This is a genomic window from Phycisphaerae bacterium (assembly GCA_035275405.1).
Classification (GTDB): Bacteria; Planctomycetota; Phycisphaerae; order UBA1845; family UTPLA1; genus DATEMU01.
On record DATEMU010000012.1, the window covers coordinates 173,015 to 403,700 of the forward strand.

Below are 230,686 nucleotides of genomic sequence, written 5' to 3' on the forward strand. Positions count from 1 at the left end.
TCTCGCCGGACTCCACGTCGCCCCGAGGACATTTTGGCCCGTGCCATTCAACGCTGATTCGCGGAGCGAGCGATTCCAGGAGCAGCGGCACGAGGTGGACGCCCGCGAAACGGCCCGCCTGCCGGGCCGTCAGATGCCAATTTCCCGTCGCATCGAGGGCGAGCGGCGGAAGCAGCCGGGAGGTCACATCGCCGTGCGGCCCGAGGTCTTCGTCACGGGCCAATTCGACCAGACGGCGAAACTGGTCCCGGTCAATGTCGGGTTCGCTGAGCATACCGGCCAGGATTGTAACCGCTGTAGCGTCCCCCCTCAGTGGGGGACGAATGGGGAGGTCAAAACGCCGAAAGGTCAAAAATCTGAGCCCTTGGCTGAAAGGGTCAAAACGGACGGCTCAGAGCCGCGACCGTGAGGGAGCGCCCACTGGTTCACGAGAACTGAATAGTCTTTTTACCTTTGGAAGGGACTTCCGGACCGAGCGAGTGTCAGGGGCACGGCGCCGTCGCGGGCGCGACGGCGTCCATCGAAAACGCGGCGATGTCGTCTGTTGTATCAACGTCGGCGGTCTGACCATCGCCGTCCGGGTCGACATCCATGCAGGCCGCCCCTCCGCCGAGGATACAATTGACCAGAAGTTGCACGTCCGGTCCGTTCACCACGCAGTCGAGGTTCAGATCGCTTAGCGGCCGTCCCGTCAGATCGGAGGACAACACGCACGCCGACGCGTTCGGGCAGGCGTCCGCCTCGTTGTCTACCGCGTCGCCGTCCACGTCGCTGTCGCACGCATCGCCGATCTCGTCGGCGTCGAGATCGGCTTGGTCGTCATTGGCCACGGATGGGCAGTTGTCGCAGACATCCCCATGCGCATCGCTGTCACCGTTCTCCTGCCCGAGATTGACAACCAATGGGCAATTGTCAACGGGGTCGATCACTCCGTCGCCGTCCGCATCCGGTCCGAAGACGTAGGCCGCGCCGGAATCGACGGCGCTGTTGTCGGCCTGGTTGCCGTTCACGCCGGTGGCGCTGCTTTCTTCGGTATGCGCCCCGACCACCACCGTGTCGCCGCTGACGGCCACCGAGATTCCAAAATGGTTAACCGCTCCGGTGTTTGAGGCCTTGAGGTAGGTCTGCTGGCTCCAGACGCCGCCGCTACGGACGAAGACGTACGCCGCGCCGGACTCGACGGCGCTGTTGTCGGCCTGGTTGCCGTTCACGCCCGTGGCGCTACTGTCCTCGGCGGGCGCCCCGACTACCACCGTGTCGCCGCTTACGGCCACCGAATAACCAAAAACATCAGACGCCCCTGTGTTCGAGGCCTTGAGGTAGGCCTGTTGACTCCAGATAGTCCCATTTCGCGTAAAGACATAGGCAGCGCCGGAGCCCGAAGCGCTATTGTCGGCCTGGTTGCCGTTGACGCCCGTGGCGCTGCTGCGCTCGCCATCTGCCCCGACTACCACTGTGTCGCCGCTCGCGGCCACCGAAGTGCCGAACTGGTCGCTTGCTCCGGTGTTCGAGGCCTTGAGGTAGGCCTGCTGGCTCCAGACGCCGCCGCTACGGACGAAGACGTAGGCCGCGCCGGCGAAAGACGCGCTGTTGTCGGCTTGGTTGCCGTCCACGCCCGTGGCGCTGCTGTCCTCGTATTGAGCCCCGACCACCAGCATGTCGTTGCTTGCGGCCACCGACCAGCCAAAGAAGTCCGACGTGCCGGTGTTCGAGGCCTTGAGGTAGGCCTGCTGATTCCAGACCCCGCCGGTGCGGGCGAAGACGTAGGCCGCGCCGGAAGCACTGGCGCTGTTGTCGGCCTGATTGCCATCTACGCCTATGGCGTTGCTATCCTCGTTGTCCGCCCCGACCACCACCGTGTCGCCGCCTACGGCCACGGAGACTCCAAAGTCGTCGCTCGCCCCCGTGTTTGAGGCCTTGAGGTAGGCCTGTTGGCTCCAGACGCCGCCGCTGCGGATGAAGACATAGGCCGCACCAGAATTAGCGGCGCTGTTGTCTGCCTGATTGCCGTCCACACCCATCGCGCTGCTATCCTCGAAACGCGCCCCGACCACCACCGTGTCGCCCGAGATGGCCACCGACCAGCCAAAAAAGTCACTTGCCCCAGTGTTTGAGGCCTTGAGGTAGGCCTGGTGGCTCCAGATGCCGCCGCTGCGGACGAAGACGTAAGCCGCGCCGGAATCACCGGCGCTGTTGTCGGCCTGGTTGCCGTCCACGCCCGTGGCGCTGCTGTCCTCCAGATACGCCCCGACCACCACTGTGTCACCGCTCACGGCCACTGAGAAGCCGAACCGGTCGCCTGCATCGGTGTTCGAGGCCTTGAGATAGGCCTGCTGGGCGACGGGGTCGATCGTGAGGGGATAGACGGCCTCCGCATCGTCTACAACGATGCGGAAGGCTCGGGGCTCGCCACGTCGAGTCTTCGACTTGAGACTTGAGGCTTGAGGAAGAGGTACTTCAACAAACCAGGCGGGCAGGATCGCGCCCGTGGCGTCGAAGACCGTCAGACCGGCGTAGTTCACGACCGCCGCGCCGCGGTCGTTGACGAACGTGACGCCACGGCCTTCGGCGGTGATGCGGGGTTGCAAATCACCGCGCACGGCGAGAGTGAAGTGCAGTCGCTCGTCCGCCCTCCGGGCGGGGGAAGAGAGAGGGGCACTCGATCCAGAGGCTGAAGCCTCTTGCAACGATCGTGCGCCCTCCGGGCGAAGCCGATGATGGACGGTGTAGCCATGCTCCAGTCCGCGCGGGTCGTTGATATACCACTCGGACAGGTTGTCGTCCCATTCGTATTCGATGCGCTGGCCGCACCGGCTATTAGCCGGTGCCACACTATCAACGGTGCGCTCGATTCCGGCTCGGCCAAAGCTGACCAGCTCCAACCCCCATGACCACTCGCCCACGTCCGGCGTGGTCAAGAAGCCGCGACCGTCAAACCGGGTCCGCCATTGCTGGCCGGGGTTGCGCGCCTGAAAGCCGCCCTCGACGGCGAATGCCGCGTGACGATTCCCGTCGTAGGTCGCACGGATGGAGGACCAGTCCGAGGGCGAAATACCGTCTGGGACTGGGTCGGTTTCGAGGCGTTGGGCCGAAGCGCTCGGAATACTCGCGAAGAGCGCGGTCGCTGCGAGAATGAGCGAGACGGCCAGTTTCATGGCGAGTCCTCCTTTGGCCGCCGGTAATCAAGTGACAACTATATCATACCGGTTCGCCCCGCATCCGCGCCAAGTTTTGACAAGGGCGTCCGATCATTCCTTTTCTTGCGCTTGGCGTTGCGGGCAGCACATCGACTACTTGGCTTGCCATCCAAGTCCCGCTTTCAAAGCAAGTTACGTTTTTCTTGCCCAAAAACGCGGATTAAGGGGAGCATTGAGCAAGTATTGTGGGCAGGAGCAGAAAAGAGGCGGCGAAGTGCCGCCTTCCTGTAGCTCACGGCTAACGGTCCCGGCGCGCCGGGACTAATGGGTCGTGAGATCGGAGTTTCCGCGCCTATGGAAAAACACCAATCATGCTGCAACGCCCCGACCCGCCAAGCGCCACGGGTCGGGCGCCATTCCGCCGCGTTGTTGCGCTTAAGTGCGCTCAATTGCACCAAAAAATCTGCGTCCAGGAGTTTACCCGCCATGGCGGGTGTCCATCTGCGGTTCAGCCTCGTTCCGGTTCGTTCAGGCTGGTTCAACCAGGGGAGCTCCCTCCTGAACGCTACCCGACGCCCGTATTCGCCTCTTCCTGTAAATCTTGCAAATCCTGTCTATTCCCCGGCCCCGTGTTCACCTTTTCTCACCTTTTTTCGGCTTTTGTCGGGGCAAAAAAAGTTATTCAAGAGGCGCGGCTAATGCCCGGCAGCACCGCGCTCAGTGGGACGAGCGCTGGCGGCGCGAGGCTTCTTCCAGAATCTGCTTTTCCCGCCGCGTCAGGCTCTGCATCCCCTCGCGGTGGACCTTGTCGAGGATCTGATCGACGGAGAGTTCGAGTTGCCGCTCCTCCTGTTGGCGGGCCTCCCGTTTGCGGCGTTGGGCGTTTTCTCGCCAGCGAGCGATCATGCCCTTTCGCCTCGGCCGCCCCGCGCGGGTTGGGTTCGAATAGGCCCCGGCGTAGTCGAAGCCGCCGCCGAAATCGGAGTCGCTCGATCCCGCGCGGATCAGGATGCGCTCCTGATAGCACGTGAGATACCCCATAAACGCGATGGCCAAAAGCAGATAGTGCGAGGTCGCCAGGCCGTACAGACCCAGCCCGATGGCGGCGACCATTCCGACGGTCGTGGTGATCATGGTGCTGCGTCGACGACCGACGAAGTTCCACAGGGCGCAATGCAGCATCCTCCCGCCGTCCATGGGGTACATCGGAAAGAGGTTGAAGATGAACAGGGCCACGTTGATCGAGAAAGCGAGGTGAAAGAACAGGTCGAGCTCAGTGATTCGGTCGGTAAAAGTGATCCAATCGAGCGGATTGATCCCGCTAATGGAAAGTTCCGCGGAGCGCATCAACAGAATCGTACTTGTTGCCAGAAAGAGGATCACGTTGACCAGCGGTCCCCAGATGACCGTGACGAACTGCGGCCAGGGGCGTTGCGGCGCGTCGACGGATGCCAGACCGCCCAGCGGCCACATCAGAATGTCATCGGCGCTTCCGCCGACGCGTCGGGCGGCGAAGCAGTGGCCCAGTTCATGGAGAAAAACCGAGCCGAACAGGACCACGATCCATTGGAGCGACCAGAGAAAGTCTCTCGCGGGACCGATCAACTCGAAAATGCAGTAGATGATGAAGATGATGTGGACGCGGACGCGGATGCCGAAGAGGCGTCCGATCGTCGGCGACCAGTTCAGCGGGTTGTCGGCGAAGCGGCGGCCGCCACCGAGGCTGTACATCCCGAAGCCGCCCGTGCCGCGGCCGCTTCCGAGATTCGCGTAATCTCGTTCTTCCCAACTCATCGACCGGTCCTCGCCACGTGCGTCCACCACATCAACGTAATCATCGTCTTGCCATCGACGATCTTTCCCTCGCGGATCATGTTCACGGCATCCGCCAGTGTCGCCGGCTCGACCGCGATCTCTTCGTTCGGGCTGAGCCGCTGCTGCGTCTTCGTCAGGTCGCTGGCGACAAACGCAGTAATCACCTCCGTCAGGATTCCCGGGGAAGTGTAGAACTCGCAGAGCCGCTCGACTCGGCCGGCGCGATGGCCGACCTCCTCCTCCAATTCCCGCGCGGCCGCCTCGGCGGGACTTTCCCCCGGGACATCGAGAGTCCCCGCCGGCAGTTCCCAAAGCTCTCGGCCGATGCCGTGGCGGAATTGCCGGATCAGAAGGCAGCGCTCCGCGTCCAGGAGCGGCAGGACGACGACGGCCCCCGGGTGGACCACGAATTGCCGGGCCATCGGGCGGCCATCCCGCGCCACGAACGCCTGCTGGACCACCTCAAACTTGCGGCATTTCAGGAGCGATTCCATCTATCTATCGGACCTGTCAGGAGATACGAGCGACCGCGCCTTTCATCGGCTACCCAACGCTCTTGCTTATTATACGCTTCTACGCAATAGCCTCCCTTACGCCCTTGTCAGCCGGTGATAGTGTGCTAAACTACATGGCTCGCGAAAACACGCGAAGGCTACAGGATCGACCCATGAAGGCAGATATCCATCCCAAGTACTTCAAGTGCACGGTGACCTGCGGCTGCGGCCATACCTTTGAGACCGGCAGCACCCGGGAGAAGATCGCCGTCGAAATCTGCTCGGCCTGCCATCCGTTCTTTACCGGTACGCAGAAGTTCGTGGATACCGCCGGTCGCGTCGAGAAGTTCCAGAAGAAATTCGGCGGAGACTATTTCAAGTCCGCCAAGAAGACCAAGGCCGCCCCGACCAAGGCCTAGCTGTAGATTCGTTCAATGCCACGCCGTTCTTTAGCCCTCGCGGGCGAAAGCGCGGCGTGTTTCGTTTTCAGGACGCGCGCCATGCCCGAAGTCGCAACCAATCCTGCCCTGCTCACCAAGCTAGACGAACTCGCGGGCCGCTACGAGGCCATTACTCGTGAAATGAGCGATCCTGCCGTGGCGGGCAACTCCGCGCGGATCGTCGCCCTGGCCAAGGAGCATCACAACCTCGGTCGAATGGTGCTGCCCTATCTCGAATACAAGAAACTACAGACGCAGATCGAGGAAAACGGGGCGTTGGCCGCGGACCAGAGCGCGGACGCCGAACTGCGCGAAATGGCCCGCGCGGAACTGCCCGAATTACAGGCCAAGGCCGAGGCGCTCCTGGAGGGCCTTATCGACGGCCTGATTGCGGGCGACGACGCCAACATCGAGTCGATCATCATGGAAGTGCGCGCCGGCACCGGGGGCGAAGAAGCGGCGCTGTTTGCCCGCGATTTGTATGAGATCTACAACCGGTACGCGGGGGCGCACGGCTTCAAGGTCGAAGTGCTCGACCAATCCGTCTCCGATCAGGGCGGTTTCCGCGAAGTGATCTTCAACGTCAAAGGACCGGAGGTCTTTACCCACTTCGGATATGAGGGCGGGGGCCATCGCGTCCAGCGCGTCCCCACGACCGAGACGCAGGGACGAATCCATACCTCCGCCGCAACGGTCGCGGTCCTGCCCGAAGTCGCGGAGACGGATGTGGACATCGATTGGGACAAGGACGTGCTCGAACACGTCTCGGCGGCGGGCGGTCCCGGCGGGCAGAACGTCAACAAGGTCGCATCCGCGATCAAGCTGGAGCACATCCCCACGGGCATCACGGTCTCCATGCGCGACGAACGGAGCCAGCACAAGAACCGGGCCAAGGCGCGGCGCTTAATGGCCAGCCGTGTGAAGAGCCACTACGAGGAACAGGAGCGCGCCCAACGGGCCTCGACGCGAAAGAGCATGATCGGCTCCGGCAATCGCAACGAGCGCATCCGCACGTACAACTATCCACAGAACCGTTGCACCGATCATCGCGTGAACGAGAGCTATTCACTGGAACAGGTCTCCGCCGGTCGGCTCGACGAAATCATCCAAGCGCTGAGGCGGTTCGATCGCGAGCAGCGACTTCGCGACGTGTAAAACGTTTTTCCTGAATAATATCGAGTCAAATCGGACGCCCGACGATTGCCCTCGCTCGTGAGGGCCAATCTGTTTCTGTACAATAGTGTGGCGCGCCCCATAGCGGGCGATGAGGGAAAAGAATCTCGCCGCACACTCGCCTCAGGAGCCGGTCCCTTGGTTGAAATGATGCAAACCCCCAATCGCTTTATCACCATTCAGGAACACATCCTGAGTTCACAGCGGAGCCACCCGACCGCGACCGGCGGGTTTAGCTGGTTGCTGTCTGGCATTACTCTGGCGGCGCGGATCATCTCCGCCAACGTCCGCCGGGCCGGCATTCTCGACGTACTGGGCGAGGCCGGCGCCTCCAACGTCTCCGGCGAGCAGCAGCAGAAACTCGACATCCTGGCCAACAAGACGATTGAGCTGTGCCTCGGCTATCGCGGCAACGTTGGGCTGATCGCCTCCGAGGAGCTGGACGAACCCAAGGTCGTCACCAAGAGCGGCGCGTCGGGCAGATACGTCGTCATCTTTGATCCCCTCGACGGGTCGAGCAACATCGATGTCAACGTCTCGGTCGGGACGATTTTCTCCATCTTCGAGCGCGATCCCAACGGCTTCGACAGCAAAGACCATTCCGCCGACGTGCTCCAGCCCGGTCACAAACAACTCGCGGCGGGATACATCGTGTATGGCTCCAGCACCGTACTCGTCTATACGACCGGTGAGGGCGTACACTTCTTTACGCTCGATCCGTCCGTCGGGGCCTTCATCCTGGCCAATGAAAACGTCACGATGCCCGAGCGCGGAAAGTCCTACAGCGTCAACGAAGGCAATGCCAAGAGCTTCCCCAAGGGCGTGCAGTCCTACCTCGAATGGTGCAAGACAGAGGAGGCCGGGCCGTACAGCGCGCGGTACATCGGCTCGCTCGTCGCGGACTTCCATCGGACGTTATTGCGCGGCGGCATCTTTCTGTACCCTGCAACGGCCAAGAGCCCGCAGGGCAAGCTGCGGCTGCTCTACGAAGCCAATCCGATCGCCTTCCTCGCCGAGCAGGCCGGCGGCGCGGCGACCGACGGCCGCCAGCGCATCCTTGAAAAACAGCCCAAGTCCCTGCACGAGCGTACGCCGCTGTTTGTCGGGTCGAAGGGGGAGATGGCGCGGTTGCAGCAATACCTCGATGACGAGAAATAGACCGCAGCTGCCGTACTCCGCTTGCCGCATTATTCCTTTCGCCGATGATAGTTGTCATGCCTGACCCGCCGGCCGCCGCCCCCAACGACTGGACTATTGGAAAGCTCCTGACATGGACGCGGTCGCACTTTGAATCGAGCGGCGTGGATGAACCGCGCCTGTCCGCGGAGATTCTGCTCGCCCACGCCCTTGGCTGTCGCCGCATCGATCTTTACGCCCGGTTTGAACAGGCACCGACGGAGCCGCAGCGGGCAACGTTTCGCGAACTGGTCCGCAAGGCCGCTGAACACCAGCCCATCGCTTATCTTGTCGGTCATAAGGAGTTCTATTCGCTCGATTTTCTCGTCACGCCGGACGTGCTGATCCCCCGGCCGGAGACGGAGTTACTCGTCGAACAGGCGCTCGCGTGGTGCGCGACGCATCCGCAAGACCGGTACGACCTGCTCGACGTCGGAACCGGCTCCGGCTGCATCGCCGTCGCCATCTGCAAGCGTCAGGCCTCGGTCCATGCCGTCGCGACCGATGTCTCGGATGCCGCGCTGGCCGTCGCCGCGGAAAACGCCCGCCGTCATGAACTCGCCGAACGAATCCGCACGATGCGAGCCGACTTGTTCAACCTGCCACCGGACGTCGTCCCCCCGGGCAAGTTCAATCTGATCGTTTCCAATCCGCCGTACGTTTCCGAAACGGATCGCGATAGCCTGCCGGAAAACGTGCGCAAGTATGAGCCCGCCGCCGCGCTTTTCGCCGGCGCCGACGGCCTCGACGTCTTTCGGCGAATCGCCACCGACGTAACCCGGTATTTGCGACTGGGCGGGCTATTGCTGGTTGAAGTGGGCATGGGTCAGGCGAAGAGCGTGGACGAGATTTTTGCGGCCCACGGTCTGAAGTCCCAGGCCCGATTCAAGGATGTGAACGGGATCGAACGGGCATTAGCGTTTACACTACCCGCATGAGCGATACGCCCCTCGCCGAGCGCGAATTTCGGCGGATACTCCTGATCAAGCCCAGTTCGCCGGGCGACATCATCCATGCGCTTCCGGTACTGCACGGTCTGCGTCGACGCTACCCGGAGGCGCACATCGCCTGGCTCGTGGCGACGTCGTTTGCCAACCTGCTCGAAGCCGATCCGGCCCTGAGTGAGGTCATCCCCTTCGATCGCCGCCGATTCGGCCGGCTCGGCCGGAGCATCAGCGTCACACGCGAGTTTATGGCCTTCGTCGGGACTCTCCGCGAGAAGGCGTTCGATCTGGTGATCGACTTGCAGGGGCTGTTTCGCAGCGGGTTTCTGGCCATGGCCAGCGGCGCGCCGGTCCGCATCGGATTCGCCGGGGCGCGCGAATTGGGCTGGATGTTCTACACCGACAAGATCCCCAAGGGCCCGCGGGATGAACACGCCGCCGATCGCAACTACAAGGTCCCGCCGTTGCTGGGCTTCGCCGACCATCCGATGGACTTCTCGATGTCGCTGACGGACGCCGACCGCGCGCATGCCGCGGCGCTGCTTGAGGAATGCGGAGTTGCGGAAGGCACGGGGTACGCCGTCCTGGTCCCGGCCACGCGCTGGGAGACAAAGTGCTGGCCCCCAGATCGCTTCGGAGCGCTGGCGAGCGTCCTCGGCGAGCGCCACGGTCTGTCGAGCCTTCTTGTCGGCGGTCCGTCCGACATCACGGCCGGCCAGATCGCCGCCGGGACGTCCGAAGGCGCGGCGCACAACGTCTGCGGCCGCACCACGCTCCGCGAACTGGCCGCTTTGATCGAACGCGCCGCCATCGTCGTGACTGCCGACTCCACGCCGATGCACATGGCCGTCGCGCAGCAGCGACCGCTCGTCGCCCTCTTCGGCCCGACGAACCCCCGCCGCACCGGTCCCTACGGGCGATTGGACGACGTCCTACGGATCGACCTGGAATGTTCGCCGTGCTATTTCAAGAAGCTCAGCCAATGCCCGCATCAGCACGCGTGCATGCAGAGGCTTGACGTGGAAATCGTGGCGAGCGCGGCAGGTGAGTGTTTGCGGCGCGGAGAAAAGCAACTTACGGCCGTAGTCAGCAAATAGATACTGGCCGTAATCTAATTCGCCTTCGTTTCCGCCAAATCTCTCAGTACTCGTAACTGTAGTGGCGCAGACTCCGAAGGCACCACTTCGACTCGCCAACCCGCGGCAACAGGGAGCAACCACTCCCACCACTGATATTGCCACATGCTGAAAGAAATCGAAGCTGCGCACGGCCCCATAGTGAATCTGAGCGGCGTCATCTGATTGATTTTGATCGATCCCTTCATATTGGGGGAATTCTGTCCCCAATTACCTAAATCCTCCCAATACCACCAGTGCAGATCAGACGGGAGGCCTTTTCGCGGCGCGATCCAAAAAGCGGCGACTTCTTGATCACGTCGTAAGATGCAGAACGTTCCCGGCTTGACGGGACACTCGTACGGGGATCGAACCCATAACAGAGATTGCAAACTCAACGGCAATCTGGTGCCGATTCGAAAGGGCAAAACCGTCAGAAGAGCTAGCTCGAGCGTTGGCAAAAAAACAACAAGCGTTACTGTCAATAACCATGCGAACCTAGCGATGCGCGCGAGTTTTCTGGAATGAAAACGCAGAATTCCAAATCTAGGTGGCGATTCCGAGACAATCTTAGATCCACATTCCGGGCAAATCGAACCCGGCAGTCCGCGAAGCATGTACGAGCATCGGACACAGCGTAATTCATCCGAGAGTAACGAGGCTTGGACCGAAGTGACCAGCGTAGTCTTGGCGATACGAAGGAAAGAGAGAACCGCGAGCGCCAACAGTGCGAAGTTAAGTAACAGCGCCGTGAACGAAAGGGGCATTTGTGCATAAGCTTGCCCATAAGAGAACCAGCTCCAGACGCTGCCGATGGTGCCGAACAGCGGCAGCACCCACCAGCTGCGGCGTATGGCGGTTTTCCAAAGTTGCGCGGACGAAAGCCGTTCTCTAATGTCACCAAGGTAAGGCGGCCAGCCAAACCGTCGATAGATAGCAAACGTACTGAAGAATAAACACGCATGCAGCCCGGACAGGATCAGGCCCATTGTAAACATGGCGACTAGCGCGAGCCCAACTCCTCCGACCCACGATTCGCCCATGTTTATGCCCGTGCCCTCGAACACTGACGAATCAAATGGGATGGGGAATCGGCTCCAAGGCCCTAGACGCCAAGCAAGTAAAGTGGCATACCAATAGCCACGCGCGGACGAGAAGAAAAAATCCGGGAGTTCCGAGGCCAGAAACCCACCTCCGAAGACAATCAGCGGAACGTGGAAGTGTCGAAGAAATGGGAAGAGGTGCCGTCGGTCTTTCGAGTCCGAACCCATGCTGTCCGGCGGGCGAGTCTGTTTACCGAACAGTGCTTGTGTTGGCTGGATCGCGGAGTTGGTGCCCGGCTCCATTCGATTTGATCTCTCAAGCGGCTCCACGTCGTGAAGACGCGCGGTGGAGAATCAATTATCGCGAGAGGATCGACAAAAAACCGCAAAGAGCATGATCGGGCGAGAGAGAATCTCGCCGCGCTGCTCCTTGCTCTTTACGTCTTCCCCACCGGCGGCCGCCGGGCAGGCTGACCCCGCGCGAACGACCGCAAGTGGCTTCCGAAAGACCTCCACTAACCCCATTATATCGCCGGACTCGCGGCACCGGCCACCGTCGAATTGTTCCCCGCCCGGCACCCCGGATAACATCTGGGCATGGCCACCGCGCCCGCATCAATCCGACCGCCCGCCGCCCGCCGCACCGCCTGCATCCTCGGCACGGCCGGTCACATCGACCATGGCAAGTCGAGCCTGGTGAAGGCCCTGACCGGGACCGATCCGGACCGGCTGCCGGAGGAAAAAGCCCGCGGGATGACGATTGAGTTGGGCTTCGCGCATCTCACGCTCCGCGGGGCCGGCGGTGAACTCGACGTCGGCATCGTCGATGTTCCCGGTCACGAGCGTTTCGTGAAGACGATGGTCGCAGGGGCGACGGGCATTGATCTGGGGATGCTCGTTGTGGCGGCGGACGACGGCGTGATGCCCCAGACCCGCGAACATGTGGATATCCTTGATCTGCTGGGTGTCGGTGCCGGTCTCATCGTCATTAACAAGTCGGACGTCGCTACGGCGGATCGGATCGAGGAGGTCCGAGGACAGATCACCGAGCTCGTCGCGGAGACAGCGCTGGCCGATTGGCCGATAGTGGCCTCGTCGGCACGGACAGGGCTGGGGCTCGACGAGATTCGCAGCTCCATCGCGAGGCTGATTGCCGACCTGCCGCAGCGCACCTCATCGCCTATTTTCCGCCTCGCCATCGACCGCGTCTTTCCGATCCACGGCCGCGGGACTGTCGTGACCGGCTCGGTGCTTTCGGGGACGGTCGCGCCGGGGATCACGCTCGAGTTGCAGCCGCCGGGGCTGACCTGCAAGGTCCGCGAGGTGCAATCGCACGGCGTCGCCCTGCACGACGTGGCCGCCGGCCGGCGATGTGCATTGAATTTGACGGGGATCGATCGGGAGAAGATCGCGCGCGGGATGGAACTGTCCACGCCGGGCTATCTCACGCCAGCGCGATACGTCGATGCACAGGTACGCGTTTTGTCGCATGTCGAAAAGCCGGTTCGTTCGCACCAGCAAGTCCGCGTCAGCCTGGGGACGTGCGAGGAGATGGCGACGCTGGTGGTCTTCGGCGACAGTGAGATCACGCCGGGCGGCCGGGCGATGGCCCAGTTTCGATTCGAGCGGCCCGTCGTTGCGGCATTCGGTCAACGCTTTATCCTCCGCAATGAGAATGCGCAAACGACGCTCGGCGGCGGGATCATTGTTCGGCCCGTCTCGCGGCGAATCCGCGGCAACGACGCGGCGGAGATTGAGTTAGTGACGGCCGCGGCGTCGCCCGAGCCGCTCCGCCGCTATGAAGCGGCGCTGCGTAGGGCATGGTTTGAACTTCAATCAACGACCGGAGAATCGGGGCGGATAAACCTGCGGCTGTCCTGCGCGACCGGCCTCGACGCGGCGGACCTTGGCGCGCTGCACCAACGCCTGGAGAAACAGGGCGCCATCATCCGCATTGACGCCGGGCGGGTGGTGCATCGCGCCGTGCTGGACGCTGTCTCCGAGCGAGCCCTGGCCTATCTGCGGCGTCATCACAAGAGCAACCCCAACGAGCCGGGCGTTCAGCGCGATCGGTTTGTCGGCTGGCTGGAGCAGCGGACGGCAGCGGGTTGCGGGCGGTGGATGTTGGCCCGCTTGGAGAGCGCCGGAAAAGTTGCAACTCGCGGCCCCTACGTCGCCCATTACGAATTTCGCCCCGCGCTCTCGCCAGAAGACGCCGATCTACTGGAACGCGCGATCCGCGAAATCACGGCCGCGGGCTTTGATCCGCCGTTGCTGGCGGTTTTGAAGGCCGCCGCCGGTCTTTCGGAGGCGCGAATGAAGGTGCTGGAGGATACCGCCAAATGCGATCCTCGCGTGGTACAGATCGCGCCCCAGCACTTCATCTCGTCACAAACTCTTCAGAAAATGAAGGACACGGTGCGCGGCCTGGGGGCCGGTCGATCCTTCAAGCTCGCGGAGGTCCGCGACGCGCTGGGCTTGAGCCGTCGCGTCGTGCAGACGTTGCTGGAGCATCTGGACCGCGTTCAATTCACCAAGCGTGTCGGGGACGAGCGCGTGCTTTTGGAGGCCGGCCAGTGAATACCTCTGTCGATCTTGCGCAGATTCCGTCGATGACCGCGTTACTTGACGCGGCCGCGCGGGAAGATTTCAGCGGCGTGCCAAAATCGGTGTTGACGGACGCCCTTCGAGAGGCGGTATCGGCCATTCGCGACGAGTTGCAGCATGACGCAGCGGCCAGCGGGACTGATTTCAGTGCCATGGCAGTCTTGCGTCGCGCCCGCGCGCTATTGTCCGAACGCCACGCGCAACGCCTGACCCGCGTCATCAACGCCACGGGCATCGTCCTGCACACGGGCCTGGGCCGCAGCGTTCTCGCCGATGTGGCCATGCAGCGGATCACGAAGGTTGCCCAGGGGTATTGCTCGCTCGAAATCGACCTCGCGACCGGCAAACGCGGCAGTCGCGGCCGCTACGCCGAAGACCTTCTGTGCCGCCTGACCGGCGCGGATGCGGCGCTGGTCGTGAACAACAACGCAGCGGCGACGATGCTGGCGCTGCGGGGTTTGGCCGCGTGGCGCGAGGTGATCGTCTCGCGCGGTCAACTCATCGAAATCGGCGGCTCCTATCGCCTGCCGGAAGTGATGACGGCGGGGGGCGCGATCCTCCGCGAGGTCGGCACAACGAACAAGACACACCTCGCCGATTACGAGAAGGCGATCAGCGAGCGGACGGCGATGATCATGCACGTCCACACCAGCAACTACCGCGTCGTCGGGTTCGCCGAAGCGCCGGACACCGCCGAGCTGGCGACGCTGGCCCACGACCGGGGGCTGATTCTCTTCGATGATCTCGGCAGTGGCGCGCTGCAAGATGATCCATTCTGGAAAACTGCCGACGAGCCGACCGTCCCTGCCAGCCTAGCAGCCGGTGCCGATCTCGTCTCCTTCAGCGGCGACAAGCTCCTGGGCGGTCCGCAGGCGGGCATCCTGCTCGGGCGCCGCGAGACGATCGAGCGGCTTCGCAAAGACCCGATGACGCGGGCCTTGCGCGTGGACAAACTGACCGTCGCAGCGCTGGAGGCGACGCTGGAACTGTACCAGTCGCCGCAGGAGGCCAAGGCGCAAATCCCCATCCTGGCCGCCCTGTCGGAGACCATCGAATCACTGATGTCGCGTGGAAACGACCTCGCATCGATGTTACGGAATGCACGGCCCGGCGACTCATTCGCCGTCGAACGCGACGAGAGCTTCGCCGGCGGCGGGTCGCTGCCCGCCTGGCCGCTGCCCACGGCGATCGTGCAATGGAAGCCGACGAGCGGACTGTCGCTCGACGAAATCGCTCGACGAATGCGCAGCGGCGATCCCGCCGTCCTCCCGCGAATCCGCGACGACGCGATCTGTTTTGATTTGCGCACCATCGCCGCCCATGAATACGGCGCTCTGGTCGCGGCCGCGGTCGCCGCGTCAAATCCGTCCGTGGTGACCACGTGAAAACCGGCACCAAATACGCCATCATCCTCCCCGACGGCGCCGCCGATGAGCCGGTCGCGGCGCTCGGAGATCGCACGCCATTGGAGGCCGCGGAAATCCCGCACATGCACTCCATCGCCGAGACCGGGCGAATCGGCACCGTGCGCACGGTCCCCGAGGGGCTTACGCCGGGCAGCGATGTCGCGACGATGTCACTGTTCGGCTACGACCCACGAAAACACTACACCGGCCGGGCACCCATCGAGGCTGTCGCGCGCAACCTCCGCCTCCGTCCGGATGACGTGGTCTTTCGCTGCAACTTCGTCAACGTGACGGGCGGCGAGATGACGGACTTCACCGCCGGCCATATCCGCTCCGCCGAGGCACAGGCGATCATCGACGAGCTGAACGCAAAGTTCTCGACGGAGGATCTTCGCTTTCATGCCGGCGTGTCGTATCGCAACCTCCTTGTCCTGCGCGATCCAACAACGCTGGAGGTCGCCTGCATGCCGCCGCACGACATTCCCGGGGAGGCCGTCTCCGAGTACCTGCCCAAAGGTAAGGCGGCGGAGCGAATCCGCCGCATCATGGAAGAGGCCGAACCGATCGTCACGCGGCATGACGTCAATCAAGTCCGCAAAGACCTCGGCGAGTTACCCGCGACCGCGATCTGGCTCTGGGGACAGGGGCTCGTGCCGATCATGCGCCGCTTTCGGCAGCGCTTTGGCGTTCGCGGCGCGGCCATCGCCGCCGTCGACCTGATTCGCGGCCTCGCCAAGCTCCTCGGCTGGACGCTTATCGACGTGCCCGGCGCGACGGGGTACCTCGATACCGACTACGCCGCCAAGGGCCGCGCCGCCGTCGCCGCACTCGATGAATACGACCTCGTTGCCGTGCACATCGAGGCGCCCGACGAAGCCGGTCACATGGGAGATGCCGCCGCCAAGGTGACGGCCCTGGAGCAGATCGACCAACACATCGTTGAACCGATCCTCGAGAAACTGCGCGGTTTTCCTGATTGGCGAATTCTCATCGCCCCGGATCACCCGACGCCGGTCAACAAACGCACGCATACCGGTGATGCGCCACCCTTCTGCATGGCGGGATCGGATGTCGAGCGTGGGCCCGCCCCGGCCGAGCGTTTCTGCGAGCACTCCGCACGGCAAAGCGGCCTGCATATCGAGGAGGGCCACGAGCTGATGGAGTATTTCCTGACGCGTTAGTAGCGCTGGAATGACACGACCGATAACTTCGCGGACGCGCGTTTTTTCGGCCGACCGGTTCTCCGTGCAGCAATTCGTAATCCCCGCCGATCAAGGGTTGTGGACCCGGTCTTGCCGCCGGCGAACACCACGCACATCCATGACTACCGCGACCCTTGCCCCGAAGTTCAACACGACCCTCGGAAACGTCCGGCAGTACCTCCGCGAGCGATGCACGACAGTCCGGCCGATCAAGGTCTGTCATCCGGTATGGACGCTGGAAAGCGGCGGGCTGGAACGGCAGTTGCTTCAGATCATCCGCGGAATGTCGGACGAGCAGTTTCGACACCTGATCATTGTGCGCGGACCGGGCCCGCTACCGATCGATCTCCCGGACCACGTGGAATGCCTGCGTCATGAAGGGCCACAGCGGGATTTGATGTGGTCGCGGCGGCTGGGCTCGATTTTGTTCGACGAGCAGGTGGACATCCTGCACCTTCGCGGGCTGGCCATGTTGACCGACGGCGTCCTGGCGGCGCAGTTCGCGGGGCGGGTCCGGACGGTCATGAGCTTTCATGGATTCGAGACGAGTCCGCCACGGATCGGTCCGATCAAGCGGCGGGTGCTGCGCTGGGCGATCGGACGCTGCGACGAGCGCTGGGCCGTGAGCGGCCGCGCGGCCGAAGGGCTCGCCCGGGAGTTGAACATGGAGCCCGAGGAGTTTGACGTGCTACCGAATGGGGTCGACACCGCGCGGTTCACGCCGCCGCAGAATCGCGACGAGGTGCGGCGCCGGCTGGGATTGCCGTTGGACCGGCGGATCGTCCTGAATGTCGGCAACCTCAAGCCGATCAAGGGCCATGACATCCTGCTCGAAGCGATGGGTCGAATGAACGGCGCGACGGCCAATACCACGCTTGTCGTCGTCGGGCACGATTATCGAAACGGCGTATTGCAGGAGTGGGCGAAGGCTCGTCTGCCGCAGTGCGATATTCGCTTTGTGGGGCGGCAGGATGACGTCCTGCCCTGGTATCAGGCGGCGGATCTGTTCGTATTGCCTTCGCACGGAGAAGGACTGTCCAACGCCCTGCTCGAGGCCATGGCGTGCGGTCTGCCGGTCATTGCGACCGAGGTGGGAGGGAACAGCGATGTCGTGCAACATGGCCGGACGGGGCTGCTCATCCAGCCCGATTGCCCGCAACAACTGGCCGACGTGATAACGGCCGTTCTGGCGGATGATGCACGGCGCGCTGCGTGGGGTGATGCGGCGCGGCGGCATGTCGAACGCTGTTTCAACATCACACACACGCGCGAGGCGTATGAGCAGCGCTACACGGCGCTGACGGGCCGCCGGGAAGAGCGATGATCGGCGCGGCGACGGCGATCGATGATGCCCGGACGGCGGCGCGGCCCTTTGCTCAACTCCTGCGATACCGCGAGCTGATCTGGACCCTCGCCTGGCGCGACATCCACGTCCGCTACAAGCACTCGATGCTGGGGGCGGCGTGGGCGGTCCTGCCGCCAGTCGCGATGATGCTCGTCTTCAACTTCGTCTTCGGGGCCGTCGCCGACATTGACCGGCAGAAGTTGACGGGCCATGCCAACGTGCCCTATTGCCTGTTTGCGTTCTGCGGTCTGGTGCCGTGGATGTTCCTGGCGAACGGGCTGACGGCGGCGACGACGAGCCTCGTGGCGAATCGGCAACTCGTGACCAAGGTTTACTTCCCGCGGGCGGTCCTGCCGCTGGCGTCGATCGGCAGCGCGCTGATCGATTTTCTGATCGCCGGGGCGATTCTGGTCCTGCTCACCGGGTATTACCATTTCACTTCGGACGCATGGCGGTTTGAGTGGCACCCGTCGATCCTGCTGCTGCCCCTCGTCGTCGTTGTGCAGATCGTCTTTATGTGCGGCGTGGGCCTTTTGCTCTCGATGGCCAATCTGTTCTATCGCGACGTGGGGTTTTTGTTCCGCGCGCTCGTCCAGCTCTGGATGTTCCTCACCTGCGTCGTCTATCAACTCGATGCGGGCGGCGGGTGGAAGCGGCTGGTCATCCAGCTCAATCCCCTGACGCCGATTATCCGGGCCTACCGGGACTGCCTTCTCTTCGGCCGCCTTCCCCTCGACGCCTCCTTCACCGGTGCGGCGGCGATCTCCTTCTTGCTGTTGTTCCTGGGGTGGCGATGGTTCCGGTCGCGGGAGATGGAGTTCGCGGAGTACATTTAGTCGCACGCGGACTTTCGACAAGGCGAAACTCGCCGTTGTTGGGCGCCGCTTTTCGTTCCGGCTACCCGCGGCGCTCCCTCACGGTCGCGGCTCTGATCGGCTTGCGCCTCGCGACCCGGATGGGAGACGGCTAGGTCGACGCGCGATCGCCATCATTTGTCCGAGGGGTTGTCGATTGTGCCGCGCTGGTAGAGGTGGATGTTGGTCGGGGCGGAGGCCCCGCCCGAGAGGACCATCGAGAGACCGGCCTCCATCGTCAGGTTGGTCGGCGTGATGCGTTCGACCGGCACCAGTTCCATATACCCGCTGGTCGGGTTCGGCGTCGTGGGGACGAAGACCGTCGCGTAGCGCTGGCCGCTGTTGGCGTCGGTAATGACGTTCGTCAGGAAGGCCAGTGCCCGCATGTTTTCGTGCGGAAAGTCGATCAGCACGACTCGCTGGGCGGACGCGCCCGTCCGACCGGCGCCGGACAGCGCCTGCACGATCCGCTTGATGGCGACGTAAATTGTTTCCACGAGCGGGATTCGTTCCAGCATCCACTCGAACAGGCCGATGATCCGCACGCCGACGGCGTTGGTGCCGATCCAGCCGAGCAGGTAGAGCGTCACGATGGTGAGGACGACGGCGATGAGGCTCTGGTACCACGTCGCGCTGTCGGGGTGGAATTCCGGAATCTCGATGGCCAGGCCGAAGGCCCAGACGATGGCCCAGGCGATCCAAGCGATCAGGTTGGAGCCCACCCACAGCGCCGCGGCGTAGACAAAGCTGATCAGCCAGAACGTGACGGCGAGGGGGACAATCAAGAGCAGGCCGGCGAAGATGCGACCGCGGATCGAACGCGGCGTCACGTTGCGCTTGGCCTTGGCGACGTCCGCTTCGGGAGAGACTGGCGGACCGGGAATGGGGGAGGGCGCGGCGGACATGACGGTGGCATCCTTTCCGGGGGGAAGTATATCGACGGCGGCGGCCAATGGCGATTCACGCCATCCGATTGCGAGGGAACCGCGACCGGCCTAGAATCGTCCAACAGTCTATCTACACGCGATGGTCGGGGCGGGATGCGACCAGCGGCGGTATCCGGCGAGCGCGGGAGGCGATAGCAATGTCGGCCCTTCAAAGACAAGTGGCGGCGGCCCAGCGCCGGTTGTGGTTGATACGATCTCTGCGCCTCTGGGGTTGGACGCTTTTTGGCGCCGCGGCGGCATGGACAGCGCTGCTGATTTGCGATCGGCTGTTTGCGCTGCAGGCCCCCTTGCGACTGTCGGCGTTGATCGCACTCGGCGCGAGCATGGCAGCAGCCGTTTTGTGGATGACGCTGACCCGCGAGCGCGAATTGGCGGCCGCCGTGGCCCTCGATGCCGCCGCGGGACTCAAAGAACGAACTTCGACCGGCTTGCACGCCGAGGCGCGAGCGGACGATCCCTTTGCCCGTGCCGTCATTGCCGACGCGGAACGGTCGGTGACTGGGATCTCGGCGGCCAAGGTGCTTCCGCTGCGCTGGACCCGCTCGTTGTCGTGGAGTATCGCGATGGTCGTCGTCGCGGTCGTCTCCCTGGCCCTGCCGCAATTCGATCTTCTCAAGCGGGATGAGGCCAAGGCCGCGGCCGCCGCCCGGCAGGCGGCCGTCGATCAAATCCGCAGCGTCGTCGCCAAGCCGGTCTCGGCGATCGCACAGGTTGCCGAGAAGAACCCCGACCTGGCGGTGGCCGACCAAATCAAGGCGTTGGAAGACGCGATGCGGACCGACGCCGTGAAAGACCCCGATGTCCTGCGGCGCGAGGCGGTCAAACAACTGGACCGGCTGCAGGACGCGCTGAAGGACAAGGCCAACTCGGAGCGGTTCAAGGCCCTCGACGAGACGAAGAAGCGCTTCAAGCAGATTGGCGAATCCAGTGATCCGAAAAATGAGCTGGGCAAGCTGATGGAGCAGATGTCCGCGGGCAATTTTGAAGGCGCCCAGAAGGAACTCAAACAGTTGCAGGAGAAACTGGCTAAGCGGTCCCACGACAATCCGGCCGACGCAAAGAAGGCCGAGGAAATCCAAAAGCAGCTCAACGACCTGGCCAAGAAGATGGAAGCCGCCGCGCAGGACCAGCAGTCTGCGCGGGAAATGAAAAATGCGGGGATGTCGGAGAAGGACGTGCAGCGCGTCCTCGATGCACTGGCCAAGAAGGATACCAAACAGCTTGAGAAGCTCGCGCAAGAACTGGCCGAGCGGATGAAAGACCGCGGCGTCACGCAGGAGCAGATCAAGCAGATGATGGAAAAGGCGGCGCAGCGCCAGCAGGCCTGCAAGCAGATGCAGCAGATGGCGAACAAGATGGGCAATGCGTGCAAGCAGATGCAGCAGGGCAACCAGCAGGCCGCGCAGGACGAATTGAACGAGGCCGGTGAACAACTCAGCGAAATGGAGCAGATGGAGCAGTCGCTGAATGAGCTGGAAGGCCAGATGGCCTCGCTGGACGAAGCCCGCGACGGGTTGAACGAAGGGAATCAGAATCAGGGCGAAGGCCAATGCCAGGGCGACGGCGAGAATGGGCCGTGCAAAGGGTGCAACGGTTCAGGATTCAAGAAGGATGGATCGCCATGCCGGCATTGTGAGGGGACCGGCCGCAATAAGTCCGGCGGCGGCCGGGGCGCCGGGCCACGCGACCGCGACGACAATGTCGATGTGGACTTTGAGAATAAGAAGGCCCGCGTCAAGACCGCCAAGGGCGGCAGCATCGTCGGCCAGCAATTCGTCAAGGGCGATCAGCTCAAGGGCAAGTCCGAAGTCGAGTTCATTGACGCCGCCCACGCCGCCGAGATCGATGCGACTGACTCGCTCAACCGCGACCGCATCCCGCGGGCCTATCGCAAGGGCGTCCGCAACTACTTCGATCGCCTGGGCGAGACGGTGAAGACTGAAACTACCGATGGCGGCAAGAGTTCGACCGGCTCAGAGTCGAAGAAGCCGGCCGCGCCTACCGGTGGCCAGTGAGACTTCGCATTTCGGCCTGTTGGTGTTTCGGGGTTTCGGCATTCTGTTTGTTCGCAGCGTGTGATCAAGAAGGCGATTCGAGTTCGCCCAATTCCGTCGTCATCTATTGTTCCGCGGACAACGCCTTCGCCGAGCCGATCCTCTCCGAATTTGAAAAGCGCACGGGCATCAAGGTCCATCGCGTCTTCGATACCGAGGCGGGCAAGACGACGGGGCTGGTCAACAAGCTCCTCGCCGAGAAGGCCGCGCCGCGGGCGGACGTGTGGTGGTCCGGTGAGATCTTTGGCACGATGCAACTCGCCGAGCGTGGCGTGCTCCAGGAGTATCGACCGTCGGCGGCGCTGGATGTGCCGGAGCGCTATCGCGATGCGGCGGGTCGCTGGACGGCAATCGGCCTGCGCGGTCGCGTCATCGCGTATGATCCCAAGCGGACGAAGGAGGCGGACCTGCCCCAACGCTGGTGCGACGTCGTCGATCCCAAGTACAAGGATCGCTTTCGCATGGCCGACCCGCGCTTCGGCACGACCCGCGGACACATGGCGACGTTGCTGGCCCTCTGGGGCCGTCCGGCGATGGAAAAATTTTACCGTGACCTCAAGGCCAACGGTTGCAAACTGACGGATGGCAACGCGCAGTCGGTCCTGCTTCTGACGCGGGGGATGGCCGACATCGTGGCGACGGATACGGACGACGTAATCTCCGCCCGAGCGCGAGGCCAGAGCGTGGCGATGATCTATCCCGATCTTGACGCGCCCGGCGGCGGCAAAAAAACGCCGGGGACACTCTGGATTCCCAACAGTATTGGCCTCGTCGCCGGCGCGCCGCACGCCGAGGCGGGCAGGTTGCTCATCACGTATCTCGTCTCCCCTGAAGTTGAGGAAAAGCTGAACGCGAGCGACTCCCGCAACGTCCCGGTGCGAGCGTCCCTGCGCCAGCGGCTGAAGGCAGAGGCCCCAGCCGAGGCCGTCGTGGACTATTCAGCCGCGGCGAGCCAGCTCGACTTGTCAGACCAGCTCGTCCGCGACATCCTGCTCGAATGATCGCCAACGCCGCCGTACGTCTGCTTCGGATCGTCGGCGGGGCCGCCTTCCTTGCCTCCGTCGGCGTCATCGTCGGGACTGTCATCCTTCAGGCCGCCTTCGGTCCTGTCGCGGATCAATCCATCTGGCCGACGCCCCGGCTCTGGCGATATTTCGGCACGACGCTGGCGATGGCGTCAGGGACCACGATCATTGCACTCATTCTGGCGATCCCCGCTGTCGTGGCCTTCGCGCAGGTCAGGACATTTCGACAACGACGCATTCTCGCGAGCCTGATCCTCCTGCCGCTCGTCACCATGCCGAGCATCTTCGCTTATGCCTGGCTGCTGCTCGCCACGCGGCCCGGCAGCCCGGTGACCGTATTTCTGCACGCCCTCGGCTGGAACGCCCCCGCCGCGCCGCCGTTTCAATCCGCCTGGGTCCTCGCGACGTGGCTGTGGCCGATTCCTGCGATGGTGCTCATCGCCGCTTTCAACCACGGCGGCCGCGCCGCCTACCACCTGGCCCTGACCGACGCATCCGGCCTCCGCGCGTTCCTGTGTGGCGCACTGCCGGTCATGCGCGCGCCGCTCGTCGCCGCCCTCGCCATCACGTTCATCCTCTCGGCAACGGATGCCACGATCGCGCCGCTGATGGGGGCAACCGAAGTCTGGCCCGTGGAGATGCTGGCGACGGCGTCAATCGCCGCAAAGTACGATCGACCCGCGGGATACTTGTTCTGGGCGTCTTGGCCGATGCTGGCGATGATTGCCCTCGTCGCTTGCGCAGCGGGTCCCGGTCTGCGGCAAATGGCACGGTGGGCGGACGCGCCGGACGACGAAATCACCGCGCCGGCCGGTCGTCGCCGCGCCGGCGTCTGGGTCATCACATGCCTGATCGCCGCGGGAATCGTCGTGCTGCCGATTGTCGTATTCTGCACCGAGTTGTCCACCGGCCGCGCCAGCGCCGCACAGTCTCTCGCGACCGCGTACCAAACCTTTCGCCGCGACGGCCTGGCCACATTGAGCGCGGCGGCGCTGGCAGCAGCGGCGGCCGTGGCGATGGCCGTCACGCTAATCGACGACGCCCAATTCGGTCGCCTCCGGCGCATCGCCGGCACGATCGCGACGGCGCTCGTTGTCGGCATGGCCGTCTTGCCGCCGGAATTGATCGGCACGGCGCTGGCGAGTTTCTATTCGCGCCTCGGCGACCCCGCGCGCTGGAATGTCTACGACCAGACACCCTGCGTCTGGGCCGCCTCGTTGGTCGCCCGATTTGGCTTCCTCCCCGTCTGCATTGCACGATTGATGAACCGCCGCACCCGCGAGGATCAGATCGCGCAAGCCCGCAGTGACGGCGCCTCAACGCTCGACATCATCGCCCACATCCGTCTTCCGGCGCTCGCCGGATCGCTCGCCGTCGCCGGCCTCCTCACGGCGTGCTTATCATTTTCCGAAATCGGCGCGACCATCCTCGTCCAACCGCCGCAATACTTCGGCGGAAGCCTCGCCGTGCAAGTCGATTCGCAAATGCATTACGGCCGGCAGGATGAAACCATCGCCTCCAGCCTGATGTTGATGATCCCAGCCATCATCGTCGCGCTGCTATTTCCGCTGCGCTGGCGAGTCCGCCGGGCGGCACTCGTTTTGATCTGCGCGATCGGCCTGGTCGGCTGCGACAGCCAACCCCGATCCGAGGGCCGCGTCGATTCCGTCTTCGGCGGTCCCGGCCTCTCCCCGGGCGAATTCAGCTACCCTCGCGCCCTCGCCGTCTCGCCCGTCGATGGCTGCGTCTACGTCGTCGACAAGACGGCCCGCATCCAGCGATTCAGCGCAACCGGCGAATATCAACATCAATGGCGGATGCCGGAGTGGACCAACGGCAAACCGACCGGCCTCTTTGTCGATCGCACGGACCAACTCTGGGTGGCGGACACGCACTACGCCCGCGTCATGGCCTTTGATCGCGACGGCAAGGAGATGCTCCGCTTCGGCCGCCACGGTGAAGGTCCCGGCGAGTTCACCTTTCCCTGCTCCGTCGCAGTAGGCCCCGACGATCTCGTCTACGTCGGCGAATACGGCGGCAACGACCGCGTCAACAAGTTCACCCGCGAAGGGACATTTGTCGGGGCCTTCGCCGACAAGGCCTCTGGTCCCGCCTGGGTCGAACGCCCCGTGGGGCTGGTTTTCGACGAGTCCGGCGATTTGTGGGTCGCCGACGCCTGTCACCATCGCATCTGCCGCTTCGGCCGCGACGGAAAATTGCTCTCGACTTTCGGTCAGCCCGGCAGCGAAGCCGGCCAACTCAACTACCCCTACGGCCTCGCCCTGGAAGCGGGCGGCACGATTCTCGTCGCCGATCGCGGAAACAACCGTATTGTCCGGTTCGACCGCGCCGGCAAATACCTCGGCCACTGGGGCGGTCCCGGCCGCGCGGTCGGTCAACTGGCCCAGCCCTGGGGCGTCGCCGTTTCCGCGAAGGGACTCATCTATGCACTCGATTCGTGGAATAATCGTATACAAGTGGTAGAGTGGTAGGGGGCACCTGGGCAAGGGCACGCAACCGATGGCTTCACTTTTCGAACGCTTCGACCGCCCGATGCTCCTCCTCCTCGCCCTCGTCATCCTCCTGACGGCGTGGATGGCCCGCCGCTCCCTCGCCGGTCTCGGCCCCATCCGCGGAAAGCTCTGCCTCGCGATGCGCTCCCTCGTCATCCTCCTCCTCGTCCTGGCCATCGCCGGGATGCATCGAGTGCTCAAGAGCGACGACCTCTCCGTCCTCTTCCTGCTCGATCAATCCCGCTCCATCCCCGTCGATCATCGCAAGCAATCCGAGGAGTTCATCCGCAACGTCACCGCGAAGATGAAGCCGAACGACCGCGCCGGCATCCTCACCTTCGACGGTCTCTCCAAGATCGAGCAACTGCCCAGCAAGCCCGGCCCCGACGGCGGCGTGCATGTGTCGATGCCGCTGGCGGACGGTCAGCGCCCCGATCGGACGAACCTCGCCCAGGGACTCCGCGTCGCCGCCGCCTGTGCGATGGACTCGACGAACAACCGCGTGGTCATCCTCTCCGACGGGATCCAGAACCTCGGCGACGCGCTGGAAGAGGCGAAGACCGCCCGGGCCAATCACATGCGCGTGGATGTGATTCCCCTCGTCCACGAAGAGGCCGCCGAAGTCGTCTTCGAGCAGATCGTCGTGCCCCCCTACGCAAACCTCCACGAACAGGTCCCCCTCCGCCTCATCGTCAAGAGCGATCGCGCGACCAGCGGCACCATCCTCATCCACCAGCGCGTCGGTCAGGACGAAACGCTGCTCGATCTGAATGCCGACAAGGAAGGCTCCGGTCGCCGCGTCACGCTCGAACAAGGCCGCAATGCCTTCGTCGTCCGTGTGCCTATCGCTACCGCCCGCACTCACGAATTCCGCGCGGAGTTCGTCCCTGACGAGCCCGCCGCCGACGGCATGGCCCAGAACAACGTCGCCCGCGCCTTCACCAACGTCGAGGGGCCCAAGGACGTCCTCTTCATCGGCACGCAGCGCGACCGCGCCGATGACGATGTGCTCATGGAGGCCCTGAAGCGCGAGGGCATCCGCGTTAGCTGGGAACCCTCCGAATCCGTCAACCTCGACACCGCCGTTCTTCAGGATTACGCAGCGATCGTCCTCTCCAATGTACCCGCGGATCATTTCAGCGCGGCACAGCAGCAGGCACTGGTGAGCTACGTCCGCGACCTCGGCGGCGGTGTGGTGATGATCGGCGGCGACGACAGCTTCGCCGCGGGCGGTTGGCAGGGTTCGCCCATCGAAGAGATCATGCCCGTCAAGTTCGACGTCGATTCCGTCAAGCAGATCCCCCGCGGGGCGCTGGCCATCGTCATGCACTCCTGCGAGATGCCGCAGGGCAACAAGTGGGGCATCGAGACCGCCGTCGCCGCGCTGAATACCGTCAGCCGCCTGGATTACTACGGCGTGGTCGGCTGGGGCATGACCGGCTTCGCGTGGGAAGTTCCCATGCAGACGGCGGGCAACAAGGAGGCGATCAAGAGCCAGCTCCGCAAGATGCAGAACGCGGACATGTTCGACTTCGACCCGCCGATGAAGATGGCGTTTCAGGCCCTGATGAGCTGCAAGGACGCCGCCCAGCGCCACATGATCATCATCTCCGACGGCGACCCGCAGCCGCCCTCCAGCGGCCTGCTCAATCAGATGGTCGGCAAGAAAGTCACCTGCTCGACCGTCTCCATCTTCCCCCACGGCGGCCAGGAGATCGCCACGATGCAGAACATCGCCAACGCCACGGGCGGTCGCTACTACTCGTTGAACAAGGCGGGCGACGAAAAAAAGCTGCCGCGGATCTTCGTGAAGGAGGCGAAGATCGTGCGCCGTCCGCTGGTCCGCGACGAGATCTTCACGCCCAAGCTGCGCCCCAACCTCTCCGAGATCATGCAGGGTATCGACACGAACTTCCCGCAGCTCCTCGGCTACGTCGTCACCACGCCGCGCAAGGTCGTCGACGTGGAGATGCCGCTCGTCACCGAGCGCGGCGATCCGCTCCTCGCGCATTGGCGCTGCGGGTTCGGCCGGACACTCGCCTTCACCAGCGGCCGCTGGAAGCACTGGGGCGCGAACTGGGCCGGCTGGCCCGCGTTCAGCAAGCTGTGGGCGCAGTCCGTCCGCTGGGTCATGCAGCAGGGCAGCGCCGCCAACTATGACGTCTCCACCACCGTCGTCGGCGACGAGGGACAGGTCGTCATCGAGAGCCTGCAGGAGGAGGGCTTCGCCAACTTTCAGCAATTCGAGGGCCGGGCAATTGCACCCGACGGGACCTCGACACCGGTGACGATCGTGCAGACAGGACCCGGTCGCTATGAAGGCAAGTTCCGCCTCGGCGAGCAAGGCTCGTACCTGCTCAACGTCGTCGCCGCCGGCGGCCCCGAGGGACGGCCGACGATGATCCGCACCGGCGTGAGCGTCGCTTACTCGCCGGAGTTTCGAGAGCTGGAGACGAATGAGGCCCTTCTCCGCGCCATCGCCGACGAGACGAACGGTCGCGTCCTGACTCCCGAGGCCGACGCCAAAATGGTCTTCGCCCACGACCTCCCACCGACGATCACGCGGACGCCGATCTGGCAGACGCTCCTGCAACTGGCGGTCTTCGCCTTCCTGCTCGACGTCGGCGTGCGCCGCATCGCCATTGACCCGGTCCGCGTCGCCCGCACAGTCCGCGGCTACATCGCCAGCCTGCCCGGCCTCGTTGGCGCGGGTCGTCGCGCGACGCGCACATTGGCCGAATTGAAGGATGTCCGCGAAAAGGTTCGCGCCGAGCGAACGGCCGAAGGACAGGCCCCGCAGCCGATCCCCGGCGCACCCTTGGAAGACCTCGCCCCGCCCTCCGCCGATGCTAAGTTCACCGGCGCAACCGGCCCGGCCAAACCCTCCGGCGATCTGATCGAAGCGATGGGTGGCGCGACGGCCGCTCCAAGCAAGCCCCCGCCTGCCAAGGTGAAAAAGGACGAACCTCCGCAGGAAGCCACCACCGCCCGCCTCCTCCGCGCCAAGAAGCGTACGCGCGATCAGCAGGATGATGGGAAAAAGTGAAGCGGTGTGGCACGGTCTCGCAGCAGCGAGGCCGTGGTGTCGCAAGCATGACCAACATCGCTACAATGGCATCCAGCAACTTACGGACCGGAGTAGGGTGGGCTCTGCCCGCCGTCCGCACTGACCACTAGCCACTGATCGCTGACCACTCGCGGAGCACTACATGGCCACACAGATCGACCCTGCGGTAGCCAAGGCGGCCGAGGAATTCCGCGTCAAGTTCAAGGCCGTCCGCGACGAGATCGGCAAGGCCATCGTCGGCCACACCGAGATCGTCGAGGGCGTCCTCACCTGCCTCTTCACCGGCGGTCATGCGCTCCTGGAGGGCGTGCCCGGCCTCGGCAAGACTTATCTGATCCGCTCGATGTCCGAGGCCCTCAAGCTCGAATTCTCCCGCATCCAGTTCACCCCCGACCTCATGCCCGCCGACATCATCGGCACCAACATCATCACCGAGAACGCCGAGACCGGCCGGCGGCAGTTTGAATTTCAGCGCGGTCCCCTCTTCTCCCAGATGGTCCTGGCCGACGAAGTCAACCGCGCCACGCCCAAGACGCAGTCCGCCCTGCTCGAGGCGATGCAGGAAAAGACCATCACCGTCGCCGGTCATCGCTACCAACTCGTCGCCCCGTTCTTCGTCATGGCCACGCAGAACCCCATCGAGCAGGAGGGCACCTACCCGCTGCCCGAGGCGCAGCTCGATCGCTTTTTCTACAAGCTCATCGTCCACTATTCGAGCCGCGCGGAGCTGGGCACCATCCTCGATCGCACGACGACCGGTCACAAGCCGGAGATCAAGCCGGTCATGAGCGGCGAGCAGATCGTCGGGGCGCAGAAGCTCGTGCAGCGGGTGATCCTCGCCCCGCACGTGCAGGACTACGCGATCCGCGTCACGCTGGCGACGCACCCGCGCGGCCAATTCGCGACGGAGTTGACCAACCGCTACGTCCGCTGGGGCGCCTCCCCCCGCGGCGCACAGGCCATCGCCCTGGCCGCCAAGGTCCGCGCGCTATTGGAAGGCCGCTACAACGTTGGTTTTGAGGATATCCGCCACGTCTATCTGCCCGCGATGCGGCACCGCGTACTGCTCAACTTCGAAGCGCAGGCCGAAGGCCTCGAATCCGACGCGGTGCTCAAGGACATTCTCGACAAAACGCCGACTGCCGCCGAACAGGCGGCGTGACCGATCATGCGCTGACCGATCGTCCTATCTGAGTAACGCGGAAACTAGTATCGGTATGTCTAGTTGGTTCACGATGCCATCAAAATTCACATCGGCGCAGCGGCAGACTATCTCATCTCCGAGCAAACAGGCAACAACTGACTGTACGTCAAGCCCATCGAGCGCTCCAGATGTGTTAATGTCCCCTGGCGTTGGACAATAATCTATTCGAGTCGTTGCCAGGTCGGAGCCGCTCCCATCCCGGAACGAATTGGAGAGAAGATATACTATTCCCGGAGTTTTGAAGGAAAGGTCAAAAGCGGCATCTCTGGAGTTGGGCTGCGAAGGGAGTTCTTTTGACCAGAACTTGTTGCCATTGGTGTCGAGCATGCGGACGGCGGGTCGAGTTCGGCTGCTCCCTCCAACAGTATAAGAAACGAAAATGTTTGCCGCTTCATCGACGCCGAGTCGATTATTGATGCCGAAAGTTAGATAACAATCGTCGCGGACATTCCAAAGTCTTTGCCCGTTAGAATCGTACTTGACAGTTAAGACCTGGGTGTCTGAGTCGCTATAGTAAATCGAGACTCCCGTCAGGACGGCGTTGTCCGATGAATCGATCGCCATGTCGTGCGCATACTCGTTGGCTCCCGAACCGTCATCGAAGGTCGTAGCCCATTGCTGTGATCCATGTCGATCGAATTTAGCGAGCTCGATTTTGGCAAGAGGATAATTAACTGTCGTCCCGGAAACAAAAACATCACCAGTCGAGGATACCGCCAATGATGAGGCCAAGAAACCCGTGTGCGCCGGTCCATCGCACAGGGCCGACCATCGTTCGTTTCCGTTCTTATTGTATTGTACGATCAGGGTGTCGAGAATTTCGGGATCTCGCTGTCGATAAAAACTCACGGCCACCGTTACATTTCCCTTGAAATCGACCGCCATGGCCTTTGCGCCGCCCAATTCAATCGTATCTGCGGGTATGAACGTCGACCACAGTTTCTGGCCCTCTGCGTCAAACTTCATGACCAATGCCCCGTCTTGCCCTACGTGATTGACGTCAAAAAACGTTGCGGCGACGAGGATGTTTCCCCTCGGGTCCATAGTGATTGCTGATACGTCAAAATTCCCTGGCGTAGGCATGTCGGTCTCGGATACCCAGCGGATGCCGCCAAATTGATCCACTGCCACGACGATGACGGCGAAGTCCGAATCAGCCCGCTGTGAAGATCCACCCACGTAGACATTGCCGGCGCTGTCCACAGTCATCGCTTGTAACCTGTCATAGTGAGGTCCTTCAGAACTGTATCGCGTTGCCCATTCGCTGATACCGTTGGGTTCGTGTTTTACAACGACGAAGTCGTCAAGAGTTTCGGTTCCCTGAGAAGTTCCCCCGACATATACATTCCCGAGAGAGTCTTCTGCGATGGCCGCAGGCCAATCGTGCTGCCGACCGACAACGTTGTATCGATTCGTCCAGGCGACCGTCCCATTTTCATTGTACTTCACCGTCGCAATGTCGGACCATGTTCCGACTCCGTTGGAATTGCCGCTGGCATAGACATTCCCCGCGGCATCTGTGGCAACGAATTCGGCGTTCTCTATCCAGTCCGCAGGGCCGTTGTAGCAGGCCTGCCAGCGATCCGTTCCGTCTGCTTCATACTGTACAACGAAGAAGTCCGAGTAAGTCGAGCCGCACAACATCGCGCCGGAGACTTGGATCAATCCTGTCGGCGTCATGGCGACACTTGATCCATAAGCGTAGCCGTCATCGCCCGATGGAAATACGGCTAGCCACTGTTGGACTCCATCGAGCGAGTATTTGAGAGTCAAACACTGAGGTTGGTTGGCCGAGGTGTCGCCCGTTCCTGCGACAATGACAGCGCCAGATGGGTCCATGGCGAGTGCGGCAGAGAAGTCGTCGAGGCCGGGTCCGTTCGTGTGTCTTGCTACCCATCGTTCCGACCCATTTGCGTCGAAGCTGACCGTAATGAAATCTCGATCCGGATAAATGCCGCCGGAGCCTGTCACATAGATATTATCCTGCTTGTCAATCCCCATCGCCCGTGGGGATTCGTTGCCGTGCTCGGGGGTATCGTACCGCGCATCCCAAATCAATAGCCCGTCGGAGCCATATTTGAGAAGCAAATAATCGAAACCATCGTGACACGCGACGACGATGTTCCCCGCGTGATCAATCACCATCGCGATGGGTTCGGCGCTACTCGCCAGTGGTTCGGAGTACTGAGTGGACCAAACGAGCGATCCATTTGAATCATATCGTAGGAGTTTGATGTAGCTCTGGTTGACATATGACCTGCCGGCCACATAAGCATTGCCATCCGCGTCCGCGGCAACGCAAAACGCTACATCACGGCTATTGGATTGGTGCTTGTAGAAAGACGCCCAGGCCTGCGAACCCTCCGGGCCGTACTTGATCGTGACCATGGAATAGGCGCTTCCGACCCAACTAGCGCCGCAAACGATGACATTTCCTTCCTGGTCGACAACAATACCGTTCGGAAAATCATTCCTGTTGGCCGTGCCGTTGAAGCGATTCTCCCATTCGACGATTCCATCAGGAGATAACTTGATGGTCCAAATATTGCCATCGACAGCGCCGTAAACCCGCGTAAGTCCGGTCATGTAAACAAAGCCAGCGCCGTCGACAACCCGCGCCGCGAGTTTGTCGTCACCGCTTCCTGGGCCATCGTAATATGCAGTCCATTGGGGAACTTGTGCGGCCGCTGGTTGAGAATAGTTGACCGTAGCCAATGCTAAGATGGCCAATAGGCCACCCGAGCCAGAACGCGCGATCCGGCGCCAGCGGCTAACTTTGCTCGAGTACGACATGACCATCTATTGTAACACTTGAACCTCCCTACTTATTCCAAGAAAGCTGGTTCCCCCCGAAAATAGCTGGAGCCGTCATTCGTTTGCTATCCGTATCGCCTTCCCCGGCGTCGTCGGGCAGTACTGCTGGCAGACGCCGCAGCCGGTGCAGCCCTGGCCGATCGCGCCGGGGCCGGCGGAGTCGTTTGGATCGATCACCTGCACGCGGCCGGAGTCGTCGAGCCGGATCGCTACGGCCGCGATCGGGCACTTGTCGATGCAGATCGTGCACGGCTCGCCCTTCGAGCGGAGGCACACGTCGTGATCGACAACGGCCAACCCCATGCGGATCGCGAATCGATCGACTAGTTGCAGCGCTCCGCTCGGGCAGACCTTCATGCAGGCCAGCTCGTCGCAGATCACGCACGCCTGGCGATCGGGGTCGACATACGGGGTGCCGCTCAACCGCGGGTCGCTCGATTCCGACAGCGCGATGGCATCGGCCGGGCACGCCTCCGCGCATTTGCCGCATCGATGGCAGGTATCGAGGAACTGCGATTCGGGAAGCGCCCCCGGCGGTCGCAGCGGCCGCAAAGGGACCGTCAGCCCCGGCGGCAGCTTTTTCTCAATGATCCCCGCCAGCGGGCGCAAGAATCGCTCCGCCGTGTTCGCAAAGAACCGTCGGCGATCGTGGGGGTCGAGGTCATCGAGGGGAGGGCTGCTCATGGTCCCTACATGATAGGCCCGGGTAGCTCGACCCTCACCCCGGCCCTCTCCCTAAGAGGGAGAGGAGGTGCCGACCCAGAGTTTGGTGTCGTAATCAAACTGGACGCGGCCGCCGTCGGCGTGGCGATCAAACAGCCTCCGCAATTCGGGGATCATGGCCTCGAACGACGGGTGACCGGCCGCCGGCATGTACGACGACGACAACACGCGGCCGCGCAGGCCGTCAAAGTCGAAGACCTGGGCATTGGGAAAGCTCCGCCGCTCGAAGCCGCCCGCGCCGAAGAACCGCGCGATCCGGCCGTCCGTCTCGGCGTTCTCGTGATTGATCTGGTTGTAATCGAGGGCAAACCGATGGATGAAATCCTCGTACTCCCGCATGAACGGCGTGTCCGGTCGCCGGTTGTTCCACATCAACACGGTGCGACCGCCGGGGCGGAGGATGCGGCGGAACTCGCGCCGCGCCGCGTCCACGTCGAACCAGTGGAAGGCCTGCGCGGCGACGACCCAGTCGACGCATGCATCGAGCAGCGTCGTCGCCGCGGCTCGGGCCGTGACGCTGTGAAAGGCGGGGTAATCGGCAAGGAGTTTTTCGGCGGCGGCGCGCATGTCGGCATTCGGCTCGACGCCATAGACCGTGTTGCCGTTAAGCAGGAACATCGCCGCCGAGATGCCGGTCCCGCTGCCGATGTCGGCGACGACGTGTGTTGGCCGCAGCCCAAATTCGGAGGTCAGCGATTCAAGCACCTCCGGCGGATAGCCCGGCCGATAGCGGATGTAGTCTTCGACGCGGGTCGAGAAGCGGGTAAGGGCATCCTTGGCGGGCATAGTGGTCTAAGGGGTGGCGGGCGCCTCGGCCGGCGCGGGCGGGGTAGGAATAGGAGACACGTCCGCGGCGACGGGCTGCGATGTCGCCGGCTGCGACGAGGCCGGCTGCGACGTCGGCGGCGCGGTCCGTAACGCGGTGACGAATCCTTCGAGCACCTTGGCCAATTCTTCGCGACGCGGGTCGGGCTTGGCCGGCGGCTCCTCGGTCTTGGCCCATTCCGGCTTCGGGCTGGTCAGCGGCGCGTTCACGTCGATCGGGCTTTCCTTGAGCTTCGACTTCCTTTCCTCCGCGGCCAGTTCCGCCGCGCCCGAGGCCAGGAGCTTCAACCCCAGCGTCACGGCGTCTTCCGAATTTCCCACTCCGGATGCGATGGGGTTGATGACCGAGTCATATTTTTCCACCAGTTCAGGAGAGAGGACCCTCTTGAGTGAATCAATCGTGGCCTGGGCTTCCTGGGATTGGTTGCGCTCGCGGACCAGCTGTTCCACCTGGGCTTCTTTCTGCGAAACCCTTTCGGCGGTCTGGCGAAGCACGACGTTCTGTTGCTCCACCTTGCTCGAAAAATAGTACACGATCGCGCCCAGGGAAACCGCGAACAACAGAACCATCGCCCCGACGCCCAGGGCGAACCGATGTCGCATCGCCGCCTTGCGCAGCAGATACAGACTGCTCGCCGGTTTGGCGGAGATCGGCTCGCCCGCCAGGAACCGCGAGAGATCGCCGGCGAACGCGTCGACCGACTGATACCGGTCCTCCTTGCGCTTTTCCAGGGCCTTGAGCATGATGGCGCTCAAGTCTCCGTCGATCCGCGAGACGTGTTTGCTCGGGTGCGCCGGCTCGGCGTGGGCGATGTTGTGCAGAATCTTGCCCATGGCCACGTTCGTCTCGTACGGCATGGTCCCCGTGATCATCTCATAGAGCAGGACGCCGAGGGCATAGACATCAACGCGCGTATCGATGCCCGTGGGATCGCCTGCCGCCTGCTCGGGCGACATGTACGCGGGCGTGCCGACGATCTGCGCCGTCACCGAGGTGTTCACTTCGCCCAAGAGGCCCGCCTTGGCCAGCCCGAAGTCCAGCACGTGCGGCTCGCCGTCGCCGTCCACGAGGATGTTCGTCGGCTTGATGTCGCGGTGGATCACACCCCGCTGGTGCGCATGACTGACGGGCCCGCAGATCTTGAGGAAGAGGCGAACCCGGGCGGCGGTGTCCATGTGATGCGCGTTCAGGTAATCACCGAGGGCCAGGCCGAAGATGTGCTCCATGGCGTAGTACATGCGTCCGTCGGCCTGGCCGCTGTCGTAGATGGGAATGATGTTGGAGTGCTTGAGCTGCGCCGCGAGGGCGATCTCGCGCTCGAAGCGCTTGCGCGCGTTGTCGGAGGCGAACGGGCCCTCGAGCAGGAGCTTGAGCGCGACGAGGCGTTTGGTGGATTTCTGGATCGCCTTGTAGACGATGCCCATGCCCCCGCGGCCGATCTGCTTCAGGACGTCGTATCCGGGGATGTCCGGCAGCGCGGCTTTGGCCGCGGCGAGGTGATCCTGGGCTGAACTGCCGTCGAACGGCACTGTTTCCCGGGTCGCGTCCCTGGACGACGAGCCGAGTTTTGCTAAAAGGTCCAAACCTCCCAGGTGCTCGCGCAGCTCGGCCGCGTCGTCGGGGTGCTCGGAAAGGAAATCCTCGGCGGAGATCTTTTCGCCACGTTCGCGGCGATCGAAATACTCATTAATGAGTTCGCCGAGGCGCTCGTCCCGCGGACTTGCTTCGAGGGATTCAGCCGGGTTATCGCTGGGGGGAGTCATCGTCGCGGGCAGCCATCGGGCGATTGCCAATCGCCCGTATCTTGTTTTCACGTAACGACCTGTGGCGATTTTACCACAAGTCAGGGTTCGGCCGGTGGCGGAGGGGGCGCAACCCTATTGAATCAAGACAGTCCACAGCGCTAATGCCTGACACCGAATAACTTACCACAAAACTGGTTCTGGGACCATTAGAAAATCACAGTTCCTTTGGAAGCCCCGCTCGGCTCCCCTGTGTAGGCGACCGCTCCGTGGGTTATTGTATGAAGGGGTGAGGATTATTCTCGTACTGAGACCCCCGAAGTGGCAAGGCTTTTGGGCAAAACCAGTTGCAAATGAGGCCCGGCGTGTCGGATAACAGCGAGACACAAGTGCTGATCAAGAGCGCCCGCAAGGGCGACGAGCAGGCCGTGCGGCGTCTGCTGGTCCTGTACCACCCGCGGCTCAAGGCCCGGCTCCTGCGGCAAATGGACCCGACCATGCGCTCGAAGATCGAGCCGGAGGACATCCTTCAGCAGGTGTATCTGGAGACTTTTCGGGCCATCGGGCAGTTTGAATATCAGGGGCCCGATTCGTTCCTGCGCTGGATGTATGCCATCCTCGATCGCAAGCTGATCGACGAGCACCGGGCGATGCGGGCCGAACGGCGCGACGTCCGCCGCGAGGTCAAACCGTCTCCCATGGCGGGCAATCAAACGACCTACGTCGATCTGCTCGCGCGGATCACTTCCGGCGGCGGGACGCCGAGCCAGGTGGTGCGCAAGGAGGAGGCGCTGGGCGTACTGGCCGCGTGCGTGGCGACGCTTCCGGATCACTATCGCGATGTCATCAAAATGCGGTTTATCGAAGGCCGGCCGGTCGCGGAAGTGGCCAAGTCGCTGAAGCGCTCGATCGGTTCGATCCACATGATCTGCCATCGAGCCCTGCGCCAGCTTCGCGAGCAGGCGGAGAAGCTGGGGATCACGTATGACGAATAGGGATCAGGGAATCAGGCGGCGGAGCGATTTACTATGGGGCGTTCGGTCAAGAATAACAGGCGCGGGGCCGCGCGGTCGATAAGACGAGTTTGGGAGGTTGCCATGCGAGAATCCATGTTGAAGTACTTGATGTGCCTGCTTCTGCTGTTCGGGGCGGCGCCGATGATGACCGGTTGCGGTACAGACTTCGAGGATTTCGGCGAAGCGCTGGACGATCTCGATGAGGACTTGTCGGACGCCGACGATTTCGACGACTTCGAAGAGGCCTGGGACGATTTCTTCGACGAGTTGGACGACTAACACATCGCGCGGCGAATTCGGGAGGACGATGCAGCGGAGAGACTTGCTTGGTGGCCCGGATGCAGCAACCGCTCGTGCGACGGTGGCCGTTTTCGCGGGCGACCCCGCGGATTCCGTCCAGCGTCAGGCCGCACAACTCGCCGCGCAGCTCGGCCTGTCGCTCGTCCAGAGCGAGAATCCTGCATTTGAAATGCTTCTGACGGTAACGGCCGAGCGCCTGGAGCTGCGCTTCCCGCAGCCGGGCGGACCGGGGCCGATGGTCGTCGATTTCGTCGAAGGTCGACACGGGTACGCCCGGTGCATCCATCGCTTCCGCCTACTCTTTAAGGCCGTTGGCTTTCGCCGTGGCCCCCTGACCGTACTCGATGCCACCGCCGGACTGGGTCGCGCCGCCTTTTGCCTCGCGTACCACGGCTGCCGGGTGACCGCGATCGAGCGGTCGCCGATTCTGTACGCGCTGCTCAGGGACGGACTGGATCGCGCCGACCGCGTGCCGGAAATCAAGGAACACCTGGAAGGCCGGCTGCGCGTGCTTTGCGACGACACGCGCGAATATCTTCAAAGACTGGCGTTGGAAGACGCGCCGGATGTCGTGTATCTCGATCCGATGTTTCCGGAGAAGAAGAAGTCCGCCCTTGTGAAAGTGGAAATGCGCATCCTGCGCCGGCTCATTGGCGACGACCTCGATGCCGCGGAACTCTTCAATCTGGCCTGCGCCGTCGCGCGGCAGCGCGTGGTCGTGAAGCGCAGCCGCGAAGCGGTGCCGCTGGCCCCCCATCCGAGCCACAGTCACAGCGATGGGACTACCCGCTACGACGTTTACCTGCGCCCTCAGCATTTCTCGTCGCCGGCCTGAATCGCCGCCCTTACGGCGCCGCGGCCCGCACGGCCCAGCGGAACTTCGCGGGCGCGCTGCGCGGGTTGGAGTGCCGCTCAGAGGGACTGGGACGCAGCGGTTCGTCGGCGATTTGTGAATAAACGCCCTCGTGCAGTCCGTCACGCAGCGCGTGTTTGACCCTTCGATCCTCGCCGCTGTGAAACGTGAGAATGCCCAGGCGGCCGCCGGGCTTCAGGCAATAGGGCGCGATGCGCAGCAGTTGTTCGAGACCGTGCAGTTCTTCATTCACGAGAATTCGCAGCGCCTGAAACGTACGCGCCGCGGGATGCAGATCGGACCGTCCGGCGTCACGCCATGTCTTGCGCGTCTGGCCATGCGCACGGAGCACGATGTCGACCAGTTCCTCCGTCCGTGTGATGGGCCGTTGGGACTGATTCCGAACGATTGCTTGTGCGATCGGCAGATGCTCGGGCTCATCTGCGAAGTCGCGCAGGGCTGTCGCCAGTTCTTCACAGGTGATCGTGCGCAGGACATCGGCAGCCGTGCGCGGACGGCGGAGGTCCATGCGCATATCAAGCGGGCCATCATGCTTGTAGGAGAACCCGCGCGTCGGATCGTCGATCTGCATGCTGCTCAGGCCGAGGTCGGCGAACAGGATATCCACGCCGGCCAGACCTTCCGCCGCCAGCACCTTCGGCAGACCGGCAAAATGGCTGTGGTGTAGATGAAGGCGCGCCGGATCCACCGCCTGCGCGAGCCGCCGGCCGGTCGCTTCCAGTTGCGGACCGTCGAGGTCAAGGCCGATCAGCCGGCCATCGGGCGCGGTGCATCCGAGCAGCGCGAGGGCGTGGCCGCCGTAGCCGATCGTGAGATCGGCCGCCATCTCCCCGGGAGCGGGACGCAGCGCGGCGAGGACTTCGGCGACCATGATGGGGACATGCGTGCCGGCGGGGGTACGGCCCTGCGACCGGACGTGCGCCTCCATCTCGGGGTATCTGCCCGCGTCACGCTCCTTGTAGCGTTCGTCAAATCGGCGCGGGTGCGTGCCCGCATAGCGCGGTCGCCGGCGATGCGGTTTCGAGTGCGAACCGGAATCAGAGGGACCGTCGGTCATTCGCTTCTCTACTTCGCCCCCGACATGATAAACGGCAGCACGATCGAGACCGCGATCAGAACGATGATGATCCACTCCAGGACCTCCATCCGGCGGCCGGATTGCTCGTCGGCGAGCTTCTGGTAGAGACCGTCGGCGGTGTGCAGTTTACGGACGATGCTCTGGTCCCATTCGCCGAGGTGAAAGCGCCGGGCGGCGAGGGCGTAGAGGCGGGCCAGGTGCTGGTCGCCGATCAGCTTGAGCGCATTGTTCGTGCCCTCGAACAAGATGGCGTTTTCCATTTGCAGGGCCGCGAGGTGACGGCGGGCGGCGCGGTGGGGGTCGAGCAGCAGGGCCAGCGGCGAACGCGGGCGATGATGGCCGTCCCGGCGCAGGAACGTTGAGTACGAACGATCGAGGATCGAATCCAGGCGGTCGTCGATAAACCTCATTTCCAGCAACTCGACGTTGGCAAATTCGAGCACGGCCAGGGCGTCGTCGGCCTGCGCGTCCAGCAGGAGCGCGGCGTTCCAGTCGATTACGGCGACATCGGCCGGCCCGTAGGACAATTGCTCGCACATCGCCGCTTCAATCGCCTGCGGCGAGAGCGGACCGGATTCGGCCAGCAGGAGCCGCGCAACGGTCGAGCAGGCGGCGTTCACGGCGGCCTGCGCCGATGGCACGGGCGACCAGCGGCGGGCGTGATAGACGGTGTAATCCTCCAGGAGGTCGACGAGGTTGGGCCGCTCGATTGCGCCGGTGAGGCGAATGACGAGATCCTTGACGCGCCGGCGGACCTGTTCGCGCAGTTTCGTGTGGTCGCTGAGGGCCTCGGCGAGCGGGAGGAGGGATTCGAGCGTCAGGCCGGCGTCGCCGCCCTCCAGCGGGATGCGATAGGCGACGGACACGGCCCCAAAGTCGTAGAGCGTGCACTCGACGCGCGGGGCGAAGCGAAATCCGGCGAAGTCCAGAGAGGCAGACTCGCCCGCGGGCTGGTCGATGCGCAGGGGGGCGGGATGGAATTGCAGATAGGTCGGGGCGCGGCGGCGGTGGCTGATGCCCGTGCGGCGCGTCTCCTCGCCCGCGGCGCCGGGGGCGTCGGCAAAAGTTTTTTGTGCGGCGTCGAGATCAATGCCGTGGCCGACGTCGAAGGCGAAGAAGAGCCAGCAGTGGCCCTCGTGGATGCGGAGCCCGCCGGTTGGGGCCGTAGAGTCGGCCGCCCGGGCGTCCGGCGACGCGCCGGCCCGGCGGCGGGCCGGCCGCACACGGGAGATTCGGCGTCGAGGCATTCGTTCGTTCATGACCGCACGTTCCGGCGGAGTATAGGGGCGATCGGCGGGCGAGCGTGTTTCGATTGGAAATTGCAGCTAGCGCGGCGCGGTCGGCGGATGGTCGAACTCATCCCCGCGGAAGGTCGTGCCCAGGTAGGCCTCGCGGACCACAGGGTCGTTGATGAGCGCTCGCGGCGTGCCTTCCGCGATCACGCTGCCCTCGTGGATGATGTAGCTGCGATCGGTCACCTCCAGCGTCTGCCGGACGTTGTGGTCGGTCAGCAGGAAGGACAGGCCCATGTCGCGCTGCAGATGGCGAATCTCGCGCTGGAGGTCCTGCACCGCGATCGGGTCCACGCCGGAGAACGGCTCGTCGAGCAGGATGATCGCAGGCTTGGTGATCAGCGCCCGGGCGATCTCCAGCTTGCGCCGTTCGCCGCCGGACAGCGTCCGCGCCTCCTGCTTGGCATTGCGCTGCAGGCCGAACTGCTCCAGCAGCTCGTACGCCCGTCGGCGGCGCTCGGCGGGAGACAGACCGCGAATGAGTTCGAGGATCGCCAGCAGATTCTTCTCGACCGACAGCCGGACGAAGACGCTGTTCTCCTGCGAGAGGTAGCCGACGCCCTTTTGCGCCCGGCGATACATCGGCAGCGTGGTGATCTCCTCGTCGTTGAAGAGGACGGTGCCGCCGTCGGGCTTCACGATCCCCATGGTCATGCGAAAGCTCGTCGTCTTGCCGGCGCCGTTGCGTCCCAGAAGCCCGACGATCTCGCCGCGACCGACGTGGAAACAAACTTTATTGACGACCACGCGCCCGCTGTAGGCCTTGATGAGATTGCGGGCCTCGAGGAGATGCCGATGGTTGGTGGGGGTCATTCGATCGCGGGTCCACTCGCCTGCCGCCCGGCCGGGGCTGTACATCACAGAACGCGAGAATTCGCGGGCCGGTACGGTCTATCCAGAACCGGAGGGAGGATAACCGACGACAGGCCGGTTGGCCAGAAATGTCTGCAACGGTCGGCGATTAGCCGCCTTGAGTCCCCTTTCCGGTGGCGTTTCCGGCGGCGGCGCGCATACGCTGCAGGCACTCTGGACTGGTTTTTGGGAGTAATCCGGCGGCGGTTGGCGTTGTGTCATTAGGACCTTACTTTATGTCGCCGCCTCATCTCACGTCACCCAAAGTGCTTTTTCCCGCGAATGAAATCCGGTATGTTGTCGCTCCAGTTTCCTTTTTCGGAGGACTTTCCATGGCCCCGTTTCGTATCGTTTCCGGTTGCGGTCTGCTCTTCCTATTGCTTGCCACCATGGGCGGCCAGTGCAACGGCGTTCCCTGCGAGCCCGGCGATCCGGGGTACGACCCTATGACCGGTCTCTGCCCGTCGACACAGCCCACCGACGAACTGGGCCCGCCCGGCCCCGGCACCGGCGGCCTGCCCACGGAGCCGAACACGGAGACGCCCGACAGCGCCGACGACAATGTCGAACCGGATGAGGTCAACATCGACGTGTATGGCCTGAACGGCCGCTGGATCGACAACGGCAACGGTCAGGACACCTGCGTCTTCCATACCGGCAGCGAAGTGGGAGGCAACTACCTCGAGGAGCACATCTGCGATCACGGCGACGGGACGGGAAATACCTCGGTAACGCTGATCAACTTCCGCGGGACGCTGGTCGGCAACGTCATCACGGGCACGACATCCACTTGCAAATTCGGCTTCGATTCCGGCAACGGATTCGTCGACGCGCCGATGACGCTGACGGTCAGCGAAGACGGCAAGTCTTTGGACGGCACGTGGTACAGCGAAGTCGACGATGCGGATATCCCTTTCAGCCTCTCGCGCCAGACGGTGGGGAATTGTTTCGGGCAATAATGAGGGGGCCGCCGGATGCCACCGCGCGCGGCGACGCGGGCCTTACCGGATGATCCGCATCTTGCCGACGTTCGGAATGACCGCCGGGGTGTCGTTGGAAAAGCGGTAACCGCCGGGCCAGTAGACGAAGAATGCACGGCCGATCATCTGATCGCCGGGGACGGTGCCATACTGATAATCGCCGCGCTCCCGCAGGAGCGGGCAGACCTCCCACCAGAGGCGCGAATCCTTGCTCTGCGGGCTGTTGTCGCCAAGGCAGAAATAGTCGGGGGGCGACTCGCGCAGATAGATCGGATTGGTCATCGTGCCCCAGCCGGGGTAGTGGTTGAATTCGTTGCGAATGTTCCCCCGTCCTTCCTCGGTGAAGATCTCGGAGCGATAGTACACGTCGCGGTGAACGCTCAGGTGGCGAATCTCCAGCGGCAGCTCTTTTGCGCCGATCCGCACGGCGGCCTCGGGACCGGGGCCCGCCACCTCCGCCGCGCGGAGAAGCCCGGCCACATCGGGCCGGTAGTGGCTTTCGTCCGTCGCCACGATTTCCGTGCCGTCGATCCGCAGCGCGACGCGATAGTCGACGTTTTCAAACTCCATCGTGACGGGGTGCGGGGGACGCAGCGGGTCGGTGCGGCCGTTGCCGATCTCGCGGTCCACCCTCCCGCGTTCGTGGCGCATGAGCCGCACGGTCCCGTCGGCGCTGACATGCGCGACGAACCCGTCACTGCCTCGCAGGAGATCCAGGCTCAGCGTTCCCTGCGTTCCGCCGGGCACCAGGACAAAACGCAGCCGCACGTCGCCGACATTGCGGGCCGCAGGCTGCATCGACGGCTGGAGTGAGTTGTAGCCATAGCTGTCCTGGATCGGCTTGCCCGTGAGTTGCAGCCAGTGCTCGCGCGCATCGGACGGTTTGAACTTTACCCGCGGCGTCGATACGTCCCAGGGAGTGTTCTGGGGCTGCTCGGCGGCCCACACCGGCAGGTCGTTGTGCAGCGCGCCGAGCCGGGTCATGTCGGGCTTGAAATCGTGGTCGTAGTGGGTCATCCACAGGGATTCCTGCGCGACCGGCGACTTGCGCTGAATTCTCAAGAGCCCGGCGAGTCGCTCCTGTTGCTCGGCGTTCAGCCGGCGGGCGTCGGGGCGCCCGGGAGGCGGCGGTCGGGAGAGGGACTCGCGAATGTCGGCGGGAACGGATTCTGCCGGGGCGACGTAGATGTCGCCGTCGATGATCTCCAGGACCTCGCCCGGCAGTCCCAGCAGGCGCTTGATGTAGTTCTGCTCGCCTTCCTGCGGGTCCTTGAAAACGACGACGTCCCAGCGCTTCGGCCCCAGCCATTTCGCGCCCAAATCGTACGGCCATTTGAGCACGAGAATGCGGTCGCCGGGGCTGGGCACGACCGGGTCGTCCTTCGTATGCAACGCGGCATTTCGACCTTCGGCGTAGCCGCAGTTGGGACAGCGTACCAGAGGATTATGGGGGAGTTCGCCCAGACCGCTCCGGCCTTCCCGTATTCCGAAGACAATCGGGTACCGGCACAAATCGCAGCGATAATCCCCGTGCAGTCCGTACAGACCGGGCGCCATCGAACCGGTCGGAATGACAAAGGCCTCGACGACGAACGCCCGAAAGACAAAGGCGAGGATGAAGGCCACGACGATGGATTCGATGGTATCGCGCACGCCGTCGGGCCGCGGGACGTCGGCGGAGGGCAGGGCGGACCGGACGGTCGGAATCCCTTCCAGAGGCGGGGCGTTTACTGTGGGGGCGGATCGCGAATCCATGATCGGGCGGCCTGTATAAGCGTCGGCGATTCTGAGGTTCCGGACGATAGCGAGGCTGTTAACCTCCGTCAAATGAGACAGGTACTAACGGCCATGAGGTTCAACGAATTCGTGCGTCCTTTTCACGCACTATTCAATGAGAGGCTTCCCTCCACGCTCTCTTGAGGGGCTGGGCGGGAAGGCGTTATACTGCCGATCCATCCGTGGGCGGCCTCGGCCGCGAACTTGCACCGTTTTTGGAGGTCTCGGACATGTCCAGACGGATTCTTGCGTGGACAAAGATAACGCCGGTCATGCTGCTCGCGGTCGGTTGTCAGGCCGGGGCCGGTCGGACCGGGCGCGTTGTGCAGATCGGCACGACGAAGGCCGATCTGTTCGGCGTGCCGGCCGAGTATCGCGCTCTGCACATGGATCTGGAGAAGAAGTTCAACTGCCCGGTGAGCTTCAGCGCCCAACCCAGCGGCACGGCGATCGGCCAGCAGCTCGACATGGGTAACGTGCCCTTCGCGGTGCTGACCGCCGAGGAATACGCCGAGGTGGAGGATGCGAGCAAGCTGACGCTCCTGGCGTCGGGCGTGAACTCTCTGGGCAAGACGAGCCGCCAGGCGCACATCGTCGTGCGCGCGAATTCGCACGTGAAGACGATCTCGGATTGCGCGGGCAAGCGCTTCGCGTTCGGCGCGTACAAGGACCCGCTGACGGACATCGCCGCGCGCAAGGCGCTGGAGCAGGCGGGCGTGCCCATGAAGAAGATCCTCCCGGAGATCCTGCCGCCGCCGCTGGCGTTCGAAGGTCGGCTCTACGTTTCACCGGCCAAGAGTTGGTTCGACCTGACGGTCAACGCGGGCGTCATCGACGAGATCGATTTCAACAAGATGCCGGAGAGCGGCGGCAACCCGATCACGGGGCCGTCGAAGGATCAGTTCAAGATCGTCGGCGAGACGGCGGCGATTCCGGAGATCGTCGTGGTGGCGGGGCCGAGTGCCGATCCGCAGATGGCCGAGACGCTCAAGAATTACCTGCTCAACGACGCCAAGGCCAATGAGAAGCTGTGCCAGGATTTGAAAATCACGGGCTTCGCCCCGGCGGATCGCGCGGCGTATGACGCGGTGAAGCCGGTGTTCGCGAAGTCGTAGGAAAATCCTGGGTGGCACGGTCTCGCCGCAGCGAGGCCGTGACTTTGGAATACGGCTTGGCTTTTGTCACCATGCGACCACGGCCTGCCTGCTGGCAGACCGTGCCACCCTGATGCGGCTTGTCGCACGCCTACGCAATCGGTACGCTTTCGGGCCTCATGCTGGTTCAAGTTCATAGCGCGACGCTGGTCGGCATCGACGCCGTTCCGTGCGAGGTGGAGGTCAACGTCTCCTCTCGCGGGTTCGCCACGCCCGTCGTCGTGGGGATGCCCGCCTCGGACGTGAAGGAGAGCCTCGAACGCATCCGCACGGCGATCGTCAACTGCGGGTACGAAGCCCCGGATCATCGCACTGTCATCAACCTCGCTCCGGCGGATATCCGCAAGGAAGGCCCGGCGTTGGATCTGCCGATCGCGCTGGGGATGCTTTTCGCATCCGATGGCGCGGCCCCGCCGACGCTGCGGGAATATGTCATCGCCGGCGAATTGGCGCTGGATGGCCGCACGCGGCCGATCAAGGGCGCGCTGTCCATGGCGATGATGGCCAAACGCGAGGGCTATCGCGGCTTCATCCTCCCGCAGGCCAACGCCAACGAGGCCGCCGTCGTCGAGGGGCTCGAAGTTTTCGGCGTCTCGTCGCTGACGGATGCGGTCGGGCTGCTAAACGAGCAACTGCCCATCGAGCCGACGGCGATCGATCTGGAGGAGACATTTGCGAAGGCCGCGGCCTACGACGTCGATTTCGCGGATGTCCGCGGGCAGGAGTTCGCCAAGCGGGCGGTCACGCTCGCCGCGGCCGGGGGACACAACCTGCTGATGGTCGGCCCGCCCGGCTCCGGCAAGACCTTCATGGCCAAGTGCCTGCCGACGATCCTGCCGCCCCTTTCCATTTCAGAATCACTCGAAACGACGCGCGTCTGGTCCGCCGCGGGCAAGCTCGCCTCTGGGGCGTCGCTCATGGCGACGCGACCGGTGCGGACGCCGCACCACTCCGCCAGCGCCCCGGCCCTCGTCGGCGGCGGGACGGTCCCGCAGGCGGGCGAAGTCTCGCTCGCCCACCACGGCATCCTGTTTCTCGACGAGTTCCCCGAGTTCCAGCGCACGATCCTCGAAACGCTCCGCCAGCCGCTGGAGGACGGCTGCGTGACGATCGCCCGGTCGCACAGCGTCGTCCGCTTCCCGGCCGAGTTTATGCTCGTCGCGGCGATGAATCCGTGCCCGTGCGGGTATCTGTCCGACCCGCGCAAGCCGTGCAAGTGTTCTCAGCCGCAGGTGGAAAAGTACCTGTCGCGTGTCAGCGGTCCCTTGATCGATCGCATCGATATCCATGTCACGGTTCCTGCCGTGCCGTTCAATGAGCTGCGACATTCCAAGCCGGGCACGGCATCGGCGACAATGCGCGGTCACGTGCTCGAAGCCCGTCAACGCCAGCAGGCTCGCTTCAACGGTCAGGCAACCAAGGTCAACGCCCGCATGGGACCGCGGCTGGTGCGGAAGCATTGCCCGCTGGACGATGCGGGAGAGATGATCCTCAAACAGGCGATGACGGAGTTGGGACTGTCGGCGCGGGCACACGACAAGGTCCTCCGCGTAGCGCGGACGATCGCGGATGTGGAGGGCTCAGAGCGGATCAAGCCGGAGCATCTGAGTGAGGCGGTGAACTATCGGCAGTTGGATCGGCAGCGATGACATTGTCGAGGGTCCTAACAATCGCGATTGTAAATACCATACTATGCGCTGATGGCTGTTGCCAACCTAAAGGCGTTCGCTCGGCCGACGAGTCTAGTCCTGTATTTGACAAAGCTGTTGGTATGGATGAAAAGGAAGTGCTGCGCAAGTTCGGCGCACCCAACCTAAACGAATTAAAGCAAGCCAACGCGATAGTCGGAGAGTTGCGAAGCGCCCTTCAAGCAAAAGTCGCTAATGGTGAGACAGAAATAAAGGAGCTTTATTACAAGTTCGACGCGCAGGAAAGAATCTTTTGGCTTACCCAACGGGATGGCGAATGGAGGGTCATCTCAGACGTGAGTATTCCGAGGGGAGTGGCATACTGAGCCCTTCCTAACAGGACGAGACACATCTTTCGATTTCCTCTTCCACAATTTGCCGTCCTCCCTTATCAATTCATCCATGCTTGACCCCGGTCTGACATTCTTGAATGGTATATCCCGTCCCGCGCTGATCGCAATGATTCACGTCGGCGCGCTGCCGGGTACGCCTCGCTCGAAATCCACCGTCGCCGAGATTGCCGCGAGTGCCGTTAACGAAGCCAAGCTCCTCGCCGACGGCGGCGTGGATGCGATCCTGCTGGAAAACATGCACGACGTGCCGTACTTGAACCGGCAAGTTGGGCCGGAGATCGTCGCGGCGATGACGGCGATCTGCGCGGCGGTGCGGCAGGCCGTCGCGCTGCCCCTCGGCGTGCAGATCCTCGCCGGGGCCAACCGCGAGGCCGTCGCCGTCGCCCACGCGAGCGGCTGCCAGTTCGTCCGCTGCGAGGGCTTCGTCTTCGCCCACGTCGCCGACGAGGGGCTGATGCCCGAGGCCGACGCCGGGCCGCTCCTGCGCTATCGCAAGATGATCGGCGCGGAAGAGGTCGCGATCCTCGCCGACGTGAAGAAAAAGCACTCATCGCACGCGATCACCGCCGACGTGGACCTCGCCGAGACCGCCCAGGCCGCCGAGTTCTTCGGGGCCTCCGGCGTTGTCGTTACCGGCCCGGCGACCGGCCGCCCGACGAGCGTCGACGACCTCGCCGCCGTCCGCAAGGCCGTGAACATCCCCGTCTTCGTCGGCTCCGGCGTCACGCCGGAAAACGCGAAGGCCCTCGCCCCGCACGCGCACGCCTTTTTCGTTGGGAGCTATCTCAAGAAAGACGGCTATTGGGCCAATAAACCCGATCCAGATCGCGTTGCTTCTACGGTGCGGGTTGTTCGATCCCTCTAGCCGATTGTTCGTTTCAAAAGAAGTCCAAAATGACGGTGCAAATCGCAAGGTTGTTTGATGGTCAATATTGGTGGGTGACCCCAACAATCGGTTGTGGTTTTCCCTTAGCGGCGTTTGTGATTCGCCTCTTGTTGTCAAGTTCCTTCGGGGCTAGGCGCAAACCTACGACATGGGCATTCTTAGCGATTTACTACGCATCCGCCGTCTTAGGGTTCTTTTCTGCTTTTGTATTGCCTTTACCATTGGCTATTTGGGTTTGGTTCTTGATGGTAACTGCCGGTCCGATCTTTGGATTAATAATCCTCTTCGAGCGATTTAATACAGCTACATCAGCAACGCGGCAAATGGGTTATTGTGAGAATTGCGGTTACAATCTAACCGGAAACACGAGTGGCAGGTGCCCCGAATGTGGCACTGTCATCAACACTTCCGCGCCGCGTTAACCAGCGCCGCAAACAACCTCAACTGCTCCGGTCGGTCGATCATGTCCTCGGGGTGCCACTGGACGGCGAGGAAAAATCGCTTGTTCTGGTCTTCGACCGCCTCGACAATACCGTCCGGCGCGAAGGCAACAGGCTTCAGGCTCCCGCCGACCTGCTCGCGGTCTACGACCTGATGATGCCGGCTGTTTACCTCCATCCGCGTGCGGCCGACGATTTTGGCCAGCATCGAATCCGTCGCAATCTCGACGTCGTGGTACGCCGTCCCGTGGTTGGGCTTGTGATGTTCGATCGCCGTCTTGCGCGGCAGATCATCGACGTGCTGAATCAGACAGCCCCCGCGGGCCACGCTGGCGATCTGGCAGCCGAGGCAGATCGACAGGATCGGCTTGTCCGCCGCATCCGCCGCGCGGAAGAACTCGACCTCGAAGACGTCGCGCCGCTCGTGCATCGCGATGGTGCTGGCGTGCGGGATCTGACCGTACTGGTGAGGGTTCACGTCCGCCCCGCCGGTGAACAGGAGCGCGTCGTAGGAATCGATGAGTTCGGCAATCAACCGCGCATCCGGTCGCTCCGGGATCGGCACCGGCTGGGCCAGACCGCCCGCCGCGAAGATCGCGTCGGTATACGCCATGTTGAGAAAGGCCCGCGGCTTGGGCGACGAATCGCCTTCCGCGTCCACGCTGCACGTTACGCCGATGATGGGACGGGGCATATACCCTCCTGGCGGCGGGGAACGCCGCGCCTCCGTACAATACGCCGCCGGGTAGCATAAGTTCGGCATGACCCGGGGCAAGCTTGCCCCGGGCTTTAGTTGCGATTTCGAACGCCGACTTGTAGAGCTTGATATGAACGTCCGCGACGCCATCCTGCAACGAACCACGGATCGCATCATGCGGATGCGGGCCGCGCTGGAGCGCTTCGACGACGCCTCCGCCGAGCGCGAAAAAATCGGACCGAAATGGAACGTCCGCGACCTGATTGGACATTTCGTCTATTGGACGGACGAGGGAGCGAAGCAGATTCCGGAACTGGCGGCGGGCAGGGCGCTTCCAGCGTATGACCTCGAACGGATTAACGACGACGTGTTCAAGAAAAACCGGCGGATGTCGTTCGTCATGCTCCTGCCCCAGCTTCGTGCCGCCGAGGAGCGGCTGCTTGCCGCGATCCGCACGGCGCCGCCCGACCAGCTCATCGACACACCGCTCCGCGAATGGATCGACGGGGCGGGCAGCGAGCACTACGACCATCACTGGCCGGGGTTGAAGGCGGCGGCGGAGCGGCTCTGAAGAGGAATCTCACGCAGAGGCGCGGAGGCGCAGAGTTAAAGACAAAGGGGGAGCTTCTCTTTCTTCTCTGCGCCTCTACGTGAGCTATTCTTATTTCCGGCGGGCCTGGATGATGAGATTGTCGCCGACCGCCAGCGACGCGGGGAGAAACTCGTCGGTGCGAAGGGCGTAGTCGATGACGAGCTCGCGGGCCTGGTTGAGATTGACGGGCGGGCTCGTGCGGAGTTGTGCCCACGGGCTATTCGCATTGAACCGCGTGAGCCATCGTGCGACGCGCCACGCGATGAATCGCGGCAACTTGTTGAGCCAGCCGAGCATCTCCGGTCGCGTCGTCCAGGCTTCATAGCGATAGTGCGTGTAGGCGGCGGCGCGGATGTCCGCGAAGCCGGACGCCTCCAGCAATCGCCCGAGCGAATCCGCGTCGAACAGGTTGACGTGGTAGCGATTCAGGCCCAGCCAGCGCTGACCGCCCCAGCGCCGCCAGCGGCTCGCCCAGTTCGGCGTGTCGATGCAGACCAGACCGTCGGATGTCAATGCGCGGCGAACATCCGTCAGAAGCGCCGCCGGTTCTTCGACATGTTCGATGCAGTCGCCCAGAAAGATCGCGTCGAACGGGCCGAGCGTATCGCGATGTCGAGCGAGGCTGCCCGCGCGGACGTCGAGACCGAACCGCACCGACGCCTGGCTGACGGCCTCGGCTGAGACATCGATCCCCGTCACCCGCCAGCCGCGCAGCCGCGCCAGTGCCGCGAGATGACCGAGCGCGCAGCCGACATCCAGAAGCCGCCGCCCCGGTCGATCCTCCAACGGGAGCAAGTGCACGACGTATTGCTGGACCACCCGGGCCCAGCGATGTTCGTCCGACTCTCCGAAGACGTAATAATCGGCCGCGTAAAGCTTGCGGAATTGGGCGGGCGTATAGCGGGGGAATTGTTGGACCAGCGTGCAATCCGGGCACCTCACCAGGTCAAAGGGCCGATCGGGAGGGGCGGCCTTCAAGACCGGTCTGGGGGGGGCTTGCGACTTCCCGCAGCCGACGCAGGTGAAGGGCGGTTGGGCGGCGACTTCGCGAACGGGCACGGCGAGGGTGCTGGTCATGGTGGACATCTTCCTATGAAATATCGACAGAAAGCGTGCCATCGCCGCTATCCGAGGTGCGTTGGCGGGCACGTCCACGCGGTTGATCCTAGCCGCGGCGGGCTTACAAACCGTCGAGCCCGGATAAGAAGCGCGTCGCAACCCATGACGGCGACACAGTTTGGAGGTGTTGGGAATGTCCATGAGTGAGCAGATTTCAATCCTGAAGCAGGTGGTGAACCTGCCGACCGCCCCGTTCGTGGAGGGGCAGGTCGTCCGCTACATCCGCAAGTTTGTGTCCCGGCGGCCGCAGCTTCGCCTGAGTACCGATCGCTTCGGCAACCTGCTCGTCCGCTATGCGCCCAAGCGCCGTACCAGGAGCCGCGGCCGGCCAATCCTCTTCTCAGCCCACATGGACCATCCCGGCTTCACGGCCCTGCGGATGACCGGCGAACGACGCGTGTACGCCGAGTTTCGCGGCTGGGTACGCTCACCCTATTTCAAGAACGAACGGGTGCAGTTCTTTTCCGACAGCGCGTGGATCCGTGGGCGGATCGTCGAAGTGATCCCGCACAAGCCGGGTCGAACCATGCCGCGCCGCGCCGCCGCCAGTGCGCGATCGTTCGGGGCCGACGCTCCGCCGAAGGCGATCGTCGCGGAAGTCCGTCGACCGGTTCGCGCGGGAAGCCCGGGCATGTGGGGGATGGGCGACGCCGTGGTTCGAGGGAATCGCATCTTTGCGCGAATGTGCGACGACACGGCGGGGCTGGCGGGGATCTTGTGCGCGCTCGATGCGATCTGCAGCCAGGAAATCCCCACGACTTGCTACGCCTTTTTCAGCCGTGCGGAAGAGGTCGGCTTTGGTGGGACGCTTGCCGCCGTTGATCGCAAGACCGTGCCGCGGGATGTGCTGGTAGTCGGCGTCGAGTGCAGCAAGGCGATCGCGGGCGTCGCGCTGGGCGGCGGTCCCGTGCTCCGCGTCGGCGACAAGGCGACCGTCTTTACTCCGGCCGCTACGGCGTATTGTCAGGTCGTCGCCGAGGAACTCGCGGCGAAGGACAAGGCGTTTGCTTTTCAGCGCAAGCTCATGGACGGCGGGACGTGCGAATCGACCGCCTACTGCCACTATGGTTACGACGCCACGGGCATCTGCCTTCCGCTGGGAAATTATCACAACATGGATGAGACGCGCGGCCGGATCGGGCCGGAGTACATCGACGTGCGAGATTTCGCCAACCTTGTAAAGTGGTTCGTCGCGCTGGCGGCCAGCCCGGCGAAGATGCGCTACGACGGCCGACATCCGGGACTCGACAAGCGGCTCGATTCGCTGCTGCGTCAACATCGGGGGCGGCTGTTGCGGACCGCCGGCAGCATCAGTAGTTAATTCCGTGAAAGTTTGCTCTTTGCGCCGGCGTGATTCGGGTCGAGCCGCAGGGCCTCGCGATATTGCCGGAAGGCATCGATAGGTCGGCCCTGCGCCTCAATCGCGCATCCCAGTTGATAGCGAACCTCGGCATTCGTTGGCAAGAGCCTCATCGCTTCGAGCAGCGCGCTTACGGCCTCGGCGAATTTCCGCTGCTCAAGTAGCGCCGTGCCGAGGTTGAAATGCGCCGCGCCTTGCGACGGATCGACGGCCAGGGCCTCGCGATAGCGGGCGATCGCCGATTCAAGCCGACCTTGTTGCCGCAGGGCATTTGCATGATTGATAATCGAACTGACATAGTTCGCATCGATGTCCAGTGCCGTTTCAAATTCCTCGATCGCCTCATCGACGCGACCGAGATTCCGCAGCGCCGAGCCCAGATTGTTGTGCAGGTTCGCCGAGTCGGGTCGCGCCGCGAGCGCGAGGCGGTAGTGCTCGACGGCCTCGGCGAATTGGCCGGTGTCGGCCAGGAGATTGGCGAGATGCACCCGGGAATTGATGAAATCGGGCCGCATCGCGAGCGACGCGCGGAGCTGCGCGATCGCCTCCTGCGGTCGTCCCTGCCGGGCAAGCAGCAGGGCATAGTTGTAGTGGACGTCGTAGGGGACGTACTTCACGCGGAGCGCCGTCTTGTAGTGCTCGATCGCCTCGGCATCGCGGCCTCGCGCCGAGAGTGCCTGCGCCAGGCTGTTCTGCGCCTGCGGATTGTTGGGCGTCTGCCGGACGGCCTCTTGATACTCCGCAAAGGCCTCATCGGCCCGGCCCGCCTCCTCCAGCATCGCCCCGAGCCGGTTGTGCAGGACGCTCGAGCGCGGTTCGAGGCTGAGCGTGTAACGGACCAGCGTCTCGGAGTCCTGCCACACGTCCAATTGTCGCCGCGTCCCGACGATCTCCAGACCGATCAGCACAAGCACAACGGCGGCGAGAATGATCTGCGGCGATCGGCGGCCTCGAAGTGCATCGGCGGCGCGAGTCAGCACCCAGGCGACGATCATCAACAACCCGATCGACGGCAGATAAAGGTATCGGTCCCAGGCAATGGAATCGCTCACGCGGAAGACGCCGCTGGAAGGGAAGAGTGCGACGAAGAAGATCAGCCAGCCGGCCAGCAGCGCCCGCGTCCAGCGCAGCGAGATCAGCAGGAATGGGATAAGGATGGCCGTGCCGATGACGCCGGCCCGGATCATGGGGTGGGAGAGGTCCAACGGCTCTGGGGAAAGATAGAGCGGTCTCAAGTGGCGTGGCCAGACGATCTCGTACAGGTAGTAAACAATGTTGTGGCAGAGTACGAGCGGCACACGAAAGCGCGGCCCGTCGTCGAGCAGACCGACCTCCGCGGTGGGAATCTGGGAAATGAGCGTTATGGCGACAAACGCCGCGGCCACGATGAAATAGGGCGCCTTTTCCCAAACCACCCGGCGCGACCGCCGCCCGAGCGGCCACCAGTCGATGAGCAGCAGCACGACCGGCAGCGTCAACGACGACGGCTTGGACAGCGAAGCCATCACAAAGAACGCGATCGACGCAGAGTAGTTCGACCAGCCCGGTCGCGCGACGTGCCGTAGATACGTCCACATACTCGCCAAAGTGAACATCGCACAGAGAATCGTTTTGCGATCGCTGAGCCAGGCGACCGGCTCGACGGTGAGCGGGTGGACGCCGAACAGCACTCCGACCGCCGCGGCGATGAGCGGCCTTTTGAAGAGGCGGTGCAGGATCAGAATGACCAGCGCGGTGGAAATCAGGTGAAGCAGGAGACTCGCTCGATGAAACGGCAGAAGATTTTCCGCGCTGCCGCCCATCCCCACGTCGACCATCAGCGAGATCATCGAAAGGGGCATGGAATACCCCATGACCGTCGACGGCTGAAGCAGTTCGGCGAAAAACCGGCGAGCGGATTCCCAACTCGGGCTCAAGACGAGCGGGTTATCGAAAATGAAAATGCCGTCGTCGATAAAAAGGGCATTTGCCGACAGAACGGGCCAATGGGCGACCGTGACGAAGAGACAGGCTGCGGCAATGGCCGCCGCGACGACCCCACGATTGCCGGGTCGGTTCGCGGGGTTCAGGACGCCGTCCGGGTTGGAAGGAATTGAAGCCAATGCCCCGGCATCATCGTCGAATCAGCTCTTCTTGCGAAGCGCCGCAATCGCCCTTTCAATCTCCGCGCGATTCGACTGATTGAGTTCGTGGGTGAGGGCCTTTTCCAACCGCGGGATGTCCGCCGGGGCGCCAACGACGGCGAGGGCGCGGATCGCCTCCTTGCGGACCAGATCATTTTCGTCGTCGACCATCAGCCGGCCGAGCTTTTCCGCGACGGCGACGATCGAGTAATGCTCCGGCTCGACGCACACGGCGACGGCCTGGCAGGCGCGGCGGCGGACGATGGATTCCTTGTCGTCCAGCCGCGCGATCAGAAGTTCCACGTTGACATCCGATTTGCCGCGCGCGGCCAGTCCCGCCAGGGCCATGGCCCGGACCTTGGGGACCTTGTCTTTCACCGCACTCTGAACGGTCGCCAGGTCGTCCGGACTGTTCCCCAGCGCGATGGCAAAGATCGCCTGGCTGCGGACGGCATCGTCCTTGTCCCGGGCCAGCCGGGCGAGCTTCGTGCGATACTCGTTGGCCAGTTGGGCCAGCGTGTCCACGGCCTTGTCGCGCAGATCGTGCTCGCCCGTGGAGCGCGCGGCCTCCCAGGCGACGATCGTCTGCACGAGGACCTTCTTAAGCTGCTCAGCGCTGAGCCGATCGTCCGAGGTCGGCTTCGGGGCGGCCTGGCTCTCCAGTTCCGCCACGGCCGGTAGCCAGCGGGAATCCGGCCAGCGCGTGCGAAACTCCCGGCAGATCGCCAGGGCGGACCTGGCGTCCTTCGCTCGCAGCTTCTCCAGCGCCTGGGCAAAGGCGGTCAACTGCACCTTGACCAGTTCCTGCTCGTCCTCGCTGAGCGATTTCGTCCGCGCGAGGTCGGCATTGAACTTGAGTTCGTAGCGCTCTGGCTTGGCCCCGCGCGACCGCTCGTAGCCGGCCTGCGCTTCCATCTTGACCAGCATTCGCTCGGGCCGCGACCAGTACAAAAGCGCCTGGCCTTTGTCGAAGCTGTATTCCCGTTCCAGCCCGCTGGTGAACTTGCCCTCGACGAACAGCGTCACCCGCGCGGTCATTTGATCGCCGACCTTGACCAGATCGACGAATTCAAACGTCTGCTTTCCCTCGAATCCCTCGCAGGAAATGTCCCGCTCCCAGCGATGGCCGGCGTTGACCGAGCCCTCGGGCCAGTGCGCGAAGTCCAAGAACGCGGTCAGGATGGCGTGTTGCACCGGGTCTGCCATCGGGGCCTGAATCGGGGCATCGCGGGCGGTCACGGTCGCGCTGTGGAGACGAGTCGACCCCTTAGGAAGATTAAAGCGTGAGGCGGAGGGCGTGGGCGAGACCTTTTTTTTTCCGCGCGACAGGCTCACGACTTTCGGAGCCTGGTCGACCATCATCTGATAAAGCACCATGCTCCCCGGCTTGCCTTCGTCGATATTGCAGCGCAGCCATTCCGCCGTTTGCCGGTACACCAGCTTCTCGGGGACCTTGTCCTTTTGCGTCGTACGGAGGATCACTCGCTTGAGCCGATGCTCGCTCCACTGGCCCGGCAGCAGGTTGTTCTTGAAGGTCATCGCATCGCCGGGCGCCGCGCGCAACGGCGCGGACCAGACCGCGGGGCCCAGCGCTAGCAGAAGGAGCGCAAGTGGACGCATGGAAGTTCCCCTTTTTCGGCTCGTTGGTCTGCGCGTTACCGTCTTCGCGCCATCGGGGCCTCGGCGTTGGCGTTCGCGCGTGCACGACCCTCGGCGGGATGGTCGGGTTCCTCGGGCGGTTCAAAGGGCACGGCGAGGGGGCTGGCCAGGGGCATTTTGGTGTAGACGATCCAGAGCCACAGGAGGCCGGCGACGAAGCACCCGACGCTGATGGCCTGCGAGATCGTCAATCCCCCGACGTCGAGCGGGTTGTCCTGGCGGATTGCCTCCAAGAGCAAGCGCGAGATGGAATACAGAATGAGAAACCAGCCGAGGAGGATGCCATGCCGCTTGCGATAATAAAAGAGCACTGTGAGGAACCAGCAGATCAGCATGCCGCTGATAAACTCGTAGATCTGCGTGGGATGGACCGGTTTGGATCGATAGGCGCTCGCGAGCTGCGCCAGCTCGGCGACCGTGAGTCCGTATTTTCGCGCTTGCCTCTCCACCACGCCGATCCCGGTGCTGAGTTCGTGAGTCATCAGCGCCTTTCGCGCCGACTCTTCGCGCTCGCCCGCGAGCTTCAGCGCCGCCGGCTCGGCTTTTTCAGTTTGCAGACGGGTCAATTCCGTTAAAGCGGCCTGGTATTGCGACTGAAGCTGCGCGGCCGTACGGCCCTCGTCCTTCAGTGCGGCATCGATGTAATCGCGGGACAGCGGATAGCTCTCCCCCCCATGGCGCGAATAGATCAATTCTTTAGGAAGTGTGAGCTGCCCGAATTGGTACTGCTGCCCCATGGCCGGACTTCCGTAGGGAAAATGTACGGCCCAGGGTAGTGCCGCCTTGTTCCACGCCGGGTCATGCTCATCCACGCACGTCGACCCCCAGCAGCACCCGTTGAGGAAACAGCCGATTCGCGTAATGGCCAGTCCCCAGGCCAGCGACGGCACCGTGATGTCCAGGTACCATCGCGGCGAGGCCTTGGCGATATACCGCAAGTAGATCATGACCGCGGGGATGGTCAGGAGGGGCCCTCCCCAGAACTCGAGCCCTCCTGCTCGGATATCGAAGATCGCGGCGAAGGGATTAGGCTGGTTGGCGAAGCGCGTGTCCCAGTAGTGAATGACGAACATGGCCCGCGCCCCGGCGACGCCGAAGATCAGGCCGAGAAAGCCGATGTTGAGTTCAATGTCCGCGTTGGCCCGGCTCCGATCCGCCCTCCGGCAGCACATCCAGATGCCCGAGAGGAAGGCGATCATCATCATGACGCCGTAGCTCTTCACATCGGCAAGCCAGTCGGGCAGGTAGGGAATCTTGAAGAGCGTTGGGTACATGGAGAATGATGAATTACGTAGGACGAATGACGAAAGTTCCCGCGGCGGCCATCGGGGTGATCCTATCCGCCCTATTGCTGTAAATCCACGAGGAGATTGTCAATCAATCGCACCTCGCCGACACGGATGGCTCCGGCCAGCATCAGCGGGCTTTGGGGTGGGAACGACGGAGCCAATGTCTCCGGATCGACGACGCTGAGATAATCGACGCGAACCTCCGGATACTTGCCAATCTCCGCCCGCATGGCCGCGATGATTCGCCCCATCGATGGCTCCCCTGTCTTGAGCCAATCGCGGCCCACGCACAGCGCCCGATGGAGCGAAAGGGCCTGCTCGCGCTGTCCCGCCCTCAAGCGCGCGTTGCGGCTGGACAGCGCCAGGCCGTCGGCGTCGCGGACCAGCGGGCACACCTCAATCCGCACCGGCATCCGCAAGTCCTTGACCATTCGCCGAATGATGACCGCCTGCTGGGCGTCCTTTTGCCCAAAATACGCCGCGTCCGGCTGCACGATGTTGAACAGCTTGGCCACGACGGTGCAGACACCCTCAAAGTGCCCCGGTCGAAACGGCCCGCAGAGCGTGTCGGCCAGCGGGCCGGGACAGACTCGCGTCTGATCGCCCGCTGGGTAGATTTCATCATGCTCGGGCGCGAAGATCAGATCGACGCCTGCCTGGCGGCATCTCTCGCGATCGACGTCCATCGTCCGCGGGTAGGCCGAAAAATCTTCGTTTGGTCCGAACTGGGTCGGATTCACGTAGATGCTGACGACGACGTACGCAACGCTCTTCTTCGCCGCCTCCATCAGGCTGACATGGCCGGCGTGCAGGGCGCCCATGGTCGGCACGAAGCCGATGAGCCGGCTCCGTTCGCGGGCAGCGCCGACGGCCTGACGAACATGCTGGGCCATCGTTACGATGGGAGGTTGATCGGCCATCGGCGATTGTTATCCCTCTCCGCCCGCCTCGCGCTTTTGGTCGACCGCCCCACCCGGTTCGTAGCGCAGCGCGCCGATCAACTGCTGCACAGAAGTCAGTCCGCGTTTCGTCAAATAGGCCGCAAGCCCGTCAATGATCTTAACGGGCGTCGTCGGATCGACGTACAGCGCCGTCCCCACGCTAACCGCCGTCGCCCCGGCCAGCATGAACTCGACCGCGTCCTGCCAGCGGCTGATGCCGCCGATCCCGATAATCGGCACTCCTGCTTTGCGCGCGACTTCGCGATACACCTTGTTCACCAGATGCACCGCCATCGGCTTGATCGCCGGGCCGGATAGGCCGCCCGTTCCATTGGCCAGGACCGGTCGCTGGGTTTCGACATCGATCACCATTCCGAGAAACGTGTTGACCATGGAGAGGGCGTCGGCCCCGCCTTCGATCGCCGCGCGGGCCATCGCGCTCATATCCGTCACGTTCGGCGATAGCTTAACGATGAGCACGCCGCGGCGCACGACCGGCCGCACCGCCGCGACGAGTTCGCGCAGGAGCTTCGCATCGGTCCCAAACATGAGCCCGTCGGCCACGTTCGGGCACGACACGTTCAACTCGATCCCCGCGATCGCAGGCGATTCGTCCACGCGGCGGCAAACCGTCACATAATCGTCGAGGCTGTGTCCGGCCACGTTGACGAAGACAGCCGTGCCCAACTTGGCGATCTCCGGCGCCTTGACGGCCATAAACTCCTCAAGCCCGACATTGGCCAGCCCGATCGCGTTGAGCATTCCCCCCGCCGTCTCGACAATCCGCTGCGGCGCGTTGCCCGGCCGCGGTTTGACCGTCACGCTTTTCGTGGTGAAACCCCCGAGCCGCGAAAGATCGACAAACGGCGCATACTCCTGCCCATACCCGCACGTCCCCGACGCCGTGAGTACAGGGTTCTTGAGGGTGAGTCGTCCAAGTGCGACAGACAGGTCGGGAATTGTCTCGCGAGTTTCCATCAGTCTCCTTTCCAAGGCCTATTCTCTGCGTTCGTCCAATCGGGCGAAAGGGGGCGCCATGCGCTGGTGGAGGTCGTGTAGTTTCGGATAAGGTCAATTGCTCTGGTGATTTATGAATGTTTTCCGGCACGCCAAAATCCGGCACCGCAAAACAAACGACGGGATAGTTACTTACTTGCGGACCGCGGGGATGTTGGGTACGCTCCTCCTCGACCTCGCGAAGGTTGTTTCAAGTCGTTGTTCGCGAAACACAAGGAGCACAAATCATGCACAGGAATTCGATCGTTCGATTCACCCGAGTGGTTCTGCTCGTGGGGGCCTTTGGTTTCCTGGCCGGTGCGGCCTGTCCCATGGACAGCGACATGGACGGCGTCTCTGACGACGTGGACAACTGCGTCATGACGGCGAACGCCAATCAGGCGAATGCCGACGGGGATAACTTCGGCGATGCCTGCGACAACTGCGACGCCGTCGCCAATGACGATCAGGCGGATGGCGACGGGGACGGCGTCGGCAACGCGTGTGACAATTGCCCGGCCGTAGCCAACGCGGATCAAGCCGACGGCGACACGGACGGCATCGGCGATGCCTGCGACAACTGTCCGACCGTCGCGAACGCGGACCAAGCCGACGAAGACGGCGACGGTCTCGGTGATGTCTGCGAGATTCTGGACCTGGCGATGGGTGATCGAATTGCGGACAAGGTTTTCATCTATCGCGACGTCCGCGACGCCGCAGCGTTCGGCGAGGCCCCGGACGTCACGCTGGACAACGCCACATCGATGATCGATCAGCCGCGGACCCTCGACATCGCGGACAACCGCCTCTATGTGGGCAATCTGGACAACGACACAGTGTTAATCTTCAACAACTTCCTGGCCCTGGCGAATAATCAAGCCCCCAACGTGATCTTGAACAACGCAGGCTCGACCATCGATAAGCCCAGCGATCTCCAGGTCTTCGGCGGCGACCTGTTCGTGGCCAACCAGGACACGAACACGGTCCTTATTTTCCGAGATGTCGCCACGCTGGCCAGCGCTGATCCGCCGGACGTCATCCTGAACAATGCCGGTTCCGGCATCAGTCAACCGGTGGGATTATTCGTTGCGGCCAACATTCTGTATGTGGCCAACAAGAACAATGACACGGTGACGATCTACAACGAAGTGGCGACATTGGCCAACGCGGACCCTCCGGACGTGACGTTGAACATGGCCAACTCGCTAATCGACGAACCCCTACGCGCCTTCGTGTTCGACAATGTTCTGTACGTCACCAATGTCAACACGGGCAATGGCCGCCTCCTGGCCTTCAGTCCAGCTGACGGACTGACAAACAATCAGGCGCCCGATTTCGTTCTGGCTGGAGCCTCGGCGCTCGAAGACCCGATCGGCGTGACGGTGGTCGGCGGAAGGCTGTTCGTCACCAATACCGATGAAGACCACACGGCGTTTGTGGGATTCAACGATCCGGCGAGCATCGTGACGGGCCAGCTCCCGGATGTCATTCCCGATCCATTCGTGCGGGGGCCGGCAGACGAGATCGAAGGCATTCTGGGTTCGTTGTGGACGGCTAGCGAGGATGGCCAGGCGGTCTATGGCTATTTGAACGCGGCGGCCATCGTGGACGGACAATTCCCGGATATCGTGCTGTACGATCCCGACTTTGACGAGCCGAAGTCGCTGGTGGTCCGCGAGCGGCCGTAAATAATGGTTACTCGGATACTCTCCGCGCGTTTCATGGAGACGAATGGACCGTCCCCAACGATTCGCGCGCAGGATTCCGCTTGCAGGCGGATTCCGGAGTGATACGATCCCAATCGTGGCCGGCAAGTGTTCACGAAGAACCGGGTTTCTGATTCCTATCTGCGGAGCATCGATATGTTGAACAGTAGAGTCATTCGAATAGGTCAGTTCGTGTTTTCGCTCTCAGCTTTTGCGATATTAGCCGGTGCGGCCTGTCCCATGGACAGCGACATGGACGGCGTCTCCGACGACGTGGACAACTGCGTCATGACGGCGAACGCCAATCAGGCGAATGCCGATGGGGACAATTTCGGCGACGCCTGTGACAACTGCGTCGCGGTCGCCAACAACGATCAGGGCGACGGTGATACGGACGGCTTCGGCGACGCCTGCGACAATTGCCCGACAGTGGCCAACGCGGACCAGGCGAACGAAGACGGCGACAGCCTGGGCGATGCCTGCGAGATACTGGACTTGGCGATGGGAGACGTAAGCAGTGACAAGGTGTACATCTACTACAACGCTCGCAATGCCGCCCCCGGCCAGGCGCCGGACGTGACTCTGGACATGGCGTCATCGATGATCTTCGGGCCGCGCTCTTTGGACCTGGTGGATAACCGCTTGTACGTGGGAAATCTCGATAACGACACCGTTTTGATCTTCAACGGCTTCCAGACTCTGGCCACAAACCAGGCCCCGAATGTGGTCTTGGACAATGCCGGTTCTACGTTGGACAAACCCAGCGACATTCAAGTCTTTGATAATGATCTCTTTGTGGCCAATCAGAATAATGACACCGTGCTCATCTTTAAGGATGTGGCCACCCTGGCCAGCGCCGATCCGCCGGATGTGACCCTGAACAACGCGGGCTCGGGGATTGACCAACCTGTCGGCCTGGTCGTAGCAGCCAACATCCTATATGTGGCCAACAAGGACGATGATACCGTAACGATTTACAACGACGTGGCCACGCTGGCCAACGCTGACCCGCCGGACGTGACCTTGAACATGGCCAATTCACTGGTTCAGGCTCCTATGCGAGTCTTCGTCTTTGACAACGTTCTTTACGTCGTGACCGAAGACCCCGGCGAAGGCCGGGTATTGGCCTTCAGCCCCGCCGATGCACTGACGACCAATCAAGCGCCCGATTTTGTCCTCGCAGCAGGCTTGGACGATCCGATTGCCGTTACCGTGGTCGGCGGGCGTCTTTATGTCGCCAACACAGATGACGAGGCCCCCGCGTTTGTTGGATTCAATGATCCAGCGACCCTGATGACCAACGACTTTCCGGACGTCTCGGTGATCACGTTCACCACCGTCAAGGACTCCGAAGAAATCGAGGGCATTCTTGGCACGCTTTGGATGACCGGGGCCGACAACACCGCAATCTACGGCTATCTCAATGCCGCTAGCATTGTCGAAGACCAACCGCCCGACATTATTCTGTTCGACGCAACGATGGATGCTCCCAAATCGTTGGTCGTGCGCGAACGGCCATGAGTCAAACGTAGTCCTCGCAGAAGAGGCTTCTGGTTCTTAACCACGGAGTATCGCAATGGTCAACGATGGAATCCTGCGATTCAGTCGCATCATGTTCTCGCTCACTGCTTTCACGATCCTAGCCGGAGCGGCCTGTCCCATGGACAGCGACATGGATGGCGTCTCCGACGACGTGGATAACTGCGTGATGACGGCGAACGCCAACCAGGCCAACGCCGACGGGGATAACTTCGGCGATGCCTGCGACAATTGCGACGCGGTCGCCAACAACGACCAGGCCGACGGAGACACCGACGGCTTCGGCGATGCGTGTGACAATTGCCCGACCGTGGCCAACGCGGACCAGGCCGACGAAGATGGCGATGGCATTGGGGATGTGTGCGAGATCCTGGATCTGGTCACCGACGATCCCGTCGCCAGCAGGGTGTTTATCTATCGCGACGTCCGCAACGCGGCCCCGGCGGGTGAGGCGCCGGACGCCATCCTGGACAACGCCACGTCCCTGATCTCGAACCCCAACGCCCTCGAACTCGCCGACAACCGGCTTTTTGTCGGTAACACCGGGACCAATACGGTCACGATCTACAACAATTTCCTGACGATCGCCAGCAACCAGGCCCCCAGTATCATTCTGGACAACGCCGGTTCCGGCATCAGCAATCCCACGGACATGATCGTCTTCAACGGCGACCTGTACGTTGCCTGCGCGGGCAACCAAACGGTGCGGGTCTTCAGAGACGTGACGACGTTGGCGACCAATCAGGCGGCGGACATCGTGCTGGATAACGCGGGCTCGGGGATCACCAACCCGCAGAGCCTGACGGTCGTCGCGGACATTCTTTACGTTGCGAATGACGGCGGCAACACGGTCACCATTTATAACGATGTCGCCACGCTGGCGAACAATCAACCGCCGGACGTGACGCTGAACAATGCCATGTCGCTCATCAGCGGCGCCGAAGAAGTCGAGGTGTTTGACAACATCTTGTACGTCGGCCAGGACAATCCCGGCGAAGGCGGCGTCCTCACCTTCAGCCCCGCCGATGGATTGACCAACAACCAGGCCCCCAACGTCGTGCTGGCCGGTCCGGCACGGATTGACGAGCCGGAGGGTATCGCCTTCAGCGGCGGGCGACTCTGGGTCTCCAACAGCGACGCCGACGCGATCGACATCGTAGGTTTCGACGACCCTGCCACGCTGGTCACCGGCCAGTCGCCCGACGTACGCCTGTCGGATGTCGCGCCGGATCCCGAACAGTTGGCAGGAATTCTGAACACCCTCTGGGTGGCCAGCGAGGATGCGACGTGCATCCACGGCTGGCTCAACGCCGCCGGGATTGAGGACGAGGATCCGCCGGATATTATCCTGTTCGATCCGGCCATGAACGAGCCGAAGGATGTCGTCGTCCGCGAGCGACCGTAGTGACCAGTGAAGGTCAATCACGCAGTGGCCGCTCACCAACCGAACGGGTGGTGAGCGGTCCTTTCTTGCGCAGACATTAACTACGCCGGCGACGTGGTGGCCGTTTCCAGTTCCTTGGGCCGTGCATCGGGTCCGGCTTCCTTGCGGTTCAGGCCGCGGACGACCGCCCAGACGACGGCCAACGTGACCATCATGGCGACGAAGCTGAAGAAGATCTTCTTCAGGTGCGGCGGAAGGTTTTTTAGGATCATCGATGGATTATTTGTGGACCGGCCTGACGCGAGGATGAAAATGCGCTAACGCCGGAGTTATCGCGCGACCGCCCCCAGTGGCCATTACGCCACGCCGACCGTCAAAAAGATCGGCGCCCAGATGCCGGTCTTGCGCTGGCGGACATCGACGAACCCGGCGTCCTCGAAGTATTTTCGCATCACGCTCCACGGGGCGTGAAAGACCTTGGCCTCCGCCGTGCTCTCGGCGCGGGTGATGAAGACGTCGAACAGGACCCAGCCGATGATGTTGTCCCGGAAGCCGTCGATGAGCATCAGCCGGCCGCCGGGGCGCAAAATCCGCTTCATCTCCCGGATCGCGACGGCCTGGTGCGGGTAGTGATGGAAAGAGTGGCTGCACGTCAGCACGTCAAACGACTCATCCGCGAAGGGCAGGTGCTCGGCGTCCCCGTTGACGAATCCCGGGGCGTCTTCAACGGCCTTCGCCTTCGCCGCCGCCACGCCGCACATCGAGGCCGAATAGTCGAGCCCCACCAGCCGCCGCCCCGGCAGGCCGCTGCCCGCCACCATCGCCAGCCACGACCCCGTCCCGCTGCCGATGTCCAACAGGTCGAACTCACGCTCGTCGGCCCGCCGCCAGCGATAGAGCTCTTCCATGAACATCCGATAAGCCGGCCGAAACAGCAGGTGCTGGACAATCGAGGTGTCATAGCTTTGCGCCCACGAATCGAACTCGTGCCGCGCACGATGCTTGACGGCGTGCCGGACAACCGCCGGCTCAGGTGGGGAGGGCGGTGTTGCGGTGTGTTGCGGGTCGGCCTGGGCCATACCACGCCATTCTGGCACGGCTCGCCGGTGTGCGAAAGTCGACGCGAAAGTTTGTCGCCCCCGCGCGGCGGTGTGGTGGGATAGACGGCGTGGATCGCGATCTAAAGTCGACACTCGCCCCGGGACGATACGAGAATGCGGGTCGCCTGGGCGACCCGTGGCCCACAATCTGCGTTCGCAACTCGCCACCACATCGCGCTCGTCGGCGGAGCCGGCTTCGCGTTCACGAGCCTCGGGGATTTTCCACGGGAGCCGGACGCAAGGTCCGGGCGACGGCCATGTCGAAGCGAGAACTTATCGAACGGATCATGCAACTCAATCGGTCAGCCCGTCGCGAGTTTCTGCTCAGCTTCACGGAGAACGAGCTGGCCGATTACCTCCGGCAGCTCGAAGCCGTCGCACCGGCGCCGCTCAAGGCGAAAGCAGTTTGCGCGGTGTACTAAGTTCGGACACCCTAACGATTCTTGTGTTGGGCGAGGATCGCACGGCAGCGGCGGATGATCTGGGAGTCGATGATGTCCGTCGATTCCAGGATTTCCTCGTAGATTGCCCCGGCTTCCCGGCGCTTGCCTTCCTGTGCAAAGGAGTCTGCCGTCCACCACCGGGCCGTCCGTATGCCAATCGCGTCGTTGCCCGCGAACCGCTGCGCCTGTTCGTAATAACTGCGCGCGGTCGAGTAATCGTAGCGATACTCGGACGCGATGCGGCCGGCCAGGATTGCCGATGCCCAGCGCAGGACCGCCGGCAGGCTTTCGGACTGGGCCGCCTCGCTCAATCGGCGCTCGCCGGCCTCGATCAGCCCCGGCGAAACGACCGCGCCGGAATCCAGAATCTGATGCAGCAGTCCGATGCCCGCGCGGAAAGCCGCCTCGGGTCCGACCGTCGCCGGCGCTTCGCGAAGCGGCGGGACGTCCAGTGCGGGAGCGAGCCGCCACGCCGCGTCGAATTCGTCGCGGTTTTCAAAGAGCAGGTACGACTCGTTTTCGCCGCCCGAACGACCCACGGGAACGTAGAGCATCTCCAGCATCCGGGCGCAAGTCCGCGCGCCGACATGATTCAAATGCAATCGATGCTCGGGATCATCAACCGGCTTCGTGCCGCCGCTGACGAGATAGACGTGGTAGAACGCGCGGACCTGGCCCGCGCCGAATTGTGCCGGCGAAGCTTGACCTCCGCGGGCCCGTGACGAAGCCATCGCCTCCGGTGACTCTGCGCGTCCCAGCTTGGCGGCGTCCGGAGATTCATCCGGCGAAGTCGTTCGATCGTCTGGGGCTTCGCCTGCGGCCGGCGCAGCCGATCGACGGGCATCGGGGCGCACCAATCGGCGAGGCTGCTTCCACCATCCCCAATTCCAATCGATCTCGCTGCATCCCGCCGGGAGGATAAGAAAGGTCGCGGCGACCAGCGTTCCGCAGCAACGGAATGCCGGCCACGGGAATCTACTGGCTACGGGGCATGCGGACATAAAATGATCGAAATCAACTCCAAAGGGGTTCGGTCCCCCCGGAACGTGATCCCCGAACCGGGGGTAGTTCGATTGTAACGGGGATTGACATGGGCGACATGCGCCAACGAAATGCGGTTTCAACGACATCCGGAGGCTTAATGCATCGTTAACATGGAGAAGCCTTACCGGAAATGCGCTTTAACGGGGCTGCACGGAGGGACCACGATAGAGATCGTCCGCAAAGATGCCGGGAATCGGTCCCCCTGCACGGATTCGGGCATGGATCCACTATTTTTGAAATCTTCACTCGCCAAGCTCGTACGGAGGGTGTAAGATTTTCCAGAGTGAAGGGGAAGCGCATATCATCGAACGACTGGGACTCTAATCCTTCTCCGTGATTTTCCTGGGGCTTTCCCTTCCTCACAGGCGGTTGTCCCGCGACCGGGCCTGTGAAAATCGTCAGCGATTGTCGCTGGAGTGAGAGAAACGGAATTGGGCGAGGGGAGGCGGAGGATGAGCGTTGCAGCGCGCCGCAATTCGTTCAATCGAATACTGGTAGATCTCAACACGCAATGTGATCTGTTATTGCCTCGCGGGGCGTTACCGGTCACCAATCGCACGGAGATCCTGCCGAACATCAGACGTCTGATCAATTGGGGTCGCATCGAGGCCCTGCCGGTGATCTCGACGTTGGAAGCGCATCGCCCCGGCGAATCGATCCAGGGCCTGCCGTCCTATTGCATTGATCGCACTTCGGGGCAGCGCAAGCTGCCCTTTACGTTGCTTCCCCGCCGCATCATCTGCTCGGGCGACAACACGTTCGATTTGCCTCTCGATATCTTCCGCCGCTACCAGCAGGTCATCTTCACCAAGCGCAAGCGCGACTTTCTTTCCAATCCCAAGGCCGACCGGCTGGTGAATCTGGTGGCATCGCACCACCTCGTGGTCTTCGGCACCGTGGCCGAGCATTGCGTCAAGGCGGCGGTCCTGGGCCTTCTGGCCCGGCAACACCGCATCGCGGTTGTCACCGATGCGTGCGGATTCTGGAGCGCTGGCGATGCAGAGCTGGCCATGCGCCAGTTGGATGCCAAGGGCGCGGTACTGGTAACGACGGAAGAGCTGGTCTCCGGGGCCGCCGACGAGCGGATCAGGGCCAGCCGGCCGATGATCTTTTCCGATACCGAGGAGCCCGAAGCGGCCTACACCGCGGGTAACGGCAACGGAAATGGAAACGGCCGCAATGGTCACGCCAAGTCCAACGGAAACGGCAAGCCCGCGATTGATCTTTCGCGGATCGGCCCCGCCAAGTCCGCCCCAACGTCGGTGGAGGACGTCTCCGAGCTTCGCCTCCCTCCGGTCGCTCGCACTCGGCGCCAGGGGTTGGGCACGTCGGCGGCCAAACCGCCGACGGGACTTGCTTGAGGACCCGCCGGGAACTATCTTCCCTCGACCCACGAAGCCTCCGCCGCCCCGGCGGTCGTCGATCGGGCGTTTTCCGGAAAGCGTATTAGCATCGCATGGCGAAGAAACTCCCCAAGCAACTGGCCATCCTCGACGAGGACATCTGCACCGGCTGCGACGCCTGCGTGACGGTCTGCCCGGTCGATTGCATCGACAAGATCAAAGACCCGTTGCACCCGCGATATGCGATGGGAATTTGCACGATTGATTTGCAGGTGTGCATCGGCTGCAAGCTGTGCGCGCAAGTTTGCCCGTGGGACGTGATCACGATGGTGCCAACGGATCAAGTGCTGGTGCAGGACAAATACCGCGAGCTGCTCGCGCCGGAGCAGTTGGCGATGGCGAAGTAGCACGGTTCGCGGCGAGCACCTTCAACTAGCGTCCCAACCCTAGCTGCACCGTTCCCCCACCCTTGTGACGGCATCGCTCCGTATCGATGCACTCCGGCGGGAGGCGCAGTCGCTCGACCGGTTTGCCGCCGACGAGGTGCGATTCGAGGATCTCATCCACGTCCTCCATCTTCACAAATCCATACCACACCGCCTCGGGATAGACGACGATGGTCACACCATGTTCGCACTGATCGAGGCAGCCGGCCGTGTTTACGCGGATTTTCCGCTTGAGACCACGCTGCTCGACGAGCTCCTTGAGCCGCTCGCGGATCGCGACGGAGCCCTTCGCCGAGCAGCAGCCACGCGGATGCCCCTCGTCGCGGGCGTTCGTGCAGACGAAGACGTGCTTTTCAAACGCGGGCATGTTCCACCGTGTGAATTGTTGAGAGGATGATAGCGAACGGCGGCGCGACCGCAACGCGATTCCGTCGCGCCGCTGTATCCCGAATGTTCAGTCGTTTGCCAGTGACCAACGGCGCGGTTATACCTTTCCGCTCATAAACGACGGCGGCCTCGGCGGTCGCCCTACGGTGACCTACGATGTCGCAGCCCGCGTCGACGACTCCCCCGGCGATCGAGTACGCAGTCGCCAAACAGCCCAAACACCCGCCCGGCTATCGGCTGCGCCGGGGGCAGAACTGGTTTTTCCTCGGCTTAACGTACGCCTCTTATTACTTTTGCCGCTACAACCTGGGGATCGTGGCCCCCGAATTCAAATCCGCCCTGGGATTTAGCAACACCCAATACGGCGCCATCGACGCGGCCCGGAATTGGGCCTATGCCATCGGGCAATTCGTCAACGGCCTCTTTACCGACCGGCTCGGCGGCAAGCAGGCCATGACCATCGGGGCTCTGGGGACCGTCGTTTTGAACCTCCTCTTCGGCCTCACAGCGTGGTCCCACTTCGTTTGGCTCTTTGCCGCGCTGTTCGTGATTCGCATGTTCGACGGCTACATGCAGGCATTTGGCGCTCCGGGCATGGTCAAGATCAACACGGCATGGTTTCGCCGACAGGAACGCGGCGCGTTCGCGGGCATCTTCGGGTTTATGCTCAACCTGGGACAAACAGGCGTGGGACAACTCGCTTCCATGCTGGCCGCGGGTTTTTCGGTTCCACTTATTTTCTACACGTTGACCGTGCCGCACCTGGATTGGCGGTACATGTTCATCATTCCCCCGGCCGCGGTCCTTGTCATTGTCGTCCTCATGAACCTGATGGTGAAGAATCACCCTGAGGAGGCGGGCTTCCGCATCCTCCACGATGACGAGGATCCCAACGACGATCCTCATGCGCGCATCCACCTTGCCGAAGTCTTTCGGAAGATCACATCTAATTCCATCGTCTGGATCGTTGCCGGGGCCTATTTCTGTACCGGCTTTGTTCGCACAGCGATCTTTGCCTGGTACGCGATCTATTTGAAGGAAGCATGGGGAGTTGGAAAAACAGGATACGGCGCCAACCTGTTCTGGTGGTTCACGACGATTCTGCTGCCCTTTCTGGCGTCGTTTGGTTCGCTGGGTTCCGGCTATGTTTCCGACCGGCTTTTCAAGGGGCGGCGGGCGCCGGTCGCTGCGGGCTTGTACTTTGCGCAAGCGATCTTCACGATCCTCGCCATTCTCATGTCCGTCGGATACTTTCCTAGCTCCCTGGGTTTGGCGATTACGTTGATTCTCGGAATACACATCGCTTGCAATGCGACGCACTCCATCCTCGGCACCGCCGCCGCGATGGACTTGGGCGGGCGCAAAATGGCCGGATTTGCGGCAGGGGTCATCGATTCTTTTCAGTACATCGGGGCAGGCCTTGCGGGCCTCGGCCTCGGGTGGTTCCTGGATCAATTTGCAATCACACCCCCACCCGCGACCACGGTGCCCGCGGTTATGCCCAGTGCCGTACTTAAATTGATGAGTCCCACCGTCTGGTTCTCTTCCATGCTTCCGTTTGCCCTCTTGGGTACCATTCTCATGACCTACCTGTGGATCTGCCATCGCGGAAAAGACACCCGCGGAACCTAACGACTTGTGGCCGGGACCGGTCGTATAATCAGAACGATGAGACCGCGCGGAGCTAGTCGGGCGTGCGTCGGGGTGGTCGGGCTTTCGTTCCTGGCCCTATTCGCGCCGCCTGCGCAAGCCGACACCTTCCACCTCAAAGGCGGCGGTCAGGTCGAGGGTCAGGTGCTCGAAGACCGCGGCGAGGCGCTGCGGGTACGGACGACCATCGGCACGGTCGACCTCGACAAGGAGCAAATCGTCAAACAAATCGCAGGCCCGTCGCCGTGGGAGCGCTACGACGTCGAGAAGAAACGCTACACGAACACGGCCTCCGATCAATTCCGCCTTGCCCAGTGGTGTGCGAAGAACGGCCTGCGTTCCGAAGAAATCGATCACCTCCGCCGGGTTATCAAGCTCGACCCCGAGCACGCCGCGGCGCGCAAGGCGCTGGGTTTCGTCAAGGACAAGGGGCAGTGGGTGAAGCGACCGGTGCGCCCGCCGCCTGATCCCGCCCAGCGCCAGGCGAAAAAGCAGGCCAAGTCCGACGACGAAAAGATCCGCAGGATCGTCGCCGAGTGGTTCGTGCAGGTGCAGGCGATCCATCGCGGCCGACTCGAGGGCGAGGTCGATCCGACGACCAAGCGCTTCCGCGACGGTCGCGAGCAGATTCTTTCGATCCGCGAGCCGTTGGCCCTACCGGCTATCACGACCATCCTCAGCGCGGGTACCGACCTTGTCCGGCGGCTGATGGTCGAATCCCTGGCGCAGTTCGACGTCGACGAGGCCACGATGAACCTCGTCGTCGTCACGCTGCTGGACCCCTCCCCGGCGATCCGCAAGGCGGCGGCGATCGAACTCGTTGAGCGCAACGATCCGCGGATTGTCGGCACGCTGCTTGACGCCTTGAATAATGGCGAGGAATTTGTGTTGCGCAACGCGGCGACCGCCCTCGGCTTTTTGAAGGCCGGGGAGGCCGTCGAGGACCTCATCGCTCACCTCTCCATTGAGACGCGGCAGAGCGTGCTCGTCTCCGGCCCGGTCTACCTGGACAGCATCTGGCACGTCTTTGGCCGCTCGCGGCAATACTGGTGGGGCGACGACCCCTTCTGGTACCAGCCCGCGTGCATCGGCTGCCTCGGCCCCGGGACGCTCATCGGCACGACGACGTGGCGCGAGGTGCACTGGGTCTCCATCCACCGGACGGAGGTGCAGGAGGCGCTGATCGCGATCACCGGCCAAAACCTGGGCTTCGACGCGGAGGCATGGCGGTTGTGGTGGAAGCAGAACGGGAAGAAGTAAACGCCGCCGCGCTGAATTCGATCGTTTCATTCTGTTCGTCAAACCCCCCTTAGAGCAGCCCGGCTTTGGCAGTCGGGCGGGGGCCGTTACAATGGGTCTGCCAAGGGTGTTTGGAAACAAGGGCTAATCTTGGTAGGCTTGGGAAACAGCCGTCGGCGGCTGGTCTCCACGGTGAGGGGGCAAAGGCGAGGAAATACGCGTGCCGCGAGGAAAGATTGAGCTTTGCAACAAGGTCGAGTCGCTCTCGATCCTGGACCCGGACGGAAACGTCGATGCGGCCCTGGATCCGAAGCTGGAGCCGCACGAGCTGCGCAAGCTCCTCCGCGGTTTGCTTGTCGCCCGGCGCTACGACGAACGGATGCTCAAGCTCCAGCGCCAGGGGCGGATCGGGACGTATGGACCGGCCCTGGGTCAGGAGGCGGCCTCGCTGGGACCGGCCTATGTGTTGGCGAAGACCGATTGGTTCGTGCCGTCGTTTCGCGAGCCGGCGGCGATGATCTATCGCGGCTGGCCGATCGAAAAGCTCATCCTCTGGTGGGGCGGCAACGAGTACGGCGCGACCGTGCCGAAGGACCTGCGTGACCTGCCGATCTGTGTGCCGGTCTCGAGCCAGTGTCTCTACGCGGCGGGAGTGGCGTGGGGCTGCAAGCTGCGCAAGGACGGATCGGCGGTCATCTGCTTCCTCGGCGACGGCGGTACGAGTGAAGGAGATTTCCACGAGGCGATGAACGTGGCGGGGACGTTCAAGCTGCCGCTGGTTTTTGTCATTCAGAATAATCAATGGGCGATCTCGCTGCCGCGTGCGAAACAGTGCGCGTCGGCGACGCTGGCGCAAAAGTGTCTGGGGTACGGTTTTGACGGCATTCAGGCCGACGGCAATGACATCCTGGCCATGATCGTCGCGGCCGGTGAGGGTCTTGCCCGGGCCAAGAGCGGCGGGGGGCCGACGCTGATCGAGGCGATCACCTACCGACTGGGCGTGCATACGACGGCGGACGACCCCAAGAAGTACCGCAAGGACGAAGAGGTGGAGGAGTGGAAGGCCCGCGACCCGCTGTCGCGGTTTTACAAGTATCTGAAGAAGCGACAGATCATGGACGACAAGGCCCGCGATCTTTTGGAAGAGGAAATCTCCAGGGAGATCACCGAGGCGATCGAAAAGGCAGAGAAGTTCGAGCCCAACGTGACCGAGCCGTTCCAGCATTGTTTTGCGACGCTGCCGAACCACCTGGAAGCGCAGTTGGCGGAGTTTCAGGCCTACCTGGAGGTGGGGTCGAACGGCGACGGCAACTCCACCGGGCAGGACTCGCAGGTGTACCGAAGCGTCCACTAAGCACAGATTAGGAAAAAGTGAATCCACAGATGACGCAGATAAACACAAATGATTGTCCTGATTTATCTGTGTTCATCTGCGCTATCTGCGGATAATCCGGAGTAGTCGATGGCACAATTGACGATGGCAAAAGCCCTCAACCTCGCCATGCGCGAGGCGATGCTGGAAGACCCGACGACGATCATCCTGGGACAGGACGTCGGTCAGGACGAGGGCGTCTTTCGCATTACCGAAGGGCTCCTGAAGGAATTCGGCGCGGAGCGAGTCGTGGATTTCCCCGTGGCGGAGTCGGCGATCGCCGGGGTGGCGATCGGCCTGTGCTTCGCGGGATTCCGGCCGATCGCCGAAATGCAGTTCTCCGGCTTCGGCTACCACGCCTTTCACCAAATCGAAAACCACGCCAGCCGGTTTCGCAATCGCACACGCGGTCGTTACACGTGCCCAATGGTCGTGCGGATGCCGTACGGCGGTGGGATTCGGGCGATCGAGCACCACAGCGAAAGCCGCGAGGCAATCTGGGCACACCTGCCCGGGCTGAAAGTTGTGATTCCCTCCGGACCCCGCAATGCGCGGGCGCTCCTGCGGGCGTCAATCTTCGATCCGGACCCGGTCATCTTTTACGAACCGAAGGCGTGTTACCGCGCCTTTAAGGAAGAAGTGCCCGACGAGCCCGAGACGATGGAGATCGGCAAGGCGCAGATTGTCCGCGAAGGTCACGACGTCACGATTGTTTCGTACGGCGCGTCGATGCGGCCGGTCTTGGAGGCCGCCGAGGAATTAGAAGAGGAGCACCAGATCGACGCTGAATTGGTCGACCTGCTCTCGCTCGTGCCCATGGACACCCAGACGATCACCGAATCGGTCAAGAAAACGGGCCGCTGCGTCGTGGTCCACGAGGCCCCGCGCAACTGCGGGCCCGCCGCGGAGATCATCGCCCGGATCGTCGAGAATGCGATGATGTTTCTCGAGGCGCCGATCCAGCGCGTCACGGGCTATGACCTCGTGCTGCCGTTCTTTAATCTGGAGCGGCCGTACATGCCCGATTCGCGGAAGATCGTCACGGCGGCGCGGGAAGTGGTCGGATATTAGCATCAATGGCCGGGCGGCCCCTTGTTGGCGCAGGGCGCGCAATGTCCGGCTTAGTTCTTCAACAGGAACCGAAAGCACTACAGATGGCGAAGGAATTCAAGCTACCGGACCTCGGCGAAGGCATCCACGAGGCGGCGATCGTCAATGTGAACGTCGCCGAGGGCGATACGGTCAAGGAAGATCAGATGGTGATGGAAGTGGAGACGGACAAGGCGGCCGTCGAGCTGCCCGTGCCGTTCGCGGGGAAGATCACCAAGCTAAACGTGAAAAAGGGCGACACCGTTAAGGTGGGCTCCGTGCTGCTGACGGTGGATGGCGGCGATGGGGAGGCACGAGGCGAGGAAAATAATGCGCCTGCGTCCCACCGGCCTGCCGCTCGGCGCGACGAGGAGGAAACGGAAGAAGGCCAGGCAGAAGATACCGAAGAGACAGCGGAAGAGCCGGAAGAAGAATCTGAGCGTCCGCCATCGCGCGAAGTCCCCGAACCGCGCCGCGCGGCTGCAGGAGACGAGGGCCCCGCCTCGCGCGAAAGCGGACCGATCCCCGCCGCACCGGCGATTCGGCGCCAGGCCCGCGAGATGGGTATCGATCTGCGCGAAGTCCACGGCACCGGTCCCGGCGGTCGAATCGTCCGCGAAGACCTCGAACGATTTCAACTTGCCGGACCGACCGGCCAGGGTCGAAGGCCCACCCCCAAGACCGCACCGCCTGCAGAGAAGCCCGCAGCGGCCAAGCCCGTTGCCGAGAAGCCATCGGCCCCATCACGTGCGCCGGCAGCGCCCGCAGCGGCGCCCGCTCCCGCGGAGGCCATGCCCGACTTTTCGTTCTGGGGACCCGTGAGGCGGGAGGCCATCCCGCAAATCCGCAAGGCGATCGCCCGTGCGATGGTCCGTTCGGTCACAACCATCCCGCACGTGACGCACGCGGACGAAGTGGACATTACCGACCTGGAGTCGTTCCGCCGGGAGCAGAGCGAGATCTTCGCGGACAAGGGAGCGAAGCTGACGCTGACGGCGTTTGTGGTGAAGGCGGTCGCAGGCGCCCTGCGTCAATTTCCCCAATTCAATGCGTCGTTTGACGATGCGCAAGCGGAGATCATTTTTAAGGACTACGTGAACATCGGGATTGCGGTGGACTCCCCCAAGGGCTTGGTCGTACCCGTCCTGCGCGACGCGGATCGCAAGGGGCTGCTGACGATCTCGAAGGAGTTGAAGGAGATTGGAGACAAGGCACGCGATTTCAAGCTCGACATCGCGGAGATGCGCGGCGGGACCTTTACGGTCACGAACGTCGGGGCCATGGGGGGGACAATGGCTACACCGATCATCAACTGGCCCGAGGTCGCCATCCTGGGCATGGGCAAGCTGGACCTCAAACCGGTCGTCCGAGACGGCCAGATTGTGGCCCGCAAGATCCTGCCGTTATTCCTGTCGTTCGATCATCGTGTGATCGACGGGGCCGATGGGGCCCGGTTTATCCGGGCGATCATGGGCTATCTGGAGAACCCCCTCAACCTGCTTCTGGTGTCATGAGTCGTTCGAGAGATTACAGAAAATTGATATTTCGCATCTTGACACTCGAAGATTATACTCTTATGCAATTGGAGTAACGGCCCGCAGTTGGTTGTGGGCCGGTGGTTATGGTTTTGGAAGGAGTTTCGAAATGTCAGAGTGGCTTTTTATTCTTGGCACAATCCTCATGTTTCCGATCGCGGCGATTCTTTGGCTCGCAGAGATCTTTGTCTTCGTCCTGTAATCCGCGGTCACGTGCTGGATAGGCGGCAACTGCGCGGAATTTGCCAACTTCCGGTGCGTATTTCAAGCGTGACGCGCGCTAACGTCCAGGCCCGCTGGGGTTGGCGTCTGCGCGCGTCTTTGCATGCGCTTTCAAGAATAGTGAACCGGCACTGGGCGGGTTAGCATCGACGAATATTGAACAGGTCGTAGGTCAGCCATCCCCGGCGGAGCATTCGTTCGACGGCACACAGGTAGAAGAATCTCCGGCGGTATCCGCGAGCCGCCGACCATCCGGCCCGGCTGATTTCGGCCAGCCCGTCGCGAAGCGAATCCGCGGATTGTCGCGACACATCTTCCTGTCTTTCCAGGTGCAAACCGGCGGCGCGGAATGCATCCGCGTATTGTTCCGGCGACCAGAGTTTCGCGTGGGTGCTGAACTGCGTGGGCAGGTGATTGAGGAGGCCCAGGACGGCAAAAAGCGTCTTGCGGCGCGTGCAGATATCTCCCAGGCACAACGTCCCGCCGGGCTTGAGGATTCGACGGCACTCGCGAATGAAGGCCGGCTTGTCTTCATAATGCAGCGCGGACTCAAGATTGAAGATCACGTCGACCGACGCGTCGTGAATGGGCAGGCGAACGGCGTCGCCCTGGAGAAAGATCGGTCGCCGGGACCTTTGTGACCATCGCGCCTCCGCCTCACGAACGCTTGCCACGCAATATTCAATACCGATCAGGCGCGCCGGCCGGTAGCGTTCAAAGATCCAACCACTGGGACCGCCGATTCCGCAGCCGACATCGACGACGGTGCTTTCGGGGCCGATGGGGACCATGCCCAGGAGCCGCCAGACGAGATCCTTCTGGTGCTGGTCGAACGAGCCGCGACCGACGGCCTCGGCATAGCCAGCGTTATAACCCAGCAGGCCCGTCGCCTTGGACAGGCGCAGGTTTGGTTGGTAGAAAACCTCCAGGTTTCGCTGAGAAAGGAGCCGCGAATCACCGTGCAAGTGCGCCGTCATGTCTTACCGCTCCGTCCAACCCGGGCCGGCCCGCGCTCACCATTAGCGCCGTCCTATTGTAGCAACCCCCTACGCCGGCTCAAGGAGTTTGTCGGCGGGCCGGTTGCGTCTCCGGTAACGCGACGCAATTGCTCATTTCCCGCAACATGGCCCGAAATGGCGGTGAAAAGAGGATCGTGCCGTGGTCCTTGCCCGGTTCCATAAACACACGCGCATCGCTGCCGAGTTTGGCCAACGCTTCCTTTAGACGCTGGGTGGCTCCTTCGAGGTAGAAATTATCTTCCTCGCCCATGATCACAGTAATTTTTCCCGCCAGCCTGGGGCCGACCGTGGGCCATTCGCGCTGGAGCTTGTCCACGATGTCGAAACGTCGCCAGGCCCTGACGACATCGGCGTCGATCTTTCCCGTCTTTCGATCCCAGAGCCGAAGAGGCCTGCCGTCCTTGCCGCGCGGGCCGAAGACCGCCTCAAAGGAGTGCAGTTGACCGCCGGGTCCGATGACGTCCTCCATCCGCGCAAAGTCCTTGAGGAGCAGCCGGACCTTGCCGTCTTCGCGCATGATCGGGCGCGGCTGTCCCTTCGCGTCGTTGAAAAAATTGGAGGCCGGGTCATAGAGATCGATCCCCGAGAAATCGTGAAAGTTCACCGAATCCGGCGAGGTGGACCACACCCCGCCGAAATAGTCCGGGTAAGTAATCTGCAGCCACAGGCTGCTCCAGCCGCCCGATGAATGTCCGGTCAAGAGCCGCGCCTTCGGTTCGGGGATGAGCCGGAATTCCTTCTCCAGATGCGGGATCAGTTCCTCGACCAGCGCGGCGCCCCACGGGCCGTTGTTGTCCGAGTCGGCATAGACGTGATGGCCCAGCGGGCACACCCCGTCGAGACCGATCCGTACGAAGGGCTCCTTCGATATCCCCAGCACTTGGGCATACATCGCCGCTCCGCGATGGTCGGCGCCGAAGCCGGGAATGACGTAGATCGCATTGAACCGGCGTTGGGGCTCTTTTTCATACACCTCCGGCAAGACCACCACCGCCCGCAAAAAGATATCGCGCCCATGAAAACTCGAGAGAAGTTTGCTCTTAAGCCGGAGCTCCTTTGCCAGCGGAAGGTTCATCTCCGATTTGCGGGACGCCACAATTTGATTGATGCGGAGGGGCACGACGCCCGACGTCGCGGGATCGAGTTTGCGCTTGGCCGGCTTACTGTATAAATTGCCCTCGGCCGTGCCGGAATGGGGCACATCGGGGTTGGTGTGCAGAACCGCCTGGATCGCGTAACGCCCTTTGGGGAGCTCGCGGAGGGGGAAGGGAAAACCGTCCGGGTTGGTAATATGAAGCACCTCGCCCGGTTTCCAGTCACGTACCTCCTGGCCAAAGACGGGTTGCCGGCTGAGCCACGAGTGCGAAGCGCGCGGCTCGCCGCTGAGCTTGTCCGACAGGAAGAGGATGATCCGGCCGGTGAACGGCGTAGAGCGGACGGCGGGATCAAATTGAACGGCGAATTCCAACGGCTTCGCCGGAGTGGGCTCCGCGCTCGCCGGGGCGCTCCAACAGAGCAGTAACAGCAGCAAAGCGAGCCGTCTGGTCATTTGGACTCCTGCGGTTGGACGGCCAAAAAGCGTTGTGCGATCCGGGCGACCCGCAGAAACTCGGGCGGCCGCCGTTCCTCAGGCGTTTCCCGGTACGTTTGGATCAGCTCCACGGCGATCCGCCCCAGTACGGCGTCGACGGCTTCCTGCGTAGGTTGGGAGAGGCTCCAGCCGATTCGCACTTGGGCCGACCGGGCGTCACCCGTGGCGATCAGGTGCAATTTCGCCGAAAAAAGAAGCAACTGGGACAATTCCTCGGTTCGCGAAGCCACCACGGCCGCCCCCAGTTCAGATGGTTTGCCCTTGTCATCGATATCACCGGCGATGCCCACGCGTACCGATTCTTCCGCTTCGACGATTCTCTTGAAGGCCTCCGCATATTGCTGCGGATCGGCGTCGAAAAGGAGCCGCGCCGCGCCATACCAGGCGTCGGCCACGGCGGGCAGGGGTCGGGCAACCGGCGAATTCGAGTCATCCAATCGCTGATAGGCCTCGGCGGCCAGTCGCTGAAGCTCGGCGGCCTCGGCGAAGCGTTTCAATGAAGCGAAGCGGAGCGCCTCGACGCGCAAGACTTCCGGCGCGAGCGGATCCTTCCAGTCTTTTTCGGATGGCTTGGTAACATCTTCCTTGGCCAGTTCGACGCGTGTGGGCCACTGACCGATTCCCTCCTGCGTTCCGAGCGAGCGGGTGGCCGGGCCGACCAGCCATCGGCTCATCGCCCCGCTGCGCAGACCTCGGCAGACGGCCTCGAGGTTTTCCACCGGTCCGCGGCCGGCGATATTAGTGAGCAGAACGTTAGCCTGGGTGTCGTACGGATTGACGTCGCGGAGGTAAACATCGAGCGTTGCGACGGCGGCCTGCGTGTCGCCAGTGCTATTCTGCGCCTCGGCGAGCCGAAAGCCGCTGTCAAGGTAACCGGGGCTGGCGCGAACCAGTTCGCGCCACGTCGCCACGGCCTTCTCGCCCCAGTACCGGGTCATTTCCGTCTCACCGGTGGTATCTTCCGGACGCCGCAGTGCCGGCGGCACTCGGGAGCTGCGCAACAGATTGGCCTGCACCGTTCCGAGATCGAAGCGCGTGGACAGCCATCGACTCGTGCCAGAGCGGCGTGTCGCCCGTTCAAGCCTTTCGGCGGCCGTTGCCGCGTCCTGATTCATCAGTGCACGACCCCCTGCGTGCAGAACAGCAGTGCGGAAATCATTCGCCACGACGGCGAGAATTGCGACGGCGACGACCGCGGCCGCGATGCGGACAGCTTTTGACGCCGGAGCCGATCGCGGTGTGACGCGCGCATCCATGGCCCCGCGACTAACGGCCAGCGTCAATCCCAGCAGCGTCCAATACCAACCCTGAAGAATCGGATGCCGCAGATTGACGCTGCTCGCCTCCGAGACGCAGACCACCACCACGCCTGCGATCAAGGCGAGCACCACCGTTCGCTCCGCCCCTTTTGTCCGACTCCAGCGCCGGGCACCGGCGAAGATCACGCCAATCGGCAGGGCGAGGTAAAACAATCCCCCGGGCAGTCCCAGTTCAAACGCGGCCTGGAGCCATTCGTTGTGGCCTTCCGCATCGAGGTTGCCGTGCAGGACTTTCGGCTGTTCGGCGCGCTGTCGGGCCAGAGCCGTCATCGCCGTCGGCATGAATTGATCGGGTCCCACGCCCCAGAGTGGATTGCGCGAGAGGGAATCCAGCATCAGCTTCCAATAAGTCGCGCGGATCTTCAGAGGCACGCTCACGGCGGCCTCGGGGCTCCGCGCCTGATCGCGGACGTACCACCCGGCAGCCGTCAGTCCGACGAGCACTGCGGCGCTCAATGCAACGCGATTCATCTTGCCGGAGTACTGCATCCATAGGACCAGACCGCCCGCCGCCCCCACGCCGACGACCAGCCCCAGCCAGGCCCCCCGCCTCCCCGCGAAAAACAGCAAGGCGAGCGAACACACCAGGACCACGACGGCCAGGACGATGGCGAGTAGGGAAGGAGAATTCGATCGACCGGCATGCCCGGCTTGTTCGACGATTTTTCTGTTTGCGCGGCGCTGGAGTATCGCGCCGAACAGCCAAACGATCGCGATACTGCTCCACAAGGCGCCGAGGGACGCGGTCAGCGTGATCGGACCGACGGGCAGTTGAAAATACGCCTCGCCAAGTTCCTGGCGATGTATGATGGAAAGGACCGCCCCCGCCGCTGCTACGATCCCAGCGGCAAATATTGACCACCGAACGTGTGCCCACGTTTCGATTCGAGATAGAACAATCGCCCACCCCATCCCGCAGGTCGTCCAGAAGATCCAGCCGCGCGAGGATTCCCACGATCCGTTCTTCCATGCCGACGCACAGGCCAATACCAGCGTCGTCAGGGCGAGCGCTTCAAACCACCAGGCGGACAATCCGCTCATCGGCCCCCTGAACGTGTCGCCCCGAAGCAAGGTAATGAGCCCCAGGCACAACGCTAGCCCGACCGGCACGGCATATTCCCGAAGATCTGTCAATTGTGTCAGCGCGATGGGGGCCGTTAGCAATCGATCCACGCCCAGCGGAAACGATGGCAAGCCGGGGACTTCGCATAGGAGAAGCGTGCAGGCAAAAAGGACTATGCCGACGACGATCGCGACGAAACCGGAGAATGGCGCGCGCGGCGCGGGCACTTCGGGTAGCGGTACCGGTCTAGCTGAGCGGTGTTTGCTCATGGATGCACGCGACGGTCTAGGGAGTCCCCATCTTCCGGGCCAACCCGACCAATTCAGAATAACTCGGCGGCCGGGATGCCTCCGGCCGGGTCTCATAGGTCTTCACAATTTCCACGGCGAGGCGCCCGACCTCGGTGTAGGTCCGCTCCGGTGTTCGGGCGTCGGCCGGCAGACTCCAATTAATGCGAAGGTTAATCTGCCCCGGATCTTTTTTCATGATCAGGTGCATCATGGCCGAGAACCGCCAGAATCGCGCGAGCTTGTCGGGCATTTCCATCGGCATGATGCGGCCCCCCACGAGTTCGGCGGAAGGCGCTGCATTCGGGACGACCGACGAGGGAATGCTGTCGATGACGTAGAACTCGGCGCGTTGTACGCGCTCGAAGGCCTCCTGGTATCGCGAGGAATCGAGCAGGAACAGAAACTGGGCCGCCAGGTACCACGCATCGACCTCCGCGGGCCATTTTCGCCGGACCGCCGCGTATTTCCGCGCGATCCGATCATAAGCCTCGGCGGCGGCGACCTGGACACGCTCGGCCCCGGCGAGATCGCCTTGGCCGATGCGCCGAAAGGCCTCAACGCGCAGCGTCTCGGGCGCCAGAGGATCGACCCAATCCGTTTCAACGGGTCGCCCGACATCGCGAAGGGCCTGCTCGACCCGCGCCGGCCACGCCGAAGCGACCATCGGCGACTTCAAGCTCTCCGTCGCCGTGGCAAGCAGAATCTCCTCCCACTGGTCCGCGCGGAGCGCGCGGCGCACGCATTCGAGCTTGCCCGCCGCATCCAGCTCGCCGATTTGAATGAAGAGAATATTGCCTTGCTTGTCGTAGGGATGGATATCGCGGAGGAATATTTCGAGCGTCGCCCGCGCCGCCGCGAGATCGCCGATCATCATCTGGGCCTCGGCCAGTCGAAAGCCCGTATCGAGATATCCGGGGCAGGCCTGCCACAACTCCCTCCAGGCCTCGATCGCGCGCCGGCCGAGTACGCTGATGTCGTTTCGATCCGACGCGGGCAGGCTCGCGGCGACCGGGGTTTCGTAATGCGCGCGGAGTTGATTCGATCGGGCCGCCGCGAGATAGTTTCGTGAGGAAAGCCATCGCCCCGCCCCGAACCGGCCGACGGCCAGTTCAAGTTCTTTCTCCGCCTGTGCATCGTCCTTGAGAAGCTGCGCCCGGCCCTGCGCGTGGTGGATTGCCGCGCGGACGTCAACGGCCACGAGGGCCAGAATCGCCACGGCAGCAATAATTCCCATCGCTCGGCTGGCCGCTTGACTGCTGCCCCTCACCGTCGACGCCGCTTCGAACGGGGCGTGACGGCCGAGCGCTACGGTCAGCCCCAGGATCGTCCAATACCAGCCCGGCAAGATCGGCGAACGCAGATTGATGCTGCTGGCCTCGGCGACGCAAATCTCGATCAGGCCCGCCAAAAGCGCCAGAATCATGACACGTGCGGAGGCCTCCAATTGCCGCCAGCGCCTCGAACCGACGACGATCGCGCCGATCGGCAGGGCGACGTACATCAAGGCGCCGGGAATCCCCAACTCAAACGCCGCCTGAAGCCACTCGTTATGCCCGTCGAAGTCTACGGTCCCGTGCAGAATCTTCGGCTCCTCGGCCCGCTGCAGGGCCTGCGCGGTCGTCGCCTTGATCACGAACCGGTCGGGACCCGCCCCCCAGACCGGCGCGTCGGGGATCATTTTGAGCATGGTTTGCCAGTAGATCGAGCGAACGCGCAGCGGCAGGCTCGCGGCCACCTCGCTGCTTCGCGCCTGGCCGCGGACATACCACGCGGCGCCAACGAGTGCGACGAGGGCCGCGACAATCAGAATTGCGCGTTGTGTTCGGGTTCGACAACGTTCCCACAGTACCATCCCGCTAACGGCCGCCCATGCCGCGAGCAAGCCCATCCATGCCCCGCGCCGGTTCGCGGCGAGGAGGAGGAATAACGCCGTGATTGACACCACGGTCCCCCACAGGATTGCGGGAAATGGCGTGGACTCGGTTCCACGAATTTCGTGGGGATCCTTGCTGCTTCTCCGGTGAGTCGGTGTCGGAGTTGAAATCTCCCGATACTTTGTCGTCACGGCGCCGACCAACCACACGCTGCCCATCGCGGTCCACAGCGCCCCCAGCGACGCCGTGAGCGTGATCGGGCCGACGGGCAACTGAAAAAACCGCTCGCCGAGCGCCTGGCGATGCGCCAGCGACAGCCCGGCGGCGACGATCGCGACGATGGACGCTGCCGCGAGTGCACCCTTGACCTGGCTGACCGAGCCGACCCGACCGAGCGCAGCCGCCCAGCCCAGTCCGCAGGCCAGCCAGAACAGCCACCCGCGCGATTGCTCCCAGGAACCGTTGCTCCACGCCGAAGTGCACGCCCAGAGAAGCGTTGCGGCGGCGAGCATCTCAAACCAGTAATCCGAAACGCGGCCGTGCTGTGAAATGCGGATGGGCAACAACACCAACAAAAGCGCGAGGCCCACGGGCACGGCGTAATAACGCAGGTCAGACAGATCGGTGAGTTGCACCGGCACAGCCAGCAGGCGATCCACGAGCCACGGCCACTGGTCCCCCGGCTTGACGCCCGAGACATCGCACAGAAGCAGCGTCGATGAAAACAGAACGAACCCGACGATGGCCGAGAAGATGAGAACGGTCCGATCCGCCTTGTGCCGACGCGGTGGGTCCTTGCTCGGCGAGGATCGACTCATGGAGAGGGATATTACCGCGTCCGCTGGACCATGGTGCGGGATTGGGTCTTGATGCCGCGAAGCTGGCTGGCCAGGGCCTCGGCATTGGGGGCGAACTGCAGGGCCACGTCCATGAACACCAGGTCATCCTCGACGAGTTTTGCCAGCGATGTGGTGTAGCTGTGCATGCCTTCTTTTTCGCTGGAGTCAATGAGCGCGGGGATCCCTTTGTCTTGCTCCTTGCGGATCAGGTCCTTGCAGGTCGGGGAGTTGATCAATATCTCCGTCGCGGGGACCAGCGGGACCCCTTCCTTCGCCCCCGGCATCAGACGTTGCGAGCAAATCGCCTTCAGGCAGTTAGACAGGGCACCGCGAACGAACTCATGCTCCGACCGCGGGAAGAACTCGAGGATGCGCGCGAACGTCTGCATCGCATCGGCGCTGTGCAAACTCGCGAAAACCAGGTGACCGGTTTCGGCGGCCTGCAGCGCGGCGGTCATGGTGAACTTGTCGCGCATCTCACCGATGTAAACGGTGTCGGGGTCCTGGCGGACGACGTACTTGAGCGCCTCGCCAAAATCGGGGATGTCGATGCCGATCTCGCGCTGGGAGATGATCGACTTTTTCGGCTTAAAACAGAACTCGACGGGGTCCTCGATGGTGACGATGTTGTCGTGGCGCGTCAGGTTGATGTGCTCGATCAAGGCCGCGAGGGTGGTGCTCTTTCCCGATCCCGTCACGCCGGAAACGAGAATCATCCCTTCATTCGTCGTATCGGCGAGCTTTCGGTAGATCGGCGGCAGGTGTAGTTCTTCAAAACTCGGGATCGCTGAGTTCAGCCGCCGGATAGCGGCGTTCATCTGGCCGCCGGCCTTGAAGATATTGATGCGGAAGCGATCGCCGTCGGGCAGCTCCGCGGCGAAGTCGAGATCGCCGCGAGTTTCGTACTCCGGGCGGCGAATTTCCGGAATGATCGGCGTCATGCAGCGCTCGATCTCCTCGCCGGACATGGTGGGGAGATTGACGGTCCGGAGGATTCCGCCGACGCGATAGGTCGGCGCAACACCCGCCTTCAGGTGCAGGTCGGAGGCCCCGTGGGTCTTCATCGCCCCGAGAAGCTGTTCAATGGTCTTTCGTGAGGCCTTGGGAGCATCGCTCATAAGTCGTACCTTTTTGTGGCTCCGGGGGCTATCTTACCAGAACGTCGGCGGGAATCAGGTCGCACTCAGTACTGGAAGCGGCAATTCGCGGTTGCGCACTCGAGTCGGGGCAGTGGCAGCCGCAAACGGTTCCCCCTGGAGAGTATATGGCGTCGCCGCGACGATTCGCACTGGAATAATCCGGCCGATCCATTCCGCCGAGCCGTCGAATACCACGATCTGGTCGCCCGAAGTCCGGCCGACGAGCTGACCGGCGGCTCGGCGGCGCGGGTCGATCTCTTCGCCCCGGGATTGCTCGGATTCCTGGGCCTTGAGGGCCCGCTTGCTGAAGCCCTCGACGAGCACCTCGACGCATTGGTCCAGCATGGCGCGATGATGCGCCTGGCTGATCTCCGCCTGCACCGCGAGCAGGTCGTTGTTGCGCCGCCGCTTGATCTCGTCCGGGACGTCGTCCGCCAGCCGATCGTCCGCCGTCGTGCCCGGCCGGGGGGAGTACTTGAAGATGTAGCAGTTCTTATAGCGGGCGTAGCGCAGAAGTCCGACGCTCGCCTGAAAGTCGTCTTCCGTCTCGCCGCAAAATCCGACGATCATGTCCCCGGCGATCGAGAGGTCCGGCATCAACGCGCGGGCGCGATCCAAGAGCGCACGATACTCCTCGACGCTGTACCCGCGGTTCATTTGCTTCAACACGCCGTTGCTGCCGCTCTGCGCGGGAATATGCAGATACCGGCAGATCCGCGGTGACGCCGCCATCACTTCGAGCGCCTCATCCGTGAAGTCGCGCGGGAAACTTGTCACGAAGCGCAATCGTGGTAGTTGCGGAACCTCGTCATGAACCCGCCGCAGCAACTCCGCGAAGCTCGTCGCGCGACCGCCGCCTTCCGGCTGATAGTGGTAATGATTGACGGTCTGTCCGAGGAGTGTCACTTCCATGACCCCCGAATCGGCCAGACGACGCACCTCGTCCACGATTTGATCCGGCGGTCGGTGGACCTCCGGCCCGCGCGTGTAGGGGACGACGCAAAACGTGCAGAACTTGTTGCAGCCGCGCGTGATCCGCACGTACGCCTGATGCTGCCCAAAGACGCGCGGCACCGCCGCGTGAGGAGTCAGTCCAAACGCCCGGCCGCTGTCTAGCGCCTCCAGATCGGTGTGTTCGCCCGCATGGACCACGGGCGTCGAGCGACTGCGCAGCCGCCCCGAAAGCGCCACGGCTCGCGAGCGATTCGATCGCACATCGTCCACTAGCGCCGGAAGTCGGTGTAGTTCGCTCGGCCCGCAGAGGATGTCTACATGCGGCATTTTCGCGACCAGCCCCTCGCCGTCGCGCTCGGCCATGCAGCCGATGACCGCGACGATCTGATCCAGATTCTTGCGTCGGGTCCGCTTAAGTTGGCCCAGGCGGGAATAGACCTTGTCCTCGGCATGTTGCCGGACCGAGCAGGTATTGAGCACCACGAGCGACGCCCCGGCGGCGTCATCCGTCGGTCGAAATCCGCGCGCCAGCAACTCGCCCAGGACCAGTTCGCTGTCCAAGGCGTTCATCTGGCAGCCCATCGTTTCCAGATAGAGGGTGGCGGTCGGCGTCATCGAGAATCAACCTTTTTTTCCAGCGCGGCGAGGCTCGCCTGGGCCCTCTTGCGAACCGACGCGGCAAGGCGCTTCTGCTCCAGACATTCACGATACAGTTCCGCCGCCTTTGGAGATCGTTGCAATTTCTCGTAGGCCCGGGCTGCCCAATAGAGACCCTCACCCGCCTGTTCTGTTCTCGGCCGCTGCACCACGACCCGCATCGCCGCCAGTCCGGCCTTCGCCGAGCGGCCCCTGGCCAGTTCCAATTCGGCCTCGCACAGATTCCATCGCCCTGCTTCTTCGTCGGACGCTTTCGCCCGAGTTTCCGCGAGTGACGTCCGCGCGGCGCTGAGCACTCCGGCCGCCTTAGCCAGATCGCCATCGGTCATCGCTGCCCGAAACTTTTTCAATAGCGCCGCCGTTCCTTTCGCGGCGGTCGGCGCGCTGGTCGCCGTTTTGGTCGGACGTTTTGAGGCCGGCGGGCGCTTCGCGGGAGTCGGCCCGGCCGCGTGGGCAAACGTCGTCGCCGCCATTACCAGCGTCGCTATCCCCATCCACAAAAAGCGGTTATTCACGTTGAAATCGTACCTCGCCAGGCCCCTCGGGGTCAAACGAAGCGCCGGCGTCGACCGTCAATCCTCCCTGCTTTCACCGTGTGCGTCCTGGGACCATAATAGTCGCCATGCCCCGCAAATGCCCCGGACTGGCAAAGCGTTCGATCGTCTTGTTGGCATTGGCGTGCGCGATGTTCTTGGTCGTTGGCTGCCACGAATCCCTGCGCGATGCCCGCCCTATGCCCACCGACGGCGAGGACTTGCCGATCCTGCGCCGCGTCGCCGCCACGCACTCGCACGAAACCCGCGCAATGCAGGTCGTTGTCCGCGATCCGGCCATGCTCGCCCGCATCCCTCTGGCGGATGTCGATGTGAACTTCGCCGAGGAGATGCTCCTCATCGTCACGCTGGGGCGAGTAACCTCCGACCGATTCGCCGTGGATATCACCCGCGTCTGGCGGGAAGGCGGCCGACTCCGCGTCGAGGTGACGGTCACGGCCCCGCCCGCTGGCGCCCCGGTCGCCATGGCCAGCCCGTTCTGCATCGCCGTGGTCCCGCGCTGCGACCTGAACGTCGCCGATTTCGCCCCGGAGCCGCCCCAGCGAACCCGCTCCTGGGAACAAAGCACGCCGCCCGAGAACTTCTAACCCCCGCGATTCCGAGAATTCGACTCCGAAGCGACTTCGTTAATTTACGACCCGCGAAGACATTACCCGTCGCGTCTCCAACAACTCACAGCAGGCTCTCTCTCCCTCTTTGGGCGAGGGTCGGGGTGAGGGTTCGAATAGCGAGGGCACCAATGCGTCTTTTTCCTTCACGTCAGATCCAATGTCTCCTGGGCCTGTTGGACAACAATTACTTTTGCTATACTGATCGCTCCACGGAGGGTTTCTCTGGGCGATTGATCAATCACTTATCGAAGCGGCGCAATGAACGGCGCTGGGAGGTTTTTTCATGGCTGACAACGGCGATTTTCCCACCATTATCGGCGCCGACGCGCGCTTCAAGGGTGAACTTTCTTTCGAACGCGGCGTGCGCATCGACGGCGCCTTCGACGGTCACATCAAATCCAAGGGCTCGCTGCACGTGGCCGAGGGCGCGAAGGTCTCCGCCAACGTCGAGGCCTCCAACGTGAAGGTCGAGGGCGACTGCCGCGGCAATTTCATCGTCTCGGAGAAGCTGCACCTGATGGCCACGGCCAAGGTCGAAGGCGACCTCCGCACGACCCGCCTGGAAATCGCCGACGGCGCGATCTTCAGCGGCAACGTCGTCGTCGGTCAGACGGCTATGGAGGCCCCCGTCCGCCGAATGGCCCCGAGCGAAGTCAGCGCCAACTCATCCCCCGACGTCGCCCGAATGCCTTCGCACCCGCCGGCATCCGCCCCGGCCCCGCGCCCCACTCCGCGCCCGCAGGAAATCCGCATCCCGGCAGCTTCGTAAGCGCGTCCCCTATTTCCTGCGCGCCAACACGACCGAAAGGTCGTCAGGCACCGTTCCCCCGTGCAAGAACTCCGTCAGTTCCGCCTCTAGCTCCGTCAATGCCTGCCCGGGCGTCCGGCTCAGGCCTTCGCACAAGCTGTCCTCCAGCCCCGAAAGCTTGAACGTCTCCGCTTGGGCATTGGCCGCCTTGTTTACCCCATCCGTCGCCATCACCAGCGTCTCGCCGTGTCCGAGTTCAAACGCGCCAAGTTCCGCGGGCACGCCCTTGGCCTTGCCGATGGACTCACAGCAGGCCGTCTCGATCCATTCGAACTCCCCATCCGCGCCGACCCGCGCCAGATGCACGCCGCTGCCCGCAATGGTGTATTGCACTTTGCCCGTCGCCGGAGCGATCCATAAATGGGCGAGATCGACCGTCACCCGCCCCTCGCTCGCCGAAAGCAGCCAGTTCAGCGCCCGCGCAAAAAGGTGCGGCGCATCGACGTGCAGGGCGGAGCTGCGAAACGCCGTGCGCACCTCCGCCAGCGTCCGCGGGACAGCCGCGCCCTCCGCCTCGATCCGCGCCATGATCAGCGACGCCGTCTTGTCGGGAAGCTGCACGATGTCGTAATAATCGCAGCACCGCTCCGTCCCCATCAGGCGATACCCAGCGACATACAGTTCGTTCCATTGCGGCAGCGCCTTGGGCGTGACGGCGTCTTGCGTCGCGCGGGCGATCGTCAATTCCGTGCTCGCCGCAACCTGTCGCCGGGCCAGCGACTTGCGAATGACCGTCTCCACAGGCATGGCGACGCAGCAAGCCAGCGTGCAAAACGCGTCGTAGGCGGCCTCGTCAAAGGCCGGATCGCCGGCGTCGTTCTCGACGTAGAGCATCCCCAGCGTGCCCGACTGGCAGATCAACGGCACCGCCATCGCCGAGCGCAGCCCCGGCGCCGACGCCTCCGGGCAGTACAAGTACTGCGTGCCCGTCAAACAGCGCGGCTGCATCAGCTCCGCAAAGGCCGGCCGATCGCACGGCTGACCGTGTTCATTCACGCCCAGCGTCGACTCGAACGGCCCGCGATCGTCCGAGCGAATGCCCACCCACCCGCGGCGGGCGCCGAAAGTCCGGATCATCGCCCGCAGGATCGGCGCGAGCAGGTCCTTGGCGCTTTCAAACTGCGCCAGGCGCAACGCCAGAAGCGTCATCTGCTCCAGGTGTTCCTTGCCCACGGTCACAGGCGAGTCGAATTTCTTGGCGACCGTGGAAAGCGGCAGCGTCTCGTCGTGCTTCCGAGCCAGCGCGACCATCCGCTCGCGCTGCAACTCCTCCGGGCTCTTGCCGGACTCCATGAACAGGCGGATGGCGAACGGTCCCATCTCGATCTCGTCCGCATGGCGCAAGCGGGCGCGGCCCTTCTGGATCGCCCGGTTGAGACAGGTCGGCACCGAGGCGTCCACGATCTCCAGCCACCAATCCCCGCCGGGGTCCTGCACGATCGTCGCCTGATGGCCGCCGATTCGCGGATCGGGCAAATGCACGGCGCACTCCGGATTCGACCCGATGGAGACAATCCCCGCGCTCGCGCGGAGTGTCGAACGGAGCTTTTTGTCCTCGAGGATCATGAGCCGCATGACCGACCGCCTCCCGGAAGTGAGAAGGAGCGAATCCGGCTAATCGTCGATGTGTACCAGTGAATTGTACGACGGCAAACGCATAACCTCAACGGCGGTGCGGGCCCAATTCGAAGCCGCTGGCAGGTATGGCGGCACTTCCAACCGGCGCCGTACGGGCCGCCGGGGCTTTGAGGCGAATCTCTTGCCCGCATTCCGGGCAGCGGCCCGAGACGTTGCCCGTGAGGTTGTATCCACACTTCGTACACAGGATTCCCCTGGGGTCGAACGGCATTCGGTAGGCCTTTTTCTCCCACACGACGCACGTGTTGGCCCATTTGTCACCGGAGCGCCGGCCCTTAATAAGCTGCATCGCGACGAGAAGCGGCACGACGGGAATGATGAGAACCAGGTTGCGCTTGAAGCTCTGCAAAAACGAAATCGGTTCGCGGGTATCCCAATCGACCGCGCGCACGCCGCACAGCCACTTGCCCGGCGAGTAACCGGAAAATCCGTCCTTCAATGCGAAGAACATAGGTACAAGTACCCAGGAAAAGGCGATCCAAAAAACGTCCTCCACGGTTGACGTCGTGCGAGCTGGCGAAAACGCCTGCGGGAAAACCATGCCCACCAGAAAACCAATAACGGCGGAAAGGGCAATGGTCGCGACGTGATCGATGATCCACCCAAGCTGACGCCGATTCGCGAACCCGTTGCTGCACTTGCGACAGACCGGCACGTCGTACAGCTTGCGCATCCGCTTTTCGCGAACCACGCGATCACAGATGGGACAAACCGCCTGCTCGGCTTTCGGAATTGCAACGCCGCTCATCGATATGTTCCTCCTGGATCAAGCGACCCATCGGCCCGATCCGACCCGATCGCCACCGATTATCCCTCAAGCCATCGGCCGCGCCAAACCCGTCGAATCCATGAGTGCGTCTCCCGGTCATCGAATTGACAGGCTCGCCAAGGCGGGTTACCCTCCCGGGTCTTGCCCTAAACACCGGCCCGCTCAATGGAAAGCCTTTTGGCGGCCGCAGTTTCGGTAAGGTGACGATGCGATCAAAAATTGAACATGCTTCAATCGGACTCTTGATAACCGTTGCGCTGACCGGCTGCGCCAAGGAGCCGAAAACGGCGACGATCCTGCCGGCCAAGGCCCAGTCCTATGTCGCCGACGTGCCCGTTCCCACCAAATTCAATCTGGATGAAACGAAGTCCGACAGCGCGTCTCAGGCGGGCCGGCGAAACGTGAAGCACTTTTATCTCGGAAATGCCCCCATCCTGGCCGTGCGAAACTTCTACGTGCAAAACATGCCCGACGCGGGCTGGCAGATCATCGACGAAACGCTTCAAAACGGCGTCTACACGCTCAACTATCGCAAGGCCGAGGAGCGCTGCGAGATTCGCGTAGAAAAGATCCCGGCGGGCTGGTTCAAACCCAGCACCCAAATCCGAGCGACCGTCCGCTCCCCGCACCTGGAACGATGACCCACACGCTGGATGTCCCACTGACCACTAACCACTAGCCACTGACCACTACTCATGAAGACCGCACGACGACAGGAACTACGCACCAACGAACTCTCGCAGCAGATCGACCAGATCGGCGACTACGTCAAGCAAAACGCGGCCATGCTGACGATCATCGTCGCCGCCGCGGCGATTCTGACGGCCGGCGGCTTCTGGTTCGTCAAGGGCCGCCAGAGCCGCGTCATGGACGGCTGGGCGATGCTCAATGACGCCGAAATCCTCAAGGACATGCGTGGGGCCGTGGAGCAATACCGCACGCTCGCCGAGGAGAACCGCACCTCGGCGCTCACCCTGGCCGCCTGGCTCCGGATCGGCGAACTCGCCATGTCCAAGGTCGCCAACCCTGACGTCGCCGCGGCCGCCGCCGATCCAAACTGGTCCGAGACGGCGGCCAATGCCTACACGCGAATCCTCGAGGATTTTCCCAACGACGTCAGCGCCGTCGGTCTGGCGCGGATCTCACTCGGCGTCCTGGCCGAAAATAAAAAGGATTTCGACAATGCCCGCAAATCCTATCAGGCGATCCTGGACGATTCGCGCCTCGCCGATTCCCCCTATGCCGTGCAGGCCAAGTATCGCCTCGACGGCCTGGCCCGCTGGTCGCAGCCGGTCGTCTTCGCCCCCGCCCCGATCGTCACGACCGCGCCGGACCCGCTGATGACCCCGCCCAGCGTGATGACCTTGCCGCTGTTGCCCACCACCGCACCGACCTCGGGACCTGCCGTCGGGGGTGTACCCATCACGCCGCTGCCATCGAATCCCCCGGTCGCCACGACGCAGCCCGCGGGCTGATGGAGTGTCTGCCATGTCCGGAGTCTTGACTTCTTGACGGTTTGACTTTTCGGTGTTTCGCGTAATGTTGCCCGACACGATCAAAACCCGCGGCCTTCACACCGGCGTGCGCTTCGCCCCCCCGGCCGCGCTCGACAAGCATCACAAGCAGCAATTTCAAATGAAGGCCAGCGAGGGCTTTGACTGGCGGAGGCAGGAATACGCCGAGACCGTCTGGTCGCTCGCCACCCCCCAGGCCGAAGGCGACCCGCGCAGCCAGCTCAAGTTCTCGGTGCAGCCCGACGCGGTCAACTTCGAGGACTTCTTTCCCACCGGCTCCCTCGACCTTTTCGTCGACAATTTGAAGATGGCGCTCGAATGCGTCGCCTCAGTCTTCGGCCCTCGGCTCATCCTCGCCTCCGGAGCGATCATCCGGCTGACCGCGCAATCCGAGGGCAACGACGCCCGCCTCTTCCTCGGTCAGCGCTGCCTGGGACTGGACGACCGCCTCGGCGCCCTCCGCCGTCCCGTCCACGCCGTCGGTCTCAAGCTGCTCCTGCCGCCCATCCCCGGCCCGGAAAGCCCCAACTGGCAGGCCGAGGTCAAAGTCGAATCCCTCGTCGAGGACGTGCGCCAACTCTTTATCGAGGTCGACACCCGCTGGGCCCAGCCCGTCCCCTGGGACCCGCAGGTCGTCGTGGACCGCGTCCGAACCGCCCACCATTTCGCCACTACGCAGGTTGTGGAAATGTTGCAGGGCCTGGCCGGAAAAAGCTAAGGCGTTTTCTGTCCCTTGCGTCTTTTCGGTCCCTTCCGTCCCTTCGCTGCGAGAAGAATTTCAGATCCCCTTTTGATCTGCTGCGCTTTTTCACCCACGGGTCCGGTTAATAACGGCTACGTACCCGCTCGCTTAATATATTTGATTCTCCTTGCCTTTTCGGGCAAGACCTCGAATATGTTGTTCGACTCCTTGCGGATGATCACGACATCCGCTTTGTGAACGGAGGGATCGCCGACAAGTGTGACGTCCGGCCTGCCCCGATGCCGTGTGTCCAACTCGACAATGCGGCCATCACGGGATTGAACGGCAACCTCCTCGGTCTTCCATCCCGCAAAAAAGCCGTGATCGCGATTCTTGACGATGATCTTCCCGTCCCAGTCAAAGTCCTTTAGTCGCGACAAATCGACCTCGTATCGGTGCCAAGTTGTGCACCCACCCATAACCGCCAGTATCGCAAGGGAAAAAGCTATTCGAATCATCCGCCGGCCTCCATGAAAGAACTCCCGCGACTCTATCCCCATATTCGTATAGTCGGCCCATCCTTCACAGCGCAACGGCCTTCCTTCGGATTCTTTATTCGCGTACCACGTTGTCGTAATCTCTTGCCTCGTCAGCACTAACGTTACAGTGCCCTTCCTGCTCCCTCAATCACGAGTTTTAGAGGGAGCGCTGAGCAAGGGTGGTGCGCAAGGAACAAGAAGAAAGGGAGGTCGCTTGCTTCGTTCGATGCCCGGCCGTCTGCGACCCCGATGACTCTGCGCTCGCAGTCAATGGACTGGCCGCGGTGGACGATTCTCACTCGTTTTCGTTCGTTTTCGGTTAAAAAGAATTCTGGGAAGCGGCGAAGATGTTGGACGGCCCTGGCGAACAAGGGATCATCCTTTACTCTCCCACGGTGCCTTCATGCCGGAGATTGCCCGCGCGCCCGGCCGAGTCGCGGTGGCGACTAAAGTCAGTAATCCGGCGTCCCAGCAAATCCCGGCCCGTCTCGCCCCCAAAAAACATCGTCGTTAATCCGCGCCATCTGCGGATGCCCTCCACCCAATCCGCATTCCGAAATCCGCAATCTCGACTGCTCGCCCTATTTCGCCGAGATCGCCTGCACCGTCGGCTCCACCCGATCGCCCCGATACGTCGTTCCCCGCCAAGTCGTCGTCGAGCGACCGCCCAGGCGGCGTATGGCCCCTACGAGCGCCCACAGACCGATCGCAACGCCAAGCGGGTAGGCCAGGGCATACACCGGATGAAGCCGATTGAGCCGATAGAACCGCAGCATGACCGTCATCTGCATCAAACAGGTTGCGGCGGACGCGACGAGCAGCGCCCGCCACGTTCGATCCGGCGCGGCATCGGCCAAGACAGCGCCGAGCGACGCCGCCAGCGCCACCCACGGCAGCAGGCTCACCAGGACGACCATGACCGCCGTGACGATCAGCCGGCGCAGCGTGCCGAAGCAGCCATAAAAAATGCGGCTCCAACCCGCCCGTGTCTGGGCGAAGCCGTCGTACATCCGCACCGTATAGAGGTCCACGTTCGACACGACGCGCAGCCGCTGCCCGGCCTCCTTCGCCCGCCGCGCCATGTGCATATCCTCGTTGAGTTCCGTCTTGACCGCGTCGTGCCCACCGATGGCCTCGTAGCACGAGCGGCGCATAAGCATGAACGCCCCGTTGGCGTACGCTGTGCGCCGCGCCGGGTTGTTCACGTAGAGCGGATTGAACCAGATCATCAATATCCCGCTGCACGCGGGCTGAATGATGCTCTCCCAGAAACCCTTGGTCTCGTGCGCCGGGAGGACGGAAAGGAAGTCCACGCCCTTCTCCAGCGCATAGCGCATCGCAATCGTCAGGGATCGTGGGCAGGTCTGCACGCAATCCGCATCGGTAAAACAAAGCCACTCGCCGCCCGCGCGCTCGAGGCCCTCGCGCATCGCGTTGTTCTTCCCGAACCAGCCGGGCCGAAGCTCCCGCACGTGCAGGGCGGTCAGCCGATCACTCTGGGCCGCGAGGCGATCGAGGATTGCCCCCGTTTCGTCGCCGCTGCGATCGTTGACGGCGATGACGTCGAGGCGGGGATAGTCCTGTTCGACGAGCGAACGTACGCAGGCCTCGATATTGGCCGCCTCATCTTTGGCGGCGACGAGGAGGCTGACGGTCGGCAGCGCCCCATCGTCGCTGGCGTACATCGTCGAATCCAGCGGCGGCATGACCCGCGCGGCGCGCGAAAGCTGGAAATGGCGACTGGTCCAGGCGACCAGCGCCAGCACCGTCATGCCCGACCATGCCCAGAGAACCGTGTCCATTCAATGCCACCGAAGGAGTATGACGAGCACCACCAGCCAGAATCCGATCTGCACCAGTTCCCACGTGAACCGTCCCGGTTGAAGCCGCAGCAACTGCACGACGACATAGCGGCGCATCAGGGCCGTCGACCGATCCGGCGCCGAAAAATACACGCACCAGCCCCACAACGAGCGAACCGTCACGACCGTCGCATAGACGGTGCACAGGATGCCCAGAACGAGCCGCCAGAACTCGAAGAGATCGCGAGTAGCGAAGCTCACGCCTCGTCCTCATCGGGGGCGGCCGCCGGGCTGGAAAGCCCTTCGAACAGCAGGCTGCCGATCCGCACCATCGTCGCGCCGCACTCGATCGCCGTCTCGAAGTCGTTGCTCATGCCCATCGAGAGTTCCTTGAAATGCGATTCGAGGTGGTGTTCGCCGCGCATGTCCTCGAAGACGTCCCGCAAACGCTCGAACGCGAGGCGCAGCTCCTGCGGCTTGGAATCCAGCGGGGCCATTGTCATCAGTCCGCACAGGCGAACACTCGGCCATTCGGCCAGATGTTCCACCAGATGCGGCGCGGCCCCGACGGCGATGCCGAACTTCGACCGCTCCCCGCTGGTATTCACTTGCAACAGTATGTCGACGACGCGGCCGAGCTTGGCCGCCTGTTGGTGGAGATCTTCCGCGAGCCGCAGGCTGTCCACACTGTGGACCAACTCCGCCCACGGGACGACGAGCTTGACCTTGTTGCGCTGCAGATGCCCGACCATGTGCCAGCGGGGTCGGGGCGCCGGTCCCTCGCGCCGCCCGCCGAGGACGCTCTTTCGCTCGAAATACTCGTGCATCATGCCGGCGCGCTGGTTGAGTTGCTGCGCCCGGCTTTCGCCGATGTCCAGCACGCCCAGTTCCAAAGCCTGGCGGATGACGTCCACTTCAACGTATTTGGTGACCGCGACGAGGCGGATGTCCTCCGGTCGGCGGCGACCGCGCTCGGCCGCCTGGTGGATGCGCTCACGGACCTTTTTGAGATTATCGCTGAGCCGGCGGCGAACAGAGGCGAGATTGCTGACCACGTTCAATCGATTCCTTTCGTCCGTATCCCGCCGCGGCCGAACCGGCCGCTTCCCTCGCGACGAATTCTAAAGAATCGCCCTGAAAAAGGAAAGCTTGAGAGGAGCATGGGCCTCTGGCCCGTGCGCACCGGCCGCAGGACTATGCACCCCCCGCTCGTGACCGCGCCGCCGTGTCATCCACGCGAAGCATCCCAAAAGCGCGGAATAACATCGCCGCCACGAGCGGAATGGCCATCAACAGCACAAACAACTGCCCGCGCGTCAGCCGCACGGCGAGCGGCCCCAACGCCGCGAATCCCGCCCCGATGGCGTAGCACGTCAGCACGGTCTGTCGGATCGTGAGCCCGCGATCGCGAAGCTGATCGTACAAATGGCTGCGGTCGCCGGTGAACAGCGGCCGGTGGTTGATCCACCGACGGCCGATCGCCAGCCCCGTATCAAGCACCGGAACGGCGAAAGCGATCAGCGCTCCGTCGAACCAGCGCCACGACGGTTGCGTGCGGCACGTCGGATGCTCCATGAGCAGGATCATGACTACGGCCGTGCTGTATCCCAGGAGAAGCGATCCGCTGTCGCCCATGAAGATGCTTGCCGGATGCGAATTAAAGAACAGGAAACCGAGGCAGGCTCCAAAAATCGCCGCACAAAGCGCCGCCCGCACCGGCGCGAGAACATCCCCGGCGGGCGGCACGGCGAGACTGACATAGAAAAACCCGACCGCCGCGATGCCGAGGATGCCCGCGCACAGCCCATCCATCCCGTCGATGAAGTTTGCCGCGTTCATCGCCCCCGCCAATGCGAAAATGCAGACTGCCGCGCTCAAGCCGAGCACGACTGGTTCGCTGACGGCCCAGCCTGGAAGATCATCCGCGAAGGAAGCGATGAGCGCCCGCCCGCACTCCCGCCCGATCCCGCCATACATCAATAGACCGGCCACGATCGCCTGCACCAGCAATCGGAATTTCGGCGAAAGATGGCGGATATCGTCCGCCAGACCGGTAAGCATCAGGAGCGTGCCGCCAACGACGATCCATGCGATCTCCAGTCGATCGGTCCGCGTCAAAAAGACCGCGCAAACCAGCGCCGCGAGCCAGCCCAGATACATCGCTACTCCGCCCAAGTAGGGAATCGGCCGCTCATGAGGCTTGAGCCCCGAGTCCGGTCGATCATAAAGATCGAGTCGGATGGCGATTCGACGGACGAAGGGACACGTCAGCAGGGTAACGGCCAGCGCGGCGGCGAACGGCCAGACGTATGACGAATAGAAATCAATGGGTGCAACGGAGGCCAAAAGACGCGTCATCACGTCGTCAGGCTCCGGCTCCGTAAAACTCCAGGATGGTGGCAGCGACCCGCTCCTGCTGCGCGGTCGTTAACTCGGGATAAATCGGCAGGGCCAGCACCTCGCGCGCCGCCTGTTCCGAGTGAGGCAGTTGGCCCGGCTTTCCACCGAGAGCGGCGAAACATTCCTGCAAGTGCAGCGGGACGGGATAGTAGACCTCCGTTCCGATGCCGCGCTCCTGCAGATGCTGCCGCAGCTCATCGCGTCGGGGGACACGGATACAGTATTGGTTGTAGATGGAAACGTTGCCTTCTGCGATGACCGGCGTCTTGATAAGGGTATGGGCGAACCGGTCGTTGTAACGGCGGGCGTTTTCGGCTCGCTTGCGCGACCAGCCGTCCAGGTGCCGCAGCTTGACGCGGACCACCGCCGCCTGCATCGCGTCCAGCCGGAAATTCCCGCCGATCCACTTGTGGTAGTACTTCGGCTGCGCCCCGTGGTCTCGGAAGATCCGCAGCCGCTCCGCGAGCTTCTCATCGTTCGTGCAGATCATGCCTCCGTCGCCGAAGGCCCCGAGGTTCTTGCTGGGAAAGAAAGACAACGTTCCCAGCCGGCCCATGCTGCACGCCTTTTTCCCGTGATGCGTCGCCCCAATCGACTGCGCCGCGTCCTCCATGACCGGAATCGACCGGCGATTGGCTAATTCCATGATCTCGCCCATCGCCGCGCACTGTCCGAAGAGATGCACCGGAATGATGAGCCTGGTTTTATTCGTGATCGCCGGCTCGATCAGCGCCGCCGTCGCGTTGAATGTCCCCGGATCGACATCGATAAAGACCGGCTTGGCCCCAAGGCGGCTGACGCAGCCCGCTGTCGCGAAAAAGGTGAACGTCGGCACGATCACCTCATCGCCCGGCCCGATCCCCAAGGCCATCATTCCGCACAAGAGCGCATCCGTCCCGCTGCTCATGCCGATGCCATAGTTGCATCCGCAATAGGCGGCGACCGCCTCCTCGCACGCGACCACTTCCGGCCCGCCGATAAACCGCTGCGATTCGCAGACGCCATCGATCGCCGTACGAATCTCCTCGCGGATCGTGTCGTACTGCGCGCGCAGGTCGAGTAACGGAATCGGCGTTTGTGTGCCGGGCGGTGAAGACGCCAGTCGAGTCATGGTGGGTTGGATATAGAGGCCTTCTGGAAAAACCGCAAGCCCCTACGCGCTCGCGGCTAGATAGCGCTTGCCCAGATGTTGCAGGAGATCGCGGACCGACACCATCGCCAGCGGATGGCCTTCCTTGACGATGGGTATATGCCGGAACCCCCCGACGTCCATGCGGTTCAGCGCCCAGGCAATCGTCGCCTCCGGCGGAAGCGTCTCGGGATCGGGCGTCATGTAATCGCGGACGGGCGACGACTTGAGTTCATTGAATTTATCGCCGATTTTCAGCAGCAGGTCCCGCTCGCTGAAGATCCCCACGAGCTTGTCATTGGATACGACCAGTACGCAGCCCACCCCGCCCGCCACCAGGCGATCGACCACCTCCTGCAGTGTCGTCGTCGGGCTGACGGCGATCGGGGGAACCGCCATCACCTGCGACAGGTCCTCGCAGACGACGGTGCTTTCCCAGCCGACATCGGCCTTCGCGGCGGGGAGTTCGACCGCAATGAGCGACTGACCGCATTTCTCGCAGTCATCCGCGCCGTCGATATTCCGGTGTTTGCAGGCGGGACAGATCACGCGTTATTCCACGACCCAGGTATCCCCGGAATTCAGCAGTTTTTCCAGCGAGCCCTTGCCCTGCTTTTCGACGGCCGTCTTGATCTGAGCATGCACGCCTTCCTCAAAGAGCGGGGCATCCACGCAGCGGAGCACGCCCATCGGCTCGGGAAACTCGGGGTAGCGCATGCGGCTGAGCATGAAGGCCAGACTCGGCTCGGCCATCTTTTCGTCGTGGAACAGGAGGTCGTCTTCCTTGATGTCCCCGCCGAGCTGCACGACCTCCGGCTCCATGTTCTTCAGGCGGATGCCCTTGTCGCGGTTCTTGCCGAAGATCAGGGGCTTGCCATGCTCCAGGTAGAGCGTCGTGTCCTCCTTGGTCTCCTTGCCGCTGGCATATTCGAACGCCCCATCGTTGAAGACGTTGCAGTTTTGATAAATCTCGACAAAGGACGTGCCCTTGTGCCCGGCGGCCCGCAGAAGCGTTTCGGACAGGTGCTTTACGTTGACATCCATCGTCCGGGCGACAAAAGTCGCCTCCGCGCCGATGGCGACGGAGAGGGGGTGCAACGGGTTATCGACTGACCCGAAGGGCGTGGACTTCGTCTTCTTTCCCAGTTCGGAGGTCGGTGAATACTGCCCCTTGGTCAATCCGTAAATCCGGTTGTTAAAGAGCAGCACCTTGATATCCGGATTGCGCCGGATCAGGTGAACGAGGTGATTGCCGCCGATGGACAGACCGTCGCCGTCGCCTGTCGCCACCCACACGGACAGTTCGGGATTGGCGACCTTTACGCCCGTCGCGACGGCTGGCGCGCGGCCGTGAATGCTGTGAAAGCCGTAGGTGCTCAGGTAATACGGAAACCGGCTCGAACAGCCGATCCCCGATATGCACACGAGTTTCTCGCGCGGAATGCCCAGATCCGGCAGGATCTTCTTGACCTGCGCGAGGATCGAATAATCCCCGCACCCCGGGCACCAGCGGACATCCTGGTCGCTGGCAAAATCTTTCGCTGTCAGTTGCGGTAACGTTGATGTAGACATTGCTCTATTTCTTCCCGTCTAGAACTTCCTGAATCTTCGCCTCAATCTCCGCGATCAGGAAGGGTTTTCCTTTGATCTTGTTCAAACCGATCGCATCCACGAGATAATTCGCGCGGATGAGCATCCGAAGTTGCCCCATGTTCAACTCGGGGATGAGCACTCTCTTGTAGTTCGCCATGATCTCGCCGAGGTTGCGCGGGAACGGGTTGAGATACCTCAGGTGCGCCGCCGCGACGCTGTATCCCTGCTTTTGCACGCGCTCCACGGCGCTCTTGATCGCCCCCGCCGTTCCGCCCCAACCCAAAACGAGCAGATCGCCCTTCTCCGGCCCCATGACCGTCTGCGGCGGCACATCCAGCGCAATCGCCGCCACTTTCTTGGCCCGCAACCGCACCATCCGCTCATGGTTCTCGGGGTCGTAGCAAACGTTGCCGGTGATGTCCTGTTTCTCGAGGCCGCCGATGCGATGCTCCAGGCCCGGCGTGCCCGGCAGCGCCCACGGTCGCGCGAAATATTCGTTCCGCTCGTACGGATGGAACGGATGCCCGTTCGTCCCGGTCGGGTGCTTGACCTCGATCCTGGGCAGCTTGGCAACGTCGGGGATCGCCCACGGCTCCTCGCCGTTCGCGACGTAGCCATCGGAAAGGAGGATGACCGGCGTCATGAATTGCAGCGCAATGCGAACGGCCTCTACGGCCACGTCGAAACAGTCCGCCGGCGACGAGGCCGCGATCACGCAAACGGGACATTCTCCGTTTCGCCCGCAGATCGCCTGCAAAAGGTCAGCCTGCTCCGTCTTCGTCGGCAGTCCCGTGCTCGGTCCGCCGCGTTGCACGTCGATGATGATGAGCGGCAGTTCGGTCATGACCGCCAGGCCGATCGCCTCGGCCTTCAGCGCGAGTCCCGGCCCGCTCGTGCCCGTCACGCCGATGTCCCCGGTGAAGGAAGCGCCGATCGCGCTGGTCACCGCGGCGATTTCATCTTCCGCCTGAAACGTTTTGACGCGATAGTTTTTATATCGCGCCAACGTATGCAGAATGTCGCTGGCCGGCGTGATCGGATAGCTGCCGTAGAACAAATCCTTGCCCGCCAGGTTCGCCGCCGCGATGCAGCCGATCGCCACGGCCTCGTTGCCGGAGATCCGCCGGTATTTTCCCGCGGGGAGCTTCGCCTTCGGGACGGTGAAGCTGCTTGCGAAAATCTCGCACGTCTCACCGTAAAAGTATCCGGCTTTGAGAACCGATTTATTTGCCTCGGCGACGACTGGGTTCTTGCCGAATTTATCCTCGATCCACTTGATCGTCGGCTCCATCGGCCGCCCGTAGAGCCAGTAGATCACGCCCAGCGCAAAGAAGTTCTTGCAACGGTCGACATCCTTCGACCCCAGGCCCGAATCCTTCAGCGCCGTCGCATTGAGCTTCCCGATCGGGATGCGGTGCACCTTGTATTTGGAGAGGCTTCCGTCATCGAGCGGATTCTGTTCGTAGCCCGCCTTCTTCAGGTCCGTCTGGCCAAAGTCGTCTTCATTGACGATGACCATCCCGCCCTCGCGGACATCGCCGACGTTGGTCTTCAACGCGGCTGGGTTGAACGCCACCAGCGCATCCACCATGTCGCCCGGCGTATGCACGTCGTGGCTGCTGAAATTGACCTGAAACCCGCTGACGCCCGCCAGCGAACCGGCCGGTGCGCGAATCTCCGCCGGATAATCCGGAAACGTGCTCACGTCGTTCCCAAAGATCACCGTGCTCCGCGTGAACTGCATCCCCGCGAGCTGCATCCCATCTCCGGAATCGCCCGCGAAACGAACCGTCACTTCATCCACACTCTGCACCGGCTTCTTTGCCGCCGGCTTCGTCATTGTCTCTACTGTGCTCATCGTTTGTTGTATTCCTTACTCGGTCTTTCCCCTGGCCACTGGCCACGAACCACCGGCCACTCTCTTCAAGCCCCCTCTGCCTCCGCATCCAGCCGCTCCGGTCGCGGCGGCAGGTTGTATACAACGGTCGGAAAGTACTCCACCATGTAGTGAACTATTTCCCGGACCGATATTCGCCCCAGTACACGCCCCCGCTTGTCCACCACCGGCAGGTGCCGATAGCCGCGATCCCGCATTCCCTGGATCACCGTACCAATCGTCTCGTCCGTCGTGGTAGTGGCCGGGCTGGGTGACATGACCGTAGAGATCATAGCTCCGAAATCCACCCCCGTACCGATAACCCGCTTGAGCAGGTCCCGCTCCGTAAAGATCCCCACCAGCTTGTCATCGTCGACGACGCACAAGCAGCCGGTCCGTCCCTGCTGCATCGCCGTCACGGCCTCGCGAACGGTCGCGCGCGGGCCCACCGTCACAGCCGGCTTGACGTCCAGGCGGGCCACCGTGTCTTCCCAGAGATTTTGCTTGAGCGGCACGCGTGAGCCTCGCTGGCGGTAGTCTAACATGCTTGGGATTCCAAGGCCAAATGGACAAACTTACCAATTGGCAAAGTCCCCAGCACGCGGCGTGCCAAAGATCAGAAACTTGTCACAACCTCCCAAGCGAGCTAGACTTCGGCCTCGTTAAGAAGGGGTGGACGTCACTAATCCCCCTTACCCGCGGCCATGGCGGAATTGGCAGACGCGCTAGGTTCAGGTCCTAGTGATCGCAAGATCGTGGAGGTTCGACTCCTCTTGGCCGCAGTACCTTTCAGGTATGCACATTTCGTATCCGGCGTTTCCGACGCACCCGGCCTTTCGCGAGTTGAATTGGTTCGGGCCAGCGGGGGCGCACAGACACCGCTTGTCCTAGGGGCATCCAAACTCGCCCATCAGCATGTCGACGAAGGCATCGGAGTCGGCGAGGTCAATGGCGTTGTAGGAGGCCGCGAGATCGGCACAGGGACTGGCGGAAACGTTTCCGAGCAGGATGTCGACCAGGGCGGCGATGTCCCGTCCGCTGACGGTGCCGTCGTTGTTGACATCGCCGGGACAGGTGCAGGAATTGGGGACGAGCGCGCTGAAGTTGAGCGACGTGGGTGTGCCGGGCTTGAACAGGCCGACCTTGACCAGGCCGGCAAAGGGTGGGCGATCGGCATCGAAGCGGAAGTTGTAGGTGGTTCCCCAGCGGAGGGCGTTGGCGTTGACGTTGGTCGTGTAGGAATCGGTGGCCCAGGTCAGGTTGCCGCCGCCCAAGACCGGCGTCCAATCGGCGGAGCTGTAGGGTTCGCCGCTGTGGTAGTCGACGTCGTGAAACCCGATGTTTGACAGGTTCGTTCCGACAGCAAAGGGAACATAAAAGAAGCCGGCCGAGCGGTCGGAATTCATGTTGTACAGGGCATATTCGTAGTGCCACGTCGTGTCGGGCACGATCTCGGTGACCTTGTATCCCAGAATGAATCGGCCTTCCGAGGGCACGAACCCGTCAACCAGTGTGACTCCGCTCTCGACAGTCGGCCAAGCCTCGATCGCCGACTCTTGTTGGTGGGTGGTGCCGCCAAACGCGAGGTTCCAGCCGCCGCCGCTGAACGTGCCCACCGTGGTCGGCCGCCAGGAGGTGTTGTTGAACCTCTCATTATGGTTCTCGTCGGTCGGGATGTAATGGACGTCGCAGTAGTACGACGCCCCGGGGTTCTGCGCCGGGTCGAGATCGGCGTTGTGGATCTGGAGGCGCTTATAGATGGCGTTGCCAGTCTGGCCCTCGGTCGGAAATGGATAGGAAAAAACGCCAGTATAAGCGTTCACGTCCGACTTGGGCCCGAGATCGGATTGATTACCGTTCAGACCTGAGCCATAGGTGTCCGTACAGCCGACGGTCAGCCAGTCGCAATTGCCGTCCGGGCTGCACGATCCACAATTCGGCCCGGACGCGTCCGCGGCGCAGAAGCCGTGCTTGAGCCAGCTCATCCCGATCTGCTCAAATCTGCCGGCGCCATCAACGACCTTGTATCGATACATGTTTTGACCGATTACCGGATGCTGATTGTTCGTATCCAACCAGATCGCTGAGGTCGTTCCGATGTTGCAGGAGACCGTAGTTACTGCGTAGCCAGTTATGTCGCCGACCGTGCCGTACTTCTGGAAGCCTGAGCCGATAGTCGAGACGATGACGTCGGGGCCGGTGCCGCGGGAAGGCGCGGTGAAAAGAAGTGTCGCTAAAAGCGAGAACGATATGGTTTTTGGAAGCCTTGATCCGGCCAATAAAGCCTTGAAACACGAATGACTTACAAGACACCCCGCGAATCCATCAGTTGAAAATCGCATCATAAACTCCTTCCCCGAGCCCCGACTAAGGTTAATGGATTCCCCGCGCCGTTGTCAATTCGCAGCGGGGAACTGGATATCGAGTTGAGACTCGGAACCTGCATCGATCGAGCCTCCGAACTTCTTGATAGCCAGTTGATTAGGGTGAAAACGGTCACCTGGGACTTGTACGACGTTGATAGAACCGGTACAGTGAAACACCGTTGTTGCTCGGTGTTCGAGGCACTTTTTTGGCCAGCGGAAAACACCCGCCATACATGTCGGCGATTTTCTCGTCGGTCGTGGTTTCTTGACAACGAGCGTAGGTCGGTTTTTCAGGGGTCCCAAAGGGAATTTCAATGAAAGCTGTCACTGGTCGCGCAATCGCGTTTATTTTGGTATCGATGTTCGTAACCCTTGGTGGGATCCAACACGCTCATGCGCAGCCGTGTGGTGTGGTGACCGGTCCCGACGTAACCGTTGGGGATTTGGCGACTCATCCGACGGGAGAGCCATTTCTTTCGAATTTTCCCAGCTCTGGCGGTCTTGAGGCCTTCTCGGTCGCGACTTATTCCTGCAATGTTGGCACCGTTTGGCTTAACTGGCTTCAATCGCCGAATGCAAACCACCCCGTCATCGGACAGAACTTCTTTCGCCTCCAGAGAGACCCGGCCGGCTACAACCGCTACGAGCAGCTCGGGCAAAGTTGGCTCAAGCATGGGTTCTTTGCCCTAAGCAACATTCTCTGCTGCACGAGTTGCAGCCCCACCGACGGGACTCACCTGGGTGTGGGCTGTTCGGACCCTTACAACTCCTCGCGAAACGCAAGCCAGACACAACTGGGACCCAAGTGGCAGGTCAACGCCACAACGGGCGTGCATCTCCATCCAGTGGCCAATCCGGCGCCGGCGACCGGCGGCGTTGTCCGGCTCTTGCAAATCGATATCAACGATTTGGAGGTCTCCGATGGGACGCAGCCCATTACCGACCAGCCTCGTTACTACGTTGAAGGCCAATATATTGCCGCGGACGACGCCGCAGCGGGCAATAAGAACAATAATGCCAGCTATCGGCCGATTGCCGTTACCGGCAGTGGATCGGCATGGACGTTCGCGAGGATCCCCGCCCTCCCGACCGTGCGCGAAAAGCCCGGGATTCGGGCTTGGAGGGCGTTCGATCCGACCGTCTCCGAAACCGACATCATCACGCCGGAAGACGGCGGCCTCAGCGCACTCGTGATTGTCGCGGGGCAGGCCACGGACCTCGGTGATGGCGTTTATCATTACGAAATTGCGATTCAAAACCTGAACTCAGAACGGTCCATCGGCTCTGTCAGCGTTCCGGTGTCACCTTATGCGACAGTGACCAACATCGGGTTCCACGACGTGGACTACCATGACGGGGACGGCAGCGGCAACATCACGACGGACGGCACGGACTGGCCCGCCGTGGTGTCCGGCGGAGCGGTCGCATGGAGCTATGTGGATGTCTCGCCGGCAAACGATAACGCCTTGCGCTGGGGCACGTTATACAACTACCGCTTCGATTGCGATCTGCCGCCGACGACCGCAAACATCACCCTCGGACAATACCGAGTCGCCAATAGCCTTACCGCCAAGACGCAAATCCCCACCGCCGTGACCTGCCTTCGGGGCGATCTCAACGACGACTTATCGGTCGACGGCCTCGATGTTCAGCGTTTCGCCGATCGGCTCGTGAATGGCGGGGCGTCGCCGAAAGAGAAGTGTGCTGGGGACCTCGAGTTAACAGCGGATTTCGGCATCGACGCCGACGACATCGAACCGTTTGCAGAATGCGTTCTAAGCAACGGTTGTTAATCGGTCAGATTCAGCTTTCGACGCCAAATTCCTTGATTTGATAACCTTGCCGGTCGGTTCGTGCCCCCGGGGGGTCAGTTTTTTGGCCAAACGAGAGGATTGGGCGCCCTGAAATGGAACAATCGGCTTCCGTTCTTACGCCATGGGGTACGCCCCGCTGAGGCTACATCAGGAATCCTCATGAGTGCGAAGGCTCTCTGGGCCTGGGTTCATCGTTTCACCAAACTCGGACCAAATTGTTTGCGATAACCCTTGACTTTTCTCGTGCAACTTGGCACACTCAGAGTCGAATCTAGTTGGCGAATAAACAAGCAGCGCGGTGATATGGCACACTGAGCACCTGGAACCGTCATAGAGAGTCCAGAGTTGTCTCGGGGCGTTTAGAATTCGGCCGCGGGATTCGTTGAGGAAGGGTGAGAGGAATGGGCGAGCGATCAAATCTGTTCCAATTTAGCAGATATACGACGCTTTTGAGCCGGTAATCACGGCGTCACGCACTCCTCTAAGCCTGGAACCAACTGAATCTCGCTCGAACAAAGGGAGAGGGTAATGGGCATTGGCACATCACGGATTGGATGGGGTTTCGCGGCATGTCTGTGTTGCCTGACGGCGGCGGCGTTGACGCTTTCGAGCGTGGCCAACGCGACTCCGCCGGTCGGAAAGACGGTTCAGATCAACGTCGTCGGCGCTGATACTGGAACCAGTCGAACTCAGATTGCGTACAGCACGAACTTGCAACCGATTACCAAACTCACGCTGCAAGACGGTGCCACCGCGGTTTCCGCGACCGGCAGCAAGCTTGTGCTCTACGTCGATAACGGCGCCGCCGGATCGGCGGTCCTGCATGTCGAAATGCCGGACTCCCCGCAAGTCAACGTGACAGTACACGTCGACGGCAAGATCCGCGCCGATGTCGCGCCGATAAATTCCAGCAAGCCCAGTGAACTCGGCTCCCCGATCTTGGGAACAGCGACGACGCCGCAGCCGGCGGTGGTCAAGCACGCTCCCCAGGCTCCCCCAAGTATCGCGGCCGTTGACCCGTCAAGTGTTACAGATGGCGGTCGCGGTGGTCTGTCAACCAGCCTTGCTGAATCCGCGGGATTCATGGTGGATCGGCCTTATCGAACCGCCAAGCTGCGGAACCCGGCTGCCCCGCGCGGTTGCCCAGTGGTATGCCCGCCCGGCGCGACCGCCGAAAACGAACCCGATTGCGGCCTGCCGACCGATACGGTCAATGGCGGCTGCAACTCCACCCCGAACGTATTTAGTGCGATTAGTTGCGGCGAAACCGTGTGTGGGACCGGCGCCTTCGATGGCTCCTTTCGTGATACGGACTGGTACAAACTGGTCCTGACTGAAGACACAACTGTCACTTTTACGGGCGAAGCCGATTTCGATCTTCTCATCGGAATCGTCGATAACTTTGGAATAGACAGTTGTGCCGGCGTTACTTCATTCCTGTCCTTCGGTTTGGGGGGGGCCTGCACGCCCGCCTCTGCCAGCGCATGCCTCTCAGCAGGGACGTGGTATCTTTTCGTGGCGCCCGACTTTACTGTCCCAGTAGCGTGCGGCGCCGGGTACACAGCGACAGTCACCTGTAAAGCTGGCGAATGCGGGGGCGGCGGGGGAGTTTGCGGTCCGCCCAATCCTAACGACTGCAATGCGGCGAATTCCACGCCGGGCTGCAGCGACCAGGCGTGTTGCGAGGCGGTTTGCGCGATCGATCCTTTCTGCTGCGACGTCGCGTGGGACAGCATCTGTGCCAGCGAAGCTGCGGACCTTTGCGGCGGCGGCGGCGGCGTTTGCGGTCCGGATAATCCGAATGACTGTAGCGTGCCCAACTCGACGCCCGGGTGCAATGATCAAGCATGTTGTGAAGCGGTTTGCGCGATCGATCCTTTCTGCTGCGACGTCGCGTGGGACAGCATCTGCGCCGACGAGGCGGCCTCCATCTGTAATCAGCCGCCTTGCGACGTAATCTGCGATCCCGGAAAGACGCCGGAAAACGAGCCCGATTGCGGCATTCCCACGGACACGGTCAACGGCGGCTGTAACTCCACGCCGAATGTCTTTTCACCAATCGTCTGCGGCCAGTCCTACTGTGGGACCGGGGCCTTCGACGGCAGCCTCCGCGATACGGATTGGTACGAGGTCGTTTTGACCCAGGCGACGCAAGTTACCTGGACGGCCGAGGCGGAGTTCGATGTTGTCGTCGGTATTGTGGAAAACGGCGGCGGAACCTTGGATTGCAGTCAGGTGACGGCGTTCCGTGTGTTCGCCGTGGGCGGTCCCTGCCAGCCAACGAGCGTGTCGTCTTGCCTCCCTGCCGGAACCTGGTGGCTGTTTGTGGCGCCGGATTTCACGGCGATTGAAGCGTGTGGTGCGGAATACAATGCCACGCTGACGTGCGCCGATTGCCCGCCCGCTCCGGATAACGATTTGTGCGAGGATGCCGAGGCGATCCTGTGCAACAGTTCGACCAACCTTGACAACACCTTGGCAACGACGGACCCGACCGACCCGCTCTATAGTTGCGCGTTCTTCGGTCCGCAGCAGGGCTTCGGCACGCTGTGGTACACCTTTGTCGCGACCGACACCTCGGCCTACGTGCAGACCTGCAACAGCGGTTCCACGGACACCTTGCTCGCCGTCTATAGCGGCACCTGCGGAAGCCTCGTGGAAATCGCATGCAACGATGACGGGCCGTGCGGCGGCACCGGTCTCCTCTCCAAGCTGTGCGCTCAAGGGCTAACAGTGGGCGACACGTATTACATCCAAGTGTCGTCATTCTCGGCGGCCGATCAGGGACAGATCACCCTGGAATTGACGTGCCCATGCCCGCCCGGACCTCCGGGGGACAACTGCCAGGATGCGGTTCCTCTCGCTATTCCGGCGGATGTTTCAGGCTCCACGACGAGTTCGAATCCCGATGTACCTCCGGCGTTCACCTGTGGCGGCTTCTCCGTGTCCGCGCCCGGCAACTGGTACACCGTGGTTGGCAACGGCAATGAGCTGACTGCGTCGCTGTGCAACCCGGGAACGAATTATGACACGAAGCTCCACGTCTATTGCGGCACCTGCACACAATTGTTCTGCGTGGCTGGCGATGACGACTTCTGCGGCTTCCCGCCGGGTTACTCGCAGGCCTCTTGGTGTTCCGCGCCTGGTACGACCTATTACATTCTGGTCAGCGGTTTCGGTTCGGCCACGGGCGACTATCAGTTGACCGTGACCAGCGGCGCCGCGTGCAGCGATCCGCCGTTGTGCGAGCCTTGCGCCGTTAGCTGCGACCCGGGCAAGACCGATGAGAACGAGCCCGATTGCGGTCTGCCGACCGACACGGTCAATGGCGGCTGCAACTCCGTTCCTCCGGTCTTTTCGCCCATCACTTGCGGCGAGGCGTATTGCGGAACCGGCGCCTTCGATGGCAGCACCCGCGATACGGATTGGTATCAAGTCGTCCTGACTCAGAACACGCAAGTGACGTGGTCCGTCGAGGCCGAGTTCGATGTCCTGGTGGGCATCGTCGACAACCAGGGCGGAGCGCTGGACTGCAGCCAGGTTTCGGCATTCCTGGTCTTCGCCGTCGGCACTCCTTGCCAGACGACAAGCGTGTCGACTTGTCTCTCCGCCGGGACTTGGTGGCTCTTTGTGGCGCCCGATTTCCTCGCGCCAGTGCCGTGCGGCGCGGAATACAACGCTGTATTAACCTGCGCCGACTGCCCGCCGGGTCCGGACAACGATTTGTGTGTGGACGCCGAGGCGATCCTGTGCAACAGCACGACCAATATGGATAACACACTGGCAACGACCGACGCGACGGATCCGCTCTATAGCTGTGCGTTCTTCGGACCGCAACAAGGCTTCGGTACGTTGTGGTACACGTTCGTCGCGACGAACAGTTCCGCAAAGCTCAGCACCTGCGGCAGTGCTTCGACCGACACGCTGCTGGCCGTCTATAGCGGCACCTGCCCGAGTCTGGTCGAGATCGCCTGCAACGACGACCTGCCTTGTGGCCCGACGACGTTCCTGTCGGAGCTTTGTGTGACCAATCTGACGGTCGGCGACACCTATTACATCCAGGTCTCGTCGTTCTCCAACGCGGACCGCGGCCCGATCGAACTCGTGCTGGAATGCCCTTGCCCCGGCTTTGAGCCGACGGGGGCCTGCTGCGTGGACGACGTCTGCTCCATCACCACGCAGTCGCAGTGCGCGGGTGAGTATCTGGGCGATGGCACGACTTGCGATTCGCCCGGAGGTACGCCGACGGTATATCTATCCAACCCGAATGCGGCGATCCCGGATAACAATCCGGCGGGCATCAGCAACACGATTAACGTGCCCGATTCAATGACAATCGCTGACCTTAACGTCGACCTCGTCATACCCCACACCTGGGTCGGCGACCTGTGCGTCACGCTGACGCACGGTGCGACGACCGTGGACCTGATCCAGCGACCGGGTTCGGCGGCGCCCGCCGGCTGCTACTCGGGCAGCCCGTTCGGTTGCGACCAGGACAACTACAACATCATTCTGGACGACCAGGGATCGGGCGGTCCGATTGAGAGCCTCTGCTCGCCCAGCATGGTCTCCCCGCCGAACTACGTACCGAACAATCCGCTCGCCGCGTTCAACGGCGCCGACGCTGCCGGCCCGTGGATCATCACGGTGGTGGATAATGCGGGCGGAGACTTGGGTACGCTGGTCCAGTGGTCGTTGCACTTCTCAGAGCCCGGCCCGTCGCCTTGCAACATCGAGCCATGCGACGAATGCCCTGCCGGTACGATCCCAATCGTTGACGAAAACGGGGACAACTCCGGATGGTGCGTCAGCGCGTCAGATCCGGCCAATGTTTCCATCGTGGTCGAAGATGTGGATCGCACCGCGGGTACCGCAACCCTCCACATCAATAAGAACTTTGCCAATCCGCCGGGCTTCGGCGGGCTCATCCCCTGCATCCTGCTCGATTTCGTGCAGGTCTGCCCCGATGTGCGAACCGTGGACACGTTCCTGATCAACGGTGAAACGATCACCAACAATACGGGAGTCGAGTGGCTCGACTTCCATTGGATCCTCTTCGACGGACCGGAAGCCTGGTTCGATGTCGCGGCTTCCGATGATTTCGATGTCTCGCCCTTCCTGAGCAAGCTGTTCAGCCGGTTCATTGATTCTCCGGCGAACAACCAGGCCAAGAAGCTGGATGCTTACAACGGCTCGGTGCCGGCCGGCGGGACGTTCAGTCCGTCGGGCGGGACGGTTGGCGGCGGCAGTCCGATTGACGTCGTGTCCAATCCCAATGCGGCGATTCCCGACAACAATCCGGCAGGCGTCAGCGATGTCATTAACGTAGGTGATTCGGTGACCATGGCCGATGTGAATGTCGATCTCGTCGTGAACCACACCTGGGTGGGTGACTTGGTCGTCACGCTGACGCATGGCGCCGACTCCGTGGTCCTCGTGGACCGACCGGGCGTCCCGGCGAGCACCTTCGGCTGCGACCAGAACAACTACAACATCATTCTGGATGACCAGGGCGCGGGCGGGGCCATTGAAACCCTCTGTGCCGTATCCATGGTCTCTCCGCCGAATTACGTGCCGAATAATCCGCTCGCCGCCTTCAACGGCGACGATTCAGCGGGGGCATGGACCATTACGGTCTCCGATAACGCGGGACAAGACACGGGCACGCTAGTCCAGTGGTCGCTGCACATTACGCCGCAGTCGACTTCCAGCGGCGAACCGCTCACCATCGGCGTCGATCTCAGCGGGCCGCAAGTCTCCTTCACCTTGAAGGAGTGCCCGACGACGACCGGCGAGGTTGAGGCGGGCGCCTGCTGCATCGGCCTGGATTGCTCAATCCTGACGCCGGCCGACTGTGCCGCGTCACTAGGCTTGTACAAGGGCGACGGTTCGGCCTGTACGCCGGGCATCTGCCTGCCGGCCAACGACGAGTGCGGTAATTGCATCTCGGTGGCGACGGGTACGACGTACAACGGAACAACGCTTGGGGCTACGGGGACGGATGTCTCGTCCTGTGCCTTCAATGACACCATCGACGTCTGGCACTGCTGGACGGCGACGTGTACCGGTCAGGCGACCTTCAGCCTGTGCGGTAGCGGATTCGATACGACGCTGGCGGTGTATGGCGCCTGCGGAGGCGCGGAGCTCGGTTGCAATGACGACGCTGCGGCATGCAGCCCGGGGTCCCAGCTTTCCTTGGCCGTCACCACTGGCCAGGTCTACTTCATTCGCGTCTCCGGATTCAATGGAGATGCCGGCAACTATTCACTTAACGTCACATGCAGCCCAGCGGGGCCAAACCGCCGTCCGAAGTTGGGCTCGGTTACCGACTCCGCGACGGGCTTAACTGGTCAGGGAAATTAACAAAGTGCAATTCGAAAGCACGGAATTGATCGGAAATCAGGGGAGAGAACGATATGAAAAGCAGTAACTTATCGACGCCCATCCTGGCGCTTGGCCTCTTGGGCATTCTGGTGGGTGCGAGTTCCGCCTACGGTGACATCACCATCCCCCTGGGTGGAGGATGGGAAGCCCAGGTCCCGAATCTTTCGCAAGTCAGTATCAGCGTGGATTCGGTCACCTCCGAGTTCGTCGCGATCGAAATATCGAAGGACTTCACCGAACCCTACGACGGCATCGGCTTTCCCGGCCACAGCATCCTGTTCACACAGGTCGCTGCGGATGCGGTGACGTCGCCGCGTATCATCATCCTCGATGAGTCGGTGACGAATCTGACGGGCTCGGACTGGACCGACTATCACATGGAGATCGGCTCCGGGGGCGAGGTCGTGTTTGACATCGCCGCTTCCCTGGGCTTCAGCATGGCTCCGTTTACCAATCAACTCCTCACCCTGACGACCTTGGACGCTGACGGAGGGGTGGTGTTCAACAACAGCTCGTTTTTCCCCGGCGCCGGTCCGGGCGAGTTGGTCATGTTTGCGGACTTGTCTGGCGAAGAGGCCGTCTCGTTCACGCTAACTGAGTTTCCGACGCCGGAGCCTGCGACAGTGGCGTTGCTGGTCCTCGGCCTCGGCTGCTTGAAGCGGCGTCGGTCGAGATAACGCAGCACCTGATGCCCGTGCACGGCCCGCCCTCGGCGGTGCGTGGTTTTTCGTTGGGTAGAATAGATTCCGGCTCTTCAAGGCCCGCCAGGCGCGAGGCCTTGCCTTTCGTCGTTTCCTGCATTTCATCTGCGGCGTGAGGCCGACCGGCCGCATGCTGGGTCCATTCACTCTTATGCTGCCGCGCCGATCGCGAAAGGTCTCGTTCCGCGCGGCGGCGTGGCCATAGCGGACACGCCGGGACGATGGGGCAGAGTTCTTCGATGATCCTTGCTGATGCAGTCGTTTTCTACGGCTGTGAAGTGCCGTCGGGAAGCACCGATTCAATTGCCTCGATCCAGCTCTGAGCAGCGCGGGTGGAGTTGAATTGTTGGTCGAATAGCGCGCGGGCGGCGCGGGACATGGTCTTGCGGCGCGGGGAGTCGTTTTTCAGTTCGCGGATAAGGGCGACGAGGGCCTCGGGCTGGCCCTGGTCGATTTGGATGCCGGCGCCGTATCGCGTGAGCCACTGGGCAATCTCGCTCCGGGCATCGCCGATGAAGATGGCGGGGCGACCGGCCGCGAGAATGGCGTAGATCTTGTATGGGAGGGCCTTGTCGTACATGTGGGCGTGCTGGGAGATCAGGCAGAGGTCGGCGGTGGCGAGGATCTGGCTCAGCGACTCCGGCGGCTGGTAATCGAGGACCAGACCGTCGGCGGCGAGACCGGCGCGGATGACGGCGCGTTGCGGGCCCTCGCCGATGAACATCATAAGGATGCCGGGGTCTTCAATGAGTAAGCGAGCGGCGGCGACGATGGATTCGAAGGGGTGCGAAAGGCCCATGTTGCCGGCGTACTGCACGACGAAGCGGCCGCCGGGGTTATAGGTTTCCTTGAATAGGTTGCGTTCGAACGGGGCGAGGCGCGTCGGGTCGAAGCCGTCGTGTATCGTGAGGAGACAGTCGCCGGGGATGCCGCGCGTCTGGGCGAGACGCCGCGTAATCGGGTCAGAGATGGTGACGACGCCGACGGCATCGAGCATCACCTTGCGATCGAAGCGGCGCCAGGCCCGTTCGATAAGGCCGCCGGGCTTGATGCGGCGGAGGGCGGCGGCGCAATCGGGGTAGAGGTCGAGCACTTCGTAGATGTAGGGGCAGCGGCGCTGCTTCGCGATGCGACGGGCGATGGCGCCGCCCTGCGGGGGCGCGGTCGTGCCGATGACGAGATCGACTTGGGGCAGAGCGCGGGCGGCGCGGACGGCCTGGTAGCCGAACTCGATGAAACCCCAGCCGCGGCGGATGAGGCTCGTCCGGCTGACGGGGGACCGCCGGACGCGGAGGATCTTGATGCCCTCCCAATCTTCGAAGAGCGGGTAGAGCGTATTCGGGCTGTTCCAGGCGCGCTGCGACGTAAGAACGGTGATCCGCCAGTCGGGCCGGGCGGCGGCGATTTTGGTGAGGTGGTCGGCGGCGACGACGGCGCTGGCGCAGAGGTCGGGGTGGAAGAACTCGGTGACGAAGAGGATGTGGCGGGGAGGAGTCAAAACGTCAAAACCGGGGAGCATGGGCGTCTCGCCCGTACGAATTCTTGGCATCTCCGGCAACGAGCCTGTGCCACAACGGAGCTTGGCGGCGCCCTGCACTGGCATTGTATCGGCGGCGGCAAAGTGGGTTTTTGAGGACGTGGCGGGGTTTCGGCGTGTGCCGGGGTGGAAGGGGTGGTCGGTGACGGGATAGTATACTTATCAGGAGAGGAACGTCGTGTACCGCCGACCAGTTATTCTTGGGATTGCGTGCGTGCTGGGTCTCTGCGCGGGCGGGGCGGAGCGCGCCGCGGGGCAGGGCCAAACTCGATCGCGATGGACGGGGCGACCCATGCGGGCGATTACCTCTCCGCTGCTCGATCGGATGTTTACGAGGGATCATTGGCCGACGCCTCGCTGGCAGCAGGGGCCGACGATCGTCACCCGGTCCATCGGGAATACCTATTTCTCTGATGGCACGCCGTTTGATCCGTTCGCGGTCGGCTCGTTTCCCGATCGATTTCAGAATAGCGCGGCGTTGTACGGGAACACGGCCGTGAGCAGCGCGCTGCGCGGCGGATCATACGTGAGCAGCAATGCGGTGAACATGCAGTCGCCGGCGTCGTACGGTCTGACGCCGCCGTCGCTGGAGGCGTGGCCGAGCGCGCTGACGCCGCGGCAGATCGGCGGGTGGAGCGCGGGCGCGGAGCCTGTGATGGCATCTACGGCCTATGCATCCCCCGTGCAGACGATCCCGCCGCCGAACGGCGAATTTGCGCAAGCGATGTGGTCGGCGCGGCAGGCGAAGCTGGGGGAGCCGATCGAAGCGCCGCGACCGGGCGGGCCGGCGGATGTGGCGACGCGGATCGGGAACAAGTCTTTTCGGCGCGGCGAATACGCTTTGGCGCGGGATGACTACCGGCGGGCGCTGGCGCGGGACGAGGGCGATCCGCAGATTCGTTTGGCGGTGGGGCTGGCGGAGTTTGCCCGCGGTCGATGGCCGCAGGCGTCGCGGGCCATTGCGGAGGGGATGAAGAAGGGACCGGACCTCGATCCGGCGTCATTCGACTTGCGAAATGCCTATGGGCGGCCGGGGGATTTTGAGAAGCATTTGGCGCGGTTGGAGGCGGCGGCGGAAAGGTCGCCGGACGATGCGGGGCTCTGGTTGCTGCTGGGGTACGTTCGGTACTTTTCCGGCGATGTCGCGGGTGGCCGGACGGCGTGGGAGAAGTATTCGGCGATGCCGGCGACCGATCCGGCGGTTCATGCGTACGTCGATTCGTTATTGCGATAATCTCGCGAAGACACTGCCGTTTTCAGTCTTGCAGTCGTAGCGCCGAAGCGTCACGGTCGGGCTCAGGGTGCAGGCCCCGGTGTCGAGATTGAATTGCCACTCGTGCCACGGACAGGTGACCGTCGCGTCGGCGATTTCCCCGGCGGCGAGGTTTCCGCCGGCATGTGGGCAGCTATTCTGGGTGACAATAAAACGATCGGGATCAGTCAGGTGGAAGACGGCGAGTTCGTGGCCCTCCACGGCGACGAATTTGGCGCGGCCGGGCGGGCAGTCGGCGGCGGCGCAGAGCTTGATCCAGTGGTCATGAGGCACGGTGCGTAAATCGTAGCGAACGCGGGAAGAAATGACGAATTACGAAAACAGGAATGCTCGAATCACGATTGCGCGCGAGCGGGCCCCAATGGTGTTCGGACGCCATTCGGCGCTCCCTTACGATCGCGGCTCTGATCGGCGCGGTTCGACGCCTCGCGGACGCGGATACGCGGGGCGAAGAGGACAAACGCGGCGATGGTCAGGCCGCCGGACATGAGGAGGAAGACGGGGCGAAGCATGGAGTCGAGGAAGAGGTCGATGAGACCGTGGCGGGCGGACCAGGACTCGGCGGCGAGGGTCCATGCGGGCCAGTCGTCGGGGAGGTTGAGGGCGCTGCGCGCGGGAGCGGGCGGCGGCGTTCTGGGCGGTTCGGGTTTGGCGAGGTTGCCGGCGAGGACGGGAATGACGACTTCGTCGGGCCTGCGATAGCGGAGGTCCAGGACCGCGAGGCGCTCGTTGATGACGCTGTCGTGGGCAAAGGCGTAAGCGAGTTCCTCGTGATGGGCGACGTCGCCTTCCAGTTCGGCGACGCGTTTTTGGAGCCGAGATTCCTCGGCGAGGAGTTCGCAGTGATCCCGGAGAATCGGCAGAAGGACGGTCGGCGCGAAGAGCGCGAAGGCCAGAAGAGTGAGCAGGACGAACATCAGGCGATGTCCAAGCGGAGAGGTGGGCACCGCGAGTTGCGTCGGTGTAAAGTTGTCAGAGGTATTCGACAAAAAGATCGTCCTTGATCATTTCTTCCACATCTTGCCGCCGTACACGGCCCGCTCGCCGAGTTCCTCTTCGATGCGCAGGAGCTGGTTGTACTTGGCCGTGCGGTCCGTCCGCGAGAGGCTGCCGGTCTTGATCTGACCGGCGCCGGTGGCCACGGCGATGTCGGCGATAGTCGTATCCTCGGTTTCGCCGCTGCGATGGCTGACGACGGCGGTCCAACCCGCGTCAAGGGCCATCTTGATTGCGGTCAGTGTCTCGGTAAGCGTGCCGATCTGGTTGACCTTGATGAGCACGCTGTTGGCGGCCTTTTCGCGGATGCCGCGCTCGATGAACTTGGGGTTGGTGACGAAGAGGTCGTCACCGACGAGCTGTACCTTCGACCCGAGCCGGGCCGTCAGCTTCGTCCAGCCCTCCCAGTCGTTTTCGCCGAGACCGTCCTCGATGCTGCGGATCGGCCATTGGCCGCACTTTTCGGCCCAGTAGTCGGCCATCTCCTCGGCGGACGCGATGCGGTTGGGATTGCTCTTGTAGAACTTGTATTTGTTCTTCGCGCCGGCTTCGGAGGCCATCTCGCTCGTCGCTGGGTCGAGGGCGAACCAGACCTGCTCGCCGAGTTTGTAGCCGGCCCTTTCGACGGCGGTCGCAATCACTTCGAAGGCCTCGTCGTTACTCTTGAGGCTCGGGGCGTAACCGCCTTCGTCGCCGACGGCGGTGTTGTAGTTCTTATCGTGCAGGACCTTCTTGAGCGAGTGGAAGATCTCCGCGCCCCAGCGCAGGGCCTCGCGAAAGGTCGGCGCGCCCCAGGGCTGTATCATGAACTCCTGGAAATCGACGGTGCTGTCGGCGTGCTTGCCGCCGTTGAGGATGTTCATCATGGGAACGGGCAGGACGTTGGCGCGGTCGCCGCCGAGATAGCGATAGAGCGGCTGACCGGCGGCGCACGCGGCGGCGCGGGCGGCGGCGAGCGAGACGGCGAGGATGGCGTTGGCGCCGAGGTTCGATTTGTTCGGCGAGCCGTCGAGGGCGATCATCGCGTCGTCGAGGGCCTTCTGGTTCGCGGCGTCCAGCCCTTTGACGGAGCGGGCGATCTTCATGTTGACGTTTTCGACCGCGAGGAGGACGCCCTTGCCGAGGTAGCGCTTCTTGTCGCCGTCGCGCAGCTCGACGGCCTCGTGTTCGCCGGTCGATGCGCCGGATGGGACAATGGACTGCCCCATCGCGCCGCCTTCGAGAGCGACGACGGCTTCGACGGTGGGGTTGCCGCGGGAGTCGAGGACTTCGCGGCCGTGGACTTTGGCAATGGCGGTTTTCATGGCGGCTTCTTCCGACTGCTCAGAAGGTTACAAGAATATCGACGAACCAGCGGCGACGGGGCGCGGCGATGCCGGTCGGCGGGAGTCAATTTTAAGGCGGGGGGGCGGGAGGACAAGGCGGGCGCAAATCCTGCGGCTATTTTGAAGGGGGGGACTTATCCTCCAGCCACTTGGCTTTTCGCTCCCAACCCGGATCGACCTTCGCCCAGTTGCGGCGGTCTTCGTCGTCGGGTTGAAGGATGAATCGGAGTGCCCGAGTTAGTTCCTTGGTTTGAGTGCGGCCCTGACCGGGGAACGCGTGGCCGAGGTCCTGGTAGAGCGACCACGAGGGGTCGCGCTTGTCGGTGAATGGGGCGAGGACGGCGGCGCCGATTTCCTTTAGTTGCGACGCGACCCGGCGGTTGTCGGCGACGATTTCGTTGGCATCCTTGACGCCGGCCATGATGTAGATGCGCCAGCGCTTCATGCCGTTCTTCTGGTCGGCGGTGAAGTCCTGTGCGGCAAGCTGCGTCTTCCAGTGCAACATGCCGGCGACGGGGATCAGCCGCCGGTAGCTCTTGGGGTACTTCTGCGCGAGTTCGTACGTCGCCCAGCCGCCCTGGCTCATCCCGGTGAGGACGCGCGGGGCGAAGCGATGCAGTTTGTACTTCTTGGTCAGCTCTTTCTTGGCCGCCTCGATCATCGCGCCGGCATCCTCGGCGCCGGCCCAGGCGAAGCGATTATCGCCGAGCGACGTGAAACCCTGGCCAACGACGAGGATCGCGCCGACATCGGCGCAGGCCTCCTTCCACACGCTCTCCATCCACTCCGCGTTACCACCGTGGCCGTGGAGGGCGAAGACGACGGGGGTGAGGCGAAAGGTCTTGTCGAATTCGGGGGGCAGGATGATCTTGTAATTCTTCTGCGGCTTTGCAGGCGACCGCCGGTCGGACTTCTTCTCGGTTGGGGTCTGGGCGAGGGCCGTCGGGGTGAGATAAGGGCCAAGGATGAGGAAGCCGGCGATCCATCGACCGTAGCGCGCGTGTTTCATGGGCTTTGGCCTCGTGTCGGCTTGCAATGGTCTATTCTAGGGCGCGCGGGGCCCAGCAATAGGCTGGATCGCCCAGGTGCGCTTGGCGATATCGGCGGCGTCGCTCAGGGCGCGGCGGAATTTCAGGAGGATGCGCAGGGCCCAGATTCCGAAAACGAGTAAGACAATTCCGGCGACAACAGATGCTATGGTAAAAACTACCATGCCGAGGAGGCTTGGCGGTGCGGCCGGTGCCGTGGTCGCAGCGCCGGTAGAGATCGGAGATGTTACCGTCTTGGAGGGCGTCGGCAACGTAGTGGCTATGACCGGCCCTGAGGTTGCTGCGGCTGTCGCAAAGGCGGCCGTCGCGAGAGGAGCTGCGATGGCAACGACAGCGCTGGCCAGGAGCCCGATCGCCATTCCAAACATGACGATCCGGCAATGGCGGACGAGTTTGTCATCGGGAATCCGTCTAGCCAGTTGAGCACCATAGACGAATAACGCGAAGTTGCCCACGAGCCCCGCGAGGCCGTTTACCGCCGTTAATGGAATGACCATCAGGGGCGCGATGAATTGAACAAACGTCTGAATCGGAGATGCGACGTACGTCGCAGTCTGCACGATCCGAATGAGCTTGCGCGCGGTAATGGGTTTTTCGTCATCCAGCTTGGCGGGGTCCGGCGTGGTGACCTTCCAGTAGCCCACGAGGCCGACGGCGCCCGTGACGTAGCCGAAAAGTGGCAAGTAAATGAAAAGTTTGGAGCCTCCGACCAATGCGCCGAGCGCTGCCGCGACACAACCCACGGTCAGGCCGCCGAGCAATCCAATGATGATCGCGGCGACGATCCAGTTCATCCCCGAGGCGAGTTTTTGCACCCACTCGGGGTCGGAGAAACGGAGCAGGTCGCCGTGCAGGGAGCGGCCGACGGCGGTGCCGCACTCGGGGCAGCGGCCGTCGGGCAGGAGGCCGCGGAGATTGTAGCCGCACTTGCGGCAGGCGACGTCGACGGCGATGCGACCGGCGGGATCGAGGGCGATGGCCGGCAGCGCGGTGACGCCGGTGGGTTTGAGGATCGGCGGGATGATGGGTTGAATGGATTGAGGTGGGGTCATGGAGCCTCCTGATGCGATTGCGGATTTTGGATTGAGGATTGCGGATTGGCAAGCGGGTCTAGACTTGCCATTGGGCGGCGGCGAGACGGGCTTCGTCTCTGATCGCTATCCACAATCTCACAAACACGGAGACAAACCACAGCAAAACCGCTGGAAGCCCCCAAGCTAGCGCACAGCCAATGTATTGGGTCGCAGGCGATGTTGGCGGATATGCCTTGCTTGCGGGGCTTACCAATTGAGCGGCATACCCCAGTAAGGCGAGTCCGAGTAGCACAACGCTCACCCATTTAACGATTCCCAGCCAACGCATCATTGCAAAGTCGGGGATCCGCTGAGCAAGCAGGCGGAAATGTCGAGTACCGGAAATTGCGAGGACGAGCCCTTCGCAAGCGAACAATGCAAAAAATGGTTCCAGCGATATTCCTTTCCATCGAGAAACGAAATACGACGCAATCACTGTGCTGGCCATTGCCAGAGGTACATACCGTGCGACGCTTCGGGCCGAGAGGAAACTCGGTTCGCCAGGGTTCCACGGCTCGGCTGTCGTAACGCGCCAAAACCCAATACTTGCCGACAGCATCCACCCGCCGAATAACGTCTTTCCTAACCACGTAGGTAATCTGTTGCCGAATCCCAAGGTCGATCTCGTCACATCGAGTGAAAGAATCGTCACACCCAGTGCGACGAAGCCCGCCCCAGTCGCCAACGTCCGTACCCAAATTGGATTGCACAGTGACAACCGATTCCCTTGCAAAGACCGCACGACTTGACCAGAACATTCCGGGCAGATTCCATCCGGCAACAAGCCGCGAAGGTTGTAGCCGCACTTGCGGCAGGAGACGTCGTCGGCGATGCGACCGGCTGGGTCGAGCCGGACCGGCGGTGTGGCAGTCACTTCGGCCAGGCGAGGATTGGGCTGAGTCAACTACTGCTCCTTTGGAATTCTTATTGTGGGCAGGGGGATTGCTGGTGAGACCCAACTTGGCTTACCCGATGTACCAAAAAGCGAAGCAGAAGACAAACCACAATGCGCCGATGATCAACAAGGCCATGCCGCGTGGCTCACCCACTTCGCGATACTCGCTGAGAATCGCCCAAGTCACCACCAACGCCAAGCCGCCCGCGCGAAAGAAAGAGAAACCTCTGAAATCACTGCGATGCCGCAGTTCGAGAATCCAAAAAACCACACCGACGGTCAACAGTACCCAACCGATGACCCCTGCAATCCGCTCGGCAAGCACCGCACTTCGATCCATCCGGCTGGCGTCGCTCGCCCAATGTGCTTCATCGAAAGACGCGCGATGGCCGCACTCCGGACATCGCAGGTCAGCGATGCCGTGCAGGTAGTATCCGCACTCAGGGCAACGGGGCGCAAGGTCGGGATCCCGCGCCTTTACGACTTGATTGATTGCGCGGTACCGCCTGGAAGATTTCATGATGCATCCGCCCGAAGCTGTTTGAATTTCTCCAAATACTCTCCCATCTGCTTCTCATGCCCGCGGTCAGTGGGAACGTAGTAGGTTTTTTCCACCCCGAGGTAATCCTGCGCGGCGATGCCGCCGGGGGCGTCGTGGGCGTATTGGTAGCCCTCGCCGTGTCCGAGTTTCTTGGCGCCTTTGTAGTGGGCGTCGCGGAGGTGGCGCGGGACGGGGATGGTACGACCTTCCTTCACGTCCTTGGATGCGTTCCAGATGGCCATCGCGCTGGCGTTGCTCTTGGGGGCGCAGGCGATGTAGATCGCGGCCTGGGCGAGCGGCAGTTGGCACTCGGGGAGACCGACAAAGATGGTCGTCTGCACGGCGGCGTTGGCGAGAACGAGGGCCATGGGATCGGCGTTGCCGACATCCTCGGCGGCACAGATGGCGATCCGCCGGGCGATGAAGCGCGGGTCCTCCCCGGCCTCGAGCATCCGGGCGAGCCAATAGACCGTCGCATCGGGGTCGCTGCCGCGCATGGATTTGATGAGGGCGCTGGCGGCGTCGTAGTGTTCGTCGCCGGTGCCGTCGTAGACGATGGCTTTGCGCTGGATGGAGTCCCGGGCGGTTTCGAGAGTGATCGCGATGGCGGATTTCGGATTTCGGATTGCGGATTGATCGAGTTGGGAAAGGATCGCGACTTCGATGGCGGTGAGCGCGCGGCGGGCGTCGCCGTCGCTCGTGGTCGCGAGGAAGGCGAGGGCCTCGTCGGTGATCGTCGCCTTGAATTGCCCCATGCCGCGCTCTTCATCGGCAAGGGCGCGGCGCATCAGGGCCTTGAGATCATCCTCCAACAGTGGCTCGAACTGGAAGATCTGGCTCCGCGAGACGAGCGGGGAGTTGACGCTGAAAAACGGGTTCTCCGTCGTCGCGCCGACGAGAATGACAATGCCATCCTCGACGTCGCCGAGCAGCACGTCCTGCTGGGCGCGGTTGAAGCGGTGGATCTCGTCGAGGAAGAGGACGGTCCGCTGGTTGTCCTGCAACCGGTCGCGGGCACGGGCGAGGATGTCGCGGACCTCCTTGACGCCGATGGCGGCGGCGTTGACGGCCTCGAAGGCGGCCTTGGTTTGCAGGGCGATGATCTGGGCGAGCGTGGTCTTGCCGGTGCCGGGCGGGCCGTAGAAGATCGCGCTGGCGAGGCGATCGGCGTCGAGAAGACGGCGGAGGAGCTTGCCGGGGCCGAGGAAGTGCTGTTGACCGACGAACTCGTCGAGGGTGCGGGGCCGCATCCGCACAGCGAGGGGCTGGACGCGGGCGAGGGCGGCCTGGCGCTGGGATGCGAACAAGTCCATATCCCTGATGATAAGGATGCGGGGGTTACAAATCTTGTGGGAATGTGTAATGGCTGCGCGGCAATATGGACAATATGCTGTGGGCGAGTGGAATGTCGAATAGCGAATAGCGAATGGCGAATACCGAAAGAAGAAGCGTGCGGTTATGGCGGATGTGACGATTGACGAGGGGGCGGTGGGGTTGGTGGCGTCGCCCGCGCTGCGCGGGTCGATCCGGGAGTACACGGGCGAGATCGGGGCGCGCTTTGGGGCGAACCTGCTGGGGATGGTGCTGTACGGCCCCGTGCTGGAGTCCGGCTTCGATGAACGCCGAAGCGCCGCCACGAGCGCGGTCGTCCTGAAGCACGTTGAGCTCGAGTCACTGCGGCGGCTGGGGGAACAGGGGGCGCGATGGGGGCGACGGGGGATCGCCGCGCCGTTGGTCATGACGCCGGAGTTTATCGAGAGTTCCTGTGACAGCTTCCCGTTGGAATTGCTGGAGATCAAACAGAACCACGTGACGCTTACCGGCGAGGACCATTTCACGCCTCTGGAGCTGAAGGCCGAGCATGTGCGGTTGCAGTGCGAACGGGAGCTGAAGCGGATCAAGATGCGGATGCGCCAGGGGCTGTTGGCCGCAGCGGGTCGCGAAGCGGCGCTTGCCGAGCTGGAGGCGGACATCGGGCTGCACCTGGTGCGGACGCTGCGGGGAGTGCTGTGGCTCAAGGGGATGACGACGTATCTGCCCGCGCCAGAGGTGATCGGGAAATGCGCGGACTTGGCGGGACGGCCGCTGACGGGACTACAGACAGCGCTGGCGAGCGATGGACGACGAGGTTGGCAGGAGTTTGGCGCGTTGTATGAGGATGTGGAGGCGCTGGCGGGGATGGCGAACAAGGAGTGAATAGCGAATTGCGAAAAGGAAATAGCGAAAGAAGAGGCATGGGCGAGAATTCCCGTTCCGGGTTTTCGCTATTCGCTATTCGCTATTCGACATTTTGTCTGGCAGCGGCTTTGCTTCTCGGATCGGGTGTTGGCGTATTGGCCGACGAGACGCCCCGCACCGGCATCATCGATCGCGCGGGCGTGGTGGATGAATCGACTGAGGTCCGGATCAATTCGTGGCTGCTCGAATTGGAGAAGAAGACCGGGGCGCAGCTCAAGGTGCTGACGATCGATTCCCTGGAGGGCCGGGACATCCAGGATTATGCGATAGAAACGGCGAAGCGCTGGCAGCTTGGACAAAAGGAGGAAGACAACGGGACGCTGGTCGTCGTCGCTGTAAAAGACCGCAAATGGCGGATCGAGACCGGTGAGGGGATTGAAGACACGTTGCCGGACGCCTATTGCGACCACGTCGCGACGGATTATTTCCTGCCGAATTTTCGGCGCGGGGATTTTGGCAAGGGGATTCTGGATGGGACGGCGGTGCTGGCGCAAAAGATTGCGACGGATGCGAAGGTTCAATTAACAGGGGTGCCGGCTATTGGTTCACCAACGGGGCGGAAAAGCGATGGCACCATCGCGTCGTTCGTAGCCCTCGCCATCATTTTTGTTTTCATGATCATGGGTATGCTCAGCCGGAATGCGCGTGGGCGAGGGAATCGGGCGTGGGGCGGCGACTGGCTGACTTGGATGGTAATTGGAAACATGTTGGGCGGCGGGCGCCGGCGCGGCGGATCAAGCTGGGGCGGGTTTGGCGGATTCGGGGGAGGTGGATTCGGCGGTGGTGGAGGCTTCGGCGGGGGCGGCGGTGGTTCGTTTGGCGGCGGCGGCGCGGGGGGAAGTTGGTAAATCAGTGGTCGGTGGCTAGTGGTCAGTGCCACGGAGGAAACGATATGGGCGTTTGTGCGAAATGCGGCGACAACAATCCGGCGGGCGCGAAATATTGCGGCGCCTGCGGGGCAACACTTGTTAGCGGAGGTACCGGTATGAGTGCGTCTAAGGCGATTCTGGTTTTCCTGGTGGTCATCGTCGGCGCGGCGGTCATCGGCGGCGGCTGCGCGTACAGCGGCTATCGCAGCACGTACACGATGGATGAGTCGGTCAAGAAGGCGTGGGCGGACGTCGACGTCGTCCTCAAGCGGCGGTTCGACCTGATCCCCAATGTCGTGAACACGGTCAAAGGTTATGCGACGCATGAAAAGGATCTGCTGCAGGGCATCGCCGACTCGCGGAAGGCCTATACCGGCGCGGCGACCCGCGACGGCAAGATGAAGGCCAACAACGCGCTGGACAGCTTCGTCTCGCGGCTCCTGGTGATCCAGGAACGCTACCCGGACCTGAAGGCGAACGAAAACTTCCGCGCGCTGCAGGTCGAACTGGAAGGGACCGAGAACCGTATCGCCGAGATGCGCAAGCGCTATAACGACGCGGTGCGGGCACTCAATGGATATATCCGCGCGTTCCCGGGCTCGCTCTATGCGAGTTGGTCCGGCGTGAAGCCGGCGGAGTACTTCGAGGCGGGCGAAAGCGCGACGGCGGTGCCGGAGGTGAAGTTTTAGCGGGTGATGGAATGAAATGGTGCGACGTAGGGTTCTCGCACCTTCTATTATTGGAAACCCCGGAATCGCATTCCGGGGTTTTTTATTGTTGCGGGGTGCGTCGGTCGATAAGAGGGCGGCTGCATTTTTTCCGGAGGGCCGGTAATGACCGACACCGTCATCGAGACGATCGCTCTTAAATGCATTTGCGGGACGAACATGCGCGTGCGGGCCGCCGCGGCGGGCAAAAGGGCCAAGTGCCCCACGTGCGGCGCGATCCAGACGATTCCCGGTTCGGCCGCGGCGCCGATGCCGAATCCCGCGATGAGCGTGCAGTCGCCCCGTGACCTCAGTGATCTGGTTCCGCTTGAACCACCGCCGGGCGCGGCGATCGGCGAGGCGCGCTGCGCGGACGCGCCAGAGACGATGGCGACCGTGGTGACGTCGCTGGGGACGTTCGCGCTGGGGACCGTGCTCAGCGGTGTCGGCGCGGCGATCGGCGGGGTCGTCTGGTTCCTCGTTGTCTATTACGCGAACTTCGAGGTCGGCTATATCGCATGGGGCATCGGCGTCCTGGCCGGGCTCGGAATGGTGTTTGGACACAAGGCGCATACGACCAGGGCCGGCGTGACCGCGGCGGGGATGGCGGCGCTAGGCATCATCGGTGCGAAAGTGGCGATCTTCTTTTGCCTCTATACCGCCTTTCTGAATTCGATCACGCCGGCCGACGACAGCGGAATCAACGAGCAAAGAGAATTCGTGACGGGCATGACGGCGGAAAAGATCCTGGACGCACGCGGAATCACGGCCGACGAAAAGCGCGAAGCGCAGTGGGACTCGGTCTATGAGGAGGCGACGGAGCGTGTCCAGAAAATGGACGACGACGAAGTTCGGGAGAAGTGCAGGACGTACGGAGACGACCTCCGGGCGAGCATGGGAGGGAAGGAGTCCATGACCGCAGCGTTTGTCGAAAGCCAGTTCACCGCGTTCGACCTGCTCTGGTTCTTCCTCGCGATCGGATCGGCCTTCAAGATCGGCCGCGGGGCGACGGTCAAAGAGACTTGAGGCTTGAGGCCCGAGGCCTGAGTTTTCAGAGACCCCCGGATGGCGATCCGGGGGTTTCTTATTGGCGCGCACCGCGAGGATTCGCTAAAATGGCCTCCGCCAATCGAGCGGGAGGGCCGGTGATGTCCGACACAGCCAGTGAGACGATTGTTATCAAGTGCGGTTGCGGCACGAATATGCGTGTCCGCGCGAGCGCGGCGGGCAAGAAGGCCAAGTGCCTAAATGCGACGGGCCATGATTCACGATCTTTTTTCAATTGCGCAGTTTCTCGACTGAATTCCTTGTGGGTGATGAATCATCGCTTTCTTAGTCTTCGAGGACCGTCATGAGCAGGAAAGGCCAACGCGTGCTGGTGAGCCTCTTTGCGCTGGGAGCCGGCGCCGTATTTGTTTTATTCTTCAAGAACTGGACCTACGGTGACTTGCCCGTCCCCTGGATCGGCTACTTGATTATGGCGATCGGGGCATTGGGGCTGATAGGGGTCAACGTTTTCATCTGGGGACCGTTGGACAAGCGAAACGATGAGAACTAGGCCCTTGCCGGCAACTTGGCGGGGGCCGCTCTGATTCGCTAAAATGGGCTTCGCAACTCAGCGGGAGGGCCGGAGATGTCCGACACAGCCAGTGAGACGATCGTCATCAAATGCGGTTGCGGCACGAATATGCGAGTCCGCGCGAGCGCGGCGGGGAAGAAGGCCAAGTGCCCCAAGTGCGGCGGCGTAATGACGATTCCCGCAATGGCGGCCGCGCCGCGCATCGTGCGCAGCACACCTGCGCCGAGCCCCGAAGCCGCGCCCAGCGATCTCAGCGACCTGCTCCCCATCGAGCCCGCGCCTTCCGCCGAACCGACCGGCGGGATGCGCTGTCCGCAGTGCAAGGTCTTGATGGCCGCAGGGGCGAAGATCTGCATCTCCTGCGGCTACAACGTCGCGACGGGCAAGACGCTGAAGACGTCGGATGGTTCGCCGGGCAAGGTGGCCGTCGCTGCGAAATCGCTGGGGACGTTCGCGCTGGGGACCGTGCTCAGTGGCGCCGGGGCCGCGATCGGGGGACTCGTCTGGTTCCTCGTCGCGTGGTACGCGAACCTCTCCGTCGGTTATGTTGCATGGGGCATCGGCGTTCTGGCCGGGTTGGGGATGATATGGGGCCATCGCACGCCCAGCACCAAGGCGGGCGTCGTCGCGGCGGGCATGTCCGCGCTGGGGATCGTCGGAGCGAAGCTGGCGATCTTCATCGTCGTCGTTTACAGCATGGTGACCGGGGACACCGACAACATCGAATTCCAGCGCGAATACGTCAAAGCGAATATGACCGAAGAGCTTCTCGACGAGCGCGGAGTGGTCGCCGAAAAGGAGCGCGAAGCGAAATGGGACGCGGTGTACGAAGAGGCGGCGGTCATGGTCGCGGCCATGAGCGATGATGACGTTCGCGCCAAAGTGAAGGTGTATCAGGAACAAGACGCGGCCGAGGAGGAAGAGGGCGAAGATGAGGAGGAACACCTGGCCTCCGGTCCCGATGAGACGACGACCGACGAGTCGTCGAAGGCCGCCTCAGAGGACGAGTCGATGGAAGCCGGTGAGGCCATCGGCAGCTTACTGTCGCTCTTCGTCATGAGCATGTTCGGGCTCTTTGACTGTCTCTGGTTCTTCCTGGCGATCAGTTCGGCCTACAAGATCGGTCGAGGGGCGACAGTGGGGGAGACGTAATAAAAAGGCGTCAGACTTGAGACCTGAGGCTTGAGGAGAAGCAGCCCGCAGGTCTCTCGCGGCGCGCGGGCAGCGAGCGGTCATAGGTCGGCTCGGCGGGAGCCTCGCCCTCCCGACGCAATCGGCACCTCGCTTTTTGGGACCGACGGGCATTCAATTCTTCGCGGGAACCTAATTCCCTCTTTTTCCGTCTAAGAAACGCAGCCGCTCGTGCGTCTTAAGGGATGAACGCGGGCGGCGATGAGGGTCGCATGTGACCGAGGGCGGCGGACAATCGCGGCGGGAGTGGATTCGGGAGGCGCTGGCGCGCTACGAGGGCCCGCTGGTGCGTTATGCCGCCCGGATCACGGGCGATCCGGAATCGGCCCGCGATGTCGTGCAGGAGGCGTTTGGGAGGCTCTGCGGCGAGGACGCATCGGACTTGAACGGCCGCGTGGGACCGTGGCTGTTTGCGGTCTGCCGGAATCGGGCGTTGGACGTGCGACGCAAGGAGCGACGGATGACGACGGCGACGACAAGCGTGCTGGAGGGCGTGGCGGATGCGGCGACCGACCCGGCGATTGCGGCGAGTGACCGCGAGGAGGCGGGCGGAGTCTTGCGATTGCTGAATCGACTGCCGGAAAGCCAGCAGGAGGCGATCCGGCTGAAGTTTCAGGAAGGGATGAGCTACCGGCAGATCAGCGAGGTGACGGGGCATAGCGTGAGCCATGTGGGCGTGTTGATTCATGAGGGGATGAAGGCGCTGCGGGCGAGGCTTTGTCGCGAATAGCGAATGGCGAATGGCGAATAGCGAAAGAAGAAAACCCCACCCTGGCCCTCCCCTTCGCAAGGGGAGGGAGGGGGGCGGGCGAAAGTGAGACGGTCATGAAGACGCAAATGGATGATCCGAGATTGACGGCGTATGCGTTGGGGGAGCTGGACGGCGCGGAGCGCGTCGAGGTGGAGGCGCTGGTGGCGTCGTCGGCGGAGGCGCGGGGAGCCGTCGAAGACGTGCGGCGGACGGCGGCGCTGTTAGAAGAAGAGTTGGCGAAGGAGCCGGTGGGGTCGCTGGGCGACGAAGCGCGTCAACGGATTGAATCGCGAATTCTGGCGGGGCGGATACGGCGCTGGGGTGGATACGCGGCGGCAGCATGCGTGGTGTTACTGGTCGGCGGATTTGCGGCGTCGGTCATGATGCCTTCGCTGAGTCGCTCGCGATCGCTAAACAACGACGAAACGCAACTGGCGCTCGGGCCGGATCGACGAATCGATGATTCCGTAAATTACAAGAAGGAACCATCTAATGAGAATCCCGCAGGCGATCCGCCCACGGTTGTTGTTGTCGACCCTGAAACGGGCAAGCTAATCATCGAAGGGGCCGAGGCCATTGCTTTGGTCCCACCTTTTCCGGGACGAAAGATTGAACTGAATCAAACAGGGGGGCTTGTCAGAGATGCGAATAAATTTAGTGCCGGCGGTCGAGGGGGCGGTGGGGTCTTTGGCGGCGGCGGTGGCCGGAAGAGAACTAATCAGATGGACAATGCCCCGTCACTCACATCGAGTACGGAGAATATCGCAGGACTCAGAGCACTTGGCTACCTGGGAGACTCTACTAAGGTTACTTCGGGCTACACGGATGTCAACGACGACGGAATAGCCGTAGATTCAGAAAGTACGGTCTTGCTGGAGGGGAGCGATGAGCAGATTCGCCGGACTGAAGAATTGCTCAGGCGAATCCAGGGCGACCCAGAGGAAAGACGTCGGTACATTCAGGAATCGAGCGGCGAGACCTACGACGGCGTTGTCGATAATCCTTTCCTCGCCGTGCTGCAAAGTCCGCTCTCGACGTTTTCGATCGACGTCGACACCGCGTCGTACGCCAATGTCCGCCGGATGCTCAATTGCAATCAGTTGCCGCCGGCTGCCGCCGTGCGGATCGAGGAGATGGTCAACTATTTCTCCTACGACTATCCGCAGCCGGAGGGGGATCAGCCGTTTAGCGTGACCATCGAGACCGTCTCGTGCCCGTGGAGCGCGGAGCATCGGCTGATCCGCGTCGGTCTCAAGGGCCGCGAGATACCGCAGGAAAAGCGGCTGCCGTGCAATCTCGTCTTCCTCATCGACGTGTCGGGCTCGATGAACTCCGAAAACAAACTCCCGCTGGTCAAGCAGGGGCTGGCGATGCTGGTGCAGCAGCTATCGCCCGAAGACCGCGTGGCGATGGTGGTGTATGCCGGGGCCTCGGGCCTCGCGCTGCCCAGCACGCCGGTCAGCCAGAAGGACGCCATCCTCAGCACGATCGACCACTTGGAGGCGGGCGGTTCGACGAACGGCGGCGAGGGGATTCAGCTTGCGTACAAAATCGCCGGCGAGCATCTCAACAAGGAGGGCGTCAACCGCGTGATCCTGGCGACGGACGGGGACTTTAATGTCGGCGTGACCGACCAGAAGGATCTCGTGAAGCTCGTCGAGGAGAAGGCAAAGGGCGGCGTGTTCCTGTCGGTGCTGGGCTTCGGGATGGGCAACTACAAAGACGCGACGCTGGAGAAGCTGGCCGACAAGGGCAACGGGAACTACGCGTACATCGATACCTTCGCCGAGGCCAAGAAGGTGCTCGTCGATCAGATGGCCGGCACGCTCGTGACGATCGCCAAGGACGTGAAGATCCAGATCGAGTTCAACCCGGGGCAGGTCGCAGCGTATCGGCTGATCGGCTACGAGAATCGGATTTTGGCAGCGGCCGACTTCAACAACGATATGAAGGACGCCGGGGAGATCGGCGCGGGGCACACCGTGACGGCGCTGTATGAGATCGTGCCGACATCGGCGAGCACGGTCGGCGTCGATCCGCTGAAGTATCAGCCGGTGGTGGAGGGTGCAAAGGATACGCCTCGCACCGCGAGCGACGAACTGCTCACGCTCAAACTGCGCTATAAGCGACCGGACGGGGATACGAGCAAACTGATCGAGTCGCCGGTGAAGGATTCGCAGCGATCGTTCGACGATGCGTCGGACGACCTCAAGTTCGCAGCGAGCGTGGCCGCGTTCGGGATGCTGCTGCGGAACAGCCCGCACAAGGGCGACCTCACCTACGACGCGGTCCTGACCACCGCGACACGCTCGATGGGCAAGGACGCGAGCGGCTACCGGGCGGAGTTTGTCGATCTGGTGCGGAAGGCGAAGGGGCTGAGCGGGAGGCCCTAATGCGGAAGTGGGAATGCGGAATGCGGAATTGAAGCGCGGCGGAGGCCGAGACCTCCCATTCCGCATTCCGAATTCCGCATTCCGAATTGCCTGTATAGAATGGTTCGCGGGGAGGCCGCGGACCGATCATGCCAGTGACCGCCAGACAGAATGCACTTCAGGCGGGCGTTTCGGCGCTCATCATGCTGATCATCGGGTGGGCGTTTGCCGCGAAGGGCGTCAGCGCGAGCACTTTCTACAACACGACGGTCGATGTGTTTTTCTGGTCGCTGCGGATCGGGGGGATCGCGATGGCGATTTCGGCGGCGTTGTGCGCGGCGGACTTTCGCATCGGGCTCCTGGTTGAGGCGATGACGTCGGCCCTTTGCGGCCTGCTGATGACGCTGATCGCGGTCTATTGGCTCGTCGATGCGGGTGGGCTGGACCTGCAATACCTTCTATATGTGATCTTTGGCGTTGGGTTCATCACCACGACGGCGAGCGCGCTGCGCTCATATCGCGCGATTGGTTCGAACGGCGGGCAGAGCCCGCGCTACCAGACAGCGGACGAGGCGCGAGCGGGAGGCGTGTTTGGGGTGCCCAGTGGCGGTGGGCAAAGCCCGCACTACATGGCGACGCCGGTCGCGGAAGCGGTGCATCCGGCGAGCGTGCGACCGGCATCGCTGCCGAAGGAAGGCGAGCCGCCACCGCCGGAGGGGTATCTGGCGGCGCTGGCCAAGGAAAAAGACGAGCCGCCGACGGCATCATTTGAATAAGACGAAAAGGATATCCACAGATGACGCAGATAAGCACAGATGAAGAAGAAAAAATCTGCGTACATCTGCGTCATCTGTGGATAAATCCGTGATTCACGATGGCTACGAACCAATCCAGTCAAGTCGACGCGACGTGGGCGCGGTATTCGCGGCAGATGCTTTTCGCCGAGTTTGGGCGCGAGGGGCAGGAGAAGCTTGCGGGCAGCCGCGTATTGCTCGTCGGATGCGGGGCATTGGGGACTGTGCTCGCCGATACGCTCGTCCGCGCGGGCGTAGGTTTCCTGCGAATCGTCGATCGCGACTATGTCGAGCTGAACAACCTCCAACGCCAGATTCTGTTTACCGAACAGGACGTGACCGAGGGTTCGCCAAAGGCGGTCGCGGCGGCGGAACGGCTATCCAAAATCAATTCGACCGTGAAGATCGAGCCCGTCGTCGCCGATGCGCACAGCGGCAACGTCGAAAACTATGCCGACGAGATTCACCTCCTCCTCGACGGCACCGACAACTTTGAAACCCGCTTCCTCATCAATGATGTAGCGGTCAAGCACGCGATCCCGTGGGTCTATGGTGCGTGCGTCGGCTCGATCGGGATGGTGATGCCGATCCTGCCGGGCGTGACGCCGTGTCTGCGCTGCGTCTGGGGCGAGCCGCCGCCTCCGGGCATCAGCCCAACGTGCGACACAGCGGGCGTGCTCGCACCGATCGTGCACATCGTCGCGAGCCTGCAATCCGTCGAGGCGATGAAAATACTGACCGGCAAGAACGATCTGGTCAGCCGCAAGCTCGTTCAGGTCGACGTGTGGTCGGGCAAATTCGACGCGTTCGACATGAGCGGGGCGCGTGATGGCGGGGATTGCCGGTGCTGCAAGGGCGGCCGGTATGATTTTCTTGCCAGCAGCGTGGCCGGTCGGACGGCGAGCCTTTGCGGGCGCGATGCCGTGCAGATCGCGGCGACCGGCAGCGCGGTGGTCGATTTTGAGCAGATCGCCCGGCGGCTGGCGGCGGTCGCAAAGTCGCCCCCGAATTTCAACCGATACCTACTCAGGTTCAAGGTGGATGCTTATGAGATTACGCTCTTCCGCGACGGGCGGGCGATCATCAAAGGAACGAGCGACATCGAAGAAGGGCGGACGGTCTATGCGCGGTACATTGGAAGTTAAGCGAATGGTCGCCCGGGCAACCAAACTCCATGAGGAGCGTGGATCGCGCTTCCGCTTGGCGTTTGCCATCGTGGCGGGCCTGGGCGCGGCGGCGTGGCTGTCGGGCTGCTCGGAGTTTTCGCATTTCGGTCAGATCAGCGACCGGGAGAGCGCGTTTTCGATCAACGATGTGAAGATCGAGCAGCAGAAGCCGGGCGGGGCGTGGAAGACGATCGGCTACACCGACGGCAAGGGGAAGTGGAACATCTTTAAGATGAACATCGGGGGCGGCGGCAAGGTCCGCTTCAGCAAGCCGGGCTACCAGACGCTGGTCATGTACGAGAGCGAGTTTCTTCAGCAGAGCAATATTCTGATGACCCCGACGGGGGAATCGCGGTTCGGGGACGAGTACCTCCGCGATCAATTCCGGGAGCCGGAATAGGCCCCCACCCGCTCGTAAGCTATTTTTTTGGCACATGTTATGGGCCGTCCCGATTGACAGACACGTGGCGATCCCCTAAAGTGTTTAGAGCAAATCGTTGCTAACTCGCGGTCCGACCGCCGCAAGGCCGAGCCTACGGAAACGAGAGTCGGGATGTCCGAACTGCCTCAGAGATTCGATCACGTACGCCGCTCCGCGGGGTGGGGCGGGATGTTCGCATTGGCGGGCGTGGCAGGCATCTGCGTGGTCGGCGGCTATCTGCTGGCCGCCGAGGGCGACACGAAATGGCGGGACACGCTGCTGGCCATCGGCGTCATCTCCTTTGGTTTGGTCCTCGCTGCCGGGTACATGTTCCTCAAGGGGCTGATCGATCTGGCGCTAAAAATCGAGGGGACGACCTTCCGGATGTACGACGCCCTGCGCGAGCTGCAGTCAATCCAGCACACCAATCAGAAAAACCTGGAGACCATCTCGGAGAACTCGCAGCTTTCCGACGCGGCGCGGGCGATCGCCCATCGGTATCGCGACCGTGAGGCCCTGCGGCTGGCGATCAATGAAGAGATCATCCGCGGCGACATGGAGGCGGCTTACGCGCTCGTGGAGCAACTTGAAGCGCAGCACGGCTACCGCAACGAGGCGGCGCGGCTGAGGCGGGAGGTCGATCTGTCGCGGCAACAGGAACATGCCTACAAGGTGCATGAGGCCGTGGAGCAGGTGCGGGCGAAGATTGAGGCGATGGACTGGGACCGGGCGAGGCGGGAGATGGATCGATTGCTCGCGGCCCATCCGGAGAACTCGGAGGTCAAGGATTTGCCCAAGCTCTTCGCGGCCAAGCGCGGGGAACACAAGCGGCGGCTGCTGAAGGATTGGGATGAGTCCGTGCAGCGGAATGAGGTGGACCGCGGGATCGCGATCCTCAAGGAACTCGACCAGTATCTGACGCGGAACGAGGCGGCGGCGCTGGAGGAGTCCGCCCGCGGCGTGTTCCGGACGAAGCTTCACAACCTGGGACTGCAATTCTCGTTCGCCGTTTCTGAGCACAACTGGCGCGACGCCCTCTCCGTGGGGCGGCAGATCATGGACGAGTTCCCCAATACGCGGATGGCCCAGGAGGTCCGCGAGCGGATTCACGTCCTGTCGCAGCGGGCCGAGGACATGTCAACCGAACCAGTCGGGGCCGGTGCGTCACAAGATTGACCCGAAAAACGTCCGATATATGATTAGGCGAAGTGGCTCTTTGGGGTGGAGTTCGCGCCCTCGCCACGCTTAAGGATCCGTCGGCCCTCTCACACGGGCCGTTACGACGGGAGGTCAAGGATGATCATGCGAGCAAAAAATTATTCGCGCACGTCTCGTAGTGTCTCCGTTCGCTGCATCGGTTGCGTATGGCTCGGGCTGCTGGCCCTGGCGCTGGCCGCCGGCTGCACGACGGAGGGCTATCCCTACGACAACACCTTTCATGTACAGGGCAAAGCGCCATCGCACGCGCCGGCGGAGTCATCGTATGCCTACCGCTATCCCGACACGGCGCCGGTCCTGGATGCGGCGGGATTGCAGGACTTCGTATCCAAGTTCAAGCATCGCGTCGTGCTACTGGATTTTTGGGCCTCGTGGTCGCGGCAGAACCGCGCGGAACTGGCCATGCTCGCGCGGATGCAGGAGGACATGCAGAGCGACGGGTTCCAGGTGATTGCGTGCAGCCTAGATTCGCCGGATCAATGGTCGACCGAGATCGTGCCGATGCTGCACGGCTCCAAAGCGAATTATCCGTGCGTGGTGATCCCGCAGTCGGCGCGGGCCGCGATCCGATCGTGGCTGTCGCCGGATTGGAGCTACGATCTTCCCGCGCGATTCGTGATCAGCCGGACGGGGCAGGTGACGGCGCAGGCCCTGGGCGGCGAATCGCTGGGGGCGGTCGAGCAACAGGTGCGGCGACTGGTGATGGGCGGTACCGGCGGCGGCACGCGGACGGTCTCCACGAATGAGGTCGGCATTCGACTGACGCTAGTCAACGTGGCGGGGGGAATTGGCGAATCGCTGGGCGAGGCAACGGCCCGCGATGGCGACATGATCGCTGCGACACGGGAGGCGGCGCGGTTGATCGCGGCAAAGATTGATCGCGCATCGAACCCGCGGATCGCGGTCCTGCCGTTCTCGGAGTTGCCGGCGCGGGCCAAGGCCGGGCCATCGGGCATCGCAGCGGCGCAGCAGACGATGGCGGGCCTGAAAGACCAGGGGTTTTACGATCTGATCGAGCCGGCGCGGGCGCAGCGGATGATCGACGGCATCGGTCAGACGGCCGTGGCGATCGAGTACGACCCCACGGCGATCCAGGGCAAGATCGCCGCGGATTTTCTGGTGATCGGCTGGCTGCGCGGGGAGGAGCAGAATGTTCCGCCACGGACCACGCTGGCCGGCGGTGGCAACGACCAACAACATCGCTAATCTGGGTCAACGTATTGATGCGTGTCCATCCGCGCACCGACGCCATCGGCGGGGTCGAAGATGTAGGCTGATTCGTCAGGCCCGTAGCCTACCACTCCAACGAGGATTGTGCGCTTAGTTCCCGCCAGTGAATACCCCCCGAGACCGCTGGGCGAACTCTCAGATGGTACGAATTTCATAGTTTCTTGCCAGTGATCGCCGCTGAAGCGAAACAAATAGGCGGTTACGTACCCTCCGCTGCTCCAGCCGATTTGGGCACCGACCAGTATGTCCTGACCCGCGAAAGCCACGGCGTATCCAAAGTGATTGCTCGCGGATTCGTCTGATGCTTGTAATCTAGCCTGCGGGAACCACCGAACGCCGTCGTAGTGGTAAACGGCAACATAGTTCCCTCTCCAGGTTCCAATCAGGAGATCGTTCCCCGAGAGTGCCAGCGAAGTTCCGAACCTATCACTTGAGCGGCCAACGGGCGGGATGAGCCGGGCTTCGTGAATGAAGTCCGCATCACCCCGGCGGAACACATGAGTTGCACCAGAGGCTGATCCAAAATCACTTTCCATGGGCGATCCGACGACGACCCATGAACTGTCAATGGCGACTGACGTACCAAAGCCCGGGGCAATAGAGGTCTCGTAACCCCTAAGGACAGCATTCTGAATCCACTCCAAACCATCGAATCGATAGACATACGCACACTGACGTAATGGCGCACCAATCACTATCGTGTTTTTGTGTATCGCGACGCTCGTTCCGAAGCGGTCCCAGGGACCAGCGTCTATTGGTTGGAGCTTGGTGTATTGAATCCAATCGGAGGGACTTCGACGAAAGATATAGACAGCTCCGGATGAGGCGCCGACACCATCCGCGTCTGGGGCGCCGACGACTAATGTATTGGCAGAAAGCGCAATAGACGCGCCGAACCGATCATCCGCCGCGCCATCGCTCGGCACAAGCAGGGTGCTCTGCTGCCACCCCTGACCGTTGCGTCGGAATGTATAGACGCCGCCGGACTCGATGCCGTCGGCGACGTGGGCAGGAGCGCCGACGGCCGCAGTATTCTCCGAAATCGCCACGGTTGTGCCGAAGAACTGACCCGGCTGGTTGTCGTGCGCTCTCAGGACTTGCCGCTCGATTATCGTAGGCGTGGGTGACTCGCATTCGTCGGGAATTCCGTCCACGTTCAGGTCGGCTGAAACGCCGGCGGCAATGTCGCAGGCATCGGAGGCAGCGTTTGCGTTGCAGTCGCGGAAGTATGGCGACTCGTACGGTCCTAGATCAACACGACATTGCTGAATCCTCGGCAGGCCATCAAGGTCCAGGATCGGAAGAAGGGGTGCCTCGTTGTCTCCCGCGTCGACAAAGGGGGAGTCAGCGCGAAGGTGTAAATTATCGTCCGACGTACCGTATTCGTGGTCATGGCCATCGGCGTCGACGAAGCGGGGATCGAGGCCAAAACACGAGGTGCTCTCGAAAAAACCGGACCAGCCTTGGATACAAGAGTAGGCTAGTCTGACGACTCGGGTGTCTTCAAAGTAGATTTGGGCGGTTTCGGACTTACCATAAGCGTCAAAGTTGTCCCACAGAATGGAGTTTGTGAGGCTCATGACATGGTATGTTCCATAGCCACCTCTATAGATTCCGGCACCGACCGTGGCGTGGTTAGCAATGAAAGTGCAGTTTACGACTGAAGGCTCGCATAACCAGATTTCGAAATGAGCGCCACCCCCCGTTTCGGCGCCGTTTGCGATAAGGGCGCAGTTCTTCAACGTAAGATCGTGGTATTCAGGCGCGAAGACGCCTCCCCCGTTGATAGCATCGTTGGAAACAAATCGACAACCCGAGATGTCGATCACGGCTCCGACGAAGAGGCCGCCGCCCTGAAGCGCTGAATTGTATTCGAAAAGACAGCCTTCGATGGACGTGGGCCACATGCTAACGAATCCCCCGCCGGAAAAGGCGAAGTTTTTTCGAAAAACACAGTTAACCACTTTGGCATCGCCGCTCTCGAGATACATCCCACCGCCGTAGCTGTGGGGCCAAGAGCTAGAGCTATTGGCGTTTCCCGCCGTGACCGCAAAGCCATCCATCCTGGCAGATCCGGCGGCGCACGCCGCAGTGACTACGTGAAAACAGTTCTCCCCGTTGTTTTCGCCCGCGAGGCCGTCGTCGCCCATCAGGTCGCCACTTAGGATGGTCTCATTGGCGGTTGGATCACGTTGATCAAGCCGGTCTTCCCAACCTGCAAAGCCGCCGTACATGGCAACCCCACTGACCAAACGAAAGCTCGTTGCGCGATCGCCAGCGGGCGGCGCTGGTCGGTAAATGCCTTGTGTTACCCATATTTCCTCGATGTTCCCTCCGGGCCGCGCGGCGTTCGCGAGCGCTTCTTGGAGGTCGATGTACGCGTCGGTCCAACTGGTTCCGATGTTCGCGCCCGTAGCGCCGGCCGCCACATAAAGGCGGGTGACCTGACATTCGTCGGGAATCATGTTCCCGTCTACGTCTTGACTCGTGCCGTTGGCGATGTCGCATTCGTCCGGAAGGCCGGACAAGTTGCAGTCCAGCTCGCAGGCATCGTTCACGCCATTCGTATTGCAATCGGGCTCACTCAGGACATTGAATATCGTAACCGTCGCATCGCCGCCAAGATAATCTCTTCGCTTACCGCCAACCGCGCATCGGTGCCCAGCCACGGCAACGTTGCGTCCAAATTGGCTGCTGTTTTCGGGCACAGGGGAAGAAAGCTGAGCTACTTGGACCCAGCCGTCGGATTCACGCTGGAAGTAATAAGCCGAGCCGATGCCTGGTGTATGCGGATGATGGTGGCCCGGTGCACCAACGATGACATCACCATCAACCATTGAAATCGCTGAACCAAATTCATCTCCCAACGTCGTATCGCCCGCGTGGAGTCCAGTTTCTCGCTCCCACTCGGCGGTTTCCCGCCGGTAGAGGTAAACCGTGCCAGGGGCAGGGTCATCCCAGGAGCTACCCGGCGCTCCGACGGCGATGGCGCCCTCAAAAAGTGCGACAGCCGTTCCAAATCTCGACTGGACACCGGCTTCGGAGAGACGGACTTCTTCGAGCCAAGTACTGCCTTCCCGCCGAAAGACGTATGCAACGCCCCATGTCGTATCTGATTCACGGTGGTTCGGTGCACCTATCACGATCAAATTCTCGTGGATGGCGACCGAGGATCCAAACCCCGCCCCATGACGAAAATCCGTTGCAACAATTCTCGCGCTTGCAACCCATTGCATGCCGTCGTTCGTAAAGACATAGGCAGCGCCAGCACGCTTATCGCCGACCCAGTCGTTGGGCGCTCCTACGACTATCGTATTCCCCTCGATTCCAATACTTTCGCCGAAGCCGTCACCCACCGAAGGATTGGGCGACGTCAGCCTCGCGACGAATGCCCAAAGATCGCCTTGCCTTTCAACGACGTAGGCCACCCCCGGTCTGTAATACTGTCCAGCAGGCGCTCCGATCGCGAGTACGTCGCCGTCGGTCGCAATGGACGCGCCAAAGCCGTCATAGGCTTGACCGTGAGCGTCAAAAAGTCGCTGGCGCGGAATCCAGTTGTCGTCGCTTGCGGAAAAAATATGAACAACGCCGGTGTCGGCGGTCGCCCCATCGCCGTAGGGAGCTCCGACGAACATGTAATCTCCGCTGATCGCGAGCGCGTCTCCAAAATATGAATACGGGTCGGCATCAGGCGAGACGATCTCCGCCGTTTGGCATTGCGCGTCGGCGTATGTCGCCAGGAATAGCATGACAATTGACGGTATTAGCCAGCATGTAACAAAGCGGTGCGAATCCATTGGTGTTACCTCCCAATCTCAGTAGGAACCAAACATGCAATTCCTGTGCCACACTCAGATCGTGCCTAGAAACGGCGCGCGAACTTTGTGCAGCCGGGGGAACGCCCCTCGACCGCGGCGCGCGGAATCGCCGAAGCTTGTACAGCGCGATCAAATTGTCGTGAGGAATCGGAACGGGCGGTTAGGACTGGGCGGGGCGGGGGAGCCGCGATGTCACGCAGCCGGAAGGATGGAACTTATGAGGGACGAATGATGAATCGGGTAAATATGATACTCCCGCTTGCCTTTGCCAAGCCGCTCAACCAATTCTCACCAATAAACTATACCCCATATTCGCGGCGTTGGCCAATGAAACCGAAAAAATACCTGCAGGTCAGGTATTCGGGGCTTCTCACGGCCATCCAGGGGCTAGCGGCCCTCGGCCCCCGAGAGGGGCCGCTACCACTACTGTAGTGAGACCGGGTCGACGTCCACGATGATCGTCCGTGCGGGGGCGTGGAGGGTGGCTTCGGCCTTGAAGGCGTCGATGGCGGTCAAGAGCGCGGTTGCGGTGGGGAAGGTCAGGACCAGATCGAAGCGGTAGTTGTCGCGGATGCGGCTTATGGGGGCGGGTAGCGGGCCGAAAAGGTCGACCGCGACGCCGGCGCGCTGGAGCGTGTCGCGGATCGATTCGGCGAGCTTGGCGGCCGCCTTTTGGGCGCGAGTCATCAGCGGGTCGGAGACGACGATTCGCATCATCCGCGTCCACGGGGGGAGTTTCGCCTTGCGGCGTTTGTCCAATTCGGAATTCGCAAAGCCCTCGTAATCCCCGGCGACGGCGTGGCGGATCGGGGCCGTGTCGGCTGCGAACGTCTGCACGACGACATCGCCGCCTACGTCCCCGCGACCGCTGCGACCGGCGACTTGGAGGACGAGTTGGAAGGTTCGCTCCTCGGAGCGGAAATCGTTGAGCGCGAGGGCGGTGTCAGCGGAAATGATGCCGACGAAGGAGACGAAGGGAAAGTCGAGGCCCTTGGCGATCATCTGCGTGCCGACGAGGATGTCGAAGTCGCGCTGCTCAAAGGCGGTCAGCACATCGGCGTAGTCCGCGGGCGTGCGCATGGCGTCGGAGTCCATGCGGCGGACGCGGGCGGCGGGGAATTTCTCGGCCAATTCCTCCTCGACGCGCTGGGTGCCGATGCCGAAGCGGACGATGGGCCCACCGCAGCCGATCTTGGGGCAGATTTCTGGTAGCGTCAGTTTTTCATGACAGTAGTGGCAATGGGCGAGCTGCGTCGTCGCATGAAAGACGAGGTGGACGCTGCAATGCGGGCAGGTCAGCACGGTGCGGCAGCGCGGGCAATGCAAAAAGCCGGCATAACCGCGGCGGTTGAGCAGCAGCACGGCCTGCTCGCCGCGTTCCAACGTCCCGCCGAGATATGCCTCCATCTGGCGCGACAGCATGTGCACGCCTTTGCGAGCCAGGTGTTCTTCGTGCATGTCGACCAGATGGACGCGCGGCATGGCCAGTCCGCGGACGCGCGTGGGCATGCGGATCAGGTGGTAGTGCTTTTTCTCGCGGACGTTTTTCCACGTCTCCAGCGAAGGCGTGGCAGAGCCGAGGACGACGGGGATGCCCTCGAGGTGCGCCCGTTGGACGGCAACGTCGCGGGTGTGGTAGCGCGGGGCCGCCTGGTTTTTGTAGCTCGGCTCGGCCTCCTCGTCGACGATGATCACGCCCAGGTCCGGGCACGGCGCGAAGACGGCGCTACGCGTTCCGATGACGACGCCGATGTGACCGGCCGAAATCGCCGCCCAGGCGCGGGAGCGCTGGACCGACGAAAGACCGCTGTGCAGAGTCGCCACGCGCTCGAAGCGATCCTCCAGTCGGCGGACGGTCTGGGTGGTGAGCGCAATTTCGGGGACGAGCATGATCGCCTGCCGGCCGAGCGAGAGTGCCTGCTTGATGGCACTGACGTAGACCTCCGTCTTGCCGCTGCCGGTCACGCCGAAGAGGAGCTGGACGGAGAACGATCGCGATTCGACGGCAGCGTTGATCTGGGCGATGGCCGCGGTCTGGTCGGGCGTCAGTTCGAATTGAGGTTCGCTTCGGCCAGCCGCAGGCGGGGGCGGCTCGACGGGTTCGAGGATGGTTTCGATCCGAACCAGGCCCTTCTTGCCCAGCGAGGCGACGACGGCCGGTGTGCAGGCGGCGCGTTGGCAGAGTTCGGCGAGCGGAAAGCGACCACCTTCGGACTCAAGTAGTTCCAGGAGAGCGGATTGTTTGGGTGGCAATTTGGGACTTGAGATTTGAGATGAATTCGGAATTCGGAATGCGGAATTTGGAATTTCGGAGGATGCCGCAGTCACGTATTTCACCTTTCGCCAGCCCGCCCGGCTCTTGGCGGCGGCGGGAATCATGAGATCGAGCGTGCGGCCCAGGTGCGCGGAGTAATACCGGGCCAACCACCGGCCCAGTTCGAGGAGTTTGTTGCTCAAAACGGGACGCTCGTCGCGGAGCTTGAGGATGGGCTTGAGCGTAGTGTCCCACTTGCCGCGGGCGACTTCCAGACACATCGCTTCAATTGGCCGCTGGCCGCGTCCGAAGGGAACGGTCACGCGCATGCCCGGCGCAAGGATGGATTCGAATTCTGGTGGGACGAGGTAGCTGTATGTCTTGTCGATCGGCGCGAGCGGGGCGACGGTCGCGATGAGCGCGGAGACGAGCTGCGGTTCGTCGAGGAGGGAGCGGGTGAAACGATCGCGAGGCATATCAGAATTACAAATGACGAACGGCGAATAGCGAAGGATGACCTTACGCCGCCGGCGCTTGTCGGGTGCTTCATGTTACTCGGATTTAAGGGAGGAGTGGATTTCGATCGGAAACGGGGCCGAGCCGCGCAAACTGCGAAGGGATTCCGGGAGATGGGAAATCTGTTGCCGCGCGTAATCGGCAATGTGCGCGACCGGGCGCGTGGCGGCCAGGGGCTTTCCCGATCGGACGACGGGAACCAGCAAAGGCGTCCCTTCCAGTGGCGGCCCGTCGGCGGCGGCCACGAGATCGCCGAGAAAGCGGCCGTCTCGCTCGCGGCGGTAAACCTGTTTGGCGCGGCCGGTCGTCTGCTTATCAGCGGAGGTCTTGATACAGGGTCGAAGGCGGCCGGCGGCGTCCTCGACTTCCACGAGCTTGTACACCATTGCAAGGCTCGGGGCATCGGCGACGGTGGTCATTTCCGTGCCCACACCGAACGCATCGATCGGCGCGCCCGCGGCGAGGAGGTCGTCGATCTTGAATTCGTTGAGATCGCCGGACGCGAGGATTTTGACGTGGCCGCAATCGGCCTGATCGAGGATTCGCCTCGCGAGTCGCGATTGGCCCAGCAGGTCGCCGCTGTCCAGGCGTATCGCAGAGAGGCGCGGCCCCAATCGTGCCGCGCGGCGCACCCCGGTCTCGACGTCGTACGTATCGACGAGCGCGATGGTTGAATCCGGAAAGATGTTGGCATAGTCGACAAATGCGGCTTGCTCGTCGTCGTGGGCCATGATCCAGGAATGCGCCATCGTGCCCGCAGGCGGATAATCGAACATCCGCGCCGCGGCAACATTGCTCGTCGCGGTGCAACCGGCGATCAGCGCGGCGCGGGCGGCGAGCAGCGCGCCCTGCGGGCCGGGCGAGCGGCGAGTGCCGAACTCGATGACCGGCCGGTCGCGCGCGGCGAGCACGATGCGGGCTGCCTTGGAGGCCACGGCGGTCTGAAAGTGCAGGCTGTTGATCGCGAGAGTTTCGACGATCTGCGCCTCCAGGAGCGTGCCGGAGACGCGCAGAAGCGGTTCGTTCGCAAACACGACGGTCCCTTCGGGAACGGCGTGGATGTCGCCCGCGAAACTGAATTGCCCCAGGACGCTGAAAAACTCCTTACTCACGGCGTGAAACGCCGGAAGGGCTCTAAGATAATCAGTGTCTTCCGCCCTAAAGCGAAGGTGCCCCACCGCCGCAGTGGCCTGTTCCAAGCCGGCCGCCACGAGATAGGACCGATTTTGCGGGAGCCGCCGGATAAACAGCTCGAAGACGCAGCGCCGGCGGTGGAGCCCCTGGGCGTGGTAGGCCGCCGCCATGGTTAACTGGTAAAGATCGGTGCAAAAGGGCAGTTCAGCGTCGCTGGGCAGTAATGGGTTATTCAAGATTCGGCATCCGGCGTTGGCCGATATTATACGCGGCGGAGAGTTTTGGGCAGCGCATCCTTGGAAAAGGGTCGGTTCGGCTCGATGGTCGAAGTCAGCGAATTGACGAAGGTCTTTCCCACGACCGAGGGCGGCGAAAAATGGGCCGTCGACGGCCTGTCGTTTCGAGTTGCACCGGGGGAAATCTATGGACTCCTGGGACCGAACGGTGCAGGCAAGACCACGGCGCTGCGGATGGTGAGTGGGCTGATCACGCCGACATCGGGGCGGGTCCGGCTGGACGGGTTCGACGTCGCCGCTCAGCGTCAGCAAGCCAAGAGTCGCCTGGGATACCTGACCGCGAGTACGGGGCTGTATCAGCGGCTCTCCCCGCGCGAACTGCTCACCTATTTCGGCGAACTGCTTGGCATGGACCGCCCGGCCGTGCAGCACAGGATCGCGGAGTTGATCGATTGGCTGGACATGGGCGGTTTTGCCGATCTGCGATGCGGCGGACTGTCCACCGGCCAGAAGCAGCGTACGAACATCGCCCGCGCGGTCATGGGTGACCCGCCCATTCTGATTATGGACGAGCCCACGCTGGGGTTGGATGTCTTGACCAACCGGATCGTGCTGGACTTTATCCGCTCGGAAGGCGCGCGCGGCAAGGCAATCATCATGTCCACGCATTATCTGGACGACGCCGAGCGACTGTGCCATCGCTGCGGGCTCATTCATGAAGGCCGGCTGGTCGGTGAGGGATCGCTCGCGGAGTTGCAGCGCACCACTGGTCGCAGCCGGCTCAGCGAGGTGTTTTTAAAGCTGTGCGGGCAGGCCGAACACGTGTTGGAAATGGCGGGACCTCGAAGGTAGGGCGGGCTCTGCCCGTCGGTGCGACGCGGGTTGGGGCCCGCTGAACTGGATGATGAAAGATTACCGACGAGTCTGGGTGGTTTATAAGAAGGAGCTGGTGGAGACCCTGCGCGATCGCCGGACGCTGATGGCGATGGTCTTGGTGCCCATCGTCCTGTATCCCGTGTTGATGATCATCATCGTCCAGGCCCTGAAAGTCGAGACGGACCGGCGCCAGGCAGAACGCTATTCAATCTGTGTGCCGACGGAGGCGCATCGAGAGTGGCTGGAAATCGTGCTTCGCCGCGAGGATGCCCAGCGGGCGAGTTGGGAAGAGACGAAGAAGAATGGGAACCTCGACGCAGGTGAATCGGACGCGATGGACGAGTTGCGGGCGCGGCTTCACGCGTGGCAGGTGGATGTCGTGGTCCTGGGGACCGGCCAGTCGCTCTGGGACGCCGTCGCAAATCAGAACTACCATGCGGGCCTGATCCTCGAGCCGCCGCCCGATCCCGCGCACTTGTCCAATGGCATCAACCGGATCGCCCAGATCATTCACAGTGACACCGACCCGCGCTCGGAGTTTGTGTACAACCAATTGGAGAACATTCTGGCGAATGAAGCCGAGCGAATTGTGCGAGAGCGCGTCGCGAGCCTGCCAGGCGGCGCCGCGACGCTGACGCCGCTCCTGTCCAGCCGCTTGTCGACCTCCAGCCCGCAGCAACAGTTCGCCAAGATCCTGGCCATGGTCATACCGTTCCTGCTCGTCATCATGACAGTAACGGGGGCGCTGTACCCGGCGATCGACCTCACGGCCGGGGAGCGGGAGCGCGGGACGCTGGAGACGCTGGCGGTGTCACCCGTGCCGGTGGGACAGATCGTGGCCGGAAAGTTCGGAGTGATCGTCACGATCGCCATGTTCAGCACGGCGCTGAATCTCGGCTCGATGACGGCGATGTTCCATTTTGGAAAGCTGGGCGAATTGGCGACATCGCTTCGCCACCCGGGCTCGGCCGTCGAAGAACTCGAAGCTCAAAAGGCGATCGAGCAAACCTCGGCAGGGCAGGCGGAAGGCGTGCTGTCACAGCGTTTTTACCTGGAACAGCGGCGGAAACTGGAACAGGACGCGGCCCAGCAAAAGGGGTTCATCACGACGGCGGCCCCGATCGTGCTTTTGGCGATGTTACCGTTCGCGGTGCTGGCCAGCGGAATCATGTTGGCGACGTGCAGCTTCGCGCGGACCTTCAAGGAAGCGCAGAACTACATGATGCCGGTCATCATGGCGTTTCTCATCCCGGCGATGGTCGTGTCCTACATGCCCACGACCCGGCTCGAAGGTCTGGTGCTGGTCATTCCGGTGGCGAATATAGTGGTGCTGATTCGCGAGTTGTTCCTGGGGAACTACCAGCCCGCGGCCATGGCCATTTGCCTGTTATCCACCGCGCTCTATGCGGCGGCTGCGGTGGCAGCGGCGGCCAAGCTCTACGGCCACGAGGCGGTGCTATTTGCCGATGTAGGCAGCTACAAGACTCTGCTGCGGCGGCGGTTTATTCGACCGCAGTTTTATCCGCCGGCAGCGCTGGCGGTGGTCCTGGTGGCGCTCATCTTCCCGCTGAACTTTTATTGGCAAAGTTATTTCATCGATGTCGATGTGTCGGCGCTTCGGCTAAAGGTCGTCCTGGCGGCGTCGCAGGTGCTCTTGTTGGCGGGGCCGGCGTTTTTTGTGGCATGGTATCTGAAGCTCAATATACGCAAGACGTTCGCACTCCAGCCGCCGGGCGCCTTCTCCCTGATCGGTGCGATGTTGCTGGCCATTTCGATCGTGCCCGTCGCAAACTTCCTGCGACAGGTCCAGTTCATGTTCTACCCGCCGCAGGCGGACGATCTGGTCCGACTGGGTGAAACGCTGCTTTCGGGTTCGCTGTTCTGGGTGCTCTTGGTGTTCGCCATCCTTCCGGGAATCTGCGAGGAATTGTTATTCCGGGGATTTCTGCTGTCGGGGCTGCGCGATCTGCGGCCGTGGCGAGCGGCGCTGATCGTCGGCGTATTCTTCGGGCTGTTTCACATGCAGATCGACAAGATTCCCGTGCATACCTTGCTCGGCGTGCTTTTGGCGGTGGTCGTCCTGCGTAACGGATCAATCTACCTGGCGATGTTGATTCACATGGCGAACAATGGCCTGGCGTTGGCGTCAACGCGCCTGCCTGCGCTGCATAAGTTTCTGGGGATGGAGGAATTCGAGGCCAATCTGACGGAACCGCAGTTCACCATGCGAACCGCCGCGTTCGTCGCCGTATTCGCCATTGGCCTGGCCATTACCTACCTCGGCCGGCCGGGGAGCACTCTCTTGGAGAGGGTGTCCAAGAATCAATCCGGAGTGATGCACTCTATTTCGGCGTAGCGCGCGCAATCGGCGGGCCGAGCCCGCCCTACTTCCCGTGTTTCGCCGGATCGTACTCCAGCCCGAAGTGCTTCATTTTTTTGTACAGCGTCGTGCGATTGATCTCCAGCATCTCCGCCGTCGTCTGGCGGTTCCAGTCGTTCACGCGGAGCGCCGCCTCGATGATCTTCTTTTCAGGCTCTTCCAGCGCGGCCTTGAGCGACTGCGGCTTGTAGTTCGTCGGCGTCGTCAGACCCGTGGCCGGTTGGGCCTCCAGGATTGTCGGCGGCAGGTCGTCGACCGTGATGTGGCGGCCCTTGCAGAGGACGACGCTGCGCTCGACGGCGTTCTCCAGCTCGCGGACGTTGCCCGGCCAGTGGTAGCGCTGGAGGGCGTCCATCGCCGCCTGCTCGAATCCGAGGATCTGCCGCTTGTTCTCCGCGCAGTACTTCTTGAGAAAATGATCGGCCAGGAGCGGAATGTCGCCGAGCCGCTCGACCAGCGACGGCATTGGCAGCGTCAACACGTTGATGCGATAGTAAAGGTCCTGTCGAAACCGGCCGGCCTCCACTTCGCGCTTCAGATCGACATTGGACGCGAGGATCACGCGGACATCGGCCGTCAGCGTTTCATTGGAACCGACCGGCTCGAAGCGCTTTTCCTGAAGCACGCGCAGGAGCTTGACCTGAAAGGCGGGGGAGGCCGAGTTGATCTCATCGAGAAAGAGCGTCCCGCCCTCGGCCGCCCGGAATTTGCCTTCCTTGTTGGAAACAGCTCCGGTAAACGCCCCTTTTGCGTGGCCGAACAACTCGGACTCCAGAAGCGTCTCCGGCAGTGCTCCGCACGATACTTCGATGAACGGTTGGTCGCGGCGATCGCTGCGATGATGGATCGCTCGGGCGACGAGGCTTTTGCCGGTACCCGATTCTCCGGAGATCAGCACCGTGGTCCTGCTCTCCGCGACCGATTGAATCAAATCGAAGACCTTGAGCATCTTATAGTCGTGGCCGACCACGCTATCGAGCGAGTAGCGAAGATCAAGCTGCTCGCGGAGCGTGCGATTTTCGCGAAGTAGCGACTGTTGTTGCATCGCCCGTTGCACGACGAGGCGGATTTCGTCGTCGCCGAGCGGCTTCGTCAGATAGTCGTAGGCCCCCATCTTGATCGCTTCCACGGCCGACTCGATCGTCCCGTAGCCGGTAATGACGATGGGGACGATGTCCGGATGGCGATCGTGCAGCGTGCGGAGCAGCTCGAAGCCGTCCGCCTGCGGCATGTTCACGTCGGTGATGACGAGGTGATACGTCTGCTTGCCGATAGCCGCAATCGCGGCGGCCACCGATCCGACCGCGTCAGTCTCGTAGCCTTCGAGCCGCAGGAACTCACTGAGCGAGTCGAGGATAATGCTGTCATCATCGACGAGGAGGATGCGACCGCGCGCGGCAGGCGATTCCGGCGCGTCGGCGGCTTTGCGGGAACTAACGATCGAAGGTTTGACGGGGGCCGTTGATTCAGTCACAGCGAGTTACTCCTTTGTTTGCGCCGGCCACGCTCGGGTCGGCGCTCAGTTCATTCGGTCGGTCGCGTAGCTTTCCGAGCGGCACCGCCGCGCAACTGCGGATGGGAATGCGGACAGTCATAGTCGTGCCGGTCGGTTGACGGCGCTGAGCAGTGATCGTGCCCGAGTATTTTTCGATTAATTCCTTGCAAACGGCGAGACCGAGCCCGGTTCCCTGGCCCACGGGCTTGGTCGTGTAAAAGGGATCGAAGATCCGCTCGGCGTCGGCGGGAAGCCCCACGCCGGTGTCCTCCACTATCACCATCACGTCCGCTGCATCGAGCCGCGTCGTGAGTGTCAGCGTGCCGCCGGTCGGCATGGCCTCGATGGCGTTCTTGATCAAGTTGCAAAAAATCTGAAAAAGGTTGCTGCCCCGGACAACGGGCATATCCGCCTGATGGAAATTGCACACGACGGTGATGTCTGCCTGGCGAGCGCGACCTTCCATGGCGCTGAGGGCGTCCTCCACAATCTTGTTGATGGTCGCCTGCTCGAAGGAACCCGGCGTACTTCGAGAAAACTCCAGCAGATCGCGAATGATCTCGCCCATGCGCAGGAGCCCGGAGCGGACCTGCTCGAGGTAGTGGGAGACTTTGGAATCAGCCGGCGGATCGGCAGACTGACGCATCGCCAGGTTCGTGTACCGGAGAATTCCGTCAAGCGGGTTGTTGAGTTCGTGGGCGACTCGGGCGGCGAGCTTGCCCACGGCGGCAAGACGCTCGGAAACCGCCAGCCGGCGCTCCATGCCGATGTGCGCGGTCACGTCCTCGGCGACGAGCAGGCCCCCGATCGTCGGTCCGCCGCCGGGACCGCGAAGCGGGTGGATCAGCAGATGGAAATAAGACTCCGCTTCAACGCCATCCCGGCGAATCGTGACATCGACGCGGCGGGGTACCCGCATGTCGATGACCTTGCGGAGTTCCGCCGCCCAATCTTCGTAACGACTTTCGACGGTCAGGGCCGTCAGGGCCCGCGAAAGGTCCGAGCCGCCGGGAATCAGGTCCGTGGCGGCCTGGTTGCGGAGGACGATTTCCAACCGGTCGTCAAAAGCGAGGATGGCCATGGGAAGGGATTCGAAGGCAGCCTGGCAGAGGTCGCTGGAATGCCCCAATTTCCCTCCGCCGGACCGACTTGTCCTTGTCTGCGTCTTTGACATTTGGCCTGTAAACCCCGCCGTTTTCCCCAAGCAGTATCGGTGCGCTGGGACGCGAATCAAGCCAAATGTTGCTTTTCTGCATCATGCCGCTGTTATCCGGGCCTGTTTGAGTTGCTTTCGGACTCGGCAAATCGGCCCCGGGGCCACTTCCTGGCTGCAACTGGCGGTGCCCACGAGCGTTATGCACGGTGGGAATGATGCGCTCGAAGACTGGTACCGACCCTTGGAGGTCAGGTCAGCGGCCCTCGTTGCCGCGATCGGCGGCATCCCATAGCATGAGACTGCTAATCGCATGCTGGGGAATCGCCTGCGGCCAAGTCAGAAGGGAGAGCTTGCTGCCATGATCGTCGGATGCGTGAAGGAGATCAAGTCGGACGAGTATCGCGTGGGGCTCATCCCCTCCGGCGCCGCCGAATTGGTCAAGGCCGGGCACAAAGTCCTCATTGAAAACGAGGCGGGAGCGGGATCGGGATTTGCCAATTCGGAATACGAAGCGGCTGGCGCTCGGATCGTTGATGCAGCCAGGGAGGTCTTCGCCCAGTCCGAGATGATCATCAAGGTCAAAGAGCCGCAACGATCCGAGTGCGAGATGCTTCGCGAGGGACAGGTCTGTTTCACCTATTTCCATTTCGCCGCCGATCGCGGCCTGACCGAGGGCGTCCTCAAGAGCCGCTGCATCGCCATCGCCTATGAGACGGTTCGCGACAAGGCGGGGCGACTGCCCCTGTTGACGCCGATGAGCGAGGTCGCGGGCAAGATGAGTGTCCAGGAGGGGGCGAAGTACCTCGAAAAGCCCATGATGGGTCGCGGCATTCTTCTCGGCGGCGTGCCGGGGGTGGAGCCGGCGACCGTATTAATTCTGGGCGCGGGTATTGTCGGAACGAATGCGGCGAAAGTAGCGGCGGGCCTGGGGGCGCATGTCGTCCTGATGGACGTCAACCTGGAACGACTGCGGTACCTTTCCGACGTCATGCCCGCCAACGTGCAGCTATTGTTCAGCGACTCGGCGATGATTCGCGAGCATGTCGCCCGGGCCGACCTCGTCATCGGGGCCGTGCTCATCCCCGGGGCGCGCTGTCCCGTGCTGATTCCGAAAGGCTACCTCAAGCTCATGAAGCCCGGCTCGGTCATCGTGGATGTCGGAGTCGATCAGGGCGGCTGTTGCGAGACGATTCACCCGACGACCCACGCCGATCCGACGTATATGGTGAGCGGCGTGGTGCATTATGGCGTGACGAACATGCCCGGGGCGGTCGGCCGCACCAGCACCTACGCCCTAACCAACGCGACGCTGCCCTACGCCCTGCGCCTGGCCAATCTCGGCTACAAGCGAGCGACCGCCGAGGATCCGGGCCTGGCGGAGGGCGTCGACGTCCATCAGGGCCTCGTGACCAATGAGGCGGTGGCCAAGGTCTTCGGAATGGAATACCGGCCGTATCGGCCCTAAAATGTCGCGCGAACGGTGCGGCCCCGCGGGGGGACGTGCACGGGCCTGCCTGGCAGGGATGCCGCGACTCTTGGCGCTTGCCGCACGCCCGCCGGGAGTGAAGTACCTCGTCTAACCGCCAAACAAAGCTATGGAACAGCCTTCATCCGTCAGTCGCATCGTTCAAACCGGCCAATCCGTGGTCAATCCCGTGATCCGGTCGAGTCAATCTTTCGTCCGCCGCCTCGGCTGGAAATGGATCATCCGCGGAGGGATCGTCCTGGTCGTCATCGTTTTGATCTTCCTGGTGTCGCAGATTCGCGTCGGCGATGTCCTGCTGGCCGGCGAGAAAGAGGCGGCGAAGTTGGGCACGCTCATCATCCCGGTCACGGCGACGGGGACGGTGCAGGGCAACAAGCTGATCCAGATCAAGAGCAAGGCCGGCGGGCAGGTGGCGAAGATCCATGTCGTCGAGGGCCAGCTCGTCAAGACCGGTGATACGTTGATCGAGCTGGATCCGGTCGATGAAAAGCGCAACGTCGAGGCGCGGCAGGCGGACTTGGATCGGGCGAAAGGTGCGCACGAAAAAGCGAAGATCGCCCTCGAGAGTCAGAAACTGGAACTGCCGTTGCAAACTCAGCGCGCGCAGGCGGCTTATGACAAGGCAGCCTTTGATTGGGCCCGAATGAAGGAGTTCAAGGAAAAGGGAATCGCCGGCAACGACGAATACGTTCTGCGTAAGTCCAATTTCGAACTTGCCGACGCCGACCTTAAGACCGCAAAAAACAACGAGACGATCTTGATCCGTAACGCCGAGCAGGACGTCGTCCAGGCGGAGGCGGCCATGCGGTCAGCCCAGAAGCTTATGGACGAGGCGACGTTGCGATTGGAAGAGACCGTCGTCAAGGCCCGCAGTCCCGGCATGGTTTACAGCATCCAGGTCCGCGAAGGCGAGATGATCCAGAGCGGCACACAGAGTTTCACCGGCGGTACGCCCGTGATGGTGCTTGTCGACACCACCGCCGTGCTGGTCATCGCGCAGGTTGACGAGGCGGATATTGGTGCCATCCGCAACATTGCCCCTGATTACGCCCGGCCGGGGACGTCGGTTCGCCTTGATGACGAAGAGTATGCCAAGCGCGCTGAGTCTTATCTCGCCGAGACATTGAACCGCAAGGTCGAGGTGACGGTCGAGGCCTATCGCGGGCAGGTTTTCGACGGCGTCATCGAGCGGATACTGCCCGAACCCAAGCGGGTCAACAATGCCCTGGCCTTCGATGTTCGCGTTCGCCTGGTTGGCGAAGATCTGCAACATTTGATCGGGCTTCAGGCGGACCTCGCTTTCACCACGCAGCAGCTGGAGAATGTCCTTCTCGTCAAGAACGAAGCGCTGGTCAGCGAGGGGCGGGACTGCTTCGTGTATGTCCCTGTGCGCATCGGTTCCGGCCGCTGGGATGAAGAGAAACGGCCCGTGCGGATCAGCGTGACGGATGGGACCTACACCCAGATCGTCTCCGGCCTTAAGGCCGGCGACGAAGTCTGGACCAAGCGGCCTCGCAAGACGGAAAAAGAACGGCAGGAAAGCGAACGGAACTGATAATAGGCGGTAGGAGACGCCGGTGCGGGGCAAATTCGTCGAAGCCTCGCAAACTGTTCAATCCGTGCCAGCGATTCCGGAAAACACAGATCTGAATGGGACCGCTGATACACATCGAAGCCCTGACCAAGCATTACGTGATGGGCGGGACCGTCGTCCGCGCGCTGGACGGCGTCAGCATCGACGTCGCCGAGGGGGAGTTCATCTCCGTGACCGGCGCATCCGGTAGCGGCAAGAGCACGCTGATGCATTTGGTCGGCTGCCTCGACCGCCCGACCAGCGGGCGATACTTCCTTGACGGCGACCTGGTGAGCGAAATGTCCGATCGGCAGCTCGCCATCATCCGCAACCAGAAGATCGGCTTCGTGTTCCAGACCTTCAATCTTATCCAGCGCACCAGCGCGGTGGACAACGTGGCCGTGCCGCTGTTCTACGCTCGGCGGGCCCGCGTCCGCGACGCCTCCTTTCGGGCGCTCCAGCGCGTCGGACTCGAGCCGCGGGCGCTGCACAAGCCCAGCGAGCTCTCCGGCGGCGAGCGCCAGCGCGTGGCCATCGCCCGGGCCATCGTCAACGAACCGAAGATCATCCTGGCCGACGAGCCGACCGGGAACCTGGACAGCCGTACCGGCCGCCAGATCATGGATATTTTCCACGAGCTGAACCGAGCCGGCGTGACCATCATCCTGGTCACGCATGAAATGTCCGTGGCGATCCAGGCGCGGCGGGTCATTTGCATGCGTGATGGTAACATTATCGAGGACGGCGCCGCCGATACGGCGTTTCTCGCGCGGATGATGGCGCCGACGGAGATGCCGCCGCCGGAGGCCCCCGCGCCGGCCGCGCCGCCGCCGATGGCCCGGCCCGCTAAGGTGTAGTCGATGTTCTTCTTGCGTGTTTGCCTGATGGCCCTGCGAAGTCTGTGGATCCATCCGCTGCGCTCGTTCCTCGCTACGCTGGGAGTGATCTTCGGCGTCGGGGCGGTCGTGGCCGCCATGGCCATCCTGGAGGGTATGGGCGCGCGGATCGAGGCCGGATTCGCCTCGATGGGCTCCAACAAATTGTTCATCATGCCCAACGTGGAGCGGCGCAGCGGCCGTATGGTCGGCAATTTCGAATCGCTGAAGCTGGAAGACGCAAAGGCCGTCGAAAAAGAATGTCCCGGCGTGAAGTTGGTCATGCCGACGCTGAACAATTCATCGTTGGTGAAGTTCCTCTCGAAGAACACCACGGCGACCGTACTTGGCTCGACGGAGCATTATCCGCTGATGAACAGTCATACGCCCGCTGAGGGGGCGTTCTTTAATGCGACGGACGTGCAGGGCTCGTCCCGCGTCGCGGTCCTTGGGTCGAAGGTGAAGAAAGAGCTGTTCGGCGGCCGGCCGGCGATCGATGAGAAGATCAAGATCAGCGGGACACTCGGAGTGCGGACGTTCATCGTCGTCGGCGTCATGGAGGAAAAAGGCAACGTGGCCTTTACCGACGTCGACCGACAGGTGATTATCCCCATCTCGACGGCCATGGACCTTTACGGCGCCAAGGCGGTGAATACGATCCTTTGCGAGGCCACGACGCCCTCCGACGACGACGTGGAAAAGGCCAAGGCGCAGATCAAAAAGCTCCTGCGGACACGCCATCGCATCCGTGCCGGTCAGCAGGACGACTTTCAGGTGCAGGCCCAGAAGGAATTCGTCGAGCAGTTCGGCACGTTCCGCGCGCTGATCGGTATCGTGCTGGGGTCCATCGCCGGGATCAGCCTCGCCGTTGGCGGCATCGGCATCATGAACATCATGCTCGTCGCCGTCACGGAGCGGACCAGGGAAATCGGCGTCCGCATGGCGATGGGCGCCAAGCGCGGCGACGTATTGCAGCAGTTTCTCGTCGAGGCGAGTTTCGTTTCGTTTCTCGGTGGCGGGCTGGGTGTACTGGTCGGGTGGGGGTTGGCCACGACGATTGAAAAGGCGACGCGGATTTTCGAGACGATCACGTCCATATGGGCGATTATCCTGGCATTGGCTATGGCGACGGTCGTCGGCATCGTCAGCGGGATCTATCCGGCCTGGAAGGCGTCTCGTCTCGATCCTGTGGAAGCGTTACGATACGAGTAGCGACTGGCCCCGTAGCGGCCGGCGTCCCTGGCGTACGTAGAAGTCGGTCAGGGCCGAACTCAACGTGAACGGCATGAGCAAAAACGGCAAACATCGATCGGCGGTCTTCGCAGGCACGTTCGACCCGCCGACCCTGGGGCACTTGGATATCATCGAGCGGAGCCGCAAGCTCTTCGACAAGACCATCGTCGCCATCGGTCGCAACCCCGAGAAAGAGCCGCTGTTCACCAAGGAAGAACGAGTGGCACTTCTGAAGGATTTGTTAGGCGAACAACCGGACGTCGAGGTGGAGTCGTATACGGGGCTGACGATGGATTACGTCCGCCGAAAGGGCGCCGACGTCATCATCAAGGGCATCCGCGACAGCGACGATCTCCGCAACGAGCTGCGCCAGGCGAACGTGAACATGATCGCCGGCGATGTGGAGACGGTCTTCCTCTTTACCACGGACACAACCGCCCTGATCAGCAGCACCCTTATCCGCCAGATCTGCGAGCTGGGCGGCCTGGAGAGCGGTAATCTGGGGCGGTTGATCCCGGACAAGGTCGTCGCCAAGATGCGCGAGAAGATAAAAAAGAAGTAAGGCAAATTTTTTTAAAAAAAATGTTGACGCATCGGGCACTTTGCGGATAGGACCTGTCCTACAATTCGATTGCCGGCACGGAGGCACACACATATATGATCGACTTTGAAGTATCGCGGCCCGTGGGTCGCTGTGTTGTCAGCGGACGCGAGTTCGCCGAGGGAGAGTTGTTCCACTCGGTGCTTTTCGAGACGCCCCAGGGTTTCGAACGCCGCGATTATTCCGGGGAGTCCTGGCAGGGCCCCCCGGAAGGTGCGCTGTGTTGCTTTCAGACGCGACTGCCGAAGCGCGAGGAGAAACGCCGTACCTTTGTTGACGACGACGCCCTGCTGACGTTCTTCGTTCGTCTGGCGGATTGCACGGAAGAGGCCAAGCTGAGGTTTCGCTTCGTCTTGTCGCTGATTCTGCTGCGCAAGCGCCTGCTCAAGTACGAGCGGACGATCCGGGACGGCGAGCGCGAGTTCTGGGAGATGCGCTGCGTCCGCGACAAATCGTCGCACAAGGTGTTCAACCCGGTCCTCTCCGATACGGAGATTCAGGAACTGACCGGCGAATTGGGCGCGATCCTGGCCGGGGGCGCGGCCGGCGATTTGCAGGATTCGGACTGGACCGAGAGCGGGGAAGTTGCGGCCGCGGACTCATCAGAGCCGCGACCGTAAGGGAGCGCTGAGTGATGTTTGACCACCAACGACGCTCGAAATACCCACCAACTTCTACGACTCAGGTATTCCGCCGTACTTTAGATTGGCGGACCAACGTCGTGTTTGCCTCGCTCCTTGCTGCCTCGTTTTGCATGGGCTGTCGCAAGGGAAATGAAGAAATCGAGAGCGGGCCGCCCCGCGATCTCCCCGACATCGTCTCCGCCATTCAGGCCAACGCCGACCGCGTCGACCGGCCTCTGTGGGCCGGCAATGTCAACGTCACCGCCCGCGTCAAGGACGACAGAGGCAAGCGTCACTCCTACAACCTCGAAGGCAGCCTCCTGTTCGATAAGCCTCGCAACCTGCGCATGGATTTGCGCCCCGGTCTCGGCGACCAGGTGATGGGACTCGGCTCCAACGACCAGGAATACTGGGTCTGGATTGAGCCGGAAATGAAGGCCATGCACTGGGGCCGCCACCGCTACGCCGATCAGCCCTGCGCGCGAAGCACTGGCATTCGCGTCGACCAACTGGTAGGCGCGCTGGGCATGGGCGGTTTGCCGAGCGGGTCGGAAGGGCTGAGCGGACCGACGCGGCGCGAAGGGAAAAAACACGACATCCTCGAGTATCGCCGTTCCGGCGGCGTCGCCGTCGACCGTGAATACTGGGTGAGCCGCGCGCCGCCCTATCAGATTCACGTCGTAAACTTCCGCGACGCCCAGCGGCGGATCGTGATGAGCGCCATGCTCGAAGATTACGAGCCCGCCTGGCAGGGCGGACCGCTCGTCCCGCGCGCCGTCAGCATGATCTGGCCTCAGGAAGAGGGCAAATTCACCATGCGCGTCTCGCGGCTCAAGGGGATGGAGCCCGGCAAGGTCGCGCCGACCGCGTTTGTCCGACCAGATCAAGCCAAATTACCCAAGGGCGTCGCCGAGATCATACAGGTCGATGCCGACTGCGGACCTTGACGGGTCACCGGCCCTGCGTTGACCAATGGGGGCGCGCCGCGAATAATCCGCCTATGAATCGACCTCTCGCGGCCGCCCTGATCGCACTTCTTGCCGGGGGACTTTCCGCCAACGCCCAAGCGCCGGACTGGAAGGCCGCGCGCGTCTGGGTGGCCGGCGACGACGCGCAGGTCTGGGTCGTGGCCGCCGGCGAGCCGAAGGGCTCGGTGCTGCCTCTCGTGCAATTCTGGCACGCCGACCTCAAGGAAGGCGCGGCGATCGGCCCGCGGCAACGCCTGAACCTCCCGCCGGTCGCGGGCGATCCCGTGGCCATCGCGGCGGACGCAGGCGGGCTCCATGTGCTGTACTCCGACCTGACGACCTTTGACTATTTCGTGAAGCGGCCCATTTCGCCGGGGGCGAATTGGCAGGCGCAGTGCAATATTGCGCCGCTGGCCTGGTGCGGCGATGCGGGCGAGCACGGGCTATGGGCCCTGGTGGAGACGAAGTCGCTTGTCCCACAGGGAAGATCGGCGGATGACGAGCAGGCCGACATGGCCGAGACGCGGCCGGCGATGGAGATCACCGAGCGCCTGGCACTGTTGCAATTGCGCGACGGGTTTTGGCATCGACAGTCTGGCCCCCCCGCGGCGGTCCTGGGTAAACGGTTTTGGCTTGCCGCCCGGAAAGGCGACCTGCATCTTTTCTGGTACGCGGGCGGAGAGGTGCACGTCACGACGTTGCAGGGGAGCGATTGGACCTCACCCGAACTCGTGCTGAAAGGCGACACCATTCGCTACGCATGGGCGGGAGCAAACGAGCAGGGCCCGATCTTCATGGCCTGCCGCCCGGCCGAGGACGGCCTCGCCCGCGTCGACCTCTATCGGCGCGGCAACGGCGCGTGGTCCATGAGCGAGCCCCTGCGGGAAGGTACCGAATTCCTGTCGGTCGATCCGCGAAGGACCGCGCTGGCGATCGCTGGAGATCAGGTGGTGATCGCCCGCCGCGCGGAAAACGGCCAGATCCAATTCGGCTCATCTGATCTGACCGGGACACGACCGATCCGCTTTGAGCCGCTCTCGCTCGAGCGCGAACAGCCGCCGTCGTCCGGCGAATGGCAGGACGCGATCGTGCTGGGGCTCGTCCTCGGCATGATGACGCTCGTGCTCTGGAAACGGCGCGATCAGGTGGCCGCGCCGATCGCCTTGCCGATTGGCCTGGTTCCCGCGGCGGTCTGGCGGCGCGTCCTGGCCACGATCCTGGATTTGGTCCCGGCGGTGCTGTTGGTCCTGCCGTGGTGGGTCAGCGTCATGCCCGATCCGGCCTCCTATGGTGATGTTCAATCGCTCATGAAACAATCTGACGACCCCGAGATGATGGCGAAGCTCGCGCCGATTTATTACACGGCGACCCTCCTGTACGGTCTGTGGTGCATGATCTGGGAGATGCTGATCGGCTCGTCGCCCGGCAAATACCTGTTCGGCTGCCGCGTTCTGAGCGTCGCCGGGGACAAGCCCGCCCCGCGGCAGGTCTTCGTCCGCAACGTCGTCCGCGTCATCATGGTCTCGATGGGTGCGCCGGGCCTGATCGTGACGCTGATGATGATCGTCATGGTCACGCGCAACCGCCAGCGCGTCGGCGACCTCTTGGCAGGGACGATCGTCGTGGAGCCGGGCGTGCCGGAAGAAATCACCGAACCGCCGCCGGAGGATCGCCCGGGCGACGACGGCGAGTCGTAGGACGGGCTCTGCCCGCCGATCGCGCGTCGTGCGCGGAATTGCGGCGGGTAAAACCCGCCCTACGCGGCGCTGAACTCGTGCCGACTGAGCACCTCATGAATCGACCCCTCGGCGGTCAGGGTCGATTGATAGAATGTCAGCCCATGGACGCGCTGCTCTTGCGGTTCGAACGGCAGCGGGTTCTGCAATAGCTTTCGGACCTCCTGCGACAGCCGCGGGTTCTTGTTGCGAGCCAGCGTCAGGTGCGCCGAAAACGGCCGGTCCTCGCGCGGCAGACCGACTCCCGCGAGCGCGTCTTCGCAGGCCTTCCAGCAAGTCTTAAGCCCGCCGCTCTTGTCTTCGATGCCGAGCCAGAGAACATTCGCCCGCCCGTGCGGCGGAAACACCCCCAGCCCGCCGAACGTGATGTCGAAAGCCCGGCCCTGCGCCGCCACGCCGGCGAGTGCGGTCTTGATCGGCTCGATCTGCGCCTCCTCGACCTCGCCGAGAAACTTGATCGTCAGGTGCATGGCTTCCGGCCTGACCCACGACAACTTCGGCCCCCGCGATTTGAGCTTGGCTTGGAGCGAGGCGATCCGCTCGCGAATCTTGTGGTCGAGATCGATGGCGATGAAGGTGCGCATAGTTGAGCTTTTCAGTGGGCTGGCGGGTCCGATACTATATCACCGCTGATTTCAACAGGTACGTGGTGTGCGGTCTAGTGTCGTGCTAGACTTAAAGTACGCTAGGGAGTGATGTCATGACTGTTTCATTTGATGTGCCGAACCCCGTCGAGACCCTTCTTTCCGAGAACGGCCAAGACCCCAACGCGGCGGCCAAGGAAGCCACACTGGTGGAGCTATACCGGCAGGGAAAGCTGACGCATTTCCAGCTTTCTCAGTCCCTCGGCCTTTCGCGGTTCGAAACCGACGGCGTCCTTAAGCGCCACAATGTCACCGAAGACCTCCTGACTTCTGAAGAATATCAAGCTGATTTGGAATCGGTCCGGGCCGCGCTTAACGCATGATCGTTGTCTCGGATGCCTCTCCGCTCAACTATCTCGTGCGCATTCGCGCCGAGCGCTTGCTTCCGGCACTTTTCGAGAGCGTCTTCGTTCCGCCTGCCGTCGTGTCGGAACTCTCCGATGCCCGCACACCAATATCAGTCCGTGAGTTTGTCGCCAATCCGCCGAATTGGCTTCACGTCCAGGGCCCGGCTCGTGTCGACTCGTCAATTCCACTCGACCCCGGCGAACTCGAAGCAATTGCCCTCGCTGAGGAACTGTCGGCAACGCTTCTCATCGATGAGCGCGTCGGACGCCGAATTGCAAGATCGCGAGGACTTATCGTGACCGGCACGCTCGGGGTACTCGAACTTGGCGCCGAGCGAGGGCTCATTTCACTTCCCGATGCCGTCCGGGAACTTCGTCAGACGGATTATCGCATCAGCGAAGCTATCATCAAAGGCGCGATTCAGCGTGATGAACATCGTAGGCGCCGCCCTTAAAGCAGTCTTTAGTTTGTTACGCACGCTACCCGATCGCCAACATCGATTTGTACTTCGCCAGCCGCCCCTCCAGCGTCCCCTTATCCGCCGCTGCCAGCGAGCGCATCGAGAAATCTTCGATCGTGATCGACGCCAGGCACGTCCCATGCGCCAGCGCTGCCCGCAGCGCCGCCGTGTCGCGGCGGTCGGTTGAAGCCAGGTACGCCATCACACCCGCGGCGAAGCTGTCGCCCGCCCCGGTCGGGTCTTTGACCTTCATCGTCGGATAGGCAGGCAGGGCGACGACCTCGTCCTTCGTCACCATGAGCACGCCGTGCTCACCCTTCTTGATCGCGACGAACTCCGGGCCGAGCTTCAGCACGTCGTGGCCAGCCTGGATCAGGTCGACCTGCCCCGTCAGCAAGCGGGCCTCGCCGTCGTTCATGACCATGCCGTTGACCATCGAGAGCGTCTTGAGCAGCTCTTCCTTGGCGACGTTGATCCACAGGTTCATCGTGTCGCAGACGATGAGCTTGGGCTGTTTCAACTGCTCGATGAACCCGCGCTGCAGGGCTGGGTGCGTATTGGCGAGGAAGACATAGCGCGAATCGCGAAACTGCTCGGGGATCGTCGGAGGCGTTTCCGAGACGACGTTTAGGTCCGTCCGCAGCGTCTCCGCCGCGTTCATGTCCCCGACGTATTTGCCCGCCCAGCGGAAGGTCTTCGATCCCGGCCGCGTCTCCAGACCGGCCAGGTCAATCGGCCGCCCCTTGAACACGTCGCGAAAGGACGGGGGAAAATCGCTGCCCACGACGCCGACCAGCCGCACCGGCGTGATCAGGCTCGCCGCCAGGGCGAAATACGCCGCCGACCCGCCGAGCACATCCTGCGCCAGGCCGTGCGGTGTCTCGACGGTGTCAATTCCGATGGTGCCGGTCACAAGCAGGGGCATAGATTTCTCCGAAGAATCGCAAGTTCCGTGCGGGACCCGGAATTGTCGGGGCAGCGCAGGGTCCGGTCAACGACGCGGCGTTGCGTAGTTTGGGGGCGATGGGGACAATAAGGGCAACGATCCCTTGATCGTGCCTGCCATCGCGGAGGAATCGGCGAGTGAATCCTTTCTTTCAGAACGCACGCCCAAGCGCCGTCATGTGCGCGACGGTCTGCGTGTTCGCCTTCCTTATGGGCGCGTGCGGCAAACCGAAGCCCACGACACAGCCCGTCCGGCGGGCCGCGGGCCCAGTGGCAGAGTCCCCGCCGACCGATTCGCCGACGGAGGATGTTTTCGAGACAGGAACCGGGCCGGGGCGGACGCACACGGTTCAGCCCCGGGAGACGCTTTACGGACTCGCCCAGCGATACTATGGCGACAAGAACCAATGGCGGAAAATCTACTACGCCAATCGCAACCGGCTGACCGACCCCAACAACGTCCCCGCCGGCATAAGGCTGATCATCCCATGAACCCTGCGCCGCGCGGACCAGCGGTCATCCCTCGCGTGCCAATGCCCATGGTCAGGCCGTCGCATCCGGCCACTGCCCCGCCGCCATCGCTCAATGACCCCGTGCAATTCCTTCCCGGCGTCGGCCCGCGCCGTGCAGAAGCGCTCGCCAAGGTCGGTGTCCGCACCGTCGGCGACCTGCTCGAATACTTTCCCGCCCGCCACGAGCGGCAGGAGTTCCGCACCATCGAGCACCTCGAAGAAGGCATGACCGCGACGATTGTCGGCCGGATCGGGGCCGTGGCGCAGAAATACAGCCGCCGGGGTCCGACGGTCCGCGCGACGCTGATCGACAACACCGGCCGGTGTAGCCTGTCCTGGTTCAACGCTCCGTGGATAGCCGATCGCATCGAGCGCGGCTCGATCGTGGAGGTGACCGGACGCGTCGGCGTCTATGGTCCGCTCGCCGAGTTTACCAATCCAAAGATCGCGGTCCTGGACAAAAATGCCCCGCCGGTGGACGAGTCGCGGCCGGCGCGATTGGAGCCCGTCTATCCGGCGACGGCCGATTTGCCCGTTCGCGCGATTCGCAAGCTCATCCTCGACAACCTCGACCGACTGCTGCCCCTGGTGCAGGAGCCGTTTACGGAGAGCTATCGGCGCGAGCGAGATTTGCCCGCGCGGTCGTGGTCGATCGCGGCGATGCATCGGCCGACAAACGAAGTGGATGTCACCAAGGCCCGGCGGCGACTGGCGTATGAAGAGCTGCTGCTCATGCAACTCGCGGTGACCCTTGCGCGGCACCAGCGGCGAAGCGGCCCGGCCGCGCCTGTGTTGAAGTCGAGCCCGCAGATCGACGAGCGAATCCGCCGACGCTTTCCATTTCGACTGACCAAGGGGCAGGAACGTGCGATCAGCGAGATCGTCCGCGACCTGGCCGCCGACCGCCCGATGCTCCGGCTCGTGCAGGGCGACGTCGGATGCGGCAAGACGGTCGTCGCGCTCTATGCCGGGCTGGTTTCCGTCGCCAACAAGCATCAATTCGCCATCATGGCCCCGACCGAGCTGCTCGCCCAGCAGCACTATCGGTCGATCTGTCGGTATCTGGAAGGAAGCCGCGTGCGTCACAGTCTGCTCATCGGCGGTCTACCCGCGGCGCGCCGACGACAGATGCTGAAGGAGATTGAGCACGGCGAAATGGACCTCGTCGTAGGGACGCATGCCCTGATTCAGGAGGATGTTCGCTTTGCCAAACTCGGCCTCGTCGTCGTCGACGAGCAGCACCGCTTCGGCGTCCGCCAGCGGGCGACGATCAAGAGCAAAGGCCCCGCCCCGCACTATCTGGTCATGACCGCCACGCCCATCCCGCGAACCCTCGCCATGACCGTCTTCGGCGACCTGGACGTGACCACGATCGAGGACCTCCCACCCGGGCGCTCGCCGATCACCACGCGCGTCGCCACCCCGCTCGAACAATCGAAGGCTTGGGATTTCGTGCGGACGCGCCTCGGGGCGGGCGAACAAGCGTACGTCGTCTATCCCCTGATCGACGAGTCGGACAAAGTGGAGGCCCGCGCGGCGACGACCGAGTACAAACGGCTTTCGCAGCAAGTGTTCGCAGGCCATCGCGTGGGACTCCTGCACGGCCGCCTGCCGCAGGAAGTGCGCGAGGCCGTGATGGCGGATTTCATCGCCGGGCGGATCGCCGTCCTCGTCGCCACAACCGTCGTCGAAGTCGGCGTCGATGTGGCCAACGCGACCTGCATGGTGATCGAGCACGCCGAGCGGTACGGCCTGTCTCAATTGCATCAACTGCGGGGCCGCGTCGGCCGCGGCGCGGCGCGCGGGTATTGTCTCCTGATGACCGGCAGCGTGGGCGGCGCGGAGGGCGAGCGGCTGGGGGTATTGGCTCGCACGACCGACGGTTTTAAGATTGCCGAGGAAGACCTGCGACTGCGCGGGCCGGGCGAAATGCTCGGCACGCGGCAGCACGGCCTTCCCGAACTTCGCGTCGCCGACTTGATCCGCGACGGCGAGTTGTTGCGCATGGCGCAGCGCGACGCCGGGCGGATCATCGCGGACGACCCGTCCCTGACGCAGGCCCGCTACGCGAACCTGCGGCACTGGATGGAATCGAAGTATCGAGACGCGCTGACGCTGGCCGGAGCCGGTTAAGGTGGCACGGTCTGACCGCGAAGCGGGCAGGCCGTGAATAAGTGCTAGGCGAGATTTGAGCATCGGATGAGCAACAGGAGGATCGAAATGCGGCGACGACGAGTCGGGTATGCTTGCGCCCTGTCGGCATGGGCGCTCGTCGCCTCCTCCGCCGGCGCCGTTCCGCCGCTTCGTGCGACGGCCTTCGGGACGGTTGAGATTGAGCCCACGAAGGTCACCGGCGTTTTCTGGCTGGAGCGCGACATCATCGAGGCGAAGGAGCCGATCGATCGTGACGGTGACATGCTCTATAACGCCGGGGAGTTGATGGCCGCGCGGGGTCCGATCACGAACTACCTCAACGGCCAGTTTTACCTGCTGTGGGATGGCAAGATTCACCCCATCGTAGTGCGGGACATCACGACGGAAAAACGCCGCGGGCTCAAATACGACTATCTCAAGATCGTATGGGTATCGCGCGACAGCCCGAACGGCGCGACCGTCTCGATCGTATCGCGGCTTTTGACCGAAGCGTGGCGCGAAGCGCGGACGATGTTGAACTTGAGATTCGGAAATCGCAGGGAAATCTGGGTCTTGTCGCCCGGAGATTATTTTGACGCGTCGCTGATGGGCCAGCCGCCGCCGGCGCGCGCGCACTCGTCGAGGCCGCGGGAACGGCGCTTCGCCTGCCTTAACTTGTGTCTGGCCGTGGAATTGAGAGAAGGCGCAACCAAATGCCCCAAGTGCGGGTCGTTTATCGCCGAGCTGCGCGGGGCCGGCGTACCGGGGGCGAACCTCGTCGGATTGCACGGCGGTCCGCTGATGTCGATGGGCCCCGGCGGCAAGAAACTGGAGGCTCTGCTGGCCTCCAAGGAGGAACTGCGCGTCTACCTCACCGACGATGACTTGAACAAAATCTCCCTGGTAAAGGCCAAGGGGTCCGTCGACCTCTGGACAGACGAGATGATGGAAAACACCCTTGTGAAAGTGGATCTTGTGCCGGCGCCGTCCGGTGACTATTTAGCGGCAAGAATCCCCGGGAACATGATCATGCCGCTGCAGGCACGGTGTACGTTGAACCTGGGAGATGGGCCTGCGTACCTGGTGGACTTCTTCTTGCCCGAAATCGTCGAGGTGACGGATTAGCGCGGCGCCGATGCAGGACAGCCCCGCGACGTTGGCCCGATACGGGCTGCCCGCGATTCTGCTCATCGCCGCCCTGGCCCGACTTCCCTGGCTGGCGTCCGTTCCGCCGCCGCTGAATCAGGACGAAGCCTCGCGCGGCTACGACGCCTGGGCGCTGCTCGAGACCGGCGCCGATCGCCGCGGCGAGTCTTGGCCGTTCTTTCTGGAGAGTTTCGGCCCCGGCGACTTCACGGCGGCGTTGTCGACCTATCTGACCATTCCTTTCGTCGCCTTACTGGGTCCGACGGTGACCGCCATGCGGCTCCCCTGCGCGCTCTTGGGCATCGCGACCGTCGCAGCGATCTTCGGACTCGTGCGCCGGTGGATGGGCGTGCCGGCGGCACTGGTGGCCGGGATCGTGTTGGCCCTGAATCCGTGGCATATATCGCTCACCAGAACGGCCCACGAGGCCGCCTTTGCACCGTTCTTTCTCGCGACCGCCCTGTGGGCCTGGCAGCGCGCGGGCCTTTTGCTTCGCCCCGCGGGCTGCGCGACGGACGAATTGCCTGATCGTCCATCGACGGTATGGGCGGCGCTCGGCGGGCTGCTCATGGGGGGCCATGCCTGGGTTTATCCGGCGACGCGGCTCTTTACGCCGCTGTTCGTCGCCGCTTCGCTGGGCATCGGATGGCGACATTTTATCGAATTGGGAAAGGCGCGCGCGGGCCGGCGCGTCCTACTCGCGGCCGCGGCAGGGATTGTCATCGGAACCGCCCCCCTGTGGATCACCGCTTTGACGCACCCCGAACGCCTGGCGGCGCGGGCCCGTGCGACGCTGATCTTCGCGAAACCCTTGCCGCCGAGTGAGATGCTGCTGAAGTTCGCGGGCAACCTCGCGAAAAACATCGACCCGCGCTATCTCTTCTGGCAATGCGACGAGATGAGCGGCGTAACCATACCCTATGTCGGTCAACACCTCCTCGTCCTCGCTCCGCTTCTTATCGTCGGAATGGCTCGGCTCTTGTTAAACGCGCACCGATCGACGTGGGACCGCTGGATTCTGGCCTGGCTGTTTCTCGCACTGATTCCCGCGGCCATCTGCCGCGACTGGAACCCGCACGCCTTGCGCACCATCGGCGGCCTCGCGGCTTATCCCGTGATCATGGCCTACGGCGCCATGGCGATCGGCGAGCGGCTCCGGCATTGGCCCACCGCCAAACGAACGCTCACGGCCGGCGTGGCAACGCTTGCGCTCGCCGCGAATATCGTCCATGCTGCTTATCGCTACGGCTGGGAGTTCCGAATCGCGGCGGAGCCGGGGTACCAGAACACCCTGCTCCGGGCCTTGGAAGTCGCCGCCGAGCATTCCGAAGAAGCCGACTTCATCCTGGTGACCAATCGCTCCAACCAGCCCTATATCTACGTCTTGCTCCTCGAACCCATACCGCCGACTATGCTGGCGGAAATCCCCACCGTCATAGTGAACTATCCACACGCCTTTCATGAGGTCCTGCGGCTCGGCAAGTACTATTTTGCACCTCACGACCTCAAGGAGGCCCTGCCGGAGGTCAAGACGACATTTGACCGCGCCTTTGGGGCCCTGCCGCCTTCGGCCCAGGGCTTGGTCGTGGAAACCAGGGGCCGCTTCAAAGGGGGTCGGATTCTGGCCACCATCCCCTGTAGCGACCGCCGCCGCCTCGACGACGATTTTGAGGTCCGATGGTGGAGCCCCGGTGAGGGCCGGCAGTAAACCCGGCCGTCACTTGCAACCTGCCAATTCCAAAATGGGGGAATGGTAACAGGGCCGATTCCGTTCTAATCTAGGGCATCCTCCGGCCGCCGAACGGCCGGCGGCGGAGGTGGACATTGAGATTACGACAGGAGTTTTCGATGAACCCGATGAAACTACGGTGGTTGTGCATGGCGTTCCTGATGGCCGGTCTTACCCTGCCGACGCGGGCGGACGATGAGGACGAGCCGGATGTACCGGCGATCCTCAAGGCAGTGGATTCAGCGACCAAGGCCCTGACTGAGGTGTCCTACGACGCGGAGTTCCACGCGGAAGGGGAAAATGCCGAACAGTATCCTCTGGTCAAGGGAAAAGTGGAGCTTCGGGAAGCCAAGAAGGGTCTGATCGGGAGCATGTTCGGTGGCGGCGCCAATCTTTTGCATTTCAAGGGAAAGTTCCAGCCGCCCGGCTCGGAAGAGGAATTGCAATTTGAATCGGCCTGCGACGGGAAAAACGTCTACGCCATCGATTTCGCTCAAGAAGTGTTCACGCAGGGGAAATATCCCGAGGCGAGCCGGATCCTGGCCCCGGGCTTGCGGCTCTACATGCAGGAATACGTTCATGCGACGCCATTTTCCGACGAAATCAATGCGAAGTCGGCAAAGCATGAGAGCGTAAAAAAAGTCGGCGACGTGGAATGCGATGTGATCTACGTCGTCTATTCGGAGGGCGTGGAGGCACGGTGGTTCTTCGGCAAGAAGGATCACCTGCCGCGGCGCGTCGAGCGCATGGACTTCAGCGAAGAGGGCGAACTTAAAGCCGCGCTAATTCTGGTCGTGAAAAACCTGGACACCAAGCCGGGCCTGAGCGATGCGGCCTTTCGGCTCGATGCCCCCGAAGGCTACAAGTCCAAAGAATTCGAAGCGGGCGGCGGTGAAGCGGCCGCGCTGCTCCCCAAGGGCAGTGCCGCGCCGGATTGGGAACTGAAGACCGCTGAGGGTGAGACCGTGAGCCTTACGGAGCAGAAGGGCAAAGTCGTCGTGCTGGCATTCTGGGCGACCCATAGCGGGCCGTCAAAGTTGTCGATGCCCGGGATTCAAAAGTTGCACGACGAATTCAAGAGCAAACCCGTGCTGGTGTGGGGTGTCAATTGCTGGGAAAGCCGCGATCCGGTGCAGTACATGAAGAAAAAGGGCTACACGTTCGGCCTGCTCATGGACGGCGACAAGGTCGCGGACAAGTACCGGCTGAACAATCTGCCGGCGTTCTATGTCATCGACGGTGAGGGCAAGATCGCCTATGGCTCGCTGGGATTCCTGAAGGACAAGGACAAAGAACTGGCCAAGGCGGTCGAAGAGGCGCTGAAAAAGGGCAAATCCTAGACACGGGCGGATTCGATCCGTCGTCAGGACAAAAGGAGCCCCGGCCGTTATCGACCGGGGCTCTGCGCATGAAGGCGTGCGCTGCACGCGTTCATCAAACGGTGCGTCGGCGCCCCGCCGATCGCCGAATGACGATCATCCCGGCCAGAAACAGAACGAGGGATGCAGGCTCGGGTACATACAGGTATCGTTGGTCGGAGCCGAATTCGACGATGCTGCCCAGCGCCAGCTCCTGAAGCTCCGCCTGCGACAACACATCCGACAACGTCAGCACGAATTCGATTGAATTGCTGACCGCAACATGCTTGTTGGGGATGGACCGAATCAGCGGATTCGGCGCAATGCCCCCAAACGGCCCGCCGACTCGCGCCTTACCCCCGCCGAAGCTCGTCAGTCCGTGGTTACCCTGGCTGGTGGTAATGACCTGGGCAAAGGATTCAAGCAGATCGCCGCCGCCGGCATTGGTCCACGCCCATTCCGCGTTCACGTTGTCGCCAGCCCGCAGAGTCGACCACTCCGCCAGCCCGACCGAGTCCACTCCGATGGACGCGCTATCGCCGGACAAAATAACCACGCCGGTCGGCAGATTCATTCCCAGCGACACAAGAAGCGAGTCCGCCGCGCTAAAGCCGTCTGGTATGCCGCTGCTGGTGTTTTGCAGGAGTATGGTGAGGAGTGGCCCGCTCGATTCGAAAGTGGCCCGAGCCGCGAGCCCGTTGAGCGGATCCGCATTCTCTCCTCCGCCGTCCTGAAACAAATCTATGGTGATCGTGCTCGCCGAGACCGGCGCGGCGACCGCGAGCGCAAGAAAACCGCCCGCCACGAGACAAATCTTCTTCATGTGCCCCCCCAAAAACGTGAATGCGCGTTGCCCGGTCGTCCGCCGCTGCGGACGGCGGCATGCCCCCGTCGACGCCGCTATCAACTATTACACGGGAAATCGGAAAAGCAAAAAGAATGGCGGCGCACGCAATGGACGTGAGGATTCTCGGGCGCGCGCGATTCGCGGTCGTGCAATATCAGATGGAACCTGTGATCGGCGGACTCTCGGGTCCCCGGAAGCAAAGGAGCGATAAGTTTGATAAACGTCAGGCCTGGAGCTTCTTCGCCTTCTCCACTGCCTCTTCGACCGCCCCGACGTACATGAAGGCCTGCTCCGGCAGCTGGTCGTATTTGCCTTCGCAAATACCCTCGAAGCTGCGGATCGTATCTTCGAGCTGCGTGTAGTTGCCGGGGAAGCCCGTAAAGGTCTCGGCGACGTAGAACGGTTGCGAAAAGAATCGTTCGATCTTTCGAGCCCTGGCGACGAGCAGCTTGTCCTCCTGCGAAAGTTCGTCCACGCCGAGAATGGCAATGATGTCCTGCAGGTCGCGGTAGCGTTGCAGAATCTGCTGCACCCGCTTGGCGCAGTTGTAGTGCCGATCGCCGATGTACTGTGCGTCGAGAATGCGGCTCGACGAGGCCAGCGGATCAATCGCCGGGTAAATGCCCTTTTCCGAAATCGAGCGGGCCAGCACGATGAACGCGTCGAGGTGCGTAAAGGCCGTCGCCGGGGCCGGGTCGGTCAGGTCATCCGCCGGGACATATACGGCCTGCACGGACGTCACCGCGCCTTGAGTGGTCGAAGTAATCCGCTCCTGAAGTTCGCCCATCTCCGTCGAGAGCGTCGGCTGATATCCGACGGCGCTGGGCATTCGGCCCAGCAGCGCGGACACTTCCGAGCCCGCCTGGCTGAAACGGAAGATGTTGTCGATGAACAGCATCGTGTCCGCGCCGGATTCGTCGCGGAAATACTCTGCCATCGTCAGAGCGGACAGCGCCACGCGCAACCGCGCACCCGGCGGCTCGTTCATCTGGCCAAAGACCATCGCCGTATGCTCGATGACCTTCTTCGTCTTGCCCTCCGTGTCCTTGAATTCCGCCTCCTGCATTTCGAGCCACAGGTCGTTGCCCTCGCGCGTGCGCTCGCCGACGCCCGCGAAGACGGAAAAGCCGCTGTGCTCGCGGGCAATGCGGGCGATCATCTCCTGGATAATGACGGTCTTGCCGAGGCCGGCGCCGCCGAATAAGCCCGTCTTGCCGCCGCGAACGAACGGAGCGAGCAGGTCGACGACCTTGATGCCCGTCACGAGCTGCTCGGTCTTGGGTGTCAATTGGTCAAAGTTCGCGGGCTCATGGTGAATCGGCCGGCGGTCCTTGGCCTGCACGGCCCCGCGACCGTCGATGGGATCGCCAAGAAGATTGAAAACGCGGCCCAATGTTTCTTTACCGACCGGAACGGACACGGGTGCGCCGGTGTCGAGGATGTCGATGCCCCGCTTCAGACCGTCGGTGCTTCCGAGAGCGATGGCGCGGATGCGTCCGCCGCCCAGGTGGCTGGCAACTTCGCAGGTGAGCAATTCCTTGCGCGACTGCTTGCCGATTTTCCGGTCCACGTTCACCTGGAGCGCGTTGTACAGCCGAGGCATCTGATCCTCGGGAAACTCGGCGTCCAGCGTCGAGCCGATGACCTGCGTGATTTTTCCGACATTCGTTGCGTTCGCCACCATGAGGAATACTCCGCGTCTATCCGGTAGGGCGGGCCCTGCCCGCCGATGACTCGTCTCTACTTAAGCGCTTCCGCACATCCGACGATATCGAGAAGCTCCATCGTAATTTGCGATTGCCGCGCGCGGTTGAACTGCCGCGAAAGCGATTTAATCATGTCCCCGGCGGCGTCGGTCGCCGCCTTCATCGCCACCATGCGCGCCGTTTGTTCGCTCACCGCCGCGTCCGTGAAGCATTGGTAGAGCCGCACTTTCACGGTTTGCGGCAACAGGACCTTGAGCAGTTGTCCCGGTTCCGGCGAGAAGTCGTATTGCACCGTTGGCTTCGGCACGCCGGCCTGGGGTGCGGGCTTGGTCTCGCCCGTTTGCACTTCGGCCCGCGACAGGGGCAAAAGTCGGACGGTCTCGGGCACCTGGCGTCCGGTCGAAATGAATCGCATGAAAGTGACATAGACCGCGCCGAGTTCACCCGCCTCATACCGTTTCATGAAAGTCGTCGCGAGCGGTTCGACTTGTTCAAATCGCGGGCGGTCGTCGATCGTCGTAATCGCCTGAGTTATCTCCTTGCGCATGAACCGGAAGTAGGCGATACCTTTTTTTCCAACGACGTGAAGTTCCAGTGGCCGGGTCGCCGCCTGCATGTGAGCCATGGCCTTGCGCAGGACGCCCGCATTATAACCGCCGCACAACCCGCGATTGGACGTTAAGACGAGCAGCAGGTCCGTGGGGGCGTCGGGATTCTCTTTCAAGAGCGGATGATCGATCTGCCCTTCCGCCGCCGCCGAGAGTTCTTCCACTAGCTGCGTGATCTTTTGTGTATAGGGCTTCGTCGCCGTCGCCCGCTGAAACGCCTGCTGAAAGCGCGCAGTGGCGATGAGCTGCATCGTCTTCGTGATCTTGCGGATGTTCGTCACCGCCTTGCGGCGCTTGACGATTTGTCTCGCCTTGGCCATTGCGATCGCCTATTACTTGGTCGCCACAAAACGCGTCTTGAAGTTTCCGATGATGCTCTTCAGCCGCTCCTCAACTTCAGCCGTCAGCTCTTTCCTCTCATTCGGGTCTTTCCATACCTCTGGGAATTCGTCGTGCAGGTGCTTGAGCAGTTTCTCCTCGAATTCCGCCACGCGGGACAGCGGAAGATCATCCAGGAAGCCGCGCGTGCCGGCGTAGATGCTGATCACCTGATCGATGACGTGATAGGGTCGATATTGCCCCTGCTTGAGCAACTCTACCATTCTTGCTCCGCGATCGAGCTGCCGCTGCGTCGCCGCGTCGAGTTCCGTGCCGAGCTGGGCAAAGGCCTCCAATTCGCGGTAGGACGCCAGGTCGAGCCGCAGCGACCCGGCGATCTTCTTCATCGCCTTGATCTGGGCATTGCCGCCGACGCGGCTCACGCTGATGCCCACGTTGATCGCCGGTCGCACGCCCGCGAAGAACAAATCCGGCTCCAGGTAAATCTGCCCGTCGGTAATGGAAATCACGTTCGTCGGAATGTACGCCGACACTTCGCCTTCCAGCGTCTCGATCACGGGTAGCGCCGTCAGTGATCCGCCCGACTTCGGATCCACGGCCACCTGATGCCCGGCGTGGTTCTTCAGGTCATGCTCGGCCTGATGCTTGCCGGGCACGCCGATGTACGTCTTGCCGTTCGCGCCGCCTTCCTTGTACGGCTGTCCGGAGGGGACGATCGCGCGACGCTCCGCCAGTTTGCACGACCGTTCCAGCAAGCGACTGTGCAAATAAAACACGTCGCCGGGATACGCTTCGCGCCCCGGCGGCCGCCGCAGAAGCAGCGAAAGCTGGCGATAGGCCTGGGCCTGCTTGGAGAGATCATCGTAGATGACGAGCGTATGCTTGCCCTGCGTGTACATGAAAAACTCGGCCATCGCGCAGCCGGAGTATGGGGCGATGTATTGCAACGGTGCGGGATCGCTGCTGCCGGCCGAAACGACGATTGTGTACTCCATCGCCCCGTTCTCGCGCAGACGCTCCACCGTCCCCGCGACGGTCGATTCTTTCTGGCCGACCGCGACATAGACACAGATCACGTCCCCACCCTTTTGGTTGATGATTGTGTCGATCGCGATGGCCGTCTTGCCCGTTTTGCGATCTCCGATGATCAGTTCGCGCTGCCCGCGGCCAATGGGGATCATGCTGTCGATGGCCTTCACGCCGGTCTGCAGCGGTTGATTGACCGGCTGGCGTTCGGCGATGCCGGGGGCCGTGTATTCGAGGGGCCAGCGGGTATCGCTGACGATGGCGCCCTTACCATCGAGGGCCCGGCCCAGCGGATCGACGACGCGGCCGACCATGACATCGCCGACCGGCACGCTGAGGAGGTTGCCCGTCGCCCGGACGGTGTCGCCTTCCTTGATGCCCAGATAATCGCCGAGGACGACGGCGCCGACGGAGTTCTCTTCCAGGTTCATCACCTGGCCCATCGCGCCGTTTTCAAACTCAATCATCTCGCCGGCCATCGCGCTGGACAGCCCGTAGATCTGCGTCACGCCGTCGCCCACGGCGATGACGCGCCCGACTTCGGCCGCCTCGAGCTGCTCCGAATACTGGGCGATCTCCTGCTTGATGACCGATGTAATTTCGTCGACTTGGATTCTCATTCCTCTATCCTTCCGTCACGAAGCGGCCGGTCCCGGCCAACAGGTGTTTTTCCGTCGCGGCCAGCAGGGCTGAACGCATGTCGCGAATTCGTCGCTTGATCGACGAGTCATATTGCCGGTCACCGGCCTGCACAATGAGGCCGCCCAGCAGCTCCGGATCGACGCGTTCGACCAGCACGGGCTCGCGGCCCAGTATCCGCCGGGCGGCTTCACGCAGCGTGCTGCGCTGAGATTCTTCCAGCGGCACGGCTGTGGAGATGAAGACTTCCTGCCGCCCGAGTTTTTGCGTGAGCTTGTGGCGATACGCGTCGCAGACGGCGGGCAGGATGGACGACCGCCGCTTGTCGTTCAGCACCATCAGGAGGTTGAACACGAGCTTGCTCAGCTTGCCGCCGAAGATCTTTTTCAGGCTCTCGCGCCGGGCGTCGACGTCGATCGCCGCCGAACTCATCATCGCCGCAAACGACGGCTCGGCCTTCCACAGCGCCGCCAGATCGGCCAGCTCCTGCCCGACCGGCTCGGCCTGCTTGGACTCGTCGGCCAATTGCAGCAGACTCTCGGCATAGATCGCCGCGGCCGCCTGCGAGATGTCGAATTCAGAAGCCATAGTTTTCTGGGTAGGGCGGGCTCTGCCCGCCGTTCAAAACTGCGGCGGGTGGAACCCGCCCTGCAACTTCAATTCCGCGCCTTGCTCAACTCAGCCAGCGACTCGTCCAGCAATCGCCGGTGATCGCCCGCCGACATATCCTTCCGCACAATCTTCGACGCCAGCGTCGTCGCCAGCATGATCGTCTCGTCATGCAGTCGCTTGACGGCGTCATCGCGGGCGATCTGGATGTCCTTCTTCGCCGCCGCGACGATTGCATCCGCCTCACTCTTGGCCTCGCCGTGAATCCGCTTGCGGACCTCCTCCGCATCCCGCCGCCCCTCCTCGACGATCGCGGTCGCTTCCTCGCCGGCCTTGTGCACCTTAGCGGTGTAGTCGGCCAGGAGCTGTTCGGCCTGCTCTCGCTCGCGCTTCGCATCGGCCAGGGACTTGCGGACGAACTCCTCACGATCGTGCAGCGCGCCGAGGATCGGCTTCCACGCCGTCATCCGCAGGACCAGCAGCAGGATCACGAACACGACGATCGACCAGAAGGCCGAGCCGATGTCCCAATCCAGCAGTGCCGGCTTGGGGCCATGTTCGTCCCCATGCGCCGCGCCCGCCGCAGCGGGCGCGTCCCCATGCGGTGGGTCGGACGCCCGCGCCGCCGGCCCGGTCGCCACACACAACAGCGTCATCAAGAACAAGGATGCCAACGTTCGCATCGCGGTTCTCACTTTCTCAAGAAAGGGCGGCCGACTAGATCTTGCCGCCCAGACCGTTGCAGACGACCAGCGCGAAGAAGGTGAAGCCCTCGATCAGCGCCGCGGCGATGATCAGCGAGGTAAAGATGCGCCCACCTGCTTCCGGCTGTCGGGCAATCCCGCCGACCGCTTCGCCGGCCAGATGGCCGATGCCCTTGGCGGCGCCGATCGTGGTCAGCCCCGCGCCCAATCCGGCGCCCAGGGCGATAAGACCCTTGTCGCCCATCAACTGCGTTGCTTGTGCAAGTATGTCGATCATGTTTAACAACTCCCGCTAGGCGGCCCGGGGGCCGCGCCTCAGTGAATCTCTTGCCGGACCTCAAGTTAATGGCCAGGACGCCGGCTGCCCCAACCTCGTTTGTTTGACGCCGGACCCGCTGGGCCGACGATTTCATGCTCTGACTAATGTTCCGGCGCGACGGACGCGCCGATGAACAGCGTGGTCAAAAACGTAAATACATACGCCTGTAAGAAGGCGACAAATAATTCCAACATGCTCAGCGCCGCGCTGCCGAGCGCGCTGATAATGCCGACGCCCGTGTTTGCGGCGACGCTGCCTTTGAAAAGAAAGATCAATGCGAGAATCGAGGCGAGCACGACATGGCCCGCCACCATGTTGGCGAAAAGTCGAATCGCCAGGGCGAAGGGCTTGATAAGCGCGCCGATGAATTCCAGCACCAGCAAAAACGCCCACATGCCGATGTCGGCGACCATCAGGAGCATACTGCCCAGGCCGGTAACCTTCTCCGGTTTGAAGACGTGCGGGGCAAAATTCCACAGATAGAGAAACGGTGCCGCCATTGCCGCCGCCGGCGCCGCCATCCCTCGAGGCCGATGATCAACGTGATCCGCCGCATCTCCATGAGCGAGGCCATATTCATGCCCGCCGCCGTGCAAATCATGTGTCTCGTGATGGTCCTCACGGTGATGGTGATGGCCGTAGGTGCCGGCCACGAGATCGCGAAAGATCTGTTGGGTTCCCGAAAAGTGTATCATCAGGAAGCTGCACGTTGCCAGCCCCGCCGTGATCATGATATTGCCGGTCGCGGTTCCGCCGATGTGCTGTAGCTTGCGCCCGCTGAGCAGATAGATGATCGAATCCAGCGGGATCATGCCCAGCAAATTGCACAAGAGAATGTAAAAGAAGACGGTCCACAAGAACGGCATGAATCGATCCGTCTTGTCCGCGAGGACCGGTCGGGCGACGTCGTTGCGGATGAACTGCATCATCGCCTCGATCAGATTGGCGACGCCGGTCGGGACGCGGTCCTCGGGTAAGCGATTTTGCATTGCTGCATAGCGCCGGCCCAGGATCGGGAAGAAAATAAGCAGGATGGCCGCCGCCACGAGCGTCATCAATAGCTGATTGGTGAAGTAGAAGTTGTGCGGATCAATGCGAAAGATGTTCAAGCCAAATGGGTCTGTAACGGTCCAGGGAAAACGCCAGAGTGGTTCAGTGAACCGATGCGGCAAAACGTGATCGAGCGGATCGTGTGATGCGAGGAGGAGCCCAATCATGCCGCCGCCTCCTTCGCCCGCGAGTCCATTCTCATCCCGCCCGACGCCGGTGTGCCCGGCACATAAAAGCGGCGCACGCCAATCACCGCAAAAGTTGTCTCAATGACGAGAAGCAGCATATAGAAAACAACAGCCCAAAAAAGAAAAGACGTCAGGTGCGGCTTCGCCATTGTTTGATACGCCAAACCCAGGCCCGCCGTCACGAGCAATCGAATTCCCGTCCCCGCCAGCGCCGCCTGGCCGATGTGCACCGGCCAGCGCCGTGCGACGACCGCCATCGGCAGCGCCCCGATCAGCGCCGCGATCACACAGATCACGCCGATCGCCGTCATGCTGCGAACGCCCGCATCGCCCCAGCGGCTCTGCGTCGGTCCATAACCGATCGCGCCCGCCAAGAAGACCGCGCCGAGAAGTGAGAATACTGTTGCGAAGAAGAGTTTCACGTGCGAAGTCGTCGCAGCCTTTCGCGAGCCGTTGCCGTCAGGGGTTCAACTTGTTCGCCTGCCGCACCATCAGCAGCAGACCGCCGGCCGTACCCAGGAGAAAGCCGCCCAGCGAGCCCCACGGCGACCATCCGTAGGCCTCATCGAGACGGTACCCGACATACCCGAGAACAAGGACCATGCCCACAAACTCGATCGCCAGGCTGCTCATCCGCAACCACTGCAATCGCGTTTTGGCTTCCTTGTCGTTCGGGTCTTGGGGCCGGTCCTCCATCGGACTTTGTGCCAAAAAGTACAAAGTCTAAGTTAAAAAAAGCGGCGATCTTTAGGGATTCGCCACTGATCCCGGAAGGGAGATTCCGCCCGCACCGGGAGGGGCAGTCTAGTGGGTAGCCCGAACGCCTGTCAACACCGCGGGCGGTTTTATCGCCACACCGACGGTGAGTCGCAAGTACAGTCGCCGCAACAGGTTGCGAACCGCGAGCGACCTATTGAGTTGTTGCTGGGCGACGGGATTTCTACTTAACGTGGCATCATGCCCGCGTCTTTCAAGATCTCGATCACCATTTGCCGCGCGATCGCCCCCGAAGCCCCATCCTTCGCCTCGATGTTCAGCGCGAAGACATATTCCCGCCCGTCGCTGCGAAGGTGGCCCACGTACCAGCCCAGCGACCCCTTCCCCTCCGTCAGCGCCGAGCCCGTTTTGCCGCTCAAGGTCCAGCAATCGCCGCTCGAGTGCACAAGCAGCCTTTTCACCAACGTCACGTTAGTTTCGCTGAATGGCAGCCGGCCCGTATAGAGCTTCTCCAAAAAAGTTACCTGTTCCTCCGCGGAGACTTGCAGCGACCGGTCAAGCCAGAACAGATCGATCCCGCCGGAGATGTCCTCGTTGCCATAACCGATTTTGTCAATAAATGCCTTCATCCGCTCCGGCCCCACCCGTCGCGCGACCTCCTGAAAGTACCAAAGACACGACTCCTTGATCGCCGACGCCAGCGTATGATCCCGCTCCCACGCCTTGATGTACTTGGGCTTCCCATCCCATTTGAACAGCGTGTTCTCATCTTTGAGCACGCCCGACTCCAACCCGATTAACGCGTTGACGATCTTGAACGTCGAGCAAGGAGCCAGCCGTTTCTTGCACGCCTCCCCACCGTAACGGGCGACTTCACCGCCCCCGACCTCGCGCAGGATGAAAGCGCCGGTGAACGGCCCGAACCGCGATTCAAAGTTCACCGCCTCCACCTTCGGTCCGGGCGGCGAAAAAACGATGAGCAGAGGGATGAAAAAAGCGGGGAACATGCGCGACTCCTTTCGGCAATGAAACCAATCGGTCGTCCTGACCGACAGGAGCTATACGCCCAGGGGCGCAAAACGGTTCATCGATAGGATGCGGCTCGGAAAACCTCGGCCGGGAGGCCCTTGGAAAAGGGGCGAAAACCCCCGCCTGGGCGTCAAGGCAAAACGGCGCTCAGCAACGAGAAAGTGGCATTTCCCGTGATAGCTCGGAACGGAATCCCGAATAGTCCGTAGATCAGACTCATCAGAGCGGTGAAAAATATGGACATTTACGTTCTCCGGTGACCGCCGACCATGTAAGCATCGGCCAAAGCCACCATATCACTTTCGGCGGCGGCGAATCGCCAATTTCATTCCGACCACGCCCAATAGGGTCAACGGAATGGCGCTGACCATCCCGGGGGCACAGATGGGTACGCCAAACAAAAAGGACAGAAATATGCGCAAAAAGCCGTCGTCTGTATCGGCGCAGTCGGCGGTTCCGTTGTTGTTAAGGTCCGCGTCCGGATTCCCACAGCCACAGGCGCCCGGGGAGGTCTTGAGCGGGTCGTTCGGGCAGCCGTCGCTCGGATCGGCTACCCCGTCGCCGTCGCTGTCCGCTTGAGTGTCGATCATCACCAGCGCGGGCGCGGAAATACCCCCATCGTCGTCGGACGCCGTCACCGTCACATTGAAAACGCCGGCCTGCGCAAAGTTGTGGCTGGCGCTGCAGGACCCCGCCACGACAGCGGCCACCGTTGTCGGACTACCGTCGCCCCAGTCGAACGTACACGACAGTGCGTCGCCGGTTCCGGGATCGGTAACTGACGCGGTCACCGGGACCGAAGCGGGAGCGGTGAACGTCGAGCCGTTCGGCGGGCTGGCGATTGTCGCCGTCGGCGGAAGATTATTGACCACGAGTGCGAAGGCCACCTGATTCTTGCGAAGGCTCGCGTCCGTCGCCGTGGTGTAGAGGAACTGGCTGTTGTCGGGTCCGTCCGTGGTGGCAAAGCTCCACGACCAGGTTCCATTGGCGTTGTCGATTAACGCACCCACGGCCGGTCCGGCCAACGTAATGGCATCGCCATCCGGATCGTCGTAGGTTCCGTCCATCATCGCCGTCTGGCCCTCGTTGATCTCGATGGATGCCGCGAGGGCGTTGACGTTCGGCCGCTCGTTGCCATCCGGGTCCGCCACCACGAACTCGGAGATCATTCCGAAGCTGGCGTGGAAGAAGATGTGACAGTGAAAGACCCACCGGCCCAGCGCGCCGCCCGGTGTGATGCCGTCCATCAGGGGGCGGTCATCAAGCCGAATTCGATAGCGGAGCGTGTAGTCCGCCGGTACGTCGATGTTGTCCCTGAACTCGCTGTATGGAAAAGTATACGTCGGAAAAGCCGGCCTTGTGAGGTCAATCGGCTGGATCGAGAAGCCGTGCAGGTGGAAGGGATGGTGTGCGCCGGTCGTGTTGGTGACCGTCATTTCCAGAATGTCGCTGACTTCGGCGTAGCGCGCCGAGTCGAAATGCGGAACGTTCGTGTAGTCGACTCCCGGGAAATCGTGGCCGCCGATCACACCGTCGACGCCCAGTGAGGTGCCCCCGACTTGAGTGAGCTGGATGTCGTCCGCGGTGCAAGGGACGACGTTCAACGGAGAACACCCATCCTTGGCCGGGACAAACGCGTCGGGGTCGAGAAGCACGCCCGTTGGCGCGCCGAGGGTCTCGACCGCCGCCCCCGCAATCGACGAGCGCAGCGCCGTGCCGGCCATGATCGTGTACGGCACTGCGGCCATACCCGTGACGTTCAGGTGCATGACCGGGACGGTCGGGATGTTCGAGAATCCTGTTCCTCCCGGACCGGTACGCATGAAGTCCATCGTCCAGAGCGTGAGCACGCCGGTCGCCGCCGGCGGGATGGCCGCCACGACATCGGCCCGATCGCCCGGGTCCAGGAGGATCTCGCCCGCGCCATACTTGAAGTCGAAGGCGCCGACGATTCCGCCATCGACGACGGCGTCGTCAAGGAGCCCTCCCTGACCGCCGACCCGGACAAGCGGAATTTGCATTCCGGTGCTGTCGGTAAGGCGGAGGCGAAAGAACCGGACCGTCGCCGCATTCCCGATGTGCAGGCGAAGCCCCTGCCCGGCCAGGACGTCGTACGTCGCTGCGCCGGGGGCCAGCGCTCCCGGCGCCGAGGGAGATCCCGCCCGGCCGCCGACATTCATGCCGTTGGTCAATACCGTTTGTCCTTCGTTCACCCTGCCGGACGTGCCGTCAGGCTGGATATTCGGGATCTCCCCCTCGTCGAAGGTCTCGGGGAGCATACTCATTCCGTCATCGTCGAAGGGAGCAAGTTCGCAGAGATCATCAGGCTGGGGCCCGAGCTGCGCCGGCAACGCCATCCCGTCCTGCCACGTCATCGAGCCGACGGTATACGTGGCGGCGTCGTTAAAGCCCGGTGCCTTGCAGACGGTCGTATCGCTGAGCGCCAATGTCAGCGTCTGGGATTCAGGCGGGAGGACTCCGGCCGCCTGAAGCTCGGCCTCATGAGGATCGGTGACGATGATCGGCCCGTACAGCCCGCGGAAGAGCTGGTTCGTGGATGCGTGGTGATGCGGGTGATACCAGAAAATCCCGGGGCGCGTAATCGTGAACTTGTAGAGAAACGTGCCGTTCTCCGGCACCTGATTCTGGCTCAGCGGAGTCCCATCGCTGGCGTTGTTCAGCTCGATGCCGTGCCAGTGGATGCCCGTGGGATGCTCGGTGTGGTTTTCAAAGTACACGATGACCGTGTCGCCGACCTTCAGGCGGAACTCCGGCCCCGGAATCGCGCCGTTGAAAGTGTGGGCGTGCGCCATCACCCCGTTGCCGATATCGACCATTGCCTCCTCAACGACGATGGTCGTCTCGACGACGTTGGGGTCCGGGTTACTGTCGACGACGACGGGAATGACGTACGGACTAACGCCCGAGGTTGCCAGCGCTGTCTGCCCAAACATGGCAAAGACCAAAGCGAAAGCCAAGCACGTTAGTAGACTGTTTTTTGCGTTCATTTTTCCCACTCCTTGACTCAGAAAAAGATTCCTCTAGCGTGCCGAGGATCGACGAGTGTGTCAAGACAGATGCCACACGATGACCTTACCGTAGTCTTCTCCATGCGCCGGGCTGTTAATTGCTGAGATTCGTCGCCGCCGAATCCTTACCATCGCGCTTCGCGAGCCCCTGCCACCCGTTACAATGCCGGCATGGACCCGGCCCTCGAGAGCCTGACCAAGAAACTCGCCAAGCTCGCCACCTACTACGATCACACCGGCGAATGGCCGGTTAAGTCGCTGGAGCACCTGACCGACGCCGGGGCCTGGACTTGGGTCATCCCCCGACAATTCGGCGGTCTGGGCCTCGACCCTTTCCTGCAAACCCAGGGTTACGAGGCCGTCGCCGCCGGTTGCATGTCCACCCTCCTCATCCTCACGCAGCGCGACGGCGCCGCCGAGTTCATCGCCCAGAGCAACAACGAGCCGCTCAAGTCCGATCTCCTGCCCAGGCTCGTCCGCCATGAAACGATGATCAGCCTCGGCATCAGCCAGCTCACCACCAGCCACCAGACCGGTCGCCCCGCCCTGACCGCCAGGCCTGACGGGTCATCCTTCAAGCTGCATGGATTTTCTCCCTGGATCACGGGCGCCCGCGAGTGTCAGTACCTTGTCATCGGAGCGGTTCTGCCCGACGAGCGCCAGCTGCTCCTCTGCGTCCCGACGGATTTGAAGGGCGTCGTCATCGACCCGCCCATGCAGCTCATGGCCCTCCAAAGCTCGCAGACCTGCGAGGTGCACTTCAAAGACGTCGTCGTCGACGAGCAATACGTCCTCCGCGGCCCGGGCGAACGAATCCTCGCCTCCCGCTCCACCGTCAAGCCCCTCGTCGTCGCGACCGCGGGCATCGGCCTCGCCGGCACGATGGTCCGCCTGATCCAATCCCTCGTCGCCAAGTCGCAACCCGCGGCGGAACCTGGCGCGGCGAGCAGCCCGCTGGTCGAAATGGCCGACGAACTCACTGCCCGCTACCAGGCCCTCCGCGATCGCCTCATGACCTTCGCCGCCTCACTCCTCGACCCCGCTCAGGATGTCCCCAAGACCGAGATTCGCGTCGGTGTAAACGACCTGCTCGTGCGGCTCGCCGCCGGTCTCTTGATCTACTCCAAAGGCTCCGGTCTTCTCCGTCAGCGCGACGCCCAGCGCCTCGTCCGCGAGGCGATGTTCTTCCTCGTCTGGTCCGCCCCCGAAGACGTCCGCGCCCAAACCCTCGCCCGCCTCCTCGACCGGCCGGACCCGCAGATTCGCTCAATGACCCGGTAGCGTCCCAAGGTAGGGCGGGCTCTGCCCGCCGTAGCGTCCCCCCTCGGCGGCAGACGATGTAGGGTGGGCTCCGCCCACCGTTCGTAGAGTTTCACCGGTACCAGCCGACGGCGGCGAATAGCGAACGATGGCAACCCTCGATCGCCACCGTACTTGCGCCAGCAAAATTTTTTCGGGATTAGCCCGTTGCGCCGCTCCGATCCAACAGACTAATGGGCCATGCAACCCTCCTCGGCGTAGCCATAGGGAGGGCGAGGCTCCCGCCGAGCCGCGAATTGAGGAGATGAATCTATGAAACACATGACCCTGCCCATGATCGGAATTGCGGCGTTCTGGTTGAGTTGCAGCCAAGCCCCGCCGCCCCAATCGGCAACGCCGCGCGCACCGCAAACGAAATCCGCCGATCCGGTCCGGGATTCCAACTACGTCGGCGTATCGGTGGCGGGGAAGGTGCCGGAGGAAGTGCCGACGCTGGTCAACACGATCGTCGCGAAATACGTGGATAAGGTCAACCAGCTGCAGAAGGACACGAATCGCAAAACGGGAGCAAAGTAGGGCAGGTCGAGTCTTCGAGACCTGCCATGACTCTGTTCGAAACCCCTCGGGAGGGCGAGGCTCCCGCCGAGTTGCGAATTGAGGAGATGATCCTATGAAACGCATGACGCTCCCAATGATCGGAATCGCGGCACTTGGGTTTTCGTGCAGCCAGGCCCCGCCGCCACAGCCCGCAGCGCCGCCGCCCCCGTCGACTCAACCAGCCGACGGCCCGGAAGCAAGGCGCGCGCAGCTCCGAGCGGAGGAAACCGAGTTGGCCACAAAGGCCGATTCACTCAAGAAAAAGTACGAGGAATTGGAAAGAAACAAGGAAGCGACTCTTTCCGCGATCGATGCAGCGCTGAGCCAATACCTCCAAAGCGGTGGCCAGCTCCATGCGGTGCGCGAAAAGATCATTGCACTGGAAGCTCGATTGTCCAGCGCGAAGATCCCTTCTGAACAAGACCGAGGCCTTGCGGAAATCTCTCAGCGCGAAACCGAAGAAAAAATCCTCACCCTGACCGCGCTCGTTACGGAACTACAGGTGGATATGTACGGCAAAAGAGCACTTTACGATGCGCTCAAGGGGGACCCCAATTCGCCGAAAAAAGCGCTTCGAGAGGCCCGCAAGAACTACCGCGAGGCCGTCGAGCAACTCCGGACCCTCAAGGAATCGCTCGCTGAAGCAAGAGCGGAGCAAATGGAATTCGACCTGCGCGAAGCAAAGCGGCGTCAACGCCCCGGCGAGCCGAAAGCCGATTCCCGCTTCCTCTCGCAAGAATCTGAGCAGACCATTTTGACATTGACGGCGTTAGTGACGCAGCTTCAAAAAGACATGCTGCGCAAGAAGGCCATCTACGATGCCCTCTCCTATGCGAAGCCGGACACACTGCCGATCACGGCCGAACTTCAGAATCTGTTGAATCAGGACCCCTTCATTAATCAACTTGAGAACCGGCTCCACACCGCGGAGGAAAAACTCAAAGCGACGCGGAGGTTCGGCGTCAATCACCGGGTGTGCAAGGCGGCTCAGGTGGCCCGGGACGTCGCCGCCGATCGTGTCACAGAAGAGCGCGCCCGCAAGATTTCCGAGTATCACAGAGGTCAAATTGAACAAGCCAAGCGCAATTTCCTGGAGGCGCAAGAGCAATTGGTCACGTTAAAAGACCGCCTCATCGAAGCAAAAAGCAAACAAATGCAACTCGACGCCCTCGAAGCGCGGCGGCAGCGTGACGCCGCGCAGCGAGCAAAGGAGAACGCGAGTACACCATGACGCACAGAATCAATCGCCAACTCAGAAACGTCCTTATTCTTATTCACGGCAGCATCTTTTTCTCGATCGGCTGCGGCCCTATTGGTATTGATTGGTCGGGTTTCCTGCCGCCCACCAACATATCGAAAGAGACCACCTTCGTGGTGGAGAATAGCTCTCGTTTTTCGCAGGATCCGAGTGATGCGTTCGCGTACGTCGTGCCGGGCGAGGTTCGTGACGATCTTTCCAAACTTTCTGGGTGTTGGGGGTCGTCCTATGTGTTTAGTTTTCTAGGAATACCAGTTCTCGGATATGACATGTACAGCTTCGATCCGTCGTCGGGAAAGATGCGGTTTCATCAACTCCAGGGCCCGAGATATATTGAACATACTGCCGATTATGTGCTCGCATCTCCGAACATGATAACCGTTCGCAACGTAGTCCATTTCTACGATGGTAAAGATCAGTATGTTACAGAGGGCCCTATTTCTGTGTTGCTGACGCTTCAAGCTGATAGGATGAAAATCGCCTTTGTATCTTTGGAAAACTCTTTTCTAGATGGAGGCTTAGGAGAACCGGACGATGTTCGGGTGCCATTGGTCTTTAAGGCCTTCGATTGCCCCGAGTAAGCCCTGCGCACGCGATTCGGCTCTCCTCAAGCCTGCAGCCTCAAGTCTCAGGCCTTTTTTTTACAGGGATCGGCGAGCAAGAGTACAGATCAGAGTGCAGGAAAGGCGGAGGCCCCGCCGTTGCTCTCAAGCTCACGCCCGACCGCCAAAAGGCGACGGCTCGTGAGGCCGGAGGATCCGCGCCATGAGGATGAATTTCAAGTTTTTCAAGCGTTTTCAAGCACAAAAACATCGCGGCGCGCACGGTCTTCGGCTTCTTTCGGGATCTTTCACCCAAAAGAGATGCACATGCGTTACTCGCCTTCGGCAAACGACTCATTCCGCCTTCCGATTCCCGGCCATCCCCTCACGCCTTCCCCAGCAGTCCCTCCAGCCGATCCAGCCCCTTGTCGATCGTCGCCAGGCCCGTCGCGAACGACAGCCGCACGTGCGTGTCCATGCCGAACGCCCCCCCGGGCACGACGGCGACGTGCGTCTTTTCCAGGACCAGCGTACAGAACTCCGCGGAGGTGTGAACGCCGAGCCGCGAGAACGTGCCCGAGACATTGGGGAAGCAATAGAACGCCCCGGTCGGCTCGTGACAGGTCACGCCGCGCAACGCCGACAGCCGCCGGTGCATATGCCGCCCGCGTTGCTCAAACTCCCGGCGCATCTGCTCGACATGCGCCTGATCGCCCGTCAGCGCCTCGACCAGCGCGTGGTGAATGAACGTCGCCGTGCCGCTCGTCGTGTGCCCCTGCAACTTGGCCATCGCCTTGATGATCGGCGCAGGGCCCGCCGCATACCCCACCCGCCAGCCGGTCATGGCGTGCGTCTTGCTGGCCGCGTTGAAGGTGATCGTCTTGCTGAAGGCCTCGGGACTCGCCGCGGCGAAGCTCAAGTATTCGCGCTTCTTGCCATACAAAAGATTGTCGTACATCTCGTCGGAAAAGACGATGATGTCGCGACCGGACAGGACCTTGGCGATTGCGCGGACTTCGTCCGGCGTGTAGGTGAACCCGCCGGGGTTCGATGGACTGTTGAAGACAAATACCTTCGTCCGCGGCGTCAGCGCGGCGGCGATCTGCTCGGGCCGCACGCGAAGACCATTGGTCTCCTCGCCGCGGATCGGTACAACATTGCCACCGCAGAGGTGAACCTGCTCGGGAAACGTCACCCAATACGGCACGGGCAGGATGACCTCGTCGCCGTGGTTAATGAGCGTCGCGAAGGCGAGAAAAAGCGCCTCCTTGCCGCCGACGGTCACGATGACCTGCTCCGGTGTGTAGGTGAGGTCATTCTCGCGGCGAAGCTTCTCGCACACGGCCGCCCGCGCCTCAGGTATGCCGCTGGTGGGCTTGGCGTAGCCGGTGTGACCCGCGTCGAGGGCCCGTTTGGCAGCGGCCTTGATGTGCTCGGGGGTGTCGAAGTCCGGCTCGCCCGCCCCAAAGCCGACGACATCGACGCCGGAGCGCTTCAGCTCGGCCGCCCGCGCCGCAACGGCCAGCGTCGCCGATTCGTCGATCGCTTGAACGCGTTGGGACAGTTCCATGCTTCAGTCTCAAACAGGGTGGCACGGTCTGACAGCAGTCAGGCCGTGGTTCGCCCCTCTACGCACGCCATCGCCTATAATTCCGCCATCCTCGGCGGCGCGTGACTGTAATCGGCGCGCTGCCGACGATCAAGCAAAGGAGAAATATGGCCGCCGCAAGCGTGTTGGACGTGGGAAATTGTGATCCCGATCATGGGACGATTCAGCAGATGCTCCGTGAGAACTTCGATGTCCGCATCGACCGCGTGATGTTCGTGGACGACGCCCTCGCTCGAATGCGCGAGCAACAATACGACCTCGTGCTCTTCAACCGCCTGATTTTCGAGGACGGCAGCGAAGGGATCGAGCTATTGAAGCGGGCCAAATCCGACCCGGAGCTCAAAGACACGCCCATCATGATGATCAGCAACTTCGACGACGCCCAGGCCGCGGGCGTTGCCGCCGGCGGCGAACCCGGATTCGGCAAGAAGTCCGTATTCGCTACCTCGACCATCGAGCGGCTTTCCAAGTACCTGCCCATGAAGAATGCCGGCCCGCGCGGACGAAACACGGAAGGTTCGGAAGTCCCCATAACGGGGCATTAATCCGACTTGACCGGTCGCAGACGCGGCATAGGATTGGTAAGGTCATTCACTTCGGGCGACCAAGGGGGGGCGGCATCGTGAAATCATTGGTCAAGAAACTCGCGGCCCAAGAAGCGGGTGTCGAGGTCGTCGAATACGCGATCCTCACCGGCATCATCGTGGTTTCCTCGCTTCTGAGCATGACGTCGATCGGCGCATGGGTATTGGTCCAATTTCAAGCCGTCGTTAATTGACGGTTTGGTCCTGAACAACGCGGCTTTTGTCTATTAATCCGAGACTTGTTTCGGATACCCATCATGCAATTCCCAATAGCCGTTCGGCTGTTTGATGAGCGGCCGCCCATGCTCCGCGCCGGGCTGGCGACGGTCGCGCAGGAGCAGGATCAGGTCGGAACTGACCGCCGGGTTGTTGTAGAAATAGTCGTGGCCGACGAGACCGTCGGAAACGCGTGCATCGATCACATCCACGTCGACGAGCCGGGCGAGGTTGCCGCGGGCCTGCCTCGGAAGTTTCAAAAGGCCCAGCGTTCCCAGCCGGATCGTGCTGTCGAAGAGATAGCGAACGATGGCCATGGCCAGGTCATCGGGCGAGGCGTAAATGGTGATGCGTTCGCAGGCCCGGTTGATGCGCTCGGCCTCCAGGCGCTGCTGGGCCACCTCCCAATCGATGTCCGGCGCGGCCAGGACGAGGTATCCGATCCGCAGCGCGGTCGCGGCGGGCTTTTCGTCCTGCGGGTTTTTCGCGTCGTAATAGACATTGAGTTCGCGCAGGGCGCTGACCACCACATCCGCCCCGCGGCTGTGCGCGATCACGTGCACCTTGCCAAGGTTGGGAGTACCGGCCAGGGCGCGAAGAAAGTCCTTGAGGTGGTAGAGCGTGAATTCACCGGACTCACGATCATAGTTGTACCCACGCGACGAGAGACCGCTACCGGCGGGCCAACTGTAGATGACCGGTACGCCGCGCCGGCCGAGAAAGTGCCAGAGTCCGGCCATGACACGGGCCGCATCCTCAAAACTGTAATTGAACCCGTGGACAAACACATAGACGTCCTTGTGCGGACTCTCGTCCAGGCGCTGCGCGACGAGTTCGCGGAACGACTCTTGCGCGCCGTCAAACTGCTGCTGAAGTTCGGCCAGCGCGGCAGTCTTGTCGGCTTGGGCGTCGTCGACTTTCCACGGCGTCGCCGGAAATGCCCCACGCACCTTGGCGGCCCCGACCTCAAGCGGGATAGCGCGTCGCCGAGTCGGGCGGGTCGATTCATCCACGAGCGTCGACCAGTCGTCGCCGATCGCGACCGGGCAGACGCCGAAGGTCAACGCCTCCGACCGCTTCGATCCGTAGCGCACGGGCTGATCGTCCCCATTCTCCGCCTTACGGTCCGTCGCAAAGATCACGTTGACCTCGGGAGTGCGCAACGTCGTCGGCACGTCCTCCCAGGGGTTCTTCTCCGCGTCCACGCAGATGTTGGGGGTGAGCATCAGTTGCGGAGCGCACGCGCCGATGATGAGGGCCAGTCCCGCAATCGGGACGAGTGCCATACGCCGGAATCGATGCTGCATGGCATGACCCCTTACGGATTGGCGGGCGGCTGCCACCGCGTATTCAATTCGTGCGCGACGCCGACCAGATCGCAGAGCTTTCCAGCGACGAAATCGACGAGGTCTTCGATCTTCCCGGGCAGCATGTAATAGCCCGGAGAGGCGGGGCAGATGATCGCCCCGGCCTGTGAGAGACGGAGCATATTGCCGATCTCTATTTGCGAAAGCGGCATCTCCCGGGGCACGAGGATCAGACGCCGGGCCTCTTTCAAGTGAACGGCCGCCGCGCGGGAAATCAGGTTCGCACCCGTCCCCGCCGCAATCTCGCCGAGCGTATTACTGCTGCACGGGCAGACGATCATCCCATCCGTCAGAAATGACCCGGAGGCCAGCGGCGCGCCCACGTCGCGATAGGCGTGAATCGTGATGGTCTTGGCCTTCTCCGGTCCGACAAGACTCTCGGGCGTCGGCTTCACGATGCCCAACTCATCCTTCATCAGTCGGCGGCCGTAGGGCGAGAGAACCAGGTGAATCTCGACGTCGCCCTCGGCCAGACATTGCAGCAGCCGTCGCGCGTAAACGGCCCCACTGGCTCCGGTCACGGCGACAACGATGCGCTTTTTCATGAGACAATTCGCCTTCCGGACAGTCATTAGCCGGCCGTGGGTTCGATCATGGACAGCGAGGAGAGGCGTTCCTTTGCTTCCTGGGTCCAGCAGCTCTCGGGGTATTGCCGCGTCATTTCCTGATATTGAGTACGAGCTTCGTCCATCAACGAGTCTTCCTGCAGGACTTCGCCCAGATGATACAAGGCCTCGGCCCCGGCCGGGCTGCCCGCCAGCTCTGTCGCGAGGTGCCGGAATTGCAGGATTCTCCGGCTCACCGCCGTCTCCAGCAGAGTTCGCCGAATCCGTACGTAGTCCGTGGTGGGCGAATTCGGAAACGCGCGGGCCAACGACTGTAGATTGCCGGCGTAGAGCGGATCGGTGTCGTCGAGGCAAAGGAGAAGTTGAGCGGGATGCACCTGTTTTTCCGCCGTGGCGGCGCCCGCGGCAAAAACCTCATCATACGGGCGAGGGGAATCCGCGCGACAAAACAGGAGCATCTCTCGAAGTCGCCTGGCCTGGAGCAGCAGCAATTTCCGATCGATTCTCATGGCCGACGGTTCGGATCGTAGGAAGATCGTCACCGCTCCCCCATCCTCGGGAGCTGCCGGGCGGCTGCTCGTCGATGCGGGGTCAAAGCCTCCCAGCAGCTCCGACAGACGATCGACGGCTTGATCGAGGCGGCCCGCACGCGCCTCCAGGATAGAAAGCTTGTAGAGCGCCAATGCAGAGAGTTCGTTGTCCGGAAATTTTTCTCGAATGGTCTCCCACGTATGCAGGGACGCGGGGCTGGGCAGATCGTTGCGATACTCAATACGATTCGCAACCAGGAGCTTGTTGCGCTGGATGCGCTGGTCCTGGGCCTGGCCCTTGAGAAAGTACACATTGGGCACGTGCCGCGACGTGGAGAACTGCCGGATGAATTCTTCGCAAAGCTCCACCGCCCGGCTTCGATCGATCTCCGTTTGCAGGAGACCGTCGGCGATCCCTTCCCGTAACAACTTTCGATGAATAGCGTCGTACGATTCGCCGGACGCCCGGCTCCACTGCTGCGTTGCCGCGAGATGCGCCGCCGCTCCCACGTCGATCGCCGCGAACATCGTCGGATTCTGCGGGCCGATCCGGGATTCGAGAATATGGAAATCCAGTTCGTCCCGGCCGACATAGGCGTGAAAAAGAACGACCGGCACGGCAAAAAGCGCGGCGAGGACCGGTGAGACGCCGCCGGGGCGATAATTAATCAACTTGGCCAGCGCCAGCACGACCGCACAGATGACACAGGAGCTGAGCAATGCCAGCACCCACGGCGCATATAGCAGCGCTTTGTTTTGCACCGAATTAACGGCGGATCCCGCGGGCTCCCACGACGCCATGACGAAGTAAAGGGCGACCGGGATCAGGCCGACTAGGGCGGATGCGTAGCGGAAGGAGAACTTGAAGGGTTTGAGCGAGGCCAGAACGCACCCGACGAGTACGGTCAGTCCCATCCACGGCAGGCCGGAAAGAAAGATGACCATGAGAGTGAAGATGACGGAAAACGGAAATCGATAGAGGATGGCAACGAGGATGGGAATGGAACACAGCGAGGCGAAGAGGACGCCGACAATGACGCCGTGAATGGGAACTTCCTGAACGCTGATCGGTGACGAGAGGAAATGGGACAGCGTCACCTGTTGAGCGCCACTCGGGTTGAACGATCGTTGCATCAAGTCACCGTAGCCGTCATATCGCCACGGCCAATAAATGCCGGTGCGGAGCCAAAAGGTAAAACAGCACAGGCCGGCGAAAAGCCCGGAGAGAACGATGAGCATCAATACCGCCCGGCGGCGATACTTTGGAGCCGTGCGCGACCAGACGTCCACGATCTCGGACGGCATGGGGGATGGTGAAAGTGTTGCTCCTTCCTCGACCATTAATCCTTCCATGCGACAAAAACCGTGACGATGCCCAGCGTCAGGCGGCGCGCCTCGACGCGAGCAAACCCGGCTGCCCGTAATGAGGCGGTCATGCCGGCCTCGTCGATAAAGGCCGTCACCGAGGCGGGCAGGTAACGATAGGCCCCAGTACGGTCACCGCTTATCCACGTCGCAACCGTCGGCAGAATGCGACGGAAATAGAGCTGATACGCCCGCGCCACCAGCGGCGCCCGCGGCATCGAGAATTCGAGAATGACAAACCGCCCGCCTTTTCGCAGCACCCGAAAGACCTCGGTCAGGCCTCGGTCCAGGCTCTGCCAGTTGCGGACGCCGAAGGCGCAGCTTGCGACGGTGAAAGACGCATCGGCAAACGGAAGCGTCAGGGCGTCGCCCATGCACCAGCGGATGTCTTCGATTCTTCGATCTGCTGCCTGCCGAAGCATCTGCTCGGCGAAATCGCATCCGATCACGACCTTCGGCTTCGCGACGGCGAAGGCACGCGCGAAATCGCCCGTGCCGCAGGCCAGATCGAGGACGCGATCGTCGAGTTGGATCACGGCCATCTGCACGGCGTGCCTCCGCCAATACGCGTCGCGTCCGGCGGACAGGACGCGATTGACGCGCTCATAGGTCGGGGCGATTTCGTCGAACATGGCGCGGACGCGCGCGGCTTTGTCAGGTTGGCCGTGCGGATCGGCCAGGCGGCCGTCGTCCCAGACCGGGCTGTCGGCGGGCGAAGTGTGCATCGGCTCAGTATTGTAGCGAATCGGCCGTACGGATACCGGTTCAGAGAAACACGATCGCGGCGCCCAACAGCGCGGCCCCAAGGCCCGCGACCAGGATCGCGTCGGCCCATGTGGTATCGCGTATGACTTTGTAAAAACAGGCGAACGCCAGAAAGATCGGCGTCAGGAAGATCATCGCACCGCCGCGCAGGCCCCATGCAGGGCGCGGCGCCGATCCAAAGAACACCGGCATCAGAAAGCCCGCCGCGATCAGCAACCAGCCGATCCGGAACTTCCATGCTTCGTAGTGTGCGGAGACGAAGTAGCGTCGATAGCCGATCGCCTTTTCCACGCCGCGATCGCGGGCGTCGGCCATCGTGAACGGCTCGCCGCACTCCGGGCAACGTCGCGCCGTAAGCCCCGTCAGGTTGTAATCGCAGGTCGGGCAGAGGTGCAGAGGCTCAGCCGGAACCGGGATTTGCACCACGCCGGACTCGATCTGCTGCTCCGTTGTGAGCCAGCGCTCTTCGAACTTGCCGCCCGGTGGGATGTCCGTCGCGGGAGCCAGCGGCGTAAGTTCAATTAGTGGTTTCTGGTCGGGATCGGGGGTTTCATTCTTCGGCGCATCCATCAGTCCAATCCGTATTCTGCCCACCGCCCCTCCACCAGCCGTTTGATCTCGTCGGGCATGACGAGCGGCCTCGGCCAGTCGCGGACAATCCCCTCCCCCTGAATCTTACGCGTTGCATCGATCCCCATCTTGCTGCCGGCGGCGAGATACGGAGCGGAGTGATCGAGGATGTCCATCGGGCCATCCACCAGAAACGTGTCGCGGCGCGGGTCGACGTTCGCCCCGACCGCGAACATGACGGCCTGCTCGTCGTGGACGTTGACCTCCTCGTCCACAATGACGATGAATTTGCTGAACATCATCTGACCGGCCCCCCAGATGCTGCTGGCCACCTTGCGGGCCTGGAGTGGGTATTCCTTGCGGATCTTCACAAAACAGAAATTGTGGAACGCCCCCCAACGCGGCAGGTCGTAGTCCACGATATCGGGAATGAGCATTTGCAGGAGCGGTAAAAAGACGCGCTCCGTCGCCTTGCCCATGAAGTAGTCTTCCATCGGCGGCGGACCGACGATCGTGGTCGGATAGATGGGCTTTTCGCGATGCGTGATCGCCGTCACCTGCATCGTCGGGAACTGGTCGGCGAGACTGTAGAAGCCGGTGTGGTCGCCGAACGGGCCTTCGCGGGCCGATTCCGTCGCACTGACCCAACCCTCGATGACGATTTCCGCGTTGGCGGGGACATTAAGTGGAACCGTCCGCGCCGCGACGAGGGGAATGCCGCCGTCGTTAAGGAATCCCGCGAAAAGCAGCTCGCTGACCGCCGGTGGCAATGGACACGTTGCGGCATAGGGAAGCACGCTCTCGCCGCCGAGGACGATGGCAATGGGCATGTCCTTGCCCTGCGCCGCCCACATCCGCTGGTGCCGCGCGCCGTCGTGGTGTACGTGACAATGAAAAATTGCTGATTTTGGCCCCGTCACCTGAATACGGTACATCCCGATATTCGGTTCCGAGCCATCGGGAGCGGTCGTGTAAATCCCGGCCAGCGTGATGTAACGGCCGACGGTGAAGGCTTGAGGCTTGAGGCTTGAGGCTTGAGGCGTCGGGGCGAGTCGGCGTCGCCCGACGATTACGTCTTCGTCGGCGCCGCCATCGTGCGGCCAGCATTTGATGATCGGAAGCGAGTACAAATCGGCGTCCTCGGTATGGACGACCTCCTGACAAATCCCTCGCTTGACGTTCTTCGGCGCATAGCCGGCGATCTTGGCCAGTTCCGGAAGCATCTTCATTTTGTCCATGAAACTGGTCGGCGGTTCCGGCTTCACGAGCTTCTGCACCCTGGCCGCTAGGGACTCGAAGTCGCCGCAACCCAGCGCCAGGCGCATCCGCGCGTAACTTCCGAATAGGTTGATCGCCACGGGGATGTCGCTTCCGCGGACGCGCTCAAACAGGAGTCCGCGTCCGCCCGCCGCACCATGCACCGGATCCGTTGCCGGAGCGCCGTCCGGCCCTTCCGGCGAGGGCGACTTGCCGATCCGATCGGCAATCTCGCTGATCTCCAATTCAGGGTCGACTTCAATGCGGATTCGTCGAAGCTGGTCCGCCCGGTCCAATGCGTTGATGAAGGATTGAAGATCGCTAAAGGCCAATTCTGTCTCCCGTTCTCTCGCAAAACAGCCCATCGTAACCGCGGCATCTCGACGTGTCCCCGGCGCGGCCTTTTGCTCCTAATGCAACGACCGAATGGGGAATCCGCGATTATTCTCGGACGCGTTGACCACCGCCGCCCCGGCAGGGCAAGTCCCGCGCCGATCGCGCCGATGGAAACGGCGGACAGTCATAGCTCCGGGGGCCGCTTTGTGAACGACGACGCAATCCCGCTATCCACCGATGGTTCTTCCGGTGCCACCATCCAACCCGAGCGGAGTACCGGCGGCACCGAAACCCACGCTCTCCGCTCGAGACGCACAAATCCGCGCAGGGAATGCGAAAACGTTCACGTTTGCTTTTCGCCGCAGACGCAAACCGGCCTGCCCGACAACGTCGAGTGTCCGCTTCTCAACATTTCCGCCAGCGGGATGGCGATTGAATACGATCGGCCCCTGAAAAAGGGAGTCTCGGCGTACGTCTCCTACTACTCGATCAGCCGGGTGCCGATCAACATCGGCTGTGTCGTCCAGCACTGCGACCTGCAGACCAGCGGTCACTATATCATCGGTTTACGGACGAATCGCCCGCTCAAGTACGAAGAGCGCAAGCCGATGCGTGTCGGGGCCGGTCGCGTCGTATCGCCGCACGTCCGCGCCCGCAAGTTGCGGCCTCCGCCCTCTCCCACTCCGCCGATGTCCTAACGGTCCGTCTTGGCGGCCTTCGTGTGCCCGCGTCCGCACGGCCGATTGCATCAGCGGGCGTTTGACGGCTGCACGGCCCCTGCGTAACGTAACGCGGATTCACGGCCCGGGAGGCTGCCATTTGCTTCGAACGATAATCGCCGCGATCCAGCTCTTGCGCCCGGCGCAATGGGTAAAAAACGTCTTTGTCTTCGCGGCTCTCGTCTTCGGCCACCGGCGCACCGATCCCGACGCGCTCCTGCTGGCCCTGGCGGCCTTTGCCATCTTCTGCACGCTTTCGGGAGCCGTCTATGCGTTCAACGATCTCAAGGATTATCGCGAGGACCGCCTGCATCCGACCAAGCGCCGTCGGCCCGTCGCGACCGGCGCCATTTCGCCCGTCACCGCGGGCGTCATAGCGGTTTTACTGGCGATCGCGGGAATGGCGGCGTCGTTACGGCTCCCCGCGGGATTCGCGCTGACGGCCGGGGCGTTTCTGGCGCTTAATCTGGTCTACACCTTCTGGGCCAAGCACCGGGTGCTGCTCGATGTGATCCTGATCGCCATCGGATTCGTGCTCCGTGCGCTCGCCGGGGCGCAGGCGATCAATGTCGAGGTCTCGGCCTGGCTGGTCATCTGCACCTTCACGCTTTGCCTCTTTCTCGGCTTCGGCAAGAGGCGCTGCGAATTAGCCACGATGGAAACCAACGGGCAGGCCGCCCTGCATCGCCGGACGCTCGCGCACTACAACCCGGCCATTCTGGGCCAGTTTCTGGCGACCAGCGGCGGCATGGCGATGATCACGTACTTGCTCTACACGCTTGATCCGGCGACGACTTACCACTCGCTTGTCTTCACTACGCCGCTCGTCTTCTACGCCATCTTCCGCTACGCCACCGTCATCGAACTGGGCGAGCACACCGGTCCTTCCGACATCCTTGTAAAGGACCGCCCTTTCCTCGTGACCGCCATCGCGTGGGCCGTCATCACGCTTCTGCTGGTTCTCTATGGGGAACGGATCGAACGGTACCTCCCGCCGCTGCGCTATCCGGGCCAGCCGGTGTCGACTCAACCGGCGCGGTAAAAACTGAGCGTCGATTCCGCACATTCGTGGGAAAATCAAAAACCGCGGCTGCGCGGTCGGGAGGAGGGCAGTTGTGTGATTAGAATCGCACGACGGCGGGATCGTCGGACTTCGGCTGCTCGGGGACGAGCGCGTCGTTGAAGGGGAGCAGCAGGACATCCATGGGCGTCAAATCGGCGCGGGGCGGCTTGGCGTTCTCGATGCCCTTGCGCACGCCCTCACCGACCCCCTGAACCGAGATCTGCAGGAGCTGGTTCAGGTCTTTCGCGGCTCGGCGGGTGCCATCCACAGCATCGAGTGTGGGGTTCATCAAGTCTTGGACGCCGGCGGCCTCGACCGCCTTGCCGGCGACAAAGGTCGGGCGCGGGGTGGTCGGCGCGGTGGGGAGAATCACGACGGCGATAAAGAGGGCGGCGGCAGCGGCCGGAAGGGCGGCCATGCCGACGATGCGCCAGACGCGGCGGCGCCGGGAGCGCTGCGCGCTACCCAGTGCGGCACTGGGAGAAGGCTTGGGCAGTGCGGCCACAACGCGCATCGCAAAGCCCGAGTCGAGTTCGTAATGGGAATCGTCCCGGGCGATCACATCGGCGCTGGCCCGGCTGATCTCCATCTGATGTTGGCAGGCGGGGCACTGGAGCAGGTGCGCGTGGATCTCCGCGGTCATGCTCGGAGTCAGATCGCCGTCGAGGAAGCGATCGTGCAGGTGTTGTACATGACGGCACGTCAGCATAGTTCACATTCTCCGTCGGGCCGATCGGGGCTAGGCGCTACCGCCGGCCATGCCGAAGCGGACCAGGGACCAATCCTCCACGAGCTGCGATTCGAGCAATTCCTTGAGACGGTTTCGCGCTCGATGAAGGTGGCTCTTCACGGTCGCCGCCGGCATTTCGAGGACGTCGCCGATCTCCTGGCAGCTCATCGCCTCTCTATAGAAGAGTAATACCGTGGCGCGCTGCTGCGGTGTCAGTTGATCGACGGCTTCCCAGATTATTTTTTTGAGCCGCTTCGCCTCGTCGCTGTTGGCGACGGTGTCAGCGAGGGGCATCGTGTCGGATTCGTTTCGGCCGCTGCCCGCCATGGCGCTGAAGTCCATGTCGCCGCAATAGTCCTTGCGGCGCCGCAGCGTGTTCAGGCAGAGGCGATATCCGATCGTGAACAGCCAGGTGCTGAAGCGATACGTGAAATCGAAGGAGTCGAGGGCGCCGAAGGCCCGCAGGAACGTGTCTTGGCAGACCTCTTCCGCCTCGTGCGAATTCTTCACCATTCGGCAGACGAAGGCGTGGAGGCGGTTCTGATAGGCGACGACCAGCGCGTGGGAACTCTCCCGGCAGCCGATTTGGGCGCGCTTGATGAGCTGCCGCTCGGCGAGCGGAGTCAGTCGTCCGTCGCATGCCTCCAAAGCTTGCATGGCTGTCCTCTAATTATATCGTTCGCCGCAGGTCGCGGTTGCAGGCCGACCCGCGGGTTGTTGGGGTTGATAGGCTCCTATAACATATTGGAATGGCCAAGGATGCATCAAGGGGCGGCCCCCCAACGGGACCGTCGCTGGTGAACAAAAAGGCACGATTCAGCTATGAAATCCTGGCCAAAGTGGAGGCCGGTATCGCCCTTAAAGGCACGGAGGTAAAGAGCTTAAGGGCTGGCGAGGCGAGTATTGCCGAGGCATTTGCCCGGATCGAGAGGGGCCAGGTGCGGCTCCACAATTTTCAGATTCAGCCCTATAAGGCAGGTAATCAGTTCAACCATGACCCCAAGCGTCCTAAGCAGCTTTTGCTGCACAAACGGGAGATTAAAAAGTTGGCGACCGGCGTCCTGATCAAAGGCCAGACGCTGATCCCGTTGAGCGTGTACTTCAATAAGGATGGGCGGGTGAAGGTCGAACTCGCGCTGGCCCGCGGCCGGACCCATCGCGACAAGCGACAGGAAGAGCGCAAGAAGGAAGATCGCAAGGAAATCGTGCGGGTGCAGCGCCGCGGCGGCCTGTAAGCTGGCGGCGAACAGGGATACGAGGTCGGAATGGCAACGGCGGCTTTATCATCTCCCACGTTTCGGCGTGTCGCCCTCTATGGGCTCATCCTTCTCGCGCTGACCTTTGTCAGCGCCGTCGTTTTTGTCCTGGCTACGGATCGGCCCTCCATCGCCGATGACGAGGCGTTTCCGGAGCCCGTCATTCTCGACCTGGAGCGGCGGCCCAACTTTGTCTTTCCCGTTTCCGCACGCACCTACGACCTTTCGCTCAATCGATTCGTGGACCGGTTCGCGCGCGTCTGCATGCAGGGCCAGTATTCGGACTTTCGCCTCATGCTCAGTCGCAGCCGCCCGCCGATCCTCCCGCCGCGATTTGAGTCCAATTTCAACGCCCTCAAAAACGTCCGTATCCTCCAGATCGAGCGCCTTCCCGATGTGCCTCAGGTCGAAGGCCCCGTTTATCTTATGAGTGCGCAATACGAACTCGAAGAGTTCGCGGTCAAGGGCGGCAAAAGCGTCCGCCAAGTGCAAGTCGCCATCACCCGTGAGGACGGCGACTGGCGGATCGGGCCGATTCCCCATGACGCCTTGGAGCAACTTCGCGCGTATCAAGCCAGCCAGGCCGCCAAGGTCGCGCCCACCAGCCGGCCCGAGGGTACCAGATCCCCGGACGCGCCATCCGCCGGGGCCAATCGACCCGCGCGCCTGGACCCGTAACAATCGGACGCTTCGGTATCAACACTGATACCTGCGAAAGACGGACCACGGCATCCACTTCAACAGCTCGTCCAACATTATTCTCGGCAATTGGTTAGGTGCGTCGTATGGACCGCGTCCGCGTTTGGCCCCCGTTGGAAGTTATATCTTAGGTTTGCCAGGCGGATAGGCGAACGAGTTCCCAGTATTGAGATCGCGGATGGTGGGCCGTGATCGCGCGTGTGAGTATTGAAAGAAGGGCCAACCGTATTAGGAAGGAAGGGTAAGAAGCTTATGGGTCTCACCGTTACCAATGTAAACACACTGTCTCTCTTAAACATCCTGAATCGGACGACTGCGAACCAGTCGGCGACACTCGCCCAATTGGCGACCGGTTTCAAGATCAACAAGGGTGCCGATGATCCGGCGGGTTTGATCGCCGTGCAGAGTCTTTCCTCGGAACTGACCGGCGTCGAAGCGGCCATTGCCAACGGGCAACGGGCCAAGTCGTTCGCCACGACGGCAGACGGCGCGCTGACGGAAGTCTCCTCGCTGCTCAATCAGATTCAAAGTCTGGCCGCCAAGAGCACGAGTTCAGGCGCGTTATCGGCGGCGGAAATCGCGGCCAACCAGGCGCAGATCGACAGCGCGATCGATTCGATCGACCGGATCGTTCGCACCACGTCGTTCAACGGCAAGCGTCTGTTGGATGGGCAGCTTTCCATCCGGGCAACGGCGACTCTTCCGGCCGAGGTCACCGACGTCAAAGTCTATTCCCGGCCGTCGTCGACCGCCAACCAGACGTTTGCGGTGAACGTGACGACACCGGGAACGGTCGCGTCGGCCACGCTGACGACGGTCGCCTCGGCGGCCCTCTCTGCCGCCTCGTTTTCGATTACCGGCGCGCTCGGCACGGCCACGATCGCCGTCACCGACACCGATACATTGGCACAGATTCGCGACAAGATCATCGCGGCGGCCGCGGACACGGGCGTCTCGGCATCACTGAATGCGGGTCAGATTCGCATTCAAAGCCGCTCCTACGGTTCGGCGGCATTCGTGCAGGCGTCGTACATCAGCGGCGACGTAGACTTCAACAACGTTGCCTATACGGCAGGCAATAATGCGGTGGTGACCGTCAATGGGCAGAACGCGGCCGCCGATGGGTTGCGAGTTTCGTTCAACTCCAATGGCACAAGCGGCGAGTTCGTCCTGACCGCCGCGGGCAATGTCGCCGGGACCGCCGGCAATATTACGATCAGCGGCGGCGGCGCGACGTTTCAACTCGGTACCGAAAGCAACACGCAATCGACGATCGGACTCAACCCGCTGTTCAGCCAGAACCTGGGCGACAGCGTCACCGGGTATTTGAGCACGATCAAGAGCGGAGGCGTGAATTCGCTGACCACGAACGCCAATAACGCCGTGAACGTCACCCGGGCGGCGATCATGCAGGTGGCGACGGCCCAGGGCCGGATCGGCGGGTTTCAGAAGTACCAGGTCGAGACCGTGCTGAACAGCCTGGGCGCGACGCAGGAAGCCCTGGAAAGTGCGCGCAGCACTATTCGCGACGTGGACTTCGCCAAGGCGACGGCGGAGCTGAGCCGGCAGAACGTGCTGCTCCAGTCGGGCATTTCGCTGCTGGGCGTCGCGTCGCAGCAGACGTCGCAGATCCTGGGCCTGCTTCGTTAGCCCGGTGTCTGAAGGCCGCACGGGCTGATGAGTATCAGCCTGACGCGCCGCGTCCGTGGGGATAGAGACGCGGCACGGAGGCGGCCAAAGGACGAAAACCGGCGAAGCCGGCGCCCGGGTCTGGTGGGTAAATCACACGGCGGGATCGAGCAAGTCTCGGTCCCGCCGTTCTTTTTTTGGTTTTTGGCAAGCGGGAATTTACGTCATCTCGCGGCGGGCGTAGCGAATCGCTTGGCGGACCCAGTCGAGGCAGGGTTCCGGGGCGACGCCGTAGTTGTCGAAGATGATTGACGCAACACCGGCTTGTGCGGCGCGATGGACCGCACTAACGAGCGTCGGGCTGTCCGGCGCCCAAGGCGGATAGCAAGTGAAATTGATATCGCAGTGCGCAGGGCCTCCGGCTTCCGCTATTTCTTCAGACGGCCATTCATGCTCACGGCTACTGACGACCGGAACGTAGAATCCGTCGCAGTACTTGTTCAACTCCTCCGGCCATGCGGCGGTCGAATCATTCGGACCGGCGAGCGCTGTTCGGAGGGGAGCTTTGCAGCACGCCCATAGCGAATGGACCAGCAAGGTGACGGACTCCTGCCGCGTCCGTTGAAAGTCGGCGAGGACCCGGTTTTCTGCAATCAGGTCCGGGAATTCCACTGCCGGGACCGGCTCCAATCGGCTCAATTTCATGAAAAGTCCATTGTGGACAGCGCGGAGCGCGGATACATCAACGCCGGCGTCGGTCGCTCGCTGAAGGCAGGATGCGCAATAGCAAGAGTCGAAGAAAAGTGTAGAAATCGCCGGAGGCAGTTGCAGGGAATTCATATATCCCGTTGTATAACCCGGTTCGAAGTGGGCGGACTCGAGGTTGAGCGCATCCACGGGGTAGTTGGTCGTGATATCTTCGACGAGCGCGGCGAGATAGGCGCGTACGTCGGGATGTGAGGGGCACAGCCAGTGGTCGCTGGGGCGACCGAAGAAGTCGGCGCATGCGGCGTGAGGATAGCGTTCGACGAGCGTGTCGCCCTGGCAGCAGGAGATCGATACGCGGAGCTTGAGGCGGTGCTTTTCCGCAGCTTCGGCGATTTTTTGCAGCGGGTTGCGCGTCTTCATCCAGGCAGCCGGGATCGGACGAATTTGCAAGCCGGAATAGAGCTTCGCATCCGGTTGAAAGTGCGCCGCCGCGCTACAAATGAACGCGCGGTCGGCTTCCGCTGCGCGCGGGCGAATCTCGCGGATGCCCTCGTGCACGGCCGGGACGAGGAGTGCATCCACGCCGATATCGCCGGCCAGCCGCGCGATCGCGTCGTCGTAGCCCTCCAGATCAAGGTCCCACGGGAAACATTCAAACGCGGTTTGAATCATCGCAGACGCCCTCAACTTCCATTATCCGCCGAAATTGTGCCATGTGCCACAGGCGTGCGACTGACCCATATCGTGCAATAGGCGAACGAAACGCGGCGTTTCTAATAGGAGATGAGCCGTCGCGGGTTATGATGTCCATAGGTGGCGACGAGGCCGCCGCCTTCTAACCGGGGAGGAGTGGTGCCATGCCGCGCGCTTGTCACATCGTTCCGATTACCGCCATTGTCCTTGCCGTATTGAACATCGGCGCCGGCATCCGCGCCGCGGATTGCACCGTTACGTCGGTCGGGTTCACGCCGCTGAACGATCTCGGCACGGGCCTTTACCTCGGGCTATTTCAGGGCGGGCTTTATCCCGGCGGCTCAAATCTCGTTCCTTCTGCACATGCGGCCGTGGGTCGCGCGCGAGCCCTGGCCATTCAGCCCATCGACGGCAAATACATTCTGCTCTCCATCGGCATGTCCAACACGACGCAGGAATTCTGTTCGCAGGGCGGCGGTCTGCCGTGCGATGCATGGACCTTTATGGGCCAGGCCGCCGTGAATCCGCGCGTGAACCACACGACGCTGGCGATCATCAACGGCGCGCTCGGCGGCCAGGCGGCGGCCACGTGGGATTCGCCGACCGATCCGAATTACGACCGCGTGCGCGACAACGTGCTGGCGCCGGCCGGACTGACCGAATCGCAGGTGCAGGCGGTGTGGGTGAAGCTGGCTAATCCCCAGCCTTCAAGTTCACTGCCCAACGCCAACGCGGATGCCTATATCCTGAAGGCTTCAACCGCGAACGCATTGCGGGCTTGCAAGACGCGCTACCCGAACTTGCAGATCGCGTTTGTGTCGAATCGCATCTACGCCGGATACGCGGGCTATCCCGTGCCGCAAACGACGCTCAATCCGGAGCCCTATTCGTACGAGTCGGGGCTGGCGATGAAATGGCTGATCGAGGCGCAGATCAACCAGATGGCCGGTGGGGCCGTCGATCCTGTCGCCGGCGATTTGAACTATGCAACGGTAGCGCCGTGGGTTGCGTGGGGACCCTATCTGTGGGCGGACGGGACGACGCCGCGGAGCGACGGCCTCACTTATATATGCTCGGACTTACAGAGCGATGGGACGCACCCTGCCATGACCGGCGAACAGAAAGTCGGCGAGATGCTGATGGAGTTCATGCTGACCTCGCGGTCGGCGACGCCCTGGTTTCGGAGCTGTGAATTAGGTGATATGAATGAAGACGGACTCTTCGACGGCCGCGACGTGCCGCTTTTCGTGGAGACGCACCTTAATCCGCCGGGCGCGACGATGTACCAGCGATGCTCGGCCGATTGCGATGACAGCGGAACTCTTAGTGGGGCGGATGTGGGGGCGTTCGTAATGCGGCTATTGGAGGGTTAAGTCGAACGCAAACGCGGCGGATTAGCCGACGCGCGTCTTGACGTTTATCCTTCGACCCCGCTTGCGCTTACGGGCGATGAGCTTACGGCCTCCCACGGAGCGCATGCGGGCGCGAAACCCTTGTTTGCGGTTGCGTTTTCGGTGGCTGATTCGATGCGGATAATGCACGGCAGAGGCTCCGGGTCGGACTAATCAAACGGGGGCAATCATCTCACGAAAAACGGATGCTAACTGTTTGTCGGTTCGCCCGCAAGTTATGGATATAACCTGTCTTCAATAAATCGCGACCCTCATTTTCTACCCGGAATCGCCGATTTCCATCTTGTCCCGTACTAAAGTCCGGTTAGACTCCTCGGCGGTTGGAGGGCTAGGGAAGCCGAGAAGCCGGGTTTCAAAGGGCTTGCGCTCTTTTTTTCGCTAAACGACAGGAGACCGATTCATGCAGGAGTACGAGACCCTCAAGCAGCTTGTAGAGGCCTGTGCGGACGACGTGGCCAAGGCCGAGGGCGGCAATAAGGCCGCCGGCACCCGCGTTCGTAAAGCGATGCAGGATATCAAGAACGCGGCTCAGAACGTCCGCAAGAAGATCCTCGAAGTCCGCTCTACCGAGGCAGGGGCGGAATCGTAGAGAGGCTAGAATCCGTCACGCGCCGGCATGTCTGATGACTTGCGGCCACCCGGTCCGTTTGTTGTAAAAGGCCTCGCATGCCGCCGCCCGCCATCCTCGACCTTGCCAATGTCGATACGAGCCGCCTGCTCTACACGCGGGAGCAGATCTACGACCTGTTGCCGCAGCGATTCGAATTCTCCCAACTCGACGGAATCTATCACCTGGACAAGGCGGCCGGCACGGTCGCCGGTTATCGCGAGGTCCGCCCCGACGAATGGTGGTGCCGCGGTCACATGCCGGGCAACCCGATTTTCCCCGGCATCTTGATGATGGAGAGCGCCGCCCATCTTGCGGCCTTCGCGCAGCTTTTTATTATGCCAATGGAGGAGGGTTCGTTCATGGGCTTCGGGGGCGTGGACGGGGCCAAGTTCCGCGGCTCGGTCATCCCCCCGGCGCGGATCGACTTTGCCGGCAAGATGATCGAAGCCCGCACCCGCCGGTTCGTCTGCGATATCCAGGCCTATTGCAAGGGGACCATGGTCTTCGAAGGGCGGGTCACGGGCATGCCGCTGCGGCAGTGACCGGGCCACTATTCTGCCGCAGACTGTCCTGTTCGACAGCGGTTCACGTATACGTCGCTCTGAGCTTGCGCTTCCACATCGACGGGTGGCGGTCGCGATGATCGTCGGTCGCCTCAACGGGCTTGGGCGCGGGTTCGACGTGGCGCGTGGGTTCGACGGTGCGCACGGGCGTGGGTTGTTTATGCCGAGCCGGCGTCGCCGCGCGGCGCGGTGAGGGTTGCGGCTGCCTGTCGACTTGCGCGCAACCGGATAACGCTCCCACGAGCAGGGCCAGACTTCCCCAGATGGCGCGATGTCGGAGCCGGTATGCGTTCACTACTTTCCCCCAAACGGCGATCGATTCGATGGGTTCGCCGCCCTCATGCGGCCGATCGTTGAGCGGCCGTGGATACGCGGTCGAACCTGTGACCGACACTGGGTCGGCAGAAACATCATCGTTTCGCGGCGACCGTGACGTGAGAAATGCGGCGATATCAATACTGCCGGGCACGTTCGGGGCGATAATGACCGTCACGCCTGCTGTGTTTCAGTTCGCCTCATGCACTGGTCGATATGCCCGATAACCAGACGTTCGACTTTGACGGTTTCCGTGCGCGCATGGCACGAGACAAACCTTTGGATTGCTTCATGTACAGAAATACTGTGGTCCAGAGCGTAGTGATCTGGGCCGCGGCGCTGCAGTGGCTGCCTATGGTTGCAGCGGACGAAGGCGGTTCGTCGGCCTTCACGTGCGAAGTGCCATCGGTCTCCTCTTCATCACTCTCGATTACCTATCAAGTGGGTGGGAACGGTGGTCAGGTTACTCAGGTCGATGCTTTCGTTACCCACGACGAGGGACAAACATGGCGGCAATTCGCGTCGCAGCGATCGGGCGGGGGACTTTCGATTCCGCAGGCGCATACCTCGGGGAGGTTGAGGTTTACGGCGGAGTCCGACGGGCTGTACGGCTTCTTCATCGTCCTTCACAACGCGGCCGGGGCGTCGTCGCCGTCGCCGACATCCGGGACCGCGCCGCAGCAGTGGATTCGCGTCGACCGGGAAGCGCCGATCGTGCAGATCCTGGAGGCGCGACCGGACGAGCATTTCAATCTCAATCGAGATGTGACGATTCGATGGACGGCACAGGACGCCGATCTTCCCGATCGGCCGGTCAGCCTTCACTATCGCAGCGAGCAAACAAAGTCGTACCGACTGATCGCCGAGTTGTTGGAAGCATCGGGCTCCTTTCGTTGGACGGCGCCGGAAGATCTGAGCGCTCCGTTTTCGGTCAAGGCCACGGCGATCGACCGGGCGGGGAATGTCGGGCGTTCGATCGCGAGCGATATCGCTCTACGCAGCGACCGACCCGCCGTTCGGGTACAGAACTCGACTCCCGCGGCATCGACGTCGGGAGAATCGCCGCGTTTGGCGGATGTAACAAGAGGAAACGAAAAACCCAATGCCGTTGATCCACTCCCGGATACACCGGCGTTGATTGGGCCCGGCGAGCCCGTTCGCGGCGATCAATCGCCGGATCGGAAGGTCAATCAGGAAGCGCAGCGGAAATATGACTCGGGCACCTGGCACCGACTCCGCGGCGAGACCGATCTGGCACTGGCCCGTTATCGCGAAGCGCTCGACCTCGATCCCCACCTGGCCGCCGCCCGCCACGACTTGGCCGCATTGCTCTTGCTGTCCGGGCAGCCGGAAGAGGCGGAAAAGGAATTGCGAGCACTGTTAGTGGATGAACCGACCCATCGCGCGGCATTGAAGTCGCTGGCGCTCGTGCAGACCCGGCGGCAAAACTACCGGTCGGCGGGAGAGACGCTCCAGCGCTTGCTGTTGCTGGAGCCTGACGACGCCGAGGCGTGGCTTTACTTCGGGGATGTGGCCATGTTCATGGGCGATCGAGCCGGGGCGCGGGCGTCCTGGGCCAAGGTAGCAGATCTACAAGAAGCGCCGGAGGCCGTGCGGTCCCGTGCGGCCGAGCGCATGAAACTGTACCCAGGACGACCGACGGAGTCGGGACTGGCCAGCGGCGAACCCGAGCCGTAAGATGGCCTCCAAACGCCGGTGGAACCGGTGTCCCATGGCCAAGACTCAAAAAACATCCAACGCATCGCCGGCCCCCGTGTACGCCGTCTTCGGCGCCGACGCTTATCTTCGCGGTCAGGCCGTCGAACGTATAAAGGCGCTGGTCCTCGGCGCGGATCGTGATCGGATGGCGCTCGCGGAGTTTGAAGGCGACAACGCCCGACTCGCCGATGTCCTGGACGAATGCCGGACGGCCTCACTCCTGGCCCCGCTTCGACTGGTTATCGTCAACGACTCAGACGGATTTGTGACCGCGCATCGCGCGGCCCTGGAGTCCTACATCGAAGAACCCTGTCCGACCGGAGTACTGATGTTGGTGTGCCGGTCGTGGCAAAAGAGCTGGCGAATCTACAAGCTCGTTGAAAAGGTTGGTGTCAATATCCCGTGCGAAACGCCCAAGGCAGCAGCCCTTCCAGGCTGGTTGGCCGGCCAGGCGCAGGAGGCGCACGGCGTTCGTCTGGAGCCGCAGGCGGCGCGGCGTTTGGCCGACCTCGTCGGGCCGCAACTGGGTCTGCTCGACATGGAATTGGCGAAGTTGGCGACATACGTGTTGCCGAGGACCGGTATCCGATTGGAAGACGTGGATGCATTGGTCGGGGCCTCGCGCGAAGAAAAGGTCTTTATTCTCACCGACGCCATTTCCGCGGGTGACGCCGGCGGCGCCTTGGCGCTGTGGGACCAGGTCATGGCGATGGATCGCAAGGCGGAATTCAGGGCCGTTGGTGGTCTGCGCTACGCCTTCGCGCGGCTGGCAGAGGCCAAGCGACTGGTCGGACAGGGTTCGTCGCTTTTCGATGCCGCGCGGGCCGCGGGAATCTGGACCGATACGCATCAGCTAAAGCGGCAATTAGACCGGTTTTCCCTGCGCCAATGGCAGCAGATTCTGGTAAAACTCCTCTCCATCGACGTGGCGACCAAGACCGGGCTGGGAACGGTACGGTCGGCCGTTGAAAAGCTGATCGTTGAATTGTGCGCGACCGGGCCCGCCCGCGTCGCGGCGCGTTAGCGAGGGAAGTCATCATGCAAATGCATCGTTTGTGTTCCGTTGGGCGATGGATGATGGTGTCGGTCGTCGTCGCCGTGTGCGGCTGCGCCGAAGGCGAGTGGGATTGGTTCGGGCTCAATCGGCCGGCCTCCAAGGACAAGCCGGTGACCAAGGCGCGGAGGCCGGTGAAGAGCGAGCCGGCGGTCGCGGAAGCCAAGAACCCGCCGGATCCGGCGGCGGACGATCCCAAGAGCAAGGAGGTGGATGAAAAGGTCGAGCGCTACGTTCAGTCGATGGAGCCGAAGTACGATCCGTCGTACCAAAACAACGACGTTACTTCCAAGATTCAGCGCCAAGGTGATCCGGATCGCGCCGCGCGGGTGCGCCAGACCGCGATCCGCAGCCGGACCGAGCCGGAGGGGAACGAACCCGAGAATGTGTCCGTGGAAGCGGCCATTGTCGAGCCGTCAGACGAATCCCAGCACGCGGCTCAATCAGACAGTGGGGCCGACAATGGCGAGGAGACCGAAGGCGATCGTCAGGAAGTTCCCGCGGATCAGGAGCCAGCCACGCCCGCTCAGGGTAAGGCGGAGATGGCGGAGTCGAGCCCGCCGCCAAATTCGGAAGACTCCACCGCTCAAGAGGAAAGCGCGACGGCCGAAACGGCGATGAAGCCGCCGGTGCTTTCGGAGGTCACGGTCGAGCCATCGACGACGCCAAATGAAGCGGGGCCGCAGGACGGCACGTCGGCGAGCCCGCCTGAAAATCATCAATCGGGCGAAATAAATCAGTCTGAGGCGGCCGTGAGCAACGATGGCGCTCTCGCTTCAACGCCGACAGAGCGAAATCCAACCGGTGCGGGCGACGAATCCGCCGAATCATCGCCTGATGGCTCCGAGCACAACGACGCGCCACCGGATCAGTCCAAGACAATAGGTTCGCCTGCGCCTCCATTGGCGGAGCAGCGTTCCGCAATTGTCGAGGACCATAACGCCACCGAGGCGACGTCAAACCAGACGGTACGCGTGGATACTACCGTCGACGAGCCGCGGGTGGAGGTCCCTGAGCCGAAGCCGGAACAGGCTCCGCCGGCCATGGAGACAACGGCACGCGAAGAGCCGGTTGCTTCCGCTCCGATTGCGGTGAATGCGCCCGCGTCACGGGCGGCGGGTGATGCAACGCAAAAGAAGGTGCGGGCACAGGAGGCCATCGCCGCAGCGAATCCCGACAACGTGGAGGAGCAGTTCAAACTGCGCATGTTGTATCTTGTGGAGGGTCAGGACCAAAAGGCCCTGGCGCCGTCGCCGGGCCTGGATGCCGAGACGCAGGAGATCATGTTCGGCCAGCTCCGGGCGGTGCAAGCGGCGGGGATGCCGAATTCCCCAGACCCGGCAATCTGGGCGAATCGACAGCTTGAAGCGCTCGAGAAGCTCCGCGGTCTATTGCGTTCCAAGGCGGATTTGCTGGTTCCGAAAGTGGAGCTTTGCCGTGCGATTGACGGGTTTGGACGGTACGAGCCGTTTGACCCCCTGGAGTTCAAAGCCGGGGGCAAGAATCGGGTGCTGCTCTACATCGAGGTCGATAACTTCAAGAGCGAAACGACCGCCTCCGGCATGTATCGCACGCTGTTGTCCGTCCGCGAGAGTCTCATGAACAAGAACGGCGAGGAGTTGTGGAGTGCCAAGGACGACAACATCGAAGATCTGGCCCGGGGAAAGCGGCGGGACTTTTATTTGACGATCGGTCCCTTGGCGATTCCTAAATCCCTGGCCCCGGGGGAGTACGTGTTCAAGGTCGAAGTCGAAGATGTTCTGGGCGGGAAGATCAACAGCAACGTCGTCCGGTTCAAGATGGTTCCGTGACGTGCACGATCCCGTCGGCTCGACATCCTGGCACAATCGGCACCTCGCGCACTTCAAAAGGCTGGATGAATTGCTCCGCGCGGAAGGGCCCGGGCGGCCGACGATCATGCTCATCGGCCCCGGCGGCGTGACGCGTCTGGCGGGGATGCTCCTCAACGACGCGGCGGCCAACGGCTCGTCGGCGATTCGGAAGTTGATCGGCGATGCGGCGCGGTACAGCGACCAGGTGCTGCGGCGGATTCCCTGGATGCCGCTGGCGTCACTGGAACCGGTGGAGCTGGAATCGGTCATCACCGTGCCGCACGAACTGGTCGTCGTCGACCATTCGCGGCGGATCCTCTCGGCCGTCCGCACGCAACTCCCCCAGGCGAAGTGCCTGCTCACGGATATTTCCTTTCAACGCCCGTCGGTCGAGGCGGACGTGGTGATCGCGTTCAATGTCGTGTGCCGTCTGGAGGATCCGGGGGCGGGAATGGCCAACATCGTCGCGGCGGTTCGGCCGGGAGGGTTGTTGATGATGGACGATCGTTCCGCGGAGGCGCACCTCTGGCCGCTGCATCGCTTCACTAGTATTGCCCCCAAGATCTATCGGCGCGACGCGTGACCATCCTCGCTAAGATGTCAAGCGAAACATGGAAGCAGTAACGCACAATTGGATTGCTACCGCATTGAGGGACCGCTTCGAGTCCGACGCGATCCTCGGTGCGGATGCCCTGTCGATCCGAATCGGCGCAAAGCCCGCGACCGCTCTTCCGCCGTCGGCCCCGCCTCTTGCCCCCGCCCGTCCGCCGGTGAGAGCCGAGGAAGTTCGCGAGCGAACGATCCAACTCGCCGTTATCGACGACAACGAAGTAAAGGGCTGCGTCAAGTGCGGCCTCTCGGCGACGCGGACCAAGACCGTCTTCGGCGTGGGCAGCCCGGCCGCGCGGATCATGTTTATTGGAGAGGCTCCCGGGCATGACGAGGACCTCAGCGGCGAGCCCTTCGTAGGGCGGGCGGGTCAGCTTCTGACGGACATGATTCAAAAGGGCATGGGGTTGCGGCGCGAAGACGTCTATATCTGCAACGTGCTCAAGTGCCGGCCCCCGAACAACCGTACGCCCGCCTCGGACGAAATCGCCGCCTGCAAGGACTATCTGCTGCGGCAGATTCAAATCGTCAATCCCGAGGTGATCATCGCCCTCGGCGCGCCGGCGGCCCAAACCCTGTTGAGCACCCGCGAAGGCATCGGCCGCCTCCGCAGCCGCTGGCATGAGTTCTATCCCAGCGGCACCGCCCTCGTCGGCGCACCCATCCCGGTCATGCCAACCTACCATCCCGCCTATCTCCTTCGCGATCCCGGCGAGAAGAGCAAGGCTTGGGAAGACCTGAAGTTGGTTATGGCGCGATTGGGGCTACCGATACCCGCCAGGAAGTAGGCTCATGTCACGCCGGAGATAGAACACCGGGTTGTTTCAGGACGTATCAATGGCAGCGGCGGCGCGCAGGGCTTTGCCTGGCTCGGCGTTGCCACGGGCGATTCGTACGTTCGAATGGCTCGCACGGCCAACCGAACTTTGTCTAAGCGAAGTCCGCGCGCTGGTCGATATCGGGAAACTCGAATCGTCGATCCGTTGCCGCCGCGGTCGTCCGTCGGCGGTGTCATGCGGCAATCAAGTGAACGGTCTCCGCGAGCCGAGTAATATTTTGGAACAACGTCCTATACCGATGGAACGGTGTTCCCAGAAAAAGCGCGGTTCGAGGCTGAAAAGACGTGGTCTGATAAGGTCACGCGTTTCCAGCGTTGAGACCGAAGTTTTTTTTGGAAAAAGCGGATTTTGCGTTTGGCATGGACCGATAGACAATGGTAGGGTTGTACTAGCAGCAATCGTCGCGCGGCGGCCCGGGAGTCGCCGTTTGAGGCATTCATGGCGGCCAGCAAGTCTCGACACCAGCATCGTCACTACAAGACTCTCATTGCCCTCGTCGTCTCCATGACGGGAGGGACTTTTTTCCTCTTGTGGGTCGGCCGTCTCTCGCCGGTCACACCTCTTCGCGGCCAAGTTCTCTCTTCGCCGCGCTGGAGTGAGATCGCCGTTCGTGCGGAGAGCGATCGCAACCCTCGTGGATTCTTCCACTTACGCATCGACGAATCCGGCCAGCTCTACCAGAGTTCGGCCTGGAAAATCGGCCAACCCGACCCCGATCGTCCTGAGACGATCCACTTGTTGCTGACAACGGCGAGCGGCGAAGGTGTCACGGTGGCCCAGGAGCAAACGCTGTCACGAACGATCGCCGATCTGCGGCGGCAACACGCCATTCCCTCTACCGGCATCGGCGTCATCGCCGATTCGCGCGCCCAAACCGCCAGCACCGGCGACGTCGCCATTCGCTTCTAGTCTCCCTTTTCCTGACAATACTCCCTCAGCCGATTGATCGGCACATTCGCTCCGCGCCCCCGGCGGTGCATGCAATCCTGGGGTAGGCCCATGTCCGCCGTTTCAATTCAAGGGGTCGTCAAGTCCTACGGCGGCCACGTCGTCCTCGACGGCGTGAGCTTGGATCTCCATAAAGGCGAAAAGGTCGGATTGATCGGGGCCAACGGGTCCGGCAAGACGACCCTGTTCAAACTTATCGTCGGCGCGGAGAAGCCGGACCGTGGGGACATTGCCGTCTCGGCGGGAACGACTATCGGGTACCTGCCACAGGAGCCGCAGCTTCCGGAGGATGCGCCGCTGATCGAAGCCGTCGGCGCGGTATTTGAAGAGCATCGCCAATTGGAGGCGGAACTGGCAATCCTCTCTCACGACATCTCCGCGGCTCACGACCGCGCGCAGGGCGGGAACCTGTTCGAAAAGTATGACCGGCTTCGGGCGCGCTTCGAGGCGGGGGGAGGCTATGACTACGAAATCCGCCTGCGGGAGGTCCTCGGCGGGCTGGGCTTCGCGCCGGAGGAGTATCAGCAGAGCGTCTCTCAGCTTTCCGGCGGTCAAAAGTGCCGTGCCGCATTGGCCCGGCTGCTTTTGGAAGAGGCGGACTTTTTGCTTTTAGATGAGCCGACGAATCACTTGGACATTGACGCCACTCGGTGGCTGGAGCGGCACCTGGCGCTCCACCGTGGCGGGGCGGTCATCATCTCGCACGATCGGTACCTGCTCGATCGTGTGGTGACCAAGATCGTCGAGGTCGAGGACAAGCGGGTCAGCGTCTATCCGACGAATTACACGAACTACGCCCAGGCCAAGCGTCTCCGCCTGCTCCAGGCCCAGCGCGACTTCGAAAAGCAGGACGCCTGGTTGGCCCATCAGCGCGATTACATCGATCGGTCGCGGTACGCCAAGGATTCCGCCAAGCAGGCCCGCGGTCGGCAGAAGTACCTCGACCGCATGGAGGCCGACGGGCGGATCTTGAAAAAGCCCAAAGGCGACACCGCGGCGATGAAGCTGCGCCTTAAGAGCGACGAGCGCGGCGGGGACATGGTCATCCGCTGCGAGAAGGCGACCAAGGCGTTCGGCGACGTGGTGCTCATCCGCGATCTGGATTTTGAGATGACCCGCGGGGAGAAGATCGGCATCATCGGGCCCAACGGCGTGGGTAAGACGACGCTGTTGCGGATGCTCCTGGGCCAGACGCCGCCGACAGGCGGGAAGGTGCGGCTGTTCGAGAATCTGCGGGTGGGCTATTACGACCAGGAGCACCGTGATCTGGATGAATCGCTGACCGTGCTGGAGGCGGTGCGGGCGGTGCGACCGGAGATGTCCGAGGGCCAGGCACGGTCCTTCCTCGCACTGTTCCTGTTCCGCGGCGAGGAGGTCTTCAAGCGGGTTGGCAGCCTGTCCGGCGGCGAGCAGTCGCGCGTGCTCCTGGCCCGCCTGGTCTGGCAGAGCCCGCAGATGCTCATCCTCGACGAGCCGACAAACCACCTGGACATTCCCGCCCGCGAAGCGTTGGAAGAGGCCCTGACCCACTACACCGGCAGCATTCTGGCCGTCAGTCACGATCGTTACTTTCTCGATCGAGTCGCCGAGCGGCTATTGGTCCTGGTCGAGCGCGGTCGCCACGAACTCATTGCCGGAAGCTGGTCGGCCTACGCGACGATCCTCGCGCAACGCGAGGAGGCGAGCCGGGCGGAAGAAGCCCGTCGCCGCGAGGAGCTGCGCGAAAAGCAGCGCCACGCCGCCGATTCGGGTCCGAAGAAAAAATCGCGTTCGAAGTACGCGGCGAAAAAAGTCGAGGAGATTGAGGAAAGGATTATGGCCGCCGAATCGCGGATGAAGGAGCTGGAGACCGCGTTCGCCGACCCCGCCCTCATGAAAGACGCCGACCGCGCGAAGGCCCTGCACGCCGAATACGACGCGCTGCGAGCTGAACTCGCGGCTCTCAACGCCGAATGGGAAGCGGCGATTGAGTAACTGGCGTGGCACTGTTCGCGGATCGGAAGCGTCAGATTTACGAATTGAGGGCGCGTCGGAACGATGGCGTTACTCGACGGTGAAGTTTATCACAATATCTGGGCTGTGGACGCCTGCTTCGTTAACGCCCCGAATCATCAACGTCGCATTGGTGGTTGGGTACCAGTTGTAGACGCCCTCGCCCACGAACTCTAGCGCGATCGTCTCCCAGGTGTTCCCTCCGTCGAGGCTTGTTTCATAATGATCGAATCCCCCGGTTTTCGGATTCATGTTGTGGATGAACGTCAGTTGGACCTTATTGACGTCCTGGCGCTCAGCCGTGGCCTGAATGTTGTTAAGTGGGTATGTCAGATTCGTGTCGTCGTCGGCCACGACCGGAACGTTGAGCCAACCCCCGCCACACTCGGCGCTGACATCTTCATAGTCGTCGTACAAGAACGCAGATATAGAATCGCCTTGTGGCGGGAAGTGGTTCCACTTGTTTGCGGCAAAAGTATGATTGTACTCGAAGAGGTCTGTCTCCGCGGGAGGAGTCAGCAGTGTGTTTGACCACCAGGCTAAAGGGATATGCGGGAAGATCGGAGCCGTACAAATGGGATGTGGTTGAAAAACCAACCCCGATCCGTTGGCCGGTATCGCACGGTATCCGCGTCCTACGAAACCGGCCTCGTACGCTACAGTAATCGCATAATTCCCTGCGTCATGGTGAGCACGCATCTGCGCGATGCTCTGCGGGATTCCGTCGGCGCCCTCAATCCAGCGGTTGGCATGCGGGAAGAAAAGGACCCACTTGTTGAACCGGGTTGAGTACACTTCAACCATGACGTCGCCCCCGCAATTCACGTCATTTCCGCCGACACGCCGCGCCGGGATTCCATGTGCGACGCACATGCCGATGACGGCATATGCCAACGATCCGCAACTCCAATGGTGGCTGGCCAATCCCAAGGCGAAGTTCTCGCCGGGGGCAAAGCTTACCCAGGCTAGATTCGTCGGGGGTAAAGGGAAAGGTCCGCTCGGCTGTTCGCCGGTTCCGTTGATTTCGATTGTTGGTGGGTCGACGGAGCGACGGCCAATCGCATATTGGCACGTCGGATTGGACCAGATACGGAACGTGCTGACCGGAAACGTAATCGTCAGGGGAAGTCCCCAGGAGATTACGTTCGAATGCGTGGCCAGCACAGCGTAACTTCGCCGGGCGTCCGCGGCGATCGCCAAGACGTTGTTGGTGATCGGCTGGCCTAGGAACGTCGACGGGACGTTACATTGCCCATCATTGTTGGAACCCCAAGCGACCACCGAACCGTCATCGAGAATCGCGACGCAGTGATCGCTGCCTGCGGCAACCTGAGTGACGTGGGTTTGCCAAGCGCCGTTGAATGGCACAGTTGTCGACATGGAGCCCCACTGCACAACGGTTCCGTCGAACCTAAGGCCGATGCTAAAACTGGCCCCGGCGTCGAGGGCAATAAACCCGCTGTTCGGCGAAGGAACATTGCACTGCCCGACGCTATTGTCGCCCCAAGCCACGATCGATCCGTTAGCACTAAGCGCGAGGTTATGGTTCCCTCCCGCCGCGATTGCAATGAAATCCGCATTGGGCGTGGGTGCTGTGCCTTGGCCAAATTGATTACGCCCCCAGGCGACGATGACGCCCGTGATCCTCAGGGCCAAGCTGTGATGCTGACCGGCCTCTACCGCCATGAAGCCGGAATTCGGAACAATATCGTCGACGCCGCTGACGTTCCCGTAAAGATCATCGTCACCCCACCCGGTGATCGTTCCATCGTCGGCGAGGGTGTCTAGAATCAATTTTGCCCGTGGAGCCAGACTGAATTCGATATCCCGGCCATGCCAATGCAAACGGGACGACACGAACCGAACGATTGCCTGAATCATCTCCCACTCGCGGTCCTTCCAGTCCGCCTGCATGTCAATGCCCGCGAATATGTCGTGCTCGCTCGCAAAATCGCGCAGGTCGGGCAGGTCGCCTTCGTCGTACGCCTCCATCTCGTAGGGATAGGTCGGGTTACAGACGACGACGCCATTCTGAAGGATGGTGACATCCGGCGCATGCGTTCCTTGTAACAGGGCTTGCGAAAAGCCGAGGATGTCTCCGGGGTCGATTCCGCCATCGTCGTCAAAATCGGCGGCGCAAATCTCCGCCAAAGTCGTGAAGGGAGAAAACAAGATTGCTGTAAATCGTGCAATGTCCCGTCCATCACGGACGCCATCACCGGTGACATCGCCCGCAGAAACCGGGGGACATAGCTCACCACAGGTGCCGAATTGCCCCCCGTTGGTGATATCGCCGACCTCGCCGCCCGGGTCGTCAATCTGCGTCCCGACAAATCCCGTGGGCACGTCGGGTAAACGCGCATGCACGACGGTCGCCCCGCATGCGGCGCAAAGTGCGGCAACGAGGGCTGCAAACTGCGGGATTGCCCATCGGCGACTGACGGGTTGGGGATGGTGATTCTGCATACCCCTAACGGCCTCTGATGTTGGAAATCGAGCCTCCCCCTTGAAACGGCCCTCATCGAATTCGATACCCGCCTGGACCATGGCGATGAAGATCGTTTGCGCGTCTCGCGCCGCATAACAGAATGGGAGGCTTCGATCGACGAGCCCTCCGGAGGTCTCCTCCCCAATACTAACACTTTGTTCGCTCCGCCGCAAGCGCCGTTGGAGGATTCCTCCCCCAAAAAAAGCTGGAACCGCCGTTTTTAGAGTTGGTTGTTTCCCGTTATGTACTCTATACTACAAGATGTATCCTATGGTACACACAATATGGAAAGGAAACAACCCATGGCCTCCCAACCCCTTCAAACCGCTCTCGCCCTCGCCTTCCTCATCGTCGGCCTCTCGCACATCGTATGCGGCTGGCGCTGGAAGGCCTTCTTTGAACCGATCTTCAAAAACCCCTCCGGCCCGTTTGTCATCGCCCTCATGACGTTTCCGCTCGGGCTGCTCATCGTCGTCACACACAATCGCTGGGAGTGGGACTTGAGTGTGCTCGTAACGGTCTACGGATGGGCGGCTCTGATCAAAGGGGCGATCTACTTTCTTGTGCCCGGTCTGCCGCTGAAGTTCGTCACCGAGCGGATTCGCTCACCGCGCCACTTCGCCACCGCCGGTTGTATCCTGCTGGTCCTTGGCGCGCTCATGGCCTACGACTGCGTCTACGCGGGCTGAGCGGGCAGTTGGCGGCGCGCGCTCGTTGCCGTCTAATACGCCTCGACATGCCCAACGGCGACGACACACGATTCACCCTCATCGGCGGCGGTCTGGCCGGAGGGCTGTTGGCGACGTACTTGGGCCGCGCGGGCTATGCCGTAGATCTCTACGAGCGGAGGGCCGACCCCGGAGCGGGCAATTTCGTGGGCGGCCGGTCCATCAACCTCGCGGTCTCGACGCGGGGAATCGACGCGCTGGAGCGTGTGGGGTTGGCCGAAGAAGTGCTGAAGACGGCGATCCCCATGCGCGGGCGCATGATCCATGGTCCGCGCGGCGATCTGCACTTTCAGCCCTACGACAAAGACCCGTCGCGATGCATTTATTCGATCGGGCGGGCAACGATCAACAGTGTGACCTTGACCGCCGCGCAGCGTCTGCCGAATGTGCGAGTGCTATTCAATCACCGCTGCACGGACGTAGACCTGGATCGCGGCGTCGCTCACATCCTGGATACGGCAACGAATCGGACGATCGAGACGGAGGACGGCGTCGTCATCGGCGTCGATGGGGCGTTTTCGGCTGTGCGGCGGGCCATGCAGCGGTTGGATCGATTCGATTATTCGCAGGACTACCTTCGCCACGGATATAAGGAACTGACCATCCCGCCGGGGGCGAGCGGTGAGTTTCAAATGGAGAAAAATGCCCTCCACATTTGGCCGCGGCGGAGCTTTATGATGATCGCCCTGCCGAACCCAGATGGTTCGTTTACATGTACCCTCTTCTGGCAGTTTGAAGGGCCGGTGAGCTTCGCGAGAATCCGCGACGGCGACGACGTGCGGCGGTTCTTTGCGCGCGAATTTCCCGACGCGGTGCCCCTGATGCCCACGCTCGTGGAGGACTTCCAGGCCCATCCGACGGGTTCGATGGTGACCGTCCGCTGTCGGCCGTGGCACTACGGTGGCAAAGTAGCGATCGTCGGCGATGCGGCGCACGCAGTCGTCCCATTCTACGGGCAGGGGATGAATGCTGCGTTCGAGGATTGCATCGTGCTGGACGAATGCCTGCGCCGGCACGCACCGAACTGGGAGCGGGCTTTCGGCGAATACGAGGCCGAGCGGAAGCCGAACGTGGACGCGCTGGCCGACCTGGCCGTTGAAAACTTTCGCGAGATGCGCGACAAGACGGCCTCGCGGGCGTTTCGCCTCAAGAAGAAGATCGAGCGGACGCTGCATCGCCTGCTGCCGGGCCGGTATACTCCCTTGTATACGATGGTGTCGTTCACGCGAACGCCCTACGCTGACGCGGTGCGGCGAGCGCGGCGGCAGGATCGCATTGTGTTGGTTGCTGCCTGGATCACGGTTGTTGTCGTGTTGGTCATGCTGGCGCTGGCCGTGAGTTTGTAGGGCGGGCTCTGCCCGCCGCGGACGCGCGCAGAGCCCTGGCGGGCCGAGCCCGACGCACGAGGAGTCGTCCATGTCCCTGACCTATTCGAGTTATCTTCATCTCGACGACCTCCTTGGTTTACAGGAGCCGCGCTCCCGCCCGCCCGAGCACGACGAGATGCTGTTTATCGTCATTCACCAGGTCTATGAGCTGTGGTTCAAGCTACTTCTGCACGAAGTCGAGAAGATCAACCGCGACTTCACGGGCAACGACCTGTACGGCGCGATTCACACGTTCAAGCGGGCCCGGACGGTCATGAAGACGCTGGTGGGGCAGCTCGACATCCTGGAGACGATGACGCCGATGTCGTTTTCGAGTTTTCGGGATCGGCTGGAAACGGCGTCGGGTTTCCAATCGACGCAGTTCCGAGAGCTGGAGTTCGCCCTCGGCTTCAAGCGGCCCGCAACGCTGAAATTCGTCGATCCGCAATCGCCGGCGTTGGCGACCCTTCAACGCCGGCTCGCCGACACCAGCGTGGTGGATCACTTTTACGACTTTCTGGGGCAGCGCGGTGTTACGATTCCGCCGTCATTGCGTGGCGGCGACCGGACACAGCCGACCCAGGCCAACGAACAAGTTCAGGAAGGACTCCTGGCGCTCTATCTAAAGCACCCGGAGTTGGCGATCCTCTTCGAACTCATGACGGATTTTGACGAAGGCCTGCAGGAATGGCGCTACCGCCATGTGAAGCTCGTCGAGCGGACGATCGGCAGCAAACATGGGACGGGCGGTTCGCCGGGCGTACCGTTCTTGAAGGAATCGCTCTTCAAGCCGATCTTCCCCGACCTGTGGGCGATTCGGCACCGGATATAAGTGCAGGTCAGCTTTTCTTGATGACCAGGGTCTGCCCGCTGACGTGCGTGCAAGCGGGGGACAATAGCATCTCCACGAGCGCTGCCACTTCGTCGGGCTGCAGGGTTTGATCGGCGGGGAAGTCGGGAAATGATCCGCGGAGCATGTCGGTCTCAACCGCCCCGGGGGCGACACCATAAACACGGATTCCGAGAGGCTTGCCTTCATCGGCGAGGGCCTTGGTGTAGGCATTCACGAACGCCTTCGTCGCGCCGTAAGCTCCCAGGCCCGGGAAGGGATCGTAAGCCGCGACCGATGAAATGTTGACGATGGCGCCGCTGCCGGTCTTCGCCATGATCGGCCAGACTTCCCGGCAGCAGAGGAATATCGCGCGGGTATTCGTGGCGACGAGGGTGTCGAAGACCGCCGGCTCCATGTTCTCGATAGTGGCGACCGCCGCGAAGCCCGCGCAATTGACGAGAATGTCCACGTCGCCAAAAGCCGACTGCGTCTGGTCGACCAGGCGCGCGACGTCGTCCAATTTGGTGAGATCGGCGACGACGGCCAGGGCCTGGCCCCCGGACCGCGCGATGAGCTGCGTGGTTTCGTTAAGCTGATCGAGGGTGCGCGAGACGACCGCCACGTTCGCCCCCGACGCCGCAAGGCGGGCAGCGATGGCCCGCCCGATACCGCGACCCGCGCCGGTCACGATGGCGGTCCTAGCTTTGATTGGGGGCGTGGGGGGCATGGGATAGGCTCGTAGCATCGAGGTTTGCTCTTTGGTTTGCGCTCAATTGAACGAGTTCGATCCGGCGTCCGAGCCGATCATCGCGAAAGTTTCCTGGACCGCACGCACAGGATCCGCCGCATGCGGAATTGGCGGTTCGTGTGCTGCGCATGAGCCGCCGTACGACGTGTACGAAGGCGGCGAGCACCAGGAGTCCGACGATGCCGTATTCGATCATGACAAGATTGTAATCTCCACTCGGCAATTCGACGAGTCTTCGCTGCAAGCATATGATATTCCGTCTCAAAGCCCCGCGCAGACTTGCCGGGGCTTTACAATTAGATAGGAGCGCCGCGCTACGAACACTCACCTGGGATGGAGCCGAAGTCGTTGGCAATTAGCACCGGCTTTCGCCGTGCTCCTGGGTTGCCTTTTCACTTTCCTTTCCGGATGCGCCGATCCCGGCCCGGAAATGATGCCGACCGCCCCACTCCGCGTGGAGCATTCCACCGGCGCGGAAGAGCGTCTATATGACAGCAACGGCGACGGAGTTGCGGACTACCATGAACGGCTGGGGCCCGACGGCCGCGTCGCTCTCCTGCGTCTTGATCTCAACAATGACGGCCAGATCGACGAGGTAGTTGATCGGACGGTCCGGCGACTGGATACCGAAGCGCCGGCGGATCGACACCTGCTCGTCATTCTTGACAGCGTTCCCTATAAACTGGTGCAGGAGGCGTATGCGCGAGGGCGGTTTCGACTTTTCTATCCTCCGGTACGAACGATCGCTCCTTTTCCGGTGATGACCGACGTGGCGCTGGCCGAGTTTTTCGGCACGTCCCCGTCGTTGGCCAGCGAATCGCAGTACTACGCCGATTCCAAATTGCGCGGTGGATACACGGCGTATGCCGAGGAACGGGTCGCAGGCGGATGGCTGGCCCATGTCGATTACCACATGCGCTTCTGGGTGCACTCCGTCGCTTATTTTTGGCCCTTCACCTGGTACAACCACGAGTTGGGCAATATTCAGCGGCAATTTTACGGTTCGGACGTCAATTTCTTTGTCGGCTACTCGGTCTGTACCTCCGGTCTGGGGGCGCAGTACGGTCGCGACGGCCACCAGGGGGCCCTGGTTCGGCTCGATCGGTTTTGCCAGTCGGTCATGCACCGGCTGCGCGGCCGAGTGCAGATCACGTTGATGTCAGATCATGGGCATTATTTGGGACGAAGTTATCGCATCCCGTTGCCTGACATTCTTGAGAGGATGGGCTATCACGTCACGGAGAAACTCAAGGGCCCTCAAGACGTGGCCGTGCCGGAATTCGGCGTGGTTTCATGTGCAGCGATTTATACGCAAAGCCCGGCGGCCGTGGCCCGCGATTTGATTGGAGTGGACGGGGTGGAACATGCGGCCTACCTCGCGGATAGCGATGAAGTTGTGGTATTGGGCCGTAGCGGGCGGGCCCGAATTACCTCGGGTCCGGACGGCCTGAAGTACGAATGCGAATACGGCGACCCGCTGGAAATGCTGCCGGTCCTTGCGGGTTTGCAATCCAAGGGGGCGGTGGATGCCCAGGGGTTCGCCCGCGATCGCGCGCTCTTCGACGCCACGATGGAACACAAATACCCCGACGCGCTGCATCGCCTCTGGCGGGCATTTCATGGTCTCGTGGAAAGCCAGCCCGACGTGCTGCTTTCGGTGCAGGACGGGCGACATTGCGGCAGCCCGTTCATGTCCAGTGTGGTCGACCTGATGGGCTCACACGGCAATCTGGGTCCGGCCTCGTCGTCCGGGTTTGCCATGACCACGGCGGGAGAATTGCCCTCCGTCCTGCGTTTAGCGAACTTGCGGCCGGAACTAGCGAAAATTGGCGTCCCGATCGACGCGAAGCCGGATCGCTCGAATGACAAGGTGGTTCGGCGCTAACGTGCGTGGCGGCGGTTGGCCTTTTGGCCCCAGCGCTGCGAGACGGCGTAGTCCAGGAAGGTGAAGACCCGTTCTCGAGAAAAGGACGGATAGCGAACCCCGGCAGCCTCGCGCACCGTGCGGGCGTTAGTATCATCGAAGACGGGGTGGTGTCGGATTCGTGGCACCAGCAGGTCGTATTTTTCCCAGAGCAGCGATTCGGCGACGGATTTGTCAGCCAGTTCGCCCCCGCTGTCGGCATCGACGAAATAACCGCCAGTAATGCCGAAATAGGTCTCCATCCACTTCTTGAAATCGTCCCAGCAGGGTGGGGCCGGGTCCGTCAGATGGTAAATCCGGCCGTGGTACTCGGGATTGAGTACGACCTCCGCAATCACCCGCGCGGCGTAATCGACGGGAACGAAGTTCTGAATCGGATCCTCGGGACGACCGGGGATGCGATGGGGAATATTCGAGATCTCGCCGTTGGAGCCATCACTGCATTCGGTCTTCATCAGGCTGATGAGCCGGGCGAACTGGTAGAATCCGCCGAATTGCGTCGTGTAGCCCGTGGTCGAGTCGCCGACGAGGAAGCTGGGGCGGAGGATGGTGAGGATGTTGCCATTCTCGCGTGCCCATTCCGCGAGGGCCGCCTCGGCAATCCATTTGCTCTCTTCGTACTGGGTCTGAAACGACGGCGGCCGCTCCTGGTGGATTTCCTCCATGACCCGCTGCGACTTGGTCCCACAGACGTAGGCGGTGCTGACGGCGTGAAGGCGATGCACGTCATGTCGCCGCGCCCAGTCGATCAGGACGGTGGTGCCTTCGACGTTGGTCCGGAAGGGTTCGCCGTTGCCATTGGAATACAGTTGCAGGCTGGCGGCGCAGGCGACGATGTCGTCGGTCGGGCCCCACTGGCCGTCCGGCAGGTCGTCCGGCAGGGCGCCCTCACGGAGTATGAGCTGGCCTGATTTGACATAATCCTCGACTTCCACGTCGAGCTGACGCAGGAGCCCGGCGAGGCGGTGCCGCGTGTCCTGGAGAGGGGCGCGAAGAAGAGCCACCACCCGTCGTTTGCGGTGGAGGAGATCGCGCAGGATGAATTGGCCAAGGAAGCCGGTCGCCCCGGTCAGTAATGTGGTCGGTCGGTGTTGTTCCATCAGTTATCCGTGTTCGGTCCCGCGAACGAACGCAACATCTTGGGGGGGCAGGCCTTTCAATGCAAGTCTTTTTATCGTAGTCGTCGTAATCCGGCAAACGGCCCCGCGATAAGGCTTTTCCTTATACACGACCGGTAACAACGGCCCTATTACCAGGCTACGGTCGCACAATTGACCGGTCCAGCCCGCCCACCTAACTTACCCAGCTAGGGCTTTTCATCCATGATCCTGGGACAATTCTCTGAGCGGTCATTCCCCTTTGTAGCCACAGATTGGACACGAGCCTCACCTGGTTTTGAGGCCGGGACTCGCTCATGGTTACGGCGATGTCACCAATCCTTGGCTGGGCACCTGCCTCCATCACGCGCGGGGGCGCTTCTCACGGAGGACCTCGTTGATTCGGCGGGCCGACCACGTGATGTCTTCGGCCATTTTGAGATCAAACCGGAGCGGCTAGCGAGCCTGCGAGGCAACTGGGACGGGCTGGCTCACACGGCACAGGCAACCGGGACGGATTCGGCGCCGGGGTTACCGACGCCTCCCTGGCCGGGGTATGAGGATATCTGGATACCCGTTGGCGAGGGTGTCGAGATCTCCGGGCGGTTGGGGCTCGCACTGGGAACAGATGGGTCTGGGGAGCCTAAGGATTGCATCGTGATTCTGCCAGGGCTGCTGGGGGATAACAACGTTCTCCGGACGCGCGACTTGTGCGACGCCCTGAGGGCCTGCGGGTTCCATGCGGTGGCGCTGGAGTTTCGCGGGCATGGACGAACGCTCATCAGGCATCCGGAGCTTTACTACGGGTTCGGTGTGCTTGAAACACTGGATACCTTGGCGGTTTCTCGCTGGCTGGAAGCCCAGCCCTACGTTCACCGGACGGGCTTGATTGGATTCTGCTGGGGGGCCAACCATGCGCTAATCGCAGGATGGTACGACGATTGCCGCCGGGATCATCCCAGCATTAATCCGACGCTGGCCGCCGTGTTGCCGACGGTCCCGGAGTATCGACACTTTTCAGCCGGGGTGATGGCGTTCTCGCCGGTGCTGCGGTTTGAAGAGCTGATTGCGGCGCTGGAAACGCCGTGGTCGAAGTTTAAGCACCCTGTCCTTTCCGGCCTGCAACAGAACATTCGGACGCGGATGGAGTATCGAAAGGCGGGGGACACGAGCGGCAGCCTGCGGCGGTGCATCGAATTCGAATTTGCGCATGCGTCGCTGCGCTATGCGGATGGGTTCCGGGATGCGGTACATTTCCTGCGGCTCCTGCCGTACAGGGACCTGCCGGATCATGAGAAACTGGCGAACGCGCGGATGCCGCTACTTATTGTCTTCGCCGCAAACGACCCACTGTCCAAGGCGCAGGATGTGGCCGATCTGATGGCGACGACCAGCCATCCCAACACCGCGGCCGTCGTCTTGCCGGGCGGCGGGCACATCGGGTTCGCGCCGTACGCGAAGCAATACTACTACAGCCTGATCATGAACTTCTTTGATCCGTCGTGCGGACCGCGCTAAATTGATATCAAAGGCGGCCGACGCTCACTCGACCTTTCCGAGCGGCGCCGGCCGCGAGAGTTCACGGTTGACTTTCGGCTATGCAGATCTCCCGCCTGATCGTCGCCGGCGGGCGAAGGTCCAGCCGATCAGGCCGAACGGTATCATTGTCGCCACGCCTAATCCGCACCACGAGTTCGAGTTCGAACCGGCGGGAGTGGGAGCATCCGCAACAGCGGCAATTGAGGCAAGTTGTGCGCATTGCGACTCCTTATGGCTGCCGGTCGGGTCATGAATTTGGAAATTCCCTCCGTCGCTATAACCGAACACCTCATAAGCGATAGCCGACGCGAACGTGTCGTCGCAGTGGATCTTAATGCGATAGAAGTCCGGACACGTACAGTCGGCCCCCGCTCCAGAGGCGCCGCCGGGCGGACACAGCTCAGGCTCCGGATCGTTGGGCGAACCGGGCTCGCCAAGGTCCTCCATGTGTACCTCGAAGGCATAGAGCGGGCCGTTCGTAAGCGTGCATCCGGGTGGGGACGTTCTGATGTTCTTGATCGTCCCGATGCCCCTGAAGTCAATCTGCTTGAAATGCCCGTTGGCAGCGGCATGGGGACAGACGGGCGGATCGCTGCATTCAATGCAAGTGATCATCGTTCCTTCCGGTGCGCTGGCCGTGCCCGCGTGGAAGGTGAAGATCCCCAGCGGGCCGCTGTGCTGGGTGTGCGTCCACTCCCCCCAGGGTTGTGCAGACGGGCAACAACCCGTGAGCGGGGCCCCGGCCTGGCCGCCGAACGTGTAACGGTTTCCATTGACTTCGTTGTTGCCGCCGCCGGTCACGCGGCAGCCGGAGGGAGGGGGAGGCGGAGGGGGGCAGTTGACCGTCGTCAGTGTGCGGCAGCACGTGCCGGTGCAGCCATTATCGGTGATGACCAGACAGTATTGGCCGGCTGTGCCGATCGTGATACACGCGTCGTCCGCCTGGCCCGCCGGGATGACGCCGCCGCCGCTCGCGGTCCACGAATAAGTGTCCATATTGGCTGGACCGCACCACGTTGTTGTTTCACCCTGGCAAAGGTTTTCGATACCGCCCGTGATCGTGCAATCGAGATCGGAACCGATCTCCAGAACGACCCCTCCCTTGCAGAAACAGCCATCGTCCGTCGTGACAATCACGGCAATCACGACATCTCCGCTGGGCCCCGCAGTATAGGTGACGCAACGTTCGCCCTCTCCGTCGATGATCATGCCGCCCTCGAGCAACCACTCATACGTCGCGCCCAGTCCGGCATCGGGAACGCATGCCGTGTTGCCGGTCGAATTGGGGCAGGGCGGGTCCGCCGTAATCGTGCAATCAGGATTCGGATTGATCACCACGGACGCGTCGTCTTCCGAGGTCACCGTCGTGGTGCCGACGTCGGTCACGAAGTCGCCGCTGGCTTCTGCGGTATTAGTGCGAGTGCCGACCGGCGGCGTGCGGGTCGCCGTGTAGGTCCAAGTTTCATCGGGGTCCAGCAGTCCGACGCCGCTGGTATCGCCGCCGACAAGAACGGGGCTGAAGTCATCATCGCTTTCGGGAGAGTTATCCCCCGGCGTGCCGTTGTCGTCCACGACGACGACGTTTTCAAGAGGCACGTCGCCGGGATTGGTCACGGTGTAAGTATAGGTAATCCCGGTACTTTCGCAGGCAGACGTGGAGTCGGCGTTTTTGACGATGTGAATATCCGGATTCACCTGACCCCAGACCGGCGGCGACACGATCGCGACGATCATTAACGCGAGTCCGACGACGGCTATATGACTCACTCGACTCGATATTCCACTACTTTCCGAGAATAACATCTTGAGTACTCCTGCGCGGTTGGCGCGCTGTCGGCGATTCTCCGAGTAGCCCGCTTGTCGCCGGGCAGACTTCAAAACCGCCAATGGCCTGGTTCTTCGGAATGCAGGATCCCGAGTCTCGACAAGTCTTTTCCCCTGCGAGGGAGCGTGCATTGCCAAAAAAAATGAAAAAACCAACTCTCTGTTTTTCAATGGACTCCCCCTGCCGAAGACAGCCTAACGCTGCGCTGAGCGACCGTCGTCGCACGAAGCTAACACTAGATCTTTAGCGCGGAAACGTAACACCAGAATGAAAAACGCTTAACGCGCAGGCCGCTTCAGTTTGCGCGGAAGCATACCTATCGAATCGCGGATGGGTCCCAGCGGGAAGGCGCGGCCTGACGGAGCTTGTCGGCGATGCTTTCACCGTCCAGGGAATATGTGGCGATCCGATCGCCTTCCCCGAGCAGATCCAGCACAGTGGGGGTCAGGTCGACGAGTCGCGCATTTGGAATCGACGATCCTTTTGGCAATCCGGGACCGGCGAAATACATCGGGATTAGCATGTCTTCCGGAAGGCAGGAACCGTGTTCGCCCCGATCGTGACCTTCAAAGGCCCAATCCCGCGCCGAGAAGACCACGAATTCTCCTGTGCGTGGTGAGTCAAAGGCTTCGACAATTTGAGGAATAAAATCCGGATAATTCGTAGAAGCTAAGGCGGCAAGCCATTCACGGGACGTATGCCAACCGGCGGCGGCGAAGGCGGAGAGAGTTGCGTTGTCCGAAATTTGAAGTGGATCGTTCGGCTCGTTCGGCCAAGGGACAATCCGGTACATCGGCTTTTTCTCTTCCATTTTGCGCTCAATAAGGGCTGCGCCGCGGCGCGAAAAGACGTGAACCGTGCCTGGCGCGGGCGAAGTACAGACGAGTTCCACGCCGGGCAGCTTCCAAAGCGGGGAAGCGTCCTGTTCGGCGCCGCCGGACACGCACCGCGAAACCTCTTCCGCACTGACCGGTCGGCTCCAACCCCTCGATCCCTTCAAATGTACATAGATTCGACGGAAAGAGCCGTCGATGACGATGGCGTCGTAATTCTCAAAATGGTCGAATGCCGTGATGTAGTCCCGGGCGAAATACTCGCCCCGATGGACGTGCAGCCGGCGCTCCTTTCGCAGCCAGCCGACCAGATCCACTGATTTCGTGGCATGGACATCTGGGTGGGAGTGATCGGAAACCAGGATGAGCGTCGTTCGTTCGAGAAGATGCTCGCGTGCCAACGCGTCGGTGACGCGCTGGATTTGACGGTCAATATTCTCCACGGCCGAGGCGTAGGCGGACGAGTCCGAGCCGCTGAGATGGCCGATTTCGTCGATGCCGGGGAAGTAAAAAGTCAGCAGGCTGGGCCAGCGGCCGGCGCGGTTGACATAGTCCCCTATTTCCTCGAGGGAACCGGCGGAGAGTTGATCGATGCTCTGAAACAGTCCGACCGCCCAAGCCAGCCCGGTAGGAACTTCGTTAGTCTCGGCAATGTTCGCGCCGCGGTGCGTATGGCATTGGATGCTGATCGTGAAATGGTCGTTGAGCATTTCGTAAATCGTGGGATCGCGGAAGTCGTGATTGACGGTCTGGTAATGCGAGGGGCGGATGTAGTCCGTGGATGCGAGCGTGCGGCGGTCGAACCATTGGTTGCCGACGATTCCGTGATGTCCGGGAAAACGGCCGGTAAGGAGGCTGACGGTATTGGGATAGGTCATCGCAGGAATGCTGGTCACGGCGTGCTGCACCCCTACGCCGCCGTCGACGAAGAGCCGCTGGATCGTGGGGAGCCGGCCCTGAGCGAGAAACTGATTCAGGTGGCCTCGATCCAGACCGTCCACGAAAAAGAGCACGACGGATTTTTCCGGCCGCTCGACGGTGGGTTCCAGTTGCAGACGGAGGGGATGGCGACCGCACCCCGTCAGGAGGACGAGGACGCCCGCGAGCCTGAGAAATGCTCTACTCGTGCGGTTGGAAGGTTGATCGTTGAGCGTCTTCATTCGTAGCCAATGGCCTGGATGATATCGAGGCGGCGGGCGGCGCGGAGTGGGAGCATTGCCGCGCCGAGGGCGATGAGCAGGGCGGCCAAGCCCGCGTAACCCATTGCATCATAAGGAATGACCACCGGAATATCGTGGCCCGAGGCCTTGATGGTCATGGGCACGACCAGAAACCTTGCGGTGGTCAGGCCGATGACGCCGCCGGCCAAAGCGCCGAGCGCGCCGAGCAAGGCCGCCTCGATGGCTAGGAGTTGCTGGATCTGCCGGGCAGACGCGCCGATGGCGCGGAGCAGACCGATCTGGCGCGATTGCGTAAGCAGCGAGACGAGGAGGGTATTGGCGACCCCGACGCCGCCGACGATGACGGAAAGTACCAGTTGCATATTGGCCAGGGCAAACCACTCGCGGGTGAAACGCCGGGCGAAGTCCATGAGGTCATCGAGGCGGTAGAGGTACAGGCCGTATCGACCGCTGAGCCGCTCGGTCAGCTTCGCCTGGTAGCGCGCGATATCGTCCCCCGTGGGGAGGCCGATGCCGGCAGAGGGGCGAACGCGAATATCGAGGTAGGAAAGGGAGGTGTCGTTCCAGAGCGAGTGATAGACCGCCCGTTCCATGAAAACGCTTCCCCGGAACCAAGTGTAATCCGTCTGGATGCTGTGGATCGCGAAGGACCGAGGACCTTGTGGCGTGTCGAGGGACACTTGATCACCCGGGCGGAGACCATGAATACGCGCGAGATTGGCGGAGACCTCGACTTGGCCGGCCTGCAGCGCGGCGGCGCGGGCGAGGTCGGCGGCCGGATTGGCGGAGCGGCCTCGATCGATGCGGCCCTTTTGAACGGCGGCGGTGTCGTAGGTGATGAGCATGATGTCGTCGCCGCGGAAGGGCACGAGGCGCGAGCGAACCCCGTAGGCTTCGGCGCACTCGGGGTCCCGGCGGATTTCATCGAGAAGGTGCGCAGGAAAGCTGCTGGAGGGGTAGGCCGTGGAGGCCATGTCGTTGGTCTGAAGCGTCATGTCGAAGACGAGCACGTCGTCCATCCAGCGCGAAATTTCCCGGTCCAGGCCGCCGATGATCGAGGCCATGGCGATGATGAGGCTGAGGCTGCCGCCGAGGGCGATGGTGGTGAGGGAGGTTCGTGACGGGTTCAGGATGATGTTGTGCAGCGCGAGAAACGCCGGCACGTTGGAGAATCGACGAGCCAGTCGGCGGATGGGCGGGCTGAACCAGATCAGCAGTTGCGGTCCGGCCAGTGCGATGCCGAAGAGGCCCGCCATGAGCCCGGCGACGGTCGGCTTCCAGTCTGTGCGCGGATGGCGGACGACGACGGCGCAGAAGACCAGCAGGGCAATGCCGATGACGAGCCAGAGTCCAGTGCGCTGGCGCAGCTGCGATTCGACTTCGCCGGGCCTCATGGCGGCGGTCGGCGGGAGCATCGCGGCGGCGCGGGCGGGGGCGTAGGCGCCGAGGATGGCGGCGAGCATGCCGACGATGGGGGCGAGGATCCACGCGTCCAACGGAACGACCAGTTGTGGGGCGGCCAAATCGAGCATGATCGTGAGGGTCCGGGCCGTCTGCTCCAGGGCATAAGAGGCGATCGCGCGGCCTCCGACCGTGCCGAGAACTGAGGCGACGAGTCCAATCAGGGCGGCTTCGCCCGTGACCACGGCGAGGATTTCACCTCGCGTCGCGCCGAGGGCGCGGAGCGTGCCGATTTCCTTGGCACGCTGAACAACGGATAGTGACATCGTGTTGTAGACGATGAAGAGGCCGATGACGGAGGCGAGGAGGCTGAAGCAGACGAGGATGGTTTGGAACTGGCTGGTGATGTAGTCGAAGGTGGGGTTATGCCCGCGGATCGGTTCAACCGACGCGGTGTCGCCCAGCGATTGAGTCAGTGCGTGGAGTCGCTCGGGGGAGTCGAGGGTGAGTTCGATGCGATCAAATCGGCCGGGGCGGCCGAGGAAACGCTGGGCAGCGCCGACTTCCATGAAGATGATGTTGCCGTCCATGGCGAGGGCGGCGCCGTCGGAGAGGAGGATGCCGGCGATGGCGAATTCGCGCGTATCGGCGGGGCCGGTCAGTGAGATCTTTTCACCGAGCCGATA

Annotated in this window: 193 protein-coding genes, 1 tRNA gene and 1 pseudogene (2 of these 195 cut by a window edge); 104 read left to right on the top strand and 91 right to left on the bottom strand. The window is 62.4% G+C overall.

The features are described from left to right. The 4 genes from nadC to VJZ71_13545 form a co-directional block, all read right to left on the bottom strand. A protein-coding gene (nadC, locus tag VJZ71_13530; GenBank protein ID HKQ49086.1) for a carboxylating nicotinate-nucleotide diphosphorylase crosses the window boundary here: on the bottom strand, positions 1-274 show its 5' end (the start). It extends 626 nt beyond the left edge of the window; the window shows 274 of its 900 coding nt (coding positions 1-274); its start codon is at positions 272-274; its stop codon lies beyond the left edge, outside the window. A 208-nt stretch (positions 275-482) separates the two neighbouring features. Continuing rightward, on the bottom strand, positions 483-3,155 hold the full coding sequence (locus VJZ71_13535; protein HKQ49087.1) for a thrombospondin type 3 repeat-containing protein: 2,673 nt from the start codon (positions 3,153-3,155) through the stop codon (positions 483-485). 699 nt (positions 3,156-3,854) lie between these two features. Then, a complete protein-coding gene (locus VJZ71_13540; protein HKQ49088.1) occupies positions 3,855-4,931 on the bottom strand; it encodes a site-2 protease family protein in 1,077 nt (358 codons plus the stop codon). Further along, the gene (locus VJZ71_13545) at positions 4,928-5,446 is read right to left on the bottom strand and encodes an NUDIX hydrolase (GenBank protein HKQ49089.1); all 519 of its coding nucleotides are present in this window, start codon (positions 5,444-5,446) and stop codon (positions 4,928-4,930) included. The genes VJZ71_13540 and VJZ71_13545 overlap by 4 nt, the downstream gene beginning before the upstream one ends. A gap of 173 nt (positions 5,447-5,619) precedes the next feature. Between VJZ71_13545 and rpmE the strand changes: the two genes are divergently transcribed. From rpmE to VJZ71_13570, 5 genes are all read left to right on the top strand, one after another. Further along, on the top strand, positions 5,620-5,865 hold the full coding sequence (rpmE, locus tag VJZ71_13550) for a 50S ribosomal protein L31 (protein HKQ49090.1): 246 nt from the start codon (positions 5,620-5,622) through the stop codon (positions 5,863-5,865). An 81-nt stretch (positions 5,866-5,946) separates the two neighbouring features. Then, positions 5,947-7,041 (top strand): peptide chain release factor 1, encoded by a 1,095-nt coding sequence (gene prfA, locus VJZ71_13555; protein HKQ49091.1) that lies wholly within the window; start codon positions 5,947-5,949, stop codon positions 7,039-7,041. Positions 7,042-7,206: 165 nt separating this feature from the next. Next, a complete protein-coding gene (fbp, locus tag VJZ71_13560; GenBank protein HKQ49092.1) occupies positions 7,207-8,217 on the top strand; it encodes a class 1 fructose-bisphosphatase in 1,011 nt (336 codons plus the stop codon). 56 nt (positions 8,218-8,273) lie between these two features. Then, positions 8,274-9,173, top strand: coding sequence for a peptide chain release factor N(5)-glutamine methyltransferase (gene prmC / locus VJZ71_13565; GenBank protein HKQ49093.1), 900 nt, complete (start codon positions 8,274-8,276; stop codon positions 9,171-9,173). Next, complete coding sequence (locus VJZ71_13570; GenBank protein ID HKQ49094.1) at positions 9,170-10,276, top strand: glycosyltransferase family 9 protein; 1,107 nt, start codon at positions 9,170-9,172, stop codon at positions 10,274-10,276. The genes prmC and VJZ71_13570 overlap by 4 nt, the downstream gene beginning before the upstream one ends. Positions 10,277-10,290: 14 nt before the next feature. Here the strand turns inward: VJZ71_13570 and VJZ71_13575 are convergent, their stop codons facing one another. Then, positions 10,291-11,640: a hypothetical protein gene (locus VJZ71_13575; protein ID HKQ49095.1), complete on the bottom strand. Its 1,350-nt coding sequence runs from the start codon at positions 11,638-11,640 to the stop codon at positions 10,291-10,293. 294 nt (positions 11,641-11,934) lie between these two features. Between VJZ71_13575 and selB the strand changes: the two genes are divergently transcribed. The 5 genes from selB (at position 11,935) to VJZ71_13600 (ending at position 18,733) form a co-directional block, all read left to right on the top strand. Then, positions 11,935-13,917, top strand: coding sequence for a selenocysteine-specific translation elongation factor (gene selB / locus VJZ71_13580; protein HKQ49096.1), 1,983 nt, complete (start codon positions 11,935-11,937; stop codon positions 13,915-13,917). Further along, positions 13,914-15,329: an L-seryl-tRNA(Sec) selenium transferase gene (gene selA / locus VJZ71_13585; GenBank protein ID HKQ49097.1), complete on the top strand. Its 1,416-nt coding sequence runs from the start codon at positions 13,914-13,916 to the stop codon at positions 15,327-15,329. The genes selB and selA overlap by 4 nt, the downstream gene beginning before the upstream one ends. After that, the gene (locus VJZ71_13590) at positions 15,326-16,531 is read left to right on the top strand and encodes a cofactor-independent phosphoglycerate mutase (protein ID HKQ49098.1); all 1,206 of its coding nucleotides are present in this window, start codon (positions 15,326-15,328) and stop codon (positions 16,529-16,531) included. The genes selA and VJZ71_13590 overlap by 4 nt, the downstream gene beginning before the upstream one ends. A 139-nt stretch (positions 16,532-16,670) precedes the next feature. Beyond that, positions 16,671-17,876 (top strand): glycosyltransferase family 4 protein, encoded by a 1,206-nt coding sequence (locus tag VJZ71_13595; protein ID HKQ49099.1) that lies wholly within the window; start codon positions 16,671-16,673, stop codon positions 17,874-17,876. Next, entirely contained in the window at positions 17,873-18,733 is an 861-nt protein-coding gene (locus VJZ71_13600; protein HKQ49100.1) for an ABC transporter permease, read from the top strand. The genes VJZ71_13595 and VJZ71_13600 overlap by 4 nt, the downstream gene beginning before the upstream one ends. A 152-nt stretch (positions 18,734-18,885) precedes the next feature. On the opposite strand, the gene VJZ71_13605 is transcribed toward VJZ71_13600, so the two are convergent. Continuing rightward, positions 18,886-19,656: a DUF502 domain-containing protein gene (locus VJZ71_13605; GenBank protein ID HKQ49101.1), complete on the bottom strand. Its 771-nt coding sequence runs from the start codon at positions 19,654-19,656 to the stop codon at positions 18,886-18,888. A 179-nt stretch (positions 19,657-19,835) separates the two neighbouring features. Between VJZ71_13605 and VJZ71_13610 the strand changes: the two genes are divergently transcribed. The 5 genes from VJZ71_13610 (at position 19,836) to VJZ71_13630 (ending at position 29,519) form a co-directional block, all read left to right on the top strand. Continuing rightward, entirely contained in the window at positions 19,836-21,713 is a 1,878-nt protein-coding gene (locus VJZ71_13610) for a hypothetical protein (protein HKQ49102.1), read from the top strand. Between the two features lie 47 nt (positions 21,714-21,760). Continuing rightward, entirely contained in the window at positions 21,761-22,753 is a 993-nt protein-coding gene (locus tag VJZ71_13615) for an extracellular solute-binding protein (protein HKQ49103.1), read from the top strand. Continuing rightward, a complete protein-coding gene (locus VJZ71_13620; protein ID HKQ49104.1) occupies positions 22,750-25,269 on the top strand; it encodes a hypothetical protein in 2,520 nt (839 codons plus the stop codon). Before VJZ71_13615 ends, VJZ71_13620 begins: the two co-directional genes overlap by 4 nt. 28 nt (positions 25,270-25,297) lie before the next feature. Continuing rightward, the gene (locus VJZ71_13625) at positions 25,298-28,336 is read left to right on the top strand and encodes a glutamine amidotransferase (protein HKQ49105.1); all 3,039 of its coding nucleotides are present in this window, start codon (positions 25,298-25,300) and stop codon (positions 28,334-28,336) included. Positions 28,337-28,499: 163 nt separating this feature from the next. Then, complete coding sequence (locus VJZ71_13630; protein ID HKQ49106.1) at positions 28,500-29,519, top strand: MoxR family ATPase; 1,020 nt, start codon at positions 28,500-28,502, stop codon at positions 29,517-29,519. 24 nt (positions 29,520-29,543) lie between these two features. Here VJZ71_13630 and VJZ71_13635 read toward each other — a convergent pair whose 3' ends face one another. The 4 genes from VJZ71_13635 to VJZ71_13650 all read right to left on the bottom strand — a co-directional run bounded on the left by VJZ71_13635 (position 29,544) and on the right by VJZ71_13650 (position 35,717). Next, entirely contained in the window at positions 29,544-32,354 is a 2,811-nt protein-coding gene (locus tag VJZ71_13635) for a dockerin type I domain-containing protein (GenBank protein ID HKQ49107.1), read from the bottom strand. Positions 32,355-32,429: 75 nt separating this feature from the next. Beyond that, entirely contained in the window at positions 32,430-33,059 is a 630-nt protein-coding gene (locus VJZ71_13640; GenBank protein ID HKQ49108.1) for a 4Fe-4S dicluster domain-containing protein, read from the bottom strand. A gap of 51 nt (positions 33,060-33,110) precedes the next feature. Further along, positions 33,111-33,884: a class I SAM-dependent methyltransferase gene (locus VJZ71_13645; protein HKQ49109.1), complete on the bottom strand. Its 774-nt coding sequence runs from the start codon at positions 33,882-33,884 to the stop codon at positions 33,111-33,113. Positions 33,885-33,890: 6 nt separating this feature from the next. Continuing rightward, complete coding sequence (locus VJZ71_13650) at positions 33,891-35,717, bottom strand: serine/threonine-protein kinase (protein HKQ49110.1); 1,827 nt, start codon at positions 35,715-35,717, stop codon at positions 33,891-33,893. Positions 35,718-36,031: 314 nt separating this feature from the next. On the opposite strand from VJZ71_13650, the gene VJZ71_13655 reads away from it, so the two are divergent. The 3 genes from VJZ71_13655 to VJZ71_13665 all read left to right on the top strand — a co-directional run bounded on the left by VJZ71_13655 (position 36,032) and on the right by VJZ71_13665 (position 37,817). Beyond that, entirely contained in the window at positions 36,032-36,661 is a 630-nt protein-coding gene (locus tag VJZ71_13655) for a sigma-70 family RNA polymerase sigma factor (protein HKQ49111.1), read from the top strand. A gap of 102 nt (positions 36,662-36,763) precedes the next feature. After that, on the top strand, positions 36,764-36,961 hold the full coding sequence (locus VJZ71_13660; GenBank protein ID HKQ49112.1) for a hypothetical protein: 198 nt from the start codon (positions 36,764-36,766) through the stop codon (positions 36,959-36,961). A gap of 28 nt (positions 36,962-36,989) precedes the next feature. Further along, positions 36,990-37,817, top strand: a complete 828-nt coding sequence (locus VJZ71_13665) for a class I SAM-dependent methyltransferase (protein ID HKQ49113.1) — start codon at positions 36,990-36,992, stop codon at positions 37,815-37,817. A 10-nt stretch (positions 37,818-37,827) separates the two neighbouring features. On the opposite strand, the gene rsmH is transcribed toward VJZ71_13665, so the two are convergent. The 3 genes from rsmH to lptB form a co-directional block, all read right to left on the bottom strand. Next, entirely contained in the window at positions 37,828-38,913 is a 1,086-nt protein-coding gene (gene rsmH / locus VJZ71_13670; GenBank protein HKQ49114.1) for a 16S rRNA (cytosine(1402)-N(4))-methyltransferase RsmH, read from the bottom strand. Positions 38,914-38,921: 8 nt separating this feature from the next. Then, positions 38,922-40,181 (bottom strand): hypothetical protein, encoded by a 1,260-nt coding sequence (locus VJZ71_13675; GenBank protein ID HKQ49115.1) that lies wholly within the window; start codon positions 40,179-40,181, stop codon positions 38,922-38,924. A gap of 78 nt (positions 40,182-40,259) precedes the next feature. Further along, positions 40,260-41,039, bottom strand: a complete 780-nt coding sequence (lptB, locus tag VJZ71_13680) for an LPS export ABC transporter ATP-binding protein (GenBank protein ID HKQ49116.1) — start codon at positions 41,037-41,039, stop codon at positions 40,260-40,262. A gap of 371 nt (positions 41,040-41,410) precedes the next feature. On the opposite strand from lptB, the gene VJZ71_13685 reads away from it, so the two are divergent. Then, positions 41,411-42,037 carry a hypothetical protein gene (locus tag VJZ71_13685; protein ID HKQ49117.1) on the top strand — a complete coding sequence of 209 codons (627 nt, stop codon included), beginning with the start codon at positions 41,411-41,413 and terminating at the stop codon, positions 42,035-42,037. Between the two features lie 42 nt (positions 42,038-42,079). Here the strand turns inward: VJZ71_13685 and VJZ71_13690 are convergent, their stop codons facing one another. After that, a complete protein-coding gene (locus VJZ71_13690; GenBank protein HKQ49118.1) occupies positions 42,080-43,813 on the bottom strand; it encodes a S26 family signal peptidase in 1,734 nt (577 codons plus the stop codon). A 251-nt stretch (positions 43,814-44,064) separates the two neighbouring features. Here VJZ71_13690 and VJZ71_13695 point away from each other — a divergent pair, with 251 nt between their 5' ends. From VJZ71_13695 to VJZ71_13710, 4 genes are all read left to right on the top strand, one after another. Further along, a complete protein-coding gene (locus tag VJZ71_13695; GenBank protein HKQ49119.1) occupies positions 44,065-44,949 on the top strand; it encodes a PhnD/SsuA/transferrin family substrate-binding protein in 885 nt (294 codons plus the stop codon). 119 nt (positions 44,950-45,068) lie between these two features. Further along, positions 45,069-46,637, top strand: coding sequence for a YifB family Mg chelatase-like AAA ATPase (locus VJZ71_13700; protein HKQ49120.1), 1,569 nt, complete (start codon positions 45,069-45,071; stop codon positions 46,635-46,637). A gap of 122 nt (positions 46,638-46,759) precedes the next feature. Next, a complete protein-coding gene (locus VJZ71_13705) occupies positions 46,760-47,002 on the top strand; it encodes a hypothetical protein (protein HKQ49121.1) in 243 nt (80 codons plus the stop codon). Between the two features lie 133 nt (positions 47,003-47,135). Further along, positions 47,136-47,894 (top strand): BtpA/SgcQ family protein, encoded by a 759-nt coding sequence (locus tag VJZ71_13710; protein HKQ49122.1) that lies wholly within the window; start codon positions 47,136-47,138, stop codon positions 47,892-47,894. 420 nt (positions 47,895-48,314) lie between these two features. On the opposite strand, the gene VJZ71_13715 is transcribed toward VJZ71_13710, so the two are convergent. Then, positions 48,315-49,049, bottom strand: a complete 735-nt coding sequence (locus VJZ71_13715) for a gamma-glutamyl-gamma-aminobutyrate hydrolase family protein (protein HKQ49123.1) — start codon at positions 49,047-49,049, stop codon at positions 48,315-48,317. A 67-nt stretch (positions 49,050-49,116) separates the two neighbouring features. Here VJZ71_13715 and VJZ71_13720 point away from each other — a divergent pair, with 67 nt between their 5' ends. Next, on the top strand, positions 49,117-49,623 hold the full coding sequence (locus VJZ71_13720) for a maleylpyruvate isomerase N-terminal domain-containing protein (protein HKQ49124.1): 507 nt from the start codon (positions 49,117-49,119) through the stop codon (positions 49,621-49,623). 90 nt (positions 49,624-49,713) lie between these two features. Here VJZ71_13720 and VJZ71_13725 read toward each other — a convergent pair whose 3' ends face one another. Continuing rightward, on the bottom strand, positions 49,714-50,721 hold the full coding sequence (locus VJZ71_13725) for a class I SAM-dependent methyltransferase (GenBank protein ID HKQ49125.1): 1,008 nt from the start codon (positions 50,719-50,721) through the stop codon (positions 49,714-49,716). 175 nt (positions 50,722-50,896) lie between these two features. On the opposite strand from VJZ71_13725, the gene VJZ71_13730 reads away from it, so the two are divergent. Continuing rightward, entirely contained in the window at positions 50,897-52,084 is a 1,188-nt protein-coding gene (locus tag VJZ71_13730; GenBank protein ID HKQ49126.1) for a hypothetical protein, read from the top strand. Here the strand turns inward: VJZ71_13730 and VJZ71_13735 are convergent. The 5 genes from VJZ71_13735 to VJZ71_13755 all read right to left on the bottom strand — a co-directional run bounded on the left by VJZ71_13735 (position 52,081) and on the right by VJZ71_13755 (position 59,113). Continuing rightward, positions 52,081-54,225, bottom strand: coding sequence for a tetratricopeptide repeat protein (locus VJZ71_13735; protein ID HKQ49127.1), 2,145 nt, complete (start codon positions 54,223-54,225; stop codon positions 52,081-52,083). The two genes, VJZ71_13730 and VJZ71_13735, sit on opposite strands and share 4 nt — an antisense overlap. Positions 54,226-54,246: 21 nt before the next feature. After that, positions 54,247-55,866, bottom strand: coding sequence for a HEAT repeat domain-containing protein (locus VJZ71_13740; GenBank protein HKQ49128.1), 1,620 nt, complete (start codon positions 55,864-55,866; stop codon positions 54,247-54,249). 35 nt (positions 55,867-55,901) lie between these two features. After that, positions 55,902-57,179 carry a prolipoprotein diacylglyceryl transferase family protein gene (locus VJZ71_13745; GenBank protein HKQ49129.1) on the bottom strand — a complete coding sequence of 426 codons (1,278 nt, stop codon included), beginning with the start codon at positions 57,177-57,179 and terminating at the stop codon, positions 55,902-55,904. Between the two features lie 71 nt (positions 57,180-57,250). Then, positions 57,251-58,114 (bottom strand): pantoate--beta-alanine ligase, encoded by an 864-nt coding sequence (panC, locus tag VJZ71_13750; GenBank protein ID HKQ49130.1) that lies wholly within the window; start codon positions 58,112-58,114, stop codon positions 57,251-57,253. A gap of 9 nt (positions 58,115-58,123) precedes the next feature. Then, on the bottom strand, positions 58,124-59,113 hold the full coding sequence (locus VJZ71_13755) for a dihydroorotate dehydrogenase (GenBank protein HKQ49131.1): 990 nt from the start codon (positions 59,111-59,113) through the stop codon (positions 58,124-58,126). Positions 59,114-59,379: 266 nt separating this feature from the next. Here VJZ71_13755 and VJZ71_13760 point away from each other — a divergent pair, with 266 nt between their 5' ends. The 3 genes from VJZ71_13760 to VJZ71_13770 all read left to right on the top strand — a co-directional run bounded on the left by VJZ71_13760 (position 59,380) and on the right by VJZ71_13770 (position 63,781). After that, positions 59,380-60,819, top strand: a complete 1,440-nt coding sequence (locus tag VJZ71_13760; protein HKQ49132.1) for a thrombospondin type 3 repeat-containing protein — start codon at positions 59,380-59,382, stop codon at positions 60,817-60,819. A 174-nt stretch (positions 60,820-60,993) separates the two neighbouring features. Next, complete coding sequence (locus tag VJZ71_13765) at positions 60,994-62,358, top strand: thrombospondin type 3 repeat-containing protein (GenBank protein HKQ49133.1); 1,365 nt, start codon at positions 60,994-60,996, stop codon at positions 62,356-62,358. A 55-nt stretch (positions 62,359-62,413) separates the two neighbouring features. Beyond that, positions 62,414-63,781 carry a thrombospondin type 3 repeat-containing protein gene (locus tag VJZ71_13770; GenBank protein HKQ49134.1) on the top strand — a complete coding sequence of 456 codons (1,368 nt, stop codon included), beginning with the start codon at positions 62,414-62,416 and terminating at the stop codon, positions 63,779-63,781. Between the two features lie 80 nt (positions 63,782-63,861). Here VJZ71_13770 and VJZ71_13775 read toward each other — a convergent pair whose 3' ends face one another. Together VJZ71_13775 and VJZ71_13780 are read right to left on the bottom strand one after the other, a co-directional pair. Continuing rightward, on the bottom strand, positions 63,862-64,032 hold the full coding sequence (locus VJZ71_13775) for a hypothetical protein (GenBank protein ID HKQ49135.1): 171 nt from the start codon (positions 64,030-64,032) through the stop codon (positions 63,862-63,864). 84 nt (positions 64,033-64,116) lie between these two features. Then, complete coding sequence (locus VJZ71_13780) at positions 64,117-64,839, bottom strand: methyltransferase domain-containing protein (protein HKQ49136.1); 723 nt, start codon at positions 64,837-64,839, stop codon at positions 64,117-64,119. Between the two features lie 278 nt (positions 64,840-65,117). Between VJZ71_13780 and VJZ71_13785 the strand changes: the two genes are divergently transcribed. Next, a complete protein-coding gene (locus VJZ71_13785; protein HKQ49137.1) occupies positions 65,118-65,282 on the top strand; it encodes a hypothetical protein in 165 nt (54 codons plus the stop codon). Positions 65,283-65,293: 11 nt separating this feature from the next. Here the strand turns inward: VJZ71_13785 and VJZ71_13790 are convergent, their stop codons facing one another. Further along, complete coding sequence (locus VJZ71_13790; GenBank protein HKQ49138.1) at positions 65,294-66,304, bottom strand: hypothetical protein; 1,011 nt, start codon at positions 66,302-66,304, stop codon at positions 65,294-65,296. A 495-nt stretch (positions 66,305-66,799) separates the two neighbouring features. On the opposite strand from VJZ71_13790, the gene VJZ71_13795 reads away from it, so the two are divergent. Together VJZ71_13795 and VJZ71_13800 are read left to right on the top strand one after the other, a co-directional pair. Beyond that, positions 66,800-67,708 (top strand): cysteine hydrolase family protein, encoded by a 909-nt coding sequence (locus tag VJZ71_13795; GenBank protein ID HKQ49139.1) that lies wholly within the window; start codon positions 66,800-66,802, stop codon positions 67,706-67,708. Between the two features lie 95 nt (positions 67,709-67,803). Beyond that, positions 67,804-68,097 carry a 4Fe-4S dicluster domain-containing protein gene (locus VJZ71_13800; protein ID HKQ49140.1) on the top strand — a complete coding sequence of 98 codons (294 nt, stop codon included), beginning with the start codon at positions 67,804-67,806 and terminating at the stop codon, positions 68,095-68,097. Between the two features lie 25 nt (positions 68,098-68,122). Here the strand turns inward: VJZ71_13800 and VJZ71_13805 are convergent, their stop codons facing one another. Continuing rightward, the gene (locus VJZ71_13805) at positions 68,123-68,503 is read right to left on the bottom strand and encodes a (2Fe-2S) ferredoxin domain-containing protein (GenBank protein HKQ49141.1); all 381 of its coding nucleotides are present in this window, start codon (positions 68,501-68,503) and stop codon (positions 68,123-68,125) included. Positions 68,504-68,679: 176 nt separating this feature from the next. Between VJZ71_13805 and VJZ71_13810 the strand changes: the two genes are divergently transcribed. The 5 genes from VJZ71_13810 to VJZ71_13830 all read left to right on the top strand — a co-directional run bounded on the left by VJZ71_13810 (position 68,680) and on the right by VJZ71_13830 (position 75,387). Further along, the gene (locus VJZ71_13810) at positions 68,680-70,155 is read left to right on the top strand and encodes an MFS transporter (GenBank protein ID HKQ49142.1); all 1,476 of its coding nucleotides are present in this window, start codon (positions 68,680-68,682) and stop codon (positions 70,153-70,155) included. A gap of 36 nt (positions 70,156-70,191) precedes the next feature. Beyond that, complete coding sequence (locus tag VJZ71_13815; GenBank protein ID HKQ49143.1) at positions 70,192-71,433, top strand: HEAT repeat domain-containing protein; 1,242 nt, start codon at positions 70,192-70,194, stop codon at positions 71,431-71,433. Between the two features lie 199 nt (positions 71,434-71,632). Continuing rightward, positions 71,633-72,766 carry a pyruvate dehydrogenase (acetyl-transferring) E1 component subunit alpha gene (pdhA, locus tag VJZ71_13820; protein HKQ49144.1) on the top strand — a complete coding sequence of 378 codons (1,134 nt, stop codon included), beginning with the start codon at positions 71,633-71,635 and terminating at the stop codon, positions 72,764-72,766. A gap of 108 nt (positions 72,767-72,874) precedes the next feature. Further along, positions 72,875-73,855 (top strand): alpha-ketoacid dehydrogenase subunit beta, encoded by a 981-nt coding sequence (locus VJZ71_13825; GenBank protein ID HKQ49145.1) that lies wholly within the window; start codon positions 72,875-72,877, stop codon positions 73,853-73,855. 83 nt (positions 73,856-73,938) lie between these two features. After that, positions 73,939-75,387, top strand: a complete 1,449-nt coding sequence (locus VJZ71_13830; protein ID HKQ49146.1) for a dihydrolipoamide acetyltransferase family protein — start codon at positions 73,939-73,941, stop codon at positions 75,385-75,387. A gap of 383 nt (positions 75,388-75,770) precedes the next feature. On the opposite strand, the gene VJZ71_13835 is transcribed toward VJZ71_13830, so the two are convergent. From VJZ71_13835 to VJZ71_13865, 7 genes are all read right to left on the bottom strand, one after another. Continuing rightward, positions 75,771-76,607 (bottom strand): methyltransferase domain-containing protein, encoded by an 837-nt coding sequence (locus VJZ71_13835; protein ID HKQ49147.1) that lies wholly within the window; start codon positions 76,605-76,607, stop codon positions 75,771-75,773. Positions 76,608-76,686: 79 nt separating this feature from the next. Beyond that, positions 76,687-78,198 (bottom strand): alpha/beta hydrolase-fold protein, encoded by a 1,512-nt coding sequence (locus tag VJZ71_13840; GenBank protein ID HKQ49148.1) that lies wholly within the window; start codon positions 78,196-78,198, stop codon positions 76,687-76,689. Then, a complete protein-coding gene (locus tag VJZ71_13845) occupies positions 78,195-80,891 on the bottom strand; it encodes an O-antigen ligase family protein (protein ID HKQ49149.1) in 2,697 nt (898 codons plus the stop codon). The genes VJZ71_13840 and VJZ71_13845 overlap by 4 nt, the downstream gene beginning before the upstream one ends. Positions 80,892-80,907: 16 nt before the next feature. Further along, positions 80,908-83,604, bottom strand: coding sequence for an O-antigen ligase family protein (locus VJZ71_13850; GenBank protein ID HKQ49150.1), 2,697 nt, complete (start codon positions 83,602-83,604; stop codon positions 80,908-80,910). An 11-nt stretch (positions 83,605-83,615) separates the two neighbouring features. After that, complete coding sequence (locus VJZ71_13855; GenBank protein ID HKQ49151.1) at positions 83,616-84,743, bottom strand: PilT/PilU family type 4a pilus ATPase; 1,128 nt, start codon at positions 84,741-84,743, stop codon at positions 83,616-83,618. 54 nt (positions 84,744-84,797) lie between these two features. Beyond that, positions 84,798-86,333, bottom strand: a complete 1,536-nt coding sequence (gene miaB / locus VJZ71_13860; GenBank protein ID HKQ49152.1) for a tRNA (N6-isopentenyl adenosine(37)-C2)-methylthiotransferase MiaB — start codon at positions 86,331-86,333, stop codon at positions 84,798-84,800. Beyond that, positions 86,330-86,890, bottom strand: coding sequence for a hypothetical protein (locus VJZ71_13865; GenBank protein HKQ49153.1), 561 nt, complete (start codon positions 86,888-86,890; stop codon positions 86,330-86,332). The genes miaB and VJZ71_13865 overlap by 4 nt, the downstream gene beginning before the upstream one ends. Positions 86,891-86,997: 107 nt before the next feature. Between VJZ71_13865 and VJZ71_13870 the strand changes: the two genes are divergently transcribed. Both VJZ71_13870 and VJZ71_13875 read left to right on the top strand, forming a co-directional pair. Further along, positions 86,998-87,516 carry a hypothetical protein gene (locus VJZ71_13870; protein HKQ49154.1) on the top strand — a complete coding sequence of 173 codons (519 nt, stop codon included), beginning with the start codon at positions 86,998-87,000 and terminating at the stop codon, positions 87,514-87,516. A gap of 307 nt (positions 87,517-87,823) precedes the next feature. Further along, complete coding sequence (locus tag VJZ71_13875; protein ID HKQ49155.1) at positions 87,824-88,309, top strand: polymer-forming cytoskeletal protein; 486 nt, start codon at positions 87,824-87,826, stop codon at positions 88,307-88,309. A gap of 9 nt (positions 88,310-88,318) precedes the next feature. Here the strand turns inward: VJZ71_13875 and VJZ71_13880 are convergent, their stop codons facing one another. Further along, the gene (locus VJZ71_13880; protein ID HKQ49156.1) at positions 88,319-89,923 is read right to left on the bottom strand and encodes a SpoIIE family protein phosphatase; all 1,605 of its coding nucleotides are present in this window, start codon (positions 89,921-89,923) and stop codon (positions 88,319-88,321) included. An 88-nt stretch (positions 89,924-90,011) separates the two neighbouring features. Beyond that, the gene (locus tag VJZ71_13885) at positions 90,012-90,734 is read right to left on the bottom strand and encodes an RDD family protein (protein ID HKQ49157.1); all 723 of its coding nucleotides are present in this window, start codon (positions 90,732-90,734) and stop codon (positions 90,012-90,014) included. A 227-nt stretch (positions 90,735-90,961) separates the two neighbouring features. On the opposite strand from VJZ71_13885, the gene VJZ71_13890 reads away from it, so the two are divergent. The 3 genes from VJZ71_13890 to VJZ71_13900 all read left to right on the top strand — a co-directional run bounded on the left by VJZ71_13890 (position 90,962) and on the right by VJZ71_13900 (position 92,987). Further along, a complete protein-coding gene (locus tag VJZ71_13890) occupies positions 90,962-91,396 on the top strand; it encodes a hypothetical protein (protein HKQ49158.1) in 435 nt (144 codons plus the stop codon). A 54-nt stretch (positions 91,397-91,450) separates the two neighbouring features. After that, positions 91,451-92,230 carry a hypothetical protein gene (locus VJZ71_13895; protein HKQ49159.1) on the top strand — a complete coding sequence of 260 codons (780 nt, stop codon included), beginning with the start codon at positions 91,451-91,453 and terminating at the stop codon, positions 92,228-92,230. A gap of 64 nt (positions 92,231-92,294) precedes the next feature. After that, the gene (locus VJZ71_13900) at positions 92,295-92,987 is read left to right on the top strand and encodes a hypothetical protein (protein HKQ49160.1); all 693 of its coding nucleotides are present in this window, start codon (positions 92,295-92,297) and stop codon (positions 92,985-92,987) included. A gap of 116 nt (positions 92,988-93,103) precedes the next feature. Here the strand turns inward: VJZ71_13900 and VJZ71_13905 are convergent, their stop codons facing one another. The 10 genes from VJZ71_13905 to VJZ71_13950 all read right to left on the bottom strand — a co-directional run bounded on the left by VJZ71_13905 (position 93,104) and on the right by VJZ71_13950 (position 102,835). Beyond that, positions 93,104-93,469 carry a hypothetical protein gene (locus tag VJZ71_13905; protein ID HKQ49161.1) on the bottom strand — a complete coding sequence of 122 codons (366 nt, stop codon included), beginning with the start codon at positions 93,467-93,469 and terminating at the stop codon, positions 93,104-93,106. A 602-nt stretch (positions 93,470-94,071) separates the two neighbouring features. Continuing rightward, positions 94,072-95,292, bottom strand: coding sequence for a glycosyltransferase (locus VJZ71_13910; GenBank protein ID HKQ49162.1), 1,221 nt, complete (start codon positions 95,290-95,292; stop codon positions 94,072-94,074). Continuing rightward, a complete protein-coding gene (locus tag VJZ71_13915) occupies positions 95,293-95,553 on the bottom strand; it encodes a hypothetical protein (GenBank protein ID HKQ49163.1) in 261 nt (86 codons plus the stop codon). Next, positions 95,550-96,347 (bottom strand): YggS family pyridoxal phosphate-dependent enzyme, encoded by a 798-nt coding sequence (locus VJZ71_13920; GenBank protein ID HKQ49164.1) that lies wholly within the window; start codon positions 96,345-96,347, stop codon positions 95,550-95,552. Before VJZ71_13920 ends, VJZ71_13915 begins: the two co-directional genes overlap by 4 nt. Before the next feature lie 139 nt (positions 96,348-96,486). Beyond that, positions 96,487-97,650 carry an MraY family glycosyltransferase gene (locus VJZ71_13925; GenBank protein ID HKQ49165.1) on the bottom strand — a complete coding sequence of 388 codons (1,164 nt, stop codon included), beginning with the start codon at positions 97,648-97,650 and terminating at the stop codon, positions 96,487-96,489. A gap of 7 nt (positions 97,651-97,657) precedes the next feature. Then, positions 97,658-98,803 carry a DegT/DnrJ/EryC1/StrS family aminotransferase gene (locus VJZ71_13930; GenBank protein ID HKQ49166.1) on the bottom strand — a complete coding sequence of 382 codons (1,146 nt, stop codon included), beginning with the start codon at positions 98,801-98,803 and terminating at the stop codon, positions 97,658-97,660. Positions 98,804-98,845: 42 nt separating this feature from the next. Next, complete coding sequence (locus tag VJZ71_13935; GenBank protein HKQ49167.1) at positions 98,846-99,370, bottom strand: CBS domain-containing protein; 525 nt, start codon at positions 99,368-99,370, stop codon at positions 98,846-98,848. A 3-nt stretch (positions 99,371-99,373) separates the two neighbouring features. Then, positions 99,374-100,393, bottom strand: coding sequence for a 2-oxoacid:ferredoxin oxidoreductase subunit beta (locus tag VJZ71_13940; protein HKQ49168.1), 1,020 nt, complete (start codon positions 100,391-100,393; stop codon positions 99,374-99,376). Between the two features lie 4 nt (positions 100,394-100,397). Beyond that, on the bottom strand, positions 100,398-102,272 hold the full coding sequence (locus VJZ71_13945; protein ID HKQ49169.1) for a 2-oxoacid:acceptor oxidoreductase subunit alpha: 1,875 nt from the start codon (positions 102,270-102,272) through the stop codon (positions 100,398-100,400). A 65-nt stretch (positions 102,273-102,337) separates the two neighbouring features. Beyond that, positions 102,338-102,835, bottom strand: a complete 498-nt coding sequence (locus tag VJZ71_13950) for a CBS domain-containing protein (protein ID HKQ49170.1) — start codon at positions 102,833-102,835, stop codon at positions 102,338-102,340. Positions 102,836-102,988: 153 nt separating this feature from the next. Between VJZ71_13950 and VJZ71_13955 the strand changes: the two genes are divergently transcribed. Next, positions 102,989-103,072, top strand: a tRNA-Leu gene (locus VJZ71_13955). 105 nt (positions 103,073-103,177) lie between these two features. On the opposite strand, the gene VJZ71_13960 is transcribed toward VJZ71_13955, so the two are convergent. Beyond that, positions 103,178-104,326, bottom strand: a complete 1,149-nt coding sequence (locus VJZ71_13960; protein ID HKQ49171.1) for a hypothetical protein — start codon at positions 104,324-104,326, stop codon at positions 103,178-103,180. 97 nt (positions 104,327-104,423) lie between these two features. On the opposite strand from VJZ71_13960, the gene VJZ71_13965 reads away from it, so the two are divergent. From VJZ71_13965 to VJZ71_13980, 4 genes are all read left to right on the top strand, one after another. Then, the gene (locus VJZ71_13965; protein ID HKQ49172.1) at positions 104,424-104,591 is read left to right on the top strand and encodes a hypothetical protein; all 168 of its coding nucleotides are present in this window, start codon (positions 104,424-104,426) and stop codon (positions 104,589-104,591) included. Between the two features lie 379 nt (positions 104,592-104,970). After that, positions 104,971-106,449 (top strand): hypothetical protein, encoded by a 1,479-nt coding sequence (locus VJZ71_13970; protein ID HKQ49173.1) that lies wholly within the window; start codon positions 104,971-104,973, stop codon positions 106,447-106,449. A 549-nt stretch (positions 106,450-106,998) separates the two neighbouring features. Then, a complete protein-coding gene (locus VJZ71_13975; GenBank protein HKQ49174.1) occupies positions 106,999-112,833 on the top strand; it encodes a proprotein convertase P-domain-containing protein in 5,835 nt (1,944 codons plus the stop codon). A 53-nt stretch (positions 112,834-112,886) separates the two neighbouring features. Beyond that, on the top strand, positions 112,887-113,531 hold the full coding sequence (locus VJZ71_13980; protein HKQ49175.1) for a PEP-CTERM sorting domain-containing protein: 645 nt from the start codon (positions 112,887-112,889) through the stop codon (positions 113,529-113,531). A 289-nt stretch (positions 113,532-113,820) separates the two neighbouring features. Here VJZ71_13980 and VJZ71_13985 read toward each other — a convergent pair whose 3' ends face one another. After that, positions 113,821-115,074, bottom strand: a complete 1,254-nt coding sequence (locus VJZ71_13985; protein HKQ49176.1) for a glycosyltransferase family 4 protein — start codon at positions 115,072-115,074, stop codon at positions 113,821-113,823. 196 nt (positions 115,075-115,270) lie between these two features. Between VJZ71_13985 and VJZ71_13990 the strand changes: the two genes are divergently transcribed. Beyond that, the gene (locus VJZ71_13990) at positions 115,271-116,326 is read left to right on the top strand and encodes a tetratricopeptide repeat protein (GenBank protein ID HKQ49177.1); all 1,056 of its coding nucleotides are present in this window, start codon (positions 115,271-115,273) and stop codon (positions 116,324-116,326) included. Here VJZ71_13990 and VJZ71_13995 read toward each other — a convergent pair. The 7 genes from VJZ71_13995 to VJZ71_14025 form a co-directional block, all read right to left on the bottom strand. Further along, positions 116,315-116,638 carry a Rieske 2Fe-2S domain-containing protein gene (locus VJZ71_13995; protein HKQ49178.1) on the bottom strand — a complete coding sequence of 108 codons (324 nt, stop codon included), beginning with the start codon at positions 116,636-116,638 and terminating at the stop codon, positions 116,315-116,317. The two genes, VJZ71_13990 and VJZ71_13995, sit on opposite strands and share 12 nt — an antisense overlap. Before the next feature lie 62 nt (positions 116,639-116,700). Then, positions 116,701-117,354, bottom strand: coding sequence for a hypothetical protein (locus VJZ71_14000; protein HKQ49179.1), 654 nt, complete (start codon positions 117,352-117,354; stop codon positions 116,701-116,703). A 15-nt stretch (positions 117,355-117,369) separates the two neighbouring features. Beyond that, positions 117,370-118,665 (bottom strand): phosphopyruvate hydratase, encoded by a 1,296-nt coding sequence (gene eno, locus VJZ71_14005; GenBank protein HKQ49180.1) that lies wholly within the window; start codon positions 118,663-118,665, stop codon positions 117,370-117,372. A 136-nt stretch (positions 118,666-118,801) separates the two neighbouring features. After that, entirely contained in the window at positions 118,802-119,695 is an 894-nt protein-coding gene (locus tag VJZ71_14010) for a hypothetical protein (protein HKQ49181.1), read from the bottom strand. A 36-nt stretch (positions 119,696-119,731) separates the two neighbouring features. Then, positions 119,732-120,787: a hypothetical protein gene (locus VJZ71_14015; protein ID HKQ49182.1), complete on the bottom strand. Its 1,056-nt coding sequence runs from the start codon at positions 120,785-120,787 to the stop codon at positions 119,732-119,734. A 986-nt stretch (positions 120,788-121,773) separates the two neighbouring features. After that, the gene (locus VJZ71_14020; GenBank protein HKQ49183.1) at positions 121,774-122,223 is read right to left on the bottom strand and encodes a hypothetical protein; all 450 of its coding nucleotides are present in this window, start codon (positions 122,221-122,223) and stop codon (positions 121,774-121,776) included. Beyond that, the gene (locus tag VJZ71_14025; protein ID HKQ49184.1) at positions 122,220-123,557 is read right to left on the bottom strand and encodes a replication-associated recombination protein A; all 1,338 of its coding nucleotides are present in this window, start codon (positions 123,555-123,557) and stop codon (positions 122,220-122,222) included. The genes VJZ71_14020 and VJZ71_14025 overlap by 4 nt, the downstream gene beginning before the upstream one ends. 145 nt (positions 123,558-123,702) lie before the next feature. Between VJZ71_14025 and VJZ71_14030 the strand changes: the two genes are divergently transcribed. The 13 genes from VJZ71_14030 to VJZ71_14090 all read left to right on the top strand — a co-directional run bounded on the left by VJZ71_14030 (position 123,703) and on the right by VJZ71_14090 (position 136,756). Next, positions 123,703-124,440 (top strand): hypothetical protein, encoded by a 738-nt coding sequence (locus tag VJZ71_14030; GenBank protein ID HKQ49185.1) that lies wholly within the window; start codon positions 123,703-123,705, stop codon positions 124,438-124,440. Between the two features lie 38 nt (positions 124,441-124,478). Continuing rightward, positions 124,479-125,330, top strand: a complete 852-nt coding sequence (locus VJZ71_14035) for a TPM domain-containing protein (protein HKQ49186.1) — start codon at positions 124,479-124,481, stop codon at positions 125,328-125,330. A 137-nt stretch (positions 125,331-125,467) separates the two neighbouring features. Next, complete coding sequence (locus tag VJZ71_14040; protein HKQ49187.1) at positions 125,468-126,040, top strand: LemA family protein; 573 nt, start codon at positions 125,468-125,470, stop codon at positions 126,038-126,040. 144 nt (positions 126,041-126,184) lie between these two features. Then, on the top strand, positions 126,185-127,084 hold the full coding sequence (locus tag VJZ71_14045; protein ID HKQ49188.1) for a hypothetical protein: 900 nt from the start codon (positions 126,185-126,187) through the stop codon (positions 127,082-127,084). Positions 127,085-127,409: 325 nt separating this feature from the next. Then, a complete protein-coding gene (locus VJZ71_14050; protein HKQ49189.1) occupies positions 127,410-127,616 on the top strand; it encodes a hypothetical protein in 207 nt (68 codons plus the stop codon). A gap of 75 nt (positions 127,617-127,691) precedes the next feature. After that, positions 127,692-128,789, top strand: coding sequence for a hypothetical protein (locus VJZ71_14055; protein ID HKQ49190.1), 1,098 nt, complete (start codon positions 127,692-127,694; stop codon positions 128,787-128,789). A 253-nt stretch (positions 128,790-129,042) separates the two neighbouring features. Further along, a complete protein-coding gene (locus VJZ71_14060; GenBank protein ID HKQ49191.1) occupies positions 129,043-129,558 on the top strand; it encodes a sigma-70 family RNA polymerase sigma factor in 516 nt (171 codons plus the stop codon). Positions 129,559-129,653: 95 nt separating this feature from the next. Next, positions 129,654-131,972, top strand: a complete 2,319-nt coding sequence (locus VJZ71_14065) for a von Willebrand factor type A domain-containing protein (GenBank protein HKQ49192.1) — start codon at positions 129,654-129,656, stop codon at positions 131,970-131,972. A gap of 128 nt (positions 131,973-132,100) precedes the next feature. Beyond that, positions 132,101-132,727, top strand: a complete 627-nt coding sequence (locus VJZ71_14070) for a hypothetical protein (protein ID HKQ49193.1) — start codon at positions 132,101-132,103, stop codon at positions 132,725-132,727. A 98-nt stretch (positions 132,728-132,825) separates the two neighbouring features. Further along, the gene (locus VJZ71_14075) at positions 132,826-133,890 is read left to right on the top strand and encodes a ThiF family adenylyltransferase (GenBank protein HKQ49194.1); all 1,065 of its coding nucleotides are present in this window, start codon (positions 132,826-132,828) and stop codon (positions 133,888-133,890) included. Between the two features lie 4 nt (positions 133,891-133,894). Then, the gene (locus VJZ71_14080; GenBank protein HKQ49195.1) at positions 133,895-134,311 is read left to right on the top strand and encodes a hypothetical protein; all 417 of its coding nucleotides are present in this window, start codon (positions 133,895-133,897) and stop codon (positions 134,309-134,311) included. 153 nt (positions 134,312-134,464) lie between these two features. Continuing rightward, positions 134,465-135,508 carry a hypothetical protein gene (locus VJZ71_14085; protein HKQ49196.1) on the top strand — a complete coding sequence of 348 codons (1,044 nt, stop codon included), beginning with the start codon at positions 134,465-134,467 and terminating at the stop codon, positions 135,506-135,508. A 126-nt stretch (positions 135,509-135,634) separates the two neighbouring features. Then, complete coding sequence (locus VJZ71_14090; protein HKQ49197.1) at positions 135,635-136,756, top strand: TlpA disulfide reductase family protein; 1,122 nt, start codon at positions 135,635-135,637, stop codon at positions 136,754-136,756. Here the strand turns inward: VJZ71_14090 and VJZ71_14095 are convergent. The 3 genes from VJZ71_14095 to VJZ71_14105 form a co-directional block, all read right to left on the bottom strand. Then, positions 136,753-140,208, bottom strand: a complete 3,456-nt coding sequence (locus VJZ71_14095; GenBank protein ID HKQ49198.1) for a choice-of-anchor Q domain-containing protein — start codon at positions 140,206-140,208, stop codon at positions 136,753-136,755. The two genes, VJZ71_14090 and VJZ71_14095, sit on opposite strands and share 4 nt — an antisense overlap. A gap of 813 nt (positions 140,209-141,021) precedes the next feature. Then, positions 141,022-143,328 carry a primosomal protein N' gene (priA, locus tag VJZ71_14100; GenBank protein ID HKQ49199.1) on the bottom strand — a complete coding sequence of 769 codons (2,307 nt, stop codon included), beginning with the start codon at positions 143,326-143,328 and terminating at the stop codon, positions 141,022-141,024. Between the two features lie 75 nt (positions 143,329-143,403). Next, on the bottom strand, positions 143,404-144,738 hold the full coding sequence (locus VJZ71_14105; protein HKQ49200.1) for a nicotinate phosphoribosyltransferase: 1,335 nt from the start codon (positions 144,736-144,738) through the stop codon (positions 143,404-143,406). 45 nt (positions 144,739-144,783) lie between these two features. Between VJZ71_14105 and VJZ71_14110 the strand changes: the two genes are divergently transcribed. Together VJZ71_14110 and VJZ71_14115 are read left to right on the top strand one after the other, a co-directional pair. Next, positions 144,784-145,590, top strand: a complete 807-nt coding sequence (locus tag VJZ71_14110) for an ABC transporter ATP-binding protein (protein ID HKQ49201.1) — start codon at positions 144,784-144,786, stop codon at positions 145,588-145,590. A 49-nt stretch (positions 145,591-145,639) separates the two neighbouring features. Beyond that, positions 145,640-147,970 carry an ABC transporter permease subunit/CPBP intramembrane protease gene (locus VJZ71_14115; GenBank protein HKQ49202.1) on the top strand — a complete coding sequence of 777 codons (2,331 nt, stop codon included), beginning with the start codon at positions 145,640-145,642 and terminating at the stop codon, positions 147,968-147,970. Between the two features lie 28 nt (positions 147,971-147,998). On the opposite strand, the gene VJZ71_14120 is transcribed toward VJZ71_14115, so the two are convergent. Both VJZ71_14120 and VJZ71_14125 read right to left on the bottom strand, forming a co-directional pair. Next, positions 147,999-149,435: a sigma-54 dependent transcriptional regulator gene (locus VJZ71_14120; GenBank protein ID HKQ49203.1), complete on the bottom strand. Its 1,437-nt coding sequence runs from the start codon at positions 149,433-149,435 to the stop codon at positions 147,999-148,001. Positions 149,436-149,460: 25 nt separating this feature from the next. After that, positions 149,461-150,663, bottom strand: coding sequence for an ATP-binding protein (locus VJZ71_14125; GenBank protein HKQ49204.1), 1,203 nt, complete (start codon positions 150,661-150,663; stop codon positions 149,461-149,463). A 340-nt stretch (positions 150,664-151,003) separates the two neighbouring features. On the opposite strand from VJZ71_14125, the gene ald reads away from it, so the two are divergent. The 8 genes from ald (at position 151,004) to VJZ71_14165 (ending at position 159,701) form a co-directional block, all read left to right on the top strand. Next, positions 151,004-152,110 (top strand): alanine dehydrogenase, encoded by a 1,107-nt coding sequence (ald, locus tag VJZ71_14130; GenBank protein HKQ49205.1) that lies wholly within the window; start codon positions 151,004-151,006, stop codon positions 152,108-152,110. A gap of 130 nt (positions 152,111-152,240) precedes the next feature. Beyond that, on the top strand, positions 152,241-153,686 hold the full coding sequence (locus VJZ71_14135) for an HlyD family efflux transporter periplasmic adaptor subunit (GenBank protein HKQ49206.1): 1,446 nt from the start codon (positions 152,241-152,243) through the stop codon (positions 153,684-153,686). Positions 153,687-153,781: 95 nt separating this feature from the next. Beyond that, positions 153,782-154,561 (top strand): ABC transporter ATP-binding protein, encoded by a 780-nt coding sequence (locus tag VJZ71_14140; protein HKQ49207.1) that lies wholly within the window; start codon positions 153,782-153,784, stop codon positions 154,559-154,561. Positions 154,562-154,564: 3 nt separating this feature from the next. Then, entirely contained in the window at positions 154,565-155,791 is a 1,227-nt protein-coding gene (locus VJZ71_14145) for an ABC transporter permease (protein HKQ49208.1), read from the top strand. 73 nt (positions 155,792-155,864) lie between these two features. Next, a complete protein-coding gene (gene coaD, locus VJZ71_14150; protein HKQ49209.1) occupies positions 155,865-156,374 on the top strand; it encodes a pantetheine-phosphate adenylyltransferase in 510 nt (169 codons plus the stop codon). A 95-nt stretch (positions 156,375-156,469) separates the two neighbouring features. Continuing rightward, the gene (locus tag VJZ71_14155; GenBank protein ID HKQ49210.1) at positions 156,470-157,033 is read left to right on the top strand and encodes a hypothetical protein; all 564 of its coding nucleotides are present in this window, start codon (positions 156,470-156,472) and stop codon (positions 157,031-157,033) included. A 14-nt stretch (positions 157,034-157,047) separates the two neighbouring features. Further along, positions 157,048-157,983 (top strand): hypothetical protein, encoded by a 936-nt coding sequence (locus tag VJZ71_14160; GenBank protein ID HKQ49211.1) that lies wholly within the window; start codon positions 157,048-157,050, stop codon positions 157,981-157,983. Positions 157,984-158,036: 53 nt separating this feature from the next. Beyond that, positions 158,037-159,701, top strand: a complete 1,665-nt coding sequence (locus VJZ71_14165; GenBank protein HKQ49212.1) for an RDD family protein — start codon at positions 158,037-158,039, stop codon at positions 159,699-159,701. 59 nt (positions 159,702-159,760) lie between these two features. Here the strand turns inward: VJZ71_14165 and thpR are convergent, their stop codons facing one another. Beyond that, positions 159,761-160,324 carry an RNA 2',3'-cyclic phosphodiesterase gene (gene thpR, locus VJZ71_14170; protein ID HKQ49213.1) on the bottom strand — a complete coding sequence of 188 codons (564 nt, stop codon included), beginning with the start codon at positions 160,322-160,324 and terminating at the stop codon, positions 159,761-159,763. Between the two features lie 116 nt (positions 160,325-160,440). On the opposite strand from thpR, the gene VJZ71_14175 reads away from it, so the two are divergent. Together VJZ71_14175 and VJZ71_14180 are read left to right on the top strand one after the other, a co-directional pair. Continuing rightward, a complete protein-coding gene (locus tag VJZ71_14175; GenBank protein HKQ49214.1) occupies positions 160,441-160,707 on the top strand; it encodes a UPF0175 family protein in 267 nt (88 codons plus the stop codon). Further along, entirely contained in the window at positions 160,704-161,186 is a 483-nt protein-coding gene (locus VJZ71_14180) for a DUF3368 domain-containing protein (protein HKQ49215.1), read from the top strand. Before VJZ71_14175 ends, VJZ71_14180 begins: the two co-directional genes overlap by 4 nt. 25 nt (positions 161,187-161,211) lie before the next feature. On the opposite strand, the gene VJZ71_14185 is transcribed toward VJZ71_14180, so the two are convergent. After that, positions 161,212-162,117 (bottom strand): PfkB family carbohydrate kinase, encoded by a 906-nt coding sequence (locus tag VJZ71_14185; GenBank protein ID HKQ49216.1) that lies wholly within the window; start codon positions 162,115-162,117, stop codon positions 161,212-161,214. 158 nt (positions 162,118-162,275) lie between these two features. On the opposite strand from VJZ71_14185, the gene VJZ71_14190 reads away from it, so the two are divergent. The 5 genes from VJZ71_14190 (at position 162,276) to VJZ71_14210 (ending at position 168,997) form a co-directional block, all read left to right on the top strand. Continuing rightward, positions 162,276-162,629, top strand: a complete 354-nt coding sequence (locus VJZ71_14190) for a LysM peptidoglycan-binding domain-containing protein (protein HKQ49217.1) — start codon at positions 162,276-162,278, stop codon at positions 162,627-162,629. Further along, on the top strand, positions 162,626-164,782 hold the full coding sequence (gene recG / locus VJZ71_14195; protein ID HKQ49218.1) for an ATP-dependent DNA helicase RecG: 2,157 nt from the start codon (positions 162,626-162,628) through the stop codon (positions 164,780-164,782). The genes VJZ71_14190 and recG overlap by 4 nt, the downstream gene beginning before the upstream one ends. 87 nt (positions 164,783-164,869) lie before the next feature. Continuing rightward, a complete protein-coding gene (locus VJZ71_14200; GenBank protein HKQ49219.1) occupies positions 164,870-165,907 on the top strand; it encodes a hypothetical protein in 1,038 nt (345 codons plus the stop codon). Positions 165,908-165,917: 10 nt separating this feature from the next. After that, positions 165,918-167,636, top strand: coding sequence for a glycosyltransferase family 39 protein (locus tag VJZ71_14205; protein ID HKQ49220.1), 1,719 nt, complete (start codon positions 165,918-165,920; stop codon positions 167,634-167,636). Positions 167,637-167,776: 140 nt separating this feature from the next. Continuing rightward, complete coding sequence (locus tag VJZ71_14210) at positions 167,777-168,997, top strand: redoxin domain-containing protein (protein HKQ49221.1); 1,221 nt, start codon at positions 167,777-167,779, stop codon at positions 168,995-168,997. Positions 168,998-169,091: 94 nt separating this feature from the next. Here the strand turns inward: VJZ71_14210 and VJZ71_14215 are convergent, their stop codons facing one another. The 12 genes from VJZ71_14215 to VJZ71_14270 form a co-directional block, all read right to left on the bottom strand. Then, complete coding sequence (locus VJZ71_14215; protein HKQ49222.1) at positions 169,092-169,838, bottom strand: PEP-CTERM sorting domain-containing protein; 747 nt, start codon at positions 169,836-169,838, stop codon at positions 169,092-169,094. A 247-nt stretch (positions 169,839-170,085) separates the two neighbouring features. Further along, complete coding sequence (gene atpD, locus VJZ71_14220; protein HKQ49223.1) at positions 170,086-171,543, bottom strand: F0F1 ATP synthase subunit beta; 1,458 nt, start codon at positions 171,541-171,543, stop codon at positions 170,086-170,088. A 59-nt stretch (positions 171,544-171,602) separates the two neighbouring features. Further along, a complete protein-coding gene (gene atpG / locus VJZ71_14225) occupies positions 171,603-172,496 on the bottom strand; it encodes an ATP synthase F1 subunit gamma (protein HKQ49224.1) in 894 nt (297 codons plus the stop codon). A gap of 12 nt (positions 172,497-172,508) precedes the next feature. Then, entirely contained in the window at positions 172,509-174,161 is a 1,653-nt protein-coding gene (gene atpA, locus VJZ71_14230) for a F0F1 ATP synthase subunit alpha (GenBank protein HKQ49225.1), read from the bottom strand. Positions 174,162-174,165: 4 nt separating this feature from the next. Then, positions 174,166-174,768: an ATP synthase F1 subunit delta gene (gene atpH / locus VJZ71_14235; GenBank protein ID HKQ49226.1), complete on the bottom strand. Its 603-nt coding sequence runs from the start codon at positions 174,766-174,768 to the stop codon at positions 174,166-174,168. Between the two features lie 68 nt (positions 174,769-174,836). Further along, a complete protein-coding gene (atpF, locus tag VJZ71_14240; GenBank protein ID HKQ49227.1) occupies positions 174,837-175,472 on the bottom strand; it encodes a F0F1 ATP synthase subunit B in 636 nt (211 codons plus the stop codon). A gap of 34 nt (positions 175,473-175,506) precedes the next feature. Beyond that, a complete protein-coding gene (locus VJZ71_14245; GenBank protein ID HKQ49228.1) occupies positions 175,507-175,770 on the bottom strand; it encodes an ATP synthase F0 subunit C in 264 nt (87 codons plus the stop codon). Between the two features lie 143 nt (positions 175,771-175,913). After that, on the bottom strand, positions 175,914-177,029 hold the full coding sequence (locus VJZ71_14250) for a F0F1 ATP synthase subunit A (GenBank protein ID HKQ49229.1): 1,116 nt from the start codon (positions 177,027-177,029) through the stop codon (positions 175,914-175,916). Next, complete coding sequence (locus tag VJZ71_14255; GenBank protein HKQ49230.1) at positions 177,026-177,472, bottom strand: hypothetical protein; 447 nt, start codon at positions 177,470-177,472, stop codon at positions 177,026-177,028. The genes VJZ71_14250 and VJZ71_14255 overlap by 4 nt, the downstream gene beginning before the upstream one ends. Before the next feature lie 37 nt (positions 177,473-177,509). Beyond that, the gene (locus VJZ71_14260) at positions 177,510-177,746 is read right to left on the bottom strand and encodes an AtpZ/AtpI family protein (protein HKQ49231.1); all 237 of its coding nucleotides are present in this window, start codon (positions 177,744-177,746) and stop codon (positions 177,510-177,512) included. Between the two features lie 248 nt (positions 177,747-177,994). Continuing rightward, the gene (locus VJZ71_14265; protein HKQ49232.1) at positions 177,995-178,774 is read right to left on the bottom strand and encodes a penicillin-binding transpeptidase domain-containing protein; all 780 of its coding nucleotides are present in this window, start codon (positions 178,772-178,774) and stop codon (positions 177,995-177,997) included. A gap of 318 nt (positions 178,775-179,092) precedes the next feature. Further along, positions 179,093-181,804, bottom strand: coding sequence for a multicopper oxidase domain-containing protein (locus VJZ71_14270; protein ID HKQ49233.1), 2,712 nt, complete (start codon positions 181,802-181,804; stop codon positions 179,093-179,095). Positions 181,805-181,996: 192 nt separating this feature from the next. Here VJZ71_14270 and VJZ71_14275 point away from each other — a divergent pair, with 192 nt between their 5' ends. The 4 genes from VJZ71_14275 to VJZ71_14290 all read left to right on the top strand — a co-directional run bounded on the left by VJZ71_14275 (position 181,997) and on the right by VJZ71_14290 (position 185,521). Continuing rightward, positions 181,997-183,106 carry an acyl-CoA dehydrogenase family protein gene (locus tag VJZ71_14275; GenBank protein ID HKQ49234.1) on the top strand — a complete coding sequence of 370 codons (1,110 nt, stop codon included), beginning with the start codon at positions 181,997-181,999 and terminating at the stop codon, positions 183,104-183,106. A gap of 291 nt (positions 183,107-183,397) precedes the next feature. Next, positions 183,398-183,661, top strand: a complete 264-nt coding sequence (locus VJZ71_14280; protein HKQ49235.1) for a hypothetical protein — start codon at positions 183,398-183,400, stop codon at positions 183,659-183,661. A 379-nt stretch (positions 183,662-184,040) separates the two neighbouring features. Next, positions 184,041-184,913: a hypothetical protein gene (locus tag VJZ71_14285; GenBank protein HKQ49236.1), complete on the top strand. Its 873-nt coding sequence runs from the start codon at positions 184,041-184,043 to the stop codon at positions 184,911-184,913. After that, positions 184,910-185,521, top strand: coding sequence for a hypothetical protein (locus VJZ71_14290; protein ID HKQ49237.1), 612 nt, complete (start codon positions 184,910-184,912; stop codon positions 185,519-185,521). Before VJZ71_14285 ends, VJZ71_14290 begins: the two co-directional genes overlap by 4 nt. A gap of 346 nt (positions 185,522-185,867) precedes the next feature. Here VJZ71_14290 and VJZ71_14295 read toward each other — a convergent pair whose 3' ends face one another. Further along, complete coding sequence (locus tag VJZ71_14295; protein HKQ49238.1) at positions 185,868-187,052, bottom strand: pyridoxal phosphate-dependent aminotransferase; 1,185 nt, start codon at positions 187,050-187,052, stop codon at positions 185,868-185,870. Between the two features lie 146 nt (positions 187,053-187,198). Here VJZ71_14295 and VJZ71_14300 point away from each other — a divergent pair, with 146 nt between their 5' ends. Together VJZ71_14300 and VJZ71_14305 are read left to right on the top strand one after the other, a co-directional pair. Beyond that, entirely contained in the window at positions 187,199-187,636 is a 438-nt protein-coding gene (locus VJZ71_14300; GenBank protein HKQ49239.1) for a hypothetical protein, read from the top strand. Between the two features lie 77 nt (positions 187,637-187,713). Then, positions 187,714-187,869 carry a hypothetical protein gene (locus tag VJZ71_14305; GenBank protein ID HKQ49240.1) on the top strand — a complete coding sequence of 52 codons (156 nt, stop codon included), beginning with the start codon at positions 187,714-187,716 and terminating at the stop codon, positions 187,867-187,869. A gap of 33 nt (positions 187,870-187,902) precedes the next feature. On the opposite strand, the gene VJZ71_14310 is transcribed toward VJZ71_14305, so the two are convergent. Genes VJZ71_14310 through VJZ71_14335 form a run of 6 tightly spaced genes read right to left on the bottom strand, consistent with a single transcriptional unit; the run spans position 187,903 to position 194,643 of the window. Then, the gene (locus tag VJZ71_14310; GenBank protein ID HKQ49241.1) at positions 187,903-189,177 is read right to left on the bottom strand and encodes an alpha/beta fold hydrolase; all 1,275 of its coding nucleotides are present in this window, start codon (positions 189,175-189,177) and stop codon (positions 187,903-187,905) included. 32 nt (positions 189,178-189,209) lie between these two features. After that, positions 189,210-189,803 (bottom strand): UbiX family flavin prenyltransferase, encoded by a 594-nt coding sequence (locus VJZ71_14315; protein ID HKQ49242.1) that lies wholly within the window; start codon positions 189,801-189,803, stop codon positions 189,210-189,212. 26 nt (positions 189,804-189,829) lie between these two features. Then, complete coding sequence (locus tag VJZ71_14320) at positions 189,830-191,659, bottom strand: tetratricopeptide repeat protein (protein ID HKQ49243.1); 1,830 nt, start codon at positions 191,657-191,659, stop codon at positions 189,830-189,832. Positions 191,660-191,694: 35 nt separating this feature from the next. Next, entirely contained in the window at positions 191,695-192,444 is a 750-nt protein-coding gene (ubiE, locus tag VJZ71_14325; GenBank protein ID HKQ49244.1) for a bifunctional demethylmenaquinone methyltransferase/2-methoxy-6-polyprenyl-1,4-benzoquinol methylase UbiE, read from the bottom strand. Between the two features lie 40 nt (positions 192,445-192,484). Continuing rightward, positions 192,485-193,054, bottom strand: coding sequence for a hypothetical protein (locus VJZ71_14330; protein ID HKQ49245.1), 570 nt, complete (start codon positions 193,052-193,054; stop codon positions 192,485-192,487). Then, on the bottom strand, positions 193,054-194,643 hold the full coding sequence (locus VJZ71_14335) for a UbiD family decarboxylase (GenBank protein ID HKQ49246.1): 1,590 nt from the start codon (positions 194,641-194,643) through the stop codon (positions 193,054-193,056). The genes VJZ71_14330 and VJZ71_14335 overlap by 1 nt, the downstream gene beginning before the upstream one ends. Positions 194,644-194,853: 210 nt before the next feature. Between VJZ71_14335 and VJZ71_14340 the strand changes: the two genes are divergently transcribed. Further along, positions 194,854-195,345: a PilZ domain-containing protein gene (locus VJZ71_14340; protein HKQ49247.1), complete on the top strand. Its 492-nt coding sequence runs from the start codon at positions 194,854-194,856 to the stop codon at positions 195,343-195,345. A 121-nt stretch (positions 195,346-195,466) separates the two neighbouring features. After that, on the top strand, positions 195,467-196,408 hold the full coding sequence (locus VJZ71_14345) for a decaprenyl-phosphate phosphoribosyltransferase (protein HKQ49248.1): 942 nt from the start codon (positions 195,467-195,469) through the stop codon (positions 196,406-196,408). A 79-nt stretch (positions 196,409-196,487) separates the two neighbouring features. Here VJZ71_14345 and VJZ71_14350 read toward each other — a convergent pair whose 3' ends face one another. Both VJZ71_14350 and VJZ71_14355 read right to left on the bottom strand, forming a co-directional pair. Continuing rightward, the gene (locus VJZ71_14350) at positions 196,488-197,138 is read right to left on the bottom strand and encodes a zf-HC2 domain-containing protein (protein ID HKQ49249.1); all 651 of its coding nucleotides are present in this window, start codon (positions 197,136-197,138) and stop codon (positions 196,488-196,490) included. A gap of 30 nt (positions 197,139-197,168) precedes the next feature. Then, positions 197,169-197,816: a sigma-70 family RNA polymerase sigma factor gene (locus VJZ71_14355; protein ID HKQ49250.1), complete on the bottom strand. Its 648-nt coding sequence runs from the start codon at positions 197,814-197,816 to the stop codon at positions 197,169-197,171. 140 nt (positions 197,817-197,956) lie between these two features. Here VJZ71_14355 and smpB point away from each other — a divergent pair, with 140 nt between their 5' ends. From smpB to VJZ71_14370, 3 genes are all read left to right on the top strand, one after another. Then, positions 197,957-198,394, top strand: a complete 438-nt coding sequence (gene smpB, locus VJZ71_14360; GenBank protein HKQ49251.1) for an SsrA-binding protein SmpB — start codon at positions 197,957-197,959, stop codon at positions 198,392-198,394. Positions 198,395-198,424: 30 nt separating this feature from the next. Then, positions 198,425-199,093, top strand: coding sequence for a hypothetical protein (locus VJZ71_14365; protein HKQ49252.1), 669 nt, complete (start codon positions 198,425-198,427; stop codon positions 199,091-199,093). 273 nt (positions 199,094-199,366) lie between these two features. Continuing rightward, positions 199,367-200,764, top strand: coding sequence for a flagellin (locus VJZ71_14370; protein HKQ49253.1), 1,398 nt, complete (start codon positions 199,367-199,369; stop codon positions 200,762-200,764). 198 nt (positions 200,765-200,962) lie between these two features. Here VJZ71_14370 and VJZ71_14375 read toward each other — a convergent pair whose 3' ends face one another. Further along, the gene (locus VJZ71_14375) at positions 200,963-202,123 is read right to left on the bottom strand and encodes a hypothetical protein (GenBank protein HKQ49254.1); all 1,161 of its coding nucleotides are present in this window, start codon (positions 202,121-202,123) and stop codon (positions 200,963-200,965) included. A 185-nt stretch (positions 202,124-202,308) separates the two neighbouring features. On the opposite strand from VJZ71_14375, the gene VJZ71_14380 reads away from it, so the two are divergent. Beyond that, positions 202,309-203,517, top strand: a complete 1,209-nt coding sequence (locus VJZ71_14380) for a hypothetical protein (GenBank protein ID HKQ49255.1) — start codon at positions 202,309-202,311, stop codon at positions 203,515-203,517. A 21-nt stretch (positions 203,518-203,538) separates the two neighbouring features. On the opposite strand, the gene VJZ71_14385 is transcribed toward VJZ71_14380, so the two are convergent. Beyond that, positions 203,539-203,685, bottom strand: a complete 147-nt coding sequence (locus tag VJZ71_14385) for a bL34 family ribosomal protein (GenBank protein HKQ49256.1) — start codon at positions 203,683-203,685, stop codon at positions 203,539-203,541. 271 nt (positions 203,686-203,956) lie between these two features. On the opposite strand from VJZ71_14385, the gene VJZ71_14390 reads away from it, so the two are divergent. Beyond that, entirely contained in the window at positions 203,957-204,145 is a 189-nt protein-coding gene (locus VJZ71_14390; GenBank protein HKQ49257.1) for a histone H1, read from the top strand. Between the two features lie 77 nt (positions 204,146-204,222). Continuing rightward, positions 204,223-204,708, top strand: a complete 486-nt coding sequence (locus tag VJZ71_14395; GenBank protein HKQ49258.1) for a 3-hydroxyacyl-ACP dehydratase FabZ family protein — start codon at positions 204,223-204,225, stop codon at positions 204,706-204,708. Positions 204,709-204,751: 43 nt separating this feature from the next. Here VJZ71_14395 and VJZ71_14400 read toward each other — a convergent pair whose 3' ends face one another. Continuing rightward, positions 204,752-205,222, bottom strand: coding sequence for a hypothetical protein (locus tag VJZ71_14400; GenBank protein ID HKQ49259.1), 471 nt, complete (start codon positions 205,220-205,222; stop codon positions 204,752-204,754). A 113-nt stretch (positions 205,223-205,335) separates the two neighbouring features. Between VJZ71_14400 and VJZ71_14405 the strand changes: the two genes are divergently transcribed. The 7 genes from VJZ71_14405 to VJZ71_14435 all read left to right on the top strand — a co-directional run bounded on the left by VJZ71_14405 (position 205,336) and on the right by VJZ71_14435 (position 214,019). Next, on the top strand, positions 205,336-206,742 hold the full coding sequence (locus VJZ71_14405) for a tetratricopeptide repeat protein (protein HKQ49260.1): 1,407 nt from the start codon (positions 205,336-205,338) through the stop codon (positions 206,740-206,742). A 34-nt stretch (positions 206,743-206,776) separates the two neighbouring features. After that, complete coding sequence (gene holA / locus VJZ71_14410) at positions 206,777-207,787, top strand: DNA polymerase III subunit delta (GenBank protein ID HKQ49261.1); 1,011 nt, start codon at positions 206,777-206,779, stop codon at positions 207,785-207,787. A 14-nt stretch (positions 207,788-207,801) separates the two neighbouring features. Next, positions 207,802-209,628 (top strand): hypothetical protein, encoded by a 1,827-nt coding sequence (locus VJZ71_14415; protein HKQ49262.1) that lies wholly within the window; start codon positions 207,802-207,804, stop codon positions 209,626-209,628. A gap of 1 nt (position 209,629) precedes the next feature. Continuing rightward, entirely contained in the window at positions 209,630-210,232 is a 603-nt protein-coding gene (locus VJZ71_14420; protein HKQ49263.1) for a class I SAM-dependent methyltransferase, read from the top strand. A 28-nt stretch (positions 210,233-210,260) separates the two neighbouring features. Continuing rightward, positions 210,261-211,046 (top strand): uracil-DNA glycosylase, encoded by a 786-nt coding sequence (locus tag VJZ71_14425; protein HKQ49264.1) that lies wholly within the window; start codon positions 210,261-210,263, stop codon positions 211,044-211,046. 489 nt (positions 211,047-211,535) lie between these two features. Then, positions 211,536-212,006, top strand: coding sequence for a hypothetical protein (locus VJZ71_14430; protein ID HKQ49265.1), 471 nt, complete (start codon positions 211,536-211,538; stop codon positions 212,004-212,006). 90 nt (positions 212,007-212,096) lie between these two features. After that, positions 212,097-214,019 (top strand): ABC-F family ATP-binding cassette domain-containing protein, encoded by a 1,923-nt coding sequence (locus VJZ71_14435; protein ID HKQ49266.1) that lies wholly within the window; start codon positions 212,097-212,099, stop codon positions 214,017-214,019. Positions 214,020-214,088: 69 nt separating this feature from the next. On the opposite strand, the gene VJZ71_14440 is transcribed toward VJZ71_14435, so the two are convergent. Then, positions 214,089-216,503 carry a hypothetical protein gene (locus VJZ71_14440; protein HKQ49267.1) on the bottom strand — a complete coding sequence of 805 codons (2,415 nt, stop codon included), beginning with the start codon at positions 216,501-216,503 and terminating at the stop codon, positions 214,089-214,091. Positions 216,504-216,827: 324 nt separating this feature from the next. Here VJZ71_14440 and VJZ71_14445 point away from each other — a divergent pair, with 324 nt between their 5' ends. The 4 genes and pseudogenes from VJZ71_14445 to VJZ71_14460 all read left to right on the top strand — a co-directional run bounded on the left by VJZ71_14445 (position 216,828) and on the right by VJZ71_14460 (position 219,452). Further along, positions 216,828-217,214, top strand: coding sequence for a hypothetical protein (locus tag VJZ71_14445; GenBank protein ID HKQ49268.1), 387 nt, complete (start codon positions 216,828-216,830; stop codon positions 217,212-217,214). Between the two features lie 47 nt (positions 217,215-217,261). After that, complete coding sequence (locus tag VJZ71_14450; protein ID HKQ49269.1) at positions 217,262-218,599, top strand: NAD(P)/FAD-dependent oxidoreductase; 1,338 nt, start codon at positions 217,262-217,264, stop codon at positions 218,597-218,599. Between the two features lie 67 nt (positions 218,600-218,666). Then, positions 218,667-219,044 (top strand): annotated as a pseudogene (locus VJZ71_14455) (tryptophan 2,3-dioxygenase family protein). A gap of 72 nt (positions 219,045-219,116) precedes the next feature. Then, positions 219,117-219,452 carry a tryptophan 2,3-dioxygenase family protein gene (locus VJZ71_14460; GenBank protein ID HKQ49270.1) on the top strand — a complete coding sequence of 112 codons (336 nt, stop codon included), beginning with the start codon at positions 219,117-219,119 and terminating at the stop codon, positions 219,450-219,452. 7 nt (positions 219,453-219,459) lie between these two features. Here VJZ71_14460 and VJZ71_14465 read toward each other — a convergent pair whose 3' ends face one another. Continuing rightward, positions 219,460-220,179, bottom strand: a complete 720-nt coding sequence (locus VJZ71_14465; protein ID HKQ49271.1) for an SDR family oxidoreductase — start codon at positions 220,177-220,179, stop codon at positions 219,460-219,462. Further along, on the bottom strand, positions 220,151-220,444 hold the full coding sequence (locus tag VJZ71_14470; protein ID HKQ49272.1) for a FeoB-associated Cys-rich membrane protein: 294 nt from the start codon (positions 220,442-220,444) through the stop codon (positions 220,151-220,153). The genes VJZ71_14465 and VJZ71_14470 overlap by 29 nt, the downstream gene beginning before the upstream one ends. Positions 220,445-220,630: 186 nt before the next feature. On the opposite strand from VJZ71_14470, the gene VJZ71_14475 reads away from it, so the two are divergent. Then, the gene (locus tag VJZ71_14475) at positions 220,631-222,085 is read left to right on the top strand and encodes a hypothetical protein (protein HKQ49273.1); all 1,455 of its coding nucleotides are present in this window, start codon (positions 220,631-220,633) and stop codon (positions 222,083-222,085) included. Here the strand turns inward: VJZ71_14475 and VJZ71_14480 are convergent. Next, positions 222,082-223,224, bottom strand: a complete 1,143-nt coding sequence (locus VJZ71_14480) for an SDR family oxidoreductase (GenBank protein HKQ49274.1) — start codon at positions 223,222-223,224, stop codon at positions 222,082-222,084. The two genes, VJZ71_14475 and VJZ71_14480, sit on opposite strands and share 4 nt — an antisense overlap. A 654-nt stretch (positions 223,225-223,878) precedes the next feature. Here VJZ71_14480 and VJZ71_14485 point away from each other — a divergent pair. Next, the gene (locus tag VJZ71_14485; GenBank protein HKQ49275.1) at positions 223,879-224,739 is read left to right on the top strand and encodes an alpha/beta fold hydrolase; all 861 of its coding nucleotides are present in this window, start codon (positions 223,879-223,881) and stop codon (positions 224,737-224,739) included. Positions 224,740-224,817: 78 nt separating this feature from the next. Here the strand turns inward: VJZ71_14485 and VJZ71_14490 are convergent, their stop codons facing one another. The 3 genes from VJZ71_14490 to VJZ71_14500 form a co-directional block, all read right to left on the bottom strand. Then, on the bottom strand, positions 224,818-226,527 hold the full coding sequence (locus VJZ71_14490; GenBank protein ID HKQ49276.1) for a hypothetical protein: 1,710 nt from the start codon (positions 226,525-226,527) through the stop codon (positions 224,818-224,820). Positions 226,528-226,901: 374 nt separating this feature from the next. Further along, positions 226,902-228,578: an alkaline phosphatase family protein gene (locus VJZ71_14495; GenBank protein ID HKQ49277.1), complete on the bottom strand. Its 1,677-nt coding sequence runs from the start codon at positions 228,576-228,578 to the stop codon at positions 226,902-226,904. After that, positions 228,575-230,686, bottom strand: the 3' portion of a protein-coding gene (locus VJZ71_14500; GenBank protein ID HKQ49278.1) for an FtsX-like permease family protein. Its footprint extends 462 nt past the window's final position; 2,112 of the gene's 2,574 nt are visible here — the last part of the coding sequence; the start codon falls outside the window, past its right edge; it ends in the stop codon at positions 228,575-228,577. Before VJZ71_14500 ends, VJZ71_14495 begins: the two co-directional genes overlap by 4 nt.

Bases quoted from the DNA above. Each gene is read 5' to 3' on its own strand.
- VJZ71_13535 (HKQ49087.1), bottom strand. From the start codon at position 3,155: ATGAAACTGGCCGTCTCGCTCATTCTCGCAGCGACCGCGCTCTTCGCG.
- VJZ71_13540 (HKQ49088.1), bottom strand. From the start codon at position 4,931: ATGAGTTGGGAAGAACGAGATTACGCGAATCTCGGAAGCGGCCGCGGC.
- VJZ71_13545 (HKQ49089.1), bottom strand. From the start codon at position 5,446: ATGGAATCGCTCCTGAAATGCCGCAAGTTTGAGGTGGTCCAGCAGGCG.
- rpmE (HKQ49090.1), top strand. From the start codon at position 5,620: ATGAAGGCAGATATCCATCCCAAGTACTTCAAGTGCACGGTGACCTGC.
- prfA (HKQ49091.1), top strand. From the start codon at position 5,947: ATGCCCGAAGTCGCAACCAATCCTGCCCTGCTCACCAAGCTAGACGAA.
- fbp (HKQ49092.1), top strand. From the start codon at position 7,207: ATGATGCAAACCCCCAATCGCTTTATCACCATTCAGGAACACATCCTG.
- prmC (HKQ49093.1), top strand. From the start codon at position 8,274: ATGCCTGACCCGCCGGCCGCCGCCCCCAACGACTGGACTATTGGAAAG.
- VJZ71_13570 (HKQ49094.1), top strand. From the start codon at position 9,170: ATGAGCGATACGCCCCTCGCCGAGCGCGAATTTCGGCGGATACTCCTG.
- VJZ71_13575 (HKQ49095.1), bottom strand. From the start codon at position 11,640: ATGGAGCCGGGCACCAACTCCGCGATCCAGCCAACACAAGCACTGTTC.
- selB (HKQ49096.1), top strand. From the start codon at position 11,935: ATGGCCACCGCGCCCGCATCAATCCGACCGCCCGCCGCCCGCCGCACC.
- VJZ71_13595 (HKQ49099.1), top strand. From the start codon at position 16,671: ATGACTACCGCGACCCTTGCCCCGAAGTTCAACACGACCCTCGGAAAC.
- VJZ71_13600 (HKQ49100.1), top strand. From the start codon at position 17,873: ATGATCGGCGCGGCGACGGCGATCGATGATGCCCGGACGGCGGCGCGG.
- VJZ71_13605 (HKQ49101.1), bottom strand. From the start codon at position 19,656: ATGTCCGCCGCGCCCTCCCCCATTCCCGGTCCGCCAGTCTCTCCCGAA.
- VJZ71_13610 (HKQ49102.1), top strand. From the start codon at position 19,836: ATGTCGGCCCTTCAAAGACAAGTGGCGGCGGCCCAGCGCCGGTTGTGG.
- VJZ71_13620 (HKQ49104.1), top strand. From the start codon at position 22,750: ATGATCGCCAACGCCGCCGTACGTCTGCTTCGGATCGTCGGCGGGGCC.
- VJZ71_13625 (HKQ49105.1), top strand. From the start codon at position 25,298: ATGGCTTCACTTTTCGAACGCTTCGACCGCCCGATGCTCCTCCTCCTC.
- VJZ71_13630 (HKQ49106.1), top strand. From the start codon at position 28,500: ATGGCCACACAGATCGACCCTGCGGTAGCCAAGGCGGCCGAGGAATTC.
- VJZ71_13635 (HKQ49107.1), bottom strand. From the start codon at position 32,354: ATGTCGTACTCGAGCAAAGTTAGCCGCTGGCGCCGGATCGCGCGTTCT.
- VJZ71_13640 (HKQ49108.1), bottom strand. From the start codon at position 33,059: ATGAGCAGCCCTCCCCTCGATGACCTCGACCCCCACGATCGCCGACGG.
- VJZ71_13645 (HKQ49109.1), bottom strand. From the start codon at position 33,884: ATGCCCGCCAAGGATGCCCTTACCCGCTTCTCGACCCGCGTCGAAGAC.
- VJZ71_13660 (HKQ49112.1), top strand. From the start codon at position 36,764: ATGCGAGAATCCATGTTGAAGTACTTGATGTGCCTGCTTCTGCTGTTC.
- VJZ71_13665 (HKQ49113.1), top strand. From the start codon at position 36,990: ATGCAGCGGAGAGACTTGCTTGGTGGCCCGGATGCAGCAACCGCTCGT.
- rsmH (HKQ49114.1), bottom strand. From the start codon at position 38,913: ATGACCGACGGTCCCTCTGATTCCGGTTCGCACTCGAAACCGCATCGC.
- VJZ71_13675 (HKQ49115.1), bottom strand. From the start codon at position 40,181: ATGCCTCGACGCCGAATCTCCCGTGTGCGGCCGGCCCGCCGCCGGGCC.
- lptB (HKQ49116.1), bottom strand. From the start codon at position 41,039: ATGACCCCCACCAACCATCGGCATCTCCTCGAGGCCCGCAATCTCATC.
- VJZ71_13685 (HKQ49117.1), top strand. From the start codon at position 41,411: ATGGCCCCGTTTCGTATCGTTTCCGGTTGCGGTCTGCTCTTCCTATTG.
- VJZ71_13690 (HKQ49118.1), bottom strand. From the start codon at position 43,813: ATGGATTCGCGATCCGCCCCCACAGTAAACGCCCCGCCTCTGGAAGGG.
- VJZ71_13695 (HKQ49119.1), top strand. From the start codon at position 44,065: ATGTCCAGACGGATTCTTGCGTGGACAAAGATAACGCCGGTCATGCTG.
- VJZ71_13705 (HKQ49121.1), top strand. From the start codon at position 46,760: ATGGATGAAAAGGAAGTGCTGCGCAAGTTCGGCGCACCCAACCTAAAC.
- VJZ71_13710 (HKQ49122.1), top strand. From the start codon at position 47,136: ATGATTCACGTCGGCGCGCTGCCGGGTACGCCTCGCTCGAAATCCACC.
- VJZ71_13715 (HKQ49123.1), bottom strand. From the start codon at position 49,049: ATGCCCCGTCCCATCATCGGCGTAACGTGCAGCGTGGACGCGGAAGGC.
- VJZ71_13720 (HKQ49124.1), top strand. From the start codon at position 49,117: ATGACCCGGGGCAAGCTTGCCCCGGGCTTTAGTTGCGATTTCGAACGC.
- VJZ71_13725 (HKQ49125.1), bottom strand. From the start codon at position 50,721: ATGACCAGCACCCTCGCCGTGCCCGTTCGCGAAGTCGCCGCCCAACCG.
- VJZ71_13730 (HKQ49126.1), top strand. From the start codon at position 50,897: ATGTCCATGAGTGAGCAGATTTCAATCCTGAAGCAGGTGGTGAACCTG.
- VJZ71_13740 (HKQ49128.1), bottom strand. From the start codon at position 55,866: ATGCGTCCACTTGCGCTCCTTCTGCTAGCGCTGGGCCCCGCGGTCTGG.
- VJZ71_13745 (HKQ49129.1), bottom strand. From the start codon at position 57,179: ATGTACCCAACGCTCTTCAAGATTCCCTACCTGCCCGACTGGCTTGCC.
- panC (HKQ49130.1), bottom strand. From the start codon at position 58,114: ATGGCCGATCAACCTCCCATCGTAACGATGGCCCAGCATGTTCGTCAG.
- VJZ71_13755 (HKQ49131.1), bottom strand. From the start codon at position 59,113: ATGGAAACTCGCGAGACAATTCCCGACCTGTCTGTCGCACTTGGACGA.
- VJZ71_13760 (HKQ49132.1), top strand. From the start codon at position 59,380: ATGCACAGGAATTCGATCGTTCGATTCACCCGAGTGGTTCTGCTCGTG.
- VJZ71_13765 (HKQ49133.1), top strand. From the start codon at position 60,994: ATGTTGAACAGTAGAGTCATTCGAATAGGTCAGTTCGTGTTTTCGCTC.
- VJZ71_13770 (HKQ49134.1), top strand. From the start codon at position 62,414: ATGGTCAACGATGGAATCCTGCGATTCAGTCGCATCATGTTCTCGCTC.
- VJZ71_13775 (HKQ49135.1), bottom strand. From the start codon at position 64,032: ATGATCCTAAAAAACCTTCCGCCGCACCTGAAGAAGATCTTCTTCAGC.
- VJZ71_13780 (HKQ49136.1), bottom strand. From the start codon at position 64,839: ATGGCCCAGGCCGACCCGCAACACACCGCAACACCGCCCTCCCCACCT.
- VJZ71_13785 (HKQ49137.1), top strand. From the start codon at position 65,118: ATGTCGAAGCGAGAACTTATCGAACGGATCATGCAACTCAATCGGTCA.
- VJZ71_13790 (HKQ49138.1), bottom strand. From the start codon at position 66,304: ATGTCCGCATGCCCCGTAGCCAGTAGATTCCCGTGGCCGGCATTCCGT.
- VJZ71_13795 (HKQ49139.1), top strand. From the start codon at position 66,800: ATGAGCGTTGCAGCGCGCCGCAATTCGTTCAATCGAATACTGGTAGAT.
- VJZ71_13800 (HKQ49140.1), top strand. From the start codon at position 67,804: ATGGCGAAGAAACTCCCCAAGCAACTGGCCATCCTCGACGAGGACATC.
- VJZ71_13805 (HKQ49141.1), bottom strand. From the start codon at position 68,503: ATGCCCGCGTTTGAAAAGCACGTCTTCGTCTGCACGAACGCCCGCGAC.
- VJZ71_13810 (HKQ49142.1), top strand. From the start codon at position 68,680: ATGTCGCAGCCCGCGTCGACGACTCCCCCGGCGATCGAGTACGCAGTC.
- VJZ71_13815 (HKQ49143.1), top strand. From the start codon at position 70,192: ATGAGACCGCGCGGAGCTAGTCGGGCGTGCGTCGGGGTGGTCGGGCTT.
- VJZ71_13825 (HKQ49145.1), top strand. From the start codon at position 72,875: ATGGCACAATTGACGATGGCAAAAGCCCTCAACCTCGCCATGCGCGAG.
- VJZ71_13830 (HKQ49146.1), top strand. From the start codon at position 73,939: ATGGCGAAGGAATTCAAGCTACCGGACCTCGGCGAAGGCATCCACGAG.
- VJZ71_13835 (HKQ49147.1), bottom strand. From the start codon at position 76,607: ATGACGGCGCACTTGCACGGTGATTCGCGGCTCCTTTCTCAGCGAAAC.
- VJZ71_13840 (HKQ49148.1), bottom strand. From the start codon at position 78,198: ATGACCAGACGGCTCGCTTTGCTGCTGTTACTGCTCTGTTGGAGCGCC.
- VJZ71_13845 (HKQ49149.1), bottom strand. From the start codon at position 80,891: ATGAGCAAACACCGCTCAGCTAGACCGGTACCGCTACCCGAAGTGCCC.
- VJZ71_13850 (HKQ49150.1), bottom strand. From the start codon at position 83,604: ATGAGTCGATCCTCGCCGAGCAAGGACCCACCGCGTCGGCACAAGGCG.
- VJZ71_13855 (HKQ49151.1), bottom strand. From the start codon at position 84,743: ATGAGCGATGCTCCCAAGGCCTCACGAAAGACCATTGAACAGCTTCTC.
- miaB (HKQ49152.1), bottom strand. From the start codon at position 86,333: ATGACGCCGACCGCCACCCTCTATCTGGAAACGATGGGCTGCCAGATG.
- VJZ71_13870 (HKQ49154.1), top strand. From the start codon at position 86,998: ATGCCCCGCAAATGCCCCGGACTGGCAAAGCGTTCGATCGTCTTGTTG.
- VJZ71_13875 (HKQ49155.1), top strand. From the start codon at position 87,824: ATGGCTGACAACGGCGATTTTCCCACCATTATCGGCGCCGACGCGCGC.
- VJZ71_13880 (HKQ49156.1), bottom strand. From the start codon at position 89,923: ATGCGGCTCATGATCCTCGAGGACAAAAAGCTCCGTTCGACACTCCGC.
- VJZ71_13885 (HKQ49157.1), bottom strand. From the start codon at position 90,734: ATGAGCGGCGTTGCAATTCCGAAAGCCGAGCAGGCGGTTTGTCCCATC.
- VJZ71_13890 (HKQ49158.1), top strand. From the start codon at position 90,962: ATGCGATCAAAAATTGAACATGCTTCAATCGGACTCTTGATAACCGTT.
- VJZ71_13895 (HKQ49159.1), top strand. From the start codon at position 91,451: ATGAAGACCGCACGACGACAGGAACTACGCACCAACGAACTCTCGCAG.
- VJZ71_13900 (HKQ49160.1), top strand. From the start codon at position 92,295: ATGTTGCCCGACACGATCAAAACCCGCGGCCTTCACACCGGCGTGCGC.
- VJZ71_13905 (HKQ49161.1), bottom strand. From the start codon at position 93,469: ATGATTCGAATAGCTTTTTCCCTTGCGATACTGGCGGTTATGGGTGGG.
- VJZ71_13910 (HKQ49162.1), bottom strand. From the start codon at position 95,292: ATGGACACGGTTCTCTGGGCATGGTCGGGCATGACGGTGCTGGCGCTG.
- VJZ71_13925 (HKQ49165.1), bottom strand. From the start codon at position 97,650: ATGACGCGTCTTTTGGCCTCCGTTGCACCCATTGATTTCTATTCGTCA.
- VJZ71_13930 (HKQ49166.1), bottom strand. From the start codon at position 98,803: ATGACTCGACTGGCGTCTTCACCGCCCGGCACACAAACGCCGATTCCG.
- VJZ71_13940 (HKQ49168.1), bottom strand. From the start codon at position 100,393: ATGTCTACATCAACGTTACCGCAACTGACAGCGAAAGATTTTGCCAGC.
- VJZ71_13945 (HKQ49169.1), bottom strand. From the start codon at position 102,272: ATGAGCACAGTAGAGACAATGACGAAGCCGGCGGCAAAGAAGCCGGTG.
- VJZ71_13950 (HKQ49170.1), bottom strand. From the start codon at position 102,835: ATGTTAGACTACCGCCAGCGAGGCTCACGCGTGCCGCTCAAGCAAAAT.
- VJZ71_13960 (HKQ49171.1), bottom strand. From the start codon at position 104,326: ATGTATCGATACAAGGTCGTTGATGGCGCCGGCAGATTTGAGCAGATC.
- VJZ71_13965 (HKQ49172.1), top strand. From the start codon at position 104,424: ATGTCGCCGACCGTGCCGTACTTCTGGAAGCCTGAGCCGATAGTCGAG.
- VJZ71_13970 (HKQ49173.1), top strand. From the start codon at position 104,971: ATGAAAGCTGTCACTGGTCGCGCAATCGCGTTTATTTTGGTATCGATG.
- VJZ71_13975 (HKQ49174.1), top strand. From the start codon at position 106,999: ATGGGCATTGGCACATCACGGATTGGATGGGGTTTCGCGGCATGTCTG.
- VJZ71_13980 (HKQ49175.1), top strand. From the start codon at position 112,887: ATGAAAAGCAGTAACTTATCGACGCCCATCCTGGCGCTTGGCCTCTTG.
- VJZ71_13985 (HKQ49176.1), bottom strand. From the start codon at position 115,074: ATGCTCCCCGGTTTTGACGTTTTGACTCCTCCCCGCCACATCCTCTTC.
- eno (HKQ49180.1), bottom strand. From the start codon at position 118,665: ATGAAAACCGCCATTGCCAAAGTCCACGGCCGCGAAGTCCTCGACTCC.
- VJZ71_14010 (HKQ49181.1), bottom strand. From the start codon at position 119,695: ATGAAACACGCGCGCTACGGTCGATGGATCGCCGGCTTCCTCATCCTT.
- VJZ71_14015 (HKQ49182.1), bottom strand. From the start codon at position 120,787: ATGACCCCACCTCAATCCATTCAACCCATCATCCCGCCGATCCTCAAA.
- VJZ71_14020 (HKQ49183.1), bottom strand. From the start codon at position 122,223: ATGAAATCTTCCAGGCGGTACCGCGCAATCAATCAAGTCGTAAAGGCG.
- VJZ71_14025 (HKQ49184.1), bottom strand. From the start codon at position 123,557: ATGGACTTGTTCGCATCCCAGCGCCAGGCCGCCCTCGCCCGCGTCCAG.
- VJZ71_14030 (HKQ49185.1), top strand. From the start codon at position 123,703: ATGGCGGATGTGACGATTGACGAGGGGGCGGTGGGGTTGGTGGCGTCG.
- VJZ71_14035 (HKQ49186.1), top strand. From the start codon at position 124,479: ATGGGCGAGAATTCCCGTTCCGGGTTTTCGCTATTCGCTATTCGCTAT.
- VJZ71_14040 (HKQ49187.1), top strand. From the start codon at position 125,468: ATGAGTGCGTCTAAGGCGATTCTGGTTTTCCTGGTGGTCATCGTCGGC.
- VJZ71_14045 (HKQ49188.1), top strand. From the start codon at position 126,185: ATGACCGACACCGTCATCGAGACGATCGCTCTTAAATGCATTTGCGGG.
- VJZ71_14050 (HKQ49189.1), top strand. From the start codon at position 127,410: ATGAGCAGGAAAGGCCAACGCGTGCTGGTGAGCCTCTTTGCGCTGGGA.
- VJZ71_14055 (HKQ49190.1), top strand. From the start codon at position 127,692: ATGTCCGACACAGCCAGTGAGACGATCGTCATCAAATGCGGTTGCGGC.
- VJZ71_14065 (HKQ49192.1), top strand. From the start codon at position 129,654: ATGAAGACGCAAATGGATGATCCGAGATTGACGGCGTATGCGTTGGGG.
- VJZ71_14070 (HKQ49193.1), top strand. From the start codon at position 132,101: ATGCCAGTGACCGCCAGACAGAATGCACTTCAGGCGGGCGTTTCGGCG.
- VJZ71_14075 (HKQ49194.1), top strand. From the start codon at position 132,826: ATGGCTACGAACCAATCCAGTCAAGTCGACGCGACGTGGGCGCGGTAT.
- VJZ71_14080 (HKQ49195.1), top strand. From the start codon at position 133,895: ATGGTCGCCCGGGCAACCAAACTCCATGAGGAGCGTGGATCGCGCTTC.
- VJZ71_14085 (HKQ49196.1), top strand. From the start codon at position 134,465: ATGTCCGAACTGCCTCAGAGATTCGATCACGTACGCCGCTCCGCGGGG.
- VJZ71_14090 (HKQ49197.1), top strand. From the start codon at position 135,635: ATGCGAGCAAAAAATTATTCGCGCACGTCTCGTAGTGTCTCCGTTCGC.
- priA (HKQ49199.1), bottom strand. From the start codon at position 143,328: ATGCCTCGCGATCGTTTCACCCGCTCCCTCCTCGACGAACCGCAGCTC.
- VJZ71_14115 (HKQ49202.1), top strand. From the start codon at position 145,640: ATGATGAAAGATTACCGACGAGTCTGGGTGGTTTATAAGAAGGAGCTG.
- VJZ71_14125 (HKQ49204.1), bottom strand. From the start codon at position 150,663: ATGTCAAAGACGCAGACAAGGACAAGTCGGTCCGGCGGAGGGAAATTG.
- ald (HKQ49205.1), top strand. From the start codon at position 151,004: ATGATCGTCGGATGCGTGAAGGAGATCAAGTCGGACGAGTATCGCGTG.
- VJZ71_14135 (HKQ49206.1), top strand. From the start codon at position 152,241: ATGGAACAGCCTTCATCCGTCAGTCGCATCGTTCAAACCGGCCAATCC.
- VJZ71_14140 (HKQ49207.1), top strand. From the start codon at position 153,782: ATGGGACCGCTGATACACATCGAAGCCCTGACCAAGCATTACGTGATG.
- VJZ71_14145 (HKQ49208.1), top strand. From the start codon at position 154,565: ATGTTCTTCTTGCGTGTTTGCCTGATGGCCCTGCGAAGTCTGTGGATC.
- coaD (HKQ49209.1), top strand. From the start codon at position 155,865: ATGAGCAAAAACGGCAAACATCGATCGGCGGTCTTCGCAGGCACGTTC.
- VJZ71_14155 (HKQ49210.1), top strand. From the start codon at position 156,470: ATGATCGACTTTGAAGTATCGCGGCCCGTGGGTCGCTGTGTTGTCAGC.
- VJZ71_14160 (HKQ49211.1), top strand. From the start codon at position 157,048: ATGTTTGACCACCAACGACGCTCGAAATACCCACCAACTTCTACGACT.
- VJZ71_14165 (HKQ49212.1), top strand. From the start codon at position 158,037: ATGAATCGACCTCTCGCGGCCGCCCTGATCGCACTTCTTGCCGGGGGA.
- thpR (HKQ49213.1), bottom strand. From the start codon at position 160,324: ATGCGCACCTTCATCGCCATCGATCTCGACCACAAGATTCGCGAGCGG.
- VJZ71_14175 (HKQ49214.1), top strand. From the start codon at position 160,441: ATGACTGTTTCATTTGATGTGCCGAACCCCGTCGAGACCCTTCTTTCC.
- VJZ71_14180 (HKQ49215.1), top strand. From the start codon at position 160,704: ATGATCGTTGTCTCGGATGCCTCTCCGCTCAACTATCTCGTGCGCATT.
- VJZ71_14185 (HKQ49216.1), bottom strand. From the start codon at position 162,117: ATGCCCCTGCTTGTGACCGGCACCATCGGAATTGACACCGTCGAGACA.
- recG (HKQ49218.1), top strand. From the start codon at position 162,626: ATGAACCCTGCGCCGCGCGGACCAGCGGTCATCCCTCGCGTGCCAATG.
- VJZ71_14200 (HKQ49219.1), top strand. From the start codon at position 164,870: ATGCGGCGACGACGAGTCGGGTATGCTTGCGCCCTGTCGGCATGGGCG.
- VJZ71_14205 (HKQ49220.1), top strand. From the start codon at position 165,918: ATGCAGGACAGCCCCGCGACGTTGGCCCGATACGGGCTGCCCGCGATT.
- VJZ71_14210 (HKQ49221.1), top strand. From the start codon at position 167,777: ATGAACCCGATGAAACTACGGTGGTTGTGCATGGCGTTCCTGATGGCC.
- VJZ71_14215 (HKQ49222.1), bottom strand. From the start codon at position 169,838: ATGAAGAAGATTTGTCTCGTGGCGGGCGGTTTTCTTGCGCTCGCGGTC.
- atpG (HKQ49224.1), bottom strand. From the start codon at position 172,496: ATGGCCAAGGCGAGACAAATCGTCAAGCGCCGCAAGGCGGTGACGAAC.
- atpA (HKQ49225.1), bottom strand. From the start codon at position 174,161: ATGAGAATCCAAGTCGACGAAATTACATCGGTCATCAAGCAGGAGATC.
- atpH (HKQ49226.1), bottom strand. From the start codon at position 174,768: ATGGCTTCTGAATTCGACATCTCGCAGGCGGCCGCGGCGATCTATGCC.
- atpF (HKQ49227.1), bottom strand. From the start codon at position 175,472: ATGCGAACGTTGGCATCCTTGTTCTTGATGACGCTGTTGTGTGTGGCG.
- VJZ71_14245 (HKQ49228.1), bottom strand. From the start codon at position 175,770: ATGATCGACATACTTGCACAAGCAACGCAGTTGATGGGCGACAAGGGT.
- VJZ71_14250 (HKQ49229.1), bottom strand. From the start codon at position 177,029: ATGATTGGGCTCCTCCTCGCATCACACGATCCGCTCGATCACGTTTTG.
- VJZ71_14260 (HKQ49231.1), bottom strand. From the start codon at position 177,746: ATGGAGGACCGGCCCCAAGACCCGAACGACAAGGAAGCCAAAACGCGA.
- VJZ71_14265 (HKQ49232.1), bottom strand. From the start codon at position 178,774: ATGTTCCCCGCTTTTTTCATCCCTCTGCTCATCGTTTTTTCGCCGCCC.
- VJZ71_14270 (HKQ49233.1), bottom strand. From the start codon at position 181,804: ATGAACGCAAAAAACAGTCTACTAACGTGCTTGGCTTTCGCTTTGGTC.
- VJZ71_14275 (HKQ49234.1), top strand. From the start codon at position 181,997: ATGGACCCGGCCCTCGAGAGCCTGACCAAGAAACTCGCCAAGCTCGCC.
- VJZ71_14280 (HKQ49235.1), top strand. From the start codon at position 183,398: ATGAAACACATGACCCTGCCCATGATCGGAATTGCGGCGTTCTGGTTG.
- VJZ71_14290 (HKQ49237.1), top strand. From the start codon at position 184,910: ATGACGCACAGAATCAATCGCCAACTCAGAAACGTCCTTATTCTTATT.
- VJZ71_14295 (HKQ49238.1), bottom strand. From the start codon at position 187,052: ATGGAACTGTCCCAACGCGTTCAAGCGATCGACGAATCGGCGACGCTG.
- VJZ71_14300 (HKQ49239.1), top strand. From the start codon at position 187,199: ATGGCCGCCGCAAGCGTGTTGGACGTGGGAAATTGTGATCCCGATCAT.
- VJZ71_14310 (HKQ49241.1), bottom strand. From the start codon at position 189,177: ATGGCACTCGTCCCGATTGCGGGACTGGCCCTCATCATCGGCGCGTGC.
- VJZ71_14315 (HKQ49242.1), bottom strand. From the start codon at position 189,803: ATGAAAAAGCGCATCGTTGTCGCCGTGACCGGAGCCAGTGGGGCCGTT.
- VJZ71_14320 (HKQ49243.1), bottom strand. From the start codon at position 191,659: ATGCCGTCCGAGATCGTGGACGTCTGGTCGCGCACGGCTCCAAAGTAT.
- ubiE (HKQ49244.1), bottom strand. From the start codon at position 192,444: ATGCACACTTCGCCCGCCGACAGCCCGGTCTGGGACGACGGCCGCCTG.
- VJZ71_14330 (HKQ49245.1), bottom strand. From the start codon at position 193,054: ATGGATGCGCCGAAGAATGAAACCCCCGATCCCGACCAGAAACCACTA.
- VJZ71_14350 (HKQ49249.1), bottom strand. From the start codon at position 197,138: ATGCTGACGTGCCGTCATGTACAACACCTGCACGATCGCTTCCTCGAC.
- VJZ71_14355 (HKQ49250.1), bottom strand. From the start codon at position 197,816: ATGCAAGCTTTGGAGGCATGCGACGGACGACTGACTCCGCTCGCCGAG.
- VJZ71_14365 (HKQ49252.1), top strand. From the start codon at position 198,425: ATGGCAACGGCGGCTTTATCATCTCCCACGTTTCGGCGTGTCGCCCTC.
- VJZ71_14370 (HKQ49253.1), top strand. From the start codon at position 199,367: ATGGGTCTCACCGTTACCAATGTAAACACACTGTCTCTCTTAAACATC.
- VJZ71_14375 (HKQ49254.1), bottom strand. From the start codon at position 202,123: ATGATTCAAACCGCGTTTGAATGTTTCCCGTGGGACCTTGATCTGGAG.
- VJZ71_14380 (HKQ49255.1), top strand. From the start codon at position 202,309: ATGCCGCGCGCTTGTCACATCGTTCCGATTACCGCCATTGTCCTTGCC.
- VJZ71_14390 (HKQ49257.1), top strand. From the start codon at position 203,957: ATGCAGGAGTACGAGACCCTCAAGCAGCTTGTAGAGGCCTGTGCGGAC.
- VJZ71_14395 (HKQ49258.1), top strand. From the start codon at position 204,223: ATGCCGCCGCCCGCCATCCTCGACCTTGCCAATGTCGATACGAGCCGC.
- VJZ71_14405 (HKQ49260.1), top strand. From the start codon at position 205,336: ATGTACAGAAATACTGTGGTCCAGAGCGTAGTGATCTGGGCCGCGGCG.
- holA (HKQ49261.1), top strand. From the start codon at position 206,777: ATGGCCAAGACTCAAAAAACATCCAACGCATCGCCGGCCCCCGTGTAC.
- VJZ71_14415 (HKQ49262.1), top strand. From the start codon at position 207,802: ATGCAAATGCATCGTTTGTGTTCCGTTGGGCGATGGATGATGGTGTCG.
- VJZ71_14425 (HKQ49264.1), top strand. From the start codon at position 210,261: ATGGAAGCAGTAACGCACAATTGGATTGCTACCGCATTGAGGGACCGC.
- VJZ71_14430 (HKQ49265.1), top strand. From the start codon at position 211,536: ATGGCGGCCAGCAAGTCTCGACACCAGCATCGTCACTACAAGACTCTC.
- VJZ71_14435 (HKQ49266.1), top strand. From the start codon at position 212,097: ATGTCCGCCGTTTCAATTCAAGGGGTCGTCAAGTCCTACGGCGGCCAC.
- VJZ71_14440 (HKQ49267.1), bottom strand. From the start codon at position 216,503: ATGCAGAATCACCATCCCCAACCCGTCAGTCGCCGATGGGCAATCCCG.
- VJZ71_14445 (HKQ49268.1), top strand. From the start codon at position 216,828: ATGGCCTCCCAACCCCTTCAAACCGCTCTCGCCCTCGCCTTCCTCATC.
- VJZ71_14450 (HKQ49269.1), top strand. From the start codon at position 217,262: ATGCCCAACGGCGACGACACACGATTCACCCTCATCGGCGGCGGTCTG.
- VJZ71_14465 (HKQ49271.1), bottom strand. From the start codon at position 220,179: ATGCCCCCCACGCCCCCAATCAAAGCTAGGACCGCCATCGTGACCGGC.
- VJZ71_14475 (HKQ49273.1), top strand. From the start codon at position 220,631: ATGATGCCGACCGCCCCACTCCGCGTGGAGCATTCCACCGGCGCGGAA.
- VJZ71_14480 (HKQ49274.1), bottom strand. From the start codon at position 223,224: ATGGAACAACACCGACCGACCACATTACTGACCGGGGCGACCGGCTTC.
- VJZ71_14495 (HKQ49277.1), bottom strand. From the start codon at position 228,578: ATGAAGACGCTCAACGATCAACCTTCCAACCGCACGAGTAGAGCATTT.